At 42.4% G+C, this 174,298-nt stretch carries 135 protein-coding genes, 1 tRNA gene and 3 pseudogenes; 58 read left to right on the top strand and 81 right to left on the bottom strand.

The features are described 5' to 3' along the window. Nucleotides 1–554 precede the first annotated feature (554 nt). The 3 genes from V7K49_RS25825 to V7K49_RS25815 all read right to left on the bottom strand — a co-directional run bounded on the left by V7K49_RS25825 (nucleotide 555) and on the right by V7K49_RS25815 (nucleotide 3,837). Nucleotides 555–1,334, bottom strand: a complete 780-nt coding sequence (locus V7K49_RS25825) for a hypothetical protein (protein WP_335208175.1) — start codon at nucleotides 1,332–1,334, stop codon at nucleotides 555–557. Nucleotides 1,335–1,629: 295 nt separating this feature from the next. Then, nucleotides 1,630–3,078 (bottom strand): DnaJ domain-containing protein, encoded by a 1,449-nt coding sequence (locus tag V7K49_RS25820; RefSeq protein ID WP_335208174.1) that lies wholly within the window; start codon nucleotides 3,076–3,078, stop codon nucleotides 1,630–1,632. Nucleotides 3,079–3,225: 147 nt separating this feature from the next. After that, on the bottom strand, nucleotides 3,226–3,837 hold the full coding sequence (locus V7K49_RS25815; protein ID WP_335208173.1) for a J domain-containing protein: 612 nt from the start codon (nucleotides 3,835–3,837) through the stop codon (nucleotides 3,226–3,228). A 29-nt stretch (nucleotides 3,838–3,866) separates the two neighbouring features. On the opposite strand from V7K49_RS25815, the gene V7K49_RS25810 reads away from it, so the two are divergent. Further along, on the top strand, nucleotides 3,867–4,964 hold the full coding sequence (locus tag V7K49_RS25810) for a tocopherol cyclase family protein (RefSeq protein ID WP_335208172.1): 1,098 nt from the start codon (nucleotides 3,867–3,869) through the stop codon (nucleotides 4,962–4,964). Between the two features lie 33 nt (nucleotides 4,965–4,997). Next, nucleotides 4,998–5,071: transfer RNA gene (locus V7K49_RS25805), tRNA-Arg, on the top strand. Nucleotides 5,072–5,318: 247 nt separating this feature from the next. On the opposite strand, the gene V7K49_RS25800 is transcribed toward V7K49_RS25805, so the two are convergent. Continuing rightward, nucleotides 5,319–5,978, bottom strand: coding sequence for a Uma2 family endonuclease (locus V7K49_RS25800; protein WP_335208171.1), 660 nt, complete (start codon nucleotides 5,976–5,978; stop codon nucleotides 5,319–5,321). Nucleotides 5,979–6,226: 248 nt separating this feature from the next. On the opposite strand from V7K49_RS25800, the gene V7K49_RS25795 reads away from it, so the two are divergent. Next, on the top strand, nucleotides 6,227–7,672 hold the full coding sequence (locus V7K49_RS25795) for an HNH endonuclease (RefSeq protein WP_335208170.1): 1,446 nt from the start codon (nucleotides 6,227–6,229) through the stop codon (nucleotides 7,670–7,672). Nucleotides 7,673–7,740: 68 nt separating this feature from the next. On the opposite strand, the gene V7K49_RS25790 is transcribed toward V7K49_RS25795, so the two are convergent. From V7K49_RS25790 to V7K49_RS25770, 5 genes are all read right to left on the bottom strand, one after another. Beyond that, nucleotides 7,741–7,848, bottom strand: coding sequence for an antitoxin AF2212-like protein (locus V7K49_RS25790; protein ID WP_334943097.1), 108 nt, complete (start codon nucleotides 7,846–7,848; stop codon nucleotides 7,741–7,743). 633 nt (nucleotides 7,849–8,481) lie between these two features. After that, the gene (locus V7K49_RS25785; RefSeq protein WP_335208169.1) at nucleotides 8,482–13,734 is read right to left on the bottom strand and encodes an nSTAND1 domain-containing NTPase; all 5,253 of its coding nucleotides are present in this window, start codon (nucleotides 13,732–13,734) and stop codon (nucleotides 8,482–8,484) included. After that, entirely contained in the window at nucleotides 13,704–15,041 is a 1,338-nt protein-coding gene (locus V7K49_RS25780; RefSeq protein WP_298912836.1) for a P-loop NTPase fold protein, read from the bottom strand. The genes V7K49_RS25785 and V7K49_RS25780 overlap by 31 nt, the downstream gene beginning before the upstream one ends. A 714-nt stretch (nucleotides 15,042–15,755) precedes the next feature. Then, nucleotides 15,756–16,613, bottom strand: a complete 858-nt coding sequence (locus V7K49_RS25775) for an SDR family oxidoreductase (protein WP_335208168.1) — start codon at nucleotides 16,611–16,613, stop codon at nucleotides 15,756–15,758. A gap of 53 nt (nucleotides 16,614–16,666) precedes the next feature. Continuing rightward, on the bottom strand, nucleotides 16,667–16,897 hold the full coding sequence (locus tag V7K49_RS25770) for a hypothetical protein (RefSeq protein ID WP_334724643.1): 231 nt from the start codon (nucleotides 16,895–16,897) through the stop codon (nucleotides 16,667–16,669). A 446-nt stretch (nucleotides 16,898–17,343) separates the two neighbouring features. Here V7K49_RS25770 and tatC point away from each other — a divergent pair, with 446 nt between their 5' ends. Further along, the gene (gene tatC / locus V7K49_RS25765) at nucleotides 17,344–18,138 is read left to right on the top strand and encodes a twin-arginine translocase subunit TatC (RefSeq protein ID WP_334868200.1); all 795 of its coding nucleotides are present in this window, start codon (nucleotides 17,344–17,346) and stop codon (nucleotides 18,136–18,138) included. Between the two features lie 336 nt (nucleotides 18,139–18,474). On the opposite strand, the gene V7K49_RS25760 is transcribed toward tatC, so the two are convergent. Then, entirely contained in the window at nucleotides 18,475–18,852 is a 378-nt protein-coding gene (locus V7K49_RS25760; protein WP_334868202.1) for a hypothetical protein, read from the bottom strand. Nucleotides 18,853–19,184: 332 nt separating this feature from the next. Further along, nucleotides 19,185–19,493, bottom strand: coding sequence for a DUF3067 family protein (locus V7K49_RS25755; RefSeq protein ID WP_334868204.1), 309 nt, complete (start codon nucleotides 19,491–19,493; stop codon nucleotides 19,185–19,187). A gap of 229 nt (nucleotides 19,494–19,722) precedes the next feature. Here V7K49_RS25755 and petC point away from each other — a divergent pair, with 229 nt between their 5' ends. The 4 genes from petC to V7K49_RS25735 all read left to right on the top strand — a co-directional run bounded on the left by petC (nucleotide 19,723) and on the right by V7K49_RS25735 (nucleotide 23,810). After that, nucleotides 19,723–20,262, top strand: a complete 540-nt coding sequence (petC, locus tag V7K49_RS25750; protein ID WP_334868206.1) for a cytochrome b6-f complex iron-sulfur subunit — start codon at nucleotides 19,723–19,725, stop codon at nucleotides 20,260–20,262. 193 nt (nucleotides 20,263–20,455) lie between these two features. Continuing rightward, nucleotides 20,456–21,457 carry a cytochrome f gene (petA, locus tag V7K49_RS25745; protein ID WP_335208177.1) on the top strand — a complete coding sequence of 334 codons (1,002 nt, stop codon included), beginning with the start codon at nucleotides 20,456–20,458 and terminating at the stop codon, nucleotides 21,455–21,457. Nucleotides 21,458–22,636: 1,179 nt separating this feature from the next. Beyond that, nucleotides 22,637–22,831 (top strand): hypothetical protein, encoded by a 195-nt coding sequence (locus V7K49_RS25740; RefSeq protein WP_334868208.1) that lies wholly within the window; start codon nucleotides 22,637–22,639, stop codon nucleotides 22,829–22,831. A gap of 292 nt (nucleotides 22,832–23,123) precedes the next feature. After that, entirely contained in the window at nucleotides 23,124–23,810 is a 687-nt protein-coding gene (locus V7K49_RS25735) for a Uma2 family endonuclease (protein WP_335208167.1), read from the top strand. Nucleotides 23,811–23,863: 53 nt separating this feature from the next. Here the strand turns inward: V7K49_RS25735 and V7K49_RS25730 are convergent, their stop codons facing one another. From V7K49_RS25730 to dnaJ, 6 genes are all read right to left on the bottom strand, one after another. Then, nucleotides 23,864–24,061, bottom strand: a complete 198-nt coding sequence (locus tag V7K49_RS25730; RefSeq protein ID WP_334868211.1) for a DUF6887 family protein — start codon at nucleotides 24,059–24,061, stop codon at nucleotides 23,864–23,866. Next, complete coding sequence (locus tag V7K49_RS25725) at nucleotides 24,045–24,242, bottom strand: DUF6888 family protein (RefSeq protein ID WP_335208166.1); 198 nt, start codon at nucleotides 24,240–24,242, stop codon at nucleotides 24,045–24,047. Before V7K49_RS25725 ends, V7K49_RS25730 begins: the two co-directional genes overlap by 17 nt. Before the next feature lie 63 nt (nucleotides 24,243–24,305). After that, complete coding sequence (locus V7K49_RS25720) at nucleotides 24,306–25,895, bottom strand: glycoside hydrolase family 57 protein (protein WP_335208165.1); 1,590 nt, start codon at nucleotides 25,893–25,895, stop codon at nucleotides 24,306–24,308. A gap of 581 nt (nucleotides 25,896–26,476) precedes the next feature. After that, entirely contained in the window at nucleotides 26,477–27,577 is a 1,101-nt protein-coding gene (gene rsgA / locus V7K49_RS25715; RefSeq protein WP_335208164.1) for a small ribosomal subunit biogenesis GTPase RsgA, read from the bottom strand. Further along, nucleotides 27,574–27,831, bottom strand: a complete 258-nt coding sequence (locus V7K49_RS25710) for a sulfurtransferase TusA family protein (RefSeq protein WP_273766365.1) — start codon at nucleotides 27,829–27,831, stop codon at nucleotides 27,574–27,576. The genes rsgA and V7K49_RS25710 overlap by 4 nt, the downstream gene beginning before the upstream one ends. Beyond that, nucleotides 27,831–28,961: a molecular chaperone DnaJ gene (gene dnaJ, locus V7K49_RS25705; protein WP_273766366.1), complete on the bottom strand. Its 1,131-nt coding sequence runs from the start codon at nucleotides 28,959–28,961 to the stop codon at nucleotides 27,831–27,833. Before dnaJ ends, V7K49_RS25710 begins: the two co-directional genes overlap by 1 nt. Nucleotides 28,962–29,127: 166 nt before the next feature. Between dnaJ and V7K49_RS25700 the strand changes: the two genes are divergently transcribed. Next, entirely contained in the window at nucleotides 29,128–29,388 is a 261-nt protein-coding gene (locus V7K49_RS25700; RefSeq protein WP_335208163.1) for a hypothetical protein, read from the top strand. A gap of 507 nt (nucleotides 29,389–29,895) precedes the next feature. On the opposite strand, the gene dnaK is transcribed toward V7K49_RS25700, so the two are convergent. Beyond that, nucleotides 29,896–31,854 carry a molecular chaperone DnaK gene (dnaK, locus tag V7K49_RS25695; protein ID WP_335208162.1) on the bottom strand — a complete coding sequence of 653 codons (1,959 nt, stop codon included), beginning with the start codon at nucleotides 31,852–31,854 and terminating at the stop codon, nucleotides 29,896–29,898. Nucleotides 31,855–32,100: 246 nt separating this feature from the next. Next, the gene (gene grpE / locus V7K49_RS25690; protein ID WP_334868224.1) at nucleotides 32,101–32,850 is read right to left on the bottom strand and encodes a nucleotide exchange factor GrpE; all 750 of its coding nucleotides are present in this window, start codon (nucleotides 32,848–32,850) and stop codon (nucleotides 32,101–32,103) included. Between the two features lie 812 nt (nucleotides 32,851–33,662). Between grpE and V7K49_RS25685 the strand changes: the two genes are divergently transcribed. From V7K49_RS25685 to V7K49_RS25670, 4 genes and pseudogenes are all read left to right on the top strand, one after another. Further along, nucleotides 33,663–35,675: a GspE/PulE family protein gene (locus V7K49_RS25685; RefSeq protein WP_335208161.1), complete on the top strand. Its 2,013-nt coding sequence runs from the start codon at nucleotides 33,663–33,665 to the stop codon at nucleotides 35,673–35,675. A 147-nt stretch (nucleotides 35,676–35,822) separates the two neighbouring features. Beyond that, nucleotides 35,823–36,950: pseudogene (locus V7K49_RS25680) on the top strand (type IV pilus twitching motility protein PilT); the annotation flags it as partial. 75 nt (nucleotides 36,951–37,025) lie between these two features. Then, nucleotides 37,026–38,252, top strand: coding sequence for a type II secretion system F family protein (locus V7K49_RS25675; protein WP_334868229.1), 1,227 nt, complete (start codon nucleotides 37,026–37,028; stop codon nucleotides 38,250–38,252). Between the two features lie 127 nt (nucleotides 38,253–38,379). After that, a complete protein-coding gene (locus tag V7K49_RS25670) occupies nucleotides 38,380–38,940 on the top strand; it encodes a hypothetical protein (protein WP_335208160.1) in 561 nt (186 codons plus the stop codon). A 245-nt stretch (nucleotides 38,941–39,185) separates the two neighbouring features. On the opposite strand, the gene bioU is transcribed toward V7K49_RS25670, so the two are convergent. Further along, nucleotides 39,186–40,190, bottom strand: coding sequence for a (S)-8-amino-7-oxononanoate synthase BioU (gene bioU, locus V7K49_RS25665; RefSeq protein ID WP_335208159.1), 1,005 nt, complete (start codon nucleotides 40,188–40,190; stop codon nucleotides 39,186–39,188). A 315-nt stretch (nucleotides 40,191–40,505) separates the two neighbouring features. Here bioU and V7K49_RS25660 point away from each other — a divergent pair, with 315 nt between their 5' ends. From V7K49_RS25660 to V7K49_RS25645, 4 genes are all read left to right on the top strand, one after another. Then, complete coding sequence (locus V7K49_RS25660; protein WP_335208158.1) at nucleotides 40,506–41,288, top strand: hypothetical protein; 783 nt, start codon at nucleotides 40,506–40,508, stop codon at nucleotides 41,286–41,288. Nucleotides 41,289–42,316: 1,028 nt separating this feature from the next. Beyond that, a complete protein-coding gene (locus V7K49_RS25655) occupies nucleotides 42,317–42,526 on the top strand; it encodes a DUF2997 domain-containing protein (protein WP_335208157.1) in 210 nt (69 codons plus the stop codon). A 39-nt stretch (nucleotides 42,527–42,565) separates the two neighbouring features. Then, entirely contained in the window at nucleotides 42,566–42,952 is a 387-nt protein-coding gene (locus V7K49_RS25650) for a DUF1257 domain-containing protein (protein ID WP_335208156.1), read from the top strand. Next, entirely contained in the window at nucleotides 42,952–43,413 is a 462-nt protein-coding gene (locus tag V7K49_RS25645) for a ferredoxin (RefSeq protein WP_335208155.1), read from the top strand. Before V7K49_RS25650 ends, V7K49_RS25645 begins: the two co-directional genes overlap by 1 nt. A 192-nt stretch (nucleotides 43,414–43,605) precedes the next feature. Here V7K49_RS25645 and V7K49_RS25640 read toward each other — a convergent pair whose 3' ends face one another. The 3 genes from V7K49_RS25640 to V7K49_RS25630 all read right to left on the bottom strand — a co-directional run bounded on the left by V7K49_RS25640 (nucleotide 43,606) and on the right by V7K49_RS25630 (nucleotide 46,902). Further along, nucleotides 43,606–43,890: a YiaA/YiaB family inner membrane protein gene (locus V7K49_RS25640; protein WP_273766388.1), complete on the bottom strand. Its 285-nt coding sequence runs from the start codon at nucleotides 43,888–43,890 to the stop codon at nucleotides 43,606–43,608. 540 nt (nucleotides 43,891–44,430) lie between these two features. Then, nucleotides 44,431–46,047 carry a DUF4335 domain-containing protein gene (locus V7K49_RS25635; RefSeq protein WP_335208154.1) on the bottom strand — a complete coding sequence of 539 codons (1,617 nt, stop codon included), beginning with the start codon at nucleotides 46,045–46,047 and terminating at the stop codon, nucleotides 44,431–44,433. Nucleotides 46,048–46,296: 249 nt separating this feature from the next. Further along, nucleotides 46,297–46,902, bottom strand: coding sequence for a DUF3038 domain-containing protein (locus V7K49_RS25630; protein WP_273766392.1), 606 nt, complete (start codon nucleotides 46,900–46,902; stop codon nucleotides 46,297–46,299). Nucleotides 46,903–47,827: 925 nt separating this feature from the next. Between V7K49_RS25630 and V7K49_RS25625 the strand changes: the two genes are divergently transcribed. Next, nucleotides 47,828–48,775, top strand: coding sequence for a molybdate ABC transporter substrate-binding protein (locus tag V7K49_RS25625; RefSeq protein ID WP_334868255.1), 948 nt, complete (start codon nucleotides 47,828–47,830; stop codon nucleotides 48,773–48,775). A 455-nt stretch (nucleotides 48,776–49,230) separates the two neighbouring features. Here V7K49_RS25625 and V7K49_RS25620 read toward each other — a convergent pair whose 3' ends face one another. The 4 genes from V7K49_RS25620 to V7K49_RS25605 form a co-directional block, all read right to left on the bottom strand. Beyond that, nucleotides 49,231–51,636 (bottom strand): endonuclease MutS2, encoded by a 2,406-nt coding sequence (locus tag V7K49_RS25620; protein ID WP_335208153.1) that lies wholly within the window; start codon nucleotides 51,634–51,636, stop codon nucleotides 49,231–49,233. 197 nt (nucleotides 51,637–51,833) lie between these two features. Continuing rightward, nucleotides 51,834–52,130: a DUF2288 domain-containing protein gene (locus tag V7K49_RS25615; RefSeq protein WP_273766399.1), complete on the bottom strand. Its 297-nt coding sequence runs from the start codon at nucleotides 52,128–52,130 to the stop codon at nucleotides 51,834–51,836. Between the two features lie 98 nt (nucleotides 52,131–52,228). Then, nucleotides 52,229–53,266: an AI-2E family transporter gene (locus V7K49_RS25610; RefSeq protein ID WP_335208152.1), complete on the bottom strand. Its 1,038-nt coding sequence runs from the start codon at nucleotides 53,264–53,266 to the stop codon at nucleotides 52,229–52,231. Nucleotides 53,267–53,437: 171 nt separating this feature from the next. Continuing rightward, on the bottom strand, nucleotides 53,438–54,076 hold the full coding sequence (locus V7K49_RS25605) for a lysophospholipid acyltransferase family protein (protein WP_335070964.1): 639 nt from the start codon (nucleotides 54,074–54,076) through the stop codon (nucleotides 53,438–53,440). A 365-nt stretch (nucleotides 54,077–54,441) separates the two neighbouring features. Here V7K49_RS25605 and V7K49_RS25600 point away from each other — a divergent pair, with 365 nt between their 5' ends. Together V7K49_RS25600 and V7K49_RS25595 are read left to right on the top strand one after the other, a co-directional pair. Continuing rightward, complete coding sequence (locus V7K49_RS25600) at nucleotides 54,442–59,817, top strand: ATP-binding sensor histidine kinase (RefSeq protein ID WP_335208151.1); 5,376 nt, start codon at nucleotides 54,442–54,444, stop codon at nucleotides 59,815–59,817. Between the two features lie 73 nt (nucleotides 59,818–59,890). Next, nucleotides 59,891–65,338 carry an ATP-binding sensor histidine kinase gene (locus V7K49_RS25595; RefSeq protein WP_335208150.1) on the top strand — a complete coding sequence of 1,816 codons (5,448 nt, stop codon included), beginning with the start codon at nucleotides 59,891–59,893 and terminating at the stop codon, nucleotides 65,336–65,338. Between the two features lie 5 nt (nucleotides 65,339–65,343). Here V7K49_RS25595 and fabD read toward each other — a convergent pair whose 3' ends face one another. From fabD to V7K49_RS25560, 7 genes are all read right to left on the bottom strand, one after another. Next, nucleotides 65,344–66,225, bottom strand: coding sequence for an ACP S-malonyltransferase (fabD, locus tag V7K49_RS25590; protein WP_334868269.1), 882 nt, complete (start codon nucleotides 66,223–66,225; stop codon nucleotides 65,344–65,346). Between the two features lie 296 nt (nucleotides 66,226–66,521). Continuing rightward, a complete protein-coding gene (locus V7K49_RS25585) occupies nucleotides 66,522–67,514 on the bottom strand; it encodes a beta-ketoacyl-ACP synthase III (protein ID WP_335208149.1) in 993 nt (330 codons plus the stop codon). 105 nt (nucleotides 67,515–67,619) lie between these two features. Continuing rightward, nucleotides 67,620–68,642, bottom strand: coding sequence for a phosphate acyltransferase PlsX (plsX, locus tag V7K49_RS25580; RefSeq protein ID WP_335208148.1), 1,023 nt, complete (start codon nucleotides 68,640–68,642; stop codon nucleotides 67,620–67,622). 263 nt (nucleotides 68,643–68,905) lie between these two features. After that, entirely contained in the window at nucleotides 68,906–70,387 is a 1,482-nt protein-coding gene (locus V7K49_RS25575) for a leucyl aminopeptidase (RefSeq protein ID WP_335208147.1), read from the bottom strand. Nucleotides 70,388–71,039: 652 nt separating this feature from the next. Continuing rightward, a complete protein-coding gene (locus V7K49_RS25570) occupies nucleotides 71,040–72,206 on the bottom strand; it encodes a YcjF family protein (protein ID WP_335208146.1) in 1,167 nt (388 codons plus the stop codon). 519 nt (nucleotides 72,207–72,725) lie between these two features. Beyond that, nucleotides 72,726–73,511 carry an alpha/beta fold hydrolase gene (locus V7K49_RS25565; protein WP_335208145.1) on the bottom strand — a complete coding sequence of 262 codons (786 nt, stop codon included), beginning with the start codon at nucleotides 73,509–73,511 and terminating at the stop codon, nucleotides 72,726–72,728. Between the two features lie 72 nt (nucleotides 73,512–73,583). Next, nucleotides 73,584–74,309, bottom strand: coding sequence for a lysophospholipid acyltransferase family protein (locus V7K49_RS25560; protein WP_335208144.1), 726 nt, complete (start codon nucleotides 74,307–74,309; stop codon nucleotides 73,584–73,586). Nucleotides 74,310–74,687: 378 nt separating this feature from the next. Here V7K49_RS25560 and metG point away from each other — a divergent pair, with 378 nt between their 5' ends. The 5 genes from metG to menH all read left to right on the top strand — a co-directional run bounded on the left by metG (nucleotide 74,688) and on the right by menH (nucleotide 79,846). Continuing rightward, nucleotides 74,688–76,292 carry a methionine--tRNA ligase gene (metG, locus tag V7K49_RS25555; protein WP_335208143.1) on the top strand — a complete coding sequence of 535 codons (1,605 nt, stop codon included), beginning with the start codon at nucleotides 74,688–74,690 and terminating at the stop codon, nucleotides 76,290–76,292. Between the two features lie 163 nt (nucleotides 76,293–76,455). After that, entirely contained in the window at nucleotides 76,456–77,085 is a 630-nt protein-coding gene (locus V7K49_RS25550; protein WP_273769709.1) for a LabA-like NYN domain-containing protein, read from the top strand. Further along, nucleotides 77,085–78,290, top strand: coding sequence for an LPS export ABC transporter periplasmic protein LptC (lptC, locus tag V7K49_RS25545; protein WP_334868285.1), 1,206 nt, complete (start codon nucleotides 77,085–77,087; stop codon nucleotides 78,288–78,290). The genes V7K49_RS25550 and lptC overlap by 1 nt, the downstream gene beginning before the upstream one ends. 100 nt (nucleotides 78,291–78,390) lie before the next feature. Next, complete coding sequence (locus V7K49_RS25540) at nucleotides 78,391–78,792, top strand: metal-sensitive transcriptional regulator (protein ID WP_334868287.1); 402 nt, start codon at nucleotides 78,391–78,393, stop codon at nucleotides 78,790–78,792. Nucleotides 78,793–79,027: 235 nt separating this feature from the next. Further along, nucleotides 79,028–79,846 carry a 2-succinyl-6-hydroxy-2,4-cyclohexadiene-1-carboxylate synthase gene (menH, locus tag V7K49_RS25535; protein ID WP_335208142.1) on the top strand — a complete coding sequence of 273 codons (819 nt, stop codon included), beginning with the start codon at nucleotides 79,028–79,030 and terminating at the stop codon, nucleotides 79,844–79,846. Between the two features lie 14 nt (nucleotides 79,847–79,860). Here menH and V7K49_RS25530 read toward each other — a convergent pair whose 3' ends face one another. Further along, the gene (locus tag V7K49_RS25530; protein WP_335208141.1) at nucleotides 79,861–80,511 is read right to left on the bottom strand and encodes a glycoside hydrolase family 24 protein; all 651 of its coding nucleotides are present in this window, start codon (nucleotides 80,509–80,511) and stop codon (nucleotides 79,861–79,863) included. A gap of 496 nt (nucleotides 80,512–81,007) precedes the next feature. Between V7K49_RS25530 and V7K49_RS25525 the strand changes: the two genes are divergently transcribed. Continuing rightward, nucleotides 81,008–81,880, top strand: coding sequence for a class I SAM-dependent methyltransferase (locus V7K49_RS25525; RefSeq protein ID WP_335208140.1), 873 nt, complete (start codon nucleotides 81,008–81,010; stop codon nucleotides 81,878–81,880). A 556-nt stretch (nucleotides 81,881–82,436) separates the two neighbouring features. After that, nucleotides 82,437–82,901, top strand: coding sequence for a DUF29 domain-containing protein (locus V7K49_RS25520; protein ID WP_335208139.1), 465 nt, complete (start codon nucleotides 82,437–82,439; stop codon nucleotides 82,899–82,901). 154 nt (nucleotides 82,902–83,055) lie between these two features. Here V7K49_RS25520 and V7K49_RS25515 read toward each other — a convergent pair whose 3' ends face one another. Beyond that, nucleotides 83,056–83,289 carry a hypothetical protein gene (locus V7K49_RS25515; protein ID WP_335208138.1) on the bottom strand — a complete coding sequence of 78 codons (234 nt, stop codon included), beginning with the start codon at nucleotides 83,287–83,289 and terminating at the stop codon, nucleotides 83,056–83,058. Nucleotides 83,290–83,296: 7 nt separating this feature from the next. Then, a complete protein-coding gene (locus tag V7K49_RS25510) occupies nucleotides 83,297–83,953 on the bottom strand; it encodes an NAD(P)H-binding protein (protein ID WP_335208137.1) in 657 nt (218 codons plus the stop codon). A 178-nt stretch (nucleotides 83,954–84,131) separates the two neighbouring features. Here V7K49_RS25510 and V7K49_RS25505 point away from each other — a divergent pair, with 178 nt between their 5' ends. After that, nucleotides 84,132–84,806, top strand: a complete 675-nt coding sequence (locus tag V7K49_RS25505; protein WP_335208136.1) for a DUF1997 domain-containing protein — start codon at nucleotides 84,132–84,134, stop codon at nucleotides 84,804–84,806. Between the two features lie 62 nt (nucleotides 84,807–84,868). On the opposite strand, the gene V7K49_RS25500 is transcribed toward V7K49_RS25505, so the two are convergent. Next, the gene (locus V7K49_RS25500; RefSeq protein WP_334868328.1) at nucleotides 84,869–85,339 is read right to left on the bottom strand and encodes a DUF4079 domain-containing protein; all 471 of its coding nucleotides are present in this window, start codon (nucleotides 85,337–85,339) and stop codon (nucleotides 84,869–84,871) included. A gap of 212 nt (nucleotides 85,340–85,551) precedes the next feature. Here V7K49_RS25500 and V7K49_RS25495 point away from each other — a divergent pair, with 212 nt between their 5' ends. Together V7K49_RS25495 and V7K49_RS25490 are read left to right on the top strand one after the other, a co-directional pair. Continuing rightward, nucleotides 85,552–86,829, top strand: coding sequence for an ankyrin repeat domain-containing protein (locus V7K49_RS25495; protein WP_335208135.1), 1,278 nt, complete (start codon nucleotides 85,552–85,554; stop codon nucleotides 86,827–86,829). A gap of 430 nt (nucleotides 86,830–87,259) precedes the next feature. Further along, nucleotides 87,260–87,406, top strand: a complete 147-nt coding sequence (locus tag V7K49_RS25490; RefSeq protein ID WP_335208134.1) for a hypothetical protein — start codon at nucleotides 87,260–87,262, stop codon at nucleotides 87,404–87,406. A 217-nt stretch (nucleotides 87,407–87,623) separates the two neighbouring features. Here V7K49_RS25490 and V7K49_RS25485 read toward each other — a convergent pair whose 3' ends face one another. The 17 genes and pseudogenes from V7K49_RS25485 to metH all read right to left on the bottom strand — a co-directional run bounded on the left by V7K49_RS25485 (nucleotide 87,624) and on the right by metH (nucleotide 114,316). Further along, nucleotides 87,624–89,015 carry a PP2C family protein-serine/threonine phosphatase gene (locus tag V7K49_RS25485; RefSeq protein ID WP_335208133.1) on the bottom strand — a complete coding sequence of 464 codons (1,392 nt, stop codon included), beginning with the start codon at nucleotides 89,013–89,015 and terminating at the stop codon, nucleotides 87,624–87,626. 1,483 nt (nucleotides 89,016–90,498) lie between these two features. Continuing rightward, the gene (gene ftsY / locus V7K49_RS25480) at nucleotides 90,499–92,151 is read right to left on the bottom strand and encodes a signal recognition particle-docking protein FtsY (RefSeq protein WP_335208132.1); all 1,653 of its coding nucleotides are present in this window, start codon (nucleotides 92,149–92,151) and stop codon (nucleotides 90,499–90,501) included. Between the two features lie 415 nt (nucleotides 92,152–92,566). Further along, nucleotides 92,567–93,208 carry a transcription antitermination factor NusB gene (gene nusB, locus V7K49_RS25475; protein ID WP_335208130.1) on the bottom strand — a complete coding sequence of 214 codons (642 nt, stop codon included), beginning with the start codon at nucleotides 93,206–93,208 and terminating at the stop codon, nucleotides 92,567–92,569. Nucleotides 93,209–93,329: 121 nt separating this feature from the next. Further along, nucleotides 93,330–94,043, bottom strand: a complete 714-nt coding sequence (locus V7K49_RS25470) for a DUF502 domain-containing protein (RefSeq protein WP_442942266.1) — start codon at nucleotides 94,041–94,043, stop codon at nucleotides 93,330–93,332. Nucleotides 94,044–94,448: 405 nt separating this feature from the next. Further along, a pseudogene (locus tag V7K49_RS25465) lies at nucleotides 94,449–95,561 on the bottom strand (IS630 family transposase). Between the two features lie 602 nt (nucleotides 95,562–96,163). Further along, on the bottom strand, nucleotides 96,164–97,057 hold the full coding sequence (locus tag V7K49_RS25460; protein ID WP_335208129.1) for a glycosyltransferase family 2 protein: 894 nt from the start codon (nucleotides 97,055–97,057) through the stop codon (nucleotides 96,164–96,166). Between the two features lie 126 nt (nucleotides 97,058–97,183). Further along, nucleotides 97,184–98,026 carry a hormogonium polysaccharide biosynthesis protein HpsJ gene (gene hpsJ-B, locus V7K49_RS25455; RefSeq protein WP_335208127.1) on the bottom strand — a complete coding sequence of 281 codons (843 nt, stop codon included), beginning with the start codon at nucleotides 98,024–98,026 and terminating at the stop codon, nucleotides 97,184–97,186. Between the two features lie 338 nt (nucleotides 98,027–98,364). Next, nucleotides 98,365–99,027: pseudogene (locus tag V7K49_RS25450) on the bottom strand (TIGR04282 family arsenosugar biosynthesis glycosyltransferase). A 31-nt stretch (nucleotides 99,028–99,058) separates the two neighbouring features. After that, a complete protein-coding gene (locus V7K49_RS25445; RefSeq protein ID WP_335208126.1) occupies nucleotides 99,059–99,616 on the bottom strand; it encodes a type II secretion system protein in 558 nt (185 codons plus the stop codon). Continuing rightward, nucleotides 99,594–100,670, bottom strand: coding sequence for a glycosyltransferase (locus tag V7K49_RS25440; protein ID WP_335208124.1), 1,077 nt, complete (start codon nucleotides 100,668–100,670; stop codon nucleotides 99,594–99,596). Before V7K49_RS25440 ends, V7K49_RS25445 begins: the two co-directional genes overlap by 23 nt. Continuing rightward, nucleotides 100,663–101,649 (bottom strand): hormogonium polysaccharide biosynthesis glycosyltransferase HpsE, encoded by a 987-nt coding sequence (gene hpsE / locus V7K49_RS25435; RefSeq protein ID WP_335208122.1) that lies wholly within the window; start codon nucleotides 101,647–101,649, stop codon nucleotides 100,663–100,665. Before hpsE (V7K49_RS25435) ends, V7K49_RS25440 begins: the two co-directional genes overlap by 8 nt. Before the next feature lie 24 nt (nucleotides 101,650–101,673). After that, nucleotides 101,674–102,642, bottom strand: a complete 969-nt coding sequence (gene hpsE, locus V7K49_RS25430; protein ID WP_335208120.1) for a hormogonium polysaccharide biosynthesis glycosyltransferase HpsE — start codon at nucleotides 102,640–102,642, stop codon at nucleotides 101,674–101,676. 195 nt (nucleotides 102,643–102,837) lie between these two features. Continuing rightward, nucleotides 102,838–103,461 carry a pilus assembly FimT family protein gene (locus tag V7K49_RS25425; RefSeq protein ID WP_335208119.1) on the bottom strand — a complete coding sequence of 208 codons (624 nt, stop codon included), beginning with the start codon at nucleotides 103,459–103,461 and terminating at the stop codon, nucleotides 102,838–102,840. A 74-nt stretch (nucleotides 103,462–103,535) separates the two neighbouring features. After that, complete coding sequence (hpsC, locus tag V7K49_RS25420; protein WP_335208117.1) at nucleotides 103,536–104,555, bottom strand: hormogonium polysaccharide secretion pseudopilin HpsC; 1,020 nt, start codon at nucleotides 104,553–104,555, stop codon at nucleotides 103,536–103,538. 286 nt (nucleotides 104,556–104,841) lie between these two features. Then, nucleotides 104,842–105,579: a hormogonium polysaccharide secretion pseudopilin HpsB gene (gene hpsB, locus V7K49_RS25415; RefSeq protein ID WP_334871646.1), complete on the bottom strand. Its 738-nt coding sequence runs from the start codon at nucleotides 105,577–105,579 to the stop codon at nucleotides 104,842–104,844. Between the two features lie 30 nt (nucleotides 105,580–105,609). Next, the gene (gene hpsA / locus V7K49_RS25410; RefSeq protein WP_335208115.1) at nucleotides 105,610–110,304 is read right to left on the bottom strand and encodes a hormogonium polysaccharide biosynthesis protein HpsA; all 4,695 of its coding nucleotides are present in this window, start codon (nucleotides 110,302–110,304) and stop codon (nucleotides 105,610–105,612) included. Nucleotides 110,305–110,785: 481 nt separating this feature from the next. Beyond that, the gene (gene metH / locus V7K49_RS25405; protein ID WP_335208113.1) at nucleotides 110,786–114,316 is read right to left on the bottom strand and encodes a methionine synthase; all 3,531 of its coding nucleotides are present in this window, start codon (nucleotides 114,314–114,316) and stop codon (nucleotides 110,786–110,788) included. A gap of 713 nt (nucleotides 114,317–115,029) precedes the next feature. Here metH and V7K49_RS25400 point away from each other — a divergent pair. The 3 genes from V7K49_RS25400 (at nucleotide 115,030) to V7K49_RS25390 (ending at nucleotide 118,520) form a co-directional block, all read left to right on the top strand. After that, complete coding sequence (locus V7K49_RS25400; RefSeq protein WP_335208111.1) at nucleotides 115,030–115,635, top strand: DUF4126 domain-containing protein; 606 nt, start codon at nucleotides 115,030–115,032, stop codon at nucleotides 115,633–115,635. 559 nt (nucleotides 115,636–116,194) lie between these two features. Further along, a complete protein-coding gene (locus V7K49_RS25395) occupies nucleotides 116,195–117,127 on the top strand; it encodes a leucine-rich repeat domain-containing protein (protein ID WP_335208110.1) in 933 nt (310 codons plus the stop codon). 514 nt (nucleotides 117,128–117,641) lie between these two features. Beyond that, nucleotides 117,642–118,520, top strand: a complete 879-nt coding sequence (locus V7K49_RS25390) for a peptidoglycan recognition protein family protein (RefSeq protein ID WP_335208109.1) — start codon at nucleotides 117,642–117,644, stop codon at nucleotides 118,518–118,520. A 226-nt stretch (nucleotides 118,521–118,746) separates the two neighbouring features. Here V7K49_RS25390 and ribBA read toward each other — a convergent pair whose 3' ends face one another. After that, nucleotides 118,747–120,420, bottom strand: coding sequence for a bifunctional 3,4-dihydroxy-2-butanone-4-phosphate synthase/GTP cyclohydrolase II (gene ribBA, locus V7K49_RS25385; protein WP_335208108.1), 1,674 nt, complete (start codon nucleotides 120,418–120,420; stop codon nucleotides 118,747–118,749). A 967-nt stretch (nucleotides 120,421–121,387) separates the two neighbouring features. Here ribBA and argC point away from each other — a divergent pair. Then, nucleotides 121,388–122,446, top strand: a complete 1,059-nt coding sequence (gene argC, locus V7K49_RS25380; protein WP_334871654.1) for an N-acetyl-gamma-glutamyl-phosphate reductase — start codon at nucleotides 121,388–121,390, stop codon at nucleotides 122,444–122,446. Between the two features lie 74 nt (nucleotides 122,447–122,520). Here argC and eno read toward each other — a convergent pair whose 3' ends face one another. After that, complete coding sequence (gene eno, locus V7K49_RS25375; protein WP_335208107.1) at nucleotides 122,521–123,810, bottom strand: phosphopyruvate hydratase; 1,290 nt, start codon at nucleotides 123,808–123,810, stop codon at nucleotides 122,521–122,523. 266 nt (nucleotides 123,811–124,076) lie between these two features. Here eno and gloA point away from each other — a divergent pair, with 266 nt between their 5' ends. Both gloA and clpB read left to right on the top strand, forming a co-directional pair. Beyond that, nucleotides 124,077–124,511 (top strand): lactoylglutathione lyase, encoded by a 435-nt coding sequence (gloA, locus tag V7K49_RS25370; RefSeq protein WP_335208106.1) that lies wholly within the window; start codon nucleotides 124,077–124,079, stop codon nucleotides 124,509–124,511. A 751-nt stretch (nucleotides 124,512–125,262) separates the two neighbouring features. Beyond that, nucleotides 125,263–127,905 carry an ATP-dependent chaperone ClpB gene (gene clpB, locus V7K49_RS25365; RefSeq protein ID WP_335208105.1) on the top strand — a complete coding sequence of 881 codons (2,643 nt, stop codon included), beginning with the start codon at nucleotides 125,263–125,265 and terminating at the stop codon, nucleotides 127,903–127,905. A 133-nt stretch (nucleotides 127,906–128,038) separates the two neighbouring features. Here the strand turns inward: clpB and V7K49_RS25360 are convergent, their stop codons facing one another. From V7K49_RS25360 to V7K49_RS25345, 4 genes are all read right to left on the bottom strand, one after another. After that, entirely contained in the window at nucleotides 128,039–128,236 is a 198-nt protein-coding gene (locus tag V7K49_RS25360) for a hypothetical protein (RefSeq protein ID WP_335208104.1), read from the bottom strand. Between the two features lie 221 nt (nucleotides 128,237–128,457). Beyond that, entirely contained in the window at nucleotides 128,458–129,123 is a 666-nt protein-coding gene (locus tag V7K49_RS25355) for an ATP-binding cassette domain-containing protein (RefSeq protein WP_335208102.1), read from the bottom strand. A gap of 109 nt (nucleotides 129,124–129,232) precedes the next feature. Next, entirely contained in the window at nucleotides 129,233–129,661 is a 429-nt protein-coding gene (locus V7K49_RS25350) for a hypothetical protein (protein ID WP_335208101.1), read from the bottom strand. Between the two features lie 54 nt (nucleotides 129,662–129,715). Continuing rightward, a complete protein-coding gene (locus tag V7K49_RS25345; RefSeq protein WP_335208100.1) occupies nucleotides 129,716–130,933 on the bottom strand; it encodes a hypothetical protein in 1,218 nt (405 codons plus the stop codon). 775 nt (nucleotides 130,934–131,708) lie between these two features. Here V7K49_RS25345 and htpG point away from each other — a divergent pair. Then, entirely contained in the window at nucleotides 131,709–133,700 is a 1,992-nt protein-coding gene (htpG, locus tag V7K49_RS25340) for a molecular chaperone HtpG (protein ID WP_335208099.1), read from the top strand. 144 nt (nucleotides 133,701–133,844) lie between these two features. Beyond that, nucleotides 133,845–134,081 (top strand): 50S ribosomal protein L28, encoded by a 237-nt coding sequence (rpmB, locus tag V7K49_RS25335; protein WP_334871659.1) that lies wholly within the window; start codon nucleotides 133,845–133,847, stop codon nucleotides 134,079–134,081. Nucleotides 134,082–134,317: 236 nt separating this feature from the next. On the opposite strand, the gene V7K49_RS25330 is transcribed toward rpmB, so the two are convergent. The 3 genes from V7K49_RS25330 to V7K49_RS25320 all read right to left on the bottom strand — a co-directional run bounded on the left by V7K49_RS25330 (nucleotide 134,318) and on the right by V7K49_RS25320 (nucleotide 137,689). Further along, on the bottom strand, nucleotides 134,318–134,965 hold the full coding sequence (locus tag V7K49_RS25330; protein ID WP_335208176.1) for a Uma2 family endonuclease: 648 nt from the start codon (nucleotides 134,963–134,965) through the stop codon (nucleotides 134,318–134,320). Between the two features lie 491 nt (nucleotides 134,966–135,456). After that, a complete protein-coding gene (locus V7K49_RS25325) occupies nucleotides 135,457–136,215 on the bottom strand; it encodes a red chlorophyll catabolite reductase (RefSeq protein ID WP_335208098.1) in 759 nt (252 codons plus the stop codon). A 151-nt stretch (nucleotides 136,216–136,366) separates the two neighbouring features. Further along, nucleotides 136,367–137,689: an FAD-dependent oxidoreductase gene (locus V7K49_RS25320; protein WP_335208096.1), complete on the bottom strand. Its 1,323-nt coding sequence runs from the start codon at nucleotides 137,687–137,689 to the stop codon at nucleotides 136,367–136,369. 490 nt (nucleotides 137,690–138,179) lie between these two features. On the opposite strand from V7K49_RS25320, the gene V7K49_RS25315 reads away from it, so the two are divergent. Beyond that, entirely contained in the window at nucleotides 138,180–138,401 is a 222-nt protein-coding gene (locus V7K49_RS25315; RefSeq protein ID WP_335208094.1) for a hypothetical protein, read from the top strand. Nucleotides 138,402–138,474: 73 nt separating this feature from the next. On the opposite strand, the gene V7K49_RS25310 is transcribed toward V7K49_RS25315, so the two are convergent. Further along, nucleotides 138,475–139,992 (bottom strand): M16 family metallopeptidase, encoded by a 1,518-nt coding sequence (locus V7K49_RS25310; RefSeq protein ID WP_335208092.1) that lies wholly within the window; start codon nucleotides 139,990–139,992, stop codon nucleotides 138,475–138,477. A 35-nt stretch (nucleotides 139,993–140,027) separates the two neighbouring features. Next, nucleotides 140,028–141,896, bottom strand: a complete 1,869-nt coding sequence (locus tag V7K49_RS25305) for a M16 family metallopeptidase (RefSeq protein ID WP_335208090.1) — start codon at nucleotides 141,894–141,896, stop codon at nucleotides 140,028–140,030. 150 nt (nucleotides 141,897–142,046) lie between these two features. On the opposite strand from V7K49_RS25305, the gene V7K49_RS25300 reads away from it, so the two are divergent. Beyond that, the gene (locus V7K49_RS25300; protein ID WP_298911079.1) at nucleotides 142,047–142,661 is read left to right on the top strand and encodes a TetR/AcrR family transcriptional regulator; all 615 of its coding nucleotides are present in this window, start codon (nucleotides 142,047–142,049) and stop codon (nucleotides 142,659–142,661) included. Nucleotides 142,662–142,702: 41 nt separating this feature from the next. Here V7K49_RS25300 and V7K49_RS25295 read toward each other — a convergent pair whose 3' ends face one another. Further along, nucleotides 142,703–143,143, bottom strand: coding sequence for a DUF4332 domain-containing protein (locus V7K49_RS25295; RefSeq protein WP_334871663.1), 441 nt, complete (start codon nucleotides 143,141–143,143; stop codon nucleotides 142,703–142,705). Between the two features lie 380 nt (nucleotides 143,144–143,523). Further along, nucleotides 143,524–143,646: a hypothetical protein gene (locus V7K49_RS25290; RefSeq protein ID WP_334871664.1), complete on the bottom strand. Its 123-nt coding sequence runs from the start codon at nucleotides 143,644–143,646 to the stop codon at nucleotides 143,524–143,526. Nucleotides 143,647–143,665: 19 nt separating this feature from the next. On the opposite strand from V7K49_RS25290, the gene V7K49_RS25285 reads away from it, so the two are divergent. Beyond that, a complete protein-coding gene (locus V7K49_RS25285) occupies nucleotides 143,666–144,130 on the top strand; it encodes a DUF29 domain-containing protein (RefSeq protein ID WP_335208088.1) in 465 nt (154 codons plus the stop codon). A gap of 8 nt (nucleotides 144,131–144,138) precedes the next feature. Here the strand turns inward: V7K49_RS25285 and V7K49_RS25280 are convergent, their stop codons facing one another. Next, nucleotides 144,139–144,939, bottom strand: coding sequence for a PhzF family phenazine biosynthesis protein (locus V7K49_RS25280; protein WP_335208087.1), 801 nt, complete (start codon nucleotides 144,937–144,939; stop codon nucleotides 144,139–144,141). Between the two features lie 491 nt (nucleotides 144,940–145,430). On the opposite strand from V7K49_RS25280, the gene V7K49_RS25275 reads away from it, so the two are divergent. The 3 genes from V7K49_RS25275 to V7K49_RS25265 all read left to right on the top strand — a co-directional run bounded on the left by V7K49_RS25275 (nucleotide 145,431) and on the right by V7K49_RS25265 (nucleotide 148,120). Continuing rightward, a complete protein-coding gene (locus V7K49_RS25275; RefSeq protein WP_335208085.1) occupies nucleotides 145,431–145,691 on the top strand; it encodes a hypothetical protein in 261 nt (86 codons plus the stop codon). Nucleotides 145,692–145,725: 34 nt separating this feature from the next. Then, nucleotides 145,726–147,108, top strand: a complete 1,383-nt coding sequence (locus V7K49_RS25270) for an aminopeptidase P family protein (protein ID WP_335208084.1) — start codon at nucleotides 145,726–145,728, stop codon at nucleotides 147,106–147,108. 526 nt (nucleotides 147,109–147,634) lie between these two features. Further along, nucleotides 147,635–148,120 (top strand): hypothetical protein, encoded by a 486-nt coding sequence (locus V7K49_RS25265; RefSeq protein ID WP_335208083.1) that lies wholly within the window; start codon nucleotides 147,635–147,637, stop codon nucleotides 148,118–148,120. A gap of 123 nt (nucleotides 148,121–148,243) precedes the next feature. Here V7K49_RS25265 and V7K49_RS25260 read toward each other — a convergent pair whose 3' ends face one another. The 3 genes from V7K49_RS25260 to V7K49_RS25250 form a co-directional block, all read right to left on the bottom strand. Further along, nucleotides 148,244–148,900, bottom strand: coding sequence for a DsbA family protein (locus tag V7K49_RS25260; protein ID WP_335208082.1), 657 nt, complete (start codon nucleotides 148,898–148,900; stop codon nucleotides 148,244–148,246). Nucleotides 148,901–148,942: 42 nt separating this feature from the next. After that, nucleotides 148,943–149,572, bottom strand: coding sequence for a Uma2 family endonuclease (locus tag V7K49_RS25255; RefSeq protein WP_335208081.1), 630 nt, complete (start codon nucleotides 149,570–149,572; stop codon nucleotides 148,943–148,945). Nucleotides 149,573–149,746: 174 nt separating this feature from the next. Next, complete coding sequence (locus V7K49_RS25250; protein ID WP_335208079.1) at nucleotides 149,747–150,385, bottom strand: Uma2 family endonuclease; 639 nt, start codon at nucleotides 150,383–150,385, stop codon at nucleotides 149,747–149,749. A 222-nt stretch (nucleotides 150,386–150,607) separates the two neighbouring features. On the opposite strand from V7K49_RS25250, the gene ffh reads away from it, so the two are divergent. The 5 genes from ffh to V7K49_RS25225 all read left to right on the top strand — a co-directional run bounded on the left by ffh (nucleotide 150,608) and on the right by V7K49_RS25225 (nucleotide 154,713). After that, on the top strand, nucleotides 150,608–152,074 hold the full coding sequence (gene ffh / locus V7K49_RS25245; RefSeq protein WP_334724265.1) for a signal recognition particle protein: 1,467 nt from the start codon (nucleotides 150,608–150,610) through the stop codon (nucleotides 152,072–152,074). Between the two features lie 311 nt (nucleotides 152,075–152,385). Continuing rightward, the gene (gene rpsP, locus V7K49_RS25240) at nucleotides 152,386–152,646 is read left to right on the top strand and encodes a 30S ribosomal protein S16 (protein WP_012409382.1); all 261 of its coding nucleotides are present in this window, start codon (nucleotides 152,386–152,388) and stop codon (nucleotides 152,644–152,646) included. Beyond that, the gene (locus V7K49_RS25235; RefSeq protein ID WP_334871673.1) at nucleotides 152,609–153,043 is read left to right on the top strand and encodes a KH domain-containing protein; all 435 of its coding nucleotides are present in this window, start codon (nucleotides 152,609–152,611) and stop codon (nucleotides 153,041–153,043) included. Before rpsP ends, V7K49_RS25235 begins: the two co-directional genes overlap by 38 nt. A 274-nt stretch (nucleotides 153,044–153,317) precedes the next feature. Then, nucleotides 153,318–154,271 carry a PhoH family protein gene (locus tag V7K49_RS25230; protein WP_334871674.1) on the top strand — a complete coding sequence of 318 codons (954 nt, stop codon included), beginning with the start codon at nucleotides 153,318–153,320 and terminating at the stop codon, nucleotides 154,269–154,271. A 37-nt stretch (nucleotides 154,272–154,308) separates the two neighbouring features. Continuing rightward, the gene (locus V7K49_RS25225) at nucleotides 154,309–154,713 is read left to right on the top strand and encodes a ChuX/HutX family heme-like substrate-binding protein (RefSeq protein WP_298911033.1); all 405 of its coding nucleotides are present in this window, start codon (nucleotides 154,309–154,311) and stop codon (nucleotides 154,711–154,713) included. A gap of 5 nt (nucleotides 154,714–154,718) precedes the next feature. On the opposite strand, the gene V7K49_RS25220 is transcribed toward V7K49_RS25225, so the two are convergent. Further along, a complete protein-coding gene (locus V7K49_RS25220; RefSeq protein ID WP_334724262.1) occupies nucleotides 154,719–155,057 on the bottom strand; it encodes a carbon dioxide-concentrating mechanism protein CcmK in 339 nt (112 codons plus the stop codon). 304 nt (nucleotides 155,058–155,361) lie between these two features. Here V7K49_RS25220 and V7K49_RS25215 point away from each other — a divergent pair, with 304 nt between their 5' ends. Together V7K49_RS25215 and V7K49_RS25210 are read left to right on the top strand one after the other, a co-directional pair. Further along, the gene (locus V7K49_RS25215) at nucleotides 155,362–156,183 is read left to right on the top strand and encodes a DUF6816 family protein (protein WP_335208078.1); all 822 of its coding nucleotides are present in this window, start codon (nucleotides 155,362–155,364) and stop codon (nucleotides 156,181–156,183) included. Between the two features lie 68 nt (nucleotides 156,184–156,251). Further along, nucleotides 156,252–158,072 carry an ABC transporter ATP-binding protein gene (locus V7K49_RS25210; RefSeq protein WP_335208076.1) on the top strand — a complete coding sequence of 607 codons (1,821 nt, stop codon included), beginning with the start codon at nucleotides 156,252–156,254 and terminating at the stop codon, nucleotides 158,070–158,072. Between the two features lie 461 nt (nucleotides 158,073–158,533). Here V7K49_RS25210 and V7K49_RS25205 read toward each other — a convergent pair whose 3' ends face one another. Continuing rightward, a complete protein-coding gene (locus V7K49_RS25205; protein ID WP_335208074.1) occupies nucleotides 158,534–159,442 on the bottom strand; it encodes a hypothetical protein in 909 nt (302 codons plus the stop codon). Nucleotides 159,443–159,829: 387 nt separating this feature from the next. Continuing rightward, complete coding sequence (locus tag V7K49_RS25200; RefSeq protein ID WP_335208073.1) at nucleotides 159,830–160,525, bottom strand: Uma2 family endonuclease; 696 nt, start codon at nucleotides 160,523–160,525, stop codon at nucleotides 159,830–159,832. A gap of 262 nt (nucleotides 160,526–160,787) precedes the next feature. Between V7K49_RS25200 and V7K49_RS25195 the strand changes: the two genes are divergently transcribed. Then, nucleotides 160,788–162,899, top strand: a complete 2,112-nt coding sequence (locus V7K49_RS25195) for a M3 family metallopeptidase (protein ID WP_335208072.1) — start codon at nucleotides 160,788–160,790, stop codon at nucleotides 162,897–162,899. A 443-nt stretch (nucleotides 162,900–163,342) separates the two neighbouring features. Here the strand turns inward: V7K49_RS25195 and V7K49_RS25190 are convergent, their stop codons facing one another. Then, nucleotides 163,343–163,798, bottom strand: coding sequence for a pentapeptide repeat-containing protein (locus V7K49_RS25190; RefSeq protein ID WP_273766479.1), 456 nt, complete (start codon nucleotides 163,796–163,798; stop codon nucleotides 163,343–163,345). A 291-nt stretch (nucleotides 163,799–164,089) separates the two neighbouring features. Next, complete coding sequence (locus tag V7K49_RS25185; RefSeq protein WP_335208071.1) at nucleotides 164,090–164,953, bottom strand: alpha/beta fold hydrolase; 864 nt, start codon at nucleotides 164,951–164,953, stop codon at nucleotides 164,090–164,092. A 342-nt stretch (nucleotides 164,954–165,295) separates the two neighbouring features. On the opposite strand from V7K49_RS25185, the gene V7K49_RS25180 reads away from it, so the two are divergent. Genes V7K49_RS25180 through V7K49_RS25165 form a run of 4 tightly spaced genes read left to right on the top strand, consistent with a single transcriptional unit; the run spans nucleotide 165,296 to nucleotide 167,639 of the window. Then, entirely contained in the window at nucleotides 165,296–166,450 is a 1,155-nt protein-coding gene (locus tag V7K49_RS25180; protein WP_335208069.1) for a glycoside hydrolase family 10 protein, read from the top strand. A 12-nt stretch (nucleotides 166,451–166,462) separates the two neighbouring features. Beyond that, nucleotides 166,463–166,894: a DUF2358 domain-containing protein gene (locus V7K49_RS25175; RefSeq protein WP_335208067.1), complete on the top strand. Its 432-nt coding sequence runs from the start codon at nucleotides 166,463–166,465 to the stop codon at nucleotides 166,892–166,894. A 60-nt stretch (nucleotides 166,895–166,954) separates the two neighbouring features. Then, nucleotides 166,955–167,254 (top strand): type II toxin-antitoxin system HigB family toxin, encoded by a 300-nt coding sequence (locus V7K49_RS25170; protein WP_334871683.1) that lies wholly within the window; start codon nucleotides 166,955–166,957, stop codon nucleotides 167,252–167,254. Beyond that, entirely contained in the window at nucleotides 167,238–167,639 is a 402-nt protein-coding gene (locus tag V7K49_RS25165; protein WP_335208065.1) for a helix-turn-helix domain-containing protein, read from the top strand. Before V7K49_RS25170 ends, V7K49_RS25165 begins: the two co-directional genes overlap by 17 nt. A 49-nt stretch (nucleotides 167,640–167,688) precedes the next feature. Here V7K49_RS25165 and V7K49_RS25160 read toward each other — a convergent pair whose 3' ends face one another. From V7K49_RS25160 to uvrA, 3 genes are all read right to left on the bottom strand, one after another. Next, nucleotides 167,689–167,907: a DUF4926 domain-containing protein gene (locus tag V7K49_RS25160; RefSeq protein WP_334871685.1), complete on the bottom strand. Its 219-nt coding sequence runs from the start codon at nucleotides 167,905–167,907 to the stop codon at nucleotides 167,689–167,691. 17 nt (nucleotides 167,908–167,924) lie between these two features. After that, complete coding sequence (locus V7K49_RS25155; RefSeq protein ID WP_334871686.1) at nucleotides 167,925–168,257, bottom strand: DUF6883 domain-containing protein; 333 nt, start codon at nucleotides 168,255–168,257, stop codon at nucleotides 167,925–167,927. A 76-nt stretch (nucleotides 168,258–168,333) separates the two neighbouring features. Beyond that, nucleotides 168,334–171,222 (bottom strand): excinuclease ABC subunit UvrA, encoded by a 2,889-nt coding sequence (gene uvrA / locus V7K49_RS25150; RefSeq protein ID WP_334871687.1) that lies wholly within the window; start codon nucleotides 171,220–171,222, stop codon nucleotides 168,334–168,336. Nucleotides 171,223–171,403: 181 nt separating this feature from the next. On the opposite strand from uvrA, the gene V7K49_RS25145 reads away from it, so the two are divergent. Together V7K49_RS25145 and V7K49_RS25140 are read left to right on the top strand one after the other, a co-directional pair. Beyond that, a complete protein-coding gene (locus V7K49_RS25145) occupies nucleotides 171,404–172,150 on the top strand; it encodes a Uma2 family endonuclease (protein WP_335208063.1) in 747 nt (248 codons plus the stop codon). Nucleotides 172,151–172,213: 63 nt separating this feature from the next. Next, the gene (locus tag V7K49_RS25140; protein WP_334871689.1) at nucleotides 172,214–172,984 is read left to right on the top strand and encodes a Uma2 family endonuclease; all 771 of its coding nucleotides are present in this window, start codon (nucleotides 172,214–172,216) and stop codon (nucleotides 172,982–172,984) included. 717 nt (nucleotides 172,985–173,701) lie between these two features. On the opposite strand, the gene V7K49_RS25135 is transcribed toward V7K49_RS25140, so the two are convergent. Beyond that, a partial coding sequence (locus V7K49_RS25135) for a WD40 repeat domain-containing protein (protein ID WP_335208061.1) occupies nucleotides 173,702–174,298 on the bottom strand: 597 nt, incomplete at its 5' end.

The following is a 174,298-nucleotide window of genomic DNA, read 5'->3' as shown; positions in this document are numbered from 1 at the left end:
AACCACCTCTCACCCCTTCATAATGATTATCATTATTTTTTAAATGTCAGCTTATAATTTTTTTTGAGTAATTTATTCCTTGGAAGTCCCTAAATATCAGCAGCTTGGGGCGGTTTCTTGAAGATTAGATAATTTAGAAATAACTAACTTAAACTTTGGTGGACAGTATTTGCTATCGCTTTACTCAGAATTGCACATCCTTATATTCCAACTAGGCAGGCATTTTCTGGCTGTGCGTTGTAAGAACCTCCAAAACAACTCATTGAATTCAAGGCAAAAACACATTCAAGGGATGCCACAAATTTGGAGCGATCACAATATCATTAGAGCAGGAGGCACAAGCTCTAACTTAAAAGTTCTTGGTAACTTTTAACCTGTTTGTACCTTGCTCTTACATCTAGCATTTTGTTTGTTCAGCAACAAGACATGTTTACTAAACTTTAATACCATTAATTTATCGCAATAATTTAGAAATATTGCTTAAAAATTGTCCCACTTGTTATATATTGGCGTTAATGCCAGCATTATCAAGTGGGCTAAAAATTCAGAAGCTGTTATTGAGCAGAACCGCGTGTAGTAGGATCATCTGCGGTAGAAGAACCGCTATTAGATTTACTGTTTGACTGGTCTACTCCTTGAGGTGGAGTGGTTTTAGAGGTGTCACTTTTCGTACCTGGAGCGACAGTATTAGTAGAAGTATCGCCCTTGTTCTGCGAAGTCGGAGTATTACTCGTTGGACTCGTCGGGCTTTGTGTGGCTTTGGGGGTTGGCTGGGTTGCAGAAGGTGCTTTTTGTGCCGCAGGCTGCTGGGGTGGAATAGTAATGTTAATATCCGGTTGGCGAGGTGGTGCAGATGGAGGTATAACCTGCTGTGGAACAGGAACAGGAACAGGAACAGCAACAGGTACAGGTACTTCCCTAGTTCTTTCAATTATCGTCGTTCGTGGTTGAGGAGATGCACTGGGGGTTGGACTACTCTTACTCGGTACAGGAACCACGACCGGCACAGTATTGTTAACCGCTGCGTTATTCTGCTGGTTGAAGTACCAGACCCCACCTATAACCAAACTAAGCAAGGAAGTAATAATAACACCCAATAGCAAACCGCCACTAGCATTGTTATTGTCACGCTCGGCTAAATCAGCTTGCTGATTGCTACGCTCAGTATTTCGACCTTCTACGTAACCATTACTATAAGAGTTGGGATTATCTGTGCTGTTTTTGACTGTTTCAGTTGTTCGCGTCAAGTCAGTGTGAGTATTACCATTAATATCAGTGTAAGATTCTTGCTTAACTTCACTGTTTTTCCTTTCGTGTTCATTGGGAATAGACATAGCTGTTGATTTAACTCCTCAGATACGATATTGACAAATTAAAGCTTTGTAAGAACAAGAGGTTTTTATGAGTTGAAAAATGTATGTTGCTGATAAAATTGAGTTTTATTTGCTACCCAATCGCTGGTACTTCTCAGTATAACCTCTGTGATTAGCAAGTGGCTCTATCTCTAGGGAGTTAATACTCAATCAAAAGAAAGAGTACCTCCAAAGATAGATGTTATAAAACTGTCAGGTGATGCATTGATAAAAAATCTAGTAATTTACTGAAATCATCTAAATTTTTAATTTGTCCTTAGATATCGCATCGCCAAAGCTTGATTGTCATATCTCGACTACCACTAGCTAGGGTTTTGCCATCGGGACTGAAAGCGACAGAGTTAACCCAATCCGAATGGTTATCCAAAGTGTAAAGATTTTGTCCAGTGCTAACATTCCATAGCTTCACAGTATGATCTGCACTACCACTAGCAAGATGCTGACCATCGGGGCTAAAAGCTACAGACCAAACATAACTATGATGTCCCGCAAGTGTGTTACTTAGCTTACCTGTACTGATGTTCCATAACTTGATAGTCTGGTCATAACTACCACTAGCTAAAATTTGCCCATCAGGGCTAATGGCAACACAAGTTACCCAACCTGAATGCCCGTTGAGAGTTTGCAGCAGTTTTCTACTCTTCAAATTCCACAGCTTAATGGTATTGTCTGCACTACCACTAACTAAAATCTGCCGCTTTGGGCAAATAGCAAGGGAGTAGACCAAGTAGGAATGACTTTTGAGGACGTGCGACAATTGTCCCATGCCTATATGGGAAATCTTGATCGTGGTGTCTCTACCGCCACTGAGGACAGTTTGACCATCCGGACTAATGATTACAGAAAAAACTGGGGTTGAATGTACTTTGAGGGTGCTGAGTAATTTACCTGTAGATACTTGCCAAATCATCATGCTGCTGTCATCACTTCCACTAACCAGAGTCTGGCTATCTGGGCTGTAGGCGAGGCATCTTACCCATTTTGTATGACCAGTGAGAGTATGTAGCAATTTCCCTGTGTCGAGATGCCAAATTTTGATAGTCTTATCAGTACTTCCACTAGCCAGAGTTTGCCCATCTGGACTAATTACAGTAGTAAAAACCCAGTTTAGATGACTCAGGGTGTGTACACATTTCCACGGTGAAGGTTGAGGTTGTGGTTCAGGTGGTGGTGGTGGTGGCGTTGGTGACTTTGGTGGCTTTGGTATTGATGATGAAGGTTTAGGCGATGCTTTTTTCTGTTTCAGTTCCAGTTCTGCGGCATTTTTAAAATCAGACCAAGCTCTATTTTCATATCCCAGTTTTGAGCAAGCAAGCCCTCGGTATTTGTAAGCTTCAAAGTAATTAGGGTTGAGACGAATCGCTTGGCTAAAATCTTCAATTGCTTCAGTATATTTCCCTCTTTGAGCTTTCTCCATGGCCCGTTTATAGAAACTTTCAGCATTGAATGTAGTGGAATCAATTGTGGTGGAAGTAGAAGCTGATTGATTTGTCTCACTTGGTTGATAAGACTTTAACCTTCCATAAGCTTGATTGATTTCTTTGATTTTTTCTTCCGCTTCTAGCTTTTGCTGCGGTTCGAGAAAACAATCTGGATGCCAAGTCTTAGCCATCTGGCGGTAAGCTTGCTTGACTTCCTCAACAGATGCACCTGGTTTTAACCCCAGAATATTGTAAACACGATTTATATCAAAGCGATCGCTCATACTAAGAAATCAGCAGCAAATCAAACTCTACTTAGTATTCCCAAGCATAAGTATTATCTAACTCAAGCTATGGTGTCGCCGTCTGAACCAACACGCAGTAGGGGCACAGCATTGCTGTGCCTCTAAGAATGATATGTATTCCGCTTCTTATCTCGAACGCCGATTTAGCCGCAGTAAACTTTTTATCCCCTGACAAAATCTTTTTACCAGAGTTCTAGGCTTTGATACCGGTCTTGGTGAGCGTGATGTACGTGCAGCGCCCGGATTTATTAACTCTTGTTCTATTTGTGCAGCTTTATTTAAATCTGAAGCAGCTCTATATTCGTATCCTAGTTGAGAGCAAACTAGCCCACGATATTTATATGCGTCAATATAGTGAGGATTGAGACGAATCGCGTGGGTAAAATCTGCGATCGCATCTTCATATCTTCCTTCTGTAGCATTCTCTACTCCCCAACTATAAAAAGTTTCTGCATCCCAACGATTCACAGATATTTTTGTGGGATTTGTAGGCGAAGATGAAGATGGGTTTTCAGGAGTAGGAGGCTCGGATGGACTTTCAGATTTGAGCTTGTTGTAAGCTGCGTTGATTGATTTGATTTTTTCCTCAGCTTCCTGTTTTTGCTTTTGATCAAGAAAGCGATCGGGATGCCAAATTTTTACCAGTTGACGGTAAGCTCGCTTCACTTGTGCTTGTGATGCACCAGTTTTCAGCCCAAGAATTTCATAAGCATGATTGAGATCGAAGTCATCGCGCATACTGAAAAAATCGGCAACTATATAAATCTATGTTAACTATTCCTCTAAATCTCCTTCAATCAACCCAAACACCCCATTCTGGCTATCACTGGGATGGCAGTAGTCGCCGCTTCTTTGAAGGCTGGTATTACCGCATCACGTTACCGGAAATTGGGCAAACATTCGCCTTTATGTACTCCATCGAAGACCCCATCGGCGGTAAACCCCACAGTGGTGGTGCAGCCCAAATCCTCGGCCCGGATGATGAGTATTTATGCCGGACTTTTCCTGATGTGAACAAATTTTGGGGTAGTCGAGATGTCCTGGGTTTAGGTCATTGGGGTAAAACGGATTTGCAAGTTTCTCCTCTGTACCTTCTACCAGCAGAGTTTGAGCATCATGTTCAAGAGGGCTATCAAGCTACAGCTACCTTGAATCAGGGAATTATTCGCGATCGCGCCACCAATAATTATTGCCGTTGGGAATATGAAATTCAACCAGTATATGGTTGGGGTAATAAAAATAGCATTCAGCAATCAACCGCAGGCTGGCTCTCATTCTCTCAGATTTTTGAACCCGGATGGCAAATTTTAATGGCTCACGGTTTAGCCAGTGGGAACATTGACTGGAATGGCAAAATCTACGAATTCACCAACGCCCCAGCCTACGGTGAGAAAAATTGGGGTGGTGCTTTTCCCCAAAAATGGTTTTGGATAAATTGTAATTGTTTTGAGGGCGAACCCGACTTAGCATTAACTGCTGGCGGTGGACGGCGGGGTGTACTGTGGTGGATGGAATCTGTAGCGATGATTGGGTTGCACTATCAAGGCAAGTTTTATGAATTTGTTCCCTGGAATTCACAAGTAGACTGGCAAATTCAGCCTTGGGGTAGATGGCAAATGAAAGCTACCAACTCTAACTATGAAATTGAATTAACAGGAACTACGGATCTACCTGGTACACCTCTGCGTGCGCCTACAGAGGAAGGTTTAAGATACTGTTGCCGAGACACCATGCAAGGAAAGCTAAATTTAGAGTTACGAGAATTAAATGGCAGAAAATCTCAAATAATCCTGAAAGCAGAAAGTTTTCTTTGTGGTTTAGAAGTAGGGGGCGGCTCTTGGGATAATTATTGGCAGTCTCGCTAAAATTACTGCTATGATTATATATGCTTCATATTTGGGGTTGTAGCTCAGTTGGATAGAGCGGACGCCTCCTAAGCGTCAGGTCGTGCGTTCGAGCCGCACCAGTCCCGTAAGCAAAAAAATCCCTAAGACCTTGACTAATAGCAGGTCATAGGGATTTTATTTTTACCAGTCCTAAATTGGCAGCAGCTTTTAGTGACAAGACTGATGAAGTAGCATTAACTAAGCCGTCTGCTCAGAGTGTTGCCTGAATCTAAGCAATGTCAGAAAGTCCTCCAGAAATTCCAATAATAGAAAATGTGAAGCCGCCAGAGGTTAAACTGACGGCTTTAACATTATCTGAGACAGAAATGCTAATCAGCGACTCATTGCAAAAATCTGTTCAGCCGTTAAGGGAATGTTCGGAAACAATCTAAAATCAATTCGATCCTGCCCTCGAAACACCTTTGGGGGTAAATACTCTCCATCTTCAAGTTGGTAGATTGTAATGGTTGGCTGCTTGGGAGAGCCAATGAACCGAATACCACCAAAAGCAGCATAGTCCACAATTATGTACTCGAAAACCCCCAAGTCTTCATATTCAGCAAGTTTTGTCAGATAGTCGTCCTTCCAGTTGTTGCTAACGACCTCAATGATTCCGGGTGGTGGAATATATGCAGCAGCAGAACTAGAGCTAGTTTTCATCCTCTGCCATTCTTCTCTAGCAAATATGACAATATCTGCTTTCCGGCTTTTTTCCTTTTCTAGTGGTGATGTTTTGAGCCGAACCTGCTTGGACTGGCGCGATACGTAAGGCAGGTCATTTTCTTGGCAGTGATTTTCTAGGTAGGTACACAGTCGCTCGATCAAATCCTCATGATTTGCATTTGGTTCTGATAATGGCACAGGAATCCCATCCAATAGCTCAAACTCTCTGCCTGAACCATCGTCCCAGGCAAGAAACTCTTCAAAAGTCAGTGGTTGTGTGACGGTTGCATACATCGCCCTCGCTCCCTTGCTGACGGGTACTTCACTCAATGCTACCAAGATGTACAGCTTTGTCTATGAGTCCTGGTTAATTTTTTTGCCGTAGTTTTGAAACAACAGCTTGAGGTTGGGTAACAAAAGGCGATCGCAATTTGTGAGTGTAGTTTTGGTCTAATAAATAACATCGGATTTGTTTTATATAAATATCTAAAGACTGCTAAAAATTTTACCCTAGTATCACATAATAGTACAATAATACTATTGAATATAATACTTATTTTGACAATCACACTTCTAATATGAACCAATATAATTACTCTTGGGAAAACATAGCCTCTTTAGCAGGTCACACTAGCTGGGTTTATGGTGCCCCAATTGCTCCAGATGGTAATACTCTTGCTAGTGTTAGCTTCAATAAAATTCTCGTGTGGAATTTGATAGCAAAAAAACTGACTAATATCCTTGAAGGGCACTCGGAAGTGATTTCGTCTCTCAGTATTAGTCCAGATGGAAAGATAATTGCCAGTGGAAGTTTAGATAAAACGGTCAAAATTTGGGATTTGAGAACAGCAAATTTAATTTACACTTTAGCAGTGCGTAAAGACCCTATCCATTCTGTTGCTTTCAGTTCGGATGGTAAAATTCTTGCTAGTGGAGGAGAAAGTAAGTACAAGACCGAACAGGGTAAATCAACAACAATATATCTATGGAATACCTTAACTGGAGAGTTACTGCGTGCACTTGCAGGACATTCTTTAAGGATTAATAAGCTCGTTTTCAGTCCAGATGGGCATATTCTTGCTAGTGTTTGTAACCAAGGCATTGTAAAAATTTGGAATCCACATACAGGAGAGTTACTAAATACATTAAACATAATTGCTTTCGATATAGCAATTACTCCCGATAACAAATATTTAGTAAGTAGTGGAGAAGGTGGGATAAAAATTTGGAATTTTAACAATGGTGAATTGGGAAATATATTATCTGAAACCTCTGAGATTATACGTTGTTTTGCAATTCATCCCAGAAAACAAATTTTAGCTGCTGGTTGTCATACAAATATAGAAATATGGAATTTAACAAATAGGCAACTTCTTAACGTTTTAAATTCTCATCACTCAATAAGCGTTTCTTTTAGTCCTAATGGAAAGCTACTTTCTTCAGGTGATGCAACTTGTTTTGAAGGAGGAGATGGAGTCAAAGTTTGGAAAGCTCCTACTAATTTAGAGAAAATACCTGACTTTGATATTTTTCTGCCTGACACTAATATTTTAAAACTTGTTGATATACAGGAAAAAAATAAAGATGATGATTGTTTTAAAGCAGATAACATTAAAGATGCAAGAGAAAAATTTCTTGCTTCTATTGTTAGAAGGCAAGGTCAGTCTGGATTTCGTAAAACACTATTGCAAGCCTATAACGCAAAATGTTGTATAACAGATTGTGACGTGGAAGCTGTTCTGGATGCAGCTCATATAATTCCATACCAAGGAACTGACACGAACCATGTTGCCAATGGATTACTACTCAGAGCAGATATTCATAATTTGTTTGATCTTTATATGATTTCTATTAATCCAAAAATTGGAAAGGTGGAAGTTTCTTCAAGTCTTAAAGATACACAATACTGGTATTTAAATGGTAAAAATTTGTCTATACCGCTAGATTTAGCATTTCAACCCAGCAATGATGCTCTTAACTATCACTATAGCAAATTTATAGGCAAAGCTAAAGGTTTTCAATAGCAATCTTGTAAAGATATAGCTGCTATTTCAGTGAAAATTACTGCTGGAGTTTTTTCTACAGCCTGAAATTATTTGGTAATGACAATTACTTCAACACAATATCTTTTTTCCAGCAATATGGGTTCCGTTAGTCGAAGCACCCCTTGTTCATAAATTACTTGAACAGTGATTGTCATTGCCTGTTTCCTCTTAATCGCTTTTATAGGATACAAGAGCTTACTTAATGTGATACTTTTACCGTGCTGAAACGATGTCTATGACGAGCTACGCTTACGCACAAACCCCTCTCTTCCTCTTTAACATCTGCACTATTCTGCAAATAATCCCTCACGCAATTACAAGCTTGCGCCAACAATTTCTCTGGATTGGAATCAAAGTCTAAATTCCAGAGAATAGACCTCTTGCATAAATCAAAAATAAGAACCCCACCCCGGCAAAGCGTAGCTTTGTCTCCTCTCCCGAAGAGCGGGGAGGGGTTGGGGGTGGGGTATTAGGGACTTTTGCAAGAGGTCTAATGACTTTACCAAAGAAGTCTGAGGAAGCTAAAACTTGTTCATCCGGGTTAAAATTCAGGCTTTTAACCCAATACAGTTCAGTTAAGGCTTAACTCTTTATCAAAGTCAATTTTTTAACGAACCGCCAAGGGCGCAAAGAACGCAAAGGAAGAGAAGAAAGAAATGCTTAACTGAACTATATTAGCTTTTAACCGCAGCATCAAGACCTGCAAGTGTTTGCAGCACTTTTCCCTTACACTTCCAAAGCTTGACGTTCATTTTAAATTAAGGATCTGAATGGGAATAAAATCTCCATCACCTACCAGAACACAAAGCCCGATCGCTTTTCATTACTTTCTGGTTAGTCTGCAAATAATCATGCAGCAAATTGCAACCCCGCGTGAGTAAATTTTCGAGTTTAATATCTGCCAAATTCTGGAAAATTACTGTGCCATTACCACTACCGGCAGCCAGAGTCTTGCCATCAGGACTGAAACTGACGCTGGTTAACTCTTGCTTATCACCTTTCAAAGCAATCAACAACGTCCCTTCGTGGTTCCAAATTCTCACTTTGTCATCACTGCTAGCTGCCAAAGTCTTGCCATCGGGGCTAAAACTCACACTAATGAAACTATCGCCATCCCCCGTGAGATTATTTAGCAGGTTCCCGTCCCGGCTCCAAAGTTTCACCGTGCTATCAATACTAACTGAAGCGATCGCCTGACTATCAGGCGACCAAGCAACCCCATTTACCCGGCGGCTATGACCAGTTAAGGTGTATAGTAATTTACCATCTATCCTCCAAATTTTCACTGTTTTATCATCACTGGCTGAGGCTAATAACTTGCCATCGGGACTAAAACTTACCCAATTTACCGCATCTTGATGTCCCTGCAAGGTGTTGAGCAGTTTACCGTTGCGACTCCAAAGCTTTACTGTTTTATCTTTACTAGCCGAGGCAATCACCTGACCATTAGGTGACCAAGCTACACTCAAGATGGTATTATTATGACCCTGTAAAGTGTTGAGCAGTTTACCGTCGCGGCTCCAAAGCTTCACTGTTTTATCTTTACTAGCCGAAGCGATCGCCTGGCCATCGGGGCTGAAACTGACTCCCCAAACTTCACCCTTATGCCCCGTGAATATACGGAGTAGTTTCCCGTCTCGACTGAAAAGTTTTATAGTTTTGTCTCGACTCGCTGCTGCTAAGGTGCGACCATCAGGGCTAAAACTGATGCTAGTTACCCAGTCATCATTATCGGCTTTGGGCTTTCGCAGTAACACATCGTCCCAATGCCAGAGTTTAATAGTTTTGTCCCGACTTGCAGAAGCTAGGGTGCGACCGTCTGGGCTGAAACTGACACTGTTAACCCAATTATTATGTCCCTTCAAGGTTCCCAGCAGCACACCTTCAGAACTCCAAAGTTTGATTGTCTCGTCGGTACTTGCGGAAGCAATCGTGTTACCATCGCGGCTAAAACTGACGCTGGTAACTCCAGCACTATGCCCTGATAAGGTTCTCAGTAGTTTACCCTCCAGATTCCACAGTTTGATTGTCTGGTCTAAACTAGCAGAAGCGATCGCTTTCCCATCGGGTGACCAAGCTACACTTTTGACTGCATCATCATGTCCCTGCAAGGTTTTAAGCAGCTTACCAGCGCGACTCCACAATTTTACCGTCTTGTCAGCACTCGCGGAAGCAATGATCTGTCCATCAGGTGACCAAGCGATACTCAAGACTGCACCATCATGTCCCTGCAAGGTTTTAAGCAGCTTGTTATCCCGACTCCACAGTTTCACTGTCTTGTCGCTACTCGCCGAGGCAATAATCTGACCATCTGGGCTAAAACTGACACTATTCACCACACCCTGATGCCCGAATAAGGTAGCAAGCAGTTGACCCTCTCGACTCCACAGTTTCACCGTCTTGTCTTGACTGGCGGAAGCTACGATTTGACCATCGGGGCTGAAACTCACACTATTAACTACATCTTCATGCCCCGATAAGGTTTTGACTAAGCTACCATCAGGACGCCAGAGTTTAATTGTAGTATCGGCACTAGCTGAGGCAATTAAAGAGCGATCGGGGCTAAATGTAGCACTATTTACCCCAGATATATGCCCCTCCAAGCGGTTATATTCTCTTAATCCAGAAACTGCTTGATAAAGCGCCGTCTGTACTTCCTCTCTTGTATAGGAATCTACCCAGACTGTTTGTTGTAATTTTATCCCCGCCTTTAAACCTTCCTTTAAGGCATCAATACCTTTTTGGGAGGCAAAGAGGGCATCACTTGATGCACTAAGGGTTTTAATTTCGCTATCTATTGCTGTCACAATAGAAACACTTAATCCCAATATGGCAAGAACACAAGCAGTCAGTGCAATTTTCAACGAACGATTTAATTGAGCTTCACTGAGCCTTTGTTTCTTTTGACTTTCTGCTAGTTGAGATGTTAATTCTTTTTCTTTAAGTTCAGTTCGCAACTGCTCAATTTCTAACTGACTCAATTCTTCCCGCTTGTGTAACTCCCGCAATTCTGTTAATAAGTCTAAACCCTGTTGGGGATGAGTATCTACTAATTTGGTTCGCTGCTTATTTTGGCTAAGTTCACTTTTAAGTCGCTCAATCTCAGCTTGACTCTGTTCTACTTTATAGCGCAACTGGTTAAGTTGTACCTGTAAGCTCGATTCCTGTTGTTGTAGGTAGCGAATCAAGTCTACTAAATAATCGTGAATCAGTTGATAACGTTCTGGTACATCAGGGAATAGTACCACTAACCCGGAGCTAACTAAAATTTCTAATACTAACTCTAATTTGCCAGCATCTTCTACTTCTGCTAGCTGCGCCGCTAACTCAGCACGAGTTTTAAAAGGTCGGTTGTTACTTTCATCTGTTAATAAGTATAAGACGAGTAAGGCGGCTCGTTCATTTTCTGGGCCGCAGTCTTTAATTAGTTCCTTAATATATCGCTCAATAAGTTTGTTGGGTCTATATGGCTGATATTCTTCTAATGTAGTAATCCGCTCATCTTGGATTTGCGCTCCCACAACTTGCAATTCAATGGGGCGAACTTCACCAAATTCTGTTGATAAATCTTCGATTAAGGCATCAATTAAAGCCGGCTCTAAATTAAACTGCGATCGCTCTGTCAATTTTTGGATAATCGCTTTTGCATATTCTGGTGAAAAATTGTTTAACTGGTAGCGAATATGCTTGTCGAGAATATTGTTGTTAATCGCTTCTAGTGCCGAAAGATGTTTAAAGTCTAATAACCGATGTAAATAATCTTCTCGTAAGGAAAGGATAACTTTCACAAAGGGTATATTCAGGCAGTCACTAATAAATTTATCAAATTCTTGCTTTTGATTGCGATCGCTATAACCAAAGAAAAATTCTTCAAACTGGTCAAAAATTAAAACTGTGATCAGATGGTTATCAGCATTTTCTTGGAGTTGTTGTAAAATTCTTACGATGGTGATCGGTGGGCCAGAGTAGGGCAAAGCTTGCGGTTCAATGGCTACTTCTAGCTTAATATCAGCGTAGATGGCAAGGGATGCATCACTAGACATCGCCTCACTTAAAGATTTTCCTAGTTCCCGCGCCCAATCGGTGTAAACTTGCAGTACCACAGGCACGGCTATTTGATCGCCAATAGCTCGATTTTGCAGTGCTGGTACTAAGCCCGCAGTTACAATAGAACTCTTACCCACCCCTGATTGACCGTGAATCACCGTCAATTTTTTATCGGCGCGGCTAATTCTCCCAATTAAGTTATTAATATCACGCTCCCGACCAGAAGCAGCAATTTCTAAAGCAACGCTGCTACTTCCAGAAGATGACATCAATGCTGGATTTGTCGCCTGTCTTTGCGGTTGCAAGCGCCCTGCACCGATAAAAGCTCGAAAACCGTACTGCTGCTCAATAGAACGCCGTTTTTGTCGAATGTAATAGGCTTCCAGATAGCGACCTTCTTCAAAGTAAAGCGATCGCAGTCTCCGCAATAGACGAATATAACGATGGGCATCGTATTGATGGGCACTGCTTTCTAAGGCTGCTGGCAGTTCTTTTGTCGCCTTATCCAGGTATTCACGAGCTACTTCTAGCTCACCTAAATTTCGCTGTGCTTTCGCTAAAACTAAATAGTAAATTTGCCCTAATAATAATGGAAATAAGCAGTTATAAGGGTCATTGTGCTTTTGCGCCTCAGCTATTTTCAGTAGTGATACGTGTGCTAATATACTCGCCTGTACCCAGCGCGACTGCTGCACAGCCACTTGCGCCAGAAAACCGTAGTCACAAGCTAATTGGATTTGACTACCATAAGTTTGATGCAACTCCAGAGACTTTTGAGCAACCGTCTGCAATTCTTCCCACTCTTGCAGATATTGCAAAACCTCTGCAAGTTTACCAATAAATCCAGCAACTATGTCTGAACGCCCAGCCACCTGCAAGATATTCAAGCACTGCTGAAAATAAGATTTAGCTGTGTACCAATGGCGGCGGTTTTCTATTTGATTTTGCTCTGCGAAACGGCTATAACACAGCCCAATATAAAACAGCAAGACTCCCTGTCGCAGAAGTAGGGGAGATGGGGGAGATGGAGGATATGGCGAAGAAAATACTTCTTCATCCCCCCTTGCTCCCCCTGTTCCCTCATCCCCTCTCTCCACTAACTTTTGCCAAACTTGCAAGCTTTGCTGAAAATGGTTTAAAGCTGTATTGATGCGATCGCTAATATAATTATCTAAACCAAAAACAAATTCTAAACTAGCGTGTAATTCTGGCTCTAAGGTAATACCCCGATTGTGCAACTCTCTAATGGCAAACTGGAGTTCATAGCTATGTTCCCAGACTTGCTCCACAGTGGAATAATGCTTTGCAACTTCAGGAGGTTGATGTTGTGCAGCATTCTGATTTTTCACAGGATCTGGAAAACCTCTCTCCTGCTTTTTGAGAGGCTTTGAATTCTCCTCCAATCCTCCAAGGTTTGGCGTTAGCTTTTCCACATCACCTGAATTGTTAGGTGCCGCATTTGGTAACACCGTGGCAAACAAAGAGTCAGTTTCCTGTTGCAAAAATTGCAGCAATGACTGAGTTCTCATTCCAAACTGAATTGGTGTAGCCGCCCAACTAGCGAAATCTGGTGCTAAACGCACCACCTTTTGCAAAACTTCCTCATTCACCCACAAAATCATTGGAAATGGGTGGCGTTTGCGAAATTCATCACGAATATGATTGATCGACCTAAGTAGATCATCGAGTCCATCTACTGACTCTAAACCCAATATCATCAATGCCGATGGCGGATTATTTTCGGTTAGCAGTTGTAAATGAATACTTGTGTAAAGGCTTCTAGCATTATGCGGCAGAACTACCTTTTGAATTTGGTGTCCTCCTGAAGAGAGTTCTTCGAGTCGTTGCAGCATTTGCTCTTGCAAAACTCGATAGTTGCAGCCCACCAAAACCAGGGAGAATTGACCCTTAGAAAGGTCAATTGCTCTTTTCAAACTCCGTAAGGCCCGCTCGTTAGCTGCTCTTATATCTGCTTGTGGGTGTCGTTCAACCATGATTTAAATTTTTCCGTCTCTGCTAAAACTGGGTTGACGGCAAACCAAGCTCCCTGATGATCACGGTATTCAAATACAAATAAACTTCGCAAGAGGATGTGGTATTCTATATCACCTCTAACTCTCTGCTGTTGCACTACCTGAAAGATTAGTTCCCACTCATGGGGGTCGATGGCATTGGCTCGGTAATCGCGCTGTCTTTGAATCACCAATTCGACACACTCCCGATCAAAGGGTGGATCTTGTTCTCGCAGACAGTCAAACAATAACCCTAGCAAGTCGCGCACATGACCACCACTAATCAGGCACAACCGATCTAAGGTTTCCAGATTATCAAACACCTCTGTAATTAAGCTTAACCGATCGCTAGCCAAAATGTCTGGAAAAGCTCTAGCTAGAACCATTTGCCGCAACATCGTTAGCCCTTGAAGGAAAATCTCCCCAGAGCGCAGACGTACAGGGATCATCGGTAACACTTTTGGTGCGACTCCACCCCCCAAACGATGCTGAAGTTCGGCGCTATCGTTAGAGAAAGTCAGTGCTAAGGGAATAGTGTAGACTACATGACAATTCAGTTTGCGTAACTGTTCACCGCGCTGAATAAATAAGTATTCTGGTAGCGATCGCCCCGATGGTAAAGGTCGAATTGCGACTCGATCTAGGTTATCAACAATAACCACCAGTCCTTTTTTACCCCTGGCTTTCAGTTCCTTGTTAGCACGTTCTAGTAATTCTTGATTAATTGACTGTAAAATATTTGCTGTTCTTGGTTCGAGATAATCCCTTAACCGCCGCCGCAATTGGGGACTTTCTTTAGTTTTAGCTGTAATTTTGGCAATTCCCACAGACAACTCTGCTTCTACCCCAACGTCAATTGGCGTCTGCAAGAAATCGACAAGTTCACCAAACAACTTGGTAAAGTAGGTAGGTTTGAGCCTAATTTTCATTGCTTCTAGGCTTTCACTCACTTGGCCGGCGATCGCCAAGAGAATATCAGTCACATCCACATCTGCCATTTCTAAGACATGGGTAGACTCAAAGTAAACTACATGAAATTGCTGCACTTCTAATTCAGCTTTGAGCCGCAACAACTCCGTTGATTTTCCACAGCCGAGATGTCCTGTAAATAGCTGACAAGTTGGTACATCCGGCGATATTCGAGCGATCGTCCGCTGCAAAGCCTCAATGATTTTACCACCCCGCACCGCAGCAAAATCGATATAGTACCTGCGATCGCTGGCATTTCCTATGATTAGAGGTCTGCTCGGATTGCAAGCCTGATAAAATCTTTCCAAATCTAGGAGCATAACTAATCGAGTTCACTCAGGAATGGGGATGACAAAATCTGCTGAATAATAAATATATTGGTTGTAGGGAATTTATCCCTTAATTTAAGTACATCTCACTCAAACTACTAACTAAACTAGCAGCATTCCGGTTAATTATTCATATCCAGCAGGAGTCAGGAGTAAAACAGGCTTTCTATATGGCTTTGAGAGCTAGTACACTGTGGCAGAAGTTTGCCTATGTTTAACAACGGGATTTTGCCCGTTGCTTGGTTAATCAGATGGTAGCTAGATTTTTGCCAAGTTGTACCAATTTATCTACTGCATCAATTTGAAATCTGCTGTATATATAGGTTGGATGTAACACATGGCAATGCTGATATTTGATTTTAAGTAAGCAGAAATACTAGTATAAATATAACTAGCGAAAATAACTAATATTTAATAAGGTACTCTTATGAATATTAAAAATATCCAACACAAAAAAACGTACTGTTAAGTACAATTTTGAAGTTTTTTTGAATATAGAGTTCTGTTACAGCAATTTTCAGGTAATTAAACCCTACTGTGGTGGCTCTTTCACTAAATTCTAATCTCGTTCCTAAATCAACATAACGCTGGTGACGAAAATCACGATTTTGTTCATGAAAATCATAATTTTGTTCATGACAGATTCTGCATTTAGGGTGATAACCCCTGAAGTAGTGAGAATCGGTGAACTGAGAAGGAAATAATCTACAACCCCATTGAGTATAAAATTATCTTGTCATGCAGCTTGTCAGGCAAAATATGCTTCAGCACAGATCCGATTTTGGCATCTTGTCCAACAAGATAGCGTGTCTTGGGTTGTTTTGCAGTCAGCGCCTGGACAACAACCTGAGCGACAATATCCGCAGAAATTCCCCCAGATGCGATAATCTGCATTTTCTTGCGGACAATATTCATCGCCTGACCGTAGAGATTTTGTGCCGGTTGTGGTAAATTTTGCAGTGCTATTTCAGATTGACTTAGGGACTTTTCCCAGATTGGGGTAGCGATCGCACCAGGTTCAATAATTGAAACCGAGATTCCCCAAGGACGTAACTCCATCCGCATGACATCAGTGAGGGCAACAAGCGCAAATTTGGAAGCATTGTAAGCTCCCAGGAACGGCGTCGGACTTCTACCAGAAATGGAACCCATATTCACAATTCGACCCCGACTTTGGCGTAAGAGAGGAAGAAATGCTTGTGTTACTGCTAATTGTCCGGTGACATTAACCTGCATCTGGTATTGAAATTCTGCGATCGGTAATAATTCTAAGGGGCCAGGGACAGCAATTCCGGCATTATTCACTAAACCTAAAATTCCCCCACCACCGACTGCATTTGTTACTTTATCAACCGCAGATGCGATCGATTCAGGGTCAGTAACATCTAAAAAAATTGGAATGAGCCTTTGTGACCCTTTCTGTTTAAGTGTTTGAGCATCAATATCTTGACGCACGCCAGCAAAAACAGAGAAGCCCAACAGGTCTAAAAGCAAAGCACACGCCTGACCAATTCCTGTTGATGCTCCTGTAACCATAACTGTCCCTTGATTTTCTACAACCATTAATTTCCTGTTTTGATTATGGGACTGCCGTAATTACGAATTACGAATTAGTATCAATCCTTGCAAGTACCAGCCCGAAGGCAATCTTCGGTTTGGTCATCTCTAGCTGATATTTGCCACGGCAATATGCGTGACTGAGCATTTGTACTGTAAGCAATTAGAGCAGGTGTTATGGGAAACTGGTCTTTGACAATTGGCACGTCACTGCTACAAGTATTGCCTAGCTCAACATTGTATAAATAAACAGGCAATGCCATTAGGGCAATGCAAATTGTCCGGTTCATACCCAACCTCAGCTAAAAATTTCCGATTGCGCTATGTATGTATAGATGCCACCTTGATGAACCGGATTTTTAAAACTGAGTATTATATGTTGATGTTGTGTGAATTTACCCAGCCTACTAGCCGCAGAGACGTGATTTATAAATTATCGGTTCCACCCTTTTTTTAGGTTAGGCATTGCCTACAAGATTTCTTCCTACTAACTTATGCAGATGCAACCCCAAAAAACAGGACAAAAAACCTATAGCACCCAAAAACATATCTTGGTAGCTGCATTCCCCGGATAAAATAATGAAGAGTGCTGAGTTAAAAGACCGTTCACAAAGGACAGGGCATATATCAAGTGCATAAGTACTAATTATAAGTTAGTTCCGAGTTCCAAGTGCTGAGTGAAAAATCTTGCTCATTACTCAGCACTCAGTTACAAATGTTGCCTACTAGCTGACCCATGACGCCTTCACAAGACGTAGATAGTGTAAACGTTCCCAACATCGACCCAGAAGAATATGGCAACTCAGACACTGATCCTCTTGATGAGTTGCCAGGTGAAATCGAAATGTCCCTTTTCGACCACCTAGAAGAGTTGCGACAGCGGATTTTCTATTCGCTGATTGCTGTAGCGGTGGGTATTATTGGCTGTTTCTTTGTCGTTAAGCCGATTGTCCAGCTACTTGAGGTTCCAGCACAAGGAGTAAAATTTCTCCAACTTGCACCTGGAGAATATTTCTTTGTCTCCCTCAAAGTTGCAGCCTACACTGGCTTCGTACTTACTAGTCCTTTCATTCTTTACCAGATTATCCAGTTTGTGCTTCCAGGACTGACTCGCCGCGAACGCCGTTTACTGGGGCCTGTGGTTTTGGGTTCGAGTGTGCTGTTTGCGGCGGGGTTAGTATTTGCCTATTTACTGCTTATCCCAGCAGCTTTGAAATTTTTCATCAGCTACGGAGCAGATGTAGTTGAACAACTTTGGTCAATTGATAAATATTTTGAATTTGTGCTGCTACTGTTATTCAGCACTGGTTTAGCATTTCAAATTCCCATTATCCAATTGTTGCTTGGTAATTTAAATATTGTCTCGTCTAAACGGATGGTTTCTGGTTGGCGTTACGTGATTATGGGAGCTGTGGTTTTAGGAGCCGTCCTTACACCTTCTACTGACCCCCTGACTCAAAGTCTTTTAGCGGGAGCAGTTTTAGCACTTTACTTCGGTGGTGTTGGACTGGTAAAACTTACAGGTAAATAATGCGATCGCATTGCTTCAATTCAAATTCCAAAAAATCTCAACTTAGTTGATGAGTGCAGTTAGTAAGATCCTAACCACTATTTCCAACTCTTCGGTAACACGATACAGGTTGATTCCTTGCTCAATACACTGTGTCTGTCGATACAATCTGCCAAACTTGCCAAACATTACAAGGAAAAGGGTGTGGGGTATAAAAAACTAAAGTTGGAGGGTCTAAAGCCCAGTTAAAAAAAAGATGTATTTCAAGACGCGCAGCGCGAGAAATACAGCATCCTTGCTTCAATCTGACGTTTTTAAACGTGGGTTCCCTACACCCTACACCCTACACCCTATCCCCTATAACCTCTGAACTGTTGTTACTGCTCCTAATATTTCTGTTTGAGTGGAATCAGTCCACCTGTCAAGAGCTATCATCTCAGTTGCCAGTTGTGTAAATCCCCTATTTATATCTGCTTGTTTGGCTTCAATCACAATTAAACTAGTTTGTGTTCTGAGGAAATAATCAAAATTACCTTGAAGTCGGTTATCAACTTTAATAATGTATTCAATTCGTAATTTAGCGTGGGAATAGTGAATTAAATCGGTAACAATTGGCGCAATTAACATTTCCCGGCGTGTAGCTTCGTTCTCCAAATCTACATCCGGTAAAACTTCCTCAATTCGCTGCTTTTGACTTTTGACTTTTGACTTCCCCGTACTCCTACGGAGAAGCAAGCTACGCGTAGCGTCTCCAAGAGTTGGGGCTGACTCTTTGATAGGGCAGCGCCAAGGAGTCCGCGTACCCCTGCTCAAAAGCCAGCTACGCCTTGGTCTGGTAGAGAGCGTCTGAATATTGGTTTAAAACCTTGCTCTTTGTGGGCAAAATAAATATTAAATATTCTTTTTTATTAAAACTCTATACCTTTATGGGTAAAGTATTCACCAATTCGGAATTCTGAATTATGACTCCTGTTTCATTGGACTGATACTCTAGTGGCAATGCAGTATTTTTGGATAAAAAACACTGTGATTACTCAGAAAATTATTAATATTAATGGAATAGTAGGTCATAATATCCATTCCGAAGCGCGTTCACCCAAATCTAGAGGAATGCTAACAGCTTTGCCGAGCCGGGGGCGATCGCGTGTTTGGGCAATAAATTTTTGTACTTGTATTGACCCACCCAAGGCATGAAGATAATTGGCAATACTATCGAGATGCTCTTGGTACTCCGCCTCGTTCAAGGGAAAAGAAGCTTGCTCCAGGTATTTCCACATTACTTGCAAAAATATCTTTCCCTGTGCCCGCCGGAACTGGACATCGTAAGAGTATCCCCACTTATCAAGCAATATCTGATGTAATTCCTGTCCTGTCATAGCTTTTCTCAATCAGATTTTACATTTAGTTATGATGTTAAGTTCCGTGACTCCAGTATGATAAGGATATAAAGAAATGTAATGCTAACAGAAAAGATGCTAAATATATCTTGGAACAGAGAAGTATGGCATCGTTGTGAGCGCTAGCATTTCGACTTAGACAAGAGTTCCTCAGGTACTAGTACTTTTGTCAAAATGCTTAACAAAATACACAAAGAGCGCGTAGATTATGGCTCAATTTTCTGAATCAGCAGACGTGCCCGATATGGGGCGTCGTCAGTTCATGAATCTGCTCACTTTTGGGACTGTCACTGGAGTGGCTCTGGGTGCATTGTATCCCGTTGTCAAGTACTTTATTCCACCCGCTAGTGGTGGTGCTGGTGGCGGTGTAACGGCAAAAGACGAGCTAGGTAACAATGTTAGCGTCGCTAAATTTCTAGAAAACCGGAATGCAGGCGATCGCAACCTAGTCCAAGGACTAAAGGGAGATCCGACCTATATTGTGGTAGACAGCAAAGAGGCAATCAAAGATTATGGCATTAACGCCATCTGCACTCACTTAGGTTGTGTAGTCCCCTGGAACGTTGCTGAGAACAAGTTTAAATGCCCTTGTCATGGTTCCCAGTATGACGAAACTGGTAAGGTTGTCCGGGGTCCAGCACCTCTGTCTCTGCCTTTGGCCCATACCAATGTAAACGACGACAAAATCGTTTTGACCCCTTGGACTGAAACCGACTTCCGCACAGGTGATGCACCTTGGTGGGCTTAAATGAGTGCTGAGTTAAAAGTCTAAATTTTAGACTCCTAACTCCTAACTCTGCCAATTTTGGATTTTTAGATTTTAGATTTTTCCTTCAATCCAAAATCCAAGTTGCGCTGAGAGCGCACCTTTGGTACGACCCAAAATCTAAAATTGAATGGCTGTTGACCAATCCATCAGAGAATCGTTGCCCTTATTAGAGATGAGAAATGTTTTCATAACAGCGAGGTTAACTCGCAGTGCTAGAGCGATTGTAAAAACATTGCTCATAGCGATCGCTACCCTGACATTTTACTTCACCAGCGATCTAGCTCTTCCCCAATCTGCTGCCGCCTATCCCTTTTGGGCACAGCAAACCTATCCCGAAACTCCCCGCGAACCAACTGGGCGGATTGTTTGTGCCAACTGTCACCTAGCGGCCAAGCCTACAGAAGTGGAAGTTCCTCAATCGGTGCTACCTGACACTGTATTTAAAGCTGTGGTGAAAATTCCTTACGATCTCAGCGCCCAGCAGGTTGGTGCCGATGGTTCTAAGGTTGGCTTAAACGTTGGAGCTGTACTGATGCTACCTGAAGGCTTTAAGATTGCTCCTGAAGACCGTATTTCCGAAGAACTTAAAGCAGAAATTGGCGACACTCCCTTCCAACCCTACAGCGAAGACAAAGATAACGTCGTCATCGTCGGCCCCTTACCTGGTGAACAGTATCAGGAAATCGTCTTCCCGGTTCTTTCTCCCAACCCCGCAACCGATAAAAACATCCACTTCGGTAAATATTCAGTTCACTTAGGTGCTAACCGGGGACGCGGACAAGTTTATCCCACTGGTGAAAAGAGCAACAATACTGTTTACAACGCTTCCGCTACTGGCACAATTACCAAGATTGCCAAAGAGGAAGATGGAGACGGTAACGTTAAATATCTAATCAACATCCAACCTGAATCTGGTGATGTTGTCGTTGATACGATTCCTATAGGGCCAGAACTACTTGTTTCCGAAGGGCAAGCAGTTAAAACTGGTGATGCTTTGACCAGCAACCCGAATGTTGGTGGATTCGGTCAATCAGATGCAGAAATCGTATTGCAAGACGTCTCTAGAGTCAAATGGATGATTGCGTTCATCGCTCTTGTAATGTTGGCTCAAGTTATGCTGGTGCTGAAGAAGAAGCAGGTTGAGAAAGTCCAAGCTGCTGAGATGAATTTCTAAATTCTTTTCTAAATCATTACTTACGAGACAGGCAATAAGCCTGTCTTTTTTTATATTATTTATAACGAAGCCGAGAAATTTGAGACTTTATTGCTATAGCAATCCTACAAAAAGGGCTTGGGAGATATTATGCAAGTAAATATAACGGTTATCGATTAGATGAGAACACCAAAGTCCTTGCTGTCAAATCATTTCAGCAAGATAATGACTGCATTTACTTGTAATGAATGGCAGATTGTGTAATTAAATTACAGAAATTAAGTAAGTCGGCACGAGAAAACCAAGGTATGTTGAGTTTTGTAAAAACCCTATAACGATTCATTTATAAGCTCTTTACCGACTTTATACTTCGTTACATAGGTTTATTTTTTAACGCCGACTTACTTATAAGATAAGATTTTATTCTCCTTACACTCATTAAAAATAATAAAATTAAGCCTTTCAAAAAGGGCTTGAGAGATATTATGCAAGTAAATATAACGGTTATCGATTGGATGAGAAAATCAAAGTCTTTGCTGTCAAATCATTTCAGCAAAGTTTTTGTATCTCACTCAACTGCACACAGCTATATCACTAACTTCACCAATTGTAATTAAATTACAAAGTGGCGTAGGTTGGGTTTCGCTGTCGCTCTATCCAACCTACTATTTTATGTTTCGGCTATTTATCCTACTCATCAATACCATGCGTAACTCTTAAAAAGATTTTTGTAACTTAATTACTAGTTTTCTGGACATCCAGAATTTATTGACAAATATCTTTTATAATTGTTTGTAAGTTAGTTACAAATTCAATCTTAAATAAATAAAATAGCGTGATATTATAACATAATTTTCCTTGTATTAATGAATAATTAATATTAGTTTATTCTGGAAATTTTGCTAGCAATTGAACGGACTTAATGCTATAAATTAATTAGTATCAACCACAAGAAAATACTTTTTGGAATTGAATTCAAACCATAAAGTCTATGGCTATGGCAGCTAAACCTACTAAGGCAGTCTGCATATAAAGTCATATTTGCTTCCTTGGTTTATCCTCAATTTGCAAACACCAAGCATTTTTTCTAAAGGTGAATATTCCCAGCTTTATTATTTATGAGAAATAATAAAGCAAAAAAATGCTCCTGGTGTTGGTAGTTCCAAGCAGTCCAGAAGCTATTAAATAAAAGATAACTCCATGATACAATACTCCAAACCTTTTACTACACTATCGCAGCAAAAAGATGATCATGCCCAAATTGAAGAAGCCATCCTGAAAATACCAAAAGTATTGGAAGAAAATTATAGACTCAAAGAAGAAATTCAGTCTCTGAAGATTTGGCAGAGCGTTTTGGAAAACTTACAATCTGCGCCACGAGAATTTCTATTCTAAAACAAGTGCCAGTTACTGTGTTTTAACAGATTAGAAGCTGAAATTTCTATTCCTGAAGGCTATCGACTACAGGCAAGGGAAAAATCCCTTTTGATAGAGGCGGCTTTCCGAAGGGTTGTTGGCAATTCTGTAAAAGTTCGCTTTAGATTTATAGCAAATCCCTAAATTTATTAATGGGATATATGCTTTAGTTCCAGAGGGTGAGCAATACACCTTCTTTTTAATGTCTAGTACCTACAACTTAAAATTAGGGTTAAATTGAATCTAGCCTAGTTGAGTTGAGGTACTACCCATGACAGCCTCAGTAGAGTATATCCCCGTTACCCCAATTGAGTATCCAGATGAGGACGGTAAGCCAATGGCTGAAGGAGATATCCAGTGCAGTTACCTGACTTATGCAAGAAATGCGCTACGGATTTATTTCCAAAATCGTCCAAATGTATACGTGGCTGGTAATCTATTTATTTATTACGAGAAAGGTTATCCAGAATCAGTTGTCGCACCAGATGTATTTGTGGTGTTTGGAGTAGAAAACCGTGACCGACGTTGTTACAAAACCTGGGAAGAACAGAATAAAACCCCAGAGTTCGTTCTAGAGATTACCTCAAAAACCACCCGCAGCAAAGACCAAGGGGCAAAGAAAGGAATTTACGCCTTTCTAGGAGTGCGTGAATATTTTCAATATGACCCTACAGGCGATTATCTCAATCCCCAACTCCAGGGTTTACACTTGGTCGAAGGTAATTATTTCCCAGTGGCAACCAATACCCTGCCAGATGGCACAGTGTCCCTACCCAGTGAAGTTTTGGGGCTAGAGTTACGCCTAGAAGCAGGAAAACTGCGTTTTTACAATCCAGCTACAGATCAAATACTTCTAACTCATGAAGAGGAAGCAGCTGCACGACAAGCCGCAGAAGACAAAGCGCAAAGATTAGCTGCTAAACTTCGAGAATTAAATATTGATCCAGATAGCCTTTAGGGTGGAGAAATAACACCAACCCTACTCTTGCTTACTGAAGTTAGACAATAATCTTAAAGCTCTCCATTAATCTTACGCCTGATGATTTCCATCTGGGCTTGCATATCAGCTTCTGTCAAAGGCATAGGATACTTGGGAGAATTAGGGTCGCGTTTGCTCATAAAAAAACGTAGAGCTTCAATGTCTTCGCGGTTTTGCACAACATAAGCTCTCAATTCTGTAAAACTCATTTGCTCATAATTCGGGTTCATTAACAAACTCCCATTCGCCATTGGGATAAACAATAATTTGCAGTTCATCCGCAGATAGGATGTAAACTTCTCCTGTTTTGTCGTCAAATCGAAATAAGCGGATGTCTTTATAAAGATTTGACAGCATTTGACAAACCCTTACACAGGCTAAGGCTTGCTCTGTTGTTGGTAAAATAAACACTCCTCACTACTAATATAAGGTGGACAATGCCCACCTTACTGCTGTTGATTACTTTATGTGAGACTATAGGGGACGGTAGACGCGATAGTTGATTTCGGGGAAGATATTATCCATTAACTCGACTTTTTCTAGCCAACCACTGTCAACTTTGCCGATTTTCACGTCTTCATAGAGCTTATTGAACCGCATCAGGTGCGATCGCGTCCGTCTAACCGCATAGGGTACCATTGTTCCCGTCCGCATAATAAATGCCCAGTCAGAAGATTGTGCTAATAGCAGTTCCCGCGCCGCTTGGTTGAGCGCTTTGCACCCCAATTCATCCTCTGGTTCCAAATGCGAGATTTCAATCATCCGTTCAGCGGCTTTGTGCAAATGCGGATAAATCCACGCATTCGTTTCATTCAACCAATATTCGTGGAAACCCTTGAAACCCCAACTTGACTGCGAAGGACGACAGACTTGCTGATTTGGCTGATCCCGCAAATAGTCTGCTAAATGGGTCATTGCATAGGTTCCTTGGTCATACCACGACTTGCGGAATAGGTAATCGATGAACCAGGGGCCTTCATACCACCAATGTCCAAATAACTCCGCATCGTAGGGCGAAACGATAACTGGTGGGCGTTGCATCATAGCATAGAGATGTTCAGATTGCCTCTCTCGGTTATACATAAAATTATCAGCATGTTCTGCCGCCTTTTCTCGCGCCCAATACGGATCGTAGAGTGCCTTATCTGATAGACCTAAGCCACGCCCCGTAATTTTGTGATATTTAATGCCCGTATTTTTCCGCTGACCATTGGGCATGATGTAGGGCTTGATGTACTCATATTCTGCTTCCCAGCCCAAATCTTTGTAAAATTCTCGATATTCCGCCGCCCCAGGATAGCCCACCTCAGAAGACCATACCTGTTGGGACGACTCATGATCTCGACCAAAGACAGCAACACCAGTTTCTGTATAAATTGGGGCATAAGTGCCAAAGCGCGGACGGGGACGGGCGTAAAGGATGCCATGCCCATCAGTCAGAAAGTAGCGTAACCCAGCATCGGCTAGCATCCGCTCTAAACCTTCATAGTAGGCGCATTCAGGCAACCAAATGCCTCTGGGTGCTTGTCCAAAGGTTTGTTCGTAATGTTCGCAGGCTACCTGAATTTGCGCCCACACTGCTTCTGGATACATTTTCATCAACGGTAAATACCCGTGGGTAGCGCCGCAAGTGATGATTTCCAGGTTGTTACTGTCTTGGAACTTCTTAAAAGCTGTAACTAAGTCACCCTTGTAGTGTTCCCATAGCTGACGCGCTTCCTTAAACTCAGTAGCGTAATATTCGGCTAAATAACGAAGATGCCCATTATTGACATTATGTTCTGCTTCTAGTTGTATAAGTTCTTCTAGTTGAGCTAAGTGTGCGTCATAGCGTTCTTGCAGCAGAGGATCACGAAGCATCGACACTAGAGGTGGTGTCATACTCATCGTGATTTTAAAGTCGATACCGTCTCGCTTTAAGCCTTCAAATACTTTCAATAAAGGGATGTAGGTTTCTGTGATGGCTTCATAGAGCCATTCTTCCTCCAGCACGTAGTCACTTTCCGGGTGACGAACGAAGGGCAGATGTGCGTGGAGTACAAGCGCGACGTAGCCGATAGCCATAGTGATTTTGGGGTGATACTTGTAAGTTGAAGGTTGAGAAGTTTGGCAGAAATTAACAATATTTTAAGACTTTATGGGGATCGTAAGAATAGTTTTCAATTGAGTTCAATACAGTGCTTGTAAGGGCACAATATTGTTGTGCCCCCACCGTGTATTGTTGTTAACTAGTTTTGAATCTCTGTAAAACCTGTTTATTTGTTTATTGTATAATCCTGTACTTAAAATATTTACTCAGGTTCTAATTCCTATGGCTCGTAAGCGTTCACAAGATAGTTTTTCTGGGGAGTATCCATGCTATCGTGACAAACTTTTACATAGAAGTGCGACGCCGATAGCGAACGCAAGAGCGTCTGGTAGAGTTGCGTTAGCGAGTCTTTCCCTACAGCCCTTCTCAAGACAGGAGACGCTCTTGCGTTCGGGCATCCTACGGCAGGCGCTAGCCTCTGGCAATGTGAGAAGGGGAGACGCCAAAGGCGATAGCGCAGCGTAAAGCCTGCGGCATGGCAACTCTTAGAGACGCTGTTCGCGTTCGCTTAGAGCGAGTTATCGAGCGTCACAGCCTGTCGTAGACATCGCACTCCTTATTCCTCATCCCGATATAACTCCTGCAAGTCCTGTAACTGAGTCTTCCGGGAAATACGGCGATATTTTTTACTTTCTAGCTTGGGTTCGTATTGACTCTGCCCTTTGCCTTTGCTTTTTAACTTCATGGTGGATTCTGGATCAGCTTGTTGGTGCAGTTGAGTTTGACGAGCGATCGCATCGGACAAAAATTCTAAATAATGTTCATATCGTTCCCAGTCTCCTCGCACCGCACACTCAGGCTCGTCTCGATGCAGACAATCACTAAACCGACAGCTAGCAACTGCTAACAGCTCTCTTGCTTCAGGGAAATAATGGATTAATTCTTCTGGGATACAATCCATGTCGGGCTGATTAAAGCCGGGGGTGTCTGCCAGCAAACCACCGCTAGGTAACTCAAATAATTCTATATGACGAGTGGTATGACGACCACGAGCCAGTTTGCCAGAAACTTCTCCCACTCGCAGCTGAAGAGAGTCAATTAGCGTATTAATCAGACTGGATTTACCAACGCCGGAAGGCCCAGCAATGACAGTAATTTTATTGCTCAAATATCTGGCTGCTTGGTCGGTATTTATGCCATCTTTGACACTGATAAATATCGGTTGATAGCCCCAACCAAGCAGGCGATCGCTAACTTGCTGCTGTGACTGCGGTGAAATTAAATCACTTTTATTCAAGCATAAAAGCACATCCAAACCAGTAGACTCAGCCTTAATCAGAAACCGACTTAGTTGATAAGGTTCCAAAGGTGGATCAGCGACGGCAAATACCAATAGAATTTGGTTGACATTGGCGATCGCCGGACGATCTAACTCACTTTGGCGGGGTAAAACATCAGCGATCGCTCCTCGCCCCCCAGCCCAATCTGGCTCTTCTACCACAACGCGATCGCCTACCATTACCTGTTGCCCGATTTTTTTCAAGCGTGTTCTCCGAGTACAAAGTAGGAGAGGGGGATAAGGAAGATGAGGATCTTGTTCCCCCATCTCCCTCATCTCCCCATCCTCTTGATCCAGCTGTACTCGGTAAAAATTAGCCTGTACAGCCAGCACCGTACCCAATAACTGTCCAGTTACGGCAAAATTTTCCCCTGTCATTGCCCAGTAATTGGACGGCGCACTAACAGAGAAAAATAACCAGTGCAGTCTGTAATTTGTTCCACCTGATAACCTGCCATTGTCAGACTATCAGGAACCTGCTCAATCGGTTCACCAGGATCCAGCCAGACTTCTAGCAAACCTCCCAATGGCATTTTCTCCAGACGTAGTTTTGTCCGCACGAAATTAATTGGGCAAGGGGTGCCGCGCAAATCAAGTTGAGCATCGGGAGTTAAAACAGAAGAGGGCTTCATTACTTAAATAAATTTCCCAAGAATCCTTCTAGACCGCCTTTTCCAGTGCGATCTCCCTTAATTTTAGCCAGCTTCTCCAATAATTCCCTCTCCTCTGGGGTCACTTTATTGGGAATATCAATTAATACGTTCAGCATGTGATCCCCACGACTAACGGGATTACCCAAACGGGGTACGCCGCGATTTTCTAACTTCATCACCGTATTGGGCTGGGTTCCAGCTGGAATGATCAGTTCTACAGGGCCATCCACCGTATCTACCTCTAACCGACAACCTAAAATCGCTTGCAGGTAGCTAACTTTGATTTCCGAGAGAATATTAATGCCATCCCGTTGGAATTCCTCGTCCTCATTCACGAACAAGTAAACGTACAAATCCCCAGCAGGGCCATTACGTTGTCCAGCATCTCCTTCACTAGAAATCCGCAAGCGTGTGCCATTATCCACCCCAGCTGGAATGGTAATTTTGAGTTTCTTCGTTACTTGATTTGCGCCCTTACCATCACAGGCATCACACTTATCTTCAATTACCATCCCTGTTCCATTACAGGTGGGACAAGTCGAGACTTGGGTGAAACTGCCAAAGGGTGTTCTGGTCACACGGCGGACTTGACCCGATCCGCTACAAGTAGAACAAGTCCGAGGGCGGGTTCCAGGTTTAGCACCAGAACCGCTACAGACTTCACAATTTTCTAGATGTGAAATGCGAATTTCTTTTTCACCGCCAAATACCGCTTCCCGAAAGTCTAACTTCAAGTCTAGCCGCAGGTCATCACCTCTGGCAGGCCCACTGCGCCGTCTTTGTTGGGTGGGACTACCCATACCGCCAGCAAAGCCACTAAAAATGCTTTCAAAGATATCGGCAAAACCGCCCATATCGCCGACATCTTGGAAGCCAGCGCCAGCAGCACCTGAGACACCCTCTGGACCAAAGCGATCATAACGAGCGCGGGTTTCTGGTTCCGAGAGCACCTCATAAGCGCGGTTAATTTCTTTAAAGCGATCCTCCGCCCCGGGTTCTTTGTTCACATCTGGGTGATACTTCCGGGCTAAACGGCGATAGGCTTGTTTGATTTCTTCTTTGTCGGTGTCACGAGAGACACCCAGGATTTCATAATAGTCGCGGGCCATATAGCAAAGGTAAAAGTTAGAAGGAAGAAAGCAGAAGGCAGTAGAACGTCACTCATGGCCACTTGCTACCCTACGGGAAGGCGTTATGCCTATAGCTCTGGAAGAGCAATGCAGTGTCCTTCAGAGGGTGGCTTGCCAAAGGCCAGGCAGAAGATAAAATTAATTTTTGTTAATAACTGATTTTACCCTTTACCTTTTACAAAAATCACCGACAAATCTTGAGCAACAGGTGCTTTCCTCGTGGGAGACGACAAAAGCTACAGAAGTTAGGAGTAGGGCAAGCCTCTGCTCAGACTTCTCACTGCCGAGTCGGCTGTCTCTTTTACAATTGTGCTACGTAGCAGAGGAAAACCCCGCCCATCAACCAGAGGGGCTAGCCGCACTATTAGGTGTGGAAAACCACCCATCTGCTTTGGATCGCATCTGAACTGGCATACTGCCTAGCTCACAGTAATTTGCTTCTACAATCTAGCAAACGGCTGGGGTCTTGTGAAACTTCGCTAAATTTATAATCAATATATTTAGATATATTAAAGTGTCTTAATAAAAATCTGCAAGTTAGGAGAGTGGGAAAGAGGCAGAGGTGCAAAGGAGCAGAGGGGCAGGGAAAGAATAATAATGCCCAATGACGCCAGTTGCTTCTCCTGTTCAAAGACGCAACTCTTAGAGAGGCTTTGCCAACGCGAACAACGGATAGCGAGTCCTCTCTCAAAGGGAGACGATGCCGCGCAACGAGCATCGGGAACCCCCCAATGGGAAAGCCAGTGCTCTCCGGCGGTAAACCCGCCGGAGAGCACTGGACTCACCGCAACGCACTGGCTCCCCAATACAACTCTTGGAGAGGCTGCGCCAACGACGCCGGCTCTATCGAGCGTTCGCGTAGCGTCTCGTAGAGAAGTCGAGATGCTCAGTACAAGTGCCCAATGCCCAACCCCTAATCTATCGCCTCATAATCAACCTGGGCAGTACTTTCTTCGTCAAAATCAAAGTTGAATTGTGGTATGAGTGTGCCATTCATGGGTGAGTCTATTTCTGGGGTAAAGAGACTAGTTGAAGCCTCCTCAATGTCATCACTTGGACTGTTAGCTCGATTGTAGACATCGGCACCAATTGCAAACAGGGTTTGTTGGAAGTCGTCTAAGCGCTGCTTAAATTCCACTGTGGAGATGCTGGAGTCAGTCATTGCAGCTTGGAGTTGTGAAACTTTTTCACTAGCCAAAGTTTTCATCTGGTCGCCGATAAAGTTGCTATTATCCTTAATTGTGGATTCGTAACTGAACAACAGATTATCTGCTTGGTTTTTAAGTTCAACCAATTCTTTACGTCTTTTATCTTCTTCGGCAAACAGTTCGGCTTCTTGGCGCATCCGTTCGACTTCGTTGGTACTCAAGCCACCTGTATTGGTAATCCTGATACTCTGTTCTCGACCTGTACCTTTGTCTTGGGCAGAAACCTTAAGGATACCGTTGACATCGATTTCAAAGGAGACTTCAATTTGAGGTACGCCCCGGGGAGATGGGGGGATTCCTGCTAGGAGGAATTTACCCAGACTCTTGTTATCTCGTGACATCGCCCGTTCACCTTGGAGGATGTGAATTTCTACTGAGGTTTGCCCATCAACTGCTGTGGAAAAAACTTGTGATTTACTAGTAGGAATTGTGGTGTTGCGTTCAATGATTTTGGTGAACACTTCACCCAAAGTTTCAATTCCCAAAGAGAGAGGGGTGATATCCAATAGTAAGAGATTATCGACTTCGCCACCCAACACCGCTGCTTGGATAGCAGCTCCCAATGCTACGGCTTCATCAGGGTTGACAGAGCGATCGGGAGCTTTGCCATTGAAAAATTTAATTAGCGCGTTTTGGACTGCGGGAATACGGGTAGAACCACCTACCAAAATAATTCGATCTATCGCTTGTGGCTTGAGATCCGCATCTTTGAGCGCTTGGATCATTGGTTCGATGGTAGCTTCAATTAAATCAAGTGCGAGTTCTTCAAATTTAGAGCGGCTGAGTTCCATCTCCAGATGCTTTGGGCCGGTGTCATCCGCGGTGATAAACGGCAAGTTGATGGAGGTATTCACCATGCTGGAGAGTTCAATTTTTGCCTTTTCCGCTGCTTCCCGCAGGCGTTGCAGCGCCATCTTATCTTGGGAAAGATCGATTTTCTCTTGTTGCTGGAAGCGTTCCATCATCCAAAGCACGATCGCATTATCAAAGTCGTCTCCACCTAAGTGGTTGTTACCACAAGTCGCCTTAACTTCAAAAACTCCATCCCCTAGTTGCAGGATCGATACGTCGAAAGTGCCACCTCCCAAATCGAATACTAAAATTAGCTGCTCTTGGTCTTGCTTTTCCAATCCGAAAGCTAAAGCCGCAGCTGTTGGTTCGTTGATGATTCGCAGGACTTCTAGTCCAGCAATCGTGCCAGCATCTTTAGTTGCTTGTCTTTGGGCATCTGTGAAATATGCGGGTACCGTAATCACTGCCTGAGTGACTTCCTCACCCAAGAAGTTTTCCGCATCCTGCTTGAGCTTTTGCAGGATCATGGCGGATAGTTCTTGTGGCGTGTAGTTTTTTGAGCGAATTTGAACATCAACAGTATCGTCTCGACCTTTGACACAGTTATATGGGACGCGATCGCGTTCTGTTTCAGTGTCTTCCCAACGCCGCCCGATGAATCGTTTAATACTGTAAATTGTGTTTTCGGCGTTAGTTACGGCTTGGCGCTTTGCCAATTGACCGACCAAGCGATCGCCACTCTTCCCAAATCCCACAATACTTGGAGTAGTTCGTCCACCTTCAGAACTGGCGATCACAAGTGGTTGACCGCCTTCCAGAACTGCGACGCAACTGTTAGTAGTGCCTAAGTCGATCCCAATAACTTTTCCCATAATTATAAGTATTTTTACTGAGTCTTTCTGCTGTACTGTGTCGCGGACTAACTTTTTGAGCTACGAATCAAGGCTAGCTCAAACAACAGCATCTAGAAATGGAGAAGATAGGGGATCAGGAGGAGATGAGGAAGCTGATTGATAATTTCACTCCCTCATCTCCTTCATCCTCTCAATGTCTCAGTAACAATGCTCGTCCTTGCAAGAAACCAGGCACTTTTGGTCAGCGAGGCGAGCAACTACAGCTTAACTGTTGGCTGAACTCGACTGATCCTCCTGTGCAGCAGGTGTATCTTCCTTTGGAGCAGCTACTTTGACCATTGCATGGCGCAGCACGCGATCGCCCAAGTAATATCCGCGCACTAACTCTTCTAACACTGTTCCTTCAGGATGTTCATCCGTAGGTTCCCGCATTACTGCTTCATGGAGGTTGGGATCAAATTCTTGAGCTTCAGGACGCATTGGTGACACACCTAAACGCTTCAAGCTATCCACTAATTGTTTGTAAACGCCTTGGTAACTTTTGTGCATGGTCATTTCGCCATCAGATTGCGGTTTGAGGTGCGATCGCGCCCGCTCAAAATTATCGACTACTGGCAGCAATTCCAAAATCGTGTTCCGCTTCATCTGCACCTCTAGCTCTTCTTTTTCTTTGCTAGTGCGTTTCCGGTAATTCTCAAAATCAGCGGCAATCCGCATATATTGAGTACTACGCTCTTCTAGTTGCGTTTTGAGAGACTCGATTTGTTGAGTCAGTTCTGCCAAAGCTGCTATTTCCACTTCAGTTTTCTCAGTTGCAGCGACGCCATTATCTTGATTGAAAGTAGCCGTATCCCCCGGTATATTGGTTTGGGCTGCCACTTGCTCTGTAACCTCATTACCAGATTCATTGAAATTAATTTGGGCTGCGGAGTCACTCTTCATTGCTTGCTTTACCTCTGTTGGTTCACCCAATTGCTGGCTTGTATTGTTTATCTGTCTATTTTCATCCATCATTGTCTACTCATTCCAGATGCTTTTTATGGCAGTGTATCTCCACAGCTTGCAACCGTCGTTATCCACGACTTGCCACTGAGGCTGATTTTGTTGCCGACAAGTTCCTGGAAATGATGTCACCGTCCTCTTATTGTGACAAATGGTGAACACGTTAGCCTAGACGCCACTAAGGCGGTAACCCGAACGAGTAGTGTACCTCTAGGAGTAAGTAATTTGGAAGAGTGGCACTAAATGTGATTCGCTCCTCATCTTATTCATGAGTCAGTTTTTTCAGGAATTACTACTTAAAATTTAACCATTTATCAAATATTGTCATTCCTTCAAAAGTGCTAAGTGTTGAGTGCTGAGTCATATATTTTGAATCTTGGCTTCTACCCTATGACTGAAGGTTTATTGATTGAGCGAGTCAGGAGTTTCTATTTTCTCTGCTATTACTTCTTTTTGACTCAGCACTTAGCGAGAACTCTGAACAACCGAAACCGCAGATCAGAAGTTTAGTGACTAGTAGAGCTTGGCTCAAATCCAGCTAAGTAAGTTGGTGTAAAAAATTAAACGCTTGTAGTAAGCCTTTTAGCGTTGAAGCGCTTACTACAAGCAAATTACAGAGCTTTATTTTCTTTATATAGTTTGCTTTATTTAGGCCAACTTACTTATCATCTCAATTAACAAGGCTTGGGGCAAAATCCCTTGTTAAGCCCCTTATCAAAGGTAGGCAAACTTTTGCCTGCACTAGGACTTTTTGGTAAATGAGAATTCTGTCTCACAGTAGGGGAATACTTTAAGCAGAGGTTTCCCAAATCAATTGCTCATTTATGACTTACTTGTCACCACAACGGCGCAGTACCGCTCTAACTACCAGAACAGAGTTTTCGCCTTTCGGCAACAAGCTAGTGCAATCTGGCTATGCCAATACCGAACAGATGAGGCAGGCACTAATTGAAAGCCGCAAATCTGGCAGACCCTTAACGGAAGTACTAGAGTCAATCACTGGGCAACAACTATCGCCTGAGTTGCTCAGGCAATATAAAAAACAGCAGCTATTTGAACTTAAAATACTATATGGTGTTGAATTCCTCGATCCGGAAGTCAACCAGCTTGGCAACACGATGATCGGGAACCTGATTGAAACCCTCATTCCAGTAGATATCTGTCGTCGCCATCGTTTAGTACCACTGTCGAAACACGAAGACCAAACCCCGCCCTCAGTTTTAGTGGCGATGGTCGCTCCAGATAATCTAGAGGCTTCCGATGACCTGAACCGCATCTTGCGCCCCCAAGGCTTGGCATTGCAGCGGATGGTGATTACACAGGAAGACTACCAGCAGCTAATCAACCAATACCTGGATGAAATGGCTGTTAAGCAAAAGCACCTGGAACAAGCAAAGTTTACAGATATTAATCAGGATTTAGAAAACCTCGGAAATCTCGATATTCAGGATGCTCCTGAAGAAATGGAGGCTGATCTAGGGGCAGCGATGAAGGGTGCAGAGGATGCCCCAGTCATCAACCTAGTTAACAGAATCCTGGCTAAAGCCTTGCATGAGGGCGTTTCTGACATTCATATCGAACCGCAAGAAGAAAACTTACGCATTCGCTTTCGGAAGGATGGCATACTGCGCGAAGCTTTCGATCCCCTACCGAAAAAAATCATCCCGGCGCTGACAGCCCGATTTAAAATCATCTCCAATCTAGACATTGCTGAACGGCGTATACCCCAAGACGGACGTATCCGGCGGATGTTTGAGGGACGTAAAGTAGACTTTCGCGTGAGCACCTTACCCAGTCGTTACGGGGAAAAGGTGGTGCTGCGGATTTTGGATAACTCCTCCACCCAACTAGGATTGAATAAGTTAATTACTGATCCAGAGACTTTACAAATTGTCCAGGATATGGTGAGCCGTCCCTTTGGTCTAATTTTGGTGACTGGGCCAACTGGTTCTGGGAAAACAACCTCGCTGTATTCTGCACTCTCAGAAAAGAATGATCCCGGTATTAATATCAGTACTGTGGAAGACCCAATTGAGTACAGCCTTCCAGGGATTACTCAAGTACAGGTGATTCGGGAAAAAGGGCTGGATTTTGCTACCGCATTGCGGGCTTTCTTGCGGCAAGATCCAGATGTGCTGCTAGTGGGTGAAACGCGGGATAAAGAAACAGCAAAAACAGCAATTGAGGCTGCCTTGACGGGTCACTTAGTATTAACTACCTTACATACCAATGATGCCCCAGGAGCGATCGCTCGTTTGGGAGAAATGGGTATTGAGCCTTTCATGGTTTCTAGTTCGCTGATTGGCGTTTTAGCTCAACGTTTGGTGCGGCGCGTATGTTCTGAATGTCGCATTCCCTACACTCCTACCATCCAGGAATTGGCTCGTTATGGTTTATCAGCTTCCTCAGATGTCGGAGTCACCTTCTACAAAGCTAACAGTTTGACATTACAAGCGATCGCAGAAGCCAAAGCCAAAAATCAACTTTGCCCAGCGTGTAATGGTGTCGGCTACAAAGGGCGTTGTGGTGTTTATGAAGTCATGCGAGTTACCGAAAACCTGCAAACTCTCATTAACGAAGATGCACCCACAGAACGGATTAAGGAAGTGGCAATAGAAGAGGGCATGAAAACCTTGCTGGCTTACAGTTTGGACTTAGTGCGCCAAGGTGCTACCACCCTAGAAGAAGTAGAACGAGTAACGTTTACTGATACTGGTTTGGAAGCCGAATTAAAAGCTAAACGCAAGACTGGTCTTACCTGCCGGACTTGCGATGCCACATTGAAACCAGAATGGCTGGATTGTCCATACTGTATGACATCTCGTTTTCAAGACTAATCATTGGTCAAGGGGAGCCAGCGCGGTCTTCTCCCAAAAAGAGAGGCTAGCACCTGCCGTAGGATGCCCGAAGGGCTGTAGGGAGAAGCATCTGGCGTTCAAGAGTTATTTGGACTATGAACTAAACAAACATCAAAAGGAAGCAGAACTATGGAAATGATGATTGAAGACCTGATGGAGCAGTTGATTGAAATGGGTGGCTCAGATTTGCATTTATCCGCAGGTTTGCCTCCCTACTTCCGCATCAGTGGCAAACTCACCCCCATAGGTGAGCATGTATTAACAGCTGATCAATGTCAAAGGCTGATTTTTAGTATGCTCAACAACACCCAACGTAAAACCTTGGAGCAGACCTGGGAGTTGGATTGTTCTTATGGTGTTAAGGGTTTAGCTCGCTTCCGGGTCAATGTTTATAAAGAACGTGGTGCTTATGCTGCTTGCTTACGGGCATTAAGTTCTAAAATTCCTAACTTTGAAAAATTAGGTCTGCCAGATATTGTGCGGGAAATGTGCGATAAGCCCAGAGGACTAATTTTAGTGACAGGCCCTACAGGTTCTGGCAAGACAACTACTCTAGCGGCCATGATCGATTTGATTAACCGCACCAAGGCGGAGCATATTTTAACGGTGGAAGACCCAATTGAATTTGTCTACGAACCAATTAAAAGCTTGGTTCACCAGCGACAACTGGGTGAAGATACCAAGAGCTTTGCTAATGCTTTGAAAGCAGCTCTGCGGGAAGATCCAGATATTATTCTGGTGGGAGAAATGCGCGATTTGGAAACGATTTCTTTGGCAATTTCCGCAGCAGAAACAGGACACTTGGTATTTGGCACGCTACACACCAGTTCCGCTGCACAGACAGTTGACCGGATTATCGACGTTTTCCCCCATGAAAGACAAACTCAAGTGCGGGTGCAATTGTCTAACTCGTTAGTGGGGGTATTTAGTCAAACCTTGGTGTCTAAGAAAAACCCTAAACCCGGTGAGTATGGTCGGGTGATGGCTCAAGAAATTCTGATTGTCACTCCCGCTATTTCCAACTTGATTCGAGAAGGCAAAACATCTCAAATTTACTCAGCTATTCAAACTGGCGGCAAATTGGGGATGCAAACTCTAGAGAAGGTTCTAGCCGATTTTTACAAAGCAGGAACGATCTCCTTTGAAGCCGCGATGTCTAAGACTTCTAAGCCAGATGAAATCCAACGTCTCATCGGTACTGCTACACCGCAGGCAGCAGGTGCAAAACCCGGTGCGGCTGCCAGAGCGCATTAAAGGAACTGGGGTTAGGGGAGATGAAAGGGATGAAAAACCCTTAACTATTTTGAATTTTGAATTTTGAATTTATTTATGCCAAACTACGTTGCCCGTGTTCGGGATTCTCAAGGAAAATCCCGAACAGAAAAAATTGTTGCCGAATCCTTGGTACAAGCTCGTACTAATCTTAGAGAACAAGGTTTTGTAGTCCAAGAACTCAAACAATCTCAAGGATTTCAGCTAAATTTTGATTTAAAAAAATTCCAGACTTCCTTAGTTAAGGTTTCTGTGAAAGACAAAGCCGTTTTTTCCCGTCAATTTGCCGTTTTGATGAATGCGGGAGTTGCGATCGTTAGAAGTCTGGGGGTACTTTCTGAACAGTGTAGTAACCCTAAACTGAAACAAGCTCTTGTGGAGATTAGCATCGATGTTCAAAGCGGAATGAATCTTTCAGAGTCAATGCGGAAGCATCCTGACTGCTTTGATGGATTATATGTGAGTATGATTCAAGCTGGCGAAGTTGGTGGTGTTCTAGACGAAGTATTGAATCGTTTAGCCAAGTTATTAGAAGATGTTGCCCGCTTACAAAACCAAATTAAATCAGCATTGTCTTACCCAGTGGTCGTAGGTTTTATAGCAGTTGCTATCTTTCTCGGCATGACCATTTTTCTTATTCCCATTTTTGCTACGATTTTTGAACAAATCGGAATTACATTACCACCTCTAACGCAATTCTTGATGGATGCTAGTAAATTTTTGAGAAGTCCGAAGTCTGTTATCCTTCTGTTTATTATTGTCGGACTGAAAATTGCCTATGGACAATTCGGTAAAACTCCTGGTGGTCGCCTAACAATTGATCGTCTTTCCCTGAAAGTACCGTTGTTTGGCGACTTAATTCAAAAATCATCGGTCGCCCGCTTTAGCAGAACTTTTGGTTCTTTGACTCGTTCAGGTGTGCCAATTTTAACTTGCTTAGAAATTGTCCGAGATACATCAGGAAACCAAGTGATTGCTAATGCCATAGATGCAGCCCGCCTTGAGATTCAACAAGGAGGTATGATTAGCATTGCTTTACAAGAAAATGATGGCGTTTTTCCGGCTATGGCAATTCAGATGATTAGTATCGGAGAAGAAACTGGAGAATTAGATGCAATGTTGATGAAAGTTGCCGATTTCTATGAAGATGAAGTTGAGCAAGCAGTAAAAGCAATGACCAGTATTTTGGAACCAGTGATGATTGTAGTTCTAGGGGGAATGGTTGGAACCATTTTACTAGCGATGTATCTGCCTATGTTTAAGGTATTTGAAACGTTGGGATAGGGGATTAATAGTTAGGGGTTAGGAGTTAAGAGTTAGGAGTTTAAACTCTTTATTTTTTATCCTCATTCTTAACTCTTAACTACTTAATTTTATTTCTAACTCCTCACTCCTAACTATTTAATCAACTATGACTGTGCAAAAATCTCACTACGAAGCAAGTTTGGCAGAATACAGCAATCATCTAGCTGCGATCGCTTTACTAAAGCAATATCGGCCATACTTAGAGATGATTCCCAGTCTGCGCCGTCCAGACGAAAGTGTCATTACTATTCCCTTACCAATTGTCCGTATTCGCAACACTCCTACAACACCCCCACAAACGATTTGCTTACCCTGTGATGTGGCAATTTTGATGTGTGATCCAGAGTGGAAAATTAAAACAGGAGCAGAAATTTTAGTCTTTATTCATCGTGCTCACGAAGACTTTTCTGATTTGTTAGGACGTTGGCGACAAACCCAAGTTTGGCTGGACAATGATTATGAGTGGCTAATGCCTCTCCGTCACAGTCATATTTTGAGTGAGGGAGCTAATAGTATATATCCTCTATTTGTGGTTTTTAGCGATACTTTAGAACGCATCCAACGAGGACTCATAGGAGCCGAACTTCCATTTATTATGCAAACGCCAGATTTGCTGCTTGAGGATAATTTCACAGATATTTTCTCTCCACAAATTCCACCAGCTTAAAAAAATTAGGAGTTAACAATGAGAAGTAAAGAAGTTAGGAGTTAAAAGTGAGGAATTAAGAGTTTTAAATTACAAATTTTGAACAAAGCCAGAGATTTTTAAGTCTCAAGTTTAGGTTTTTAACTCCTAACTCTGCCAATTTTTGATTTTAGATTTCTCCTTCAATCCAAAATCCAAGTTGCGCTATCAGCGCACCAAAGGTGCGACCCAAAATCTAAAATTGAATGACTTCTAACTCCTAACTATTACCTAACAAATTGGGGCATAATTTCGGCAGCAGTGAATATTCCATAGATGCCGCGTTGGTGCAATTGCTTACCAGCTTTGAGATAGCCAAAGGCAGGGCCGCAGACATTAGCTGCCATACTGGTTTCATCTCCTAGAGTAAAGGTATGGGTAGAAATCTTCCCTTCAAAGGTGCGTCCTGTTACCTTAACGTTGGTGCTGAGAGGCTTTTTGGGATTGCGAGTATCGACTACACCACCAACAGTAACGCGATCGCGCCCCACTATTCCCGCTACCTCTAGCATCACATCATCAGCGTGTTCCATATTCGTCAAAGTAAGCACGCCATTAGTTTTATCTAGTAGTGCTTCTACTTCGGCATCAGTCATCGCCTTAGCAGTTTCTACTGTGTAACCAGGCATATGGCCAATATCTTCCCGAACGGTGGCACGGTAAGCTTCCCAGTTGGCAATTCCCACCCCAAAGGTAATTTCGACTTGATGAATTTCGGCGTAGCTTTGGGCGGCTAAAGCGGCGGCGGCGGTTAACAGTCCGGGTGTAGCACCACAGCCTGTCATGTAGGTAATCCCGGCTGCTTGCAGTTCTTCTTTCATTGCTAGTAGTTGTTCTACAGCACTGGTGCGCTTAATCGCATCCACTAGCACTCCACGCCAACCAGATTTGATAAACTGCTTGGCTACAGTCGGAATAAAGTCATTTGGTAGGTTGGGTAAAGCCAGAAAATACCCATCCACAGGTTGAGCTATTTCAATTACATCCTGAATACTTTGATTTGTTAACGTACCAACTGGCTCTAAATGACCTACCGAATCTTGGGACTGGTAGGTGGCGATGCATTCTTGAGTATTTAAACCATCAGCAGCGTAAGCGTAGCCTTTATGATCTGCTGCTGCGACTAAAATCATTTCCTGTTTAGCAGCAAGTACCTTGGCGGCGGCTTGTCCGAGTCCGCCGAAACCTAGTACTCCTACGCGGATAGCTGGCGAAATATTTGCTGTACTCATAGTCAATTACTTAAGGTGAATCACAATCCTTCAAACTTTACCATCTCAGCTTGTGGCTGATGGCTGACAGCTTTTAGCTATAAAGGTTAATTATGCTTCATTATCCTGGTTTCTTAGGCTTCCAGATGCATTTTTTTACCAAAAATTCTTGGTTAATGATTTGGCCTTCAAGGAGAGCGCATCAGTGGTAATACAGTGGCAAGGTTATTAATGGTGTAATTACCATGAACTAAATATAAACAATAAATATATAGAATATAAGCTTTTCGTATACAAGTTGTATTTTAATTACCGTGAGGAAACCTGAGAATAGATATGGAGCAAGTAACAAATGATTTGGCTGATGAATGCACAGAATCACTACAGACAAAGGATGTAGTTGATGAAGAGGTGATGCAAAAACCATCATTAGATAATCTTAAAACCTACCAAAAAGTTAAAGCTGCTTGCGAGTATATCTTAGAAAATCGAGAAAAACTGGATAGCACTACCACATTATCTAGCAAATATCTGTATGATATAGCACAAGGAGAATTTTCCGAGCAATTTAGTGAATTTTCCTTATCCAAAAATACATTTTTACAATATCTTTCAAATACAGTTAAAGATACAGAAAGCTCTATTAATTGTCTAGGAAAGAAAAAAGGCTATTACATATCTTCTATTGTAAAGGTAGTAGAAGAAAAACTAACTATAAATGAAGAAATTGAAGCAAAATCTGAAGAAATACAAGTAGCTAGAAAGCAAAAAGAAAAACTATTGTATCCTGTATTGGAAAGCTGGCTAATTGCCCAAGGTTATCAGTCTTCAAATGTATCGTCTAACCGATCTTTAGGTAAGTGGGGTAATCCTGACTTAGCTGGAGTTAACGCCTTGGATAACTTCAGTGGAGTTTCATTAGAAATCGTGACTGTAGAAGCAAAAACCTCGCTTGAAAATTGGGAGCAATGGATTTTTGAAGCTATTTCACATCGAAGATTTGCAAACAGATCATATTTTGCATTTGCACATCCAGAAGAAACTATCTCTAAAATACCTCAAGATCTTCGATATTATGCTGAACTTTACAATATTGGCGTACTTGTGTTGTCTTTATAAAATGAAACTTTTCAAAAATTAATTGGGGGGACTTTACAAAACCCCTGAGAATCTGAAGATGTAGATATCGTAGAAATCTACTCTGCTCCATACAATTTTGTTCAACCAAGGTATCAAATAAAATTTTGTAAGGGACTTGGAATAACTTGTGTAAAGGAATTATATCAATGGGGTAAGCGAGCCACAGAAGTTTAGTAAATTACTGAATAAAAACGGAGTATACTCTGTCTATTGAGTTCAAAGATTTGTTCAACAAACAAGGTTTGGAAGCACCAAATAAATAGGGATGTTTAACGACAAGCTGTTTCACTTTTATGCTCAATCAAACACACTTCTGCACACTCAATAGGTATAGGGTGGCTACCAATAGACATAGGAATTCAGACAATTGCCTATAGTAGTAGCAATGCCTTAGTTGGGCTACGCCTACGCATATTACACATCTACCATCAAGCGATCGCCTGCCCATAGGTTGGGTTGATGCAAGAAAACCCAAAATTTGCTTATACTTAAAACTTCTACTATTTTTAGATTCTGGCGATCGCAGTCTAAAAATCCGTTTATACCCGATGCCAGGTAAAGTCACCATATAAAAGACCTAATGCACCCCACTATCTTACTGTAGGCTTAGACTGCGCTGTATCCAACCTACCTGGAAAACCTTAAGAGAATAAGGTAAATCTAATCCTAATAATAAAGTTTTTCAGTAAATTTTAGATTTTTGTGAATTTACTTCCTAGCTATACTACCTCTAATGCTTATTTTTAGGACTTTTGCAGCTTACTTAGCGAGCTTTAGTTATTACCTTGACTAATCGATGAGGTTAAGAGAAACTAACTAAATACTGATGTAACCGCTTATAAAATTAATAATTTTTGTAAATATTATGAGACATATGTGTTGTAAGATGGAACATTATTTACCAAATGGCAAGTTTGTATCTAAGTAAAAATGTTCCTACGGCTATATTTGTAGCCTTCTGCTAAGGCAGTACAATTTAAGCGTACTTATCGTGGTTGGCCAAGAACATGGAGACATTAGAGTTCATAATCTATCCAGACGGTCGGGTACAAGAGAAAGTCACTGGCATTGTGGGTGCTTCTTGCGCTGAAGTTACAGCAGCAATAGAGGCACAGCTGGGGCAAGTACTTAATCATGAGCCAACCTCAGAATATTTCGCCGCTAAGGTGCAGCAATCTAATCTGGCGAATACACAGACCACTTACAGCGATTGGTAAGTTTTCACAGTAGTTTAGTGTTATTAATTCACAACCACCATGTCACACTTTAGCCAAATTAAGACTCAAATCCGTAACCTTAATTCTTTGAAAGATGCTTTGACTGAATTGGGCGTAGACTGGAAACCTGGCCCACGCGAAGTCCGTGGCTATCGCGGTCAAACCCATCCTGCCGAAGTTAGTATTGAGCAGGAAAATGGCTATGACATCGGCTTTAGATGGAATGGCAAGGAATATGAACTGGTGGCTGACTTGCAATATTGGCAGCAAGACCTATCTGTGGACGGATTTTTGCGCCAGGTAACACAGCGCTATGCTTATCAAACAGTTGTGAAAGAAACCGCTCGTGTTGGTTTTCAAGTTTCTGAACAACAAAAAAATGAAGATGGTTCAATTCGCCTGGTAGTACAGCGCTGGAGTGCGTAATGGCTGATTTTCTGCCGTCGCCGGGAGAACAAGAAGACAACCGTTCCGGTTTGGAACCAGAATTAGGGGGTTTTTTACGGGATGCCCCAGAACGTTCTGGTTTGGAACCGGAATTGGGAGGTGTCCTGCGCCAAAATGGTGTTTATGTTGACGAAATCACCTGTATTGGTTGCAAGCATTGCGCTCATGTTGCGCGTAACACCTTTTACATTGAACCAGATTATGGGCGATCGCGCGTGGTTCGGCAAGATGGGGACAATGAGGAAATTATCCAAGAAGCAATTGACACTTGTCCGGTTGATTGCATTCACTGGGTTGATTACACTGAACTGAAAAAGTTAGAAGACGAGCGCAAATATCAGGTAATTCCTATAGTGGGTTATCCGGTAGAACATGCAGTTGCTGCTAGCGAACGTCGACGTAAAAAGCAAAAGTTAAAGACCAAAAAATCCCGTTATTAAGATAAAAACATTAAATTAATATAATAAAGGACTGGTATATCCAGTCCTTTTGTTTTTCGCCATATAGTTAATTTCTGATGTCTATATTACATCAAATGCCAAAAGGTAGTATTGTTTGATTCTTTGTAAAACAGCTTTTTGGTAATTGGCAATCCAAAATTCAAAAAAAATCCCAAATTGCTATGGCTGGCTTCATTTGAAATTTAGAGGGTCGTGTTGTGAAAGTAATTTTTCTACTTTCGCCTCGTCTAACCTAGCGGTTAATCTTCTAGTTTCATGCAAGTCTCTAGTAGTTTTCGCCAAAGTAAAAGTTGAGCCAAGAGAAAAAGCTAAACCCATGCCCATAAAGCCTTTCACCCAGCTATCCACAGGCAAGTTTATAATACCGAAGGTGGTCATAGAAATAGAAAGTATAAAAGCTGCCCAAGTTTGAATAATCCAAGCTGCACTATCTTTTTGAGTACCAACTGTTTGCATATTTCCTACCTTTTATCTGGGTGATTTATACCAATTCGGAATGGCGCTCTGTACGAGACGCTCTTGCGTTCGCGGACTCGCTACCGCTACGCTAACGGAATTCGGAATTAAGAGGCGTCAGATTTAATCTGGGTTTCCAGACTTGTATCTGTAGTTTTATTTTGGAGAATTGGTGTTAACAGTAATTGTATTGATTGGTAGGTTTACTGGTATCAAGAATAAGACCAGTTTGGTAACTGGACTCTAAAAGGTAAGCTCAAGAGCAATTGGAGTAAATAGAAACTCGCACAAGGTTTGTACCAGTTTTACAAGTGGCATTAAACTAAAATCTTTCAGCATTCAGGGTAAGCCAACTAGGCCGCTTCAGATTCCACACGTCCCGCAATATTTTTGTGAAAGGCTAATAGCCCAAGTCCACTTAAGTGGACTAAAACCGTTTACTAGTCGTCTTTAGACGACTTTAAGCTATTAGTCTAGTAATTCATTACTAGGCGGTTGTTGGGACTAGTGCAATATCTCAGATGAAACAGATTAGTTTACTTATTCATCTGCAAAAGTCTGTACCTTGCCATCAGGACTGAGAACAACTCGAATTCTGAGATTTTGTCCGCGTGGATTGGCGGAAACAAAAGGTTTACCAACTTCAGGCATCCCAGCGTTATCAACGAATTCTCTTGCTGCCTTATTGAGGGGAAAAATTCGTTCCACCGTGCCGTCAACACCGACTATCAAACTGTACTCTAATGTTTGTCCTAGTCCAGTGGGTGGTTGCCAACGCTTTTTTAAATATTCTCTAGCTTCTGCTACTTGAGGTGTATCAAATAAGGTGCCAGTAGCCACTTGTGTGGATGTAGGGGGTTTGCGTCCGTCCCCTAATTGATCGATAAAGGGATTATTCTGGGCAGTTCTAGAGGAGGGAAGTTGTGAAGCAGGTTTTTCTCCAGGAGAAGATTGTTGTAGGGAATTGATTCTTTGGTCTAGCTGTTGTGAGGTTAGTGGGGAGGGTTGGTTAGGGGTATTGCCACGATTATTATTGGGTATGATGTCAAGAGACGGGGGGGGAACTGGTGAGATATTAGTTGGTAAGCTGCCTGTATTAGAAGATAGTCTGGGTGGCAAATTACGCAGCTGAGGGAGAACACCAGCTTGGGGACTTGATCCTGTAAGGTTCTGTCCAAGATTTGGTAATATGGCAATTTCCTGGCTTGGGATTTTGCTGGATGGTGCGATCGCTCGATTGGTAGGAAGGGTTGAGGTCTTGCTCTGAGGTCTAGTCAGTGCATTATTTGGAAATAGAGATAGAGGTGGCGGTGTAGAGAAACTGGAACTAGGGGCTGTTAGAGGTGCTTGGGGCAAACTAGATGTGGGAAGTGGAGGGGTGGAACCCAGCAAATTATCTGATGGAGTGGTAAGTCCGGGTTGAGGCGTAGGGAAGTTTAGTGAGGATGAAGGTTCTAAAGCAGTCTTTACGGCTGCTGAATCTGCTGTTTTGACTGGCTGCTGTTGCTTTTCCCTAATGTTGTTAGCATATTGCCAAGTAACTGGTAAAAAACCTACACCTAATACTAATACTGCGGCAACAGGTGCCCAAGCAGGGAACCTCAGAGTCGAACTCGTGCTGTTGAGAGTTGGGAGTGCCATAACATCAGTCAAGTATTCATCTAAAGCACTTGCCAAATCGAATAGTTGCAGCAGAGTGAGTTGAATTACCGGACCAGATGAATGGTTGGCGAGAGAACCGAGAAATAAGTTGTGAGTTAAATAGCTGCTTGGTTCTAAGTGGATATTTGCCCCTGGAATCTGGGTACTAAAGGAATTTAATGTTTTTGTTGAGGACTTTAATTCCGGCTCACCCAATGCTGTGGTTGACTTCTGGGTACTGGAGAAACTGACCCAAAAGCTTTCTGGAGACTGTTGGAGGAATTGCTGTACGTAGGTTGTGACTGCATCACATAAGGCTTCGAGTTGATCGCGATCGCCCCGAATTGGAACTCTGTTTTCTTCTGGTAATCGGGGATCATCAAAACGTAGCTCAAAGCTTAGGTGCTTGAGGACAGTTTTCCCCATCCAACGGGACAGAGGTGAGCTTTGCGCGAATACTTCTAGCGTGCAAGTAGGAGGTGTGTAGCGACGAATGACAGAATTTGATAGAGGCATAGCAGGAACTGCGAGGAAGACTATTTGAGATTTTGCAAAAAGTTGAGCCAGTTGCTTGCAAAAAAAAGTTGAAACGGCGGATTCCTCCACTCAGAACTTTGTCAGGTTTTTTGCATCATGCAAACTGGGGTGCAAGGAGGAAGCAGTGCTGATAGTGGCTTGCCCAAGAACTAACGACCATCAAAAGGGTTTTCTGATCTTGCAAACTTTCATGAGCTAATTTTGGTTGAGGAATTTCAAATCTAAAATTTAAAATTTTGTAGAACGGTCTATAAGTGCTAGCCAGAGACGGCGATGCCCACCAGAAGCACTGTAAAAAAGTAAATCTACAAGCAGTTTTAGTGCCAGGTTGGTAAGTAAATCCGTTGAGATTTGCTCGTCCTCTTCCATCCGCTCTTGGTAGGTGTTGCAAAAAGCATCAATATAATCTCCAAGTAAAGCAGCCTGGTGAGGTTCCCGGTTATTTTCTGCCATTTGTTCCAACAGACCGACAGCGCGGCGAATCAATTCCTGGTGCTGTTTGGCTAAATAGCAGATGATCAGAACAAGCGATCGCGCTTCTTCTACATCTAGCTTTTTTCGCCCTCCTTGACCTTTGCGTAGAGGATTTGATTGGCGCAGTCGCCATAAAGCTACGCGGTCTGGCACTCTTGACTCTAAATTCAGATCAGTTGCCGCCGAAAGCATAGCCTCTGAACCAATGCCAGTTAAGGTTTCTAGCGCCAACAGCACCAAGTCTAATTGGGTTTTGATATTGTCCCATTGAACTGTGTTTGGGGCTGGAAGCTTGATTAAATCCTCCCACTGGGAATTTGGAGTGGCTGAGTTGGCGGCCGAGTGCATAACTTTTAGCATAAGTGATCAAGCTGATAGGGGATGTTGCTGTTACCCATTTTGAAACCAGACTCTCAAGCATCAAGCTTGGTTTCCCATAGCTCTGAGCCAGAGGCTTCAGGTAGCTTTTTCTATGTGGTAAACAACAGGTATCTTTGTCCTACTCTAGATGAAAATTTATTTTCGACAAAGTAGAAAAGGATCAATTCTAATTAAGGTTTACCCGACTTTCGCTGCTAGCTCCGTACAAGAGTATAAATAAACTATTGTTTTGAATGTTAACCGCTAATTATCGCTAAGTAATTATCTAGAATACCTCTTAATTTATTTGCGATTTTAAATTTTGAAATTTCTTGATGTTTATTACTTGGTTTTCATGTATACATAATTACTATACAAATCTTTTGCCTGTTTGCTAAAGGTGTTTCTTGCTGCTTTCTACGCATTCCACCCCAGTTTCGCTTGTGTGTAGCCTGTTAGGCACTGACAAAAAATAAATTATCCAAAATTATTTGTACATTTGTAGGGGATCTTGGCCTTGCACCTGTGTCAATTTAAAGTGAAACTCGCTTTGTGAAAATGTTTTGCCCTCATCCCCTAACCCCTTCTCCCAAAATTGAGAGAAGGGGAATTATTAATTAAAGGCTCCTCTCTCCCCAAATTGGGAGAGGGGTTGGGGGTGAGAACCTGAGGAGGGATCGAGGTTTCAGGTTTTCAATGCCTAAATGCTGAATTTGATAAAGTCAGCGTTTGAAGATATTGGCCAATTGATTTTGTCCAACTTAGTTGGTAGTATAGCTCTAACCGTAAACCACGCACATATCAGAACTTATTTATAAACTTGATGAGCAGAGGTAATAGTTTAGACATTTACCAAAACCCATGCTTAAGTATGAGTTACAGATAATTCACTGAGTAATAATAGCAACGCAATAATATAACAAATATGAAAAAGCATTTTTTTGCCTTTTCACTGATAGCTTGTGCTGTCGGTGTGACTCTGCCAACTCAGGCATTCGCAGTTAAGCTATACGCTGCTGGTAGTTTGCGAGATAGCCTCACAGAAGTAGCTGAATCTTTTAACGAGAAATATGGGATTCCAGTAGAAACGAGATTTGGCCCGTCTGGTTTAACACGAGAATTTATAGAACAAGAATTCTCTAAAACTGGAAAATCCGCAGATGTTTTTGCTAGTGCAGATATTGATAACCCTCAGACATTGTTTGAAGAAGGTTTAGGTGAACCTGTAGTCAACTTCACTAGCAACCGCATGACTGCTGTTGTCAGATCAGGACTTGGTATCACATCAGATAATTTGTTAGACTTTTTGCTAAAACCCGAAATAAAGTTGGGAACTTCGACGCCTGTGGCAGATCCATCTGGTACCTATGCATGGCAAATATTTGACAAGGCTAATCAGATTACACCTGGTAGCTCTCAAATTCTGAAGGATAAAGCTTTGCAGTTAGTAGGTGGTAATCCTAATGCTCCTATAGTTCCTAATGGCAAAAATAATTTAGTCTACTTTCTAGAAGAAACAAAACAAGCAGATATCTTTTTAGCTTATTACACTAGTGGAAAGACTGCCCAAGCAACAAAAGGTGGTGACAATCTGCAAATAGTAGAGTTACCCGAATATTTAGCAACTAAAGCTAATTATGGATTGACTACACTGAAAAACGCCGATCCTGATGGGGAAAAATTAGCTGAATATATCCTGTCACAAGAAGGGCAAGAAATTTTGACAAAGTATGGATTTAGCGCCCCCTCTACTTCTGTTCCCGAACATCAGGGTGCGGGTGGAATTTTACTGGCTGTAGGTGTAGCTTTAATCTTGAAGAAAAAACAAGCATTGGTCAAAAAACAATTAGTCAAATTAGACCATCACAGGTAGAAAACTTACTAATTTTGTCTTGTTCTGAATCAACATGATAGTACATTCAATAAAAAAGGAAAATATGAATAAGCTCAATATGTTTCCTTTCTTATCTTAAAAAATAACAAAGGCGAATATAGCTCTGATAGCAGGAATTTCCCACACCACTTGACCTTTTTTGAATTAAAAACTAATAATTTTGAAGAATAATAATTTTTAATTAATTTTCGGTACAGAGCAAGCACCTTGCGGGAATTGAAAATATAAAATTAAAAATGCAAAATTAGGATTTCTTCAATTTTTAATTAATAATTTTTAATTTTTAATTTCGAGAAGCGACTTGACGCCAACCCTCTAATTCCCTCCTTTTTAAGGAGGGTTAGGGAGAGGATCAAGCCTTAACCCAAGCGTATTGGTTTATCAGCACAAATGGGACGAACTAGCAGCCTTCACTAGTTACATTTATTGCCACTTTATTTGATGTGAGCTACGGTAACACCAGTGCCACCATCTGCTTGTTCTGCTGGTTCGTAGTTGTTCACTCTGGAATGCTGTTGTAAAAAGGTGTGAACTCCTTGTCGCAGCTTACCAGTGCCGTACCCGTGAATAATCCAGACTGGGCCTGTCGCTTCCGATATGGCTTTATCTAGAATGTATTCAGCATCAGCCACCCGTTTACCACGCAAATCGATGGTATTTTGGGAAGTCCGAATTTCTGGGACACTTTGCGGTGGTGGCGTTACTACTGTTGGGGCTGGTTTGGGTTTGACGATTGGTTCTGCTTTTTGACCATCTAAAGATTCTACGTCTTGCAACTTCACAGTCATCTTCATTAGCCCAAACCGGACGCTTAACTCCCCATCTTCATTAGGGGCTGTGATCACATCCGCGATCTGTCCCAGTTTTGGAACACGGACGCGATCGCCTACCTTAGGCATAAACCCAACTTTTGGTTTTGCTGGCGTTGCTGGCTGATATTGCTGGCCAATTTGATTCAAAGCATTGGTGGCTTGCTGGGCCTCTTGGGCTGTGGGCGTACCTTTCTGCAAGCGGCGAATCACTTGGGCAATTTCACCTTTTGCCTGAGCGATCGCTTGTTTTACTGCTATTTCCTGTGAAGCCCGCAAACTGCTTTCCCTTTCCTCCAAACTTGCGGCTTTTGCGGATACTTCTTTGTATAAACGTTCCGCTTGCTGCAACAAACTTTGGGCTTCCGCAGCTTTGGTTTCCTGACGGCGGCGTTGCGCTTCTAACCCAGCAATCACCTGGTTAACTTCATCTGTGGCCTCTCCCACTTGAGTTTTCGCCTCTTCTACCACTTCTGGCTTCAATCCCAAACGTAGGGCAATTGTTAAGGCATTAGAACGTCCGGGTATGCCCCACAGCAGACGGTAAGTAGGCGACAGAGTGCTTTCGTCAAATTCTACAGAGGCATTTTCAAACCGATCGTTTTCGTATTTCAGGGCTTTTAATTCGCCGAAGTGAGTGGTGGCGATCGTTAGCTGGGCATGGTTGGCTAGATATTGCAACAAGGCGATCGCTAAAGCACTACCTTCAACTGGATCGGTACCTGCGCCGACTTCATCGAGTAAAACGAGTGCTGAGTTAGAAATAGGAAGTTCCCCCTCTGCTTCCCCACTCCCCAATGCTTCTAAAATCCGACTAATCCGGCGGATGTGTCCAGAGAATGTGGATAAACTTTGCTGTAAGGATTGTTCATCGCCAATATCTGCCAGCACCTGATCAAACCAAGGTATTTCCACTGGTTCGCGGGCGGGGACAAATAAACCCACTTTGGCCATCAATGCTGCTAATCCCAAAGTTTTTAAGGTTACAGTTTTACCGCCAGTATTTGGGCCGGTAATCGTCACTACCCGAATTTGCGGACTAATCAACAAGTTTACAGGAACTACTGGTTGCCCTTGTTCGTGCTGTTGTTGCCACACTAACAGAGGATGTCGTAAATTCCGCAAGGTAATAATTTCACTATCTTCCCGCTGGATAAATCGCGGGGGATTCGCTCCTAGCCAGAAACTATATCGTGATCTAGCGGTTGCCAGATCCAAAGTGGTAGCGATCGCTAACAATCTCTCTAAATCTGGTTTGACTGCGGCTACAAGTTCGGTCAAAACGCGGCGAACCGCTTCTTCTTCGGCTTGCTCTTTTCTGATGATCTGCCGCAGTTGGTTGCCCAGAGGCACAATAGAATTTGGTTCCACATAGAGCGTGGCACCACTGGTAGAGGTATCGTGGACAATACCGGGGATGGCATCTTTTTGGGGTGCTTTTACCGGGATGACAAAGCGATCGCTCCGTTGGGTAATTAGCTGTTCTTGAACTGCTCCAGATTTTGCTTGTAAGATATTTTGCAGCTTTTGAGTAATTTGGCTGCGTAATCGCCGCAAGTCTGTGCGAATTTCTCCTAGTTTTTGACTAGCGCGGTCGGTTACCTGGGCCCGTTCATCAATACAACGGTGAATTTCCTGTTCTAGTTCTGGATAAGTCCGCAAATCGGCAACTAACTCAGTCAGTATCGGCAAATCTTCCTGATTGTCAATCACACGGCGCAAATTTCTGGCACCAGCTAGGGTGGTGGCGATCGCTAACAGTTCATCCCCTGTCAAAATTCCGCTGCGTTCTGCCCGTTCTAGGGAATCGCCAATATCTTGAATTCCCTCAAATGACAATCCCGTGGTCAGGCGAGTTTCCAGTTGGTAAATTTCTTTGGTTTGCTCTAACAACTGTTCGCTTTGGGACTGAGAATCAGGTATTTTCACATGACGCGCAGCTGTCGCCCCCAGCTTAGTTGCCGCAAAGGTGGCAAGGTGCTGGCAGAGGCGATGCCATTCTAATAGTTCTAAGGTTTCAGATTGGATCAAGGTTTCAACATCTAATCTGAAATTATCGTAACAATTCTAGCTCCTAGATGGATGAATCTTAAAGGAGAAAATTTTGCTTTAGTCAAATTAGCCAGCTAGTGCGTGGCAATAACCAAGTAATAACTGACACATCAAGCTATCTTTCCTGAGAAACTACCCCAACACTAAGTGTCATCGAAAACAACATAGGAAATAATTTAAGCAGACACTATTTCCTTTACCAAAACGTAAGGCTGAACGATGAGGGTATTAAATCGCTTACTGCGATCGCCATTCCATTCTCCCACTTGTACTGTCGTGGGTTTGGTAATTAATTGCTGATCAATCCACTGTTCCACTGATGGAATGTTATCACTGGCGATCGCTACTCCAACATCCAGCAAGTTTAAATCAGGTGCCACCAAAATTACTGCATCTCGTTGTACATGAGGAATTAGCCACTCCCACTCTGCCTCATCCAAAATTTCTGTTAATTCTGCTCTTAAATCCGACATTATTCCTCAATTTGTATTGGCTAATCAACTATTTTACATTAATTACTACTTCCAACTCCTGTACAGACGCGATTAATCGCGTCTCTGCAAATTCTTAACTAAACTTCTGATTTCATTTCATCAATTTCAAATAAAGATACAATTACTCCAGCGATCGGAATAGATATAAAAACACCTAATAATCCTGCTACTCTAGCGCCTACTAGCAAAGCAAAAAACACTACTACAGGATTAAGATTCAGCGCATTTTGCATAATTCGAGGCGCAATTAAGTTGTCTTGTATTTGCTGAAGAACAATACAAGCTATCAAGACTTTCAATGCTAACCAAACACCTTGAGACAAGACAAATAGAGTTACTGTGCTTACTGCTAATGTTGCTCCTATACCAGGAATGATATCAACAATTCCGATAATCACTGACAATATCAAAGCAAAAGGTACTTTTAATATTAAAAAAACTAAAAAAGTCGTAATTGTGAGAAATGCACTTAATAACAACTGACCTCTAAAAAATCCTAGAAATGAGCGTCTAATTATATTTGTAAATCTATTGCGGCGCTGTTTTGGTACTATCTTTATGATAAAATTCCACAGGTTTTCTCCATCTAATAACATAAAAAAAGCCACAACTGCAATTAATATAAAAGTCAGAAAATTCGTCATGAATCCTTGTAAAACAGCCAAAGTAGTAACAAGACTAGATATAGCTTGGTTTCGTAATTGTTCTTGAATAAAACTTAAATCTATCTGCAAATTCCGGTTTTGTAAAAACCCTTCTAGTCGCTCTAATACAGGTATAAAAGAATTTACAAAGCCAGTTATACTGTCAATTAATTGTTGTCCTTGAGATAAAACCGTTAAGCCCACGGTAATTATCAGACTGCCAATAATTACAATACTGAGCAAGAAAACGACACCAACAGCTACACCGTGGGGCAAAAAACGCCGCAGCCATTGAACAGGATAGCTGAGTAAAAAAGCCAAAATTGCAGCAAATGTAAAAATAACAATGACCGCTTCAAAGTAGGCTAAAAGCTGTACAATTACCCAGCCAGAAGCAACTAAAAGCAAAAAGCGGACTAACGCCAGATTATTTAATCGCTCCCAAAAATTCTTGGCTTCAAAGCCGCTCATATGCTGTTTAGGGTAAATTGATGGTAGATTTGCCTAGCAGCTGCATTTAAGCACAAAGTCTGACTTCATTGCTAGAGCGCGTTGACCTTAAACATACAGAGACTAAGGGGCGTAGTTTACCGCCGTAGGCATCGCTACCTCCCTAAAGCATATATCTATTGCTTGTCTAACTCATCTTCCTAAGTCATGCATCTGGTTAATTACCGTGGCACACTTTTGTGTCAACCCTTCCAATTCCTCTTTATTAGTGGAACGGGGAGCATCAATCAAGTTACCAATTCTCACAGTGATGGGAACTGCGCGAGGTCGGGACGATCCTTTTTCTAAAATCCTCTCAGTACCCCAGACACTCACCGGCAATATTGGGGCTTTTGCTTTCGCCGCCAGCAGCAATGCGCCTCTTTTGGGGTCTGTAATTTGACCATCTGGGGTGCGGGTGCCTTGCAAGAAAACACCGACAGCCCAACCGTTATTGAGATATTCTAGGGCGGAACGGATGGCAGTGCGATCGGTATTTCCCCGACTCACCGGGTAAGCACCGTACAATTTAATCGCTTGCGCCAAAATGGGGATATTGAATAACTCTTCCTTAGCCATGTACGCCACTGGACGACGTACACAGTTGGAGACAATTGGTGGGTCAAAGTAACTAGCGTGATTACTCACTACCAGGAGCGGCCCTGATTGGGGGACATTTTCCGCACCATAAATCTGGCCCCGGAAGTAAGCGTGAAGCATGGGGCTGACGACCGACCATTTAAAGGCGTGGTAAAGTGCCAGACTGATAAACGGTTCGCGGTTTTTGTCCACAGAAGATAATGCAAATCAAACTGAATTTAGCATACGCGATCGCAAGGCCCAGAGCAAACTCAAAAAAGTTGTAGAAACGCAAGGTACTAATTTCGGCAATTTCAGTTGATGCTTGGTGAGCTTTCTTACTACATTCCCTACCTTTGAAAACATCATTTTAGGAACTTTTACTTCTTCTAAAATACAAGGGTGCGTCAGGCAAAACGCTGTAATGCATCGTGAGCAATGAGATAGATATGGTGCGTTAACGAAGTGTAACAGACTCTACGAATATCGGATAATTTCTTTTTTGGTATTCATTTAAATTATGAATTGCTTCACCCATCTGGGAATACTAAATGTGGAAATCGTCAGGATTTAGCAGTATGGTTACCACTCTAGTTACTATTCCCGGATATCAAGTTAAGAAACAACTTTATAATGGTTCAAAAACCCTAGTTTATCGCGGTTATCGAGAAACTGACTCCTTAAGAGTAGTGATTAAACTGCTGAAAAATCCATATCCCAGTTTCAGCGAACTGGTGCAGTTTCGCAATCAATACACCACTGCCAAAAATCTCAACTCACCCCTAATCATCCAAACCTACAGCCTAGAACCTTACCAAAATGGCTATGCGTTGGTAATGGAAGACTTTGGGGGGATTTCTCTTAAAGAATGGGGAACAGCAGAAAGCCTACTAAATCTCACGGAGTTTTTACAGATAGCGATCGCCCTGTGCAATATCTTAGATATACTGTACCGCGATCGGATTATTCATAAAGATATTAAACCTGCGAATATTTTAATTAATCCAGAAACAAAACAAATTAAATTAATTGACTTTAGTATTGCATCTCTACTACCACGAGAAACTCAAACGCTGATCAGTCCCAATGTGTTAGAAGGGACACTTGCTTATATTTCCCCAGAACAAACAGGAAGAATGAATCGGGGGATTGACTACCGGACTGATTTTTATTCACTGGGTGTCACATTCTACGAATTACTCACAGGAAAGTTACCCTTTGAGTCCAAGGATATGATGGAGTTGGTGCATTGTCATATTGCCAAACTTCCTGCTCCTTTGGAGCCATTAAAAATTCCTAAATCGATTTCAGATATTGTCATGAAATTGATGGCAAAAAATGCCGAAGAACGCTATCAGAGTGCATTAGGACTGAAATATGATTTAGAAAATTGTTTAACTCAACTTCAGTCAACTGGCAAAATTGAGAGTTTTCCAATTGCACAAAGAGATGTATGCGATCGCTTTATTATCCCCGATAAACTCTATGGACGAGAAACAGAAGTAGAAATTCTCCTCCAAGCATTTGAAAGAGTTAGCCTTGGTGCAACTGAAATTATGCTGGTAGCTGGTTTTTCCGGTGTTGGTAAAACTGCGGTTGTCAACGAAGTTCATAAACCGATTGTGCGTCAATGCGGTTATTTTATTAAAGGTAAATATGACCAATTTCAACGGAATATTCCCTTTTCAGCATTTGTGCAAGCATTCCGGGATTTAATGGGGCAATTGTTAACAGAAAGTGATATTCAAATCCAGCAATGGAAAAGTAAGCTTTTAGAAGTTGTCGGAAAAAATGGACAGGTAATTATTGAAGTCATCCCCGAATTATCAATAATTATTGGTATCCAACCACCTGCACCAGAATTATCAGGAACTGCGGCACAAAATAGATTTAATTTATTATTTCAAAAGTTTACCCAAGCTTTTACTAGCAAAGAACATCCATTAGTGATATTTTTAGATGATTTGCAATGGGCAGATTCAGCATCACTGAATTTAATGCAACTATTAATGACTGGCACAGGTCATATTTTATTAATTGGTGCATATCGTGATAACGAAATCCATCCAGCACATCCGTTAATGTTGACCTTGAGTGAAATTGAAAAAGCACTCTTCACGATTAATACGATTACTTTAGCACCACTGAGTCAAGGGCAAGTGAATCAGTTAGTTGCCCAGACACTGAAATGTACAGAAAATTTGGCATTGCCTCTTTCTCACTTGATATCTCAGAAAACTCAAGGTAATCCGTTTTTTGCTACACAGTTTCTCAAAGCACTACATCAAGAGCATCTCATTGAATTTAACTTTGAGTCAGGGTTTTGGCAATGTGATATTGCACAAGTGAGTCAGCAAGCAGTTACAGATGATGTTGTTGAATTTATGGCATTTGAATTACGAAAACTGCTTCAATCAACTCAAGATACATTGCAGTTAGCAGCTTGTATTGGTAGTCAGTTTGATTTAGCAACTTTAGCAATTGTTTCGCAATCCTCAGAGATAGAAACAGCTGCTAATTTGTGGAAAGCCTTACAAGAAGGGTTGATTTTACCGATTAGTAATATTTATAAGTTTTATGTTGGGCAAGAAAGTCAAATAGTTACTCCAGAAATCCAAGAGACTATTACATACAAGTTTTTGCATGATCGCGTTCAGCAAGCGGCGTATTCCCTGATTCCAGAAGAGCAAAAGCAAATCACCCACCTCAATATTGGACGTTTGCTGCAACAAACAACCAGTGCGAGTCAACAGGATAAGCAGATTTTTGCGATCGTTAACCACCTCAACAAGGGGATATCGCTGATTGAGGATGAGACGGAGCAACAGGAACTCGTGCAGTTAAACCTGATGGCTGGACAGAAAGCTAAGAGTGCAACGGCTTATGGAGCGGCTTTAAACTATTTCAACACAGGCATTTCTTTATTGAGGGGCAATTGCTGGCAGAGCCACTACACTCTCGCCCTCGTTCTCTATGAAGGTGCAGCTAATTGTGCTTTCCTGGGCGCTAACTTTGAACAAATGGAGCAGTTCGCTGAAGTTGTACTCACTCATGCCCGCTCTTGGCTTGATCGGGTTAATGTTTACGACACGAAGATTCGGGCTTGCATGGCTCAAAACCAGCTTTTAGAAGCGTTGCAGTTGGCACGGTTCGTGCTGGAACCTCTGGGGGTGCATTTGCCAGAGCAGCCTACCCCAGCAGACATTGGGCAGGCACTCCAGCACACCCAAATCCAACTCAGCAACAGATCGATGGAATCTTTGCTGCATTTACCGGAAATGACTGCGCCGGACAAAAAAGCCGCAATGATCATTCTATCCACCATAATGTCGCCTGCCTATCAAGCTGCCCCAAACCTGATGCCCCTGGTAGTCTTTGCCCAGTTCGATCTATCCGTGCAGTACGGAAATGCACCAGACTCAATTCATGGCTACGGTCTGTATGGGTTAATGTTGATTGCCATATTAGGTGATATTGAAGCAGGCTATTGCTTTGGGCAACTGGGGATAAACCTGCTGCAACACCTTGACTCACCCAAGCTTGTTGCTACAGCCCTTTTTGACTTTAACTGCTTCTTCAAACACTGGAAAGAACCTGCAAAAACCTCGCTGGCAGGACTACTGCAAGCTTATGCCAGTGGATTAGAAGTTGGTAATCACAATCTTGCAGCACTCAGCCTGCTCGTATATGACCATAATACTTATTTTACTGGTCACGAACTGTCTTCCCTGAAGCTAGTGATGGAAGAACATCGCAAGGTGATGCAGCAACTGCGCCAGTATACCTATCTCCATACGCAAAGTCTTTACCATCAGGTAGTTCTGAATCTGTTAGGGGCGGTGACAGAGCCAGATCAGTTGGTTGGGGAATACTGCGATGAGCGTGAAATGATTCAGCTTTACCAGAAAACGGGTGAAGTAACCGCACTCCACCAAGTTTATTTAAATAAGCTGATACTTTGTTACCTGTTCCACCACTATGAACAAGCGTTGGAAAACGCCAATAAAGCAGTTCAGTATTTGCGTGGGATGGCAGGACTCATGAGTGTTCCGCTTTTCCACTTCTACGATGCGCTAATACAATTAGCGCTTTATCCAAATGCCAACGAAACAGACCAATCAAGCATTTTAGAACGGGTTGCTACTAACCTGGAAAAACTTAGTAGGTGGGCAGTTTATGCACCGAGTAATCAGGCTCACCGCTGCGCCTTGATTATTGCAGAACGGTGTCGGATCTTGGGGGCTAGAGCCGAAGCAATAGAAAACTACGATCGCGCGATCGCCCTTGCCAAGGAACACGAATACCTCAACGAAGAAGCTCTCGCCAACGAACTCGCCACCAAATTTTATCTCGAATGGGGCAAAGAACGCATTGCCAAAGATTATTTGATTGAAGCCTACTATGCTTATTCTCGGTGGCGAGCAAAAGCCAAAGTTACCGATCTAGAACAACGCTATCCACAATTACTTCAACCCATCCTGCAACAGCAACGACTCAACCTCAACCCACAAGAAACTCTTGGCTTTCATGGGACTTTCTTATCTACCCGCACGAATACTACTGACAGCACCAATATTTACGACGTTTTAGATTTTACCTCTGCCCTGAAAGCGGCTCAAGCTATTTCCAGTTCTCTGGAATTAAATACACTCATTTCCAGTCTCACCCGGATTATCTTAGAAAACTCTGGCGCGAAAAAAGCTGCACTAATTCTTCCCGAAGAAGACACTTGGCAAGTACGAGCAATTACCTTTATTCAGTATGAAGAAATACAAACTATTCTTGAAACACAGTCACTAGACAATTGTCAAGATATTCCCGTAAATATTATCCATTACGTCAAAAATACCCAAAAAACAGTTGTTGTTGACAATTGTAAAACAGATACCCCTGGTTTAATTGGGAAATATATATTGTTACATCAACCCCAAAGTGTATTTTGTACCCCGATTATTAATCAAGGGCATTTGGTGGGGATTCTCTACCTAGAAAATCAAATGATTCAAGGGGTATTTAACAGCGATCGCCTCAATGTCATTAAGCTATTGTCTTCCCAAGCTGCAATATCCCTAGAGAATGCTCGACTTTATCAACAAGCTGGGCAAGCATTACAAGATTTACAACAGGCACAATTACAAATCGTCCAAAGTGAGAAAATGTCGGCACTGGGTAACTTAGTAGCAGGGGTAGCACATGAAATGAATAATCCTTTGGGATTTATTTATGCCAGCCTTCAACAAGCTCAACCCAGCCTTGCGGATATTGTTGAACACTTGAAACTCTATCAATCAAGTCTCCCCAATCCCGATGATCAAATTATCGACCATGCCAAAGAAATAGACTTGGATTATAGCTTAGAAGACTTACCTAAGATTATTGATTCAATGGTGATGGCGTGCGATCGCCTCAACAATATCAGCACCAGTCTCCGCACTTTTTCCCGTGCGGATAAAGATTACAAAGTGCCGTTTAATATCCACGAAGGTATCGACAGTACGATTTTAATTCTCAAACATCGCCTGAAAGCAAACGAACAACGTCCAGCAATTGAAGTGATAACTGATTATGGGAATTTGCCCCAGGTTGAATGTTTTCCTGGGCAATTAAATCAGGTATTTATGAATCTTCTAGCAAATGCCATTGATGCGCTGGATGAATCAAATGCGGGACGAAGCTTTAAGGAAATTAAGGTCAATCCCAACCGAATTATAATTAAAAGCTCTCAGGAAAATGAAGGTATAAAAATTGCTATTATTGATAATGGCAAGGGGATGAATGAATCAGTCAAACAAAAGATTTTTGACCACTTATTTACTACAAAAGGTGTGGGCAAAGGGACGGGATTAGGATTAGCGATCGCTCGTCAAATCGTTGAAGAAACCCACAATGGCAAATTGAGTTTTAACTCTGTTCTGGGTGAGGGTACAGAATTTTTAATTGAAATTCCACTGTAAACTTTTGCTCTTGTTAGTAAACACCTGCACATATCTGGGAACACTAAATCTGGAATTGTCAGGATTTAGCAGTATGGTTACCACTCTAGTTACTATTCCCGGATACCAAGTTAAGGAACAACTTTATAATGGTTCAAAAACCCTAGTTTATCGTGGTTATCGAGAAACTGACTCTTTACCTGTAGTGATTAAACTGCTGAAAAATTCATATCCAGGTTTCAGCGAATTGGTGCAGTTTCGCAATCAGTATACCATTGTCAAAAATCTCAACTCACCTCTAATCATCCAAACTTATAGCCTAGAACCTTACCAAAATGGCTATGTGTTGGTGATGGAAGACTTCGGGGGAATTTCTCTTAAAGAATGGGGAACCGGGTCAAGTCTACGAAATCTCGCGGAGTTTTTACAGATAGCGATCGCACTGTGTAATACCTTAGATATACTCTATCGTCAGCGGATTATTCATAAAGATATCAAACCCGCCAATATTTTAATTAATCCAGAAACCAGACAAGTTAAAATAATTGACTTTAGTATTGCATCCCTACTACCACGAGAAACCCAAACACTCATCAATCCTAATCTATTAGAAGGGACACTCGCTTATATTTCCCCAGAACAAACAGGCCGAATGAATCGGGGGATTGACTATCGGACTGATTTTTATTCAGTCGGTGTTACTTTTTACGAGTTACTTACAGGTGAGTTACCTTTTCAATCAAACGACCCGATGGAGTTGGTGCATTGTCATATTGCAAAACTTCCACCAAATATGAATAAATCTCACCTGCATAAAGCACCCTTTCCTTACCAAGGAGAGGGTTGCGGTGAGGTTGATTTTCCGATTCCCCAAGTTCTCTGTGACATCGTGATGAAATTGATGGCGAAAAATGCTGAAGACCGCTATCAAAGTGCATTAGGACTGAAATTTGATTTAGAAAATTGTTTAACTCAACTCCAAAAAACTGGTAATATTGAACACTTTGAAATTGCTCAAAGAGATGTGTGCGATCGCTTTGTTATCCCTGATAAACTCTATGGAAGACAAACAGAAGTAGAAATTCTCCTCCAAGCATTTGAGCGAGTTAGCCTGGGTGCAACTGAAATGATCCTGGTAGCTGGTTTTTCGGGTATTGGTAAAACTGCGGTTGTTAACGAAGTTCATAAACCCATTGTTCGTCAACGTGGTTATTTTATCAAAGGGAAATATGACCAATTTGGGCGAAATATCCCCTTCAGTGCATTTGTGCAAGCATTCCGAGATTTAATGGGGCAATTGCTCACAGAAAGCGATACTCAAATCCAGGAATGGAAAAGTAAGCTTTTAAAAGCTGTCGGGGAAAATGGACAGGTAATTATTGAAGTAATTCCGGAATTAAAAAGAATTATTGGTATTCAACCACCAGCACCTGAATTATCAGGAACTGCGGCACAAAATCGCTTTAATTTATTGTTCCAAAAGTTCACCCAAGTCTTTACTATTGCTGAACATCCATTAGTAATATTTTTAGATGATTTGCAATGGGCAGATTCAGCATCATTAAAGTTAATGCAGCTATTAATGACTGATTCAGGGCATCTTTTGATCATTGGTGCATATCGTGATAACGAAGTCAATCCAGTACATCCGTTAATGTTGACCTTGAGTGAAATCGAAAAAGCACTCTTCACGATTAATACGATTACTTTAGCACCACTGAGTCAAGTGCAAGTGAATTACTTAGTTGCTGACACACTAAAGTGTTCAGAAAATTTAGCTCTGCCTCTTTCTTTATTAGTATCTCAGAAAACTCAAGGTAATCCATTTTTCGCTACCCAATTTCTCAAAGCATTGCATCAAGATGAACTGATTGAATTCAGCTTTGATTCAGGCTGTTGGGAATGTGATATTACACGAGTTACTCAGCAAGCGGTGACAGATGATGTTGTTGCTTTTATGGCATTTCAATTGCGAAGACTGCCATCATCAACTCAAAATGTATTGCAGTTAGCTGCTTGTATTGGGAATCAGTTTGATTTAGGAACTTTGACTATTGTTTCGGAAAAATCAGAGATAGAAACAGCAGCTTGTTTGTGGAAAGCCTTACAAGAAGGGTTGATTTTGCCTACTGATAATATTTATAAATTTTATGTTGGGCAAGATAGTCTTGCAGTTACTCAAGAAATTTCTCAGACTGTCACATACAACTTTTTGCACGATCGCGTCCAACAAGCTGCTTATTCTCTGATTCCAGATGAGCAAAAGAAAACAACTCATCATCGGATTGGTCAACAGTTACTGAAGAACACATCTGAGAGTGAACAAGAAGAACGAATTTTTCAGATTGTTAATCAAATCAATATTGCTGTCGAATTAATTGAACAGCCAACAGCACGAGAGGAATTAGCAAAGCTAAATTTAATCGCTGGGCGCAAAGCTAAAAATTCTACTGCTTATAGTGCGGCGGTTAAATACTTTGCAGTTGGGCGCAATCTCTTAACTAGCGATCGCTGGAAAAGTCAGTATAACCTGACACTGACATTGTATGTAGAAGCAACTGAGGCAGCCTATCTTAATACCGATATAGATGAGATGGAACAGCTTGCTGAAATGGTACTACAACAGGCAAAAACAGCATTGGATACGGTCAAAGTGTATGGTGTGAGAATTAATGCGTACACATCACAGGGTCAGCTACTCAAAGCTATTAACACTGGATTGATGATATTAAAGCAATTTGAGATCGATCTCCCTGAATCACCAGATTTAGAAGATGTTGCACGGATCAGTCAACAAACACAAGCTCTTTTAGGTACTAAGAAACCTACGGATCTGCTAAATCTGCCAGAGATGACGAACCCTCAAATTTTGGCAGTGATGCAAATTTTCAATGAAATATTAGTCCCTGCTTATTTGACAAAACCAAATCTCAATTCATTGATAATCATGACACAGATGAATCTATCAATGATTTATGGAAATGGACCTATTTCTGCATTAGGCTACTCTAGCTACGGATTATTTCTTTGTGCTGTTGCTGGTGATATTAAGCAGGGCTATGAATTTGGTCAATTGGCGTTGAATTTATTATCTAAATTCAAAGAAAAAAAAATTGAAGCAAGAGTGTTATTTGTAACCTCTACTTTTATAGTTCATTGGAAAGTTCATGTCAGAGAAACCTTAAAGCTGCTGCAAAATGCTTACTCCAGTGGTTGGGAAAGTGGAAATTTAATGACCTTGGGCTACGCAGCTTATGCTTACGGCTTCCATGCCTATTTCATGGGTTATGAGTTATCCGAGCTAGAACAAGAAATGACAGCCTATAGTAAGGTATTGTCACAAATTAATCAGCAAACGCAGCTCAACTACAATGAACTTTATCGACAGTCAATTGTCAACTTGCTAGGTCAAACGGCAAGCCCATCTCTGTTGCTTGGTGAAGCAGACAAAGAACAGGAACTTTTAGCACGATATCAGCAGACAGATGACAAAACAGGATTATGGCATTTCTTTTTGAACAAGTTAATTCTGTGTTATTTTTTTCAACAGTTTGAGGCAGCGCTTGAGTATATCGAACAGGCAAAACATTATGTATCTGCGGGAAAAGGAATGTTTAATATTCCTGTATTCTATTTTTATGCCTCTCTGACTTGGTTAACTATCTTGCCTAAGTATCCTAAATCTAAGCAAGAAAATATCCTGCAACAAGTCGCAGCTAATCACAAAAAGATGCAGGAATGGACAAGTTATAACCCGACGAATCATCTACACAAATTTTATCTAGTAGAGGCAGAACGACATCGAGTTCTTGATGAATATTTAGAAGCAATGAAAAATTATGACCTGGCGATTTCTCTTGCTAAAGAAAACGGCTACATCCAAGAAGAAGGACTGAGCAATGAACTCGCAGCCAAATTCTACCTCGACTGGGGTAAAGAAAAAGTCGCTCAAGCATATATGCAAGAAGCATACTACTGCTATGCTCGCTGGGGTGCGAAAGCCAAAACCGATGACTTAACAAAATGCTATCCCAAACTGTTGCAACCCATCCTGCAACAGCAAATAATTAACTTCAACCCTCTAGAAACTATTGGCTTTTCTGGGCCTTTTTCATCTACTCACGCTTCTAGCACTAGTAGCACCAATATTTCCAATATTCTAGATTTTACCTCTGTCCTCAAAGCCTCTCAAGCTATCTCCAGTTCTCTGGAAATAGATCAACTCATTACCAGTCTCACCCGCATTATCCTAGAAAACTCTGGCGCAAAAAAATCTGCACTAATTCTTCCTCAAGGAAATATTTGGCAAGTTAAGGCAATTACCTTTATTAATCATGGATCAAATTCTCATATTGAAATACAAACTATTCTTAATTCACAACCACTAGATACTTGTCAAGATATTCCCACAACAATTATCAATTATGTCAAAAATACCCAACAAACAGTTGTGATCGATAACTTGCAAACAGATATTCCTGGTGTAATTGGGGAATATATGTACCGAACAAAACCCCAGAGTGTATTATGTACCCCGATTATTAATCAAGGACATTTGGTAGGTATTATTTACTTAGAAAATAAACTGACTCCAGGAGTGTTTACCAGCGATCGCCTTAGCGTTATTAATCTCCTTTCTTCCCAAGCAGCAATATCTCTAGAAAATGCTCAACTTTATCAACAAGCTCAACAAGCATTACAAGACTTACAACAAGCCCAATTACAAGTTGTCCAAAGTGAGAAAATGTCTGCATTGGGTAATTTAGTTGCCGGGGTAGCTCATGAAATGAATAATCCTTTGGGCTTCATTTCTGCCAGCCTTCAACAAGCTAAACCCAGCCTTGCAGATATTGTTGAACACTTGAAACTCTATCAATCAAGTCTCCCTAATCCCGATGATCAAATTATCGACCATGCCAAAGAAATAGACTTGGATTATAGCTTAGAAGACTTACCCAAGATTATTGATTCAATGGTGATGGCGTGCGATCGCCTCAAAAATATCAGCACCAGTCTCCGCACTTTTTCCCGTGCGGATAAAGATTACAAAGTGCCGTTTAATATCCACGAAGGTATCGACAGTACGATTTTAATTCTCAAACATCGCCTGAAAGCAAACGAACAACGTCCAGCAATTGAAGTGATAACTGATTATGGGAATTTGCCCCAGGTTGAATGTTTTCCTGGGCAATTAAATCAGGTATTTATGAATCTTCTAGCAAATGCCATTGATGCGCTGGATGAATCAAATGCGGGACGAAGCTTTAAGGAAATTAAGGTCAATCCCAACCGAATTATAATTAAAAGCTCTCAGGAAAATGAAGGTATAAAAATTGCTATTATTGATAATGGCAAGGGGATGAATGAATCAGTCAAACAAAAGATTTTTGACCACTTATTTACTACAAAAGGTGTGGGCAAAGGGACGGGATTAGGATTAGCGATCGCTCGTCAAATCATTGAAGAAACCCACAATGGCAAATTGACTTTTAACTCTGTTTTAGGTCAGGGTACAGAATTTTTAATTGAAATGAAGTTCTAAAAAAATTAAACAGGTAAATCAGCAGCACTCTGGATGTTTTCTAATATTAAGTCAGGGCTAGTACGTTTAATCAAGCCAGTTAGGACTTTACCAGGCCCAATTTCGACTACTCGCTGGATACCGTTGGCTGGTAATTGCAGAGAAATTTCTCGCCATCTTACAGAACCAGTCATTTGTTTATTCAGGCGTTGCTTTAAAATCTCGGCATCAATAGACGGAATTGGTTCTACATTAGACAACACTGGCACAATAGCTGGCTGAAATTCCACAGATTCTATAATGTCTTGGAATTGGGCAGATGCTGGTGCTATTAAATGTGAGTGAAATGCTCCAGAAACTTTTAGGGGAATAGCACGCTTTGCTTTTACTTGAGTCATCACCGCTTGTACAGCCTCAGTTGTGCCTGAAATTACCACCTGAGTCGAACTATTATCATTTGCCAGCACTACATCAGGCGTTTGGGCAATGACTTTTTCTAACTGTTCGCGGTCAAAGTTCATCAAAGCCGCCATCATCCCACCGACGGCATTATCCATAAGTTCTGCACGACGCTTTACTAGATATAAACCAGCAGACCACTCAAAGACACCCGCTATGTAAAGGGCAGTATATTCTCCCAAACTGTGTCCAGCAACTAAGTCTGGGTGGTGTCCTCGTTCTCGAAGAAGGTCAGCAAGAATGCTTTCCACCACATAAAGAATTGGCTGGGTATATAGCGTCTGTGATAACTTCTCTTCTTGAGTTTGACAGATTTCTGTTACAGACCAGCCCAAAATTGCCTCAGCCTGAGCAAATTTGTCTTTAGCGGCGGGTATATCTAATAAGTCCATTCCCATTCCCAGCGCTTGGGAACCTTGTCCGGGAAACACCCATGCAGTTTTTATCATTGGTCATTAGTCTGTGGTCATTGGTCATTAACAAAGGACAAAATATTCACCGAATTTTATATTTTAAATTTTGGATAATGGAATTGAATAATTCAAAAGCGTTCGACTAAGCGCTCACACCGTTCGCGTAGCGTTCCGCAGGAAAGTTCAAAATTTAAAAAGGTCTGAGAGCAAGCGAATTTAAATGCGATAACAAATTTAAAATCTAAAATTCTTGAGCGTTCGCGCAGCGTCCCGTAGGGAAAAAAGAGCATTCATGCATGGAATCAATCTAAAATCTAAAATCTAAAATTGAGTCACCTTCCCCATTGAAAAATTGCCGCACCCCAGGTAAGACCGGCACCAAAGCCGGATGCAGCAACGATGTCATTGGGTTTAATTTTACCTTGCCGCACTGCTTCATCCAAAGCTAAGGGAATGGAAGCAGCAGAGGTATTGCCGTACTCGGCGAGATTACTTATAACTTTATGTTCTGGGACATTTAGGCGTTGGGCAACGGCATCGATAATCCGCTGATTGGCTTGATGCAACAGCAGCCAATCTATTTGGTCAACACTGAGGTTGGCTTGAAACAAGGCTTTGTCAATGATTTCTGGCACTTTTTGGACAGCAAAGCGGTAGACTTCTTTACCATTCATAGTAATGGGTTGGTAAGTGCCTTTAGTGACATTTACACCTGAGAGTAGTTCTTGGGAAGCGCCTGCATAGGCAAGGTTGAGGTGATGGTTTTGAGTGCCATCACTTTTAAGTGCAAATCCCAATAAGCGATCGCTTTTGTTAGCTTGCAATACTACTGCCCCTGCACCATCACCGAACAATACACAAGTGCTCCGATCTTGCCAATCTACCCAGCGAGAGAGGATATCTGCCCCGATCAAAAGTACATTTCGGTAAACGCCTGTTCTAATATATTGGGCTGCTGTAACCAGACCAAACACAAAGCCGGAACAGGCAGCGGTCAAGTCAAAGGCTACTGCGTTGGTGGCTCCTAATTGAGCCTGTACTTGACAAGCACTACCAAACAAATCATCAGGTGTGGAAGTGGCTAGTAGAATCAGGTCTAGGTCTTCTGGTTTAATTCCCGAAGCTGCGATCGCCTGATTGCTGGCGGCAGTAGCGAGTATACTCAAGGACTCAGATGGCTGCGCTAATCGCCGTTGACGAATTCCCGTTCTTGTGGTAATCCATTCGTCTGATGTTTCAACTACTTCACTCAATGTCTGGTTGTGTAGGGAAGTTGCTGGCACTGCCGAGCCGCTTCCGGTAATTGCTACGCCTAAATTTTGCACTCCTAATCTCCCGAGCTATCAGCTTTTTGCCTTTTTTCCTTGTCTTTTGTCCTTTGTCCTGGCAAATGACAAATGACAAACGGCTCATGACTTATAACTGAATCGCTAACCGCTCTCGCGCTCTAGGATATATTGGGACTGAATTCGTTGTAGCACCTGGTTGTCAACAGCTTCTTTTGCCATCCGAATTGCATTAAAAATTGAAGGAGCTTGTGAGCTACCGTGACCGATAAAACAGACTCCTGCCACGCCTAACAGCAAAGCGCCGCCGTGTTCTGCGTGATCCATCCGCTGCTTTACCCGCTTCAGGTTGGGTTTTAAGAGTGCTGAACCAATTTGACCGTGCAATCCTTGGGGTAATTCTTCCCGCAGAATTTGCAAAATCACTTCTCCGACGGCTTCGGCAAATTTTAACAATACATTACCGACAAAGCCATCACAGACAATTACATCAAAGCGACCGGAAAGCACATCACGCCCTTCGGCATTGCCAATAAAATTAATTTGGGAATTTTCGCGGAGCATTTGGTGGGCGCGGACGGCTGCATCATTGCCCTTAGAGTCTTCTTCACCGATATTCAACAAACCCACTTTAGGTTCGCTTGTACCTAAGACATATTGACTGTAAGCCGAACCCATGACACCAAACTGCTCTAAAAACTTGGGACGGCTATCTACATTCGCGCCGACATCAAGTACCAACACTGGCTTCCCAGCAATAATCGTAGGAAAAACTGTCCCTATGGCTGGGCGATCAATTCCCGGCAATCGTCCTAAGCGGAGCAAAGCTGATGCCATAGCTGCCCCAGAGTGACCGGCAGAAAACACGGCATCTGCCTGCTGCTGCTTGACTAAATCCATCGCCACATTGATCGAAGCCTTGCGTTTGCGTCTAACTGCATTTAAAGGCTCCTCATCCATAGCGATCGCTTCCTCAGCAGTCACGATCTCTACCTGCCCTAAATTCGTTTTTGGCGGCAAGGCAGCTTCTATTTGTTGGGGATCACCAACTAGTAATACATCTACACCCAATTCTTCCCGTGCTCGCAGTGCGCCAGCAACAATTTCACCGGGTGCGTGATCCCCTCCCATTGCGTCAATTGCGATCCTTACACGAGTCGATCCCATTGCTCAGAGCTTTTAGAAACCTTATAAATTTTACCAGATGGCTTTGCCGAAAAAGCTTAACTTTCTGACCGCCAAATTATTTCTGTTACTATTGCAACAATTTTTGCTGGCAAGCTCAAGATAGCACGAATTGTTTGTGACTGGGCATTGGGCAATTCAATTTTGGATAATGGAATTGATGATTTTAGATTAAATTTCAATTCTTTAATCCAAAATCCAAAATCGTTCAACTGAGCGTAGCCGAAGCCTAAAATCTAAAATTCTTACTCCCCACTCCCTAATACCCAGTCAACTAGCGTCCGAACGCCGTAGCCAGTTGCCCCCGCTCCGTTGTAGCCATTTTCTTTATCTGTCCACACTGGACCGGCAATATCTAAGTGCGCCCAAGGGGTTTCTTTGACGAATTGCTTGAGGAAAAGGGCAGCGGTAATTGCACCACCCGGACGCGGGCCTGTATTCTTCATGTCCGCGATACCAGACTTTAACCCTTCAAAATATTTTTCTTCCATTGGCATCCGCCAAATCTTTTCGCCTGAAGTTTCGGCAGCTTTCTCGATTTGGGAAGCTACAGCATCATCGGGAGTGTACAAACCAGCAATATCCTCACCCAAGGCAACGACGTTGGCACCAGTCAGGGTGGCTAAATCCACGATCGCATCTAATCCCAATTTGTCCGCATACACCAAGGCATCTGCTAGGGTCAAACGTCCTTCAGCATCGGTGTTGTTCACTTCGATTGTTTTGCCGTTTGATGCTGTGAGAATGTCTCCAGGGTGCATGGCGTGACCGCTAATCATGTTTTCAGCCACCGCCGAGATAAAGTGAACCTCAACATCTGGCTTAATTTGAGCAATTGCTTTTGCCGCGCCCAAGGTAGCAGCTGCACCGCCCATATCCATTTTCATGGTTTCGATGCCGCTACCAGCACCTTTAATGTTGAGTCCCCCGGAATCGAAGGTTACACCTTTGCCAATAATTGCTAGCTTCTTTTTGGGTGTACCTTCTGGTTTATAAGTTAAGTGAATGAATTTAGGTGGCAACTCGGAACCTTGCGATACTCCCAAAAATGCACCCATGCCTAACTTTTCACAGTCTTCTCGTTCCAGAATTTCCACTTGTAAACCGTGATCGTTAGCGATCGCTTGAGCAGTTTCTGCCAAAGTAAGCGGTGTTACTGCATTGGCTGGCGCTGCTACTAACTGCCGTGCCAAATTTACCCCGGAAACAATTTGATTGGCGCGGGTGATCGCTGCTTCTTGTCCACCAAAACCTAGTAAATCTACGGTTTCAATTTGTGATCCATTTTCTTCTGGTTCTGATTTAAAGCGAATATCTTGATAAAGCGCCAATTCAATGCCTTCTGCGATCGCTTGGACGCTGGCTGCTGGATCGTTATTCCATAATGGAAAACTAAATCCTAGAATTTTGCTTTTTTGCTTTTTTCCTACCCTGGCTACAGCAGCAGCAGCGCGGCGCAGAGTATCTAGTTGTAGTGCATCTGGTTTTCCTAAACCTACCAAAATCAATTTCCGCACTGGGCTACCAGGATTCACACGGCTAAAGATGGTACTGTTGGCTTTACCTTTAAATTCTTCTTCAGCAATCAGTTCTTTTAAGACGCCGGAAAACTTTTGATCTAAAGTAGCTAGTTCTCCGGTTAACTCTACTGCATCTTCAAATAATCCAATTGCCAAACTATCGCCTGCCCACTCTAGCAAAGGCTTATCACTAAGTTGAATTGTCATTTTGGTTGGGATTTTGTGTAAATATTCCTTCTTGTACCAGTATTGCTCAAAATTCTTGTTTCATGGTGAGGGGAATGGGCATTGAGCTTTGGGCATGGGACATTGGGGATTGGGCACTTGTACTGAGCGTTCGCGTAGCGTCTCGTAGAGAAGCCGAAGTATTGTGCAGGGGTCAGTAGCTATAATTTAGCGAGTTAGTATAAATAGCAATCGTGAATGAGGCTTTGATACTCGTTAATTTACCTCAGAACTCCGTTAACGAGGCTTTGATACTCGTTAATCCACCTCAGAACTCCGTTAACGAGTCTTTGATACTCTTCAATCCACCTCAGAACTCCGTTAACGAGTCTTTGATACTCTTCAATCCACCTCAGAACTCCGTTAACGAGTCTTTGATACTCTTCAATCCACCTCAGAACTCTGTTAACGAGTCTTTGATACTCGTTAATCCACCTCAGAACTCCGTTAACAAGTCTTTGATACTCGTTAATCCACCTCAGAACTCCGTTAACGAGTCTTTGATACTCGTTAATGAAGCTACTAGGAACTTCACTCTTTTACCTCCTCTGCCCCATGCACAATACAACTCTTGGAGAGGCTGCGCCAACGGCTTCTTTACGAGACGCTCTTGCGTTCGCTCAGTACAAGTGCCCTATGCCCCAATTCCATTTGTGTCAATGTCAAATTTCTTAGCGATCGCTGTGATTATATGTTGCTCAATTGGTGTAATCTGATTGTCAAGCTGGGCAATTTTGTAACACTGAGCCAACAAGGGTATGGCAAAATCACGATTTAGCTGATTGAGCAGTATATCTAAAGACTTAAGTGATTTGATATTTTGGGCAATGGTATCCAACGAGTTATGACTGAGGTTTAGAGCTTGTAATTCTGGCAAAATTTCTTTCCAAGTCTTTTCTGGATGACTAGCCAGGATCATGTGAACTAATATTTGATCCATGACGGCTTCTTGAGCGATCGCACTTTGGAGATACTTTTCACTTTCAGCTTTTAATGTTGCCAATGTCTGTGGTGATTGCAGTGAAGTTGATTCATCCAGCTTGGCTTCGTAAAATCGACAAGCAGCATAGCCCAATGAATAGATCATCGTGGCATTTGAACTAGCCGCGATCGCTGCACCCGCCAACGGCACATTTCGCAGCAAGCCTAATCCCGCAGCTTTCAACAGACGACTTCCACCCAAAGCTAAACCAAAAATTGCCAAAATTTCACCTTTACGGGCAGGATTTTTTAAATCTAGCCCGTAGACAGATGCAATTTGATAAAGCATTTCTGACTGCAATTTGGTTGTCGCTGTTAAATCAATTGCCAACAATGCCACTGCTATTCCTGGCAAAATACTAGTGGCTAGTCCAACTGTGCCTGCTTGAGTTGCTTTTTCCACCATAATTCGGTGAGCAATCTGGCTGGGTGATTCATTTGGATACTGTTTCTTAAGCTTGTTTACCGCAACTTCTGCTTTTTCCAAATCAACAAGATTAGTATCACTAATTAGCCAATTTAGATTTAACACTCCAGATAGTTTTCTAATCAGCCAATTTTCACTGAGACGATTCACAACCTCACCGCTGGTTTGAGTTGTTTGCTCAATTAACTTGTGTGTTTCTTTCGCCGTTGCTTCTCCCACCCCTACTGCTGTGTCTAAAACTGCTTTGCCAGTTTCAGCAACAGTTTTAACAAAAGACTCTAATATAGACGGTTCATTTTCTACTGATGATTGAGTCTGGATTTTTACTTGTGAAGTTTCTCTGGGTAAATTAACTAATTTATTCGCCTCTGTTTCTTGGGGTTTGTCTGCCATTGCTTGATACCATCCTGTAAAGCCTCTCTCTTTAAACTTGTAGCGAAGTATGAGCGGCTTGACATCTCCCAACAAGTACAAGTTGCCAGAGCCAATAGGAATTATTTTGAGACTTAACTATAGAACCCATTTGGGATCTTTTCTAAACATATAAGGGTTACAAGAAGGCTGTTTTAAACAACCTAGTAACCAGGGGGTGGGAAATCATAGAGCAATTGCTGCAAAAGTATGAAATCCGGCTTTGCACAAGACTTGCAGACGGAAAAATAGATCCCAAATGGTTTCTATAGATGTGCCAAGAGTGACAAAACAATTAAAAATAGAAAATTATAAATTAAAAATGGAAAATTACTTAGAAACTAAAGTTTGTGGTTGTTGCCACTTTAAAAAAGAATTGCTCCGAGACGCGCAGCGCGAGAGCTAGTTGACGATCTTCCTGGGCAAATTCAGTGTGTTGTGAACCGCTTGAATTTATGTTTAGCGCACTTTTTACCTTTTAATACCTATATCAGCATTAGTTTATAAAAAGTTGTTAGCCTTGAGAATGTCATAGAGATTAATATCTTCCTCTAACAAACAAGCGTGTCCGCAATTGGGCAACACCACAATTTTAGTATTTGGTAAGATGTTCGCGATCCGCTTCACTTCAGTTACAGAAGGCAAAAGGCGATCGCTAGCACCGGCAATCAACAAAACTGGTTGAGTTAAGCGACTTAACTGCTCGTCATCAACATCAAACTCTCGCAGTAAGGACAACCGCCAATGAACCGTTTCTGAGGGGATAGAACGCATCGTTTTCAGCAGCTCATGGCGATCGCTCTGAGAAATGCGTGGCAAAGATGCTAGAAACGGCAACAACCCCAGTGCGCCAACATCATACAATCCTGATGGCACCAAGTAAGTAAGTTGGGATGCCCAATTCAACCAAGGGCGAAGATGAAAGGACGAAGCTGGGTTAATTAGGATAATTCGCTTAAATAACTCTGGTGCTTGGATCGCCACTTTTATCGCCAAGCAACCACCAAAGGACTCACCACACAAGTAAACTGGCCTATGAGAGCTTTTTTCTAATTCAGCGTCGATCAAGTCCAATACACTTTTAGTTAGCACATCCCAAGTGTTCAGGTCTTTCCGTGGGAGCGCCAAACAACGGACATCAAAGCCCGTTTCTAATCCAGCGGTTTGCGATCGCAATAATTGACCTGTTCCATCCATTCCTGGCAAATATACCAACAGCGGATACTCTGGCTGTACTCGTTCAGGAGTCAGGAAACAAGGGTTTAGCTCAACTTCTCTTATAGTCATTGGTCATTAGTCAATGGTAGATAACTTTCGGACTGCTAATTGTTGGTTATAAAAGTTTCGGTGCTTTTGATTCTAATAGCAACCTTGACGCAGTAAATTGCTAATTTCGCCGTGACAGTGTTCTGTCAATTCAGCCACAACAGTTCTGGCTTGTTTCCCATGATATTTTTTCTGCTGTTGGGGCGTAATCCAATAAGGGCGACCGATTAACACAGCAACCCGACGATAAATTACCAGAGGATGCCAACCAGCTTGGTTAAATAAAGGTTCTGAAGGGTCAAATACACTCAAAAGCCTTAAGGGGAACCCATTCGTGTTTACCTCTTCTAAGGAGGCGATCGCGATCGGTAAAATAGCTAGATCCTGCACATCTGCTCGCAATGCTAAATGGGCAAATCCGCGCTGAAATTCACCCATTTGGTTTGGCTGAGTAAATTTCACCATTGGTTCAGTTCCTTCTGGAAATACTCCCACCATCTGCCTGGACTGCAACAGCATCTGTGATTGCGAAAAAAAGCTTTGCTGGCGGTTTTGAGTTTCCTCCAAAGGAAAGCACCCGAATTGTCCGATGACAATCTCCCGCATTACTGGCACTTGTCCCATGTAGTGATGGCAAGCAAAGCGAATCGGACTCGATAATGCCGCCATTAAAATCAGTGCATCCATAAAGCTGCGGTGATTGCTGACTACCAGTACGCTGGCATCCTGGGGAATGCGATCCTCGTAATAACGAAACATTTGCGTTGAGAGTGCTGCCATCAAAGCGTGAGAAATTTCCAGGGGGCTATTTAGACTCATACCTAATCGATATATTTTTCCGGTAAAGATGGCAGTTTATCTTAATTTAATTTTTACATTTCTTTACTATTGCCATGACTGTCTTAAGATAGAAATGTCTAATCCACAAACCCAGCTAGATTTTCTGCGCTTGGGATTCTGTATTCCTGAACACAATAATATCTAATAGAAAGTATTTAAAAAAATTATGATTAGTTAATTTCCAGATTTTAGGTATAAATTAGCTGAATTGATGGATATTACAAAACAATTATTGACCAAAGAAATTTGCTACTATAAAAATAGTATGGAAAAAATAGAAATAATATTGTATAATTTCGTGGTTTTGCCGATAGAAGTAAGATGAAAAACGTTTTAATAAGTTGATTTTTATTTTGCATGAATCTAGTGAATAAAACAGAAAAGACATTTGCACTGACAACACCGCTATATTATGTAAACGATGTTCCTCATATAGGCAGTGCTTATACAACGATCGCAGCAGATGTAATCGCGCGATTTCAGAGGCTGCTGGGGTATAAGGTATTACTGATTACAGGTACAGATGAACATGGACAAAAAATCCAGCGATCGGCAGAGAGTTTAGGCAAAGCACCACAAGATTTTTGCGATGAAATTGTCCCTAGTTTCATCAGTTTGTGGAAGTTACTAGACATTCAATACGATCGCTTTAGTCGAACTACTGCGGCTGGTCATGAAGCGATCGTTAAAGAATTCTTTGAGCGAGTATGGAAATCTGGTGATATCTACCAGGGACAACAAAAAGGCTGGTACTGCGTATCCTGCGAAGAATTCAAAGAAGAACGGGATCTGCTAGAAGGACACCGTTGCGCGATTCATACTAACAAAGAAGTCGAGTGGCGAGACGAGCAAAACTATTTTTTTCGCTTATCCAAATATCAAACTAAGCTGACAGAATTTTATCAATCTAGACCGGATTTTATTCAACCAGAAAGTCGGCGGAATGAAGTCCTCAGCTTTGTAAATCAAGGGCTGCAAGACTTTTCCATTTCCCGGGTGAATCTAGATTGGGGTTTTCCGGTACCAGTTGATCCCAAACACACCCTTTATGTCTGGTTTGACGCGCTGCTAGGTTATGTCACAGCATTACTAGAACCAGATGCAGAACCGACTTTAGCAAATGCTTTAGAAACATGGTGGCCAATCGACCTGCACCTAATTGGTAAGGATATTCTGCGCTTCCATGCAGTTTATTGGCCCGCAATGTTGTTGTCGGCTGGCTTACCCTTGCCGGGGCGAGTATTTGGGCATGGCTTTTTGACTAAAGATGGTCAAAAAATGGGCAAAAGTCTGGGTAACACCCTTGATCCTGTGGCGTTAGTTCAGCGCTATGGTAGTGATGCCGTTCGTTATTACTTCCTTAAGGAAATCGAATTTGGCAAGGATGGAGATTTTAATGAAGTAAGGTTCATTAATGTTCTGAATGCAGATTTGGCGAATGATTTAGGTAATTTGCTCAATCGCACCTTGAGCATGGTGAAGAAATACTGCGCTGACAATAATGTCCCATCAATCGGCAATGAAGGAATTCCTGACGAAAATCCTTTGAAAAAAATTGGTTTACGTCTAGGGGAACAGGTGAAACAAGCCTATGAGGAGCTAGCTTTCAGTCAAGCCTGTGTGGCCATACTTTCACTGGCGCAAGCCAGTAATAAGTTTATTGATGAACAAGCTCCTTGGTCATTATATAAACAGGGACAGCAGGAGTCTGTGGAAAAAGTTCTGTACGCAGTTCTAGAATCAGTTAGACTAGCAGCTTATCTCCTATCCCCAATTATTCCGAACATCAGTAGCGATATTTATCAGCAGCTGGGCTTTGGAATAAACTTTAATGATCAAATACAAAGTTCAGTTACCGCTCCCTTTGCCACCCATGCTACATGGGGAATACTATCGAGTAAACAACAGTTGGGTACACCCCAACCAGTTTTTAAGCGAATAGAATCCCCAAAAAACGATTAGCCCTTATCAAACTCTGATTTTGTTCAATTTCTTATTCTCTCAAAAAATTTATCGGGGCTTAACTTATATTAGCCCCGGAACATTATCATAAGCCGCTGTGACTAGCATCTAAAAGTTCGTAAGTATCAAAAATAACAAGGATAAAAATCGAGGTATGAGAACGATGTTGAATAATTTGGAAAACGATTCAATATTTACGCCAGAACAAGTTTTGGAGAATCGGGGCAGGGTCGCCATATTTATTGATGGCTCAAATCTATTTTACGCTGCACTGCAACTAGGGATTGAAATCGATTACACAAAGCTATTGTATCGATTAACAGGAGGTTCTAGACTCCTGCGTTCTTTTTTCTACACTGGTGTAGACCGAACAAACGAGAAGCAACAGGGGTTTCTGCTGTGGATGCGTCGCAATGGCTATCGAGTCATTGCTAAGGATTTGGTCCAGCTACCAGATGGCTCTAAAAAAGCTAACCTGGATGTAGAAATAGCAGTAGACATGATGGCGTTAGTAGATTCTTATGATACCGCAGTTTTAGTCAGCGGTGATGGGGATTTAGCATATGCGGTCAATTCAGTGAGCTATCGCGGCGTGCGAGTAGAAGTGGTGAGTTTGCGTTCGATGACCAGCGACAGCTTAATTAATGTAAGCGATCGCTACATTGATTTAGAAGCCATCAAAGAGGATATTCAAAAAACCCCTCGCCAAAGCTATCCATACCGGCCGTTATCTGGTATCGGTTTTTTGGAAGACCCCAGAACTAGTGATGGACACCTAGAAATCCAAGAATAATGGCGCATCAATTTCATAAAAGGGGGAGAGAGGGGGTAAGAAAAATTCAAAATTACTCCTCCACTCCCTCCTTCCTGCTTTTTCCTTTGACTTTTTTCTTGGTATTTGGTTTAGTTGCCTGCGGGGGTAAATCCCCCCTAACTTCTCAACAAAATACTGCGGCTTCATCTAACCAAGATAGCAATTTAACCTTCTTTGATGTCACCTTAGAACAAGCAGATGAAGTGGGACGACCGATTTGGAAAGTTAGGGCTAAACGGGCAAAATACACCAAAGAAAAACAAATTGGTCAGGCTGAAAGTCCTTATGGTGAACTATATCAAGATGGCAAAGTAGTTTATCAAATTAAGGCAGATGTAGCAGATATTGAACAAGATGGGAAGCAGTTGTTTCTTAAAGGTAAGATATTTGCCATAGATCCTAGTAATGGGATTGTGTTGCAAGGTAATGAATTAGAATGGCGTCCCAAAGAAGATTTGTTGATTGTCCGCAAGCAGATTAATGGTAATCATAAACAACTACAAGCAGTGGCGCAGGAAGCGCGAGTTAAAACCCGCGAACAGCGCATGGAATTTTCTGGAGGGGTAGTGGCAAATTCCACTGATCCCCAGATGCAAGTAAGAACCGAGCATTTGATCTGGAATATTAAAGAAGAAAAACTGATTGGCGATCGCCCGTTACAAATTGACCGCTACAAAGATAATAAAATTAGCGATCGCGGCAAGGGAAATTCTGCCGAAGTCAACTTAAAAACAAAAATTGCCACTATTCAACAGAATGCTCAATTAGAATTACTAGACCCACCAATGCAAATAGCTAGTAACTCTATGACCTGGAACATGAACGCAGAAACTGTCACCACAAACTCGCCCACGCGAATGTTCCAGCGGGCCGAAAATGTTACAGTGACAGCCAATCAAGGTGAAATGAAAATACCCCAAAAAACCGTTTATTTAACAGGTAACGTCAACGCCGTTGGTCAGCGTCGCCAGTCTCTGAGATCCAATACACTAACTTGGTATCTAGACAATAAGTTAGTCGAAGCTCAGGGAAATGTGATTTATCGGCAAGTTGACCCGCCGTTAAATTTTGCGGGTGAAACAGCCGTTGGTAATCTGCAAACAGAAAATATTGTTGTCAAAGGTGGCAGTTCTAGCGGTAGGGTAGTAACGGAGATTATTCCCCAAGAAAGAGCCAATCGTTAGTAGTAAAGTTAGGGGGAATGGGGCCCACCCTGACCCATAAATTTTGGGTTGGTCGAGTACTAGGCTAGGATCTTAAGTACTACAAGTCTTTTAATAACCCATGAATGGATCAAAGCGATTAGGTAAGGAATTCTTGCCAACATCCCAGCAAGCAGAACATTCCCACGATCACGATACAGACCACGAACATACAAATCATGCTCATAGGACTGGAGAGTCGGCTCATTCTCATGTCCATAGCGAAGAGTCTTTACGGCGAATTGTCAATCGATTATCGCGGATAGAAGGACATGTTCGCGGTATTAAGACAATGGTGCAGCAAAGTAGCCCTTGTCCTGATGTTCTACTGCAAATTGCCGCAGTGCGCGGCGCATTGGATCGAGTAGCGCGAATTGTTTTGGATGAACATTTAACTGAGTGTATCGGTAGAGCCGCACAAGAGGGTAATATTGACGTTGAAATTAAACAGTTAAAAGCTGCTTTAGATCGATTTTTGCCTTAAAAATCAGAAAAATCAAAAATTATCGCGATTAACACAAGTATCTCCCAGTCATAGCTGATAGTTTGGGCGGTTCCAAAGCAGTTTCAGGGCGGTAACTAGACCCTCAAATTTGTAGTAAGCGCTTACTACGAACCTTGTGCATAAGCCATAAAATAATCCGGTGTGCGATCGCACTTAATTTCTACTGTAGACGAGCGATCGGGCTAACATAATTTATGCGCCAACTTCCTAAAATATGATTCTCAAAAATTATCAATTTCATTATTCTTTAATTGGCACTCTAGATAAACCACTAATTATTTTTTTGCATGGCTTCATGGGTAACATTGATGAATTTGATGAAGCCATAAAATTACTATTTGACGAATTTTCCTATTTAACGATTGACCTTCCTGGACACGGAAAAACTCAAGTTTTGGGCGGGGATAATTACTATACAATGACAAATACTGCCCATGCCTTAATCAACTTGCTGGATGAGTTAAAAATTGCCAAATGTTTTTTAGTTGGTTATTCAATGGGTGGAAGATTGGGTTTATACCTCACCCTACATTTTCCCGAACGTTTCTTAAAAGTTGTCCTAGAGTCAGCTTCCCCAGGTTTATCAGCAGAAGCAGAACGATTAGAACGCATTAAACTTGATACGCAAATAGGTAGAAAATTAGCAAGAAGTGTTGCCAGAACTGATTTTGCTGCTTTTCTATCAAATTGGTACAATCAGACGATTTTTGGTAATCTAAAAAATCATCCAGAATACGATCGCATGATAGAAACTCGGTTGCAGAACAATCCCAAGGAATTAGATAAATCACTGTGCTTTATGGGGACTGGCTGCCAACCATCTTCATGGGAAAAGCTACAAAATAATAAAATATCTATGCTTTTACTAGTCGGTGAATATGATGAAAAATTTATATCTATTAATACAGAAATGGCTAAAATAAGTGAAGTTGCCCAGCTAAAAATAATTAGTAATGCTGGACATAATATTCACTTTGAAAATACCTTGGCATTTGTAGAAAATATCAAATATTTTTTGTCCCCAGCAAGTTAAAAATTAGGATAACTTCACTGCTTCTTTACTGCCCTGCTAGAAGGAGTTGGAGATGGTGTCAATTTCGGGGCTGTTGGTTGTTTAGCTGCGGTTAATTCCTCTTGCAACATTTTCTGATAAACCTTAGGCAAAGAGCTACTAACAAAATTAGTTTCTATACCATATCCTAGACTTGTCCAAGTGGGAGAAAGTCGCCGCAAAACATCATTTAACTTTCCCTGACGCAATAGTTGAGAAATATCAGTTCCCCAAACTTTAGAATCACTTAACCAACGGTAAACTACTATATCTTGATATTCTGCTTCAAAACTATAAGTAGTCCAAAACATCATCTGCATCGGCTTTGGGTGATAACGGGGAGCTAAACGATACCAAGTAATGTTGATAATTTGATATCTGCCAGCAGCCGTAGAACAATTACCTGTGTTGGGACTTGTGACAATTGTGACGCATATTTCAGGATGTCGGCTAAGGTCGTTGACTTGTTGTCCACCGTATAACAGCGAATAGGGACGGTTGCCACTTGCTTCACTCGCTGATATGGTTCGCATTAAAGCGCGGATATAGGGATCGCCCTGTTTCATGACCAAAGGCGGCTGTTTAACTCCAAAGATGGGATCGGAAGGCGATCGCAAGTCTCCAATATACCATTGCAACAAATACACAAAGCCAAGAAGCGCGGCTATTGGCCCAATAAGTTTTTCAACACCTTTGAATTCAAAGCCTTTCAGAGTCCGACTCCTTCAAATTCGCTCTCTTTGCTAACAAAAATCATCGACGAACTCATTCTGACAAAGTTCACACCTGATTGTTAGTTATTATTCCCGATTTGCTCATTTTTTTAGAAATTAGGAAAAAAGGGCATAAATAAGTATAGCAAGCGATATACTCCCAACAATGCCGATTAAGAATAAGCTCAATCGCTTCTTGTTGCATCCTACTTCCGCCAAAAAATCGCTTCTTCGCTCAAATCGTGCGATTTTCGAGTCGCACTTCCAAAAATGTTACTTATATATGGTTAAACATAAATTCATAAAAATTTAGTTAATCACGCTATAGTCGCGTCCTAAGCGAGTAAGAATTTTTTTAAGGGTAAAATTTTTTATAAAGTGTGAGACAATTAAATTATTACTGCAACGGCAATTACTGAAACTCCAAGTAATGAGTGAAATACCTGACATTAAAGATGAGGTTTGCCGCACAGCCTTACTAATGGCAGTTAAACGTGCAATAGAAACCGATAGGTCTGACCATCTATTTGATGATTCACTAGCAGCACAATTAGTTGGAGAAACAGGACAAGCTTGGAGAGAAAAATGGGAACAAGAGGATAGTGTCAACTCCCTTGGTAGAGCGCTTCGTATCCAGTTTGTTGCAGTGCGTACTCGGTTTTTCGATGACTTTATCTTGTCTGTGTTGCCCGAAATTAATCAAATAGTCTTTTTAGGAGTTGGCTTAGACACAAGAGCGTTTCGTCTGCCTTTCCCACCTGAGACTCGTTTGTACGAGCTAGATTTACCAGAATTGATTCAGTACAAGGAAGCAATCCTGCAAGATAAACAAGCCAAGTGTCATCGCTATGCGATCGCTGCTGACTTAACGCAGCCTTGGTCACATTTGCTTTTACAACAAGGCTTCAAGGTTGGAGTCCCCACACTTTGGCTAATAGAAGGGCTATTGATGTACTTGAACGAGGCAGAAATTCATGAATTACTCAAAACCATTAGCTACTTAAGTGCAGATGGCAGCTACTTGGGGGCTGATTTGGTCAGTGTCAAGTCGTGGCGGGTTGGCTCTCAACACCAGAATGGCTTGATTAGCAAGCATTGGCGTTTTGGCACAGACGAACCAGAACAATTATTTGCCGATCATGGTTGGAATGCTTCAATTATCCAACCAGGGGAAATTAGAGCAAATTATGGTCGATATGCTGTAGATTTAACCCCAAGAGAAATTAAAGGTGTGCGGCGTTCTTTTTTGGTTACGGCAAAGAAGGAAGAAGTAACTGTGCAACAGCTTTTAAATATAAAATGATACTTAAATTAAGGCTTTTGTTCCATAAGATTTCTATCAGAAAACCAAAAAACTACACCATAGTTTAAGTAAGCTACAATTTGCATTAAAGTTAGAAACGACAAATGCTTGCATGATTTTCAGTATCTCCTCGTCTCCGATTGAGAACTTAATCCGCGAGCTGACTTTTCCTGTTAAGTCATGAAACAACGAAATAGCAAGGGTTTCATCCTATATATATTCTCAATAAACTAATTTTAATGACAATTTATCACGAGAGAATAGGGCTTTAGGCTAGGGGTATAGTAAGCGAGCGCTCCATGAGGGAGATAACAGGAAAAGTCAGAATCCGTGAGAGATTAAGACAAAATTATTTTTTTCAACTAGTAATAATGATTAAGCTTTGCTGATATAGCAAGTATTAAATTAATCTTTGTACTGGATTTTGAAGCAAGAATGTATCATGCTTTAATTGTGCTGCGATCGCTTTTTACTGATGAAGGAGAAAGAGTGATACCTGCACTGGGCTACGCCTACCTATGTTATAATTAGATAGTTGTTTTTCCAGCGATTAGCTATGACAACAGAAATATTAAAATCTGTTGAACCTACCCTTTATGAAAAAGATTATTATTTATGGGTAGAAACAACGCTTAAACAATTAGAAAACAAAGATATTGAAAATTTAGATTGGCAACATCTAACAGAAGAAATTGAAGCTTTGGGAATTGAACAAAGACGAAAAGTAGAAAGTTACTTAAAACAATTATTAATTCATCTTTTACTTTATCGTTATTGGGAAACTGAAAAAGAAGATTGTCAACGAGGTTGGCAAATAGAAATAACTAATTTCCGTGATGAGCTAGAATTTTCTTTTCGTTCCAAAACACTTTATAACTATTCTCTTAACTGCTTAGGTGCAGTTTATATTAAAGCCAGAAGACAAGCAATTCAAAAAACAGGTTTAACGCCTGAGATTTTCCCAGAACAATGCCCTTTTACTCCTGAAGATATTTTTAACAGTGAGTACTTCCCACAATAAAAGTGATTTTATGTCACTTTTTGTGAAAATGAAGGTAATAAGAGAGCGATCGCTTGTCTATCGTGAATGAGTGTAGGGGTAAAGCGTCATATGAGCAATGCCCTTTACCCCTACGTTTTGGATGTGGATGGAGCGATTGCTTTCGGGCGTGGAATCAAGGGGCAGTCATATTTAGATGAGGTAAGCTAATTGACAAAGTGCGACGCCGAATAGCCCGCACTTCTCTACGAAACGCTCTTGCTAGCAAGATCTCCGTAGGGGTACGACAAGCTACTTCGACTGCGGCTCCATCGAGCGAAGCTGAGATGCTCAGTACAAGTCCGTGACCATCGTAGACATCGCTTTTCCATGAAGATGTGAGCCGCTCATTTTGGGGAATAGAATCCAATCGAATATCAACACTGTTGAAATAGCTCCTTAAAGCTTTTTGAGGCTGCTTCAGGTTTGGCAACAATCTCGACAAGTTTATTGCGTGCATCTGCTTCAAACAGCGCCTCAACAGCAACTTGGGCGACTTTTTGCCTGGGGATGCTACCGTCGAACAGTGTATCAGCACTCTGCATGACGATCGCGTCGAGGTTATCTTCATTCTTCAACCCACCAGGTCGCACAATCGTATAGGTAAGGCCACTTTTCTGGATATACTCTTCAGCTTGTTTTTTCCACACTAAAATCAGCCAAAACAAGTTCAGCGGATGGAAAAACTGGGAAGTACACAATGAAGAAACGAAGACAAAATGGTCAATTCCCTTTACCTTAGCAGCATCTACTAAATTTTTAGTCCCTTCAAAATCCACCTTATAGGGGCCAGTGGGGTCAAAGCTAGGTTTTGCCCCACTAGCAACCAACAGAACTGTGCTATCTCCCAACCCAGCAGTCAGACTTTCTGGTTGTAAAACGTCGCCTACCACCAATTCGACTTCAGGAGACAGAATACCCCTGGCTTTCTCTACATCCCTCACCAAGGCTCGGACGGGAATATTCCGCGCTATTAATTCTTGCACAATCCGGCGACCTGTTTCACCCGTTGCCCCTGCTACAAATGCTTTCATGAGAAATGCTATCCTGGGAAACTATTGTGTGCTTGTTTAGTTCTTTATTTTAGTAATTCTATGGAGGTAATGGCAGATTAATGAGGTTTCGGTCAAAATCGGATCTGAATGCGAAATCACCCAGGCGCATGGGGAATTATTAATATAGATGAACGCCAAAATATACAGTAATGCATTTATGCTTTCAACAAAAGGCGAATATAAATCCTGGGAAATAACAGAAGCAGTTTTACCTCTAGCGTCCAGTCAAGAAGAAGCTGAGGACACATTAACAGAAGAAAATGTAGCGACGCTTACAAAATTTTCTGGTCGTTATCAAGATTTTATGGAAATGCCTGCCCCAGCCCAGAAGGTTGCTGAGTATCTCAATGCTCACGCCTCATGGTTTTGTCGTTGCGCTGAACCCATGAAGGTACAATTACTTGGGGAAAATGGCTATGCTTTAGTAATTGGTCGTTTTGGTGCTTTTGGTTATGAAGTAGAACCGAAAATTGGTTTGGAATTGTTGCCCCCAGAGGAGGGTATTTACCGCATCCGTACAATCCCCATCCCTGATTACCATCCGCCTGGTTACGACGTAGACTATCGGGCATCTCTACAGTTAATAGAAAACAATGCTTGCAGTAGCATTGGCGAGGTTACCAGAGTTGAATGGGAATTGGATTTAATGGTTTCTTTGCACTTTCCCAGGTTTATTCAGCGATTACCCAAGTCTATAATTCAATCTACAGGCGATCGCTTACTTAACCAAATCGTCCGCCAAGTCTCCCGCCGCTTAACTCGCAAAGTTCAGGAAGATTTTCATAAATCTTTGGAAATACCCTTTGCTGCTAATTCTAAGCAAAAGCAGTGATTCAACAGTTATTTTTTGTCATTTGTCAAAAATTAGTGACAAATGACAAACTACTACTTAATCTATGCTTGAGTCAGAATTCTTTGGACAATTTGCACGCCAGTAACAGCCTGCCAAGCAAAAAGTCCCAAAAGGATAGAATTCAACAAAATGTGAGTTGCACGCGCCCAATTTGCCCCTTTCTGCATATAAGGAGACAAAGCAGCAGAAAATGCAATCAAACTCATCATACCCAGCCCTGCTAGTAGGTGAGATCCGAAAAATAACTTACCATTATTGATGTAAGTGACAGCCATTGCAGCGATCGCACCTGTCACCATCAAAGCTAGGAGTATAGACCCCATTTGGTAGTGTCTGACGTTATATCTACCTTTAATCAGTTCTTTCTTTTCTTCCCCCTTAGCATTTCTGGTATGCTGTACTTGCAGCCCCAAGTAGGCAGCATAAATTGAGAGTGCTAATAGTGCCCACATGAGCACCGGATGAATGAAGTTCAGCCAATATTTAATTGATGGAGTAAGTTGCAGACTCATCGTGTTCTCGCCTAATATATTAAATCTTCATAAAAATTAGCATAACTCTAGTTTCTGTGGTTAAAGCTGCACAGAGTAAAAGAGAATAAGGAAAATTCTATTCTCCCATCTCCCCTACTATTTTGCTTCGCCCTCTTGCCAAAGTGGATAAACAATCTCAGACTGAATTTTAAGGGTAGACGAACAAAACCCCCTGTGTGGGATCTTCATCCATGACTGAAAACAACGATACTTTGCTGCTGAAAGCTGCTAAAAGTGGTGATATTAAGGGGCTATGTGCGCTACTAGGTGCTGGTGCCTTGGTGGACACGTGCGATCGCCAAGGCACGACGGTGTTAATGTTTGCTGCCAATTTAGGCTATACCGAAATTGTGCGATCGCTGCTGGATGCTGGGGCAAATATCAACTTGAAAAGAAAACTCTATGGTTTGACAGCTTTGATGTTGGCAGCTAGTGCCAAACAGTTTGACATTGTGCAGCTTTTACTATCCAAAGGTGCTGATGTAAATGCCACTAATGAAGATGGCAGCACAGCTTTAATGGCAGCAGTACTCAAAGGCCATGTAGATGTAGTGCGAGTCTTATTGGCTGCTGGGGCGAAGGTGAATATCAAAGATAAAGATGATGATACTGCCTTGAAACTCGCCGTTAAGCAGGGACAAATAGAAGTTATAAAAGCAATTCTCCAAACTGGTGTTGATATCAATGATCAGGAGGGTGAGACACTCTTAACATTAGCGGCAGACTTGGGACATCTGGAGATTGTGGAAGCACTGCTAGCAGCAGGGGCTGATGTGAATGTGAAAAACGCTGATGGTGGAACTGCCCTATCGGCAGCAGCAGCAGCGGGACACAGTGAGATTGCAGCAGCTTTACTAGATCGAGGTGCCGAGATTAATCTCCAAGATCAAGATGGTGAAACTGCCCTACACCTTGCCGTTGTGGAAGGCTACATTGATGTCGTACTAGTATTACTTAAGAGGGGTGCAGATGCCCAAATTAGGAACCACCTGGGTGATACGCCACTGCTTGTAGCAGCATTGCAGGGACATAGCCAAATTGTCGAGGCACTGCTGCGTTCTAGGGGAGATATTAATGGTAAAAATCTTGGTGAACTACCTTTGACATTGGCTGCATCACAAGGACACACCCAAACAGTGAAAGTGTTGCTAGACTATGGTGCTGATGTCAAGACACCGGGTGATGATGGCAAAACTGCTTTGATCAAGGCAACCGAACGCAAGCACACAGAGATTATACATTTGCTGCTGGCAAAGGGGGCAGATGTGAATTTTCAAGACTCAGCCAGGGCAACATCTTTGATGTGGGCTGCCTCAGCAGGTTATGACGAAATCGTGCAGGTATTACTCCAAGCTGGGGCAGATGTGAATTTGAAAAACCGTGGTGGTTATACTGCTTTGATGATTGCAGAATTTAATGGTTACAAGAATGTGGTGCGGAGTCTACAAAAAGCTGGGGCGCAAGAATAGCCATCTGAATTCTGAATTTAAAATATTTTTATAAATATCTTGACAAATCATTAAATGAAGGTTATTAACTTAAATACCAAGGAATTTGAAAACAAACAAGTCTAGACCTGAGAAATAAACAAAGCAAAACTCCGTCGTTGCTGTTGTGAACTTGCTACGGCGGAGAAAGGAAAAATAAAAACGCCAAAACGGAGCAGGCCAAATGCTTGCGTCACAAGGATAGAAAGAAAGCAAAAATGAAGAAGTAAATTTACCTTTTACTTTTTACCTTGTACATTTTACCTTTTACCTGGTCTCCCCCTCGGCGTTTCCTACTGTGCTAGATGTGCAAAATATATAGTTTTTACTTGAACAGAAAAGTATTCTAAGGATCATTTTTTATGTATCATCCTAAAGGCTAAACACAAACGATTCACTAAAAAAGGTTGATGTGCGTCCATTTGGGCGATCGCTACAGAAAGTCAAAGAAAAAATAATTGAAGAAGAATTTACCTATTCAGAATCTAGGAATCAGAATCAAGAAGTCAAGGGACTCGCTACCGCTGGCTATCAGTGGGGGACTCAGACCCACCACTAGGAAAGTTGACCACCAAATCATAGATTTGGTGGGGGTGGCAAGAGTAGCCACTGCGTTGGGCAAGGCAATGCCCTTCTCACATTGCCAGAGGCTAGCGCCTGCCGTAGAATGCCCGAACGCAAGAGCGTCTCCTGTCTTGAGAAGGGCTGTAGGGAGAAGCAAGTGGCGTGAGGGTGCGCCCCAGTGCGGGTAGGATAGTTTTATTATGGGTAAATGACTATAAAATTTGCAGAACAACTAGTGTCATATCATCAGTGTTTTGCTTATCAGCACCGATGAATTGCTGAACTTGGTCAAATAGGTAATCCACAATCTCCTGTGGGCCATTGCAGTACTTGCAAGCCGTATTGAAGCCAGTGACAAAGTTGTCTTCATCGAAGCGATCGCCACCAGCGGCAGCGGCATCGGTCAAGCCATCTGTATAGTAAATAATTGTATCCCCAGGCTCTAACTGTGCCTGTGCATCTTCATATTGGCTGTTAGCATCCAAACCGATTAACATTCCTAAAGTATCTAAACGGCTAACAGTTTTCGTGGCTGCGTGCCACCACAAGGGAGGATTGTGTGCCGCATTACTATAAGACAAAATTCGGCTATAGGGGTTATATTCTGAGTAAAATAGCGTTACAAAACGCTGGGAATTATCCAAATCTGCATACATAACTCTATTTAAGTTTTGCAGAATTCCTGCTGGGGAATTACCATGTAGCACTTCTCCCCGTAGCATTCCCCGCATCATCGTCATAATCAGCCCAGCGGGGACACCTTTGCCCATGACATCTCCTATAACCAAACCCCAGCGACTAGTTTCCGTGCTGCCTTTGGTCTTGGGCTGAATCTTATTGTGATTGGTAGCAATAAAGTCGTAGTAGTCTCCGCCAACGCGATTGGCAGGTTTACAACGTGCCGCCAGGACAGCACCAGGGATTATGGGGCATTGACGTGGCAGAAGTCGCCGTTGAATTTCTGCGCCAATTTCTAGTTCTTGGTCTAGGCGTTCTTTTTTTCTTAATTCTACAGCTAGTTCATCGTTTTCGATCGCTACTGCTGTTTGGTCTGCCACTAACCTAACTAACTTTTGCCTAGTTTCTGTCCAACTATATTCTGGATCGCGGCTCAAGACATAGAGCCATCCCCGTTCTGTATGCTTCACCAGAATCGCCGTACCAAAGATTTGCACATCTGGCCCCAAATAGCGATGCATCTGGTCATCCAAAATCCTCGTGGCATTCGTTAGAGGGGCAGTATTGGGCATAAGTGTGATTTGACTGCTGGCTATTTCTAGCGCTTTGCGGATATTTTTTCGCTGACGACTATCTTGCCAATGTAACTGCTCTAACCTGACTTGACCATTAGGTTTGTAGAGGAACAGGGCGCTACCGTCTGCATCTGTCACTCTTGTTGCCATCAGCGGGATCAGTTCCAAAAACTGATTCAAATTATTGAAACTTCTCAGGGCAAATCCTAAAGAACTTAGCAAATCTTGAATTTTGTTCTGTTCCCGGTGTAACCTTGCCACGAGTTCTTTGAGTGCCACGACTGGTGTGACATCCGTCGCGGTACTACTATTGTTGTCAGTGGGTTGAGAGGGCAGTTGAGACACAGGCACAGGTACTATTGCACTTTATATTGGCAGATTTTAGATTACTTATAAATCTTTTGGCTTTGGCATTGCTAAACCATATTTAGACAAGACTTGTCACTTTAGCAAGAGTATAAAGACGTAACAGGCAACTTTTATGAGTATTTTATTTGCTTATTATATTTTTGATGGAAAATTAGTAATTTAAAATCATGTATTTTTAGTCAAAACCCTACCCGTAAAAATTACTAGTTTCGGTGATAATTAAGAAAATTTTTCATTTTTTCATAACTTAATTCCCAAAGCATATCTCTAAAGTAATAAAAATACTTTATTCAAAGAATAATTTATAACGTTTTCAGAGTCACTATTTGGGCAGAGACAACTAGGAGACTAGAAGTCTTTTTAGTGAAAACCTCTATAAGCGCTAAAATCGAGCTTGGTTTGGGAAAAAACAGACTTACATTCATTCCCAAACCTGAGAATATATAAATAAGTCTTCAAATACTTAATTTGTATCCTATAATTGCCGGAATAATCGCCAATATTGAGCTTTTTCATTTTGAATTTATCGTTTTGCAAATTTTGACTTGCTCAATATACAAAAATTAAACCCAAGGAAACGGGATAAAAGTGAGATAACTTAATCTTTTGAGCCAGTGGTAACAGACTTAAAGCATTAGCCTGTAATTGATTTTAGGTGGGAGTCATTTGGTAAGTGTAAGATATGAATACAAGAGATGACACTAAATCTAGAAAAATCTTCTCCAAGAACTTTAAGTCAAAAGCCAGAAAGAGTGTTGTCATTTAACTATCAGAGTTCAAACCTCTCAATTTACTACAAAAAATATTTGTGATACTTTTGCAAGTAATATCTGAGAATGCACCTGGGAGTGTTGAACCAGCTTACTTACACCAATTCGCTTTTTGAGTCCACAGTGGACGATTCTCCGAAGTTCTGATGGTCGGAAGCCGTCCTTTTCCTGAGGTCAGTGCTGGGCAAACATCTGACGCTCGTACTCCTACTCTTAAGTAAGTTACGTGCAGCCTGTACCTCTTTCGACTCGCTAACGCAGTTGCTTCAAGTCGCCATAGCCAATACCAGTCACTTGTGGAGGAAAACCCTCCCGCAGTGCTGGACTCACCCGCGCTGGCTCCCCAACGCACTACTCATTGCTCAGACTGCTGTCCTCCCACAATAAATAGTTGTATTTATGGGGGTAAGCGTCTCGACTGCCATTTAAATTGCTGCAAGATGCGAGTTTACGGGCTTTTATGTGTCGCAACTAAATGCCCGCTGCTACATTTAAAAAGCCCATTCAGGGCGTGAAAAAGGGCATTAACTTGAAATTTTAGCAAGAGTTACCCATCTATTGTGGCAAACTCATGATTTTAGGACTTGAGCTGTTTCCAGTATTTTGTTTCTAATTAGTTCAAGTGATAATACCAGATCAGTCAGCCCTAAATTTATCAGTTTGTCAAGAAAAATTTTTAACTATAAATTTTTCAACTAGCCACTCAAGAGAGCTTCGACAAACTCATAGCTAGAAAAGGGGCGCAGGTCTTCAATTCCTTCGCCAGCACCAATAAAGCGAATGGGTAAACCTAGCTGCTGCACAACGGCAAGGGCAACACCGCCTTTGGCAGTGCCGTCCAGTTTGGTTAAGACAACGCCACTTAGTTGGGCAGCTTGGGAGAAAACTTCGGCTTGGCGCAGTCCATTTTGACCTAAAGTGGCATCTAAAACCAACAGAGATTCTACTTTGGCATTTGGGGCTTTTTTGTCGATAATTCGGCGGATTTTGCTGAGTTCGTCCATTAAATTTTTCTTGTTTTGCAATCGCCCAGCTGTATCTACCAAAAGTAATTCTGTTTGACGCGCTTGGGCGGCAGCGATCGCATCAAATACAACTGCTGCCGGATCTGTATTTTTCCCAGGATTGGCAATTACTTCTACACCACTTCTACTACCCCAAACCTTGACCTGTTCCACGGCAGCGGCACGGAAGGTGTCTGCTGCCCCAATCAAGCATTTATAACCAGATTTTTGTCCCAAGTGGGCAATTTTGCCGATGGTGGTGGTTTTACCGGCACCATTCACCCCAGTGATTAACCAAATATTTAAGGTTTCTTTTTCTAGGGTAAAGGTAGTTTTATGAGATATCTTGCTCGGTGCATCCAGCATATCCCGCAGGATTTTTTTCAGGTAAGCGATCGCTTCTTCAGGTGCGGTGACTTCTTCTCGAAGTTTTTTCTGTAGGGCATTGATAATAAAATCTGTCGCCTCTACACCCACATCAGCTTGCAGGAGCAATGCCTCAATTTCTGTCACAGCAGCTTGGTTAAGCGGCCCTTGACCGACGATCGCCTTTAGTTGGTTGAGGATGCTACGACGAGTTTTGTCTAACCCTTGCCGGAGCTTTTTCAGCCAGGTAATTTCTTCAATAGAAACGTCTTCTGGACTTCTACCTTGAGCTGCTAGGACTTTCGCTGACCAGACAAACCCATCATCAAATACTAGTCCAGGAATTTCCTCTCCTGTCTCTGAGGTTGCAGCTACTGGCTGTACTACCTCCGGTTCTGGAACTACAATGGCGGTGGCTATTAGTTGTTCCAGCTTGCCTTGCCGTTCTGCTGCCGCCCGTTCTAAGAAGGATAAGGTAGTTGGTGCTGTTGGCTGTGTTGCCTCTAGCGTAGCTGGTGGTTCGATGGGCGTTGGTTCAACTTCACTTGCCTTTATTTCTGGGCTTTTGACATCTGGCTCTTTACCAATTGCTGCTACTGAGGAATCTTCTGTACTTTCTTCCTGAGTAGCTGCTTGGATAACTTCTGGCTGTGCAGTTTCTACAATTGTACTAACAGGTTCCTCAATTGCTTCTGGTTCAGTGATTTCCGCAATTGCCGTTTTTGCGGTTTCAGGTTGTGCTGAATCAGGTGGGGTTTCTACTACCTCAGCTTGTTGTTTTTGCTGAATATTTTTGTAGGCAGCTTTAGCAAACGCCAATAAATCTGCCGTAGTGTCTGGTACAGTTTCAGCAGTTGGTGTTGACGTTTCGGCTGGCTCTGGTTGGGGTTCTTGTACCGCAGGAGTTTCTTCCTGTTTCTGATCAGAGGGAGTGTTAGAGGAATCGTTATATTGACGACGGAACCAATTAAAAACCATTGCAGCAATATTAGTTATATGAGTTATAAGTTATAAGTTATGAGTTTAATTTAACTTTGCACTTTTTCTTGGGGTGAAAACTTCCGGGTTATCCTCACCTTTCAACGCCAGTTTGAGAAGAATCGGTACAACAGAGGGTTCCTTCCGTTCGTGCAGTGTCTCACGCGACTTGACGCCAGTCCGCTCAAGTCGCCAGACCCGCCCACACGGCTGGCTCCTCTACTTGGGGAAACCCCTCTGAGCGAGTGGCTCCCCTTCTCACATTGCCAGAGGCTAGCGCCTGTCGTAGGATGCCCGAACGCAAGAGCGTCTCCTGTCTTGAGAAGGGCTGTAGGGAGAATCTCGGAGAAAGCTGCTTCTGCGGCTACAGACTTTTCTCTACGGCAGTATAGGAATTACGAATTACGTAGCAGTACTATGCTGTTTTTTTCTGCTCAGTGACTCGGCGCAAAACACCGTTAATAAACCGATGACCGTCGTCTCCACTGTAGCGTTTGGCTAGCTCCACAGCTTCGTTGATGGCAATACTATCTGGAACTCCTAAGAACTTCATTTCTGCCACAGCGATTTGTAAGATATCCCGGTCAATTTGGGCGAGGCGAGTTACTTGCCAATCTACTAAGGCACTAGAAAGGAGTTCATCTATAATGTGTCGATTTTCGTTGACGGTAATCACAAGCTCTTTAGCGTAATTCCGGACTCCTTTATCCTGATTAGCTAACTGAATCAATTCTGGGAAATCAACTGCTGTACCCAACTGATTGATTGCTGTCTGGGTACAGGCGATCGCCTCTTGAAGCATTGTTCTAGCACTATTGATGTCGGAAGCCCGAGTTTGGCTACTTAAGATGCGATCGTTACTGCGTTGCAGTTCACCCGCGGCATTATCAAGGGTATCTTGCACTTCTGAGGTCAGGGTGCGTACTGCTCCTAGCACCAACTTGGATACTAGTTGATCGTCTGCCAATTTATCTAATTTCTTTGGGTTAACTGGCAATTGGCTAAGGCTTAAAAGCGCTAATTCACGAGCAATTTGCTGGGGTTTACGAGGTTGCATAAAAATGAGAGGTGATTGTGCGAGAACTGATAACTAGGCGGGACAAACTTACAAGCCTATCAATTTTGGCACAGTCCAACAACAACATTACGCATTTGCTTGTGACTTTGCCAGATTGATTTTAAGTTTCTTCAACGGGAATAACCTGCTGCTTGATTTGGTCGTGTTTGACTTCCAATGTGGACTCTTTGGGGAAAACCAAGGACGTATTGGGGGCGACAATGCCACCTGATACAACTATTTTAAAGGCGTCTTCAATCGACATGGAGAGGTTCACCACTTCGTCTTCAGGAACGACTGCGTACCATCCGGTAGTCGGATTCGGGGTGGTGGGGATAAAAACACTTAGCACGGGGCGAGACATCTGGGCTTGGATATCACTGCTGATTGCACCAGTAACAAAGGCGATCGCCCAAATTCCTCGACGGGGATACTCTACCAAAATTACCCGGCGAAACTTGCCATTGGAATCTTTGAGTATTGTTTCTAAAAGCTGCTTCAGGGTTTTATATACCTGCCCTGCTAAAGGAATTGCCTGTAATAACCGCTCACCAAAATCTAGCAACCACCGCCCAGCAATATTGCGAGCCATCAAGCCCATCAATAAGATACTCAGTAGAGGTACAGCCAATCCTACTAATAAATTCAGTAAAATTACTAAAATTGGGTTTAAGCCATCAAAGGGATTCAGCTGTTTGGGAATTTGGGTGAGGAAGTTGATTACCCAAGTAGCAATGGTAATTGTCAGCCAGATAGTGGTTGCTAACGGAATTACTACCAACAAACCAGCAATCAGGTCGTTTTTTAAGTCCTGTTTTAGGCGATCGATTACCAAGCCCCGATTCTCCTGTTTTAAGCTAAACTTTTTTTATTGGTATCCATACCAGCATATTAGGGACTTCCAGTTAAAAAAACATCCCATCTCCGGGGCACAAGGCCTTACGCCCCTACAAATGTACAAATAATTTTGGATAATTTATTTTTTGTCAGTCCCTTAGTCAAATAGCAAAGGCTTTACTTGACAGCAGCTTCTGCCACAAGTAACTTTCCAAAACGCTAGCAGCTTGGCTGCTGCCGCCAAAACACATACTTGTTGCTGGAAATCAGCTATTTTCCTATAAGCATACACATAGATATTAACCAATCCGATGGCGACTGGTTATTCTCAGAGGATGTTACTTTTCTTTGTAAGACTTGTAAATGATTGTTGCAAGTCCTTAAGTATTAAGCTGTTCCACATTTAACTTGCTATAACAGCATTACCTTTATTTTTAACTCTCCGATGCCATTTAATAATTAATTGTCCTTGATTAAGCAGTCGGTCTAATAAATTCTTTAACTGCTCAACTGATTGAAATAATCGATGAGCAATATATTCTTTACCCGAATGCCACACTAACTCAATCAGATTATAATCGGGACTATAAGGCGGTAAAAAGTACAGTTGAATATTTGGTAAATTTGTTTCAAGTTCGGCTAGCATTGTTTTATTTTTGTGATAACTAGCATTATCTAAAACAATGAAAATTTTTGGATCTTTTTCAGTAAAATCTTCCGATTCATTATCCTGTTATACCCATTCTGGCTTTACCTGTTCATATAGTTGTTGTAATTGCTCGTAGAAAATATCACTGTTTCCTTTCTCTACAAAATAACAAATTCTTTTCCGGTGATTAAATCTGACAGCTCCCATGATATTGACTTTGCCACTACTCCGTTGTCCTGTAACTTTTTTGCTTTGGCCTTTTTGGCTCCAATTTTTCCGTCGAATTACTCTTAAGCTAAAACCTGACTCATCCCAAAACCAGACCTGAAGCTTTGCTGGGGAAGCTTTTGATACTTATATATATCCTCCTAACTTCTGTTTAAATGCTGCTCTTTTAGCTGGGTCTTGCTTCTCCTCCAAGCTATATTTTGCCCATAGGTAAATGAACTTTTTTTTAAGCAGTATCCTCCTTATTTGTTCTCCACTTAACTTTATTCTTGTTTGTTCGCTCAAGTAAGTTGCTAATCTAGCTGCTGTCCATCTACCAAATTCATACCCTAGCTCTGATGGTGGTTTTTCAATTGTTTCCATTAACAATTGAATATACTCATCCGTCGCTTTAGAATGATTTCCTTTCTCACGTTTATCCTTCAGACTTTCTATGTTGTCTGGATCACCATGCACGCACCAATATACTACTGTCCTCAATCCGCATCCGATAAACTCACTAATTTCTGCATAAGTCTTACCATCGTTCATCAGCAGCAACATTAGCGCTCTCTCTCTAAGTAACACACAATCATCTTCTCTGACTGCTTTTTGTAAGTTTTCTCTCTGTTCTTGGTTGAGGAATCCCTTGACTGCCATCATGCACAAACTGGAGTTTATCTTGTTGTTATTTTATGCGATTTAAATGTGGAATAGCTTACTAATCTACCGTGCTCAATCAAAAGCTGCTCATGATTGTGAAAGGAGCACCAGGTAAACTGAGGAATTATTTTATCTGGTCAGTCACTCATATTTGAGCCGGAGTGGCTTTTATGAAAATATTCTGTTAAAAATATTAATTTATTATGGTGGTTCTCGTTTAAGTGGAACACGCGATAGGAGTGTACAGCTAGCTGTGCACTCCTACTTCTAAATTCTGATTTTGCGATCGCGTCCCCGCTTACCGTAGACGATCGCTGCTTGAAATTGCAGTGCGTAATCCTTCTAAAATTTACGCAGAGGAGATCCCCCAACCCCCTTATAAAAGTTAGCTCTTAAGGTTTCCCTTTTTTTAAGGGGAGCCAGCTGCGTGGGCGGTGGGTCTCCCACGCCAGTCCTTTAGCGGGGGAACCGCCGCTTGCGGCTGGCTCGACTTGAGCGGACTGGCGTCAAGTGGCGTGCGTTATGAGGGATCTAGGTTTCAGGTTTTCAATGCGTAAGTCCTGCCTTGTAATCTCCAGTCCCCTTTACACCGCATCAGCCTATGTAGCTTCAGAATCCGCGCACTGCACCTGTTGTGTACTCTCTTGTGCCAGAATTACTGTTGCGTCTAAATTAGGTTTTGGTAAATACTTCATTTCCCAAACTTTGAGCAAAATCAGGTATTCGTAGAATGCCTGCAATGTACACCAAGCAAGTCCAGCACCTCCATCTAAACATCCGCCTAAGATAAAATACATATATACAAAGCGTAGCAACGGTCTGGCGGGTAAACGCAAAGACAAATCTTTAAGAGCACGGCGTTTTTCGATTTCCGATTTGCCAAAAAATAAATCTTGCCAGTTCACCTTTCCTTGTTCTAGTTGATACAATGTTTCTTGAGCTTCATCTGTAGAATAACGGTTATGTTTTTCAATCCAGCGGCTCAAGCCTTTGCTACAAGTGTAATGAGGGTATGTTTCTTTTAAAAAGCTAGTTGCACCCTCACAAACTTCCCGTTCAGTATGACCATAGTCTGTAAACCACACTTTACCGTAGCGGAAGAGGCGCATTTGGTAACGGGGATACTGTGTGCTGTAGCGAATCCAACGATTCATAAACATGACACGTTCAGCTACGTAGTAACCGATGTAGTGTAGATTCTGACTTACCTTTTCGCATTCCGCGAAAAGCTCTGGTGTCATGCGCTCATCAGCTTCGAGAATGTAAACCCATTCGTGCTTCGGGGGGATAGACTCTAACATCCAGGTACGTTGGCGTCCGTGGCTTTCAAAAGCGTGTTGGATAACGCGGATGGGATAGCAACTAGCGATTTCCACAGTGCGATCGCTACTGCATGAATCCACAACAATGATGTCATCCGATAGTATCGCCGATTCGATACAAGCAGCAATATCTAGCTCTTCGTTATATGTCAGTATGTAAATTGAGAACATTACCCAGGTTTTATAGCGATTTTACTAACTGATAATTGCCTTTTTATTGTTATTAGCTATTAGGCGCATGGCAGTATGGGCTGTCAACAATTATTGGATAGATCCTACTGCCATACTGATAGTGGATTAGCGGGCGGTAGCTCTAGGTTTAGCACCTTGTAAAGCACCTCTACCTCTTAAGCCTGTCCAGCCGATGATAATGTAACCAATGGACAACAGCAAACTGCTAATCCCAATCCGCAGTCCAGACTTCCAAGCAGCATCTTTAGCTTGTTGCTCTGCTTCGTCTCTGCGCTGGCGAACTTGGCTCAGTTGTTGATTTCGCAGTATCTGAGGATCTGTTTGTTGTTCGATAGCTTTGTCAAGTACTTGGGGATCTGTTTTAGCCTTCTTCAGTAACTCTTTTATATTTGCGGGAATTTGAGAGCTTTCAAGTGTTTGCTTATATTTTTGCTCATCTTTGAGGATTTCACTAAACTGAGCTTTGGTTTGGTTTCGCAACTGCTCTAGTTGAGCTTTTCCTTGGTCAGTATTCAGTTGTGCTTGCAATTGCGATAATCGATTGTTCAGTTGAATTTCTGCCTGATCTGCTTCTTGGGTGATGCGGTTGAGTGTTTGAGTCTTAGCTTGATTGACGTTATTAAGGTGCAGGGGAAAAATCAGCAAGAACATCAACCCCAAAATACTTGATAGGATCAGGGCGGGAAATCTTAAATCGATACCTTGGGGGCGATCGCTTGTGGTATCAGCACTATCAATCCAATAGGCAGCAAACAGAAGCCCCAAACCTACTAAAGGAACAATTCCCCGATCAACTAGCGCTGTTGCCAAGTTGATTTGCCATACCCGATCAGTAGGTTGAAAAGGTAACAATAGAATCAAAAAGTCAACGAAAAAGGACAAAATGCAGATTATTCCAACTACCTTAACTGTGAGAGCAGTGCTCACGGAAGCAAGACGGTTAACCATAATTTTTCAAACTTGTGGTGAATACGAGTGATTTTCATATTTCAAGCTACTTGAATATTGTGCCCATGACTGTGACTATTGTGTAGAAACACAAAGCAGATTCAATACTGGTCAAGGCTATCTGCTTCTTGGTTTTCAACTAGCCCAGAGTAACATTTGTTATGTACTGTGTCTTCAGGAAATCCCTGGTGTTTTAAGATACGAAGTTAATGCGGGACTGGGGAGTAGAATCTCACTGAAGCTAGATTTAGATCCCCGACTTCTTGAAGAAGTCGGGAATCTGGGCAGCAACTTTTGCTTAAGTAAGTACCATTCAGTTCTAGAGTCCGACTCATTTATTACCTTATCTTCCTCATCACCCTCATCTCCCCTGCAAGGGCTTGTTCCCAAATCGGCAGATCCTCCGGTCGGTCAACATCAGCTAAAGGCGACAAGTTCACATGTGATAAATTAAGTTTCAGGGCAATGTCAACGGTTTTCTGGAATAGTTAAGCAGTTCCCCACTCGCTGTTAACAAATAACTCCGGGATGGGTTGACGCAAACCAATTAAGTAATATCCACGATTGATCGCAGGACTAAGTACGAGGTCAAAGGTGGGTAACTTCTCAAACACTGTTGCTAGAATTTGGGCATTCACTCCAGGACAATCTGTGCCGATGATAATTACTTTTTCTGCTTCAGATAGAAAAGCATTTCTAAGCGATCGCGCCATCCGCAAACTGTCGATCCCCTTCACCTTGAGACTGGTAAACCAAATCCAACCCCAGCCAGTCTTACATGAGTTGCGAATCGCTACCTGCAAACCGCACTTCCACAGATATAGTAATGGCTTTTTACAATTCTTGAACCTGAAATATTGTATGTTCAGTCATCTGGCGTTAAAATTGGCAGCATCAATAGATCCCAAAGCAGGTATCAATTGGGTTTTTGTCTTACCTGGGTCTGGATAGCAAGTGAAAATAATCAGGTGCTGTTTTGCACTTGCTGGTAAGTTCAGCACGCAATATTTATTTAAATAAACTAAAAATATCTTAATAGCAATACTTGTTGTCATTAGCTGTAGCATGATCTTTGCCCATTCGCTTTGTTCCTAAAATCGTAGAAACAATCACACAACGCTTAACTTTACCACCATACTTAGTAGATAGTGTTATCCGTCCTAGCGGTGGTTTACTGACATTACCTTTGTAATCAAATTGGATTTGCTTGATGCCATTTGACTCTGGTAGAGTTGTTTCCTGATTATCTAAGTGCACATTGGAATCTAAGTTATTCCAGTTAGCAGCAGATGGGTTTACTGTAGCAGGATGAACCGCCCATTGAACGATACTGTTTTGTTCACGAAAGCTGACTTGCCAAGTCAATTTTTCCTTGGTAGCTTGCCTTTGGGCTTGGTGCATAGCAAGGTGAACTTCGTTTTGGGCAGTGTTGAGGCGTTGAGTTTCCACAAAAGCTAGCCAGTTAGGTATTCCCAGTGTGGCTAATATACCAATTAATACAACAACTACTAACATCTCTGGTAAGGTAAAACCACTGTTATAGTGCTTATTCAAGAGATTTTTTGCGTTAACTAGAGATCGTAAATGCATCTAGGTATCCATTTTTGTTTTCTGGTCGGTTTTTAGCTACCCAGATGTTGAGCAATGTTTCAGGTTCTTGGCTTCTTACTTCGCGCCGATTAGTAATACTGTAGAGTAAGGTGGGCAAGGTAAAAATTATGACAATTTTCAATAACAATTTTAAGGTGAAATTTATATTCTGAAGTCTTGAAGGGTCGTTAAGAAAATACTTCCACAGAAATCTAGCAGCTGCTAGAGCTTTTTGTCGATTAAACGGCTTTTGTAGGGCTTTGCAGGTCAAGTATTTATATAAATTTGCTAGGCTTATATTCCAACTATGCTTAAGTGTCGTTCGCGTAGCGTCTCGTAGAGAAGGTCTTTCTTTGTACGCTATCTTAAGCACTTGTAAGCAGGCTTTTTCCTGCCTAACAAGATTGGAAGAAAGTGAATTAGCACTTATGCGATATAAGATTTGTACAGATGGTACACATATAAAATCAAATTTAGAGGCTAATCGCAGCCACATATCCCAATCCTGAGCTGCACTTAGAGATTCATCAAAGCCACCTAATGTAATTAAAGCTTTTCTACAAATTAAGGGATTGGAACCATTCTCTAAAAAGTTATTTACTAATAAATTTTCATAAACATTTCCATTAACATTAATGCGCTTGCCTGAAAGTAGGAATTTACCATTTGGATTAATATAATCAGCCCAACTGTAAGCAACTTTTGCAGTAACGTCTTCTTGTAGAGCCTTGAATTGAGACTGAAGTTTATCAGGTGTCCAAAGATCATCTGCATCTAAGAAACTAACAAATTCTCCAACTGCAAGGTTTAGCCCTCGGTTACGGCTGACGTTCCCGCCAGCGTTTGGATAGGAAAATAATCTTATTCGGGAGTCTTGAATTTGTGTAATAACATCTACAGTCGAGTCTTGTGAACCATCATTTATTATAATTAATTCAAAGTTAGCAAAAGTTTGGTTTAAAACAGATTGAATTGTTTCTTTAATGGTTTTTTCACTATTGTAAGTTGGTATAATTACAGAGATTGCTGTTACATATACAGTTAATTTACTCATTTTCTATAGTTGTATTTTCTAATATTCTGTCTAACTTCAATTTTAGGGAATAAAAGGGACTCATCATACTAGCCAAGTAAAAATTAATTTCAAAAATTACGATTAAATTACTTTTTAATTGACCTCTATATTTAATGAGATGCTGTAATATCCTGTGTAAATTGCCCAAGATAGTTTTAACCAAAATTATTGGTTTTTGGGAATTTTTAGCATTTATCAGGCGTAGCTGGAAAATACACAAGCCACAGCCGCGTGCCAGAGTTAAGAGGTAATCTCTCTCAAGTCGCCAATGTGGTATTTGATGATAAGTATGCATACTAGGGTTATACCAAATTTGCCAGCCTCCATAATGTATATAAAGCAATGCTTCATAGTCATCACCCTGCACAAAAATGCCAGGCAACTTCCCGCTTAAAGTAGATCGTTGTGGTACATTTTCACACCATACTTGTTTCCGAACAACAAGCGCTGCGCCAGGAGGAAGTCTTAAATTAGCTGCATCAAACAAATGTGGATTTGAACCATGTTCTCTGATAGCTAAAAAAGCTTGAATTCTTTCAAAATTTTCTGGCGGCTTTACTTCAAAATCTCCATGAATCTGTCCACTCCAAGCACCTGCTTGAGGATGCTCTTTGCCAAAACTATAAGATTCTAAAATCCAATCAGATGCTAATAGATTATCATCATCTACGAATGCAATCAAGTCGCCTCTAGCTTCACTTATAGCCCGCATTCTTGCAAAGGGTATTCCTTGTTTCTTCTCGAAGAAGTACCTCAAACAAATATTTTGGCTATAAATTTTTTGATAATGTTCAATTACCTCCTTGGTATTATCATGGCTATTATTATCAATAATAATTATTTCCCAATTTAACTTTTCTATTCCCGTCTGCTTGAGTAGAAAATCTAAAACTTGAGGTAACCGCTTTGCACCATTATATGTAGGAATAGCCACGGTAAAATCTAGTTTTTCACTCATTGGATTCATGTATATATTTAATTTTTAATTGTATTTTTTACTTAAATAGCCGTTTTTCCAAAGATAAAAAGGACTAACTAAACTACTTAAAAACAGTTGCATTTCACAAGCTGCAACTAAATCAGTTTTCAATACTGATCTGTATTTGATTAAGTGTAAAGCAATTTTACGCAGATCATTTATCATATAAGCTAAAAGAGCAACTGGTCTATATACATATTTGACATTTACCATTCTAGTGACATAACGGCTAAGTCCAATACCTCGAAAAAAGGGAATTAAATAGTCTTTTTGCAATCGGGAACTTGGGATTTTGTGAGAAATTTTCATTTCTGGGTTATACCAAATTTGCCAACCTGATTTTTGGATATAAGACAACATTTCTAAGTCTTCACTGGTAAGCATACTGCCTTTAACTCTCCCGGTTAAAATAGACTTATCTGGTACACTTTCTAACCAGGCTTGTCTACGGACAACAAGTCCGGCAGAGGGAGGTAGTAATTTTTTGGCCGCTTCATATAATAGCGCGAAATTACCTCGCTCTGTAATTGCCAAGAATGGAGCAATTCGCTGAAAATTTTCTGGTGGTTCTACTTCCCAGTCAGGGTGAATTTGGCTGCCATAAGCTCCCGCCTTGGGATATTTTTCACCAAAAGCATAAGCTGCGGATACCCAATTTGATACTGGGTAGTTGTCATCATCTAGAAAACCTATGAATCTACCTTTGGCTTCTGCAACTACCCTTTTTCGGGCATAAGCTGCTCCCTGTCGCGCTTCAAAGCAATACTTTAAAGGGTAAAGACACCGCCAATTTTGTTGATAGGTTTGAACAACTTTAGCTGTGTTATCAGTGCTGTTATTGTCTACAACTATAATTTCCCAAGATAAATTTTCGGTGTGAAGTTGGTTTTGTAGTCGTTCTAGTAGTTCAGGCAGACGACTTTCACCGTTGTAAGTTGGAATAGCTACAGTAAAGTCAAGGTTCTCAGTCATTTAATAAAAGTTACATTTTGATATTTTGATTGGGAGGCTTTTTATATGTTTAGCCAATGGCTAATTTATCAGTGGATCTTAAATAAATCTATTAAACATTAAAACTACACATGATGTTTCAATTTTGCTATCAATATGCAGTTTTATATACAGTACTATTACGTATTTTTTTAATAAAATTGTTACTTAAGCTACTTAATTGCATTGAGCGTCTTTTGCTGTTACCATTGCTCCCAAGAGAGTTTCTACAATGACGCATCGCTTTACGCTACTAGGCGATGTAGAGTTTGCAGAGCTTGGTACAGCTACCACTATTTTTAACCCTGTAGCTGTTCCAAAGTTGGGAGTTGGTAAAGTTGGTAAAGCTCCCATATAGTCAAAGGTAATTTGTGTTGACGTACTTGAAGCAGGGTAGGATACGGTAGAAGTAGAATTGACAGTGTTTGCACTACTGAGATTTGTGCCCAGCAGTAATTGATTAGAATTGGCTCCTACATCTGCACCTAAAAGTTTCGCTGGGGGGATTGCGGCATTAGTAGGATAAATAGCAACCTTTACAGCTTTAGTTGTACTATCTGTCTGAAAACTGACAGTGTAGCTAAGTTTAGTTTTTTTAGCTTCGCTGCGTGCTTCTTGCAGTGCGGCTAAAACGGCATCACTAGCCTTATTTACCTGTTGCCGATTTACAAAGGCAGCCCAACCAGGAGCTGCGATCGCTGCTAAAATTCCGATCATTAGCACCACTACAAGCATTTCTATTAAAGTAAAACCAGCATCGTGTTGAGGATGAAATTGCTCCTTGGTGTCTTTATTACACATCGTAGTGTGGAATAACTTTAAAGTTAGATTGCCCATAATGCCCCATCATTAGTTGTGTTGTATATTATCAAGTGTTATTTACTAAATAAATATCCACGTCCCTGTACGCGGACGCTTGCTGTCGGAAAGTAACTTTGGTTATTTGAAGAGTAATCGAAATTGCTAGTTTGCAACCGAGCTAATGCATTACCTCGTAAAAACACCTGTGCTGTGGTGTTAGCAACATCAATGCAAGTATAAAAGCCCATATAACTACCTGAACTAAGTGTTCCAGTGGGGCAAGTAGGAAGTGTTGAACCAATAGAGGTTTGATCGATATAATCAATTAGTATAGAAGCTTGTTGAGTGTAAGCTGTTGAGGCTGTAGCTGTCCATGAATTCATTTTCTGAGTTAGACCTGCGGCACTTGCTAGATTCAGGTTAAAACGCTGAAAACCTGGATCGGGGCAGTGGCTGGTGTCAATATATGTATCATTGGAATAGCCAGTACAATTCCCAGTAGTACCAGTAGTACCACTAGCAGCTAGAACTCCATCGCTAATTTCAAATCTGGCAATACGAGCCGCTTTTGACCAAGTAGTACTACTATCTTTGATTAAATAGTAGGCAACTAGTGAGTAAACAAAAGTGTCATCTATTTTGTTTGCTGTAGTGCTGCCTGTAGTGCTGCTGGAAAGTGTAATCGCACCTGAGAGAAACTTGCGTTTCCAAAACACCAGAATTGGTTGACAAGTAGAAGAATTACATCCAGTAGCGATGTTAGAAGGCGGTATTTGGTCTTTAATTCCTGAGCTTGCTGGGACAGTGTTTGAATTGGTAGTCAGTGCAGTTGTATCATATATGTAGACAGCTTGTTGTAAATCATTGGCAATGTAATCAACTGCTGTCTGGATTTCTTGTTCAGAATTTGCCTTGGCTTGCTCCTTCTGATCTGTACTGAGAATATTAACCATAAATCCTAGCAGTGGTGTAAGCACGAGGAATGCCAGCACTAAGGCTACCAAAAGTTCTATCAGGGTAAAACCATTTACTTGTTGAACAAATTTAGAGTGTTTCAGCTGAATGCTGAGAAGAAATTTGAGTACATTCTTCATAACTACGGTTTGCCCCTTATTGATATAAATATATCTAGCCAATATTGGTGTAAACTTATACTATCTATTAACAAGGTTAACCATTACGGTTGTTGAATCACCACTATCTTGAAAGTTATATCTTTCAACCCTGACTTTTCACGATATCTCGAAAACCTCTCTCCTAAGAGGAGAGAGGTTTTGAATTTTTCCCCTTCCTTACAAGGGAAGGGGGCTAGGGGGTTAGGTTTCGCCTTGATTTTTCCACATAACGTGAAAAGTCAGCTTTCAACCTCACTGCACAGGATTAATTACAAGTGTTGTTAGTAGTAACAGGAGTGGTGGCAGGAATAGCAAGACGTTGACACAGAGCATTGAAGGAAGTGTTTTTAGAAGCAATTACAGTGGTCATTTCCACTAATGGGGATTGGGTATTGCCCAAAGTCCCAGTAAAAGTGTTTTGTCTTTTATTGTTACTACTGTCGCTAGCATTGACAGTTTTAGTAAAGTCAATATCTGACCGATAAACTCGAATTCCCAAACCGTAACCATCGATTGGTAGACCTGTTGTTGTATTAATTGGGGTACTTCCTGCTCCTATAATTTTTACAGCCTGAATGTAAAATAGAGTACTTGTACAGATTGGGGTAGTTGGGTTAGCAATAGTTAGGTTGTTGTTTGCGTCTTTTGTCACGCAATATAACGATGTTGATGTTGATGCTGTAGGAACTGGCATACTTGTGGTGCTCGTGGTAAGTAAATTGTCAGCTAAACTCCTGGTTGCATCGGTTGATTGAAGCAATGTAATAGTGGTAGCAGGAATTGTCACTGCTCCGGTTTTCACACCATCAATGAAAGTTCTGGCAGATTGTGTGGCTAGTTCTACGCGTTTTGATTGGACGCGAGTTGCTGTTGCAATCACGATTGTAGGTGCGATCGCTGCCAATAAAATAGCAACTACAATTATTGCTACCAGTGACTCAATGATCGTGAAACCAGACTCACCAGATGGTTGACTTACTTGCTGTTGTTTGCGCTTAATCATAGTTACTCACCAGTTTCTAGGAATTCGTGATTAACTACAGCCAGAGGTAGGACGTTGATCGGCATCGACGACATAAGTACTGTCGGAGGCTTTTTTGGCACACAACAACGTTTGCACCCATGTATCATCTCGACCAACTTCCCGAAAGTACTCATTGGGTTTGTTATTTGGTGTTATCGCTAACTTTTGCGAAAATGCGTCTGGTGATTGTGAGAGCAAGGCGACATCATAACCCCACTGTCGGTTGGGAGGCTGGTAAAAAGGTAATTGACCATTAGAATTATTTATCGGATATGATGTCAGAGATGAGCCATTTAAGTATGCTAGATATGGTGCAGTAGCGTAGGCACTACGAGTTCTTTGGATAAAAGAGCCGTTAATTGTAGCTATACTAGCTGCGCTTGAGTCACTTGGGTTCCAATTTTCCAAGAGGCGCACAAAGTTGTGTAAACCACCATTGTCTTCTGTAGGACGAGCTGGGGTGTCTGCCCCTGCTGCGGCTAAGTTAAAGGTGGTAGATGTTGCCCATTGAAGCCAATAAGAATTCTGTACACTGCCAGGGCCTATTTTTGGTGATGAATTTTGATTAGTGCCGAAAGCCACTTCAATTTGTAACATTGGCGATAAAGCTGGTTGATCGCTTGTACCTGAGCCTAGAGTAAACTGTGGCGGTTTAGTATCGTCATTAGGAGTAGGAGTAGGAGGATTAGTACTAAGATCGGCTGTTTGGAACCATAGAGCATTAGCTTTGGTATCTGGCCTACTAGTACTAAAACTACTCATTGGAAATGAAGTTATTTTCCCGCCCTTGATACCTATAATGGTTGGTTTATTATTGGAATCAAGCGCTAGTTCTCCATTTGTATAAGTTGTTGGAGGTGCTCCCCTTGTTACAGGATTTGTTAATGTCCCACGGAGAAAGGCAACACGCCGAGGATAGCTCAGATATTTAGAATTAGTCGGTGATTGTGCTGTTGTACCTGCTAAATGGGTAGTCAGAGAAAAAGTCTGTCCAGTGCCAGCAGTACCAGTAACATCCGAGGCTCTTAGACCTGCTGGATATGCAGCAACATCACCGGGTAGTGCTACCCACCAACCAGTACCCGGATCGCAAGCTGAAACAGGTAGTTTCGGACATACTTCCATTAAATATTCTGCTTTTAAATTACTTGTATCATTTATCCTTCGCTGGATAGGTGTAACAAGGTTATTGAGGTAAGAACTGTTTTTAGTGGCAAGAGGATAGTCATTATTAGAACTGTCATACCAGGCAGCATTGACGACATTAGTGTTGTTGGTAGCAAACCCATTCTTCTGAAATGCGGTACTAGAAGTGTTATCCCCCAAGTTATTATTCAGGTCATAGTCTCCATCATTGCGGTAGCCCGTCACATAGCTCTTAGAAAGAAGTGTGATCGCATCTGACAACACGCTGGCAGGTCGCCAGTCGTCCCCAGTGGTACAATTTGGTAGTCTAGGATCACCAGTACGACAAGCAAAGTTTGGATTAAGGTCTGATGCAGCGCGAGAGTAAAAATTGCTCAAATCACTAGCTAAAGCTGTATTAAACTCTTGTTGGGTATGTTTATTAAAGTCGCCTAAAATATATACAGGCAAGTTAGAAGCTAGAACCAAGCCTTTTTCTGCATCTCTGTAAGCCTGAACACGCCAGATGCTTCCGTTGGGGTTGTTGGTGGGGTCGCCGTTCTTCAACATAATGGCGTTGGGGCGGCGAGTTGGGTCAAGTTTATAATCTACTGGGCTTTGTGATTTTTGAGTATCTTTTTTTGTTTGTATTTGTGTCGCTGTATCTGCTGCTAAAATTCCAGCAGGAAAACTTAAATCCGGCAGTGCATCATCACGAGTAGCGTAAATAATACCGCTATTAGGAATTAAGTATTCTTGTGGTGTTGCTGTGCCATATGATTTATTCCGCAGCGCATTATAATCTAATACAGTGGCGCGAATTTCCAGAGGTTGGCGGGTTTCTTTGGCGAGTTCATAGTCTGGAGCCGTGGAACCAGTAGATGGATTTGGTACATTTGCTACTGTCCCAGTTGCATTTCCATTTACACCATCAGCGTTGGTAAATGTTTCTCTACCTGGGATTATGTTACCACTTGCATCTGTTTGCACATCTCTATGAATTGCCTTAATCTGTCTGGCATCCAAAAAAGCAGTTTCGTAAATTGCGCCGTGAGGGATGACGCTAGTACTTGGAGCGCCGATACTACCATCTAATATTTGGATGGCACAAATAGAAGCATCAATAGCAGACTGCTCTGAGATTGTGAGTGTCCCAGAGGCAGCGACTAGCCCCATAGCGGTGTTCAGTGTTGGATTTACCAACCGCCCATTGGGATACATTAAATTAGCTTGGTATTTTAGTAAAGCTAAATAGTCAGAAACACCCTTTGTTGGAGCTGCGTAGACAATACCATTATGGGAGTTACCACCCGTACTGCCGTTATATGGAAGAGCTGCAAGGTTCTTAGCTGTAGTGCTATTTGTAGGGTCGTAGAAGCTACTTATACAAGCAATAGGTTTAGGGCTTGTCGCACTATAACCACTCGCTTGGTAGTGATAAACTGCTGTAGCCCGCATCCGTAAATACGGCGTGTTAACAGGATCAGGTAATATTATATTAGTCTTGTAAGTATCTAGATTAATGCCAATAGTATTAGGCACAGGCATCATATCTGACCAAATTCTATTTGTAGCCGCCGCCGCCGTGTTCAAAACAGTTTGGGTACTACTAACGGTTAAAAGTGGAGGTAAATAAATCCCTGCACCAGTGACTACCCGTAAGCCACCCACAGGAGCAGCGACAGTAGTTGGTACTGTAGCAGCTGCTGATTCCCAATCTCCATCTCGGTCAACAGTTCCTAAATCAGCTAGTTGCTGTACACGACTGCTGCGAGTGCGAGTTCCACTGCCGCTATCCCAGTTAACATTTTGAATATTTTGGGTATCTGTGGTAACATCTTGACCAACAAATGCCGTTCCGTTCCACCACAATGCAGGTAGGTTATTGCCAAGCAAAATGCGATCGCCAACGTATTGTTCTTTACCTAGTGCTTGTTGCGTAGTTGGTAGTGTGGCTTTAGGTAGCAGCTTAGAACTACTAATATTAAGTGCTAAATTGGAATAATTAGTTTTAGTTTTACCATCACTAGCAAGAAACGGATAAACCCAAGTGTCTTGTGGACGCAGTGACTTACCACTTCCTTGTAAGACAGTAGTAGTGGTATAATCTGTACTAGTCACAGGATTTCTTATTGCATTTCCACCAAAACCAACTTCACCATAGGGTACACGGCGGGTACGTTGTTGAAAGTAAAGTACTAACTGGTTATTACGGACAGTGGATAGTTGCGCTGCACTGGCAGTAGCTGTAGTTAGATTTAATAGTTGTAGTTGCTGTGTAATGGCATCTTGAACATCCTGTGGGTCAGTAGATGCAGCGTTAGCCGTCTGTGCTAACACCAAAAGATTGATCCGCTGTGCATAAGCTAGGCTATTGTAGGCAATATTACTCGTTCCGTCAGTGACTGATATGTTAGTGCTAGTATCACCATTTTGACTAGGATTAACTCCTTGTCCTTGGAATAAATCCACTTGAGTACCGTTACTTGCATTACCAGTGAAACCACCAGCTCCTAAATTGCCACCTACAAAAATTTTGGCATTGTCCTCACTATAGAAACAGGAATTTACACTACTAACCTGATAAAGTCTCACATTATTGCTACCAGTCAGGAAGTTACTATTAGTCAAGATCCGTCCGTTTAGGTTAAATGTGGGACCAGGGGTAAGTTCTATATCATCGTTATAAACCACCGCATTGTTAACTAGCGGTAGTTGTACACGGTCTTGTTGATACTCTAAACCTGAAAAACCTTTATTCCCTTTAAAAGGTTCGTAATTACCAGTCGCTAGTGGGTTAGTGATGGGAACATTAGCAGTGTAGACAAAAAAGCTTTTTTGGAGCTGACCAGCAATACTAACCCAGCCCGTACTCCCCACCAAAGCAGCACTTGTTGCTACACTATTTTTACAACTGTTGCTTAGACTACCAGTAGTCATGGGCGGAGTTCTTGCCTCTAGAGGATTTCTAGGGCGGCTGTATGTGCCACTAGTTATAGGCGGAGTTCGGAAGTAAATTCCATAAAGAGTATAGGAGTCAAATTTCCCATTGTTATTTGTATCAGTAGGGAACATCCATGCAGTTGTTAGATCTCCTGGCTGATTTTCTCCTGTTGGTGCAGTTGTATAAGCATAATGCACTTTTAGTGGAGTTTCGTCTCCAAAAGTAAATTCAGGCAAATTAGCAGTACTACTTAAGGTATCCTCTAAAACTTTATCTGAAGGTACGGCTCGTGGTAGTCGGCTGTCACTAAATAGCTTGTCTAATTTGGCTCTAGCTCTGTCAAGGGCTGGTGCTGCGGCGTTAAGTACAGCCTGATTCACGCGGACATTACTGGCATTTTTAGAGCGTTCAAAAGACCGAAATAAAATTGCAGTGGTCAATAAGACGACTACTATTAATACCATTGATACTGTCGGCAACAGAAACCCAGCATTCTCCGAACCGCGTCTTTTTTTAGTGCCAGAAATAGCCCGGAGTAGCCAAATGATTTGCTTATTAATTGCAGATAAAAACTGCTTGCTAATTTGTCTTAAGTTTTTTTGAATTGCCTTGAATAGCTGACGTTTTCGAGACATAGCTGCTTCCCTGTCAAGTGGTTTATAACGGATTTACTATTTTTAAGACATCTTAATTCGTGCCTGGAAAGTATTTTTACAGGCAAAATGTGAGATTATGTTTAATGTAACTACTGGATCTGGTTTTGCTAACTCCAAAGAAAGTGGCTACAAGAAAAGATAATTTACTTCAAGTTATATCATTAATGAATGGTTGATTTTATCCGGGAAACACTGATTTTCTTAGAATTATTTAATTCAAGTCTGATAAAGATTAAGAGCATAACTTTACAGTAAAATTGCGGAAATGTATTTTATCTAAAGGCAAGTTTATAAAGCTGTTGTTAACAGAATAAGCTTATAATACCCACCTGTTAAAGGAAAGATATCAGTTGGGTGCAAAATAATCAGATATAGCGGTTCTCACTTCGGTGCAATACTGTTGTAACCTCACCCTGTCCTGACTTTAATCCCTCTCCTTATTAAGGAGAGGGGATATAAATTACGCGCTAAAGTATTTTGCTACTGGGTGGTAAGCAATAATCGCAGTGGTAGACTGTTCTGGATAAAGTTGTTCACTTTCATCCATATACAAGTTAATCCTGTCAGTCTTCAATAACTCCAGCTGCTTGTACTGATCTTGAATATTGGGGCAAGCTGGATACCCAAAGCTGTACCGTGAACCACGATAGCGTTGTGCTAATATATCACGAATATTGTCGGGTTCTTCAGCAGTAAAGCCTAACTCCCGGCGAATTCTGGCGTGTGTCCACTCAGCTACAGCCTCCGCCACCTGCACCGCCATGCCGTGGAAATACAGGTAATCTGTGTATTGATTAGCAGCAAACAGCTTTTGGGCGAACTCCGTTGCAATATCCCCCACAGTCACCGCCTGCATTGGGAACACATCCATAATTCCCGACTCCTTCGGTGCAAAGAAATCTGCTATGCACAGCCGCCTTAACGACTTCTGTCTGGGAAACTCGAAAGTTGCAACCTGTTGTGATTGGTTTTGTGAGTCATATATATGTAGAGAATTCCCCTCAGCTTGACAAGGGAAATACCCATAAATCACCTGGGGATGCAACAGATTTTCCTCAAGAATCCGCTGTTTCCAAGTTTCTAAAACTGGGTACACTTTCTCAGCTAAGAAAGCCTGATATTCTTCCTTAGATTGCTCCTTTGGTTTGCGGAATTGCCACTGTCCAGCAATCAAAGCTTGTAAATCTAAATGCCAGAATATTTCCTCAATGGGAATATCATTAGGCTGCAATAACTGTGTTCCCCAGAAAGGCGGGGTCGGGCGTTCGATATCTATCGCTACTGCTTCTGAATGCCGTGTATCCACCTCTTTTGGTTCAGCAGATGCTATTTCCTTAGCAGTCGTAGTTACTGATTCTTTGTGACCATTTGCCGAAACTTCAGCAATTTCAACTTCGTTCAAAAACCCCTGCAAATCTTCCCAGTTACCAGCAGCTTTAGCTGGCATTAATTTATCCATGAAGTGCAAGTCAGAAAAGGCATCTTTGCCATAAACAACTTTACCTTTGTAGGTTTTTTGGCAATCTTCATGCACAAATTTAGGAGTCAGCGCCGCACCGCCTAAAATCACGGGGACGGTAATTCCTTTTTCGTTGAATATTTCCAAATTCTCTTTCATGAAGGCGGTGGATTTTACCAGCAAACCACTCATGGCAATACAATCAGCTTTGTGCTGTTCGTAAGCGTTGATGATGTTTTCCACTGGCTGCTTAATTCCCAGGTTAATTACCTTGTAGCCATTGTTGGACAAGATGATATCTACCAAGTTTTTACCAATATCGTGGACATCACCTTTCACCGTGGCAATAATAAAGCTTCCCTTCCCATTGTTGCCAGATTCTGACTTTTCCATGAACGGTTCTAGATACGCTACCGCCGCTTTCATGGTTTCCGCAGATTGCAAGACGAAGGGTAACTGCATTTGTCCAGAACCGAATAATTCCCCGACAACTTTCATGCCATCTAGCAGAAAAGTGTTGATAATTTCTAAGGGGGGATATTCTTCTAAGGCTTTTGTCAGATGTTCTTCTAAACCAATGCGTTCGCCGTCGATGATATGGCGCTTGAGTCGTTCGGGGATGGGGAGACTTTCATCTAAGGAGCGATCGCGTTTTGTCGTCACCCCGGCAAATACTGTGGTAAGCTCTCCCAAGGGATCGTAAACGCAGATGTTACCCTCAAATTTCCGCTCGTCATAAATCAACTGGCGGCAGATTTCTTGATGGCGTTGTTCAATCTTGGACAGCGGTAAAATCTTGTTGGCACTGACAATCGCTGCATCCATTCCCGCCGTCGTCGCCTCGTGCAAAAACACCGAGTTCAGCACCATCCGCGACGCTGGATTCAAACCAAAGGAGATATTGGAAACACCCAAAATCACATGACATCCAGGTAATCCTTCACGAATGCGCCGGATGGATTCAATTGTGGCTTTACCGTTTTCTCGGTCTTCTTCAATCCCGGTGGAAATTGGTAACGCTAGAGTATCAAAGAAGATTTCGGTGGGAGCAATACCATATTCTACAGCTTGACGGTATGCACGCCCAGCGATCGCAAACTTTTTGTCTGCTGTCCGCGCCATCCCATCTTCATCGATAGTACCAATGACTACACCAGCACCGTACTTTTTCGCTAACTCCAGCACTTTCAAAAAGCGCGGTTCCCCATCTTCGTAGTTGGTGGAGTTCAGCAAACACTTACCACCGGCAACCTTTAAACCCGCCTCCATCTTTTCCCATTCGGTGGAGTCAAGCATTAAAGGCAATGTCACATTATTAACAATGCGCGAAACCAATTCGTGCATATCTCGCACGCCGTCACGTCCCACATAATCGACGTTGACATCAAGGATATGTGCGCCTTCTTTTACTTGTGCCCTCGCCATTGAAACGAGTCCATCCCAATCTTCCGCATTTAGTAAATCGCGGCATTTCTTGGAACCACTGGCGTTGAGACGTTCGCCAACAATCAAGAAGGAATTATCTTGGTCGTAGGGCTGAGTGGTGTAAATTGATGCTGCTGCTGGTTCTAAACTTGGCTGTCTAACTTTTGGCTTCAAGTCTTTAGCAAGTTCAGCTAATTGTTGAATGTGTTCTGGACGCGTCCCACAGCAACCCCCGATCACTTGGACACCCAAATCTTCAACAAAATGCATCAATGACATCCGTAATTCCAACGGTGTCAGGCGGTAGTGTGCTTGACCGCCGACGTTCTCAGGTAAACCCGCATTGGGAATACAGGAAACGATAAAAGGTGAATGTTCTGCCAGATACTTGATATGTGGTTTCATCAAGTCTGGGCCAGTGGCACAGTTTAGACCAAGAATATCTATTGGGTAATGTTCCAAAATTGTCAGCACAGCACTGATTTCTGAACCCACCAACATTGTGCCCATGCTTTCCATTGTCACAGAAACCATCAACGGACGGCGATCGCCTTTTTTGGTAAACACTTCTTCAATTCCATTCAGCGCTGCTTTAATTTGCAGTACATCTTGGCAAGTTTCCACCAGAAATAAATCGACACCTCCATCCCACAGCGCTTCTGCTTGTTCAGCAAAAGTAGCTTTCATGGTATCAAAGTCAATATGTCCCAAGGTAGGGAGTTTAGTTGTGGGACCGATGGAACCTGCCACAAACCGGGGTTTTTCTGGTGTGGAAAATTCCGCAGCGACACGCTTCGCCAATTCTGCGGCTGTCTTGCTGAGGTAATAGGCTTGGTCTGCCAAGTCATATTCTGCCAGCACCAGGGACGTACTGCCAAAGGTATCGGTTTCAATGACATCAGCACCAGCAGCGAGAAAGTCTCGGTGAACCTTAGCGACAGCTTCGGGTTTCGTGTGGACTAAGTATTCGTTACAACCTTCATACTGTGGGCCGCCGAAGTCTTCAGCAGTCAGGTTTTGGGTTTGCAGGTTGGTTCCCATCGCCCCGTCGAAGACGAGGACTGGGCTATCTGGACTACGGAGGCGTTCAAGGAAAGGATGAGTCATATTTTCCTAGAAGAATTTGGGTGAGTCGTATAATATTCGACTTACTTTATTATTTTCCAAAATTGTGATATTTTGGGCACTATTTAATAAATGGCGACGGCAGAATTATGCAAAAGCGCCCTCATATCATGTCGCTTGATTGCTTATTAAACTTGTAGAACCCCACCTCGCCAAAGTTGCGCTTTCTCTTCCCTCCCCGCAAGCCTACGGTTTACACACAAGTCTGAAATAGCTGATTAACCAAGGTTTTACCCCACCCTAACCCTCCCCTTATAAAGGGGAGGGAACCAAATTTCCTATTTCCCCCCTTTATAAGGGGGGATTAAGGGGGGTAATTCGACTTGTGTGTACACTGTAGCCCGAAGACCGGGGAGGGGTTGGGGGTGGGGTGTAATGACTGTGGTTAGCATAACTAAATTATGCGGACATGATATCACTCTAGAGGTCGCTGTCTCACATCTCACAAACAAAGCCCAGATTTGTAGGTTGGGTTTCGTTCTTCAATGCAACCTACATTGGAGTTATTTTTTAGGCAAAACCTACACAGTTATTGACACAGGTGGGGTTTCACTGAATTCTACACATAGTCAGATGAAATATTTTCATCAAGTTTCTTATCTTAGGATCACAACTTAGAGTTGTCACTTTGTTCAGCTCAAAGATGGAAAAAACACTAGGAGTATAACTTGAGTCCTACTATGGATTTAATTTCTATGTTCAACCTAAATACATTTATTGAATTATTACTGGGGATTAGTTTGAGTGCGGCGGCTGGCTTCAGAGTCTTTGTACCACTGCTAGCATTGAGTGTGGCTTCAGTTTTTGGACATTTTGATTTGCCGATTGACTTTGATTGGCTGGAAACACCTCAAGCTGTAATTGTATTTACAGTCGCTTGTTTGCTGGAAATTACCGGTTATTACATTCCTTGGTTAGATCATCTGCTGGATATTTTTGCCACACCTGCGGCATTTATCGCCGGGACAATCGTAACAGCATCTGTTGCTCCAGAGATGAATCCACTGGTGCAATGGACGTTAGCTTTAATTGCAGGTGGTGGAACCGCAGGATTAACTAAGGGATTAATGAATACATTGCGGATAAGTTCTACAGGCGTTTCAGGTGGATTAACCAATCCAGTTGTGTCAACCATTGAGTTGGTCATGGCAATCGGATTGTCTGTGCTGGCGCTAGCTTTACCAGTCGTAGCAGGAATGATTGTGATTGGTTTTCTAATAATAGCTATTCAAAGAATCTGGAATTTCTTCTTCAATAAACCATCTTCTCAAACTAACGAAACCGTCTCTCCATCAAGATAATTGGGATAAGTACTTATGGATTTGTTTCAGAACTGCGATCGCAATTATAAAGCGATCGTAGTCTTCGGGTGTGTTAGTGCGAAAACGTAGCGCACGCTTTGATACTCGTGGACAAGTTTTTGATACTCGTGAATCAGTCTTTTATACTCGCGAACGAACCTTTTATATTCGCCGACGAGTCTTTTAGCTCCGTTAACGAGTCTTTGATACTCGTGAACGAACCTTTTATATTCGCCGACGAGTCTTTTAGCTCCGTTAATGAGTCTTTGATACTCGTGAACGAACCTTTTATATTCGCCGACGAGTCTTTTAGCTCCGTTAACGAGTCTTTTATACTCGTTAACGAACCTTTTATATTCGCCGACGAGTCTTTTAGCTCCGTTAACGAGTCTTTTATACTCGTGAATAAGTCAATGTTATTGCAAGGTTAGGATCGCACCCTGCTAATTTAAACATTACAGCCGTTTTTATGCACATGAACACACTAATCCAGTCTCTAATGCTTAGTTGGGATATACTACTTTAGTAAATATCGCTACAGAGTTGGTGAGGTTTGCAGGTGACAAACGAAGAACTGTTGCAAGTTATTGAAAAAGCTGCCAGGGAAAAAGTAACGGTGCTATCCCTCAATCACAATCAACTCAGCAGCCTGCCGCCAGAAATCAGCCAACTCTCCAACTTGACAGCGCTAGCCCTCAATCACAATCAACTCAGCAGTCTGCCACCAAAAATCAGCCAACTCTCCAACTTGACAGCGCTAGACCTCAATAACAATCAACTTAGCAGCCTGCTGCCAGAAATCAGCCAACTCTCCAACTTAAGACGGCTATCCCTCTATAACAATCAAATCAGCAGCCTACCGCCAGAAATCAGCCAACTATCCAACTTGACAACGCTAGACCTCAATTACAATCAACTCAGCAGTTTGCCACCAGAAATCAGCCAACTCTCCAACTTGACAACGCTAGCCCTCTATAACAATCAACTCAGCAGTTTGCCGCCAGAAATTAGCCAACTCTCCAACTTGACAACGCTAGCCCTCAATCACAATCAACTCAGCAGCCTACCGTCAGAAATCAGCCAACTCTCCAACTTGACTGAGCTACGCCTCAATCACAATCAACTCAGCAGCCTGCTGCCAGAAATCAGCCAACTCTCCAACTTGACAACGCTAGACCTCAATAACAATCAAATCAGCAGCCTACCGCCAGAAATTAGCCGACTCTCCAACTTGACTGAGCTACGCCTCAATAACAATCAACTCAGCAGCGTGCCACCAGAAATTAGCCAACTCTCCAACTTGACAACGCTAGACCTCAATAACAATCAAATCAGCAGCTTGCCACCAGAAATTAGCCAACTCTCCAATTTGGATGAGCTATACCTCGATAACAATCCATTAACCTCGCCACCACCTGAAATTGTCGAGCAGGGAATACAAGCGATTTTCAGTTATCTGCGACAAAGGTTAGAGGGTAGCCAAGGGCAGTAGGTTTCTAAGCTCCTGGTCGTCGGTGAAGAGTTACGCGACAAGTACCACCAGGTTATCGAACACTGTAAAATTAGCTCTAAAATCAGCCTTGGTGTTGAAGAACTTCAGAAGGCGAGCGCACAATCAGCTACTAAGTTACTTGTGGCTATGCGAACACCAGGCATCAGAGTATAAACGTTAACTATTTGAGCTTTAAGATTGTGATCTTGAATTGTAGAGACGTAAAAATTCGCGGTGTCCAGATCCCCGACTTGTTTAAGAAGTCGGGGATCTAACTTCACAGTAGCAATGGTTTTGAGAGTATTTAAATAGCTCCATAGACAGAGGAAGCATCTAAAACAATTACTTAGCATTCCAACATACACTAGTAACGTATTTTTCACTAAGATTAAGGTATTATAGCGATTCTTGTTTGGATACCATCTGCGGTAGGGGTTTACAGAAGTACGCCTCTACGAAGGACACGCCAGTTTAGCTATAAGTTAATATCTACCGTTTTACGGGTATTAGAAAAATGAGGTTTACAGACTGGGCGACTAGGGTGCTACTAATCTGGCTGATGTTCGCCACTTTAATTGCAGTGCTGCTAATTGGACGAGCGACACAATTACACAATAATCCGATAACATACCATACATCCAATCCACAGGTTACAGCCTGGAGTCAATATCCAAAGGCGCAATTCCAATCAGCGAAAGAGCCAGAGAAGAAATTTCAATATGTTATCAAGTCCCCAATCAAGATTAACAAGCCTATAGCAAGGTACATAACCACTCAAGCTTTTGCACAGTACAGACCTAATTATCGAGTTGCTTCGGTTGACCCAACTAACTATGGAGAACGGTACGCCCAAGATGTTAACGGCGTAACTCTCAACAACCAACCGATTATCGTCCTCCATGAAACTGGTTATTCTGCTTCCAGCGCGATTAATTTCTTTCAAGTAGCCCATACCGATGAAAGTGTGCAAGCAAGTTATCACGCCTTAATCAAGCTAGACGGAACGGTGATTTATTTAGTACCGCCAGAAAAGCGAGCTTTTGGTGCAGCTAACTCAGTATTTGAGAGTCCAGGGGGAGTGGAAACTGTGCAGACTAATCCGAATTTGCCAGCGTCTGTAAATAATTTTGCTTATCACGTTTCTTTGGAAACACCGCCAGATAGTTATGACAGTAGCAGCCAAGAAACCCATAGCGGTTATACGGAAGCTCAATATGATTCTCTTGCTTGGTTAATTGCTCAAAGTCAAGTTTCAGACGATCGCATTACCACCCACCATCTGGTAGACCGTTCTGGTAAAAAAGTTGACCCAATAAATTTTGATGGGAATAAATTTCTGGACTTACTTAATACTTATCGTCAGGTCAGACCAATCTATAGAGTAAGTAAATAAAAAGTGGTGCTGTACTTTCGGCGATCACACAACGCCCTTTGAGTGACGCTCGTTCGCCTTTGGCCTCTCCCCTTGGGAGAAGACTCGCTAACGCTGCGCTAACACCAGTCGCCTACAGAAGGAAACCTTCTTGGGTGCGCTGGTTCACCAGTTGCTACAACTCTCTTTACTAGAGTAACGCACTGGCTCCCCGACATAAATTTATTGAAAAGATAAATCAGCCAACCTATTTGCTAAAGCTATAAATTTGCTGTGTCTCCAGGCGATCGCTAATCGATGAAGGCATTGTACCATCCGGGAATGTCTCTCGATCCAGTTGAACTTGTAAATTACTCAAAGGATCGCAACCAGAAGAAATCAGAAATTCTATTTTCTGGATGTAAGGCAAAGTTACTAGGTTGTCCAGAATTTGGAAGATAGCCTGGATATAAGGATGACCACTTTGCTCATACCAATCGCAACTAGCAACTTTTGCTTGATCCAAACCCAAGTGTACTGTTAAGGATGGCTCGTCAAATATAGCGATCGCTAACGGACGCGCTTCTTCCTGTAACAATAAATCATTAGTTCTCGCTAAATGTCGCAGTTTCTCTAAGCGTTCATAACGTTCTGTCACAGCTTCCGGGTCATCTTGCCAATGGATTGCTACTGTTACCAGATAAGTCTGTAACAGCATATGACCCAGCTTTTTCGCCTTTGTCGCCAGGTAATAAGAATTGTAGTCGGTTGCCTCAATTAATAATGGCAAGCGATCAACTACTTCCAACCCATAGCCCTTAACTCCAGCAATTTTACGGGGATTATTGGTAATCAGGCGAATCTTTTTGATCCCCAAGTCCATCAGCATTTGTGCCCCCATCCCGTAGTCTCGCAAGTCAGCTGGAAATCCCAAACGCTCATTGGCCTCTACTGTATCCAGTCCCATATCCTGCAACGAGTAGGCTTTCAGCTTGTTAATCAAGCCTATTCCCCGTCCTTCTTGCCGCAGGTATACAACTACACCTTGACCAGCAGCCTCAATCATTTTCAGTGCAGCTTCTAACTGCATCCGACAGTCGCAGCGCAAAGAACCCAAAGCGTCGCCAGTTAAGCATTCTGAGTGCATCCGCACCATCACTGGCTCATCTTTGAAGTTAGCTGGATCTCCCTTGACAATTGCAACGTGTTCTGTATTATCCAGAGTGTGGCGGTAGGCGTAAATTTCAAACTGACCGAACTGACTAGGTAGCTTGGTAATCACCTCACGATACACGAGGCGATCGTGCTGTAGGCGATAACTGATTAAATCCGCAATACTAATAATTTTTAAATTGTGACGTCTAGCGTATTCAACTAATTGTTGTAACCGCGCCATTGAACCATCGGAGTTTTGAATTTCACAAATTACCCCGGCTGGGTATAGCCCTGCTAGTCTAGCTAAGTCCACAGCAGCTTCGGTATGTCCTGCGCGTTTGAGTACGCCTCCAGCTTTAGCCCGAATCGGAAAAATATGACCAGGACGACGTAAATCAGTAGGTTTTGTGACCGGGTTGAGAGTAACCTGGATAGTGCGGGCGCGGTCTTCCGCTGAGATGCCAGTGGTTACACCCAATTCTGGGCCAGCATCAATACTAACAGTGAAGGCAGTTTGGTTAGTATCTGTAATGTTGCTTACCATTAAGGGTAAGTCTAGTTCGTCTAAGCGATCGCCTGTCATTGCCAAACAAATCAGCCCTCTAGCTTCCACCGCCATGAAATTAATCATGTCAGGTGTGGCAAATTGGGCAGCACAGATTAAGTCGCCTTCATTTTCTCTATTTTCATCATCTACCACTACAATCACGCGACCACCTTTTAGGTCTGCTAAGGCGGCATCAATCGAATCAAATTTAAAAGCTTGACTAGTATTAGGCTGTGACACAGAAAGATTTCCAGCTACCAACGTAAATTTTTTTAACAATTTCTTCTTTTAGATTCTAGCTTCTTTATAAGACAGAGAAGTAGACTAGCATTGACACTCTCAGGTACTAAGGATCCGCTCCTTTCTCCAAGCCAAGCATGGAAGGGATAGTCAAGTATACCCCTAGATGCTCAAAAAACTACCAGTACTAGAGGTATTGCAATTGCGCTTAATTATTGTTTTTCTTAAAGCTTTCAGAGTCCATTCCGCTTGCCAAAACATGGTAAGACACACAACCTGCCCAACGGAAAACCCTTCTGTTAAGGGAGATGCTACGCGAACAGAACTGGACTCACCATTATTTGCTCTTTCAAGTCATACTGCCGTTAGCTCTGATTGCTAACCGTTGTTTCATGGGAGCCGGGATTTCTCCGTACTAGGATGCTGCAAAACGTAAATAGTTATTTCTACTCACAATTTAATTTTAACACAGACTGACTGCATCTATGACTGCACGAGTGCTCACTGAGCTTGCCCTTAGTGTCACTTCCCTCTCAGCCCTAAAGTGACTGAGTTTCCCACTTACCGAGTTATTTTATGATTTGATAACGTGGCAAAAATTTCTGCCCTTAAAATCGGCGTTTAGTAATAAAGTGCAGCGACAGTCAAGGATGAACAGGACAAGGGGGACAAGGGAGACAAATAGAATATTTGATAATTTCGCCGCGTCACCCTTCGGGTTCGGAAGTGAGGCTCCTGCGTCGCTACCGCTAGCGCTAAGGGACTCGACGGGAACCCCCTTCTGACAGCGTTTTGTACAGAAGACTCCGACTTGCTCACCGCCCCACCCCTTCACCACGTACTCTTCCCTGTTTGCGTCCGAAAAAAGTAGAGGGGTTTCAGCTGTTTTGTACGCTGTGAGTCTAGTCGCTGATATTGTTGATAGCTGAGAACGAATTAACCATTCATGGGATAAGGATTTCAGATCATGGGCAAATTTAGACGCGTACCCGTTGGGATTGTTGGCGCGTCGGGCTATGGCGGAGTACAGTTAGTACGACTACTGATGGATCATCCAGAAGTCGAACTGGTTTATTTAGGTGGTGAGAGCAGTATCGGGAAATGCTTTGGAGATATCTACCCGCATCTGGCTCATGCAGCTAACCTGCCAATAGAGGCGGTAGAACCAGAAATAATTGCTCACCGCTGTGAAGTAGTTTTCCTGTCTTTACCAAATGGTCTGGCTTGCCAAATCGCGCCTAAACTATTAGAAAAAGGATGTAAAGTACTGGATTTAAGTGCAGACTATCGGTTCAGTGATTTGGCAACTTATACAAGTTGGTATGGGACACAGAGAAACGATCGCTCAACTGCTGCTACAGCGGTTTATGGATTACCAGAACTGTATCGCGATCGCATTGCCGAAGCTCAACTCGTTGGTTGTCCTGGTTCCTATCCCACTGCTAGTCTCCTTGCACTTTCGCCACTCTTAAAGCAAGGCTTAATCGTACCAGAAACAGCTATTATCGATGCCAAGTCCGGCACATCTAGCAGTGGACGGCAAGCTCAAACCAACTTATTACTAGCTGAGGCGGACAACTCCATAACAGCTTTCAATGTCGGCCGTCACCGTCATACCCCAGAAATTGAGCAAATTTGCAGTGATTTAGCTGGTCACGAACTCATGATCCAATTTACACCCCACCTGATCCCAATGGTGCGCGGTATTTTGGCAACGGTATATGCCACACTGCGCGATCCTGGTCTAGTGCGAGATGACTTAATCACAATTTTCTCAGCCTTCTACCGCAACTCTCCTTGGGTGAGAATCTGCGGTAGCGGCGTTTACCCCCAAACCAAGTGGGCTAACGGCAGCAATCTTTGTTATATCGGTGTAGAAGTTGACCCGCGCACAGGTCGCGTGATTGTCATGTCAGCAATTGACAATCTAATTAAAGGACAGGCGGGGCAAGCGATTCAGTGTCTAAACCTGATGATGGGCTGGGATGAAACCTTGGGGTTGCCCAAGTTGGGGTTTTATCCTTAATTGGGCATGGGGCATGGCACATTGGGCATTAGGAAGAATTCTGCGCTCAATCTCCAGTCCCCAGTCCCCAGCACCTACTTCGGCCCTAACCCGACAGCACCAGCATAAACGGCGCGATCGCCTAGTTCATCTTCAATTCGCAGCAAGCGATTATATTTTGCTACACGTTCGCTGCGACAGAGGGAACCTGTTTTGATTTGACCGGCACGGGTTGCTACGGCTAAATCGGCGATCGTTGTGTCTTCTGTTTCACCAGAACGATGGCTAATTACTGAACAGATACCGTTGCGAGTTGCCAAATCAATGGTTTCCAAGGTTTCGGTGAGAGAACCAATTTGATTGAGTTTAATCAAAATCGCATTAGCAGCTTTTTCCTGGATGCCTCTTTGCAAGCGTGTGGCGTTAGTCACAAACAAGTCATCTCCTACCAACTGCACCCGCGAACCTAACTTCTGGGTGAGCAATTGCCAACTTTGCCAGTCTTCTTCGTGCAAGCCATCCTCAATTGACACAATTGGATATTGATCAACCAGTTGTCCTAAATAATCAATAAACTCCGTGGGGGCGTGAGGTTTACCATCGTAAACATACTGCCCATTATTGTAAAACTCGCTAGCCGCCACATCCAATGCCAAAGCTACTTCTTCCCCTGGCTTATAACCAGCTTTCTTAATGGCAGCAACTAGCAATTCCAAAGCCACCTGATTGGATTCTAGGTTAGGGGCAAAGCCGCCTTCATCGCCTACACCAGTGAGCAAACCCTTTTCATCTAATACCTGACTGAGGGTGGCAAACACCTCTGCACCCCAACGCAATGCTTCCCGGAAGGAAGTTGCGCCAATTGGGACAATCATAAACTCTTGAAAATCCACGTTGTTTGATGCATGTGCCCCACCGTTAATCACATTCATCAACGGCACTGGTAGCAAATTAGCTAAAGGGCTACCTAAATAGCGATATAGGGGAATTGCTAAAGACTCAGCACCAGCTTTAGCTGCTGCTAGGGAAACCGCCAAAATCGCATTAGCCCCCAAATTGGATTTGTTAGCAGAACCATCTATAGCGATCATTGTGCGGTCTAGCAGTTCTTGGTTGAGGGCATCCAAGCCTAACAATTGGGGAGCAAGTGCTTCTTTGACGTTTTGTACTGCCTTGAGTACGCCTTTGCCCCCGTAACGGCTTTTATCGCCATCACGCAGTTCGTGAGCCTCAAAAGTGCCAGTAGAGGCACCACTCGGAACCTGCGCCAGTCCTACAACACCGTTGGCTAAATGCACTTCGGCTTCAATTGTCGGTCTACCGCGTGAATCGAGAATTTCGCGAGATGCGATCGCCTCAATGGCTGTATCTAGAATGTTACTCATCTGTACTTTATCCTTTATTCGAGTCTGTTACGCATACAGTCCAGTTGCCTAACCCAATCGCTAGCATAGGCGTTTAAGAGACTTTATTGGCTGAGATTAAAGAAGATTTCCATTATATGAATAGGGAGCAATGCCAAAAATGGGTCAGGGAATGTTTATCTTGTCCTTTACCTTTTAATTCTTTCCCTGATGGCATTTTTACCTTCAGACTTTCAGCTAGGTAAAATATTGGCAGAGAACACTAAATCAATTACAGAGAAAAGCTCATGCAATTACTACACACAATGCTGCGGGTGGGCAACCTCGAAGAGTCCTTAAAGTTCTATTGTGAAGTTCTGGGAATGAAATTACTGCGCCGCAAAGATTATCCAGGGGGAGAATTTACCTTGGCTTTTGTTGGCTACGGTGACGAAAGCGACAATACGGTAATAGAACTAACTTACAACTGGGGGGTAGAAAAGTACGAATTGGGTAATGCTTATGGTCACATTGCCCTTGGCGTTGATGATATTTACGCTATGTGTGAGGAAATCCGCAATCAAGCCGGTAAAGTCGTGCGCGAACCAGGGCCGATGAAACATGGTTCCACAGTAATTGCTTTTGTGGAAGATCCAGATGGGTATAAAATTGAACTGATTCAACTGGGAACTCAAGGGTCAGCAGTCAAACAGGAATCACAAGAGCAACTTGTGAGCCAGTAATTCTTATAATTAAGAATATAGGTGATGGAGTTGAGCTTCAGTAGTGCTGAGTCACCGTTCGCCCTTGGTGTCTCACGCCACTTGATGCCAGTCCGCTCAAGTCGCCAGACCCGCCCACACGGCTGGCTCGTCTACTTGGGGAAACCCCAGACGCTCTCTAAGAGACGCTGCGCGTAGCGTCTGGTAGAGTTGCTATACCGTTGGCAAACGTGAACAGCGTGTCGCAAGACTTGCCCAAGGGACGCGAACAGGCCTCCCCTTATCACATTGCCAGAGGCTAGCGTCTGCCGTAGGATGCCCGTTCGCCGCAAGGCGTCCCGTAAGGGAAGGGCTGTAGGGACAAGACCGCAGTGGCTTTCTCTTTTTGCCTCCCCTTTTTAAACGGTTTAAGGCATCTTCTCTGCGTAAATCCTATTAATATTACCCCCATATTGTCGTTGATGAGCAACACTAATCAACACTAATAACGATCGCTCCAATAGCACCATTTGGGAAAGTCCGCTCAGAGCAGTGTTTTCGTTTTAAATTAGGAAATAGGTAATAGAGTGAACTATCAGCAAATTACCAATCCTAAATTGCCACCGGCGATACACGCGGATATCCGCTGAGAATGTTTGGATAATTAGTGACTAGGGAAGAGTTTTTCCAATCCCCAGTTCCCAATCCTCAGTCCCCATTACCCCTTATCCCCAGAGGGGGCCCCGAGTTCCCCAATCCCTAAACTAAAAATCAAAATTCCAAAATTTTAAAGATGCAACCTACAGATCCGAATAAATTTACTGATAAAGCCTGGGAAGCGATTGTTAAATCTCAGGATATAGTCCGTGCTTATCAACAACAGCAACTAGATGTTGAACATTTAATTCTTGCCCTGTTAGAAGAACCTACTAGTCTAGCAATACGTATCCTGGCTCGATCTGAGGTCGATCCAATCCGCTTGCAACAGCAGCTAGAAGCCTTTATCCAACGTCAGCCCAAAGTTGGTAAAAGTGATCAGCTTTACCTTAGCCGCAATTTAGATGTTTTACTAGACCGAGCCGAGGAAGCTAGAACCAGGATGAAAGACTCCTACATTTCTGTGGAACACATCCTCTTGGCATTTGCTGAAGACGATCGCATTGGACGAAAGATACTCAAAGGCTTTAGTGCGGATACAGAAAAACTAGAAACTACCATCAAAACCATTCGTGGTAGCCAAAAGGTGACAGATCAAACCCCAGAATCCCGCTATGAAGCTTTACAAAAATTTGGCAGAGATTTGACAGAACAGGCAAAATCTGGAAAACTTGACCCGGTGATTGGGCGGGATGACGAAATTCGGCGGGTAATTCAAGTATTGTCTCGTCGGAGCAAAAATAACCCTGTATTAATTGGTGAACCTGGGGTAGGTAAAACTGCGATCGCAGAAGCTTTGGCACAGCGGATGGTAAATGGTGATGTTCCCGAATCTCTGAAAAACCGCAAACTCATTTCTTTAGATATCGGTAGTTTGATTGCTGGGGCAAAATTGCGAGGAGAATTTGAAGAACGCTTGAAAGCAGTCCTCAAGGAAGTTACAGAATCTAACGGTGACATCGTACTGTTTATTGACGAATTGCATACCGTAGTTGGCGCCGGTTCCACCCAACAAGGGGCAATGGATGCCGGAAATCTGCTCAAACCAATGCTGGCGCGGGGAGAACTGCGTTGCATTGGCGCAACTACCCTCGACGAGTTCCGGAAACACATTGAGAAAGACGCTGCCTTGGAACGCCGCTTTCAGCAAGTATTTGTGGATCAGCCAAGTGTGGAAAATACTATTTCCATTCTCCGGGGATTGAAAGAACGCTATGAAGTCCATCACAACGTCAAAATTTCTGATTCGGCTTTGGTAGCAGCAGCAACTCTGTCAGCACGTTACATTAGCGATCGCTTTTTGCCAGATAAAGCTATTGATTTGGTGGATGAGGCAGCAGCACAGTTGAAAATGGAGATTACCTCCAAACCAGCGGAATTGGAAACCATTGATCGCCGCCTCATGCAGTTAGAAATGGAAAAGCTGTCATTAGCTGGCGAAGAAAAGGGTACTCCCCAAACTAAAGAGCGTTTGCAGCGAATTGAGCAAGAAATCACCAGTTTAACGGGAAAACAGAAAATATTTAATGAGCAATGGCAAGGTGAAAAGCAGATATTGGAGGCTATAAGCGCCCTAAAGAAAGAAGAAGATGCGCTGCGAGTGCAAATAGAACAGGCGGAACGTGCTTATGATCTAAATAAAGCTGCCCAACTGAAATATGGCAAATTGGAGGGAGTACAGCACGATCGCGAAGCCAAAGAAGCGAGCCTTTTAGAAATTCAAAACCAAGGTTCCACGTTGCTGCGAGAACAAGTTACTGAAGCTGATATTGCCGAAATCGTCGCTAAATGGACAGGAATTCCCGTCAATCGCTTGTTGGAATCAGAACGGCAAAAATTACTGCAACTAGAAAGTCATTTACATCAACGAGTCATTGGGCAAGAGGAGGCTGTAGAAGCCGTAGCAGCAGCGATTCGTCGTGCCCGTGCGGGGATGAAAGACCCCTCGCGTCCCATTGGTTCATTTTTATTCATGGGCCCTACAGGTGTGGGCAAAACCGAACTCGCGCGTGCTTTAGCTCAGTTTCTCTTTGATTCTGATGATGCATTGGTGCGCTTGGATATGTCTGAGTATATGGAAAAACACTCAGTTTCTCGGTTAGTAGGTGCGCCTCCAGGATACGTAGGCTATGAAGAAGGCGGTCAACTTTCCGAGGCGGTTCGCCGCCGTCCTTATTCGGTGGTGCTGCTGGATGAAGTGGAAAAGGCGCATCCCGATGTGTTTAATATTTTATTGCAGGTGCTAGACGATGGGAGAGTTACTGACTCTCAGGGAAGAACGGTAGATTTTCGCAACAGCGTTATTGTGATGACCAGTAATATTGGTAGCGAACATATCTTGGATGTAGCTGGTGATGATTCCAAGTATGAAAAAATGCGCGTCAGGGTAATGGAAGCTTTGCGATCGCATTTCCGCCCGGAATTTCTCAACCGCGTTGATGATATTATTCTCTTCCATACCTTAAATCGCACGGAAATGCGGCATATCATCCGTATTCAACTCAAACGGGTAGAAAATCTCCTCCGAGAGCAAAAAATCTCCTTTGAGATATCCCAATCTGCTTGTGATCACCTTGTTGAATCAGGCTATGACCCAGTTTATGGTGCCCGTCCACTCAAACGGGCAATTCAGCGAGAAGTAGAAAACCCCCTCGCCACAAAGTTATTGGAAAATACTTTTATCTCTGGAGACACGATTATCATTGACAAAAATGAAAACGGTCTGTCTTTTAACAAAAAAGTGCCGGTGAAGGTATCAGTACCCCAGATTGCTACATAGTCTGAGAAGGCGATTAAAAATCGCGGCTACGCAGATAAAACCCACCTCTGTGGGTTGATTTTTCTTAGTCCGCGTAGTGCCTCTTTACGAGACGCTGTGTGATCGCAGAAGCCGTAAAGTGAAAAGGCGATCGCTATATCAGTTTCCCGCGTTCTCTGTTGATAGCTTGTTTGATTAATTCTTTTAAAGCGAGGCGGCGATTGGGTAAATGAGCAATCATATTGGGATATGGGATTGTGATCTTCAGGGATTTGGCAAGACAATCCAATGGAATAGCGATCGCTCCTAGTTCAAAGGGACACAATATTAAACTTAGGGATTTGGTAAGCAAAAATGACGCAAGACAATCAGCCAATCAATGGTCATATTGAAGAGTAGTTGGATTATTACTCTAAAAGCGAATTTAAAATAAAATTCTAAGTTGTGTAAAAAGTGTGTAACTTCTAACGTTTGCTCTATGTATTTAGTTTTTTTATTGCAATAATAATATAAGCATCAAACTAAAGAAGCCATTTGCAGCAATGTCAATGCCTTATACTAGCTGAATTGCTGCTAATTTTTTACCTGTATTAAAGGTAACAATAAATATGGAAGATAACGGAGCATTAGGGGCAGGTGCTGTAGGTGCTGCCGCAGGTGCGGTAGCTTGTACAGCCGGGACAATTGGTGCAGTTTCAGTCTCCGGTAGTGTTGCGGGTTTGAGTGCAACAGGAATAACTTCTGGTTTAGCTGCGATCGGAGGGGGGTCATAGGCTCATCCAGAATTAAAAGCTTAGGAGAAGCAGCTTGTGCAAGGGCAATGAAGAGAAGTTTTTCTTCTCCAACAGAAAGAAGACATTTCTTATTCTTATCTCTTAAAGGATGAAAATCAAAATCTTTGAAAATAGATGTTACTCTGCCCTGTGCTTCAGGATAATGACTCTCAATCAAATCAATTAAACTACCTAATTGAGCATTCCTTATTGGAGAGTTAAGTTTTTGTAGTATCACTCCCGTAAGAAATCTTGATTTAAGCTCACCAGGAGGATACCCCCAAACTGTTACTTCTCCACTATCAGGTTCTCTGATACCTAAAATAAAATCAATCAGAGTAGATTTACCTTCACCATTTTCACCCTTTAAATATACTAGCTCTCCCTGTCTGACTGTAAGCTGTATATTTTGCAAGGGATGGTTCATACCATCTCTAACATAGTTGATATTTTGCAATTCAATCACATTCATGTTGTACTTTCCTGTCTATTCTGAAGTGGATTTTAATGGTTAGATAATTTGAGCTAGCTGTTGTGACCCGCAAGCAAAAAGCCCCGACTCGCAAACAGCTAGATTAATACAAAGTTTTCAGAGCGGAATAAGTTCCAGTCCCAATTAAAGCTCCTATAGCCAACACTAATTCGATTGGAAGACCAACAATTCCCAATGCCATCAGTGCCGCCATTGCAGCAGTTGATGTTACTCCAGCAACAATTGCTGCTCCTAATGGTTTGACAGTTATTTTTATTGGCTTGGACGGTGAAGTCGGATCTTCTAGGGAATCTTCTGTCATATCAAATGTCTGAGCCTTATCTGTAACTTGTTCTGGAGCTTGAGAACAATTAACAGTAGCAATACAAAAATTTACTTCAATGTACTGGCTTTTTAAACCAATGAATAGAAACGTGGTAAGAAGTAAAAAAGTGACCAATGAAGCGGCAACTATCCACTTTGTAACTGACTGATCAAAAATTGTTTTCAAGTTTGAATTTTGGCTCTGCATAATTAATACCTCCAGTTATAGTTATTAAAAAATCATCAATATTTGTCACTCACACTAGAACTGACATCCTGAAATACTTGTCGCAGTTTCTAGTAAAACAGTCATTGCACCATAAGCAGCAACTGCTCCAACAGGCCCGCCGAATAAGAATCCCAATACACTAACAGCACCTCCTATCAAGTTATTCCGAACATGCTTGCCCGTACAGTTTGACTTGTTATTTTCGGAAAATGGGTTCTTTGAAATATCGGGTAGTGAAGGAAGTGTGGGTGGAAATGTTTCTACATCGGGAGATTGTGTAATCCCTAATTTTTTACGGCACTCCTCTTTAATATCTGGATGTACAGTCAGATTATCGTAGTATAAAGACTCCAGGACTTTTCTATCATTAGAGGAGGCTAATTTTTCTATGAGCTTGCGTGGAATATTGGGCTTCTCAGCTAGCATTCTTTGAAAATCAATCTTGGAGTCGTCCCAAATAATAGCGTTTTCTCCTACTCTTTCTAGGACTGAAGTATATACAGATGGATGGTTGATTACATACGACAAAACCCTGGAATCTGTTGAGTTCGCCAATTTTTTTAGTATGTCTTCAGGAATGTTTTTATTGCTAGCAAGTTTCCTCTGAATTTCGATAAGGCTGGCAACAGGGTTATTATATATTTCTCTTAAAACACTCGAAGAAGCTTGTTTGAGTCTTGCTATTTCCCACAAAATTTCTGGTTCTTTTGAATTTGCCAATTTTTGTAATACATCTTCAGGAGTTCGAGGATTTTCAACCAGAAGTTTTTGAAGTTTTTTTGCATCTGCGTGAGGATTGTTAGCTACTTTCCTAATAAGTTCAGGAGTAGCATCTAATCGCTTAGAAATATTTTCGAGTATGTCCACATCTTCGGATTTTACGAACGCATCTAAAACATCTATAGGCGTGTTGGGATTAAACCCTAGCGCACTTTGAAGTTTCTTGGGATTGCTAGTAACCTTTGGGCTATCAAGGGAAGAAGTCAAAGCTCTGAGTACGCTTTCATCGGATTCAGGATTTGATGCTAAATTCAATAAGACGTTTCCATGCGTTCTGCGATCCTTGATAATTTCGAGCCTAGTCTGCTGACTTTGACAAAATTTAGGTAAATTTCCTCCAGTTATCATTGGGTAACAAGAGAACTGTACCAAGCCAGTCAGTACAAATAAAATTGCCGTTAAGCAAATAAAGGAAATCCATAGCGATTTCCTAAAAAACTGCATACCATAAGAAGTTTTTACATCGAGCATATTTTATTTTGACAGAAATAATAAAAAAGGCATTTTTTAATCTCCTTTAATATTTAATAGTGATAGTCAACTTGAGGAATATATTACTTATATTATTAATTTAAAATTTTACTTAGACCTTAGCATTTATACTGAATAAGCTATCAAATCTAAGTTAGAACCTAATCTATTGGCTCACCAGTCCCAATCAAAAGACTCAAACCTTTTAGGGTTTTGAGACATTTTCCCGACAGTTATTATTCTCGCAAGTAGTGATTACTCCGTGAACCCCTCACGCTTTTTCACCCCAATTAAATTAACCTGATGAATCACGCCCAAAAAAATGGTATTTTTCTTCGACTGATAAACTGATAAGCTGGGCTTAATTCATCCGCGATAAATCGGGCGCAAAAAATTGTACTGTTTGTAGTTAGACGATGGGGTCACCTGTGGGTAAGGGTTCAAAGGGGTTAAAGGCATTGTAGAGGTTTGCGAGTAAGTCAGAACTATTAACCATATGTCTATTTTTGGTGTTGGAAAAAAATTCCAGCAATACTTAGACAGTAGTCTCAGCTAGGCTAATAAACCTGCGGTGAAAATTAGGAGTAGGGAAATCCGAATCAGAAAATGGGGGCAAACAATGTTTAAAAAAGGAGCGATCGCTTAAGTTATGGTTTTAAAATCCTAATTGGTATCATGCTTTTCTGTGTTCTCCGGGTTTATCCTGGAAAACAGAGGGTTAGGCTGTATTAGCCACTATCATCATTTCAGATACTAACGTCGAAGATTACCAATTATGCTAGAACAAGGCACTATCAGTATTCATACTGAGAATATTTTCCCGATCATTAAGAAGTCGCTTTACTCAGATCATCAAATCTTCTTGCGGGAACTGGTATCCAACGCCGTAGACGCCATCCAAAAGCTGAAAATGGTATCCCGCGCTGGAGATTACGCTGGAGATATCGGCGAACCAGAAATTGAAATTGCCATTGACAAAAATAACAAAACCCTATCCATCTCCGATAACGGTATCGGGATGACCGCAGAAGAAGTTAAGAAATATATCAATCAGGTTGCCTTCTCTAGTGCTGAAGAATTTATTCATAAGTATGAAGGCAAATCAGATCAACCGATTATTGGTCACTTCGGTCTTGGCTTCTACTCCTCATTCATGGTGGCACAAAAGGTAGAAATTGATACTCTATCTTACCAAGAAGGGGCACAGGCAGTTCACTGGACTTGTGATGGTTCCCCGGCATTCACCCTAGAAGAATCGCCCCGGACAACTCGCGGCACTACTATTACTCTCAGCCTGCAAGGAGAAGAAGAGGAATTTCTAGAAGATGCACGGATTAAGAATCTTGTCAAGACCTACTGCGATTTCTTGCCAGTACCGATAAAACTAGAAGGTGAAGTATTAAATAAGCAAATAGCACCGTGGCGAGAGTCTCCGAGTAATCTGAGTCAAGAAGATTATTTAGAGTTTTACCGCTACCTGTATCCTTTTCAGGAAGAACCGCTGTTATGGGTACATCTAAATACTGACTATCCCTTTATCATCAACGGGATTCTGTATTTTCCCAAAATGAGGCCGGATGTAGATGTTACTAAAGGGCAGATCAAGCTATTTAGTAATCAAGTTTTTGTTAGCGACAACTGCGAAGAAATTATTCCGCAATTTCTAACTCCAATGCGGGGTGTGATTGATAGCACCGATATTCCTCTGAACGTATCGCGCAGTGCTTTGCAAGGCGATCGCACCGTGCGACGAATTGGTGATTACATTGCCAAGAAAGTAGGCGATCGCCTCAAAGAACTTTTCCGTGACAACCGTGAACAATATATTAGCGCCTGGAAAGACCTCGGTACTTTTGTAAAATTCGGCGTCCTCAACGACGAGAAATTCAAAAAACAAATTGAAGATATTATTGTCTTCCGCACTACCGCCAAGCTGACAGAAAAACCTGCTGCTGAAACTCCAGTAGTCGAAGTACAGTCTTCAGAGGGAGATGCTTGGCAAGATGTCACTCCTCCTTCAGCCAGTCCTGATTTTTCAGCACCCAATGCTCCCTATACTACGCTCAAAGAGTATCTAGAACGTAACAAAGAACGTCACGAAAACCGGGTTTTCTACAGCACCGATGCAGCAACCCAAGCTACCTATATAGAACTACACAAAAATCAAGGCTTGGAAGTCCTGTTTATGGACTCCTTCATCGACACCCACTTTATTAACTTCCTAGAGCGGGAATATCAGGATGTTAAATTTACGCGGGTGGACTCAGATTTAGATAATACCCTGCTGGAACAAAACAAAGCTACGGAAATTGTTGATCCCAAGACGAACAAAACTCGGAGTGAGAGCATCAAAGAGTTATTTGAGAAATCCCTCAACAAACCCAAACTCAACATCCGCACCGAAGCTTTGAAATCAGACGATCCTCAAGGGACACCACCTGCGATCGTGCTTTTACCAGAGATTCTCCGCCGCATGCGAGAAATGAACGCCATGATGCAGCAGCAGACAGTAGATTTTCCTGAAGATCACGTTTTGCTGGTGAATACTGCTCACCCGCTGATTCAAAATCTGGTAAATCTTAACCAAGGTAGTATTATTCAAGGTGACGGTCAATCCCCTACAGATCAGTTAGTGAACATGATTTGCCAACATGTCTACGATTTAGCGCTGATGTCTCAGAAAGGATTTGACGCTGAGGGGATGAAATCCTTTGTCGAGCGATCGAATGAGGTACTCACTAAGCTGACGGAACAAGCTAGTAAATAGTGCTGAGTTTGGAGAGAGGCGATTAATCGCCTCTGTTATTTCTCCCCCTGTCCCCCATCTCCCCTCTCCTTCCTTTCCTACTTCTGTTGCCTAAGAACTAAAATGGGAAGGCTGTATTAAAATAATAATCTGGAGATACTTGCTATGTCCCGTCGCTGTGAACTAACTGGTAAGAAGGCAAATAACGGCTTTGCTGTTTCTCACTCCCACCGCCGTACTAAACGCCTTCAGCACGCCAATCTGCAAAGCAAGCGTGTTTGGTGGGCAGGCGGAAATCGCTGGGTAAAATTAAAGCTGTCTACCAAAGCAATCAAAACCCTAGATATTAAAGGGTTAGAAGCAATGGCAAAAGAAGCTGGTATTAACCTGAATCATTACTAAGTAACGTGGATTTATAACCTGAGACTATGTACCGGAGACAGGATAAGCGGCCAAAGACGCTGCTCATCCTGTTTCCCTACCAAAATAGGACTGAAATTAGGTGGTTCAGTACCCAAAATTAATTCTTAATTACGAATTACGTTAGCGTCCCTTGCGCGTCTGGTTGAGAAGCGGTAGCAATAGCGCAGCATTAATGACGTAGGAGCGTCGGAACGAGTGTCATTACGAATTACTAATTATTTCTGTTGTATCTGCTTTTGTACCCAAAGACGAAAAGCTTTGAGTGTTGCATTTCTACCTGCTGTTCTACTTTGCTCCAGATATTGGGGAATCGTTTCAATTAGTCGGAATAGAGGAAAATTTAGGCTTTGCGGAGACTCTATATAATGCCCATCTCGTAGAACATTAATTTGTAAATTTCCTTTATTAAAACGCCAAAGCTCAGGTACTTTTAAAGCTTCATAAATATTAGGATGAGTGCGAGAAGTAATATCAATTTCTAGAGCTAAATCTGGAGGGGGGTCTACTGTTAAATCTAGTCGCTTCTTCCCGCGAATCTTAGATTCATTCTTTATATAAAAACACTGGTCAGGTTCTATACCTTGAGCCATTGCTTGGTTTTTGAAAGTGGTAGAACCAAGGCATCTAAACTCAATATCTAATTCTTCCAAAAGCGCTTTGACTAAATCACTAATAATTTCTTTATCGTCTTCATGTTCTGGCAGTGGTGCCATAATCTCCAGTATTCCCCTGTCATAAGCAATTCGTGCAGCACGATGTTCCCCTAAATCTTCTAGAATTGTTTCCAATTCCTGCCAGGTTACATCTCGCAGTAGCACTCTTTGTCCTGGTGGAACATGGATGCGCTTTAATTCCAACAACATCATCTCCACTCCCAGTAGCTAAAACCTAAATTTAGCTTACTCCAGTTGACTAATGTGCTACGACAATTTTTGCTGCTTCATCACTAAAATTGTCTGATGCTTGTACACACAGCAGCTTGTCGTCGGACATCAGCTGCTTAAAAAACCCCTCATAGAAGTGTATACAGGGGCGATCGCTCCTACATAGAAAAGCGTAGTTTAAAGAAAAACCTCTGGAGTTCCCAGAGGTTTTGGTTCCTGATTTAGTTTCTACTTGTTACTCCAACTTGTCCTCAGTCATTTCCCGATAGTGAAGGAAATTATGTCAAGTACTCAAAGGTGGGGGTATGTTATCCGGTGGACAACGCCAACGCATAAATAAATTTAGGGGCTTGAAAAGACAGTTGGCAGTGGAATTCCAGAATCTTTCTCCCTTGTTCCCTGCTCTGTGCCCCCCCTGCCTCTTTGGTCATGTCCGGCTTTTAGTAACAAATATTACAATACGCCAGCGATTAATTCCTATCTCCTCCCCATAATGCCTGCACTACTTGATCAGTCAATTCTTTACCAAACATCTGCTCTGCTAATTTATTCCCTGGGTCTCGTTCAGCACTGCTACGGCGCAAAAACAAGTCACGTTCTGCCAAAGCAGTCCGTATATCTTCTGGCACAGGCTCCGCTTCGTCTACCCAGTTTATCCAGCGTTCGAGCATTTGGTTTGCAAATGTCCGAAGCAGTTTGACTGTATCATTTGTGGCTGGACTTGTATAGCATAACCCGATAGGCGACATAAATTGACGCATATACACGCTCTTGCTGGTGTACATTGAAAGACTTGGTTCCTCCTGCAAATTCAGGAATAACTGATTAACAGGCTCATAGTAGCGTTCCAGATAGTCCAGGTCTGTCAATAAATCAGTTCGAGGAATGTAATCTAAATAAAAGAAAATATCTGGAAGCGTACCAAACTCAAACGTTAGATGGGGAACACGTATGTGGGACCCTAACCAAACAGTCAGACGGATGACACTAAAATTTGCCTTTTCGTTATGCGACACCACATGCACTAGCCAATCAATTTCCGTACCAGAAAAAGCCTTGAGTGAACCCTGAAAATTACCATCAATGCTGCTGTAGCTATTTAAATCATTTGTAAAATCTGCTGGATTTAGCTGAAAACGATTCTCTAGCTTTTGTCGCAATTGGTTTGTAATAGTCCATAACTGCTCAAATACAGATGTATTATCTGAGTTGATTTCTTGGTAAATCATTGTTTTTTTTGCTGAGACATTGAGTATGAACAATAAAAACTTTCATGATTGCTTCTTAATTCTAAGCACAAAGCAATCTAGGATAATAAGTACCAATTTTGTGAGGATAAATTTATTTTTTTATTGGCATATAATGTCAACTCACCAATTGCTACAAGTTAGTTGACAATTTGGCGTTTGATTTTTTCACTTTGGATATCCAACTTTTGTATGAGTTCAAAATTTCTGAATAGGGAACTATGGTTTCAAATATTAGCTCAGATAGTGAAGGTGAGAAGCGATGGGGAAACAGTTTGTGTAAAGTATTGGTAATACTTTCCCTTAAGAAAAACTCAATAAACAATCCCATAGTCGAGGGAAATGCGTTATCCCCAAGCTCAACTAAGGCGTGAGCATCTTGCTTACGGCGAACAGTAAATTGTTCAACAACCTCTCCAATATTGTCAGAATACTCGTCTAAAAGGTTGTCAAACAAGATAACATCTTCAAGTGCCGCATTGCAACCTTGACCAATAGAGGAAGATACGGCATGTGCTGCATCTCCGATGAGTAGCACACTATCACCTTGGTGATAACGGTTACAACGAATTGTTAAAATTCTCGATACAGGTCTAGTAAGGAAAGCTTCAGCTTCTTCCTTAGGCATCATCTGATAAATTTCTGGGAAATTCTTTTGAAAAAATGTCAGAACTTCTTCTGTGTTGGAAAGATTAACTATCTGATTTTTTTTATGGAGAAATAAAACTACTCCACTCATGCTTCCATCTTGTTGATGTAGTAGTACTATCAGCGTACTATCGTTTAGTATCCAAGAATGAATTTTGCCCTGTTCCAGGTTGATACCTGAATTTTCATTGGGACGAGGGAGGAAAATCGATTTATAGTCATTAGGGACATATTTCTGCTCGCACTCAAAGTTTTTCGTATCAACAAAATTCTCTCTTATCTGAGAATTTGCTCCATCTGCACCTATTAACACGTCATAGTCAACAGTGAACTCATGTTTTCCTCCAACCTGAGAAGCTTCGACAACATTTTTCAATGTTATTGTCTTTGCCACAAAATCCACAGAACTACATTGACAGTTGAAGTTCAGGTTGAGTTTACTGTTGTTGGACTTTTGGTTAAAATTTTCTAGTAGCACAATTGCCAAGCTAGTGCGGTCAAGCGTAAAGAGATATTTATTTCTTGGCCTCAACCGTGTCTTACCGTTTTTTTGGTGAAAAATTGTTCCTGTCACCTCCAAACTTCTGGATTTGACCGCTTCCTCTAAACCCTTAATTTTTCTTAAAGCTCTCATTCCTCTTTCGTTCAGAGAGATAGGATAGGTTCTGGATGTAGAGAATGAAACAATTCTAGGGTCGCTGCGACGTTCATAAATGTCGATTTCGTATTTTTCACCACGACTTAACAAGTAGTGAGCAAGCAGAAGTCCGCAAGGTCCAGCACCTACAATAACTACTTTCTTGACCATAATTCTATGACTTCCGCATTAGTTAAATAATCATGATACTTAATATTCACTAGAGATTTTTATATAAATTAATACATTTTTCATTGGTCTTGAGAGAGATATAGTGGCAAAGCTTCGGAAATATGCAATCTCAGTAGACTGAAAAATGAATGGAAGTTGACGAAATCATGAGGGTTTCAGCCGTCGTTTTTGGGATGGGAAATCATCACCACTTGCGTAGCTTGCCGCCGTATCCCTACGGGGAAGCAAGCTACGCAAAGCGTCTCGTAGAGAAGGCACCGCTCTGAATTTCACCCACAACAAAGGTAAATGAGCGGCAGATTACAAGCTGATTTTAGCGGATTTGTATTCCCAAGGGGAAATGAAAGACTCTTCAGACTTCTGGAAAACTTTTCGGTCTACTTGACGTTTAGAAAAGCAACTGACCAAAGCTCAATTACAACTAAGGCAGTTGTGCCAACAACAATTTGCCTGTGAAAAAGATGCACTCATGGCAGCTAAAGTCATAAATTGTCAGTTGCCTTTAGATCAGCTTGTTGATATCAAAGCTGTTGCAGTTTCACAACACAAAGGACGTGGTAGATCTAGTACCGCAAGGCGGAAGTCAAAAGTCAAAAGTCAAAAGTCAAAAGTATTATGGAATGGGCTTTTTAGGGATTTTAAATGGTTGCTCTATTTACGCCGTGGCGTACTAGTAAGGATGCTTAAGTAACGAAACACGATCAAATTCATCATCCGCGTTCGCCATCTAAAAGCAGGCTGAATTTCTTGCTCGCAATTTGTGATTAATTCTTCGCCTGTGGTTGCGAACCAGGAATCGTTACATCTATTGGTGTCACCTGTGCTGCTAGCTGCGTCAATGGCGGTTGAATGGCGGTTTGATTCCCCACGACTAGAGTCACAATCCTTTCTGGCTTGAGGTATTCTCGTGCTACCCGTTGCACATCAGCGGCGGTGGTGGCGGCGACGGCCTTTTGATAGCGAAAGAGAAAATCAGCAGGATAGCCGTAATATTCGTATCGCATCAACCGTGATAAGGTTTGGCTGGGGTCTTGAAAGTTGAATACAAAAGAGTTGAGTGTAGACTCTTTGGCAAAAGCCAGTTCTTTTGCTGTTACTCTTTGAGTTTGGATGCGCTTGATTTCAGCTTGTAAGGCTTTGACAAACTGCACAGTAGCATCCGATCGCGTTTGTCCACCAGCAATAAACATGCCAGGATAGTCGTAGCGGGGACTCCACTGGCCATAGACAGAATAAGCTAAACCTTGACGCGATCGCACTTCATTAAATAAGCGTCCACCAAACCCATTTAACACCCCATTTAATACATCCAGCGCCGCATAATCGGGATTGTCGAACCGTCCGCCTAAATGCCCGATAAGCACACTACTTTGTGTTAGTTGTGGCTGATTGACAAAAAAGACTCCACCTGTATTAGCTGGCAAAACTTTTGGTAATTTGGGTTTAGCAATACCTGGGTTGCGGTTCCAGTCCCCAAACTTTGCTTGAACGAGCGATCGCATTTTCTTAGCCTCAAAATCCCCCACAATCCCTAAAATCATATTATTGGGGTGGAAATATTGCTGATAGAACTTGAGCAAATCCTCACGGGAAACCTGATCTACCGTTGCATACTCTATCGTGCGAGCATAGGGACTATCTTTCCCATAGATCAATTTCTTAAATTCTCGACTAGCAATCTCATCTGGATCGTCATTGCGACGGGCAATGCCACCCTTAGCTTGTGTCTTAGCTAAGTCTAGCTTTTCTTGAGCAAATAGTGGCGATCGCAGTACCTCAGCAAACAGCCCAAACACCGTTTCTAAATCTTCACTGAGTGCGTCAAAGCTAGCACTACCAGAAGCTTCAGCAATACCAACTTCTACAGATGCCGCCCGTTGTTCCAATATCTCGTTGAGTTCATCAGCCGAATGCTTCTTAGTTCCCCCAGTTCGCATTACTGCGCCTGTAAAACCAGCTAAACCGATTTTTTCCAGTGGTTCCAAGCGATTCCCTGTCCGCACAAACGCCGTCCCATTCACCAACGGTAACTCGTGATCCTCCATTAAATAGACAACCAAGCCGTTTTGGAGAACAAACCGCTCATACTTGGGTAACTTAATCTCAGGTAGCGGTGGCAACTGCAACTCACTATAATGCTTTGCTTGTGCCGTCGCCGCCAGAGAAAAATTACAAGTTAAAAGTAAACACGCAAAAACTGCAACCAAAGCATAAATAAACCCCTTGCCATTTTGAATCTTGAACACCATCCGCTTTTTACCCTTCACCTTGTACCTCTGCATATCTCTCTACCTTTGCGCCTTTTGCAGTTCGTTTTTCATCCTTCTTTCGACAACAACTTACCAATCGAGCGATTTTCAGCCGTAAACGTCTCTTTCGCCACCCGTTGAATATCAGCCGTCTTTACGGCTGCAATGTCATCCAACTGCTTAAACAAATTCCGCCAAGAGCCAGTTTTCACCTCATATTCCAACAATTGTTGAGCCATCCCCATATTTGAGTCGAGGGTACGTAACAAACCCGCCCGTGCTTGGGTTTTCACCCGTTCCAAATCAGCCGCTTCTACAGGCTCAGTTTTTAATTTGTCAATTTCTTGACGCAAAGCCACCGCCAACTCATCAACTGTATGACCAGGAGCTGTGAGAGCATAGAAAAATATCAAGTTTGGGTACTTATCTCCAGGAAATCCACTGTAACCTTGGGCATTTAGCGCCAAACGCTGCTTTTCTACCAAAGACTTATACAGCCGCGACGTGCGCCCATCACTTAATAAACTGCCAATGATTTCATAGACTGCATTATCTGGATGGGTAATTGCCGGACGATGATAACCTTCTAAATACCAGGGTTGAGAAGGTAGCTGTAAAGTAACTTCTCGTGTTTGTTGTTGTGGCGGTTCCGTCGGGATTTGTTCAACAGCTTTGGTTTTTGCTTGATAGCGGCCAAAATAAGTTTGCGCCAGTTTTTTCACCTCAGCCGGCTTAACATCTCCGACAATAGCGATCGCTAAATTACTTGGTACATAGTGAGTATCAAAAAAATTCTGGACATCTTCAGGTGTCAGATTGCGGATATCTTCGTCATAACCAATCACTGGACGCTTGTAAGGATGGACTTTGTAAGCAGTATCAATAAACTTTTCCACCATCAGTCCAATGGGTGAATTCTCCACCCGCATCCGGCGTTCTTCTAAAATTACATCTTTCTCTTTATAAAACTCACGACGAATTACAGGATCGAGAAATCGTTCCGATTCCAGCGACATCCAAAGTTCTAGCTTATTGGCAGGAAAACTGTAAAAATAACGGGTGGCTTCAGTAGAAGTATTGGCATTTAAACCCACGCCTCCTGCTTGTTCCACAATTTGCCCCAGTTCGTTTTGCTTGACTAGCTTACCTGCTTGTGATTCTACTTGTTTAAACTCAGTTTCTAACCGAGCAACTTCATCTTTTTTGCCCTCGGCTTTCGCTGTTTTAATTTGAGTATCTAACTGCTGCAAGCGCTCTAGTAGCGGTTTTTCTGCTTTGTAGTTTTGTGTGCCAATGCGCGTTGTGCCTTTGAACGCCAAATGCTCAAGAAAGTGAGCTACGCCAGTTTTACCATCTGACTCATCCACACCACCGACATTGGCATAGGTAAGAAAGGAAATTACGGGCGCTTGATGTCGTTCCAAGACAATGAATTTTAAACCATTGTCGAGGCGAAACTCCGTTAACTGCTTAATCACTCGATCCAGATAAGGTTGGATCGAACTTTGAATCGGTGGGGTTTGAGTTTTGGCTGCTTGAGGAAGTACCGTTTGAGTTTGAGCCAGAGCAATTTCTGGCACTAATCCCCACCAAAGGACGATCAAAGCCAACAAAGTGACAAACAACCGCCGAAATCTGACAAATACTTTATCTAACCAATCCAAAATCGTTCGATGGTTCCTGAGCGAAGTCGTTGGCGCAGCCTCTCGTAGAGAAGGACTGAGCGTCCCTTGCGCGTCTGGTAGAGAAGTCGTTCGCGTAGCGTTCTGCAGGAAAGTCCCCAATCTGTCTTGGAAAGTTGAGCCACTGCGTTGGACGGGTTTCCCGGCTTGTTCGCGCAGCGTCTCCCTTAGGAGAAGCAAGTGGCGTCTAATCGCCGGAAACCAGCGCTCAGACTTTCCGCAAAATCTCAAAATTGATCGACTGATCTGGTTCATAAGCGAAAATTAAGATAAAGTTACACTACCTAAGTAACAGGATACTTAGCAAAAGGACGTTAATCTTGTATTAAGTTTTCAGTGGCTTTTTAACTTGATGTTAGACAATAATGCTACAAATCGTGTTCCGCAAATCTCACCATAACTGTTATGCGAGTTTTTAATTCTTCTCCACCCTCAGAGGCTCAGACGCGTACCCGGATTTTACAGGCAGCACAACGATTGTTCGCCGCTCAGGGATTTGACGGCACTACCACCCGCGATTTAGCACAGGCGGCAGGTGTTGCTGAAGGCACTCTATTTCGTCATTTTCCCAATAAAAAGGCAATTTTGGTGGAAGTAGCTACGAGTGGCTGGGTAGAGATTCTTACAGATTTGCTGACAGAATTGAGTGAAATGGGCAGCTATAAAGCCGTAGCTCAAGTGATGCGTCGCCGGATGTGGAATTTCCAAAAAAATGCCGATTTGATGCGCGTTTGTTTTATGGAGGTGCAGTTTCACCCTGATTTGCGCGATCGCATCCAATTAGAAGTGATTACTAAAATGACGGATGTGGGTGAAGCGTTCTTTCAAACAGCGATGGATAAAGGCATTTATCGCCAAATGGATGCCAAGCTGGTGGCTAAAGTTTTCTTGGGAATGTTTGCGATCGCAGGTTTTTCTAACAACACCCTCATAGAACCTGATGCTTCCCCCCAACAAATGCAGGAAATGGCAGAAGGACTCGCTGATATCTTCCTTAATGGAGTCTTAGCCAAAGAGTGAAGATTCATAAATTATGAATTATGAATCTTCACTCCTTATTCCTAACTAATGATTGCTTTCGCTTGCTGACTCCACTGTTGTACTAGCTCAATCGCTGGACACAAATCTCGTCGTTGCATTGTTGCTACTTGCAAACGCATAATTTGTTGGTGCAATCTATGAGTCGGAGTCTGAGCCAACTGTGCTACAGAACCAATACCTGCATGGAGCAATAAACCACAATATTGGACGCCTACACTGGGAATACGCGCCAAGTCAGCTAAAGCCATCCATTTATTTACATACTGAAGATGAATCTGTAGTTTATTTGCTAACGCCAGCCGTGCCTCTAGAGTCTTGCCTTGTTTGACTAGCGCTACTGTGCTAGTAATCCCGCAATTTTGCAGTTGAGATTGTTCTTCGTGGCTCAGTCCAGGTAATTGCTCGATTGGCCAGTCACCAGATGTGATCAGATTTCGACTATTTGGATTTTTAGCAGACATTTTTAAAACTAAATATAGGCTTCTTTTAATATTGTGACAAATGAAAAAAAACTTAATCACATATATAGCAATCCTAAATCAAACGCGCAGAAACAAGATCCCCAACTTCTCTAAGAAGTCGGGGATCTGAGCTTTTCAATTTTGGCATTGTTTTGCTGCTATCCTGCGGGAATGTTTCATTAATACACATCACATTGCAGTAGATTGCAATGTGATTGTATTGACTGACAATGCGATTGTACCGACTAACAATGCGATTGTAGCGATTGACAATGCGATTGTAGCGATTGACAATGCGATTGTATCGACTGACAATGCGATTGTATCGACTGACAATGCAATTGTATCGACTAACAATAACATTTCACCATGTTAGTTTATTAAAATGAAGCGGTAATTAACTCACCTCCATAACAGTTACGGTTTGTGCGGCGAGAAAGACGCGATCGCCTCGCCCCAAACGTTAAGATGGGTGTAAAAGATTTCAAATCTAGCTCGTTCATAATGGATTGCAGCAAGCTCATGACCCCGATTCCGAAAAGCGTAGCCCAGTTGTATGAAATAGACTTTGTAGGATGGACAGAACAGACTGTACAACTCATTCGGGCTGGACAATTTGAACAGGTAGACTGGGATGCTGTGATTGAGGAGATTGAAAACTTGGGACGCTCAGATCGGCGGGAATTGAAAAGCCGCTTGGAAGTATTATTACAGCATTTGCTCAAGTGGCAATATCAGTCTAGTTTGCGGAGTGGCTCCTGGCAAAATACGATTAATGAGCAACGCAACCGGATTATAGATTTGTTACAAGAGAGTCCCAGCCTCAAGTCTTATCCAGAAGAAGTTTTAGCCCAATGTTACCATCGGGGATTGAAAGCTGCTAGTAATGAAACTGAACTACCAATAGATACGTTTCCAGTGAAATGTCCTTATCCCATTGCCCTAGTTCTCGATGCTGAGTTTTTGCCGGATGCGATTGATTTGTAATGTTAGGTTTATGCAGTAATTAACTCACCTCGCATCACAGTTACCGCTTGTCCGGCGAGAAAGACGCGATCGCCTCCTGTATAGCGTACTTTCACTACCCCACCGCGACTGGATGCCTGATAAGCCAATAACTCATCTTTGTGCAAGCGATCGCGCCAAAAGGGAGCGAGACAACAATGGGCAGCCCCAGTAACGGGGTCTTCATTAATACCTACTCCTGGTGCAAAGAAGCGAGAGACGAAATCATAATTTAAATCTAAAGAGGCAATGCTGGTGACTATAACATCAGAAACAGGCAACGTTTTTAGTAGTTGAAAATTAGGCTGCATTTGCCGTACCAAGTCTTCCGATTCCAATTCCACTAAATAAGCTAGTGAATTCTGCAAGACAGATTTGTATCGTACACCCAAAGCCTGCCTGAGTTCTGGAGGAGCGATCGTTTCTTGTGAGTGATTCACAGGAAAATCTAACTCAATCCACTCACCTTGCAATTTTGCAATCAGCACTCCGCTTTTGGTGTAGAAACGCGCAGCTTGATTTGGTGACAAATGTCCCTCTGACCAAAGTACATGGGCACTAGCTAAGGTGGCGTGACCACAAAGCGGCACTTCCACCGTGGGCGTAAACCAACGCAGATTGAAGCCATCATCCTGTCTAACTAGAAAAGCCGTCTCAGATAAATTCATCTCCTGCGCTACCTTCTGCATCCAGCGTTCGTCTTGGGGAGTAGGCAAAACACAGACAGCAGCAGGATTACCTGCGAAAGGTATATTGGTGAAAGCATCAACCTGAGTAATGATTTGTCCCATTAGAGTCACCTTGAAAATTAGACAGCAATCTTATCAGGAGTACGTTAAACATTAATGCCTATAGTACAACGGGCGCGTAAATCCAGTTACCATCTCAATTAACAAGACTTGGGGCTTAACAAGGGACAAAATCCCCTTGTTAAAGATAGGGAAACTTCCGCCACAGTGTACTAGTTATGATTATTCTTAAGCTCACTGCTACGGCGCAAACCCCTTTAAAACCTCGTTTCCAGCCAGAGGCTGAAAATGCTTGTCATTGGGCTGCTGTCGCTAGTTTTGAGGCAGAGCAGAGCCTCATCTTAGGCATTCCCAGTCTCCGACTGGGAACGAGACAAACGAGACAATCTAGGAAAGTTGGTTTTAGACTTGCTTTCTACCTTAAGTTGACACCAATGACAGCCGTGCGCTTAAAGCGCGTGTTATATCCAAATGAGAACCCCCATATACAGTACCTTATAAATTAGGAATACAATCTCCAAAAACTGGGGTCAATGTTCAAGCAAAACGAAAACATGAGGATAAAAATCTTCAGAAGCATCTTTGCTGCTGTCAACTTAGCGCTAATTTCTGGAGGATTAGTTAGTTGTGTTGTTGAGGTACCGCGCTCATCTGCTCCAACTGAGCAACAAAAACCAGTCCTACAACCTACCCAACAGCCTAACCAAACTAACCAGAAGGACAAAAATGACGACGACAAACATCGCGATCACAAGAATGATAAAGACGATGACGATAAAGAAGATAACGACTAAATAAAGACAAAACTATAACCTTGAGTTTCCATTTATGCTTATCCAACAAACTTCTACTTCCCTCGTGGATACTTTACGTCTCCGACGGCAACAACTAGCCAACCTCATTGATTTTCCAGTAATTCTGTGGTCAGGTAGCAACAATCCGCGCAACTTTCCAGCAAATCTTCTGCCGTTTCGCGCTAGCAGTCATTTCCTCTACTTTGCCGGACTGCCATTATCAAAGGCGGTAATTCGTCTAGAAGCGGGTAAGCTAGAACTATTCATCGACGATCCATCACCCAGCAGCGCCCTTTGGCATGGAGAAACGCCAACCCGCGAGGAAATAGCCCAACAGATTGGGGCAGATGTGGCTCGACCAATGGCAGAATTAGAGTCTTGGGTAGAAGATGCCGCCACACTTGCTGTACAAGATGCAGCGACTTGGACGCAACAATCGCAGCTATTAAATAGATGGGTGTTACCACAAAGTCCTCCCCAAGGAATTGACTTGGAGTTAGCCAAGGCGATCATTTCTATCCGCCTTACTCATGATGAAACTGCATTAACCCAGTTGCGAAAAGCGGCGGCTGTCACTGTTGAGGCGCACAAAGTTGGTATGGCAGCAACACCAAAAGCGAAGCTGGAAGCAGAAGTTCGGGCAGCGATGGAAGGGGTAATTATTGCCCACAATATGACCACCTCATACAACAGTATTGTCACCGTTCACGGTGAAGTTTTGCATAACGAACACTATCACAATCCCTTACAACCAGGTGACTTATTGCTTGCCGATGTTGGCGCTGAAACTGAGATGGGTTGGGCAGGTGATATCACTCGCACGTGGCCAGTTTCCGGTAAATTTTCATCGACCCAGAGAGATATTTATAATGTCGTACTAGCAGCCCATGATGCTTGCATTGCCAAAATACACCCTGGTATAGAGTATGGGGATATTCATTTGCTAGCTGCCACGGTGATAGCTGAAGGTTTAGTAGAGTTAGGCATTTTACAAGGAAATCCCCAAGATTTAGTAGAAATGGATGCCCACGCGCTGTTTTTCCCTCATGGAATCGGTCATTTACTGGGTTTAGATGTCCATGATATGGAAGATTTGGGCGATTTAGCAGGGTATGAAGAGGGACGGGAAAGGAGCGATCGCTTTGGCTTAGGCTACCTGCGTTTAAATCGTCCTTTGCGTCCAGGAATGTTAGTCACAATTGAACCTGGTTTTTATCAAGTACCAGCAATTTTAAATGATGCCAATGTTTGCTCAAAATACCAAAATACCATCAATTGGCAACGTTTATCTGAATTTGCCGATGTCCGCGGAATCCGCATCGAAGATGATGTATTAGTCACTGAAGTGGGTAGCGAAGTTTTAACAGCCGCATTACCAAATAGTGCCAGTGATGTGGAAGATTTAGTGAGTTGCTAAAAAATAAGTAGGCAAACATAATTACAGCTATTTTCAGGTAAATAGACCACACGGTAGGGGCGCAAGGCCTTGCGCCCCTACCGTGTGGTTCAAATACTTGAATTCTGCTGTATCATGGCAGTTTTGACTCCAGCCTCCACGGCTGAATTCCCCTCTGGCTTGCAAACAAGAATATTTCAACGTACCTGCTATGAACTCTAAAAAACTTCGACAGCTTGCAAAACCCAGAATCTAATGAATTTCTTTTTCAAGGAACTATTGCAGCAAGGCGATCTTTTCGTTGCCTCTGCTGCCAACAAGATCGGTTATTGTAACTTGGGACATCTTAACGCTGGTGCACCGTTTACGGTTGTAGGGTCGGTGTCAGTGGAGTTTTGACGAATTCAAGAGCGACAACACTCATCAAGGAGAGCATCTTAATCAGGGAATATCTATGATGTTACTTATGCACTATTTTAAGCGTTGCTTATTGGTGTCGTGAAGACATAGTATTCTACCTCGTGATATCTAAAATAATTCCAAATTCATGATCAAAAACCCTATAGGATTACTACTCAACGGAGTTATTGTCACCTTCGGACTATTGCCATTATTAGCTCAAGCACAGCAGCCGATTTCTGATACCCAAGTTGCGGCGATGGTAGAGGCGTTGCGACAGGCTGCACCACAGACAAAAAATCCCAATGATGGACTTTACAGCGAATGGCAAGTTAAACCAGAAACCCTCAAAGGTTGGACAAAAACTTGTCTTAAACGAGAACTAACACCGACGCAGTTTGAAAACAGCCCAGTGATCGCGCGCCAAGTTGTATCATGTATCACGCGCCGGGAGTTAAGCAATCAGTTGAGCGCCACCAACAATAATGAAATTGCATCTGTGCGTAGCGCATCTTGTTGGTGGATGACTGGTAGCTATACAGGTTGCGACAAAGGTTTCACTGCTGACTATGTGCAAAAAGTTGTCCGCTTTTACCAACAAGAGCTCTCAAAACCAGCAGCAACTCAATCATAAAAAGGGCGACTCTTACAGTAGTTTTCAAATAAATAGACCACGCGCAAACCTCTCTTTTAGAAAGAAAGAGGCTTTGAATTTCCCCCTTCCCTACTAGGGTTGGGGGTTGGAGGTTAGGTCTTTTTACCAATTACGAATGACTAATTGTTTTACCTTTTCAGTAAGCCAATCAACACGATCCTTTCCCCAAAATCTTTCGCCTTCCACTACCCAAGTTGGGACTCCAGGACAGCCAAATTGCTCGTATTCTGCCAAAGCTGCCACTGCTGCAAGTCCCGCTGCTTCGCTGTATACTAATTCCAGAATGCGATCGCCATTCAACCCGACATCATTTGCAACTTTTCTAATCACAGACTCATCGTTAACATCGAGCAGGTCAATGTACGTCGCTCGAAAGAAAGCCGCATCAAGCAGATGCTCCTTCCCAGTTCCACAAGCAGCGTAATACGCTCTAGCAGGAAGTTCTTCCCGACCAAATTTCATTTTCTCCCAGCGCTTTACCCACCTACCAAATTCTTCAAGTTCCTTGAGCCTAATTTCAATACCGTACTTTTTCGCCCACCGCAGACAATCTTCTTTGTGATACGACGATAACAGGGCACTTTCACTTCGTCCTTGCAGGTCAGCTACCTTGATACCTCGCTCCTTCGGTATGTAGATTGGTCGTCGTTCAATATCAACAGGTAAACCCTGCAATGCTTTTTCGGCCAGAGCAATACCAATGTATGAATTGGCCGAGTGATATATCGAGTATGAGTAAACTTTGATTCGCTGCGACATATATGCTTCTACATCTGTCTAAATTAATTCGCTATTTTGATATTAAATTTGCCTTTTAACCCATTTGCGAAATTCTTTAACTAATTCCAAATAATCTTTTTCTCCCACCTGCTCTAAAAAATTAGAAATCTCTGTTAGTGGCAGAATGGGAAATGCTAAACTCCGTTCAACAGATATATATTTCTGATTTTGTAAAACGTTAATACTAAAATAATTGCCATCATATTGCCAGATTTCAGGCACTCCCTTATCAGCATAGACTTCAAAACTATTTTTAGAACTGCTAGTAATATCAATTTCTACTACCAAATCTGGCGGTGGATCTTGCGTTAAATCTATTCTGTTTTTGCCTCCTATTACATTAATATTTTCAAGGTAAAAGCATTTATCTGGTTCTGCACCACTAAGTTGTGAACGTTTAAAAGTAGTAGAACCAAGGCAGTCAATTCTAACTTCTAGTTCTTCTGCTAGAGTTTCGACAAATCGACCCACCATTTCTTTGTATCGTTCATGTTCAGGTGAAGGAACCATGATTTCTAGAGTACCTCGATTGTAAGTAAGCCGGAGGCGGCGACTAGCACTAAGTTCTGTTAGCAAGTTTTCATAGGTTTGCCAACTGATACCCGATAGGTGGATTATTTCTGTATGTTGAAGCAGTGTGTTGCTAGTCATAGCTATCTGAGATTTTTTGGTAAAATTTTAATTTTTAATATTAATAAATACATTATTTTTTCAGGATTTACGCATTCAACCAAAACGAACTACAAAGGACAAAAATGAATAATAATTTACAAGATTTCTTTCACGATTCCTATATTTAATTGAGTTTTTATTTAGGCTTATTAATTAATATAAACCAATTTTACTTCTAACCCAGTTGCGGAATTCGCTCACCAACTCTAAATAATCTTTATCTTCAACCTGTTGTAAAAACTCAGCAATTTCTATCAGAGGTTGATGAGGAAATGCTAAACTTTGGTCAACAACTATATATTTGTCATCTTGTAAAATATTTATACTAAAAATAGTGCCATCATAACGCCAAATCTCTGGTACACCCATATCAGCATAGACTTCAAAGCGATTTTTGGAACTGCTGGTAATATCAATTTCCACTACCAAGTCTGGTGGCGGATCTTGTTGCAAATTAATTCTTTTTTTGCCCTTGATGAACTGGACATTTCTAATGTAAAAGCATTCATCTGGTTCTGCACCACTCAGTTCTGGACGCTTGAAAGTAGTAGAACCAAGGGGTTGAATATTGACTTCTAATTCTTCTGCTAGAGTTTCGACAAATCGACCTAATACTTTTTTGTAACGTTCATGTTCAGGTGAGGGAACCATGATTTCTAAAGTACCTCGATTGTATGTGAGCCGAAGGCGGCGACTATTACTCAGTTCATTTAGCAAGTTTTCATAGGTTTGCCAACTAATACCCGATAAGTGGATGATTTCTGTAGGTTGAAGCAGTGTGTTGCTAGTCATAGCAATATTGTGATGTAGGTTCTCGCTGTACAATAGCCATTCTTACCTTCACTGTACTTTAAGCTCAATCTTCATATTCAATAAAGGTAGGTATCTGGTTGCTACAGTCGCGGTGAAAACTACTAAGCTGGTAAATAGCACGTTTAAACTTTAGCGGGAATTCCGAATCGCATTCATCGGCGGTTCAAAATTCCACATTGGCGAACTACCTGTAATTACATTATGTTTGATGCTCTATCTGACCGTTTAGAATCCGCCTGGAAGAAACTGCGAGGACAAGACAAAATTTCTCAATCCAACATTCAAGATGCATTGCGCGAAGTGCGCCGCGCCTTGTTGGAAGCAGATGTCAATCTCCAGGTAGTCAAAGATTTTATTAGCGAAGTCGAAGCCAAAGCACAGGGAGCCGAGGTGATTACCGGCGTGCGACCTGACCAACAGTTCATCAAAATTGTTCACGATGAACTTGTGCAGGTGATGGGAGAAGAAAATGTTCCCATAGCAGAAGCCCAGGAACAGCCTACTATTGTGCTAATGGCTGGGTTGCAAGGTACTGGTAAAACCACAGCTACCGCTAAGTTAGCCTTACATCTCCGTAAATTAGATCGTAGCTGTTTGTTGGTGGCGACAGACGTATATCGCCCAGCAGCGATCGACCAGTTGGTGACGTTGGGTAAGCAAATTGACGTACCAGTATTTGAACTAGGAAGCGACGCAGACCCAGTAGAAATTGCTCGACAGGGTGTAGAACGCGGCAGGGCAGAAGGTGTAAACACAGTAATTATTGATACTGCTGGACGCCTGCAAATTGACGAAGAAATGATGGCGGAATTAGCCCGGATCAAAGCAACTGTCCAACCCCATGAAACTCTGTTGGTAGTGGACGCGATGACTGGTCAAGAGGCAGCAAATCTTACCCGCACCTTCCATGAGCAGATAGGAATTACTGGGGCGATTCTCACCAAGCTGGATGGTGATAGCCGTGGCGGTGCAGCCCTGTCGGTGCGAAAGATTTCGGGAGCGCCGATTAAGTTTGTGGGCGTGGGTGAGAAAGTCGAGGCACTACAACCGTTTTATCCCGATCGCATGGCATCGCGGATTCTGGGAATGGGCGACGTTCTCACCCTGGTAGAAAAAGCCCAGGAAGAGTTTGACTTAGCAGATGCTGAGAAAATGCAGGAGAAAATCCTGTCAGCGAAGTTTGACTTTACTGACTTTCTCAAGCAGTTGCGGATGCTGAAGAACATGGGATCTCTGGGAGGCTTCATCAAGATGATTCCAGGGATGAACAAGCTCTCAGACGATCAACTCAAGCAGGGAGAAACCCAGCTGAAGCGGTGTGAGGCGATGATTAACTCCATGACTCGCCAAGAACGCCACGATCCCGATTTATTAGCCAGTTCTCCCAGTCGGCGGCGGCGGATTGCTTCTGGCTCCGGTTATAGAGAGTCAGATGTGACTAAATTAGTGGGCGATTTCCAAAAAATGCGATCGCTCATGCAGCAAATGAGTCAAGGTAGCTTCCCTGGAATGCCGGGAATGTTCGGCGGTGGCGGTATGGGCAACGCCTTCGCAGGTGCAGGTAATCGTCCTCCGGCCCCAGGATGGCGGGGTTATGGTGGTGACGCCACAGGCACGAAAAAGAAAAAAACCAAAGATAAAAAGAAAAAAGGCTTTGGCAATCTTTAGTCATTAGTTAACGTGAGTTCGACAAACCTCTCCCACTCCCAGAGGGACAGGTTTTACGTAGTAAAAGCTCTTAGAGGTCTTTTGTATTCGACTAACTAGGCGGACACCACATAACCCATCGAACTCACGTTTAGTTAATGACTAATAGCAGCAAATGCTAGGCAGTGCTAAAATTAGCATTTCGACCTCATAATTTATCAGCAGAGGAAACTAACCCTCAATTTCTCGGCAGCAGCCAGATTTAGGCTACTTCCTCAGCAACTAGTTACTAACTAATATCTAACAACCAACAGGAGAATGATTCTTCAACCATGATCAAACTGCGCTTGAAGCGATTCGGTAAAAAGCGGGAAGCAAGTTACCGCATTGTCGCCATTAACAACCTCGCTCGCCGCGATGGCCGTCCCCTAGAAGAGTTGGGATTCTACAACCCCAGAACCGATGAAGTGCGACTAGACGTTCCCGGCATCGTCAAGCGACTACAACAAGGCGCTCAACCCACTGACACCGTCCGTCGCATTTTAGTAAAAGCCAATGTTTTTGAACAGGTCAGTGCCACAGCCGCATCATAATTCCGGAACAATATCCCCAACAGCTAGTCCCAACTATCTTGGGCTGGTTCAATTTTTGGTGGAGCCGTTTTTAGAATCTCTAGAGACTTTAAGCGTCGATTGTGAAATTTCTCAAACCCTCAACCGGGTTTGGGTTCGCATCGCCTTTGATAGCATAGATAAAGGAAAAGTGTTTGGTCGAGGGGGACGCAATATTCAGGCGATTCGTACAGTAATTGCCGCAGCAGCTGCCGCGGCTGGGCAATCAGTATACCTGGATATCTACGGCAGCACCACGCCGGGCCGCGAGGGTATGTCTTTTGATGAAGACACAGAAGAGCGATCGCCACCGCCGACTAGGAGAGAACCACGGGCAAATGATGGGCCTAAACCCATTGTTAAACCCCGTCTCCGCTAGGTTAAAATTAAAGAGCAAGTCTGAGCGGTTGTGATCACCTCCGCTCAGAATTTTTGTAAAGATGGAAAGTAGCAAAAAGATTTTTGGATCTTTTTTTGAACTCTTCACCAGTACCATACTGCTGATAGTAGGGGCGTACAGTTGTACGCCCCTACAGCCGATTCATTTATTGCCAAAAATTTTCCAAAATGTAAGTAATAAAAGCGTAATTTCGCCCTTGGCGAGAAAACATTAACCTTTGTCAAATACAGATCCTCACCAATTAAGAAATACTATGGCAGGTGCCTTAACAATTCAGCTGCCGAATATTCCTAGTGCGATCGCTCTTGCAGGAGAAGGAGAAGAAAATCTCAAAACCCTATCTCGGCAAACAGGAGCCAGTTTAGTGCTACGTGGACAGGAATTACTGATTTGTGGTACCCAAGGGCAAATTGATCTGGCTTCTCGATTAGTGCGATCGCTTGAAGACCTCTGGATTAAAGGCAATACCATTTCCAGTGCCGATATTTCAACAGCCCGTCAAGCCATAGATAGCGATCGTCAAGGGGAACTACAAGATTTACAGCGAGATGTCCTCGCTAAAACTCGTCGGGGTGAAGAAGTCCGTGCTAAAACCTTTCGCCAGCGTCAATATATCGAGGCACTCCGTAGGCGTGACCTCACCTTTGGGATTGGGCCTGCTGGTACCGGTAAGACTTATCTCGCCGTTGTTGTCGCTGTGCAAGCACTCCTTGCTAACCAGGTTGAAAAGCTAATTTTAACTCGTCCTGCCGTCGAAGCCGGTGAAAAACTTGGCTTTTTGCCTGGAGACTTGCAGCAGAAAGTTAATCCCTATCTTCGCCCACTTTACGATGCTATTTATGAATTCATCGACCCAGAAAAAGTACCCAGTTTAATGGAACGCGGTGTGATTGAAGTCGCACCACTCGCCTATATGCGGGGACGCACCCTGAATAACGCCTTTGTAATTGTGGATGAAGCTCAAAATACTACACCCGCTCAGATGAAAATGGTTTTGACTCGTTTGGGCTTCCGTTCTCGGATGGTGATTACAGGCGACATGACACAAACCGATTTACCACTTCATCAACAATCGGGTTTAGGAGTGGCTTTACAAGTTTTAAAACAGGTTGAAGGCATTGCATTTTGCGAATTTTCCCAAAAAGATGTCGTGCGCCATCCTCTAGTTCAGCGCATTGTCGCTGCTTATGAACAATACGAAAAATAGACATAGGGCATCAACAAATAACAAAGGATAACAATTTATGAGTACTACTTTGAAAGAATTTTTAGCAGCTTGTGAGACCCTTGGAACATTGCGTCTAATTGTCACTAGCAGCGCTGCTGTATTAGAAGCAAGGGGTAAGCTAGAAAAGTTATTTTATGCAGAATTACCAAAGGGTAAGTATGCGAATATGCACACCGAAGGCTTTGAGTTTCACTTGAATATGGACAAAATTACTCAAGTGAAATTTGAAACAGGTGAAGCGAAAAGGGGTAATTTTACAACCTATGCCATTCGGTTTTTAGATGAGAAACAGGAGCCTGCTTTAAGCCTATTTTTGCAATGGGGTAAACCGGGAGAATATGAATCAGGTCAGGTAGAAACTTGGCAAGCTTTACGGGAGCAATATGGAGATATTTGGCAACCTTTACCAGCAGAAATTTAATACAGCTAAACTGATAGGGGTGGAGGAAATCGGATATCTGCACTGAACTGCTCCACATTAACGCTACGATGAATCGGTAAAACATATTCTAAATTCTCGTGGGGGCGGGGAATAATATGATAAGAAATCACCTCGCCGCCGTTAACTCGCAGAACCGCCTTTAGTGCTGCTGTCACCGCCACATTTACCTCGCCTACAACCCCCCGAATTAACACGGTAATTCGTCCCAAATCAGTATTTTCATAACCAACAAGGGTGATACGGGCAGCTTTACACATGGCATCTCCCGCTTCTACTGCTGTGGGAACGCCATAAACTTCAATCATACCTAATGCCAACGTCATGCTGTTACCATAATCTAGGATTGTGGGGTTAAGTATCTTTAACTATGTTGGCTCCTTGTGATGGTAACTTAGTGACTAAACGATATTCTGTGGGTGAATAGCTAGCAGAACAATACACATTAGCTTAAGTGCATTATTATCTCATAGATTAAGTAAATTGGCGCAAATAAACTGAACTATACAAAAAAAATAAAACTCTGTGATTAGTTTTTAGTCAGCGCTTGAGCGTTAAACTACTTACTACAAAATTTTGATTTTTTACAAAAACTTACTTAATTTTTAATCGATAAAGACAAAACTGCTAATGCGGACAATGAATGTAATTTGGAGTTTTTGCTTGCTGGTTTTATTCCTATTGTGGAGTGGCGAAGCTCTTGCAGGAGAGTTATCTCAACGGTTAGCAAATTTTCCCCAATGGGAAAAATTAACTTCAGTGCAACCGGCTTCGGGTGATTTGGTTTACCCTGAATGGATGGCTGGTTATTGGCAAGTTACGAGTACGTTGGTAGATTTAGTTGCGCCTTTAGCACCAGATATCGTAACACCAGGGTTTGAAGGTAATCGCCGACAATTAAATCAGCCGATGAGTTTTGTAGTAAGATTTGTGAAAGAGCAACCACATTTTCCTGGGTTAAAAATATTTCCTCAGACAGATTACAAATCCCCAATTTTAATCGCAGATAGAGCGTTTAATAGCTTGAATTTGGCACGGGCTTATTTAGGGGATGAAGCAGTATTATTAGTTAAAGTAGATCCAGATTCACCTAATCGTCAGATTACATTCTTGCGTAACAGTCACCAACTAGTTTCCATTGTGACTGCACGGGCCACAGAAACTGCCCCTAATGGCAAGTTCATCACTACAGAAGTGTTTCAACAGCTATTTAAAGGCGGTTCACGCCCCTATTTCAACTCTGTAGAATCGACCACCGCTTATCATAAACTTCCAACAGCTAATCTGGCGATTGAGGCAGATCAAGTTACTGCTGTCTATCTTTCACCTCAAGCTCCAGATTACTTTAAAGCTGGTTCTCGACCTGTTGCCCTCTATCGCTATCGCCTAGAATTTGTCCCAGTGCAAATGCCTACTACTTCAAAGGAGTCATTTAAACCTATTAGCCCTTGACTTATTTGTATTACCACTGTAGTACATAAAATTCCAAGCTCACGATCGCGCTCTTGGACGGTGTGCACATGGCCAAATTTCAAGATATTGTCAATTACTTTCGCTCTGACTGGAAGCTAGGTCTTTTTAGTGTTGCGACATCCGGCATTTACGAAATCATTGATTTGGTTGTCCCTTATGCGATCGGACAGATTTTAAACGTTTTGTCTGGTCAACCTTTGGATAAACCACTTGAAAGTGCGATCGCAATTGTTTCAGACATCATCAATTACCCTGTTAATAAACTTTTATCTTTGGGTGTATTACTGGGTTTAATTTTCGTTGTCACCGTAGTGAGAGCACCAACACAGCCCTGGTTGACTGTTTGGTTTCACTGGGATATAAGTTTCAGGTCGCGTCGAAAGAAAACCGAAGCAGCCATCGCCAAAATTCTTACTCTCCCACTGGAATTTTATGACGAAAATAACCCCGGACGCATCGCCGGAAGAGTAGCTAGAGGTATTGAGAACCACACTTGGGCGTATCCCGAAATCGCTGGACAGTTAATTCCCAAACTGGTTCGTGTACTGGGAATTTTTGTGTTTATTTTGGTGATTGAGTGGCGAATTGCAATTTTATATCTAATTTCTTTTGTAATTATTCTCAGCTTCAGCTTGAAGGATTTACAGCAATTAATTAGGTACGAAAGTGGTCTGAATAAATATGCAGAGAATACCGAAAGCCGCAATTCTGAACTGATCACCAATATCAAAACTGTGAAAGCATTTGCTACAGAAGCTAGGGAACTGAAACGGCAAAAGCAACGTTTAGATCGTGAATTCATGATCCTTGATTATCGTATCCACAAAGGTTATGTGAAACTGGCTATTTGGCAAAAAACCATAATTCAGTTATGCGTCTTTACTATCCTGGGTTTGACTTTAGCAGCAACAATAAATGGGAGAATTTCTCTTGGTCACTTTGTCATGACCTTAACTCTTTCCAGCATGGCATATGCCGAATTAGAACCTATTACTAACTTGGCAGAAGTTTTCGCTCGTCGTTACTCTTCCATGCTGCGGTTTCACGAATTTCTTCAAGAGCCAACTGCATCTGATTCAGATAGTCTTTTAGAAGAGAGCAAGCAGGCAGAATCACCTTATAAATTTACTGGAAAAGTTGAGTTGTCACACCTCAGTTTTGGATATGATGCTAACCGTCAAGTTTTGCAAAATATTAACTTGTTGATTGAGCCATACCAAACAGTGGCATTAGTGGGGCGTTCCGGCTCTGGTAAGTCTACTTTAGTAAAATTGCTGTTGCGATATTTTGAACCTCAAGAAGGTCAAATTCTGATTGATGGTCAAGATATTCGCACTTTGGATGTGGGTAAATATAGACGGAGATTAGCGATCGTTCACCAAGAAGTAGACGTTTTTAACGGTACTATATTGGATAATCTCACCTACGGTAGACCAGATGCCAGCTTGGAGCAGGTTCAGGAAGCCTGTAGAATTGCCAGAGTCGATGAAGTAGTGCAGCACTTACCCCAAGGTTATTACACCATCGTGGGAGAACGAGGTGTCAGGTTATCTGGAGGACAAAGACAACGCTTGGGAATTGCCAGGGCGTTGCTAGTGAAACCAGACGTCCTAGTTTTTGACGAAGCCACCTCTAGCTTAGATTATGAGTCTGAGCGTTCGATTCAGCTAGCAATGCGATCGATTCAGGGCACTTGTACAACCATCGTAATTGCCCATCGTCTAAGCACAGTGCGAGAAGCAGATAAAATTGTGGTTCTGGAGCAAGGAAAGATTGTAGAAGTGGGTAGCCACAATGAACTCTTGCGTCATGAGGGTATTTACCGCCGCTTACACTCCCTGCAAGAAACGGGAGAACTTCTGAGTTAACTTATATCTTGCACCTGCTCAATCTCCAGCCAAGAAATAAATTTCTTGGCTGATAGCCTTAGTGGACTTAAGTGGACTGAAATCCATGCTATCAAAGGGTTTAAGTCCTTTTTATAAAAATGCAAGTTATCAGCCATAGGTTAGAAAGCTATGGCAGTTTTTGATTCTGGTGCAATATCTAAGTTAAGGGACTTGCAAATAGCGTTAAAGAACTGCTGAAAATCCAGCAACAAAATAAGATGCCAGGAGTTCAATTTCGCACCTATTCTGCGGCACAATTAATATTAGCAAGTGGGGAATTTGCTCCATTCTCCAAGAAAAGCGTCAGCTAGAATCGAAGCGGTGACATATTAAAATTCGTTTTACGTGCTTAGTGAAGTGCGAGAAGTAAATCAAATAAATAATCCATTCACCACTGCTAAAATACTACTCAGTAATTGAAGTCTTCCAATAAGAAAAAACTAAGATTTACTCTTATCGGCTTCTTTCTGCGCCGCCTCACTGTATTTCTTATATAGTTGAGTCCGAATCTTAGCTTCCTGATAACGGATGTGGTTTTGTGGCACCGTGCCCATTAAATCTGAAGCCCGTTGCCACTTAGCAGCGATCTCTAACCACTGAGTTGAGGTTGTGGCTGTTTTACCAGATGCAGAAGCTTGGTTGGCAATTCGCACAGATATTGCAAATGGGTCATCAGATGGCTCAGAAAGGCTATTGTTAGCAGCACGGGATGGTGTCTGGGCTTTATTATCGTTAATATTTTCTGTAGTTAAAGATTTGGAAGTTTCTAGTTGCATTAGGTTTTTCAGGTTATTACCTAATTGGGCATAAACAACCCAACCAAGCAACAAAAGTGAGCATAAACCAGCCGCTGCTAATATCTTTTTTTTCGGTTTATTTTCGTGTTTTTCTTTATTGATAAGTACTAAAGGACGAGAGACTGGAGCTTTAGGGAAATTTGGTTTTCCTAGTTCAGCTTGAGCTTCTGTGAAATCTTTAATTAGTTGCTTTAGAATATTAGGCTGAATTAATGTAATTTCCTGTGACCAAAGCAGTTGGTTTTCGCGATCGCTATCTATTTCCTTTAACCAAAGTAATTGTTGTTCCCGAACAATCCGACTGTTGATATTGACTAGGCGAATGTGACGCGGGGCGATGGACTCAAGAATTTGCTGGATTTGTTCTACTAGGGGAGATTGCTCAAGTTGCTCTACCCTAGCCGCCTCACACAGAAGTTGTAAGACACCATTAGAAAAAATGGCTCTAGTTCTGACACCAGACTTGGCTAGCTTTTCGTTCAATAGCTGAATAATCGCAGCAACGCTACCTTGGTGAGCCTGCCAAACGATATCATTTATCCGATCTACCATCTGAAATTTAATGATAGATCTTCCACCGTGACTGATTAACGTACTCATTAATTTAGGGACTTTTTTCTACTGGCCTTGATCTTGTCTTCGATTTTACGAGTAAAAAGATGAGTTGCCAAATAAAATCATAAAAATAGAGCCTCCCCTCTGGGTTCGGCAAGGACGGTTGATCACGCTAAGTTAATTGGACACTCTCACGCCTTGAAAGCTTGGGATTCTTGGGCTGAAACTGTGCTTTCAGGGTAACGCCCATGCTGGTGGATGAGCTACCTGTTTGACATAATACGTTATGATCTCTTTTAGCGATCGCCTTTGGTCAGGTTGAGGTTGGTGAATGGACTCTGCGATCATGTGAAGCACCCGCTAAGAGCGATCGCAAATCTATGGCTAGAGAGTATCAGGGTCAACACCAAGCGATCGTAATTGTTCTTTCAACCTTTCCACCTGCGATTCTGCTTGTCTTGCTTGGTCTTGGGCTTGTTCCCTCGCCAATCTTTCCTGTTTCAGCGCCTCTGCCAACTCCTCTGGAATCAGCAACTTTTCCCCAGTGTCTTCTCGATAAAAACCAATCAATTGTCCCTCTATTTGCAAACGCAGCTGCAAAGGTTCACATCGACTATCTGTAATTGGCTCATACACCTCGCCTCGCAGCCGATACCCTTGCAATTGCTCCTTAATCCACTCTCCCTTAGGGTCAAATAACCAATATTCCAGTACCCCTAACTGCTCATACAGCGTTTTCTTGAAACCCGTGTCCTGGTTTTTAGTGCCCTCCGAGGTCATTTCAAAGATTACTACAGGCACTTGTCCCTCTTCCCATATCTTGTAATTATCGCGACCTCCAGGAGCGACATTAAAAATCACCATTACATCTGGAGCTACGCGTAACTTCGGAAAACCCTGAGCATAGTAGAGAAACTGGTTACTCAAAACCGTTGCTTGCCTACCCAGCAAATATTGCCTCAATACTTCTAAAGTTGCCATTAGAGCATATAAGTGAACATAACTTTCTGCCAAAGGTTCACCATCCGAGCTTGGGTAAAAAACTTCTGTTGGTTGAGAACTGGGTAAGAGGCTAGTCATAATTAGCCACCTGATTGAGAAGATGGGTGCATGATTATATTATCTCAGAGACTTTCGCTGATATTTCTGGAACTGTTGCCTGTCAGGTATCGTTCACAAACCAAACAAAATAGCTGTATCAAGATAATTTTCTGAGTAACTCTCGTTTTTTTTGCTATATTGCCAGAATGACAAGACTATTTAGCACAGCGATCGCTACATTAGAAGATATATAAATAAAAATCAATAATGATTTTTATTCATCCGCAGTTCACACAAAACCATGAGTGCAAGTACTATTATTTCCGACAATCCCCTACTCCAAGGCGTTGGTTTACCTCCATTTGCAGAGATTAAACCAGAACGAGTAGTACCAGCCTTCAATCAGTTGCTGGCAGAACTTGACCAGCAGCTTGCCACCTTAGAGGCTAATATAGAGCCTACTTGGAGTGGTTTAGTAGAACCCTTAGAAAAGCTAACTGAACAGCTTACCTGGAGTTGGGGGGTGGTGAATCATTTAATGGGTGTTAAAAATAGCCCCGAACTGCGCGAAGCTCATGAAATCGTACAGCCACTAGTTGTACAGTTTATCAACAAGCTTGGTCAAAGCCAACCCATATACAATGCTTTTAAGGCACTCCGTACCAGTGATAGTTGGGCAACTTTAGAATTAGCCCAACAGCGCATTGTAGAAGCCGCGATTCGAGATGCTGAACTTTCTGGTGTTGGCTTAGAAGGAGAGGCAAGAGAGCGTTTCAACGCCATACAGATGGAGTTAGCAGAACTTTCTACCAAATTCTCTAACCATGTACTTGATGCCACTAAAGCCTTCAGCCTAACCCTAACAACACAAGCGGAAATTGACGGTTTACCACCAAGCTTAGTGAGTTTAGCAGCCCAAGGTGCTCGTGCAGCTGGCGAAAGCAACGCTACACTTGAAAATGGCCCCTGGCGGATTACTTTAGACTTCCCCAGCTACGGCCCTTTCATGCAGCACAGCACTCGTCGAGATTTGCGCCAAAAGCTCTACAAAGCTTATATCACCCGCGCTTCTGGTGGCGATTTAGATAACAACCCCTTAATTGAGCGCATTTTGAAGTTGCGCCAAGAACTCGCAGATATACTAGGCTTTAAAAGTTTTGCCCAATTAAGCCTGGCTAGTAAAATGGCTCCCAACGTTGAGGCAGTCAACGCCCTGTTAGAAGAATTACGCCGCGCTAGTTATGATGCTGCTGTCAAAGACTTGGCAGAACTCAAAGCTTTTGCAGCGGCACAGGGAGCAGCAGAAGCTACGGATTTAAAACACTGGGATATCAGTTTTTGGGCAGAACGCCAACGAGAAGCAAAATTTGCTTTTACCGCTGAAGAATTGCGTCCCTACTTCCCCCTTCCCCAAGTGTTAGACGGCTTATTTGGACTAGTCAAGCGGCTGTTTGGCGTCAATGTCACCTCTGCCGATGGTCAAGCGCCAGTATGGCATGAAGATGTCCGTTATTTCCAAATTGCTGATGAAACTGGTTCTCCCATAGCCTACTTCTACTTAGACCCCTACAGCCGTCCAGCAGAGAAACGCGGTGGTGCTTGGATGGATGTGTGCATCAATCGGGGCAAAATCACTGAAAATGGTGTCACTGCCATTCGCTTACCTGTAGCTTATTTGGTGTGTAATCAAAGTCCTCCCGTAGATGGTAAGCCTAGTTTGATGACTTTCTATGAAGTAGAGACTTTGTTCCACGAGTTTGGTCATGGATTGCACCATCTGCTCACTAAGGTTGACTATCCCGGAGCCGCAGGCATCAATAACGTGGAGTGGGATGCAGTGGAACTACCTAGTCAGTTTATGGAAAACTGGTGCTATGAGCGACCCACTTTGTTTGGCATGGCGAAACATTACGAAACTGGTGAAGCCCTACCTGAGCATTACTATCAAAAGCTGCTAGCGGCGCGTAATTATATGAGTGGTACTGCCATGTTGCGGCAGATCCACCTGAGCAGTCTTGATTTAGAACTACACAACCGCTATCGCCCTGGTAGTAATGAAACTCCGTCAGATGTGCGTCATCGCATAGCTAAGACTACTATGGTTTTACCACCACTTCCAGAAGATTCAATTTTATGTGCTTTTGGACATATTTTTGAGGGTGGTTATGCAGCAGGCTACTACAGCTATAAGTGGGCTGAGGTACTGAGTGCTGATGCTTTTGCCGCTTTTGAAGAAGCTGGGCTAGAAGATGAAGAAGCTATAAAAGCTACAGGTCGGCGTTATCGGGATACGGTGCTGGCACTCGGTGGTGGTCAGCATCCAATGGAGGTGTTTAAAACTTTCCGAGGTCGTGAACCAAGTACGATCGCTTTGCTCAGGCACAATGGTTTAGTCAGTGCTGCTGTAAACTAAACAACACCTCTGTAGGGACGTTGCAATGCAACGTCCCTACTCGCATCAAATCTTTGCAAATAATCCTTAGCTAGACATGGTTTTCCAACCTGGCAGACCTGATGGTGGGCTTGGTTAAGATTACAGGATATGTTTTGGGCTGCTGATTTCATTACACAACCACTTTAAAAGATGTTAAACAAGGCGTTAAAAAGGCTTGCTCTAGTTCGCTCCTTTTTAAGGAGGGTTAGGGAGGATCATTTTTGCGTGGATATCGGCTCAATCTCAATAAGAAACCCCCTCTGCTTTGATTATAGTAAAGTGATTACTAGGCAGAAGGGGTTCATTTTTTATTTTTGTTTAGGCAGATTTTAAGGATCATGCTGGCAAAAAACCAGTTTCTCTGATTTAAAACCCGCAAAAACCTATGTTGTGTTTATTTTAACCTGCCTACTATGTTCAGCCTATTTCCAATCGGGAATCTCGGCATCTTCTCCACCAATCCCGATTCCAGTGTTAAATATTTCGGCATCAGTGAGATTGAGATCATTCATTGATGCTTTATACACATTAGAATCGTGAATCGTCGCGCGAGTAAAATTTACTCCGTTGAGATTGGTTTGCTTCAAATTCACATTGGTTACGTAAGCTGATGTTAAGTTAGCACCTGCTAAGTTTGCACCAGTTAAGTCAGCACCTTCGAGGTTAGCCCCTACAAGGTTAGCTCCTTGCAGCTTTGAGCCTCTCAAGTCAGCACCAATTAAATGAGCGCCACTGAGGTTAGCTCCCGATAGATTACACTGGACACATTCCCCAGTTGAAAGCAGTTTTTGTAAGTCCTGCGGATTCTCGGCTCTAACCGAGCTAGCGAAAAATAAGGGAGTTGCTAAGGCCATGGCCGCTAATAGCTGGAGTTTCATAATTTTCCCCCTTTAATAATCAAGTTGCGTCCGTTCTGTCCCTCACAACTCTATTATCTCACTAAACTTTGTGAGGTCAATCTATGCCTTCACAAGTTGGTTGTGATATGAAACAGGGATAAAAGTGAGATCATAAATGCCATTGATTCTGATTTTTGGCGATTTTTACTCGATAAACCCTAAAAAACTGCCAGTGTTAAATCACTATTAAATCTTTTTAAGAGCTTGCACTACTCGCCATAATTTGGCTATTTTGATAAGTATTTATACTTTTTAGCAAATACTGTTAGTTTAAGTCCTCAGAAATTCTCGCATATGCTGATTGACTAACTCTGGCTGTTCTTGCTGCACCCAATGGCCACAATTGGGAATGTATTTGATTTGAAAGTCCCTGACATAGGCTGCGGTGTCGTAGGTTAGCTCCTTGCCGAGTGCAGTGTCATTTTCTCCCCAAATCATCAGTGTTGGCACTTCCAGAACGCCCCAACTTGGATTTAGCATTCTCTGTTGAAAAATATTGCGGTAGTAGTTCAACATTGCTGTGAGGGCACCGCGTTTTGCAGCAGCATTTTTATAAGCGTCAATATCCGCTTTGGTGAAAGCACTTTTGTTAACTGCTGTTCCTTTAAAAGCTTTTTCAATTGCTTGGTAGTCTGAAGATTGTAAAAGTAATTCTGGTACCCACGGTAGTTGAAAGATAAACATGTAGTAACTACGCAGCAACTGTTGGGGAGTGCGTAAACCTTGGGCAAATTTGGCAGGATGAGGCAGGTTAAGGATAATTAATTGTTCTACCATTTGGGGGTGAGCATAGGCAAAATTCCAAGCGATCGCACCACCCCAATCATGTCCAACTAATACACATTTTTGGTATCCTAATGCTTTAATTACTCCTTCAACATCTTGGATAAATTCATGCATTACATAAGCTGATTGCTCTGTTGGTTTATCACTATCGTTGTAGCCACGCAAGTCAAGGGCGACTACTTTAAAATCTTGGGCAAATTCTGGTATTTGATGCCGCCAAGAGTACCAAAACTCAGGAAACCCATGCAACATTAACATTAAGGGGCCTTCACCTTGGGTAACGTAGTGTAGTTTTACCCCATTGGTATTTATATATTCGTGTTTCCAAGTCAGTTCTATAACAGGCATATTTTGTGTTTTTTGTTGGTGATATTTATTATGTGTAATAGTTTTGGTCAAAACATCTGCTAGGAGATAGTTTTAAAATTGCAATTCTCCTTTGGGTAGATGCTGGTAATAAATCAGCAGGGTTTCATATAAATACCAAAATATATAGCAATCCTATCTGATTTTTGAAAATGAACGAAATGAACAAACCGCAAAGTCGCCTTCTTTGCGAGATGCTTGTCTGCGACACGCTCTGCAAACGCCAAGTCTCGCAAAGAAGCCGCCAAGAGGAGAAAGAGAAGCTTTCACATGTGATTTAGGACTGCTGTATAAAGCTGGATAATATAATTATTTGATACACAAATGAGCAGAATAGAAACGCGTGGTGTCTGGCTGACCACTACTGATAGTAAAGTTCTCAGGTCAAAGCAACGCATTGGCGAGGCGATGGATTTCCTCGCTGAGACGGGATTTAATGTGGTGTTTCCTGTTGTTTGGAATAAGGGAGTAACCCTGTATCCCAGTCAAACAATGCAGCAGACCTTTGGAGTGGAAATTGACCCTCTGTGTGTAGGTCGTGACCCTTTAGAAGAAGTGGTGGTTGAGGCGCGACGAGTTGGGTTGAAAGTCATTCCTTGGTTTGAATACGGCTTTGCTAGTTCCTACAATTTGAATGGTGGTAAACTTTTACAGACAAAACCGGAATGGGCTGCCCATGATTATAACGGTAACTTACTGAAGAAAAACGGCTTTGAGTGGTTGAATGCCCTCGACCCACAGGTGCAGGAATTCTTATTGAATTTGGTGCTGGAAGTTGTGAAGAATTATGATGTGGATGGTGTCCAAGGTGACGATCGCTTCCCAGCATTCCCCTCTGAAGGTGGCTATGATGAGGGAACTGTCACCCGCTATCATCAGCAATTTGCTCACAATCCGCCACAGAACCCCAAAGACAGACAATGGTTACAGTGGCGGGCAGATATTCTCACTGAGTTCTTGGCGCGTCTCTACCGGGAGGTGAAAGCAGTTAATCCTAATTTGCTAGTAGCGATCGCACCTAATATCTATGATTGGGCATTCCAGGAATATCTGCAAGACTCACCCACCTGGTTGAAGCGGGGAATAGTTGATATGATTCAGCCGCAGATTTATCGCCGTGACTTTAGGAGTTATCAGGCGATCGCTGATAAACTGGTAAACCAGCAGTTCACAGATGCGACGTTGCCGAAGTTAGCGCCGGGAATATTAATGAAGCTTGGCAGTTATTGTATTAGTCCAGAATATCTGGTGCAGGCAATTGAATATAATCGCCAACTTGGTATTCAAGGAGAGGTATTCTTTTTTTACGAAGGTTTGCGCGAAAATAATAATACCCTAGCTAAAGTTTTGCGAAATGGGCCTTATGCTAACTCTGCATCATTTCCCACTCTGTCAGATTTGAGTAGGAGTGGTGTAGACAACAGCAGATTATCTTCAATTTTGCAAGGGGTGGAGAGGTTGTTAAAAAAGTTTTTTTAAGGGAAAAGGCGCATGGAATTTAAATTGCCAGTGGAACGGGTAATTAAGACTCTAAAACAGGATTTACCAACACTTTTTCAAAAAGATATCTCCTATGACATCTATACACAGGATATCTATTTTAAAGACCCGGTAAATACATTCAAATATAAATTTAACTATCGCATTATATTTTGGACTTTGCGATTTCACGCTCGGCTATTTTTTACCAAAATTTACTTTGATGTGCATGAGGTTTATCAGTCAGCAGAAGACACAATTTTAGTAAATTGGACAGTGCGGGGAGTGTTGCGCGTTCCTTGGAAAGCAGGTTTGCTTTTTAATGGCTATTCAACATATAAACTCAACCAAGATAATTTGATATACGAGCATATCGACACCTGGGATCGCAAACCTGGCGAGATATTAAAGCAGTTTTGGCAAAGGGGAGAGATGGCTAATTAGATACATGGTGAGTTAAAAATTTATCCAGAACAAGCTGAGAAATGCCGAAATCAGAAATTAATGCACGTCATCAGTCGGAAAAAGTTACGACAATTCTGCCGAAAACACGCTGATTGCTGTGAAGCACTTGATGACTGGTACATAACTGCTAGTAAAGCAGACTGGGGTAATTTGTTAGAAGTTCAAACTATTTATCCTAAAGCTGAAGCAGTAGGCGAGTTTATAGTTTTCAACATCAAAGGTAATAAATACCCCTTAATTGCTAGTATCAACTATGAAAAGCAGGTCATCTATATAAAATATGTCTTAACTCATGCCGAATATGACAAAGACTCCTGGAAAAATGACCCTTACTTTTAACTCAGATATTTACAGCCAATTGCTGTCTCAACATCAACCTCGGATTATCAAGACAGAAGAGGAAAATGAGAAGTTTTTAGAAACTGTTGAAGAACTGCTTTCTCGTTCCCATCGGACTCCTGAAGAAGATGCTTTGTTGGAATTATTGGTAAAACTGATTGAGGATTTTGAAGATAAGCACTATCAACTTAATGTTTCAACACCTCAATCAAGACTCAAGCATTTGATGGAAGCTAGGAGTTTGGAACAAGCTGATTTGGTAGAAGTTCTTGGTTCGAGCAAGATTGTTACTAAAATCATTAATTGCGAGTTAGAAATCACGAAAGAACAAGCTGAGGCTTTGGAAAAATTTTTTCACGTTGATGCAAGTTTATTTATTTGTTGATGATGATGATAAAAGTATAGAAGAAGCTACAGAGTAATTATAAGGTGAGTTAAACTAATAATGTTTTCCCACCAATTGGTTGATGATATAAAGTCATTAGCTGGCTAGCATTTAAAGTTTCTACGGCATAAGCTTTTCCTGTTAAGTCGCTAAATTCTACTTCAAAAACTCCAGGTTCATATTCTTCTACAATCGTTCCTACTTGACCGCGATGCAATCCCAATTTTTGTAAGTCTTCGGTTAGGGCAACCACATCTAATAATTTCATAGGTATTACCTCATTGCTTAGATTACATAACAGGTGACTAGGCGGGGGAAGCCTTCATTATTACGCACTATCCAAACGCTTTGAATAATTGCTTGTTTATCTGAACGATTCAGGGGAAAATCAATGATATATTTTTGACCGTATGGATTCCTTTTAGTAGGGATAGCATCATAATTTGCTACTGCTTGTAAAAGGATCGCTTGTAATTCTTCTGCATAACCTAAATTTAAGTCTAGTGCAGATTTAAAGACACGAGCTTTGTGTTTTCCCTCTGGATGTTCTGGGTTGAGACAGTAACCCGCGATTTTATCTATTTCAACGATAGCGCATTCACGGTTAGGAAGTTTCATAATACCTTTGCCACAACCTTCTCCGCTTTTTTGACCTGGATATGACCTGTATGTAATGCACCCTACTTGGAAAAGACTAAGATTTCATCGCCGGATACTGTTTCAAAACCTGCTGCAAATATTGCCCAGTATAAGACCTGGGATTTTTTGCAACTTCCTCCGGTGTCCCCACAGCAATCAATTCTCCCCCTTTGTCGCCACCTTCTGGCCCCAAATCTATCACCCAATCAGAACAACGAATTACATCTAAGTTGTGTTCAATTACTAATATTGAATTACCTTTATCTACCAATCTTTGCAACACATCTAGTAGTTTATGGACATCGTAAAAAGATAACCCTGTTGTCGGTTCATCTATTAAATAAAGTGTCTTACCCGTGGCGCGTCGAGATAATTCTGTTGCCAATTTCACCCGTTGCGCTTCTCCACCAGATAAGGTAGTCGCAGGTTGTCCTAGTTGGACATAACCCAACCCGACATCAAATAAAGTTTGCAAACGCGCGATCGCTTTTGGAATATTTTGGAAAAAGTCTAAACTTTCCTCAACTGTCATTCTCAGAACATCAGAAATAGACTTATCTTTGTATTTGACCTGCAATGTTTCACGGTTGTATCTTGCACCTTTACAAATTTCGCATTGCACGTAAACATCTGGGAGAAAGTTCATTTCAATAACATTCACACCCTGTCCGCTACAAGCTTCGCAACGTCCCCCTTTAACGTTGAAGGAAAATTGTCCAGGTTTGTAGCCCCTAGCTTTAGCTTCTACTGTTTGAGAAAATACATCCCGAATGGCATCGAAAATTCCTGTGTAAGTTGCAGGGTTAGAACGTGGTGTGCGTCCAATAGGGGATTGATCGATAACAATCGCTTTATCAATCGCATTCAATCCCTGAATTTTCTCCAAATGTCTCGGTAAGGGAACTTTCTTAGTTAAATGATGTTGCAGGGATGGATATAGTAATTCGTTAATCAGGGTAGATTTGCCAGAACCAGACACACCAGTAATGGCGACAAGTTTACCTAGTGGTATTTCAACATCTATATTTCTTAAATTGTTGCGATGGGCATTTTGAATTCCCAAACTGCGCCCATTTCCTTCTCGACGTTCTGTTGGTGTGGTAATTACCCGTCTTCCTGATAAATAAGCACCCGTCAAGGAATCTTCTGCTGCTAATAACGCCTGAAAATCACCTTGGGCGACAATATTTCCGCCGTGAATTCCTGCACCAGGGCCAATATCAACTATGTAGTTAGCTGCACGAATTGTTTCTTCATCATGTTCAACAACAATTAATGTATTACCCAAATCGCGCAATTTCGTTAAGGTTTTGAGCAACCTGCCATTATCTCGTTGATGCAAACCAATACTCGGTTCATCTAAAACGTAGAGAACTCCTGTTAAACCAGAACCAATTTGCGTTGCTAGACGAATTCGTTGGGCTTCGCCACCAGAAAGGGTCATGGCTGGACGGTCAAGGGTGAGGTAATCTAAACCTACATCTAACAAAAATTGCAATCTAGCTTTGATTTCTCTCAGGACTAAATCAGCAATTTGCAACTGGCGATCGCTCAACTTGAATTGCTCAATTCTCTCTCGACAATCCCGAATTGATACCCCAGTTAATTCTAAAATTCCATATTGTCCCAACTTCACCGCCAAGGCTTCCGGTTTTAACCGTTTTCCCTTACAAACTTCACACGGCTGATCAATTAAAAACTGCTCTAATTTTTGCTTAACTAATTCAGAACCACCCTCATACTGCCGTTGCAAAATTGGAATCGCACCTTTAAAACTCTGCTTCCTCTGTGCCTCTGCGGCTTGTTCATCTTTGTCTCCATACAAAATAATTTGCTGCTGTTCTCCTGTCAGCTTGCTCCAATTTGTCTGTAACTCAAACCCATAAATCTGTCCCACGCTATAGAGTAATTCCAGATAATAAGAATTATCTTTTTCTGACCAAGGCGCGATCGCAGCATAAACTGGGGCTTCTGGGTCAGGTATGATCAAATCTGGCGCAAATCTTCTTAAAGTCCCGATTCCATGACAGTGCGGACAAGCACCATAAGGTGAGTTAAAGGAGAATAATCGCGGCGATAGTTCCTCCATTACCGCGCCATGTTCTGGACAAGCAAAGTTTTCCGAAAATACTAATTCTTCTTCTTTTTCTTGTCCGTCGTCACCAAGTAAACTCACCAGAATCGCCGCAATACCACCCGATTGCTTAAGACACGTAGACAGGGAATCAACCAAACGCTCCTGAATATCAGCCTTTTTTACCAAGCGGTCAATTACCACTTCGATGCTGTGGGTAAAATTTTTATCTAATTCAATCGAATCTGACAGTTCGCGGATCTCGCCATTGATCCGCACACGCACAAAACCTTGGGATGCCAGACTTGACAAAAGCTTACGGTGTGTGCCTTTTTTCCCCCGGACAACGGGTGCAAGAATTTGGAAGCGGGTGCGATCTGGTAATTCCATAATCCGATCGCACATCTCATCGATTGTCTGGGGTGCAATACAGCGATCGCATATGGGACAATGGGGTTCACCAGCCCGACCAAATAACAGCCGCAAATAGTCGTAAATCTCTGTCACCGTACCGACAGTGGAACGGGGGTTATGAGAGGTTGACTTTTGGTCAATGGAAATTGCTGGACTTAAGCCATCAATCGCTTCCACATCCGGCTTATCCAGTTGTCCTAAAAATTGCCGTGCGTAGGCGCTGAGGGATTCCACGTAGCGACGTTGCCCTTCAGCGAAAATGGTATCAAACGCCAGGGAAGACTTACCAGAGCCAGAAACGCCAGTGAAGACAATCAGGCGATCGCGTGGCAATTCCAAGTCAATATTTTTCAGATTATGCTGCCTAGCACCCCGAATCCGAATGGTATTCTGGCTGTTCTGGCTGGGGTAGGGAAGATGTCCGTTCAAGGATGCTGCTAGCTGTTTGTCTGACATATTGGGCGGCGAAGAGGGAGTTTCCTATGAAACAGTCCTTAATAATACTATCTTTAATCAGTTTATAGTAGAACAATCGTACTGTTTTAATTAGTTCTTCTTCAAAATTCATCCCGCAGACATCCTTAAGAGTCTGCTAATTTGGAAGCATCCCGATTTAAATCCTTCTGAGGGCGAAGCTATGGTATTGCAAATCCAACCGCCGACCCAGCCAGAGGTCATCTACCCAGATAGTGACGGACAACCAGTTGCTAATAATACCATACAATTTGGCTGGATTGTAGAAATTAAGCAGAATATAGAGTGGCTATTTGCTGACGATCGAAATGTATTTGTCGCTGGAGATTTATTTTGGTATCCGGTAGAGGGACGCAACAAAATTGTTGACGCCCCAGATGTGATGGTGGTATTGGGTAGACCAAAAGGCGTAGGCGTAGCCCGTCGTAGACATCGCCTCTGCTACCAACAATGGAAGGAGGAGGGAGTTGCACCACAAGTAGTGTTTGAAATTCTTTCTCCCAGCAACACACAAACTGAAATGGACAAGAAATTACTTTTCTACGATCGCTATGGGGTAGAAGAGTACTACATTTACGATCCCGATCGGAATAATTTGCATGGATGGTTACGTGCTGAAAACGGTTTAGATGTCATCCCCCTAATGGAAGATTGGGTGAGTCCTCAGTTAAAAATTCGCTTTGCTCCATCATCAGAAGGTTTGCAGCTATATCGCCCTGACGGAGAACGGTTTTTAACTTATACAGAAATTTTCCGCAACGCCGAGCAAGAACGACAACGGGCGGAACTTGCAGAACAAGCCAGAAGAGATGCCATACCCCGATTATTACAAATGGATTTGAGCATCAAACAGATTGCCCAAGCTTTGGGATTGTCAGTGGAAGAAGTGCAATCGCTTGCTCAGGAGTAACGCCGTGTGCAATTTTTTAATCGGGCTATTAGAAATTGAAGTTGTAATTGAGATATTCTGATTATGCTAGCCAATGCAGCCACCTATGAAGTTACTTGGGAAAAGTTACCTGATGATTTTGTTTTAGACGACGAGCCAGTGGATAACATTAATCAGCCAGCCTTGGCTGCGGCTTTAACAGAAAGCTTAGAACTAGCTGATAGATTGCCAGTCAACGCCTTAACCATGACTAACTATGGTATTTGTGCCACCTTGAATCGCCAATTTGTGGTCAAAGCCCCAGATTGGGGATATGTACCCTCAATTCGGGTGTCAAGAAAGGAGGTTAATCGCAGTTATACTCCTAAACTCCAGGGTGATATTCCTGTAATTGTGATGGAATTTCTCTCAGACACTGAAGGTAGTGAGTATTCTATTAAACCAACCTATCCTCCTGGAAAATGGTTTTATTATGAGCAGATTTTACAAGTACCAAACTATGCCATTTTAGAACCAGACGGCGGAGTTTTAGAAGTTTATCGGTTGGATGATTCAGGACATTATCAACTAAAATCCGCAGACGCAAATAACCGTTACTGGATTGCTGAAATGAACCTGTTTTTAGGTATCTGGCAGGGAGGGCGAGAAAATCGCACAGGTTATTGGTTGCGTTGGTGGGATGAAAATGGAGAGTTATTGTTGTGGGGTTCGGAGTTAGCAGCAAAAGAACGGCAAGAGAAAAACGCTGCTCAAGAGTGTGCAGAACAAGAACGCCAGCGTGCAGAACAAGAAAGTCAGCGTGCAGAGCAATTAGCAGCCCAGTTAAGAGCCTTGGGAGTCGAACCGGAAGTTTAAGATATTCTTAGCCAAAGCGATGTCTACGATGGGCTACGCCTACGCATTTGCAACTAAAGAAAGTAGCAATATAGCGGTTCCTATTCAAATGCGGTACAACATGACATCGCAAGGTGTAGGGGCACAACGGGCAAAATCTTCTTAGGGACATTCCAGTTGAAAAAACATCCCATCGTAGGGGCGTAAGGCCTTGCGCCCCTACAAATGTACAAATAATTTTGGATAATTTATTTTTTGTCAGTCCCTTAAGTTGACACTAATGAGCAATGCTATGCCCTCCTACCCATTTGGCATCTCAACGAGAAACAATATTGTTTTGCATAATGCGTATTACATTTGAATGATACTAATTCCTTTACGGAAAATTACAAATAAAATCTTGGCTGCGGTGAACAGTTCTATCAGGGCACAACAATGTTGTGCCCCTACGCAAGATATTTGTGGTAGCTTTAGTTTGCAGGTTTGTGAAAATGGGATAGTAAGGTAAATATTTGCCTTTTAATCACCATCATTTACCCTTGGATCTCGGTTGTTGCAGTTCAGAGGTCGGAGTTCCGAGTAAAAAGGTCGAAGTTCCGAGTTCAGAGGTCGAAGTTTCGAGTTCAAAGGTCGAAGTTCCAAGTTTAAAGGTCGAGGTTCCGAGTTCTGAACGTGAAAAGTGGAGTTCAGAACCTCAACATTGAAGATTAAAGCTTGATTTCTCCTGTTTTCTTCTCATTAAACCCCACTTTTATCTTCTTCTTTACTCCAAACATATTTACGGCAGACTTCGCAGGCGGCTTTTGCTTCCTCGGTTTGCGGGTTGGTGAAGATGGGATGGTAACGCAACCTGTCGCAACAGACTTGCAAGCATGTACGCCAGCTACCACGCCACAACCGCACATTGCCGTCACGACCGCCACTGACAATCGTCTGCCCATCCGCGCTGATAGCGACAGAAATGACCCAACTCTGATGACCACGGAATGGTTCAGCCAAGGGCAGACCTTGGAGATTCCACAACCGCACATTGCCGTCACGACCGCCACTGACAATCGTCTGCCCATCCGCGCTGATAGCGACAGAATTGACTTCACCCTGATCACCACCGAAGGGTTCAGCCAAGGGCAGACCTTGGAGATTCCACAACCGCACAGTGCTGTCACGACCGCCACTGACAATCGTCTGCCCATCCGCGCTGATGGCGACAGAAATGACCCAACTCTGATGACCACGGAATGGTTCAGCCAAGGGCAGACCTTGGAGATTCCACAACCGCACACTGCCGTCTTCACCGCCACTGACAATCGTCTGCCCATCCCGGCTGATGGCGAC

The sequence above is a fragment of the Nostoc sp. genome (assembly GCF_036919675.1).
Taxonomy (GTDB): domain Bacteria; phylum Cyanobacteriota; class Cyanobacteriia; order Cyanobacteriales; family Nostocaceae; genus Nostoc.
This window is presented reverse-complemented; position numbering and strand designations above follow the sequence as displayed.

Bases quoted from the DNA above. Each gene is read 5' to 3' on its own strand.
- V7K49_RS25825 (WP_335208175.1), bottom strand. From the start codon at position 1,334: ATGTCTATTCCCAATGAACACGAAAGGAAAAACAGTGAAGTTAAGCAA.
- V7K49_RS25820 (WP_335208174.1), bottom strand. From the start codon at position 3,078: ATGAGCGATCGCTTTGATATAAATCGTGTTTACAATATTCTGGGGTTA.
- V7K49_RS25815 (WP_335208173.1), bottom strand. From the start codon at position 3,837: ATGCGCGATGACTTCGATCTCAATCATGCTTATGAAATTCTTGGGCTG.
- V7K49_RS25810 (WP_335208172.1), top strand. From the start codon at position 3,867: ATGTTAACTATTCCTCTAAATCTCCTTCAATCAACCCAAACACCCCAT.
- V7K49_RS25795 (WP_335208170.1), top strand. From the start codon at position 6,227: ATGAACCAATATAATTACTCTTGGGAAAACATAGCCTCTTTAGCAGGT.
- V7K49_RS25790 (WP_334943097.1), bottom strand. From the start codon at position 7,848: ATGACAATCACTGTTCAAGTAATTTATGAACAAGGGGTGCTTCGACTA.
- V7K49_RS25785 (WP_335208169.1), bottom strand. From the start codon at position 13,734: ATGGTTGAACGACACCCACAAGCAGATATAAGAGCAGCTAACGAGCGG.
- V7K49_RS25780 (WP_298912836.1), bottom strand. From the start codon at position 15,041: ATGCTCCTAGATTTGGAAAGATTTTATCAGGCTTGCAATCCGAGCAGA.
- V7K49_RS25775 (WP_335208168.1), bottom strand. From the start codon at position 16,613: ATGGTTGTAGAAAATCAAGGGACAGTTATGGTTACAGGAGCATCAACA.
- V7K49_RS25770 (WP_334724643.1), bottom strand. From the start codon at position 16,897: ATGAACCGGACAATTTGCATTGCCCTAATGGCATTGCCTGTTTATTTA.
- tatC (WP_334868200.1), top strand. From the start codon at position 17,344: ATGACGCCTTCACAAGACGTAGATAGTGTAAACGTTCCCAACATCGAC.
- V7K49_RS25755 (WP_334868204.1), bottom strand. From the start codon at position 19,493: ATGACAGGACAGGAATTACATCAGATATTGCTTGATAAGTGGGGATAC.
- petC (WP_334868206.1), top strand. From the start codon at position 19,723: ATGGCTCAATTTTCTGAATCAGCAGACGTGCCCGATATGGGGCGTCGT.
- petA (WP_335208177.1), top strand. From the start codon at position 20,456: ATGAGAAATGTTTTCATAACAGCGAGGTTAACTCGCAGTGCTAGAGCG.
- V7K49_RS25740 (WP_334868208.1), top strand. From the start codon at position 22,637: ATGATACAATACTCCAAACCTTTTACTACACTATCGCAGCAAAAAGAT.
- V7K49_RS25735 (WP_335208167.1), top strand. From the start codon at position 23,124: ATGACAGCCTCAGTAGAGTATATCCCCGTTACCCCAATTGAGTATCCA.
- V7K49_RS25730 (WP_334868211.1), bottom strand. From the start codon at position 24,061: ATGAACCCGAATTATGAGCAAATGAGTTTTACAGAATTGAGAGCTTAT.
- V7K49_RS25720 (WP_335208165.1), bottom strand. From the start codon at position 25,895: ATGGCTATCGGCTACGTCGCGCTTGTACTCCACGCACATCTGCCCTTC.
- rsgA (WP_335208164.1), bottom strand. From the start codon at position 27,577: ATGACAGGGGAAAATTTTGCCGTAACTGGACAGTTATTGGGTACGGTG.
- V7K49_RS25710 (WP_273766365.1), bottom strand. From the start codon at position 27,831: ATGAAGCCCTCTTCTGTTTTAACTCCCGATGCTCAACTTGATTTGCGC.
- dnaJ (WP_273766366.1), bottom strand. From the start codon at position 28,961: ATGGCCCGCGACTATTATGAAATCCTGGGTGTCTCTCGTGACACCGAC.
- dnaK (WP_335208162.1), bottom strand. From the start codon at position 31,854: ATGGGAAAAGTTATTGGGATCGACTTAGGCACTACTAACAGTTGCGTC.
- grpE (WP_334868224.1), bottom strand. From the start codon at position 32,850: ATGATGGATGAAAATAGACAGATAAACAATACAAGCCAGCAATTGGGT.
- V7K49_RS25685 (WP_335208161.1), top strand. From the start codon at position 33,663: ATGACTTACTTGTCACCACAACGGCGCAGTACCGCTCTAACTACCAGA.
- V7K49_RS25675 (WP_334868229.1), top strand. From the start codon at position 37,026: ATGCCAAACTACGTTGCCCGTGTTCGGGATTCTCAAGGAAAATCCCGA.
- V7K49_RS25670 (WP_335208160.1), top strand. From the start codon at position 38,380: ATGACTGTGCAAAAATCTCACTACGAAGCAAGTTTGGCAGAATACAGC.
- bioU (WP_335208159.1), bottom strand. From the start codon at position 40,190: ATGAGTACAGCAAATATTTCGCCAGCTATCCGCGTAGGAGTACTAGGT.
- V7K49_RS25660 (WP_335208158.1), top strand. From the start codon at position 40,506: ATGGAGCAAGTAACAAATGATTTGGCTGATGAATGCACAGAATCACTA.
- V7K49_RS25655 (WP_335208157.1), top strand. From the start codon at position 42,317: ATGGAGACATTAGAGTTCATAATCTATCCAGACGGTCGGGTACAAGAG.
- V7K49_RS25650 (WP_335208156.1), top strand. From the start codon at position 42,566: ATGTCACACTTTAGCCAAATTAAGACTCAAATCCGTAACCTTAATTCT.
- V7K49_RS25645 (WP_335208155.1), top strand. From the start codon at position 42,952: ATGGCTGATTTTCTGCCGTCGCCGGGAGAACAAGAAGACAACCGTTCC.
- V7K49_RS25640 (WP_273766388.1), bottom strand. From the start codon at position 43,890: ATGCAAACAGTTGGTACTCAAAAAGATAGTGCAGCTTGGATTATTCAA.
- V7K49_RS25635 (WP_335208154.1), bottom strand. From the start codon at position 46,047: ATGCCTCTATCAAATTCTGTCATTCGTCGCTACACACCTCCTACTTGC.
- V7K49_RS25630 (WP_273766392.1), bottom strand. From the start codon at position 46,902: ATGCTAAAAGTTATGCACTCGGCCGCCAACTCAGCCACTCCAAATTCC.
- V7K49_RS25625 (WP_334868255.1), top strand. From the start codon at position 47,828: ATGAAAAAGCATTTTTTTGCCTTTTCACTGATAGCTTGTGCTGTCGGT.
- V7K49_RS25615 (WP_273766399.1), bottom strand. From the start codon at position 52,130: ATGTCGGATTTAAGAGCAGAATTAACAGAAATTTTGGATGAGGCAGAG.
- V7K49_RS25610 (WP_335208152.1), bottom strand. From the start codon at position 53,266: ATGAGCGGCTTTGAAGCCAAGAATTTTTGGGAGCGATTAAATAATCTG.
- V7K49_RS25600 (WP_335208151.1), top strand. From the start codon at position 54,442: ATGGTTACCACTCTAGTTACTATTCCCGGATATCAAGTTAAGAAACAA.
- V7K49_RS25595 (WP_335208150.1), top strand. From the start codon at position 59,891: ATGGTTACCACTCTAGTTACTATTCCCGGATACCAAGTTAAGGAACAA.
- fabD (WP_334868269.1), bottom strand. From the start codon at position 66,225: ATGATAAAAACTGCATGGGTGTTTCCCGGACAAGGTTCCCAAGCGCTG.
- plsX (WP_335208148.1), bottom strand. From the start codon at position 68,642: ATGGGATCGACTCGTGTAAGGATCGCAATTGACGCAATGGGAGGGGAT.
- V7K49_RS25575 (WP_335208147.1), bottom strand. From the start codon at position 70,387: ATGACAATTCAACTTAGTGATAAGCCTTTGCTAGAGTGGGCAGGCGAT.
- V7K49_RS25570 (WP_335208146.1), bottom strand. From the start codon at position 72,206: ATGGCAGACAAACCCCAAGAAACAGAGGCGAATAAATTAGTTAATTTA.
- V7K49_RS25565 (WP_335208145.1), bottom strand. From the start codon at position 73,511: ATGACTATAAGAGAAGTTGAGCTAAACCCTTGTTTCCTGACTCCTGAA.
- V7K49_RS25560 (WP_335208144.1), bottom strand. From the start codon at position 74,309: ATGAGTCTAAATAGCCCCCTGGAAATTTCTCACGCTTTGATGGCAGCA.
- metG (WP_335208143.1), top strand. From the start codon at position 74,688: ATGAATCTAGTGAATAAAACAGAAAAGACATTTGCACTGACAACACCG.
- V7K49_RS25550 (WP_273769709.1), top strand. From the start codon at position 76,456: ATGTTGAATAATTTGGAAAACGATTCAATATTTACGCCAGAACAAGTT.
- lptC (WP_334868285.1), top strand. From the start codon at position 77,085: ATGGCGCATCAATTTCATAAAAGGGGGAGAGAGGGGGTAAGAAAAATT.
- V7K49_RS25540 (WP_334868287.1), top strand. From the start codon at position 78,391: ATGAATGGATCAAAGCGATTAGGTAAGGAATTCTTGCCAACATCCCAG.
- menH (WP_335208142.1), top strand. From the start codon at position 79,028: ATGATTCTCAAAAATTATCAATTTCATTATTCTTTAATTGGCACTCTA.
- V7K49_RS25525 (WP_335208140.1), top strand. From the start codon at position 81,008: ATGAGTGAAATACCTGACATTAAAGATGAGGTTTGCCGCACAGCCTTA.
- V7K49_RS25520 (WP_335208139.1), top strand. From the start codon at position 82,437: ATGACAACAGAAATATTAAAATCTGTTGAACCTACCCTTTATGAAAAA.
- V7K49_RS25510 (WP_335208137.1), bottom strand. From the start codon at position 83,953: ATGAAAGCATTTGTAGCAGGGGCAACGGGTGAAACAGGTCGCCGGATT.
- V7K49_RS25505 (WP_335208136.1), top strand. From the start codon at position 84,132: ATGCTTTCAACAAAAGGCGAATATAAATCCTGGGAAATAACAGAAGCA.
- V7K49_RS25500 (WP_334868328.1), bottom strand. From the start codon at position 85,339: ATGAGTCTGCAACTTACTCCATCAATTAAATATTGGCTGAACTTCATT.
- V7K49_RS25495 (WP_335208135.1), top strand. From the start codon at position 85,552: ATGACTGAAAACAACGATACTTTGCTGCTGAAAGCTGCTAAAAGTGGT.
- ftsY (WP_335208132.1), bottom strand. From the start codon at position 92,151: ATGGTTTTTAATTGGTTCCGTCGTCAATATAACGATTCCTCTAACACT.
- nusB (WP_335208130.1), bottom strand. From the start codon at position 93,208: ATGCAACCTCGTAAACCCCAGCAAATTGCTCGTGAATTAGCGCTTTTA.
- V7K49_RS25460 (WP_335208129.1), bottom strand. From the start codon at position 97,057: ATGTTCTCAATTTACATACTGACATATAACGAAGAGCTAGATATTGCT.
- hpsJ-B (WP_335208127.1), bottom strand. From the start codon at position 98,026: ATGGTTAACCGTCTTGCTTCCGTGAGCACTGCTCTCACAGTTAAGGTA.
- V7K49_RS25445 (WP_335208126.1), bottom strand. From the start codon at position 99,616: ATGCATTTACGATCTCTAGTTAACGCAAAAAATCTCTTGAATAAGCAC.
- V7K49_RS25440 (WP_335208124.1), bottom strand. From the start codon at position 100,670: ATGAGTAAATTAACTGTATATGTAACAGCAATCTCTGTAATTATACCA.
- hpsE (WP_335208122.1), bottom strand. From the start codon at position 101,649: ATGAGTGAAAAACTAGATTTTACCGTGGCTATTCCTACATATAATGGT.
- hpsE (WP_335208120.1), bottom strand. From the start codon at position 102,642: ATGACTGAGAACCTTGACTTTACTGTAGCTATTCCAACTTACAACGGT.
- V7K49_RS25425 (WP_335208119.1), bottom strand. From the start codon at position 103,461: ATGTGTAATAAAGACACCAAGGAGCAATTTCATCCTCAACACGATGCT.
- hpsC (WP_335208117.1), bottom strand. From the start codon at position 104,555: ATGAAGAATGTACTCAAATTTCTTCTCAGCATTCAGCTGAAACACTCT.
- hpsB (WP_334871646.1), bottom strand. From the start codon at position 105,579: ATGATTAAGCGCAAACAACAGCAAGTAAGTCAACCATCTGGTGAGTCT.
- hpsA (WP_335208115.1), bottom strand. From the start codon at position 110,304: ATGTCTCGAAAACGTCAGCTATTCAAGGCAATTCAAAAAAACTTAAGA.
- metH (WP_335208113.1), bottom strand. From the start codon at position 114,316: ATGACTCATCCTTTCCTTGAACGCCTCCGTAGTCCAGATAGCCCAGTC.
- V7K49_RS25400 (WP_335208111.1), top strand. From the start codon at position 115,030: ATGTTCAACCTAAATACATTTATTGAATTATTACTGGGGATTAGTTTG.
- V7K49_RS25390 (WP_335208109.1), top strand. From the start codon at position 117,642: ATGAGGTTTACAGACTGGGCGACTAGGGTGCTACTAATCTGGCTGATG.
- argC (WP_334871654.1), top strand. From the start codon at position 121,388: ATGGGCAAATTTAGACGCGTACCCGTTGGGATTGTTGGCGCGTCGGGC.
- eno (WP_335208107.1), bottom strand. From the start codon at position 123,810: ATGAGTAACATTCTAGATACAGCCATTGAGGCGATCGCATCTCGCGAA.
- gloA (WP_335208106.1), top strand. From the start codon at position 124,077: ATGCAATTACTACACACAATGCTGCGGGTGGGCAACCTCGAAGAGTCC.
- clpB (WP_335208105.1), top strand. From the start codon at position 125,263: ATGCAACCTACAGATCCGAATAAATTTACTGATAAAGCCTGGGAAGCG.
- V7K49_RS25350 (WP_335208101.1), bottom strand. From the start codon at position 129,661: ATGCAGAGCCAAAATTCAAACTTGAAAACAATTTTTGATCAGTCAGTT.
- V7K49_RS25345 (WP_335208100.1), bottom strand. From the start codon at position 130,933: ATGCTCGATGTAAAAACTTCTTATGGTATGCAGTTTTTTAGGAAATCG.
- htpG (WP_335208099.1), top strand. From the start codon at position 131,709: ATGCTAGAACAAGGCACTATCAGTATTCATACTGAGAATATTTTCCCG.
- rpmB (WP_334871659.1), top strand. From the start codon at position 133,845: ATGTCCCGTCGCTGTGAACTAACTGGTAAGAAGGCAAATAACGGCTTT.
- V7K49_RS25330 (WP_335208176.1), bottom strand. From the start codon at position 134,965: ATGTTGTTGGAATTAAAGCGCATCCATGTTCCACCAGGACAAAGAGTG.
- V7K49_RS25325 (WP_335208098.1), bottom strand. From the start codon at position 136,215: ATGATTTACCAAGAAATCAACTCAGATAATACATCTGTATTTGAGCAG.
- V7K49_RS25320 (WP_335208096.1), bottom strand. From the start codon at position 137,689: ATGGTCAAGAAAGTAGTTATTGTAGGTGCTGGACCTTGCGGACTTCTG.
- V7K49_RS25315 (WP_335208094.1), top strand. From the start codon at position 138,180: ATGGCAGCTAAAGTCATAAATTGTCAGTTGCCTTTAGATCAGCTTGTT.
- V7K49_RS25310 (WP_335208092.1), bottom strand. From the start codon at position 139,992: ATGCAGAGGTACAAGGTGAAGGGTAAAAAGCGGATGGTGTTCAAGATT.
- V7K49_RS25305 (WP_335208090.1), bottom strand. From the start codon at position 141,896: ATGAACCAGATCAGTCGATCAATTTTGAGATTTTGCGGAAAGTCTGAG.
- V7K49_RS25300 (WP_298911079.1), top strand. From the start codon at position 142,047: ATGCGAGTTTTTAATTCTTCTCCACCCTCAGAGGCTCAGACGCGTACC.
- V7K49_RS25295 (WP_334871663.1), bottom strand. From the start codon at position 143,143: ATGTCTGCTAAAAATCCAAATAGTCGAAATCTGATCACATCTGGTGAC.
- V7K49_RS25290 (WP_334871664.1), bottom strand. From the start codon at position 143,646: ATGAACGAGCTAGATTTGAAATCTTTTACACCCATCTTAACGTTTGGG.
- V7K49_RS25285 (WP_335208088.1), top strand. From the start codon at position 143,666: ATGACCCCGATTCCGAAAAGCGTAGCCCAGTTGTATGAAATAGACTTT.
- V7K49_RS25280 (WP_335208087.1), bottom strand. From the start codon at position 144,939: ATGGGACAAATCATTACTCAGGTTGATGCTTTCACCAATATACCTTTC.
- V7K49_RS25275 (WP_335208085.1), top strand. From the start codon at position 145,431: ATGTTCAAGCAAAACGAAAACATGAGGATAAAAATCTTCAGAAGCATC.
- V7K49_RS25270 (WP_335208084.1), top strand. From the start codon at position 145,726: ATGCTTATCCAACAAACTTCTACTTCCCTCGTGGATACTTTACGTCTC.
- V7K49_RS25265 (WP_335208083.1), top strand. From the start codon at position 147,635: ATGATCAAAAACCCTATAGGATTACTACTCAACGGAGTTATTGTCACC.
- V7K49_RS25260 (WP_335208082.1), bottom strand. From the start codon at position 148,900: ATGTCGCAGCGAATCAAAGTTTACTCATACTCGATATATCACTCGGCC.
- V7K49_RS25255 (WP_335208081.1), bottom strand. From the start codon at position 149,572: ATGACTAGCAACACACTGCTTCAACATACAGAAATAATCCACCTATCG.
- V7K49_RS25250 (WP_335208079.1), bottom strand. From the start codon at position 150,385: ATGACTAGCAACACACTGCTTCAACCTACAGAAATCATCCACTTATCG.
- ffh (WP_334724265.1), top strand. From the start codon at position 150,608: ATGTTTGATGCTCTATCTGACCGTTTAGAATCCGCCTGGAAGAAACTG.
- rpsP (WP_012409382.1), top strand. From the start codon at position 152,386: ATGATCAAACTGCGCTTGAAGCGATTCGGTAAAAAGCGGGAAGCAAGT.
- V7K49_RS25235 (WP_334871673.1), top strand. From the start codon at position 152,609: ATGTTTTTGAACAGGTCAGTGCCACAGCCGCATCATAATTCCGGAACA.
- V7K49_RS25230 (WP_334871674.1), top strand. From the start codon at position 153,318: ATGGCAGGTGCCTTAACAATTCAGCTGCCGAATATTCCTAGTGCGATC.
- V7K49_RS25225 (WP_298911033.1), top strand. From the start codon at position 154,309: ATGAGTACTACTTTGAAAGAATTTTTAGCAGCTTGTGAGACCCTTGGA.
- V7K49_RS25220 (WP_334724262.1), bottom strand. From the start codon at position 155,057: ATGACGTTGGCATTAGGTATGATTGAAGTTTATGGCGTTCCCACAGCA.
- V7K49_RS25215 (WP_335208078.1), top strand. From the start codon at position 155,362: ATGCGGACAATGAATGTAATTTGGAGTTTTTGCTTGCTGGTTTTATTC.
- V7K49_RS25210 (WP_335208076.1), top strand. From the start codon at position 156,252: ATGGCCAAATTTCAAGATATTGTCAATTACTTTCGCTCTGACTGGAAG.
- V7K49_RS25205 (WP_335208074.1), bottom strand. From the start codon at position 159,442: ATGGTAGATCGGATAAATGATATCGTTTGGCAGGCTCACCAAGGTAGC.
- V7K49_RS25200 (WP_335208073.1), bottom strand. From the start codon at position 160,525: ATGACTAGCCTCTTACCCAGTTCTCAACCAACAGAAGTTTTTTACCCA.
- V7K49_RS25195 (WP_335208072.1), top strand. From the start codon at position 160,788: ATGAGTGCAAGTACTATTATTTCCGACAATCCCCTACTCCAAGGCGTT.
- V7K49_RS25190 (WP_273766479.1), bottom strand. From the start codon at position 163,798: ATGAAACTCCAGCTATTAGCGGCCATGGCCTTAGCAACTCCCTTATTT.
- V7K49_RS25185 (WP_335208071.1), bottom strand. From the start codon at position 164,953: ATGCCTGTTATAGAACTGACTTGGAAACACGAATATATAAATACCAAT.
- V7K49_RS25180 (WP_335208069.1), top strand. From the start codon at position 165,296: ATGAGCAGAATAGAAACGCGTGGTGTCTGGCTGACCACTACTGATAGT.
- V7K49_RS25175 (WP_335208067.1), top strand. From the start codon at position 166,463: ATGGAATTTAAATTGCCAGTGGAACGGGTAATTAAGACTCTAAAACAG.
- V7K49_RS25170 (WP_334871683.1), top strand. From the start codon at position 166,955: ATGCACGTCATCAGTCGGAAAAAGTTACGACAATTCTGCCGAAAACAC.
- V7K49_RS25165 (WP_335208065.1), top strand. From the start codon at position 167,238: ATGACCCTTACTTTTAACTCAGATATTTACAGCCAATTGCTGTCTCAA.
- V7K49_RS25160 (WP_334871685.1), bottom strand. From the start codon at position 167,907: ATGAAATTATTAGATGTGGTTGCCCTAACCGAAGACTTACAAAAATTG.
- V7K49_RS25155 (WP_334871686.1), bottom strand. From the start codon at position 168,257: ATGAAACTTCCTAACCGTGAATGCGCTATCGTTGAAATAGATAAAATC.
- uvrA (WP_334871687.1), bottom strand. From the start codon at position 171,222: ATGTCAGACAAACAGCTAGCAGCATCCTTGAACGGACATCTTCCCTAC.
- V7K49_RS25145 (WP_335208063.1), top strand. From the start codon at position 171,404: ATGGTATTGCAAATCCAACCGCCGACCCAGCCAGAGGTCATCTACCCA.
- V7K49_RS25140 (WP_334871689.1), top strand. From the start codon at position 172,214: ATGCTAGCCAATGCAGCCACCTATGAAGTTACTTGGGAAAAGTTACCT.